Raw genomic sequence first — 227,529 nt, 5'->3', positions numbered from 1 at the left:
CATCTTCTCGAGCTGCTGCGCTTCTGTCATGTCCCGTAAAACGGCAACAGCACCAATCTGCTCTTCGTGCTCAAGTAACGGACTGACGATAATAATGTAATAACGACCTTCCCGTTCAAAGGAAACAGTCATTTCTGTCTCTGTCCGCATGACGGTCTTGAACAAATCAATCAGTTCTTCCGGAACCGGTGCCCCTGCCAAAAAATCTTCTGCCGGCGGATTTGTCGCGAGCAACTCCCCGGAATCAGAGAACGTCAAGACGCCATCTGCCATACAGCGTAAAATGGATGACAACAGATGTCGTTCTTTATCGAGATCCGTGACATATTGATTCAATTGGCTGCTCATTTCATTGAACGCCAACGCCAAGTCCCCGATTTCATCGCGTGAACGTTGCGTCAGACTTTGGTCGAACTTTCCTTCTCCGGCTTCGACGACAGCTTGACGAATCGTCCGCAGCGGCGCCGTAATGCGCGTCGAGAGGAAGAAGGCGAATACGGTTGTCCCGATGATCGCAAGCAGGACACAGAGTTGAATGATTTGCCTCGCGCCTTCATTCGCCTGTTCGATGTTCGTCAGTTCTTCAATCAAATACGTCGTTCCCGCCTCACTTGATGTGACGAGCGGGGCACGATAGGCGAGTGCTGCCTTGCCATTGAATACTTCATAGTTCCCAATCGCCGTCTCGCCCTCTTCACCGTCAACTGCTTTCCAGTTCTGACGCTCGAGCTCCTTAATCATACGTCGTGCCTTTTCCTCTGAAATATTCGTTTGAATCGTTTCGTCCTTCGTTGTCGCAATCAACGTCGCCCCGTAAATATCCGTAATTTCGACGGCGGTCGCCGACCCTTCCTCTAGCCCATCGTGCGCTTGGAAAACGGTCTCGACTTGTTGACCTAGCTTCGCGAGATGTCCTCGTTCTTGTTCAATGTGAAACGAGTTAAAAAATTCGAGCAACAAAATCGTCAAAGCAATTAAAACGACAGAAACGAGCAGTAAAATCGTTCCCCATAATTTGATGACGACACTCTGTAACCACTTCATCGTCAAGCAGGACTATTCTCGAATTTGTAACCGACACCCCAGACTGTCGTGATCATCTGAGCCGCGCTCGGTGACAAGCGGTTTAGTTTTTCCCGCAATCGCTTAACGTGTGTGTCGACCGTCCGCAAATCACCAAAGAATTCATAATTCCAGACCTCTTTTAATAACTGTTCCCGTGAAAAGACTTTATCCGTCTGCTTCGCGAGGAAGTAGAGCAATTCGTATTCTTTTGGCGTCAAGTTGACTTCTTGCCCTTCGACCGTCACGCGGTGCGCATCATTATCAATCGTCAGATGTGGGAAGACGATAACATCTTTTGTTTTCGCATCCGTATGCAAGAACTTCGTTGCGCTGGCACGTCGCAGAATGGCCTTGACCCGAAGCACGACTTCGCGTGGACTGAACGGTTTAACGATATAATCGTCCGCTCCCATTTCAAAACCATGAACACGATTCGTTTCTTCCCCTTTTGCCGTCAACATGACGATCGGCGTCGCTTTTGTTTTGCGCAACTCTTCACAGACCTGCATACCATCGAGCTTTGGCATCATCAAATCAAGTAGAATGACATCATATTCCGTTTCAAGCGCCATTTCGAGCGCCATCTCGCCGTTGTCTGCTTCCTCAATCGTAAAGTTCTCCCGTTCGAGGTACATCTTTAATAAGCGTCGAATCCGTTCTTCATCATCGACGACTAAAATACGAGCTTCTTCTGACATCGGTTGATTCCTCCCATAAACTAGTCTCTCTTCTCTATCCTACTACTCTTTTAGTATACTATGAAACAAAAAGAAAAAACTTCCCTAACCGGTTAGACAGAAAAGGGTGATTGATTCATTTCATGTTTCTTTCAAAATCCAATAGTTGATGCCTGGACGAAGAAAGGGAGTCACCAATCGATGTCATTCATCGATCGGTGACTCCCTGTTTCATTTTTTAGTCAGGCGTAAGAATGAAGACCTGCGACAACGAGGTTGACGAACACCAGGTTGAACATGATGACCCCAAACCCACCGACACATAACCAGGCTGATTTTTTACCGATCCAGCCACGCTGAATGCGCATGTGCAGGTAGAAGACGTAAAATAACGCCGTAATCAATGCCCAAACCTCTTTCGGGTCCCAGCCCCAATAGCGGCTCCATGCCATCTGGGCCCAAATCATCGCAAAAATCAAACCGCCCAGGATGAAGACCGGTAAGCCGATCGCAATTGCACGATAGCTGATTTCATCTGCTGTTTCTAAGTCGATTTTACGGGCGATCGGTTTTAAGCTTTCCGCAAGACGCTTCCGTAAGATGACAAATCGAAGGAGTACGTACAAGACGAGACCACCGATCAGTGACCAAAGAACTGTATTGACTTTGTTCGCGTTCAAGAAGTTCGGCAGTTCGACGACTGCGCCCGATCCCGAAATGACTTTTCCGCCTTCCGGACCAGTCAACACGGGCATCGTATAGTCGTGTTGCATCGTCGCGCCGTTTTTCGCAACATATTCAATCGTTGCATTCGTCGAAAGCGCGTTAAATAACAATCCGACAAGAATATAACCGACCACGCATGTTAACGAAAACATGACGACTTCAAGCCACGTCCGTGTTTTTGATTCTTTTCTGAAATCTGTTGCGTGAATCAAGTAAAGTAATCCTGTCGCGAAGCTGACCGCGAGGATTCCTTCACCAAGTGCAGCTGTCGTGACGTGAATTTTTAACCAGACACTTTGAAGTGCCGGAATGAGTGGTTGGACCTCATCCGGGAACATCGATGCATAGGCGATGACGAGCAAAGCAATCGGCATCGCGACTAATCCTAAAACGTTGTTCCGGTAAATCCCGTAGACAATCAGGAAACCAAGAACCATCATCATCCCGAAGAATGTCGTATATTCATATAAGTTCGACACAGGAACGTGCCCCGCTCCTGCCCAGCGTGTAAAGAAATAACCAAGTTGTGTCGCAAATCCAATAATCGCGAGCGTAAAGGCAATCTTACCTGACCGGCTCGGTCCCTTTTTCCCACTCGTCGCAACCGCAAAAAATCCGGTACTGATGAGATACAAGATAAACGATGTCAGCAGTAAATTCCCACTCAAATTAAGCAAATTCATTCTGATTCCCCCTCTTCCCGCAACTTCTGCCGGTCTTCTAGTTGAGGAAGACCTACTTCTGTCAAGGCGAGATTGGCTTCTTTTTGAAGCCCTAACGCGTTCTTGTTCGTAAAGCCGGCAATGTTAATCCGACCGTTTGTTTCTCTAATCCAAAGGCGACGATGCGGCCAGTACATGCCGATGAGCAGACCCGCCATAAAGATTACTCCACCGATGAACAGGAACGGCAGCGTCAAATCTTTTTTAATCCGCACTCCCGAGATATTCGACAGTTCAGTCCCGGCAAAGCCCATCTTGTATTGATTTTCGTCCCCGCCGACATTGAGCTTAATCCCGATCAGACTCCGTTCGCCTTCCGGGTGCTCCGGTGACTTGATGTTAAAGACGAATGCCGGATTGACCGGCCGTGAAGAATTTGTCGTCGGTTTTCCGTCTTTGACGACGAAGTCCGGTAAAAAGTCTTTTAACTCGACTTCGTAGCCATCCTTCAATTCATACGTCGAGTCCGGGTTGCGTAAATCGACTTCAATCGTATCGACAACTTTTCCGGTTTTTTGATTTTCGATATTAAACGACATCGTCTTGAATTCAGGATCTGCCGCATATTGTTCCTGGAAGACTTGATAGTTTTCGAATTCAAACGGTTGGTTAACGGCCGTTTCACCAGATTTTACTTTTTCAAGTTCCGGTTTAAAATCATCCGTCATGCCCGTCTTTTTATACAACGTCATTTTCGTATCGTAGTTTTTCGGAACACTACCACCCGCTCGTTTCAGCGCTTCACTGAATTTCGCGTCGACCTTTTCCGGGTCATAAAATTCGATATTGAAGGCATTGTTTTCGAGGTAATACTCGTTGTCCGTCGCTTCGATCGGCAACGTTTCACCTTCACGAAGCCACAGCAACTCATCTTCATGCATCCCTGGTACAATCCGTAACATCGCGCCACCAAAGAATAAAACAAGTCCGATGTGATTGATGTATGGACCCCAACGTCCAAACCGTTGTTTTTCTGCTAATAAAGCGCCGTCCTGTCGACGGATTTTATAGCCTTTCTTTTTTAACAACGGCTCAATCGCGTCAATTTGTTTTACCGTTCCAGCCGTCTCAGCGCCAAATCGCTGACCGCCCATAAAACGGTCAGACTGGATGACCGGTTGTTTCTTCAACGCTCGATAGAGCGGGAAGAAGCGGTCGATCGATACGATGATGATAGATAAAAGTAATAAGGTGATCAGTCCGATGTACCACCACGATTCAAAGAGATTATGAAATCCTAATGCATAGTAGATATCGCCTGCCGTACCGTATTCCTTACCATAAAATTCTTCTGGCGGTGTCGCTTGCGGGATATACATTTCCTGCGGGAAAATCGTCCCGACACCACTTGCGAGAATGATTAAGCCAATCAACCACAGTCCGACTTTAACGGAAGAGAAGAATGTCCATGTTCGGTCAATCCACGACTGTTTTTTTCGTTTTGAACGAAGCTCTGCTTCTTCATAACGCATGTCCAGTTGCTTATATTCCTGCATCATCAATTCCCCCTCGATGCGTTACTCGTTTGCTTTTTTAATCATTTCTTCCAACTTCGCCTGATCAATTTCACCCTCATACTTTTCGACGACTTCGCCTTCTTTATTGATGATGAATGTGACCGGTAAGTTATAAATGCCGTACGCTTTCTCGACGGAACTGTTCGTATCCATTAAAATCGGATAGTCCGTTCCACCAATTTCCTTGATGAAGCTCGAGACGCGAACCGGTGTTTCGCCGACATTGACGGCTACAAAATTGACATTTTCATCTTGCATCATGCTGTAGTTGTCGTTAATCAATGGCATCTCTTTTTTACACGGTTCACAAAACGTGCCCCAAAAATTAAGCAAGAGTCCTTTTCCAGCATACTCATCCATCGAGTGTTGTTTCTCACCATACAAGTCGACGAGCGTAAAGCCAGGTGCATCGTCTCCCGCCATGACACGACCATTTTTATCGCGTGTCGCTTGATCGACGAACTGCATGATGACGACCGCACCAGCAAACAAGACGATCGTCATGATCATCAGTCGCCAGAATGAGCGTTTCTTCTTTTTTTGTTTCGCGGCTTCGAGCCGCTCTTCCGGGTTTTGCTTCGTTTTTTTCATGTTATACCGCCTCCACCCATATTGTACTTGAAATCGCTTAAATGTTGAGACAATGTGAAATACGTTAATTGTTTTGTCACAAAAAAAGAAAACTCAACCTATAGGATGAGCTTTCCGCTTTACAAATTAACGTTTTTTTGTGTTCTTACGTCTTTTCGTAGGTGGCGCGACGGGATCCGCTAGCTCACGCAATTGATTGACTTCTTTTTTTGAAAGTTCACGCCAGTCTCCTGAAGTGAGTCCAGCTAACGTCAAGAATCCGAATTGCTCCCGCTTCAACTTGATGACTTCTGCGCCGAGTGTTTCGACCATCTGACGGACTTGACGGTTATGTCCTTCGTAGATGACCATCTCGAGGATTGCCGTATTCTTTTTCTTGTCGACATCACGCATTTCGACGCGTGCTTTGCCTGTCTTGAATCCGTCCGGTAAGACGACACCCTTTTCCAGACCTTTGACGTGGTAATAATCCGGCACGCCTTTGATTTTAACGATGTAACGCTTCGGTACTTTGTATTTCGGGTGCAGTAAGAGGTTTGAAAATTCACCGTCATTCGTCAATAAAAGTAAGCCGCTCGTATTGTAGTCAAGACGACCGACCGGGAAAACACGATGGCCCGGCGGCACAAGATCAACAACCGTTTTACGTCCCTTATCATCTTCAACCGTCGAGACGACACCTGTCGGCTTATACAGCATATAGTAGACATGCTCTTCCCGTTCGAGCTTGACGCCGTCGACTTCGACTTCAGCACGTCCGCCGACTTTCGTTCCAAGCTCTGTGATGACTTTTCCGTTGACCTTAACGCGACCTTCTGTAATTAATTCTTCTGCTTTGCGTCGTGATGCGACACCAGCTTGTGCGATAATTTTTTGTAGACGTTCCATTAATTTATTCTCTCCTCTAGTGACGGTTCATTCCTGAAAAATAGATCGCCATCCGCTTCGAACGTTTCTTCGAATTCGAGCGGAGGTAACTCCTCGATACTATTGAGACCAAAATGGTCCAAGAAATGATCGGTCGTTTTATACAATTTAGCTCGCCCGACGCCTTTCGCGCGTCCAGCTTCTTCAATTAACCCTTTTGCACTGAGCGTATGAATGACACGCTCGGTCTTGACGCCGCGAATGACTTCGATGTCTGCACGCGTGACAGGCTGCTTGTAGGCGATGATGACGAGCGTCTCCATCGCAGCACGAGACAAACTGTCTTCCGCGAGTGATCCCGCGTAGGCTTGAACGTACGGTGACATCTCTTTTCGTGTCACCATCTTAAAGACGCCACCGGACTCAACAATTTGAAGGACACGTCCTTCCGACTCAAACAATTGCTGGACCGCATGCAGTTGTTCGCGCGCTGCTGCTTCACTGATTTCAAGCACTTGGCTCAGGCCACGTGGATCGATGCCATCATCTCCGACGACAAACAATAGACTTTCAATGATTCGATCATACGCCAATCGGATTCTCCTCCTTCGCCAAGGTCCGTAATAAAATATCGTCGTTCATCTGCTCGCAAGCAATAACCCGTTGTTTAACGAGTTCAAGGACAGCAAGAAAACTGACGACAAGTTCTTCGACTGTCGGTTGTTCCGTAAAGAAGCCAAAAAAGGTCGTCCGTTCTCGCGACAGTACATATTCTGATACGTGAACCATCTGTTGCTCCAGTGTCCGTTCCTCACGTTTGACCGTCTTCGACCGTCTCACTTTCCAGGCAACACGTTGTCGCATTTTTTCATAGGCACGCAACAAATCACTAAATGATAACGTTCCGTTATAGTCATTTGTTTCTGTATCCAGATAACGCAACAGGTCTTCCGGTTGTTTTGAAAAAAGCTCGAGTCGCGCTTCTTCCTTTTCCTTCAACACAACCGCTGCTTCCTTATACGCTTTGTACTCAATCAATTGTTGAATCAAACCTTCTCGCGTCGGCTCCTCATCAAAATCAGGAACCTCCTCGAACTCCGATTGTTCAATCGGTAACAGCTGTTTACTTTTCAGTTGCAAGAGCGTCGCAGCCATGACAAGATATTCACTAGCAACATCGAGTTCAAGATGCTGCATAGCTCGAATATAGGACACATATTGATCCGTCACGATTGAGACGGAAATATCGTAAATGTCGATTTCTAGTTTCCCAATCAAGTGTAACAGTAAATCCAAAGGGCCTTCAAACGCATCCATCTTCACACTATATGATTCCATGATTCTCCCTGCCCATCAACGTTTTTTGCGCCTTAGTATACCATACATCGTTACTGTTCGACTATGCTATATTAAAAGGAAAGGAGGTGCTCTCATGCACCCGATCGAACAATTTACTTTCGAATTCAATATACAAGAAGATTACTTCGAATGCCATGAAATATTAGAAGAACTGTGGCAAGCCGGCAATCGGACGGACGAATCACTCGTCGCTTTGATTCAATTAGCCGTCGCCCGGTATCATCACCGGCGCGGTAATGTGACCGGCGCGATGCGGACCTATCCGAAAGCCTTTCAAAAAATCGAACGGCATGCAGCGTCAATTACCCAACTCGGCATCGATGCCACGCAACTGCTTACGTTAAAGTCCGCTTTTATGGAGCCGGAATACCGGAGAATCCATTTACCAGTAGACGAAAGACTCGAACAACGAATGAAGACCCAATCACTCGAACCGCTTGATCGAACCTTTTTAATCGACAAACACCGGTTACGAAACCGGCAAGACGTCATCGACGCAAGGCAAGCCGCACTTAAAAATCGCGGGAAATGGAAAAACCGGCCCTGAAATAAACGGACCGGTTTTTTTCATTGATTTTTCCACTTTTCAACAAGACGACTTGTTTCTTCAGTCGAGCCGATGATATCGAGACGCATCATCTTCGCCGCAGCGTCGAGTAATGTGTACGACATCCGCTCCCCGCGGAACGATGGAGACAATGCGATGTGGCTCAATTCAGCGTGGCCATCCACTAATTGAAAACCGATCACTCCTACGAAGTCTTCATCCTGTTTGTAAAGATACAATTGACGATCTTCTTCTTGTTCATAGGCTTGAACCGTTTCAAGCAAATACTTCGGATCCTTCACTTCACACGAAAAGGCGATTAACCCCATCGCGGTCCGTTCATTCAGCTTCTTATATTTTACTAGCATCTGATTCTACACCTTCCTAATTTCAACAACTCTCAGGACCATGAACGACTGAGACTCATTTATTCTACACCTTATCGGCTAGAATTACTTCATTTTTTTGTCGAGAAGGACAAAAAGAAGGAGTGAATCACTTCACCCCACCTTTTCCGAATTATGACTTCGACTTTTCTAACACGGCGATGAATTCACGCATATAGTCAGGTAGATCGGGCGGTCTCCGACTTGAGACGATGTGTCCGTCGACGACGACCGGCTCATCGTGCCACACTGCGCCCGCATTCGTCATGTCGTCTTTAATCCCCGGGGTACTCGTGACGTTGACACCTTTGAGTACATCTGCTGAAATTAAAACCCATCCCGCATGACAGATTTGACCAATCGGCTGTTTTTGTTCGTCGAAGTGTCGGACCATTTTCAAGACCGAATCAAACCGCCGTAATAAATCCGGTGACCAACCACCCGGAACGAGAATCGCGTCGTAGTCTGCTGGATTAATGTCAGCAAACGCGATGTCGGAGACGATTGGAACACCGTATTTCCCGATATACTTTTCATTTGCTTTCTCACCCACGATGTCGACCGTTGCCCCTTCTTCACGTAACCGGTGGACCGGGTACCATAACTCTAAATCCTCAAAATCATTACTGACGAGTTGAATCACTTTTTTACCTTGTAAACGCATCATGAAACGCCTCCTGAAATTCTATTTGTGCCTTATTATCTGTTCCCTTAGTCTAAAAAACAAAAACTCCCCTTCTAGTTGAAGAGGAGTCAGACACTTATGCTTCTACGCGAATTTCTTTAATGCCTGCGCCTTGCTTCATTTTTTGAGCATGCTCAAGTCCTGAAGTGACTTGTCCGAAGACTGTATGCACACCGTCAAGGTGCGGTTGCGGCTCGTGGACGACGAAGAACTGACTCGAACCTGTGTCGCGACCAGCGTGCGCCATCGAGAGTGAACCTGCTTTGTGTTTGTGCGGGTACGAAGTTGACGTTTCACATGGGATTGTTTTCCCAGAACCGCCTGTACCGTTCCCGATTGGGCAGCCGCCTTGTGAGACGAAGCCCGGGATGACACGGTGGAAGTTCAATCCATCGTAGAAGTTCGAGTTCGCAAGGCTCTCGAAGTTTTCTGTTGTAATCGGTGCATCGTCGTTAAAGAGTTCAAAATCAATTTTATTTCCGTCTTCTAATAAGATATATCCAGTTTTTTGCATTGTATACCAACCTTTCGCGCTTTTCAGCTAATGGTGTTCGTCACAAGCAACTTGTGACTCCATGGAACAGTGTACCAAATTTTTTCGGAAAACGCAGGTTTTTTACTCAGTTGACGGCAGAATCTACTATTTCAATTTCAATTTCATCACCGACACGAACGGAAGCTGTTACACCGAGTGGCAATGTCAGAACCGGATCCGTATGACCGAAGTCAGCGTCGAGGACAATCGGGAAGTCGTAGCCGCGTGTTGCCCGTAAAATGATGTCTTTCAATGTAAAGTCCGGATCAAAATCGATCTGACTCTCGAACCGGCCGATAACGAGTGCTGAAATCTCATCATACACACCAAGATGCCGCAACTGTGTAAAATAACGGTCGATCGTTTCCGGTGTTTCGCTTCCGTCATCTTCGAGCATCAAGACAACATCTTCGAAAGACGGCATATACGATGTACCTGCAAGTAACAAGAGTGTGCCACAGTTTCCGGCAAGAATCGGTCCTGTCCCCTCGCCTGTACGACCAATCAACATCCCCGCATTCGGTTGTCGTTTTTTCGGACGGTCGTCATGTACGTCCCAGCGGAGTACTTCATCCGTCCACTCGGATGAGGCGACGATTTTCCCAATCGGTTCCGTCTGCATCAACGTTCGCTTGAACGACTGTTCAGTATAGTCGTCAAGACCGTCCAGTAGACCGAACTGCGGCAAAATCGCCGGCCCTAAAAACGTCGTCAAACCTGTTTTTGCATAAATCGCAGCATGCAGTGCCGTGATGTCACTATAGCCGAGTAAAATTTTCGGGTTGTCCCGAATCAAGTCATAATCGAGCTCATCTAACAGCTGATGCGAGTTGAAGCCGCCGATCGTCGCGATGATCGCTTTGACTTCCGGATCGCGAAACGCCATATGTAAGTCTTGCACCCGTTCGCCAATCGTTCCTGCCGTATGACTATGGACTGCCATCGCATTCGGCATCACAAGGACCTGAAAGCCCATCCGTTCCAATGTTTCAATGCCGCGTTGCAATCGGCGCGGCACGTAGGCTGCAATCGCTGATGCGGGTGACACGATCGCGATTGTATCGCCTTCTTTTAATCGAGCTGGTTTCATCTTTTTTCCTCCTTCTTCTTTTGGAAAAACCTGACTTTCATCATAACAAAAAAAGTAGCAAATTGGGAAGAAGACCCAACTTGCTACTTTACATGATTTAATCGATGACAGCGTGAACGAGCGGACGTTCTTCCGGTTTCGTTTCACTGATATGATACGCATGATCCATTTTCTCAATTGCTTGATCAAGCGTTTCTTTATTCGAACGAAGTGTCGCGATGACATCGCCGACTTCAACACGATCGCCGACTTTTTTCAATAACGTGACGCTTGCTGCATGATCGATGACGTCTGTTTTCGTCGCTCGGCCCGCTCCAAGAATCATCGCTGCGACACCAACTTCATCGGCGATGATTTCAGAGACATAACCTGCTTTTGATGCCACGAAGTCTTTTTGGTATTTCGTTTCAAGTGCTTTTGACATATCGTCAACGAGTGACGCGTCGCCACCTTGCGCTGCGATGAACTTTTTAAAGACGTCGAGTGCTGCACCGTTCGCGAGGCGTGTCTCGAGATCGGCATACGCTTCGTCGAACGTCGGGTAGAACTCACCAAGGACTGCCATATGTGAGGCAATCGTCAAGGCGATGACTTTCAAGTCACGCACATCTTTACCTTGTAAGACTTCGATTGCTTCTTTGACTTCGTTTGCGTTCCCGATTTCGTTTCCGAGTGGCTGATCCATGTCCGTGATGACGGCAATCGTTTTCCGGTTGACACTTTTCCCGATTGAAACCATCTCTGTCGCAAGTGCTTTCGCGTCCTCAAACGACTTCATGAAAGCACCTGAACCCGTTTTAACATCAAGAACGATGCTATCAGCGCCGGCCGCAATTTTTTTCGACATGATTGAACTTGCAATCAACGGAATCGAATTGACTGTTGCTGTCACGTCACGTAATGCGTAAAGTTTTTTGTCAGCAGGTGTTAAGTTCCCGGTCTGACCGATGATTGCCATCTTGATGTCGTTGACTTGGCTGACGAAGGCTTCTTCCGATAATTCAACATCGAAACCAGGGAAGGCTTCCAATTTATCGATTGTTCCACCTGTATGACCAAGACCGCGTCCGCTCATCTTCGCAACCGGAATCCCGATTGACGCGACGAGTGGTGCAACAATCAGACTGATTTTATCGCCGACGCCGCCTGTTGAGTGTTTGTCGACTTTTTTGCCGTGAATCCGTGATAAGTCGATGACGTCACCTGATTCGACCATCGCCATCGTCAAATCTGCGATTTCACGATCTGACATCCCTTGATAAAAAATGGCCATCGACATCGCTGACATTTGATAATCCGGAACGTCCCCGTTCGTGAATCCTTCGACCATTGCTTTAATATCGGCTGTTGGTAACTCGCCGCCGTCTCGTTTCGTTGCAATCAAATCTACCATACGCATAATCTATTTCCTCCTCTAAGGTGTTGTTACATTTTTTTGATCGAACCACGAACGAGCGACAGGAAGTGTGCCCGGACCCGTTCCGTCGTTTCGATGACTTCATCGTGATGGAGCGGCTGATCTAAGATACCTGCTGCCATGTTTGATACACATGAGATTCCGAGTACGCGCATGTCTGAGTGACGTGCGACGATGACTTCAGGAACCGTCGACATGCCGACGACATCTCCACCAAGCATCCGTGCCATTTTGACTTCAGCGGGCGTTTCATATGTCGGACCGGTGTTGCCGAAGTAAACGCCTTGACGAACATTGATTCCGAGCTCATCTGCCGTCGCTTGGGCAAGTTCCAGTAATTCTTTATCATACGGCTTCGACATGTCCGGGAAACGTGGTCCCATCTCATCGACGTTTTTTCCGATCAACGGATTCGTTCCGAAGAAATTGATGTGATCTGTGATCAACATGAGATCTCCCGGTTCGAATGCTTCATTACAAGCACCCGCTGCATTCGTCACGATTAATGTTTCGACGCCGATTGCTTTCATGACACGAACTGGGAATGTGACCATTTCCATCGAGTAGCCTTCATAGAAGTGGAATCGTCCTTGCATCGCGACGACTTGTTTGCCTTCGAGCGTCCCGAAGACGAGTTGTCCCGCATGTCCTTCCACTGTCGAAACAGGGAAGTTCGGAATATCGCCATACGGAATCGCGATTGGATTTTCAATTTCATCAGCCAGTACGCCGAGACCTGATCCGAGAATCAAACCGATTTCCGGCTTTGCCTGCATTTTACTTTCTAAATATGAACGTGTTTCATTCCAGTTGACTGTCATCCAAAATCGCTCCTTTGAAATTAAAGTTCTGTTAAAAAGCTTTTTCCGTGTGCCGGCATTTTAACACCGAAGTTTGCAGCAACCGTCGCTCCAAGATCAGCAAATGTTGCACGCGTTCCTAAATCGTTTGCGACACCAGATTTTTGGTACGCAAGAAGCGGGACGTACTCACGCGTGTGATCTGTTCCAGCGTGAATCGGATCGTTTCCGTGGTCAGCTGTAATGATTAAGAGATCATCTTCTTGCATCCGCTCGAATACTTCCGGGAGACGTGCATCAAATTCTTCAAGTGCATCCCCGTAACCTTGCGGGTCACGACGATGTCCGAACAAGGCATCGAAGTCAACAAGGTTCAAGAAGCAAAGCCCTGTGAAGTCACGTTCGAGTTGACCAACGAGTTGGTCCATTCCGTCCATGTTCGATTTCGTACGAATTGCATCCGTCACACCTTCACCGTCAAAGATGTCAGCGATTTTACCGAGCGAAATGACATCGAATCCAGCTGTCTCAAGCTCATTCATGACAGTCCGGTCAAACGGTTTTAAGGCATAGTCGTGACGGTTCGATGTCCGAACCCATGCGCCTTGCTCCCCAAGGAATGGACGTGCGATGATGCGACCGAGCATGTATGGATCGTCGCGCGTGATATCACGTGCATATTCACAAATCCGGTAAAGTTCTTCGAGTGGGACGACTTCTTCGTGGGCTGCAATCTGTAAGACAGAGTCAGCAGATGTATAGACGATCAATTCGCCCGTTTCGACGTGTTCTTGACCGAGTTCATCTAAGATTTCCGTACCAGAAGCTGGTTTGTTACCGATGATTTTCCGACCAGAGAATGCTTCAAGACGGTCAATCAAGTCAGCCGGGAATTTTTCAAAGACACGGAATGGTGTATCGATGCGAAGACCCATGATCTCCCAGTGTCCCGTCATCGTATCTTTCCCCGCCGATACTTCTTCCATTTTACCGTATGATGCGATTGGTGCGGCATCAGCCGAAACACCTTGAACGGCTTCAATATGCGCGAGACCAAGCTTTTCCAGGTTCGGGATATTCAAGCCATTCATATGCTCTCCGATGTGACCAAGCGTATGTGCTCCTAAATCTCCAAATTGTTCCGCATCGGGTGCTTCACCGATACCAACAGAATCCATGACGACTAAAAATACACGTTTGAATTGTTGTGCCATTTGTATTTCCTCCTAATACGTACTGTAATGAACGACTGCCCTAATGATTTTCCCACAAACCGACTATACAAAACGCTTCATTTGTCTGAAGTCAGACCTTTGTTTTATAAGGAACATCATGCACGTGGATGATGATTCTTATAGACTTCATGTAACCGACCTTTGTTGACATGCGTGTACATTTGCGTCGTCGACAAGTCGGCATGACCGAGCATCTCTTGGACAACCCGTAAATCTGCACCATTTTCAAGTAGATGAGTAGCGAATGAATGACGGAGCACATGTGGCGTAATCTCTTTTTCAATACCCGCTTCTCTTGCACGTCGTTTAATCATCTTCCAAAAACCTTGTCGCGATAACCGGCTTCCCCGACTATTCAAGAAGACATAATCCGTTTGCTGGCCCCCTAAACTGTTTCGTGCTAATTCGAGATAGGTCGTGACGCTCTCAATCGCTGTCGTGCTGATTGGAATGATTCGCGTTTTGTTCCCTTTCCCAAGACACGATAAGTAACCGAGTTCGAGCTGTAGATCGTTTAACGTCAACTGTAGCAGTTCACTGACCCGCATACCGGTACCGTATAACAGTTCAAGCATCGCCGCATCCCGTCTGACGAGCGGATCGTTTCCGACCACGGAATCAAGCAACTTAACGACGTCCGTTTGACTCCAGACGACCGGGAGCTTTTTTTCTGGTTTCGGTAAATCCAAATGACGTGACGGATCACTCTCCACTTGACGCTCTTCGACCAAATATTGATGGAACGAACGGATCGAACTCGTCGCCCGTCTGACCGTCGACCGTGACTTTTGAGCGTTCAACAAGCTCTCGATATGGAGCACGATATGATGTCGTGTCACGAATTCAAGCGAAGTCACCCCTGCTTGTTCGAGCGAATGAAGATACTGGTTTAAATCATTTCGATAGGCTGCTACCGTATTTCCTGACATTTGCCGTTCGATGACGAGATAGTTGATAAATGCTTCCAGTTGTTGTCTCACTGAATTCATCCTCTTGGCTTAAGAAATCGCTTACTTTCCCATCATATCAAAGGTGTAAACTGTTGTGAAGAGGTCTGACCTATATTTTCAAAAAGAAAAAACCGCCCTGTGTGTGGAGGGACGGTTAGACAGTTTGTGTTTGCGTTTGTTCAAGCGCTTCACGTGCATGACGCTCCTGACAAACACGGCAAACTCCGTGGAAGGTCAAGCGATGATCTTTAATTTTAAAGTGAAACCGCGAGACGATTTCTTTTTCGACATCTTCTAACATATCATCTAAAATTTCTTCGACGGAACCACATTCGATACATACAAGGTGGTGATGCGAGTGACTCGCCCCTTCTTGTCGTAAATCGAATCGAGATACGCCATCTCCGAAGTTGACCTTATCGACGACTTCAAGCTCCGTCAATAATTCGAGCGTCCGGTACACGGTCGCGAGTCCAATATCAGAGTTTTTTTCTTTCACTAATAAAAAGACATTTTCAGCACTGAGGTGATCCGACTCATGTTCTAGCAGGATACGCACAGTCGCTTCACGTTGGGGAGTCAGCTTATATCCTTTACCGCTCAGCTGTTTTTTAATGCGTTCAACACGACTTTCCATCATAGCGCCCCCTTAGGTCGAAACTGATGCTTTTATCATAGCTGATTCTCAATCAATTTTCAAATTAAAATGATTATCAACTGAAAATCAACCAAATTAGAATCATTTTAATGTACGGATGTGCCAATGTTGAATCGCCATGATTGTTTTTGCATCGACAATCGTGCCATTTGCAATCAGTTCTAAGGCCCGGTCAAGTGACAATGTCTGGTTTTCAAGGAATTCATCTGCATCCAGCTGACGTTCACCAGCCGTCAAACCGATTGCTTCATATATATGTACGCGTTCGCTGCAAAATCCCGGTGCCCCGTAAAAATCGAAGACATGTTTCAATTCTTCTGCCGCGTAACCTGTTTCTTCTTTCAATTCTCTTCCGGCACAATCAATTGGATTCTCACCCGCCTCAAGTTTTCCCGCAGGAATTTCAATCGATAGCTGTTCGAATGCTTTGCGGTACTGCTCGACGACAATCAAATCACCTTTTTCATCAAAGGCGATGATTGCGACGGCTCCGTTATGATAAACGAGCTCGCGCACTGATGTATTACCGTTTGGTAAGCTGACGACATGCTTTTCGACATTAAAGACTTTTCCTTCATAAATGACTTCTCGTTCGATTGTTTTTTCTTCCATTCCGAACACCTCTTCCTTCTATAACTATCCGCGCCGTAATTTATTCTTCTTATTCAGTATGCCTGTTATCTGATTCCTGATGCAAGTTTGTTTTTTCAAACTCAAAATATGAAACAGTTCCTCAACAGGGGGACGGAGAAATAAATATGATAAACTGTTCTGTAGTAGCACATATCGAAAGAAATGAGGGATTAGTCATGGGACTCGGATTAGGCACAATGACAATATTAAAACGCGGACAAGAAGAAGCAACAGAAATCCTCCGTACAGCGCTCGACGAAGGGGTCATTCATTTTGACACAGCGGACGTCTACGCGAACGGAGCCGTCGAATCGTTGATTGGACAGACATTTTCGCAAGAAGACCGCAGCCGGATTTTCCTCGCCTCTAAAGGCGGCAACCGAATGAATGCAACGGGAACGGGTTGGACGTGGGATCCGAGTTACGAGTACTTAAAACAAGCATGTCTTGAAAGTCTGAACCGACTCGAAACACCTTACCTCGATCTCTATTATGTCCACGGCGGAACGATGGAAGACGACCTCGATGCATCGATTCAAGCCGTGAAGGATTTAAAAGCAGACGGTAAGATTAAGGCCTATGGTCTTTCTTCTTTACGGCCGAACGTCATTAAGTATTGGCTCGAGCATAGTGATCTCGATTATTTGATGACACCTTACTCGTTACTCGATCGGCGCATCGAAGCACTTTTGCCTTTACTCAATGAAAAAAATGTCAAGGTAGTCGCTCGTGGTCCGCTCGCAAAAGGATTATTGACGACTGAGAGTACGTCGCGCCTCCAATCCGTTGACCAGTTCGAGCAATTTAATAAAGAACAACTCGAAGAAACATTGAATTTCTTGCAAGACTACCCACTACCCGCGCTCGCTCTCCAAGCAATCGATCAACAAGCCGCAATCGTCCTGCCTGGTGCGTCGAGCGTGTCGCAATTACAGGCCAATCTCAAGGCGATGCGGGAACCCGTCACGCTTGAACAAATCAATCACGTCCTGAAGACATTGCCGGTCCATCCTTATACAGCACATCAATAAGGTTTGAGTTTTAGCAAGCCGGGGAATCCTCTTATTTGTAACGTTAACCCTAGAGGAGGAATTTTATTATGGCACGTATTTTAATCGTTTCAACAAGCGCGGATGACATGAACGGACACGCAACAGGACTTTGGTTCGAAGAGTTTGCTGCACCGTTTAACTTATTTAATGAAGCAGGACATGACGTCACTGTTGTTTCTGTTAAAGGTGGCGACGTCCCAATCGATAAAGCATCACTCGTCAAAGAAATTCTGCCGAAGTTCCAAGACGCACGTAAAGCACTAAAAGATACAGCTTCACTCTCAACAGTCGATCCTTCATCGTTCGACGCTGTTTATTTCCCGGGTGGACACGGTGCGGTCGTTGACTTCCCGAACAATCCACAAGTTGCCGGTGCAATCGAAGCAATGGTCAAGAAAGACGGAATCGTCGCATCTGTTTGTCACGGACCTGCCGCTTTCGCTCACGTCATGATTGATGCCAAACCATTCGTCGAAGGTCGTCAAATCAACGGCTTTACAGATGAAGAAGAAAAATCAACAGGTCTTGAAGAGAAAGTTCCATTCTTACTCGAAACAACGTTGCGTAATGAAGGTGCAACGTTCTTGACTTCAGACGCAGGTAAAGAATTCGCAGTCATCGATGGCAACGTCATCACAGGTCAAAACCCAGCTTCAAGTGAAGCTGTCGCTAAATTGATCGTCGCTAAACTCGCGACTGTCTAAAATTTTAGTTGATGCTAAGCACTTCCACTGAACATCAGTGGAAGTGCTCAGCGTGTAGACAAACTTAGATGGAAGATCACTTGAATGTGATTTCCCATCTTTTTTTGCTCTCTCTTTCCTTCCTAATCGTCTTCCTGTGGCAAACATCGCGCCGCTACAGCAAAGCTGCAGGGTCGCTCCTGTTTGCTTTACACTAGGAAGCGATTAGATTAGAAAGCGAGATTTTTTTAGCTTTCTTTAAGATCAGTGAAGATACTCTGTCGTTTTGGAAACGATTCAAGACGGTCCACCTGAAAGACGTCCCTTTTCGTCGACTTCTACGGGAAAAAATGCGTCTTTGCGTGCTTTTCTCCCCCCACGTGACGTTGTCTACATGCAAAACAGCACCTCCACTGAACGAAGCTGGAGGTGCTGTTCTCACTTCGGGTCATTTCTCTTCGTTAAGCGCCCGCTGAAGCATCAGTATTTCACGTTCGGCTGCCGCAACCGTGCGGTCTTCAATAACGAGCTGCTGCTGTCGTGCTTCAAGCTGCTCGTCAAGGTTCGTACGCTCTTCATCGGTAAACGACTGTTCAACCACACGTTCCCGTCGATACCAACGCTTCGGAATGATTTTTGGTGCTGGTCCTGTCTCAATCGTCCGTTCGATTTCATCGAATGCCGCCTGCGCTTCTGCCTGACGGTCTTGAAGCGGACGAATCTGTTGAGTGAGCGCCTGTAATCGTTCGTCAACGAAGGGGCGTGTTTTTGACGCCAACATTTCTTTTACATCCATTCGTAACACGTGTTCTGCTTGCTGATGTTGCATATCTTCTTCGTGATCTGTTGGTTCGAGAAGTTCCAAACGGTCGCTGTTTTCAGACTCTGTCAGAATGTCTTCGATTTCACTGATCGACAACCACGAGACATGTCGCATGACGAATTGATCGATTAGCCCCGCATCAACATAGTAGTCTCCGACTTCTCCACCTAATTTCAATTCAGCGGCGGCATATGTTGCATGTCGTTTGATGATGTCATCCGTTTCTTCGTCCAGCCAGTCTTGATAATCTTTAAATACACTCACGTTCTCTACTCCCTATCCCATCACAATCAAACACTCGTTTGACTTCTTTTGATTTCTTCGATTGCCCAGTCACACCAATCGAGGTAATTCAGCATCATCCGTAGACCGTATTCACTCGTCAATGTCTCCCCGAGTGTCGCCCCGTTCTCTAAATGATCTTTTCGCCACACTTGCATCATGTCGACCGCAAATTGATGATGCCGTTTTGATTCTTCAAGGTAAGCGATCGCTTCCTCGAGCGGCAAGAGGTGTAACAACGACACTCGCATTAAGTTCTCATCTTTCATTTTCGGCTTAAATTCACTCGGTGCCCGCAGCCAGGCGACGAGCTCTGTTTGGCCTTTATCTGTAATCGAATAGACTTTTTTATCTGGAAGATCCTCCTGGACGATATGAACACTCGTCACGAGTGATGCTTCTTCCATTTTTAATAATTCTCGATAAATTTGCGTATGATGTGCTGTCCAAAAATGCGTCATCTGTTTTTTGAACGTCGTACTTAAATCATAGCCTGTCGCTTCTCCCTGGGTTAGCAGTCCGAGCAGTGCGAATCGTAATCCCACTGGCTGCACCTTCTTTCATCAATAATATATATTGTTAATTGTCTCAAATTACGTCGCATTACGCCACTTTGTACTTTTTTAAGCAAAAAAAACTGTAGATCGCTGTCTCATCTACAGTTCCTCCTGTCACATGCTAGATTGTTCAATGCTTCGTTCGACCATCGCCCAGTACTCCGGCGGGTGCGGGACGAAGCGGTTCCGCCCGAAACGTTCACCCTCGATGCTGACGACTTCCGTTGTCGTTTCGTCACCTAACGTAGCAAATGCGTCGAATGAAAAAGCGACCAGCCGTTTGACTTCAGTCGCTTGTAAATGATAGTCAGAAATGGCTTGGTTCGATTCCGTCAAAAAGACCTGAGTCCGCTCGCGATCAATGAATCCCGGCAACGTCAGTTCTTCTAGAAAAATACCAACGTGCTCCAACTGATCCATCGCCCGGACGAGTCCGAGCTCTTCTTCGAGTTCACGAACACCATCAGCAACGGTTTCACCGGCAAGTAAATGTCCTGCCGCTGTAATGTCGAGACAATTTGGAAAATCCTTTTTTTCAGTCGCCCGTTCTTGAAGAAGAACGATTCGTTGCTCTCGATTCACGACGAAGCAGTGGAACGTCTCATGCCATAACCCTTCAGCATGTACCCGGTTTCGTGACGCCGTGAATAATGGATGCCCGGCCTGATCCGTGACCATGATTAACTCCTGTTCACTCATCCCAGCACCTTAGAGGCTTGATAGAAGCGCTCGCCTACCGTATACAGTTCTGCAATCAAGAAGACGATCGCAATCCAGATGATTGCACTTGGGAATAACAGCATTGCCGTTAAAAACAAGAACCCCTCCGTCCGTTCAACGAGACCCGGCTGGTATTGGAAGGACTTGATGCCATAATTTTCACTGACTGCCCCAATTGCGAGAAACATCGTCATACCGATGACAAAGGACGCAATTAAAAAGAGCATGACGATTTGTGTTTCCGGAAAACGAAGCGCAATCCCGATCAGCACGGACAACTCGACGATTCGATCTAGTACAAGATCAAGGATCGTTCCAATCGCTGTCGGTTTTTCGCGACGTGCCATCGTCCCATCGACGACATCAAGCATTCCAGAAATCCACAATAAGAGAATCGCAATTCCCATCATGTCATTGTAGACGAAGAATCCTGTTGCCCCTCCGATGATGCCGGAAATGATTGTGACTTGATTCGCCGACAGACCAAGCTTTTTCAAACCGGTCGCCGCTTGGTCGAACACAGGTTGGACCATCTTTCGTGCTCGTGTATCTAACATATTAGTCCTCCTTTCTGACGACATAAACAGTCGTCGCTTCGTCGAACGCTCTTCTTGTCTGAATGACGAGTCGCTCGCCGGTTGCCCGTTCGACTTCATAGAACCGAACACCATATTGGATTAATTCTTTCGTAATCGTAACACGTTCATTCGTTTGATTCGTCGGTCTTAAGACCAACTCGATCGCAGACAGCGGATACCATGTCCCGTCTAAGGCAAGACCATCTCCAAAAAACGGACTCGTCTCGCTTAAAGCAACAGGTCGCCCTTGCTCGATAATGCGTCCTGCCTGCATGACATACACATAGTCCGCCATTGCCATCGCTTCTTCGCGATCATGTGTGACAAGCAACGTCGTCACGCCTTGTTGCTCCGTCAGGCGACGAATCAACGTCCGTAATTCACGCCTCCGCGGCAAATCGAGGCTTGAAAACGGCTCGTCTAATAATAAAAAGTTCGGTTGACTCGCAAGGGCACGTGCTAAGCTCGCACGTTGTTGCTCGCCTCCCGACAGTTGATGGACAAAGTCCGCTTCACGTCCCGGTAACCCGACGCGGTCGAGCCACTCCGAGACTTGTCGGGCGTCCCCTCGCATGCCAAGGCGGATATTCTGCCCGATCGTGAGATGGGGAAACAGTAGCGGTCGTTGAAACAGCATCGTCACTCCGCGTTTACTCGGGACTGTTTTCGTAACGTCACGCTCTCCGAAGTGAATCGTTCCACCTGAGACCTTTTCTAATCCGGCAATCAAGCGCAGTAACGTCGTCTTCCCGCTTCCACTCGGTCCGACAAGCGCAACGCATTGTCCCGAGGCGATGGTTAGATCGATGTCTTGCAAGACGGTCGTTTTACCGAAACGCTTCATCACTTTATTAATTTTTACGTCCATCTAATAACCTCCGAACCCCTTCTATCCATAAGGTAAAGAACAACATTTGCCCTAGATAAATCAAAAATGGTAACCCGATCAACCAAATCGTCGCTTCTTTAGCCGCATCAACCGCATTCCCAGAGTAAAGGGGGAAGACTTCAAGTGCGAGCATCCGAACGACGCCACCGCCGATGAGCACGACGAGTGCATACTGACTAAGTGTGATGACGGTGACGAGCAATGTCACCGATTGTAATGTCGGACGAAGCAACGGTCCGACTAAAAAGAAAAATCGCTTCAAGCGGTTTGCCTCAACAAGGACCGTCTGTTCGAGTAGTTGTTCACCGAGCGCCTGAAATCCGTTCGTATAAAGGCGGACCGTGTACGGAAGTGTCGGTAACAAAAGGACGAGTAACACACCAAGGAATTGATCAGCCAAACCTAAACGGATCCACGTCAAATAAAGACCGAATGAGAGCAATAATACAGGCAAAAACAGTGGTAGACTAATCAACAACTCAGCCAGTTGAATGATTCGTCCCGTCTGAAAGGCAATGGCTTTCCCTGCCGCATAACCAATTACGTGGTTCAAAAACGTCACTGCTGCAATCATGAAGAGCGTCGTCGTCAACGTCTCGACGATTCGTGGATTTAGAGAAAATGATTTCGGAATGATTCCCAGCAGCGGTGCAACGACGAGACAAGCAATCAATAGCGTAACGATTCGTTGCTTCATTCAATCCGCCCCTTACTGATTCGCTCTGTGATCGGTCGAATCCACCACGTGAAGACGGCTAACATCATGAAGAGCAACGTCGTCAAGACGACACTGATGGCAAAAGCCGTTGGTTGTTGCGACAGGTCTCCTTGCGTATATAAATCAAATACATATACACCAATCATTTTCGGATACGTCACACCAAGCAATGCCGGCACTTCGTAGGCAAATAGAACAAATGCAAAAACGATGAAGCTAGCTTCAAGTGCCGGAAACAAAATAAAAACACCTTTTCCATGCCAAAATCGGCGAATCTTAGATAATCCAAGTAGTTGCCCCAATTCCTCATACCGGTGATCGAGCCGTCGAAAAACAGGAATGAGATAAAAAAAGATGAACGGTGTTTCTTTATATACGTAAGTCAAGATGATACTGAAATGATTCGTCTCATGCGGACCAATCATCGGTACATTACTGAAGTAGAGAATCGCAAGATATGCTGCACCAAGATGCGGGATAAACAGCGGAAGTGCGAGGATTTGTTCCGCCATCCCCCCTCGCCTTGAGAAAAATTGAGCTAAGCCGAAACCGACCCCTAACGAAAGTAACGTGCTACTCAGTGCGACGTACAGACTTAACACAATGCTTTCAAGAAACACGGTATCGCTTAACAATGCACGATAATCGGCGACTGTCGTCATCGATACACTGATGAACAGTCCATAAAGAACCATTCCAGCAATCAAGAAGACAGCGGGGTAAGGATTACCGCGCCACACGTTCCGGCCAATCCTTTCGAATGATCTCGAAGAATTCCGGGTCGAGCTCCGCTCGGACTTTTCCTTCAAATGCATCTGGTGTCGGTGTCGATTTTGCTGCCGGAACATCCTTAAACGCTTGTTGTTCTACTGACGTCAACGTACTTAAATCAAGACTTGTCCCATCTCCCCAGTAGGTCGCGTCATATTTCTTCAACTGCGCATCTGCCGATAACAATTCGTTGATTGCAACGAGCGCCCCTTTTGGGTTTGGTGCGTTAAATGGAACCGATAAGAAGTGGGTCGACGCAATCGAACCTTCTTCTAAGATGAGCGGACGCGTTTCTTCCGGGAAGGTCCCGGACGCTACTTCCTGTTCGGCCCGGCGTTCATTGAAGCCCATCGTGAATGCGACATCCCCCTTCGCATACAATTGATCGAGCTGAGCGAGCGTCTTAGGATAGGTTTTCCCTTCTTTCCAAAGGTACGGCTTTAAATCGTTTAAATAAGCCCATGTCTTTTTAAAATCGCTTTTCGGGTTCTTCAACGTTTCATTTGATTCGACCCCGTACATGACGTGACGGACAAACGTATTTCCCGTGAAATCCGTCACTTCCGGATAAGTGAATTTTCCTGGGTTTGCTTTGACCCAGTCTTTTAACTCGTTTAAGTCCACCGGTGGTTTGGCAACACTGGCTTGATCATAATGGAACGCAAACTGGACTTTTCCCCAGGCCGCTTCGAGCCCTTCCGTCTTCGTCCCACTATCTGAAGCTTGCGCCGCGGCGTCGACTTGCTTGATGTTCGGTAAGACGCGCGCGATGTCACCATATAACAGACCGTCTTTTTTCGCATTTCGGAAATTATCGCCGTTGATCCAGACGACATCAATCACGCCTGTGTCCTTACCGGCTGTTTTTTCAGCACGCAATTTCTGAATGATATCCGCTGTTTCAATCGGCACACGCTTCAATGTGATTTGATGCTCTTTTTTCAACTTGGGTGCGACGTACTCGTCGATATAGGCATTGATTCCGTCATCTCCACCCCACATGTACATCCGGACCGTCGTTTTCGCTGCTTCCTGTTCAATCATTTTATAGGATGAACCTAGCACTTCGTCCTTTGCCGGCAAGTCAGAAGTTGCGCCACACCCGGCAAGCAACAACCCACCGACAGCGATACCGATTACTTTTTTTAACATTTTCATTCCACCCCATCATTTTTTGTCAAATCCGGACTTACCGAGCCATTCAATCAATCGGGGACAAACGGCATATGCTTTCGCTGAAAGTTCCATCCACCACGGTGCATTGACCTCTCGTTTTTGACGCTCGATCGCTCGGACCACCGTTTTTGCAAGCGACTCTTTCGATAACAAAATCGAGGCGACATTCTTTTCATATTTGCGACTGAGATCGGCGCGAATGAAAAATTCAGTCGCAATCGGTCCCGGATTAACCGTCATCACATGAATTCCTTTTGGTCGTAATTCAAGTCGCAATGCATTTGAGAACTGAAGCAGGCTTGCTTTTGTCATGCAGTAGATGGTCGATTTCGGAGTCGGCAGCTTTCCTGCCTGACTGGCGACATTGACAATCATTCCATTCGGACGCAGGAAAGGTAGACACGCTTTTGTCAACCGAACGGGCGTCAGGACATTGATCCGGTGCATCGATTCAATCGTCTCAATCGAGGTATCCTGCAAGAAACTGAATTCTCCGAATCCGGCATTATTGATCAATACATCAATCATGCCATAGTCGACCTGGATTCGTTCGGCTAAATGCTCCGGTGAATGTTCTAAGTCATAGACGATATAGTCAGCATGCAGCTCTCTTGCTAAGCGTTCGAGCCGATCGGCACGGCGGGCAATCAAAATCAAATTCGCTCCTTGCCGGTTCAAGACGCGCGCTAACGCTTCACCGAGACCGCTTGATGCTCCAGTCAAGACAACCGTTTTATTCATTAGATTCATCCGCTAACTCCCGCTTTCGAATAATAAAGAACCGTATCTCGTTTTTCGACTGTAATTTGACCGCTTGCGACTAAATAATCGAGTCGTGCTTTCATTTCACTCATCACGAGCGGAAACGATTTTTTTAAACGATTGCCGTACGTCAACTGCGCTAACTCAAATAACGTCTGCTCTCCCGTCAGATGTTTCAAAAGTTGCTCACCGCGGGCCTTACGTTGGAGCAATCGTTCTTCAATCAAGGATGGAACGTCACGGATTGTTTCGCCATGACCGGTATAGGCGATCGTGATTCGTTCACCTTGAAGCTTTTCGAGCGAGCGCATATATGCAAGGACAGGGCGTTTTATATCAGACGCATCTCCTGCTTGCGGCTGTTCAAGTAACGGGTTCGGCTCAATCCGTGCCAGTAAATGGTCGGCTGCAAACAATGTCCCGTCTTGACCGAGAATCCCGATCTGGTCGCTTGCGTGTCCCGGTAGCTCAATCACGCGGTATGTACTTGCCGCCGTGATGGAATCCCCTTCTTTTAGGACATAGTCGAGTTGTCCTTTTCCGAGCCATTTGAGGGCCGACAGATAACTCGGTAGCAACGCTCGTATTTCTTTTGGCACCCCGAACGACATCGCTAAGCGTTGCAAAAAGGCATCGCCACTATTCAAGAAGTCCGTATCCTGTTCTAAATAGGGACGAAGTCGTGCGTGCCCGTAAATCGCAATTCCTTTTTCAGAAAAACGATAAGCCATTCCGGCATGATCGGCGTGGTGATGCGTCACGATTACTTTATCGAGTTCTTCGACAGACAAGCCGATTTTCTGCAAACCCTCTTGCATGGCGTGCCAAGCTTCTGCCGTATCCGGTCCACAATCAATCAAAATATTTTCATTGTCCGTTTTGAGGACGTAACAATTGATATCACCGACTGGAAACGGCGTTGGGATCGGTAGCGTGAAGATTTCATCTTTGCTGTTCACTTGGAATCCCCTCATTTCTCTCACTAGTTTCCTTCATTATAGAGAAAAATGAACCCGAGCCGCAAACTTTGTCTGTCACTCTCTTGCATCCCTTCACTAAAGCATACGTAAACCGTCTGGAATTGGATGCAAAAAAAGCGACCTTTCGCAGAATGAAAGGTCGCTCGTTTATTGCAAATTTTATTTTAAATTAAGGACAGTCAGTTTATCACGCGTCATCGAAGCAAGACTTCGTCCGACACCCTGCACACCAAGTCCAGATGATTTAACGCCGATGAATGGGAAGTGGTCTGGGCCACGTTCAGTCCGACCATTAATTTGAACAGAACCTGTTTCAAGGGCATCCGCTACAGCAAAAGCTGAATCAATGTTTTCCGTAAAGACACTTGCTTGAAGACCGTATTCCGATTCGTTCGAGTACGCAATCATCTCTTCGACTGAGCTGACACGAATGATTGGTAAGACGGGTCCGAACGGTTCTTCCCAAGCAACACGCATGTCACGTGTCACGTTGTCGATTAGTGTTGGTTCAATCAAGTTGTTCGTCCGGTTTCCACCAGTAACGATTGTTGCACCTTGATCTTTCGCATCCGTAATCAAGCCCTCCACGTAATCCGCTGATTTTGTATCGATCAATGGAACTACGACACTGTCGTCTTCAGGTGAACCGACCGTTAACTTCGCGATCCGTGTTGTTAATTCGTCAACGAGCGCATCCGCTTGATGATCTAAGACGAATACACGTTTGATCGCTGTGCAGCGTTGTCCAGAATAAGAGAACGCTCCACTGATGATGTGATCCGCTGCTAATGAAAGGTCCGCGTCTTCTAAGACGAGTGCCGGGTCTTTTCCACCGAGTTCAAGTACAAGTGGGATCATCGCTGATTGGCGAGACAAGTGACGTCCCGTCCCTGTACCACCCGTGAAAGTAATCATATCAATTCCTGGATGTGCTGTTAAATAGTCACCGATGACTGATCCCCGACCTGTCACGACGTTAACGAGACCTGACGGAAGACCTGCTGCGACGAGTGCTTCAATCATCAAGATTCCACTGATTGAACCTTGTGTTGCCGGTTTGAAGACAACCGCGTTTCCTGTCATCAACGCCGGTGCAAGTTTTGCTGCCGCTAAATTGACCGGGTAGTTAAATGGTGAAATCGCAAGGACGACGCCGAGTGGCGCTTTTTTAATGACTGCAAGTTTTTTGGCACTCCCACCTGGGAATGAATCGCCTTGCATCATTTGACCGTCAAAACGAAGACCTTCTTCTGCTGTATACCGAATGATTTCCGCAGTCCGCTTCACTTCTTTAACGCCATCTGCACGTCCTTTACCCACTTCACGCATGATGACTTCGCCGATTTCGTCAGCGCGTTTTTCAAGTTCTGTTGCCCATGCATGTAATAGTTCAGCACGTTTGTTTGCTGGTTGTTTCGCCCAAGTCGTTTGTGCCGCTTTTGCTGAAGCAATCGCACGGTCGACTTCTGGTTTCGTCATCGCTTGTACACGACCAACGAGTTCTTCTTTATATGGTGAAGAGATTTCGATTGTCTCTTTTGATTCACTCTCATACCATTGTCCATCCAATAAAAATGTATACGTTGTTTTTGTTGTATTCATTCCACTCTACCTCCATATGTTTTTTCTCTCTGTCACTTCAGTGTGTGGCTGCATAGCTATTGTAAACAATTGGTCAGACAAATGCCAAACATTTTGCTTAACATATTATGAAAGCGATTACAATAGTTTTTTTATTGAATTTGATATGGAATGTTTTACGAAATGTGCCGATAACTAGGCAGAAGTGAATGTGCAGGAACGAAAGGGGATAAATCACGTGTACAATCAACACGATATTTTGTTAGAAGCGGGTACGAATGAATTAGAAATCGTCATTTTCCATTGTGGTCCTTATACATTTGGGATTAACGTCATGAAAGTGCGTGAAATCATCGTTCCGTTACCGATGACACCACTCCCAGGAACACCAGATGCCGTCAAAGGATTAATCGAACTACGCGGTGAAGTCATGACGGTCATCGATTTGCCGACTGTCATCGGTGTAGCCCATGACGAAGCGACGGAAGATCGGTTGATCATCTGTGAGTTCAATGGCGAGAAAAGTGTCCTTCGCGTCGATTCTGTCACGGAGATCAGACGTATCTCGTGGGAACAAATTGATACACCGAACGAACTCGCACGTGGAATCGAAGGATTGACGAACGGCGTCGTCAAGACAGGCGATAAGATGATCATCTTACTCGATTATGAAAAAATCGCACTCGAACTGTCTCGTAAAGACATCTTCGCACGTGAAGAAGGACGTCGCGTCCAACCGCGTGACAGATCGAACAAAACGATTTGGATTGCCGAAGATTCAGAAATGCTCCGGACACTCATCATTGAGACGCTTGAAGAAGCAGGATATCACGGCTTAAAATGGTTCATCAACGGAAAAGATGCATTTGACGCCTTCGAAGCAGGTAGCGATTGTGACTTGTTGATCACAGATATCGAGATGCCGAAAATGGACGGACTTCATTTATCGAAACGCCTTCGTGAAGACGACCGGTATGCCGAACTGCCAATCATCGTCTTCTCTTCCTTGATTTCAGATGATCTTCGCCATAAAGGTGAATCTGTTGGGGTCAATGCACAAATTACAAAACCAGAAATCGGTCGTTTGATCGAAACGGTCGATTCATACGTCTTGTAAGACGTTGTTGACGGTTATATCGGAGCTCACTTTCCAGTGGGCTCCGATTTTTCAATTCACAAAAAAAAAAGAAGCGTCCACGAAATCGTGAACGCCGGTTTACTTTTTTCATCAATTACTTGATCGAGTCCGAATTCTTTCCAATAAAAGCATCCAACCAGACTTTTCTGAACTCCACCATAGATTGATCAATGTTTTGCAAAACCTGATTCGCATTTTCAAGCGAACCCGTTTCTGCTTCTTTTTCAAGTTGTTCGAACTCATCTGCCAAATCGTCCGCCGCGACCGAATAGGAGGCACCTTTAAGTAAATGTGCGATTTTTTCTGTCTGTCCCGGATCATTGTTATTGATCGCTTGCTCTAGTTCAGGAAATTTACGATCAAACTGCGCAATGTATGTTTCACCAATCTTTTGTAAAAATACGTGGTCCCCACCGGCGATTGAACGTAATTCCTCTAACTTCTTTTGATTAAAAAAAGGCATCTGGTTCCCCCCTCTGGTTTCATTTTAACATTAAATGTCGTAAAAAAAAAATCTGAGAATCATTTACACGCCCTATCTTCTGTCCCTATAATAAGCAAGTGAAGAGCAGGAGGGATAGACATATGTTGACGATTTATCGAAGTGATGTGACCGGGGCAGTCAACGAAATTCAAGAATTCACGAAAGGTTCTTGGATTCATCTTGTCAATCCGACAAAAGACGAAGCCGACCAAGTCATTGCTGCCACAAAGATTCCTGAGGATTTTATCTATGACCCACTGGACGTTGAGGAAAAACCTCGTTTTGAAAAAGATGATGAAGGGCTCTTGATGATTGTCGATGTTCCGTACATCGAAGAAGAGTCATCGGGACGACGCTACAACACGATCCCGCTCGGTATCATCGTGACGTCGAGGCATTTCATCACCGTCTGTTCGCAACAACTCGACGTGTTGACCTTGTTCTCGAACGGTAAATTACGGACATTCCGGACGAATTATCGTTCACGCTTTGTATTTCAAATTCTTTATAAAGTCAGCTCTTCTTACCTTCGTTTCCTTCGTCAAATCGATCGCCGAATGGACGAACTCGAAGATGAACTTCAACGTTCGATGCGAAATCAAGAAATTTTTCAACTGATGAACTTACAAAAATCCCTCGTCTATTTCATGACGTCACTTAAATCAAACGATGGTGTTCTTGATCGCATCATTAAAACACCGAGTCTCGAGAAACATGAAGACGATGAAGATTTACTAGAAGATGTTTTCGTCGAGCACCGCCAGGCAATGGAGATGGCACAAATCTATAAAGATATCATCAGTTCGACGATGGATACGTTTGGTTCCGTCATCTCGAACAATGTAAACTTCGTCATGAAGTTTTTAGCCTCAATCACGATTGTTATTTCAATCCCGACAATGATTTCCGGAATGTTCGGGATGAACGTCCATGTGCCGTGGGAAGGTGAAGTCATCGGCTTTTGGATTGTCTTTGGGATGATGATTTTCTTTTCCGGACTCGCTGCCTTTATTCTGTGGCGGAGACGCTTTTTCTAGCACAAAAAAACCACTCGCTTTTACATGCTGAAGACGTAGCATGTAAAAAAGCGAGTGGCTTTTTTAATTGATTTCGACCGTGACGAGACATAAATCATCGGCCTCATCACTTTGATCGGGCTGAATCAAGTGGTGAATGTTTGGTCCTTGTTGTTCGATCAACTGACGGATCGCACTGATTCCTTCGTCAATCCCTTTGCTATACAGCTCCATGAAACCATCCGTATAGAGGTAGATACATCCAGGAGACGTCAAGTCGATCGTCCGACTCGTATATTGTGAGTCCTCAAACATCCCGACTGGCAATCCTGTGTTCTCGAGGGCGATGATTTGATCCCCCATCCGTAACAAACCAGGTGGGTGTCCCGCATTCGCATAACTAAGTTTCATCTCATCCAAGTCGATGTACAAATAAACGGCAGTAAAATAAATTTCCGTTTCATCCCCTGGGAAAAGGCGGCTCATCTGACGGTTCAGTTCTTCAAGTACTTTTGCCGGATCACCGATGCGATGCACGAGTTCAAACAAGATCGAGCTCATCCCCATCGTAATCAACGCTGACGAGACACCATGGCCCATGACGTCAAACAAGATGATGCCATATTTATTTTGCGAGATGCGGTACCAGGCATACATATCTCCCGCTAGTTTTTTAGAAGGAATATAGGTTGCCATGATTCGAATGTCTTCATCTTCGATATTTGCACTCAAAACACTTTGCTGGAGCTTTTGAGCAAGATCAAAATCTTCTTGTAAGACTTTTTCATATCGTTTCCGTGCATCTATCGCTTGTTTTAATGACATCGCATTTCGAACACGAGCAAGCAATTCCGTTTTTCGAATTGGCTTTGTCGTATAGTCTGATGCTCCCGCATCCAGTCCATCCGCGATGTCCTCTTCATTGGAACGACCGGACACGATGACGATTGGCAGTTCATCTAAACCAAATCGTTTTCGGATCAACCGTGTTGTATCAATCCCACTAATGCCGGGCATCTCTACATCCAGTAATACGACATCTAAGTTGTCGATAAAGGCCGGGTCCTCCATCAATTCAATCGCTTCTTCCCCACTCATCGCTTTTACGACATCGTATCCTTCATTTTCAAGCAGTCGCTCCAAAATCATTAAATTCGTAAATTCGTCATCTACGACTAATATACTCATACCGTCACCTCGTTCCTAAACATGTTAATCTGAACATAGTTTATCACATCATGACCACTTTCGTTTAGACGAACGGACAGTTTTCCGTCATACTAAAAGAGAAGAATGAAAGGAGGAATGGATCATGTGGCTCTATGTTGTTTCCATTCTAATCATCGTGTTTGTCTTAGTTGCTTCAATCATCGTCATTTCAAAAGGCTACGGATATAAAGGCAATCAAGACGATATCGAAATTGACTACGATGAAATCAACCGTAAACTGACTGAAAAGCAGGATGAAGAGAAGCAAAACTAAACAACTTTGACCGTCTGAGACCATTTTAACATCGGTGGTCTTTTTTTGTTGCATGAAAAGTGCATGTTTTCCTTTTTTATGACGAGGGTACATATCTATCATGGTCAACTATTATCTTAAGGGAGTGTCTATTCATGGAACCTAATCTACAAAATGATCCACATGCTGCTCAACAAGAACATCCAAATCGTCAATTCGATCAAGAAGCTTCGTCAGGTCGTCGTGTCAATTTACTTACGGGGATGTTGCTAGGAGCTGTCGTCGGCGGATTGCTTACAATGCTGAGCTCAACGAATCGACAAAACACAAAACAAGGACTTAGCGGCGCAAAAGATTCCGTTTCATCATTAGCATCTACTATTAAAGAAGATCCGTCAGGAAAAGCTTCACAAGTCATCGAACAAGTAAAAAGCGCTTCAGGAATCATTCAAGAAGTCGCTGGTGACGTCCAAAATGTGTATGACAAGGTTAACAATGAACTTGATACCGTCAAATCGGATGCTTCTTCTGTAAAAGATACTGCAACGGAAGCTAAGGGTGACCTGTCTTCAATTAGTGAAAAAGTAGTCGAAGCAAAAGACGTGGCGCTTGGAAAAGAAGAAGCCCCACAAAACAATCAATCAGACAATTCACAGCAAAATAAATAAACTGTTTTATCAAAAACCATCATGCTTGTGGCATGGTGGTTTCTTTTAACGTTGTCACAACAATCCATTACTCAAAAAATTTCACGATGATTGCGACACGTTCACGCATACCATATCGCAATACACCAGATAACGGTGTTTTTGCAGGAATCGCATCACTATTCAATCCTACTTTCTTCGCTTCGGTACGAGCACGATACAAATGAAAATCTGACGTCACGATCGAGACTTGATTTTCACCTTTTGGTAATAACGATTTTGAAAAACGTAAATTTTCAGTGGTCGACGTCGATTTGTCTTCGAGCACAAGACGTTTTTCAGAGATTCCTTCGTCAATCATGCCACGGCGCATCGCTTCTGCTTCTGAAATCGCTTCACCCTGCCCCTGCCCACCGCTCAAGATAAAAGTCGTTCGCGGATATTTTTTTCCGTATGCAGCTGCAGCCTGAATCCGGTTTTCCAATATCAGTGACGGTGTTTCCCCTCTGACACCTGCACCGAGGACGATGACAAACGAGTGTTTCCCGTTCGCTGCGGGACGTTTTCCTTCTGCGACAAATAAACCGATACTAAACCAGAAAATGACGAGTCCACCTACGATTCCGGCCACTACAAGCCGATATCTTTTCAAAACTTGTTTGATCCGTTCCATGAGTCATATGATTCCTTTCAGACTGCTATTTTCGATTACATCCGTTTCTACGATGTTTTTCTAAGAAAAGTTTCAATCACAAAACAGGGGCGACTCAAAAATGGGGATGTCTCCCGATTAAAAGGAATCCGGACTTTTTCATGCATACCTCCGGCAAGCACTAAACTATCTTGAACAATAGAAATGACCGATGGTCCCGTGAATCGCGGGAGCAACGGTCATTTGATTAAATGGAGGACGGAAACGTCCGTCACACGGATTGATGTTGGTCCGACTTCTGATTCAGACCCCTTTTGCTAGATTAATTTCCCCAAATTGCTGTCGCATATTCTGGATGATCAATGAATGGATTGCGGTTTTTTTGCCATTTTTCAAAAATGATGTCATTGCGTTTCTTTTCAAATGCATCGACCGGGTCAAGTTTGTTCCACGCTTTTAACGTCGATAATTTTCCGTGAAGTGGGTTTGAGCCATTGTTGACGTTTTCTGACGTCTCTAAGTCGATTTCGCCGCCACCTTCATAACGAACCGCCATATAGAAAATCATCCGCGCGATATCACCTTTGACGCGAGTCGGTGGTTCCCATGAATCACCATCTCGGTTACAATCGCATCCGCTATATTTCGTTCCGCCATTGTCAAAATCAAGGTTCCCACGAGCACTATTGACGACGACGTCTGACGGACGTAAGTGATGCAAGTCTGTCCCTGGTCCCATGCTTGTTCCGAAGTCTCCATGCGATTTTGCCCAGACATGCTCTCGGTTCCATTGACCGACATTCCCACCGTTGCTATTTTTTGAAATGGACTTCCCCGTGTACAATTCGATCACGTTGTTCACATTACCTGGATCTTGATCGGTTTCTTTTAATGCCGTCCAAACCGTGTCATACGAGACTTCCGTATGATTATCGATGATGTCATGCAGTGATGCTTTTAATGCCGCACCCGTTTTCCCCGCTGCCGGCTGATAATAGGCATCGATTGTTGATTGTGACGTTACCGCCTGTGGTCCCGCTACTACCTTTGTTGAATCTGTTTTGGCGATGACCGGCGTGAAGGCAAGTGATCCTAACGCGAGTGTCGCAACAAGTGCCCCACTGATTTTCGATTTCCAGTTCATGCTTTTTCCCCCTCAGGTTAAGTATGGACATGCAATGTCAAACCGTATTACACTCCCATTTTCACATCACTTGTCTTTCTTATGGAAGATGGACGAAAGACCTCTTCTTTTTAGAGGAATCCAGAAATCAGAGTTAGCACAATTGTTCAACGGTTAGAAGGTCCTGTTTTTTAGTGAATCACGAATCAATAAACGATGAATTATTATTTAGAAGAACTATTCTAGAGGCAAAAGTCATGATTATAAAGGATACATAAATAAGGTATGAGGATGATACTCCCCACGTTTCAACTTGCTATAATAATTAATGCAAGCGTTTTCATAATTTGATAGAGGAGGCTTTTTGATGAAACATAAAAGCTTGATTGTCGCATCTCTTGCAAGCGTGACGTTTTTAGTGCCACTTGCGCAACCGATTGCAGTAGGGGCAACAGCAGACAACGGGACGATGATGCAATACTTTGAATGGTATTTACCAAACGACGGGAACCACTGGAACCGTCTAGGAAACGACGCTTCTAAGCTTGATCAACTCGGAATTACATCTGTTTGGATTCCTCCTGCCTACAAAGGAACGACTCAAAATGATGTCGGCTACGGTGCCTACGATCTATATGACCTCGGTGAGTTTAATCAAAAAGGAACAGTCCGGACGAAGTACGGCACGAAAACGCAATTGAAATCCGCCATCGGGCAATTGCACACGGCTGGAATCGATGTGTATGGTGATGTCGTCATGAACCACAAGGGTGGTGCTGACTTTACGGAATCCGTCACGGCCGTCGAAGTCAATCCGGGTAACCGTAATCAAGAAGTCTCTGGCGACTATCAAATCCAGGCCTGGACCGGGTTCAACTTCGCGGCGCGGAGCAACGCCTATTCAAACTTCAAATGGAAATGGTATCACTTCGACGGAACGGATTGGGATCAATCCCGCTCAAAAAGTGCCATCTATAAATTCCGAGGAACAGGTAAGTCGTGGGACTCGAATGTATCTTCTGAAAATGGAAACTATGATTACTTGATGTATGCAGACATTGATTTCGATCACCCGGAAGTGCAGCAGGAAATGAAAAACTGGGGGAAATGGTACGTCAATGAACTCGGGCTCGATGGATTCCGTCTTGATGCCGTCAAACACATCAAACATACGTATCTCGCAGATTGGTTGACGAATGTTCGTCAGACGACGGGTAAGGAATTATTCACAGTCGCCGAGTACTGGCAGAACGATCTCGGGACACTTAAAAACTATTTAAGTCAGACGAACTATAAACAATCGGTCTTTGACGCTCCACTTCATTACAAATTCGAACAAGCGAGTAAAGGCGGCGGCTTTTATGACATGCGCACAATTTTTAACGGCACACTCGTCCAAGATAATCCGACGCTTGCCGTCACACTCGTTGAAAACCATGATTCTCAACCTGGTCAATCGCTCGAATCGACCGTTCAATCCTGGTTCAAGCCCCTTGCTTACGCGATGATTTTAACGCGGGAACAAGGGTATCCATCTGTCTTTTACGGGGACTACTACGGAACAAAAGGCTCATCGAACCGCGAAATCCCTGCCCTCGCGTCAAAAATCGATCCGATTCTAAAAGCACGGAAGGACTTCGCGTTCGGGAAACAAAATGATTACCTCGATAACCAAGACATCATCGGTTGGACACGGGAAGGCGTCAGTGACCGCTCAAAATCAGGGCTTGCGACAATCCTGTCTGACGGCCCTGGTGGGAGCAAGTGGATGTATGTCGGTACGCAAAATAAAGGCGAAGTCTGGACAGACATCACCGGTAACAATTCAGCTTCCGTCACGATCAATACAGACGGGTATGGTCAATTTTTCGTCAATGGTGGTTCTGTCTCGATCTACCGCCAACAATAATTCGTCCTATTTAAAAGCCCCCATCCGTACCGTTTCCTTTTCAGGAAGGTTCGTGGATGGGGGCTTCTTTTCATTCAGCGAGACCGACACTTTCGCGAATCGATTCTTCCTGTTCAATCGCTTCAAGCAGGAAATGGGCGACATCGGCCCGATTGATTTGTTTCGCTTGGTCGGGTACACCGTCAGCTGTTTGGCGGTACATCCCGGTTAACGGACCATTCATCAAACGGAGTGGTCGTGCGACCGTATAGTCGACGTCTGCCTGTTTCAACAAGTCAATTGCTTGCCGGTGATCACGTAATGGATTCTTTAAGATTTGCTGTGCGAGTAATCCTTGTGCACCCGGTAATTCCTTATCAACACCTGCTGATGCGACGTAACCAATCCGCGTTACACCACTGACTTTCATCGCATTGATGATCCGGACGAGACTTCGTTCTAAAAATCCACTGTAGGCAAGGCTTTCTGTCCCTAACGCCGTCAAGACAGCATCTTGTCCGACAAGCGCCGCATTGACATCCTCTTGGTTCAAGACGTCCCCCGTGACGACATGAAGTCGTTCATCTTTTAGTTCCAACTTATCCGGATTACGGACGAACGCCGTCACCTCATGGTCATGCGCAATCGCCTGTTTGACGAGTTCTTGTCCGGTTTGACCCGTAGCCCCAAAAATAATCAATTTCATGCATAACATCCTTTCCCTTTCAAGATCCACTGTTTGAATGATACCCTTACCGCTTGAAAATGAATCGTCTTCCCTCACCCTTATTTTCAGAAAATTATTTTTATTTATTAACAGTGTATGCTAAAATCTCCCTAAGTACATATGGATATTTTTTCCTTAATTAAAAGAACGACCATCTTTTTTCTTCGATAAAGACAGGAAGTCAGTCTATTCTGCTTTATGCTTTGGAAACTCGTACAGTCACGTCGCGTGAAAAAACGGCGCCCTTCTTTTGGAGGTGTGACGGATGATGTTCCACTATCTCAATACGGACGATGAGGTTCTACGCTTCGAACAACAATTATCACGCTACTCATCACCTTAACCTTGGAGGGATTTCCTATGAAGCTACAACAGTTAAAAGACCAACTCAATTCGATTTATCTCGGCAAACCGGACGTCATCGATCTCTGTCTGACGGCACTCATCGCCGAAGGTCACATCCTGCTTGAAGATGTACCGGGGACCGGGAAAACGATGCTTGCGAAAGCACTCGCCCAAAGCTTCGAGAGTGCCTTCTCCCGGATTCAGTTCACGGCGGATTTGCTTCCGTCCGACGTCATCGGTTCAGACTTCTTCAACTTAAAGACGCAGGAGTTCGAGAATAAACGCGGACCGTTGTTTGCAAACGTCGTCTTGATCGATGAGATCAACCGCGCCGTCCCGCGGACACAATCGGCATTGCTTGAAGCGATGGAAGAACGTCAAGTCTCGATTGGCGGAACAACGTATCAGATGCCGGCACCATTCTTCGTCATCGCAACTCAAAATCCGATCGAGTCAGCAGGAACATTCCCGCTACCGGACGCCCAACTCGACCGGTTCATGGTCGCGATCGAAGTCGGTTATCCGGATTTTGAGAACGAACGCCGCTTGCTGTCTGAGATTTTGACGAACGTCCGCCGATCAGCCGTCGGGATTGCGTCAGGAGGGGACTTGATTTCATGGCAGGAAGAAGCACGACGTGTCCATGCGTCGCAAGACGTGCTCGATTATCTGCTGCATATCGTTCAGGCGACACGGAATCATGAACTCGTTGAAGTCGGTGTCAGTCCACGTGGTGCGATTGCCCTGCTTCGCGCGTCCCAAAGCTATGCTTTCTTGAATCAACGCGACTTCATCATTCCGGAGGACATCAAACACCTTGCAAAACATGTCTTGGCCCACCGCCTGACATTGACACTTGAAGGGGGCATCAAGACGACAAAGGCCCAAGTCTTGTACCATCTCCTTGATGCCATTCCAGTTCCTGTCGAGATTGGGTGACGCGGATGAAAATCGAACGTTCCGTCCCCTTTTGGCTCGAACAAAAATTATTTCCCGTCTATTGCATATTGACATTTTTATTCTTATTCCTCCCCGTCGTCTCGGGACTCGGGTTTCTCTTTGCCGCACTCGCGACGATTCATGTCGTCGTCAACCGGACAGAACGGCAACTCCGCCGGGAAGTCGCTTTAGAATGGAAACACTATGAACGATTGATGTTCAACCAAGAACAAACGGACCTCCAGCTGCAACTTTTCGGACTCGAACTTTTTTCGTCACTCGGCCTTAAGGCCTCCCTCCGTCTCCATGCTGCTGACGGGATTGTTTTCACGACGAGTGACGCGCTCCATCCCCACACGTATGATACCGAACTGGTGTTGACGGAAGAATTGTTTACGATCCCAATCCAGACCGTCAAACGTGGTCCGACGGCACTCGACGAAATCATCTTAACGATTCGTCTGCCCTGGCGGATGGGCGTTTACTTATTTTCATTCGACAGTTATCCGCAGTTCACGGTGCTGCCTTCGTTAACGGCACAAGCGACACCTTTCCTGCTGAACCGCTTACGGATTGGTGATCGTCCGGACCGCTATTCACCATTAAAAAACAAATTGGTCCAGCTTGGATCAAAAGCGTATACGACGGAACCGTCGAAGGACATCGATTGGTACGCGACAGCAAAAACCGGCCGTCTGCAAGCAAAAGTCTATGAGACGAGTAATCAGGACACATTCACCATCGCCCTCAATTTGTCGGGTCCAAGTGGATACGGCTTACATAATCAATCGGAACGCTTCATCGAACAAGCTTCGTTCTTAATCAGTGAGTTGATTAAGGAGGGCTGTAAAGTTGAATTGTTCCTGAACCGTCTCAACGAAGCGAACCACATGACCCACTTGGCGTTAGGTGAAGGACAACCGCACTTGAAGCACGTCCTTGTCCACCTGTCGACGTTATCCGACCGGGATTCCTATATCGCAACAAAACAGTTCGAACGGTATGTCGTGCGTCGAAAACATCTTAACAGTCAGCTGATCCTGGTTGGGAACGACCGGATCCAGGCGATTGGCTGACGATCAAAGAAGGAGGTTTTATCATGGTTTCCCTAGTCATTCGAAAGTCGCTTCAGTTCATCGTATCGTTGGTCGTTTTACTGTGCATCAGCGCCTTACCGGCATTGATCGTCCAGTTACGTCCGAACTTTTCGAATTACACCGATGCGCTCAAACAACAAGTCCTGTTTTTGACTGGTGTCGAACCGATTCTTTATTACAATGTGACCGCACAACAGCTTCGTCCGTTGTTGCCGGACTTACAACCGTTCATCCAGGAGACGCTGCTGATCTTCAGTAGTGCCCTTGTCTGTTCGTTTATCGCCGCACTTGTCTACGCGTTTTTCTTTTATCGCGCGCGTCTGCGGACACGTAACCTGTTGAAGCAGACGACGCGTGTACTCGAGATGGTGCCGGATTTATTTTGGGTGATTTTTTCACAGTACATCATCATCGTTCTTTTTAAGACGACCGGTTTCGATCAAATCGAAGTCGCCGGCGGTTTTGCTGATTCGATCCGTTTCCTTCCGATTCTGACGCTGTCGCTGACGACCCTCTTCTTCTTCATCAAATGGTTGACGGGGCAGATCCAAGAAGAGGAAGGAGCCAGCTATATCGAACTTGCCCGCGCCAAAGGGACACACGCGAATCATTTATTTTGGTCACACTTGATTCCGAACTTGTTTTATCGGTTCTATCTGTTTTTCCGCGCCAACGTCATCACGATTTTATCGAGTCTCGTCGTCATCGAATACACATTTAATGTCCAAGGTCTGTTTCGGTTCGTAATCATGAATCCGCAACTTCCTGTCCTGCTCGTGACGCTCCTCTTGATTTACTTACCGTTCTTTTTGATTGACTTGATTGCTGAGCTTTGTATTCCAAAAGCTTGGAAAGGTGGTGCTGTATGAGACGTGTCTTATTGCGTGATCCGTTCTTTTGGGGCTGTATCCTGATTTTTGCGACGCTCCTCCTACTTAGTGTCGGACATACCATATTTCGTGACGGACAAGTCGACCAAATCTCGAACCGGTACGCGGCGGATGGGACGTTCCTCGCGACATCTCCACTTGAACCATCGCGTGAGCAGTGGTTCGGAACTGACCGGGCGGGCAACGATTTATTCCAAATCATGATTGCCGGTGCCAAGTGGACGATCGGGATTTGCTTTGCCGTCGCCTTCGGACGCATCCTGCTCGCTCTGTTGATCGGCGTGCCGCTCGCCTTTAGGGGTAAAAGATTAAATACGGCAATTCGTACCGTTCTTGACGGCTTTTTAATTTTACCGATTTCCTTACTGGCCTATTTCATTTTGTTGACAGGCTTATTTTTTGCAAGTCCAGAAGACATTCCGTCCTTGTCTTCCCGTGTCCTCTTTGAGACAGGCGTACTGATTTTACTCGGGTTACCTGCCTTACTGATGTATTTAGTCAGTGAAACGCGTCACTTGTTGACGCAAGAGTTCATGGTCGTCGCCCGAACACTCGGCGGCAGTCCCCATTACCAATTTAGAAAGCACATTTGGCCGCATCTTTTACCGACGCTTGCCATTGTTTTCATGCAACAGTTCGTCCAAACGTTGATGGTCTTGATTCACCTGTCCTTGTTCGGGTTATTTTTCGGCGGGACACTTTCACGCTTTGCGAACGATGTTTCACCAACGATTTTTGAATGGTCTTCCCAGTTCGGTTTCTACTTCCTTCAGTTTTCAGCCGTTTCCTGGATCAATCACCTGTTCCTGATCCCGGCAATCAGCATCGCTGCGCTCGTCTTCCTCGGGAACTTGCTGACGAGTCGTCTCGAGCGTGCCTATCGCTTACGACGTGAACAGCTAATCTTCACGGAACCGGTCGCACAGGCAGAAGCCGCTACGACACGTTTGACGAATCCGTTTGATTCTGTCTCACCATCAATTACGAAATAATTATGTAAAATATACTTAGCGCAGTCGTATTCTTTTATATGACGGCGCTAAGTATGTCTTAATTTCTTTTAAACTACTTAATCCCTCTAAAAAAACAAGCGTTTGGTCTTTTGCGGGTATAGAAAGAGAGAAGGGACGTGAAAATGATGATTGAAGTCAAGAACTACTCTCAACGCTTCGGAAAAACCGACGTGTTGACAGATGTCAATTTTTTAATTGGTCAAAGTGAAATCGTCGGGCTGATTGGACCAAGCGGTTCCGGTAAAACAACATTAATCAAGTCGCTGATTGGCCTCCAAACCCCGTCAAGCGGAACCGTCACTGTACTCGGGTCACAGCAGCCGTCGTTACGTCAGGCAGAAAAAATCGGCTATATGGCGCAAGCCGATGCTTTGTATGAGGATTTGACGGCACGTGGCAATTTACGCTATTTCGGCAAGCTGTACGGCTTAAAAAAAGACCGCCTCCGCGCCCGGATCGAATCCGTCCTCCAGTTCGTCGACTTAAAGCAGGATGCCGACCGCCCGACCCATCAATTTTCCGGTGGGATGAAGCGCCGCCTCAGTCTTGCGATCGCCTTGATTCATGAACCGACTTTGCTTCTGCTTGATGAACCGACCGTCGGAATTGATCCCGCCCTCAAGAAAACGTTCTGGCACGAGTTCGACCAACTGCGGAAGTCTGGCGTCACAATCCTCGTCACGACACACGTCATGGATGAAGCCGAGCGGTGCGATCGTTTATTATTGATTCAACATGGGCGATTGATCGACGCCGGTACGCCCGCGGAATTAATTCAACGATTCGGCTCAATCGATGAAGCTTTCATCCGAAAGGAGCAAGTCTGATGCAGACACTGACCGTAGCAGAACGTGTCATCTCGCAAATTTTTCGGGACAAACGGACCATTGCGATGATGTTCCTCGCCCCCCTATTCGTTCTCTTTTTATTATCATCAATCCTCGGTTCGAGTTCGGATGAAGTCACGATCGGCACCGTCGATCTACCCGAAACGTTTGACGAGGTTCTCGCATCGAAAACGGCGACGACGACCTATCCGAGTTATGCGGACGGAAAACAGGCGATGGAAGATCAACACATCGAGGCATTGATCACGTACCGGGATGATGCCCCGGAGATTTTGATTGAAGGCGGCGACGTCTCTAAAAATGCCCACGCCATCCAGGTCATCCGCGAAACGTTAACGGCAATCGAGATGAAGCAGGCGACGACAGCGAATGCACAGTTACGCGAAACCGTTAATCAACTGCAACAACGGCTCGAACAATTGACGAATCAAAAATTGACCGTTCCCCCTATCGCCTCACAATCAATGATGGAACCAGATATCCGCTTTTTATATGGAGATAAAGATGCAGAACTGTTTGATCAAATTGCACCTGCCTTGATGGGATTTTTCATCTTTTTATTTGTCTTCATCATCGCCGGGGTCAGCTTTCTCCGTGAGCGGTCCAGCGGGACACTCGAACGGACACTCGCTACTCCGCTCAAACGGTCGAGCATCGTCTTCGGATACTTCGTTGGCTTTTTCTTGTTCGTCACGATTCAAACTGTCCTTATTCAACTATTCATCGTTAATATCTTGAACGTGACACAACAAGGCAACTATTTTCTGTTACTCTTCGTCAATTTATTGACGGCAAGCGTCGCCCTGTCACTCGGACTCCTGCTGTCGAGTTTCGCACGGACGGAATTCCAATTGATTCAGTTCATCCCGCTCGCAATCGTCCCGCAAATCTTTTTCAGCGGTCTATTTGATTTGACGGATGCCCCGACCTGGGTCGAAGTCATCAATCGGCTGATGCCGTTGACCTATGCCGCCGATGCCCTGCAAAACATCATGATTCGCGGGTACGGTTTCCGTGAAATTTGGCTCGACCTTGTGGTCCTTGCCGGATTTATGCTTGTCTTCGTCCTCCTGAACATGCGTGCCTTACGGAAACAGCGGCCGGTGTAAGGGCACTTCGTACAAAGGGAATTGACAATCCATTATTTTCCTTATATACTTTAGTCAAAATTGACCGAAATGAGGCCGTCCAATGTAAATTCATCTAAACTCCTAACCACTAACTAAATATGATTGATGTGGAGGTTTTTTAGATGAACCGTTTTACGACTTTACTGGTCAGCCAGTGGATGGCGAATGCGGGGGACGCGCTCTACATCGTCGCCCTCATCGCTACCTTGTATCAACAAACAGGACAGGCGAGCACAGCTGCGCTCTTTCCGATTGCCGTAACGGCAGGCATGACGGTCAGCGGCTTCTTTTTCGCCCGCCTTGCGAAGCAGATGCCCCATGCAACGCTTTTGTTGCTCAGCCAGCTCATGAAGACCCTCTCGCTCGTCTTGATCGTCCTGCTTGATTTACCACTCGTGGCGTTGCTCCTTCTCGTGGTTTGGATTGCCTTTCTCGACGGCTTTGCCCGACCGATTGAAAGTGCCTTTATTCCGCAAATCACGACCGATTTCCAAAAAGCAAACAGCATCGTCCAAGGAACGAATCAAGTCGTCCAACTGATCATGTGGCCGCTCGGCGCGATTTTAGTCAGTACAGGGTCGCCCCAGTCCGTCTTATTCGTCTCATTGCTGCTTTTTCTTGTTGCAAGTATCGGAACGGCGTTATTTCGTTATCAAGTGCGCTCCCTTCAAGGGTCTGTGGAAGAAGCGGACGAGGAACCGACGTTTCGTTCAAGTTTGCAGTATACCCGGACTAACATACCGGCCCGTTTGAATACGGCATTGCTTGGCATCGATGCTTTCGCGAGTACCGCCTGGATTTCTGCGTTATTCCTCGTCTACATCGCTACGCACCTGCATGTATCGGACAGTTGGTGGGGCATCTTGAATGCATTTTATCTTCTCAGCATGATTGTCGGGAGTTACCAGATGCTCCGACGCCGAAAGCAACGTTCACTGCTACAGTTCAGTGTGTTGCTCTCGATTGCCGCGACGCTTCTGTTTGGTCTCGCTCCGCATGTTGTAGTCGCCTTGATTGCTTGCGTCGTCCAGGGCTACGCCAGTCAACTCCGGGCGATAGAATTAAATACACGGCTTCAAGCAGATACCCCGATCGCACGGTTACCTTACGTTTACAGTGTTCAACAGACCGTCTATACAATCAGCTTTTGTCTCGGGAGTCTCCTGTTCGGTCTTCTCGCCGATTGGCTGAGTATCGAAGTCGTCTATCTCATCGCGAGTATAATCGCGTTGTTAATGATTCGTCCGGCCCGGCAATTACGCAAGCAAGTAGCAACCGAACGGACGCAACAGATTTCTTAAGCAACGGTTCGTTATACAGAAGTGGAGCTGAAGGGATGTGTTGGAGATTCCTTGGTTTTTCCCAAACGTTTTTCTGCACACAATGAAACGCCGCTGATTCCGTTTTTCATACGGAATCAGCGGCGTTTTCGATATCTTCCATGACGACGAACATCATGTTTTAAGCAGGCCTTCCCATGTAGCCGTCAAATCGACGATGGCGTCATTCCCATCGTTTGCTTAACCGCGCAACGTATAACCAAAGGACGAACGACACGAGACACAGATACACATACGCTATGTCCAAACTCGCCCGCTTACTGATGAATCCGAACCCGAGACCGACGATGATGATCAGCACGCTCTCTAGCCAGGAAGCAATGGAAACGATTGTTGCCCGCTCTTTTGCTGACGCATAAGTTTGCAAGAGACTACTCGTCATCGGCTCCGACTGACCGTATAACAGAAACACCATGAACAGGAAGAGGATGCTTGCCATTCCCGTCAAAGAAAAACTAATGACACTTACGAAAAAGACGATTAACATCCCGTTCAAGTTTACCGTCAACGAACCCTTCGTCAATGCGGGCAACAGGTTGCCAACGCCTTGCGCTACCATAATTAAAATGAACACGAGACCAAATCCAATCACGGGAATGCCACGATCACGCATTGACAATTGCCAAAATTCTTCGATGAAATTAATCGTCGTCCCGAATAGGACACTAAACAGAAAAATCCGGATCAACATGGGGCGTGTTATCAGTTCTCGCCAAACGAGACGAAGTGGACGGGCTGTCGATTCTTCAACCACGAGTCGCGTTTCACGTAACGTCAGGCTAACCAGTGTCGCACTCATTAAACTGATGAGCGAAATCTTGTAATGAAATTCAAACATCGTATAATGCGTCAACCAACTGCCGATGAGGGCAGCAAGTCCCGCTGTCATGAGGCTGACTGCATTCAGTCGACCAACTGTCCGTTCGAATCGCTCGACTCGACCGACTTGTTCAAGCGTCTCAAATAAGAAGGCTTCTTCTGTCCCGCTGATCGCAGCAGCCCCGACCCCTGCGAGTACCATCGCACCTAAAAAAGCAGTCAACGTATACGCGTTCAATAGCATTGCGAAGGATAGACATTCTACCATCATCCCGAAGACGAGAAACCACTTTCGCCCGAAGCGATCGGTGGCTCGTCCGAACGGCAACTCAAGCGACAATTGAGTCAAAGCGAAGACAATTTCTGCGTAAATCACATCGAGAACACTCATTCCACGCGCTTCCCAAAACAACCGCTCAATCACATAAGCAGGTACGAAAGCTGTTGCAAAACGCATCATATATAATTTACGGACGTTCGCTTGAATCGCCGTTTAACAAGGAGGGCGGATTGTACGCATCAGTCAACATCCTCTCTTATTTTTTTAAAAAAACCGTTAGTTTCCATTTCCCGATTTCAAGCAAGTTAATCCCATGTCCGTGATTATATCGTAGATAGACAAACCCCCTACGCCGTATAGACGCAGAGGGTTTCCTTCATTCAAAATCAGTTATTTCCAGTGTTGGTGAGAGTGCTGTCGGATTTTCTTGAATGATGGGCAATTCGACTGTAAAGCTTGAGCCGGCGCCTTCTGTCGAATCGACGTGAATCATGCCTTCATGGGCACGAACGATTTCTTGACAGATTGCAAGTCCAAGTCCTGTTCCACCAATTTTTCGGCTATCGGAATTATCGACCCGGTAAAACTTGCTGAATAACTCTGGCAAGGCGTGACGGGGGATACCGATTCCTTCATCTTGAATCCGAATCCGCAATAAGTCATCGGCAGGTTCGATTCCAATCGTAATCGCGCCGCCATCCGGTGAATACTTGATGGCGTTGTTGATTAAATTACCGAACAGTTGTCGCATTTTTTGTTCATCGGCTTGAATCATTTCGACTGCTGCGTCATCCGTCTCGAGCAAGACAGTATGAGTTTGAGACGAACCGACTTGGAACTCAGCGATTTCACGAATCATCGCTACGACGTCAAGCTCTTTAAAATGATAGTGTTGCTGACTGGATTCCATCCGTTGTACGTCGAGGAAGTCATTGACGAGTCCCGTCAATCGCTCAGTCTCGGCATGAATCGTTTCGAGATAGCGTTGTTGGCGGTTAGGTGTCAACTCTTTTGCTAACATCAGTTCCGTGTAGCCAAAAATCGAAGCGAGTGGTGTCCGCAACTCATGCGACACCGTCGAGACGAATTCCGACTTCATCCGGTCGACTTCTGTTTCGACCGTGACGTCACGCAAGACGAGCATCGTCCCACGGAAACGTCCACCGTAATGAATTCCTTCTGCATAGAGCGTGACGAAACGCTCCTCTTTATTAAGTGATAGCGAAAGACTTTCCGTCGGTACTTGATGACTGCAGACTTGATTCATGTATTCAAGGAATGCCTCGTGTTGATCGACTTGAACCGCCAATTCTTCAATTTTGACATCGAGCGTCATCAAACCCTCGTCATTGAACTGATCGTGCGCTGGATGATGGAACAACGCAAGCAATGGACGATTGGCAAAAATCCGGTCTTCTTCGATATACATGACTGCCTCACGAATCGAGTGTAGCAGTTTCGATGTTTTTTCACGTTCCCGCTCAATTTCATCGAACACACGCATCCGTAGTAAGGACAAGGCGAGCTGACGAGAGAACGACCAAATTTCAGCCGTTTGGTCTTCATTGAATTGATCACGGTAACGGACAAGATAGATGCTTGCAATCATCATGTTCGTCGATGGGTCCATGACGGGTACGACCGTTTCATACATGCTATAAGGGTACGGCAACGGATGATCACTCGTCACTTGTTTCGTTGAACGTACGGCTTTTTTATGCATGCGCGCTCGCTCAAGTAGAGAAAGTGATGACGTCAAAAGTTTCCGTTCTTGATCGACCGTCATGCCGTAAGAGACGATATCCGTATACTCGTCCTCGTCAAGAAAAACAATCGCTCCGAACTCGGCATCTGTAATCGAGATTAATTTTTCGATGATGGCAGGATAAGCTGTTAACGTCTCGCGTGAAGCGAGCGTTTCTGTCAATTCATTCCGGTACCGCAGATGCGTCTCATTGCGTAACGTCACATCAAGCGCTTCTTCGAGTTCTTCTTGTTGTGTTTGAAGCTCCTCTTGTTGGGCAACTAACTCTTCTTGTTGACTTTGTAATTCATCGTTACTTGAGACGAGTTGCGATTTTTGATTTGAAATCGACGCAGCCATTAAATTAAATGTCGTCGTCAACTCGCCAATCTCGTCTTTTGCATTTAAGACCTCAATGGGTGAAGCATCTTCACCTTTTGCTAATCGACTGCTCTCTCGGTTCAATTGACGCAATTGACGTGTAATTTTCGCGACAAATGGTCGAACGAATAACACGATGATGAATAAAAGAACCGCTAAGTTAATTAAGCCGAGAACTTGAGATGAGTTAACTTGTGTCCCTAGTCGATTTTGGGCAGCGAGTTCCTTCTCATTTAATGAATTACGATAATCCGTAAAGACGGTCTCCATGTCAACGATACTCGAACTCATGTCCGCAGCACTTTTCGTATCGATGTTAAATTTCCGATCCTCATCCAGGTTCGGTGTTTGCGTGACTTTACCGAGCGTCGCCATTTGTAAGAACGGTTCTTCGACTTCACCGTCTTTTTTAGCATCAACATAATTAATCAGGCTCGGCATGACGCGCGTCGTGTAGGCGTCATACAGCTCCCGTGCATCATTCGCGTATTGCTCTTCTTCTGTAAATGCCGCATTTTTTTCGAACCACGTCGTTTGTTGATCGATATTTTGTTGTTTCGTTTTAATTTCCTCTAACATTTCATCGTCTCCAAGTAAGACGAATCCCCGCATCTCATATTGAAGACTTTGCCACGATTCATATAAATTCGTCGCATTGGTCCGGTGTTCGTTTAACGTCGCTAGTTCTTGTTTAGCTTCTTGCACCTGCTGTTTCGTATAGAAATATACACCTGCTGATGTCAGCAATAACATTGCTAAAATAATATAGAAAGCGGACATGATTTGGCGTCCGATTGTTCGATTAAGCCATGTTCTCATAAACGATCGATCCTCCCCCTTCTCCTCTAGTTGAATAATACGTATAGGAGATACCTGTCCTTTCTATTGTAAAGGTTTTTTATACTTTTCCATTAAATATGCTCATTTTTTTTTACTTTTCATCTAATTTTAATAAAAATAGTTGTATGTTACAAAAACATGACAAAAAGGTTCGGATTCACTCCTTTTTCGTCAGAAAAAATGCCCCGCCACATACTCGTGACCGGACATTCTTGTTCATGCATGATGCGAATGATGTGTCGAATGATGATGGATAGGTGCTTCATCTGCCAAGATTTCGCCGTCGAACAGACCAAGCCTTGCATACTGTGCCGTGATGTCTTGTTTCGTCATCTCGGTGATTTGATCTGTCGTGCTGATCAACGTTGAGATTCCTTTCACCAACCGGACCGGTTCTAAATTTGTTTTCTCGACCGGAAACGTCGACAAGGAGCGGAGATAGGCGACGTAGGCTTGTGCCCCTTCTTTCGTCGGTGTAACGAGCTCAGAAGCGTGATGGCGCAAATGATTCGTCAAACTGCTTGTCGAGACGCCTTTCGTGACGGCGCTGATCAAGGCAAAAGCCATAAAAGACAAGATTACGATAAAAAAGATGACCATGAAGACCGGCATGTCTGAAAAGAAACTTTCTCCTTCCACGTAAGCCATCGTTCCTCCCGCTTTCAGCAGCGACAGGAACGGACCCGAAATACTACCTGACATGAAGATTTCCCCCTATTTCGTTTGATATCTGTTCATACGCAAACGACGCACAAAAGGTTTCTAGTTCTTTCCATCTCCAAGTAAAACTTCCGCATTAAACCAGTCTTCGACAAACAATGACCCGGCCGGTCCATCAATCTGATAGGAATACAAAACGGAAAAATCGCCTTCTGTCATCATCGGTAAGGTCAGTTCCCGTAAGACCGCTTTGACTTCTTCTGTCATCCTCGTCTCATACTGAACAAATCCGTCTTTCCGCGTTTGCTGTTCTTTCAAATATGGCAACAACAGTGCTTTGCCAAATGATTGGGGGTCATCGATGACTTCAGCCACTACACCGAATAGTTCTTCCGCTTCAAAAATCAAATCATCGGCTTGTCCGATCGTCACTTCATCGGGAAACCAAACCGTCAATTTTGTTCCTTCCTTCAAAAACCGTTCGAATATCGGAATGAACGCCCTGTTCTCCATTAAATCGTAATGCATCATGACTCTCCTTTCATAAACTCGAATTTTAATTGATCGCGCTCTAGATACAACATCGCCTTGAATGTCCGGCCATTTTTCTTCATCTCGAGCGGTTTTGTTTTTTGAGTCGTTAAGATTTTTTTGACTTCCGCCTGTGTCACGCGCGCTCCGAGGATTGTTTTCGGTAATGTAAAACCGCAGTTCGTTTTTTGATACCCGCTGCAGCCATAAAACTTCCCACGATCAAGCACTTCCGCCTGACAGAGCGGACATGGTCCGACCGGGCGGTTCGTTGCGGCGGCGTGACGCGTTTTTGATTTAACTTGCGACGGATCGACGTGCAGTTGCTCGACACGCGACTTCGCATCATCGACGAGGTGTTGCGACAGTTTTTTCGCTTGTTCGACGAACTGGGCAGCGGATGCTTCCCCTTTACCGATTTGGTCAAGCCGACTTTCCCACTTTGCCGTCATCTCAGGTGATGCCAAGATGCTCCCGCTGACCGCCTCGATTAAAATCCGACCTTTTGCTGTCGGATGGATCTCTTTTTTCTTCAGCTGGATGTAATCGCGTCGCTTTAATCCGTCGATGATTCCGGCACGCGTCGCCTCCGTACCAAGTCCCTCGATTTCTTTCATGATCGCCTGTAATTCATTTTCAAGGACTTTCCCCGCTGTCTTCATGCCGAGGATTAATGTTCCTTCCGTATAGCGTTTCGGTGGCTCCGTTTGTTTTTCAAGTACCTTCGCCCCTTTGATCGGAACGTGTTGTCCGTTTTCAACTGTCGGCAGTTCGACTTCCTTCGCCTCAATTTGTAAGACTTCTTTGAAGCCACGTGCAATCGTCCGGCTGCCTTTCGTCAGGAAACGATCTTGCTCCCTTGTCGTGATGATGTCTGTTTTTTCAGCGCGCGCGGGGGGTGCAAAAGCTGCTAAAAACCGCCGGACGATTAAATCGTACACTTGTGCATCACGCCCCGATAATTTCGCGACCGCTCCCGCTTCTTCTGTCGGAATGATTGCATAGTGATCACTGACTTTCGCAGAATTGACATACCGTTTATCGTGTGTGGGATCTTTCGTCAAAATTTCCTTCAGTCCACCGTATTCCGGTTGCTTCAACAGTCGATTCAAAATCGTCGGGAACTGACCCGCTTCTTCCTTTGAGACGAACGATGAATCCGTCCGGGGATAACTGATCCAACCGCGAATGTAGAGTTTTTGAGCGATATCAAGTGTTTCTTTTGCACCAAGTCCAAAGCGGCGGCTCGCTTCCGTTTGCAACAACGATAAACTGAACCAGAACGGCGGTTTCTCGATTTGTTCCGTCTTCGTGATGGACGCAACGATTCCTTCCCCCTTCGTCCGTGCCTTGATTGCTTCCGCGAGTGCCCGGTCGGTCAGCTTCGTCTGTTTTTTTTGATCGATGTATTTTCCTTTATACAGCGAAAAGTCAGCCTCGACTTCAAAATAGGTTTCCGGCTTGAACTGTTCGATTTGTTTCTCACGTTCGACGATCAAGGCAAGTGTCGGTGTCTGGACACGCCCAAGCGAAAAGACATCGGCAATGCCTTTTTTCTTCAGTAACGTCGTATAGGCACGCGATGCATTCATCCCGATCAGCCAATCGGCGCAAGCGCGGCTCATCGCCTCATGAAAAATATTTTCCGTTGCTTTTCCGTCCAGTAGATTCGCAAATCCATGATCGACGGCTTGCGGCGTCAAACTTGAAATCCACAGTCGCTCGATCGGTTTTGCATTGTTGGCCAGGCGAAGAATTAATCGGACGATTGCCTCTCCCTCTCGCTCGGCATCAGATGCTATAATGATGGAAGTCGTCGTCCGCTCGTTCAACAGTTTTTTAATGACTTGAAACGCTTTGCTTTTCCCTTTAGCGAGCCGGTAATCGAACCGTTCCGGAATGATTGGCAGATGGTCATAGTTCCAGCGTTTCCATTTAGCATCATAATGGGCCGGTTCCTGTAATTCACAAAGGTGACCGACGGCGTAAGCCAGTTTCGCTCCATTCGGGAAACGCTCACACGGTTTGATTTCGATGTATCCGTCCCGCTTGACCGATGGATACGGCGCTGCGAGCTTTTCAGCCTGTTTTGGTTTTTCCGCAATGATCAATTGCATTGTTACACCCTCATTTCCTAACTACAGACACGTGGAGGTACTCATGCCGTATTTTACTTTGTTCATGGCGTTATTCTTTATTTCGACATCGGCTATTTTCGTGAAATGGGCAGACACGCCAATCGAGGCCGTCGCTTTTTTCCGAATGTTATTCTCGACGTTTCTTTTACTGCCGCTCATTCAAGTTAAAGAATTGTTCAGCCTCAGTTCCTCAACGATCCGCCACATGATTTTAAGTGGCGTCCTGTTAGCCGGGCACTTTTGGTTATGGTTTCTCTCTCTTGATTATACGACAGTTGCCAGCTCAACGCTCTTCGTAACCGCCAGTCCCATCTTCGTCTTAGTCGGGAACGCCGTCTTCTTTAAGCAACACCCGTCGCGAAAAGCGTTGTTTTTCGTCGGCGTCGCCCTGATTGGCGGCGGACTGGTCGCATACGGTGATATCGCCGTCGGAACACGTGCCTTGATTGGTGACGGGCTGGCCCTACTCGCGACGATTTTAGTCGCCGGATACTGGTTGCTCGGGCAACACGTCCGGACAAGTGTCTCGACGAATACATATTCCTTTGCCGTCTATGCCGTCGCGTCCGTCGTTTTGCTGCTGTTCTCACTGATTCAGTCCGTCGATCTCGTCTCGGCGTTTCAAACGGATTGGTTGATTTATGTATTGCTCGCCATCTTCCCGACGTTGCTCGGGCATAACTTGTTCAACTGGGCGCTGTCCCGTGTCAGTGCGAGCATCGTCAGCATCACGATTCTCGGTGAAGCGGTCTGGGGAATGATTTTCGGGTACTTCTTATTCCAGGAATCGCTGACTTGGATTCAAATCACGGGTGCCGCGCTACTCCTTGTCGGCATCGGTCTGTTCTTACGCCGGAATGAAAAAGACATCCGGGCGCAACTCGTCGCACGTGAAACGGCGACTTCTGTTACTGAATAAGCAAACCGCTGAATGTCCTCCTCTCACCTGCGAGTCGGACGTTCAGCGGTTTTTTTAGTTTGGTTTATCGTCCGGACGAACTTTTGGTAAGCGGAACGTCATCGCGAACGCGACGAGCGCACACAATACACCGCCGATGAAGACGAGCCGTAACCCGTCTGCTAAGGCCAGTTCCGCCGCCGTATGGACGGCATCTCCATACCGGTTCGCCGTCGTCGCTTGGAAAAACGGATCAATTGAATAACCGGATAATATTTTCGAATCGTTAAACGCTTGAATGATTGATAGATTAAAAATCGTCCCGAAGATGGCGACACCAAGCGTTTGTCCCGTCGTACTCAAAAAGGAGTTGACGGCCGTCGCTGAACCACGGAGCGAGCGACCGACTGATGTTTGCAAGACAACGATGAAGACCGGTTGCGATAAACCGAACCCGATTCCAATCAAGGAAACCGCAAGATAGAGGAACACATCACTCGTCTCACGTGAGATGAAGACTAAAATCAGCATCCCGACGACGAGTAGCCCCATTCCGGTCATCGTTCGATAACGGGGTGACGCCGTCCCAATCGATCGACCACCGATGATTGCCGTAATCGTCCAAAATAACGAGAGCGGCATCAACATAAAGCCGGCTTCAGTCGGACTTTTTCCGAGGACGCCTTGTGCGAAAATCGGGATATAGGCTGACATCGAGACAAGCACCCAGGCGGAGAAGAACACTGCCAGATTGATCACGGCAATGACCGGATGTTTGATAACAGCCGGCGGTAAGAGTGGATCACTCGCTTTTTTCTCGGCTTGATAGAAAAAGAATAATAAAACCGCACTGATCAAAAAACTACCGATGACCGTCGGACGTAAAAATTGTTCCGCTTCACTTCCTGATAACAGACCGTATAGTAACGCACTCATCCCGACCGCAAACAAGAGCGCTCCCCGATAATCGATTTTTCGCGACGTCTCCTTCACGGTTTCCTTGTAGAAGACGACAATCATGATGAACGACACAAGCGCAAACGGAACGTTCAACAGGAAAATATACCGCCAGGATAACGATTCGACTAAAAATCCACCGAGGAGTGGTCCAGCAACGCCGGATATCCCCCAAACGGCACTCAAGATTCCCTGAATTTTTCCACGTTCTTCATATGTATATAAATCGCCGATGATCGTCATGGCAATCGGCAGAACCGCTCCTGCTCCGATTCCTTGGACCGCGCGGAAAATGATTAGTGTCTCCATCGACTGCGCAAGCCCACACGCTAACGAAGCGAGTGTAAAAACGCCAATTCCAAATAACAAGACGCGTTTCCGACCGTATAAATCAGCCATCTTCCCGTAAATCGGCGTCGATACTGCCATAAATAAGAGAAATCCTGCAAAAATCCAACTGACGAGCTTCGCCCCATTTAATTCACTTGCCATGACGGGTGTTGCCGTCGCGACAATCGTTCCTTCGATTGCCGCTAAAAAAGTTGCTAACAACAGCGCAATCGTGACATTTTTTCTCATGCTTCCGCACTTCCTTTCTCTTTCTTATCATACCGGTTCTGCCCCTTGTTTCGAAAGTAAATGCTTACTCGGCAGGATTCAAGGGAACAATAGGGAATGGTACAATTAGAAAATGATTCAATTATGTGAATGGAGGATTTTGTTATGTTACGAAAAACAGCTTTAATTACAGGGGCTTCTGGCGGAATCGGACTTGATCTTGCCGTGCTCGCAGCGCGCGACGGGTTTGATTGTGTCTTAATCGCCCGAAACGAAAAAAAATTAACGGAACTTAAAAATGTTCTTGAAAAACGTTATCAAATCAAAGCCTATACGTTCGCAGCAGATTTATCACAGGCCGACAGCGTCTCACGTGTTCTGACGTACCTCGATGAACAAGAATTGACTGTTGATTTGTTATTCAACAACGCTGGTTTTGCGACATCCGGCCGTTTCGCGGAAATCGATCCATCGGAAGACATCGACTCGATTCATGTGAATGTCGTCGCTTTAACGGAACTGACGAAACGTTTGTTACCAGGTATGGTCGATCGTGGCTTCGGACGTATCTTGAACGTCGCTTCCGTCGCTGCTTTCATGCCGGGTCCATACATGAGCGTCTATTACGCAACAAAAGCCTACGTCCTGTCCTTCTCTGAAGCACTCGCTTCTGAACTTGATGGTTCAGGTGTTACGGTTTCATGCCTCTGTCCGGGACCGACGGATACAAACTTCTTTAATCGGGCGAACATCACCTTGCCTTTCCAAAGCATGCCGTCACACCTCGTCGCCTTCGCAGGTTACCGCGGTACGCTTAAAGGGAAACGTGTAATCGTTCCAGGCGCGAGCAATCGGGCAATGGTCTCACTGGCTAAATTCTTACCTCGCCGTCTCTTGACAGAATTAACAGGTCGCATCCAAGATCCTGCTCGTCAAGATCAAGACACAACGGAAGAAGATCTCGCGTACTCCAATTAATCGACGCTTTCTTAAAACAAGTCCCGCTAGCCGAGCTAGCGGGACTTGTTTTATAGAGGAGACTTTTTTTAAAGGTTTAATGTATTTGTTTTTTTCGCTCAAACCGATTCACAAATTGTGTCCGGAGCGTCTTCGGTAACGAAGTATAGCGATACAGATAACGAAACGTGACGGCACTCGTCACCATGAGCATATACCCCGTCGCTAATACGAGTAACCACGCAACACATCCTAAAAAGAGACCCGCTTCAAAGTAAAGTTGTGACATCAATGCCCCTTCAGCGGACGTGATGAGCATCGCTGCCGGAAAAATTGCTGCAGCCAGTAAATAAAAGCCCGCATAGCGTCCACGAACAGTGTGTTTTAACAACAGAATACTGCCAAACAGTAAACAACAACTCGACATAAGTAACAATAAGACGACATATGGTAGTGACACGGATGAACTAAGCATCTTTTTTCACTCCAATCGAATCAGGTTAATGTTCTTTACCCGCCTTTCGGTCGATTGAGTGCAAAATCCGTAAAAAAGTCGGATGAAGTAATAAAATAAAGCAAACATTTCCGATTCCATGTACTAAATCAAATACCCCGCCTGTGACGACAAGTGTCAAAAAAGCTTCTCGTGAAAATGCTGTAAAAATTAAAAAGCCGAGGTTGCTGATCCAGCCATACAAAAATCCGGCGAGAAGCCCGTAACAGGCTAACAGCCATTTCGATTTCAATAGCGGTACGAGTCCGACGAGACTGATTGCCATGTAAGCAAGCGCTTGAAATAAAACGAACGGTCCGCTCCCTAAGAATAAACTCGACAGGACGACGACCAACAAACCCGCGACTGCACCGACGACCGGACTGACGTAGACGGCAAGTAACAGAACGAGTGCCGTGGCCGGTTGAATGTTCGGCAGACTCGAAAAAAGAATCCGTCCGACAATCGCCGCCGCAGTGACGAGCGCGATGAAGCGTAACATCGCTTCTGACAGCGGTCGACGCTCAAAACGGATAAACAGAATCAAAATGGACAGACAAGCGAGGAGAATCAGTCCCATCCATATAACCTACTTTGTTCTAAAAAAGTAGCCGCCGGACCATCAAACGCAATTTCACCTTGAACGAGATAAAGGACACGTGTCGCGTGACGGATTAAAAAGTCGTCATGCGTCGCCATCACGACTAACTTCATTGATTGTTCGACGAGTGTTTCGACGAATCGCTGCCGTTGTGCGTCCGTTAATCCTGCTGTCGGTTCGTCAAAATAATAAGCATCGTCGCTCCAGTCAAGCCGTTCAAACAATCGCTGTTTTTGTGAAGCGAACGTGCCCGGTCGACTGTCAACTTGAGGCGCAAGGGCCGGATGCGCAGGCAAGTAATTCTTTCGCCCGCGTCGTTTCACTTTTCCATACAAGGGACGCTCGACGCCGAGTAAGAGCCGTAGCAACGTCGACTTCCCACTCCCGTTGGCACCGACGAGCACCACTCGTTCCCCTGCCGCTAAACTGAGGCGGGATACGTCTAACGCATAGCGCGTCTGCATCGGATAACGATGTTCGACGGCCCACATCTCATCATAGAGGTCTCCTTGAGTTGCTTGCTCGAACACAATCTGTTCTAAATCCGCTTGATCAGTGACTGAATAATAGATACGACATGTAAAACGACGTTCCATCTCACTCAGCAAATCGACCAATCGCCGTTTTCGCACGTGATCTAAAAACAGGAAGGGATTGTCTAAGAAAAGACTTGGCGGTAACGAAGCGAGCGCATATCCAACTGAAACGAGTTGCTGCTCTCCGGATGATAACTCACTTACCTCTCGCTCAAAGAACGGTTCTAGTCCGAGGAGTGTCGTAAGTTCTCCCGCGACAAACAGACTTGTTGTCGCTAGTAAATCACGGACTCGCCCATGTAGCAGTCGTTCCGGATAGATGATGGGCTGTCCCGCTTCGGCCGCGAGACGCTCAAGCTGTCCGGTCGCTTTGCTGTCGTTTGAAATAATCGTTGGCATCAAGAAAAGCTCCTTTCGAACAGAGTAAAATCATCGGCAATACGACTGCACCAACATAAGCATACGAGGTCAACAACAGACTGCTGACACTAAGCAAAATCACACCCGTCCGAATGTCACGCAGCGTTAGTTTTCGAAGTCTGCTCGGTACGGCGTCAATCGGTAATAAATGATACATCGCCATTCGTTCTAACTGCTCCGATAATGAATGATGCCGATGGCTCATCTTCACTTCCGGCCATGTCCGGAGCAAAGACGGAATTAGTGCAAGCACGAGCCCGGTTAGTCGCGTCAGTCGTGGTAACATCCGAAACAAAGGTCCCATCTGTTCGAGACGAACAAGCGTGAACACGAGTTGACTTGACGTGATAAATAAGGTGATTTGTACGCTGACCGCCAGAATCCCAATCACATCAATCGATGCGCCATAGAGAAGTGGAACCATCATCATCAATGTATAGAGTAGCGGTAACATGAGATAACGAAAGACCTCGAACTGACGAATGGTAATGAAAAAGATGAGATGGACGAGCGCGAGCATTCCTATATGATCCTGCAAGACGAACGGGACCGATAGCATCACCATCAAAAAAAGAGCAACATTCAATGGATGAAGTCGCTCCCGTTCTGTCTTACTGAAAATAAGCCATTGCATCTTTTTCAAATCGCCATTCAAGGCGATCTCCGTCTTGAAGTTCGTAACTTCCCGCTCCGACCTCACCCGGTTTTTCATTGACGCCGAATACCCAGCCGCTGCTTGCTCCAGCTGACTTTTCTCGAACTCCCTCGACGGCTGTGACATAAGCCATCTCACCTTTTCCTGTTTTGACGACATCTAACTTCGTTTCTTCGAGCGCATCCAGCGCCGTCTCTTCTTGATCAAAACACATTGCTTCCTCAAACAACGTCTTGTCCTTTGCATGGTTGACGACCGAGACGTCAACCTTCACGTCGCAGGCCTCTGTTTTCGAGCTCTTAGGCTCCGCTTCCTCAGAACACCCTGCTAAGATAAGTAAACTTCCCGCTAATATCCACTGTTTCATCGAACGACTCCCTTTCGCCTTGATGTCTCAAAGCTGTAATTGTACAACAAAATCTTTTTCTCACGAAGGGATTGTCCGTCCGCCCGCAAATAGGTCAAGCGAATTGCGTTCGCGAGGACGTCTTCTCCTGTATTGACATAAGGGATCAACTCCCCTTGATCATCAATTAATAACACGGTCGCATCTTGTAGACTAAACGTTTCATAAAGACCATCCATATCCATCTCGACATACGGTGTCTTTGATTCATGTAATATTTGTTTAATCGACAGCTGGCGTAACGTATCAAACGAACGAGACGCATCAATCAGTTTCTGGTAATACGATTCGAGCGATCGTTCCATCACTTCTTCACGTGGTCGATACGTGATTGTGCCTGTGATTTCTTGATAGGAAATTTCATAGCGGACGAACCGCTTCGGGCTTTTAGCAATGACTTCGAACGTCGCATTCCGCAAATTGCCACCCTGGTCAAATAATAGTTCGCTTTGCTCGAGCCGTAACGACTCATCTCCGACCCGCTTCTCAATTTGGTTCAACAAGTGATTGAACGACTGATCCGTAATCATCACTCGCCCAATCTGTTGTGTTTCTTCACGGACTGTAAACGTATCAAACGGACCGGCGAATAATTGCAATAAAAAAAATAAAAATCCGAACAAGGCCATATACCGTTTGTAGCGTGAGTTTTTTTGCGGATGAAGCACGATTAAAAATAGAATGATTCCAAGTGGTAACTGAATATCATAGACTGGAAATGAAACGGAACCTAAGCAGGCATAAAAGACAAGTTTCATGTAGAGATAACGTTCTTTTTCCGTCCTTTTTTCTAGTAAGAATGCGAGTAGGACGGCTGCTAATAAAAAGAGTGCCCACCGAATCAATACGTCCATCACTTACGCCTTCACTTGGACGGATTGATGATCCACCATGAGATACGATTCAGGGAATACTTCCCGTGCTTCACGTTCTAAGTGATCCTCTTGCTCGACATAACGGGCTGAGACATGTGTCAATAATAATTTTTTCGCTTCCGCTTGTTTTGCAATTCCCGCCGCCTGACGTGCTGTCGAGTGTCCGAAACGTCCCGCATGTTCTGTTTCGGTATCGGCGAACGTCGCCTCATGAATCAACACATCGACTCCGTCGGCTAAGCGGATGCTCGCTTCGCAAGGTGTCGTATCGCCTAAGACGGCCAACTTCACGCCTGGTTTCGGTTGCCCTAAAAAATCTGCTGACTCGTAAAGCGTTCCCTCAAACTCGAACGAATCGCTTTGTTTAATTTGTTTATAGAGTGGACCGGACGGAATACCGTGCTCCTTTAAGCGATCGACGAGCAACATCCCTTTTTCTTGATGCCCTTCGATCCGGTACCCATACGCTAAAAAACGATGCTCAAGTGCGGCGACCGTAATCGTAAATCCTTCATGTTCGTACGTTTGACCCGCTTCGACTTCAATCACGTCTAGCGGATAGCGTAAATATGTCCCTGTGACACGAAGTGTCGCATCGAGCCACTCCTGTAACCCCTTCGGTCCATAAATCGTCAATCGTGTCGTTCCTTCAAGCGCTGCCCGCGTACTGATGAAACCGGGCAAACCAAAAATATGATCCCCGTGAAGGTGAGTGATGAAAATCGTGCTGACTTTTCGTGGTTTAATCGGACTGTGTAAGATTTGGTGTTGCGTCGCCTCACCACAATCAAATAACCACGTCATCTTCGGGTGCATCAAGGCGATTGACGACACGTTGCGTTGTTTCGAAGGCATTCCTGCTCCTGTACCTAAAAAATAAAATTCCATCTTTTTCCCCTTTTCGTAAAATTAGCATTTTTTATACACAAAATACATCTTTCACACAACGAAGCATGGTAAACTGTACCCATACTGATTCGAAAGGTGGTTTTTTCCATGACCAAAATCGAACGGACCTATGCACGAATCGTACACGAAGCCCGGATGCTAAACGAGAACTATCGGCAAAAGTACGGCAAGTCGATTCAGATTCAAGAAATCGCGACGACCTTATTATGTACTGAAGAATTTGTTCTTGAGTCAATGGAGTTCGTCGAACGTCCTCAATTAACTTAATCGTAAACGAACAAAGAGTGTACCGCAATATAGCGGTACACTCTTTTCATTATCTTCTCACTTATTTGTGATGTAATCGACGAGCGTAACACATAGTTCTGCCGTCTTGACGAGTTCTTCGATCGGCATTCTTTCATTCGTCGTATGGATGTCTTCGTATCCGACTGCTAAGTTGACTGTCGGAATACCGAAACCAGCGATGACGTTCGCATCTGAACCGCCACCTGAATGAAGTAAACGTGGTGTCCGCCCAAGTTGCGCAATTGCAGCTTTCGCAACTTCGACGACTTGATCTCCGTCTTCGAACTTGAAGCCAGGATACATGACTTTGACTTCGACTTCAGCACGTCCGCCGAGTTCAGCGGCTGCTTCTTCAAAGGCAGCTTTCATTTTTTCTGTCTGGGCTTCCATCTTCGGTGCAACGAGTGAACGTGCTTCTGCGAAGATTTCTACATAATCGCAGACGATGTTCGTCGATGGACCACCACCACTGAATCGGCCGACATTTGCTGTCGTCTCTTCATCAATTCGACCAAGCGGCATTTTCGCGATGGCTTTTGCAGCAATCGTAATGGCAGAGACACCTTTTTCAGGCGCAACCCCAGCATGTGCCGTTTTGCCATAGATTTTAGCATTCACTTTCGCTTGTGTCGGGGCAGCCGTGATGATATCGCCCACTTTACCGTCTGAATCAAGGGCAAACCCATAGTCTGCATCGATTTTTGATGGATCGAGGACCATCGCCCCGACAAGACCTGATTCTTCGCCAACTGTGATGACGAATTGAATCTGTCCGTGCGGTTGCTTCGTTTCATTCAAGACGTGGACCAGCTCGATGATTGATGCAAGACCCGCTTTATCATCTGCCCCGAGGATTGTCGTACCATCCGTTTTGACATACCCATCCTCGATGATCGGTTTAATCCCTTGTCCCGGGAATACCGTATCCATATGTGACGTGAAATAAATTTTATCGACCCCGTCTTTTGTTGCTGGAAGTGTGACGATTAAGTTATTTCCTTTATGTTCCGTTTTCGATGATGCATCATCTTCAAAGACGTCACATCCGAGTTCTGTGAACGTTTTTTTCAAATGGGCACAAATTTGTGCCTCTTCTTTTGATTCTGAATCGATTTGGACTAACTCTAAAAATGTATCAAGTACACGTTTCTCATTGACCATGCTAGATTCCTCCTCATGTAAGTACTATTCGACTAGCGCTTTTTCAGTATACCATCAACTGACTGATTTGCACTTCAGAAGGGTTGTTTGTACAATAACAGTAATTACGTTTGCATTTTAGAAAGGAGTTGCACCTGTCATGTCACGCCCATCCAAACAACAACGTCTCATCAAGTGGACGACGATTGCGATCTTAGCAATCTTCTTACTTGGTACTTTTGCCTCGACGATGTTTTATTTCTTCTGATCTCGCGACGAAACGCTGCTTTAATTGTAAATATTGCTCCGTTTCTTGCAACATGTGCAACAGCGCGGACCGGACTTCGAACTCTTCACGCGTCGTCGGTAACGGCGAAGCACGGAAGGTCGCGAGTAAGTCCGCCAGTTCTTGTAAAAATAACCTTGCGTCGGCCTCCGGACGGACATTGTCACCAATCGTCCGAAACAGGTCGGCGACTTTTTTGCCTTCTTCGACGATTAACACCAAATCATCAACATTACGGACGATTCCGCGGAGCAGTTCGAACTGTTGCTCCCGCATCCGGAAATAGCTGTAGTCCTCGTCATCATTTCGACGACCGATGGCATTGCCCATCCGTTTTAACGAAGCGTCCTTTCCTTCCCGCAACAAGCGTTCCGTTTCTTCGAGCGTCAGCGAATGATGATTGATCCGCCCCGTCTCGATCGCCGCGGCGACTTCAAAGAACAAAGCAGCAATCCGTTTATCGATTTGCTGACGGCGCTCCGTGATGACACGGTCAAGGCTCGGCATATACATATTGACGAGTAATCCGACACCGACGCCAATCAAAATCAAGTAGACTTCATTTAAAAAAATCGCAAGGTTGAGTTGTCGTGCCGTGTAAAGATGCGTCAAGATGACGACACTCGTAATAAAACCGTCCTGTAGACGGAGGCGTTGCGTCAACGGAAGGAATATAATGAAATAAAGTGCTAAAGCAACTGGCCGATAACCGATGATTTCGAAAATCAGGAAACCGATTCCGATGGCAAGAATCGACGCCATGATGCGTTCGTACGATGAACGAATTGATTTTTTCCGCGTCGCTTGAATACTCAAGATGGCGATGATGGCGGCGAAAACATAGTAGTCGAGTTGCATCTGCTCTGCAATCCACATCGCAAGTGCGGCTGCGACGGCCGTTTTTAAAGTCCGATATCCAATGAACATCGAGTTCCCCCCTATTCTTTGTTAGACTACCTATCCTTTACCCAAGTTGTCTATCGATTTTTTGAAGGACGTGATTTTTTGAGTACACGCACGATTCGTCCCGGCCGTCCCGCAAAAAAAGCGGGATCCCTGAAAGGACTGTTATTTTTCTTTTTGCTCGGGATCGTTCTATTCTATTTGTTGAAGGACGATCCACCGTCCGTCTTAAAACCGGCTGCTCCGTACATCGCTGAAAAATATCAAGAAGGTCAAGTCGCGACGGAACAAGAATTCGATACGTTCAGCGAAGCGAAAACCTACCTTGGTGACGACCGTGGTGCCGTTAAACGAACCGAGGATGACCGTTATCTCTACTTGACTGGTCCCGGTATCGGGATCGTCGACGAAGGTGGTACGCTCAACATCTATCAAGACGAATCGTTAAAAAAACGGTTGACATATGTCGCGTCCGGTAGCCGTTTAACACTGCGCGACTTCGGTCCAGACGTCAGTCGGATTGAAATTGCCGGTGTCCGCGGCTTCGTTGCGTCGGATCGGTTGACCTTGTATCCCCTTGAACGATCGACGAACCGATCGTTTTACGAACGAACGGGTGATACGTTACGTCACTACATCGTCGCGAACGCCGGACTCGGCGGCTGGATTACCGTCGGACGTGCCCCAAAAGACATTTCGAAGCGGACGACCGACTATGTCGAAGTGACGACATTGACGAAAGATTTACGGAAACCGACTCCTTTGTCCGCAAAAGAGCTTGATGCCTTCATCAAAAACAATGCGCCCGATAGTCCGTTGATCGGTACTGGGAAGACGTTCAAAAAAGTCGAGCGTGATTTTGATATCAATGCCGCCTATCTCCTCGCTCATGCGATTCATGAATCAAATTACGGTCGGTCGACGATTGCCCGTGAAAAATTCAATCTGTTTGGCGTCAATGCGACGGATATTGCACCTGGTCAAAATGCAACGGCTTATAAATCGCTTGACGACTCGATTCGAAAAACGGGTCAGTTTATCGCCCGCGACTACCTCGCGACGGATGGTAAGTACCACCGTGGACCGTTCCTCGGAAATAAAGCAAAAGGAATGAACGTTTTTTATGCATCGGATCCTTACTGGAGCGAAAAAATCGCTGGTATCCTGTACAAAATGGACGCCTTCTAATTCCGAGATATGATACACTAATGGGCGAGACATTAACCATTGAGGAGTGATTCAGTATGGAAAAAGTATTGATTTTTGGTCATAAAAATCCGGATACGGATACGATTACGTCAGCAATCGCGTACGCTGAACTGAAGAAAGCATTAGGTGTGAATGCCGAAGCGATACGTTTAGGCGAAATCAATGATGAAACACAATTCGCACTCGATCAATTTAAAATCGCTGCACCGCGTCTTGTTACGGCAGTCGCTGCCGAAGCATCACACGTCATTCTCGTCGACCACAACGAACGTCAACAAAGTGCCGACGACATCGCTGACGTCACGGTCACAGAAGTCATCGATCACCACCGGATTGCGAACTTTGAGACATCAGATCCGATCTACTACCGCGCTGAGCCCGTCGGTTGTACGGCAACGATTTTGAACAAACTTTATAAAGAACATGGTGTCGCGATCAAACCGGAAATCGCAGGTTTGATGTTATCGGCAATCGTTTCCGATTCATTGTTGTTCAAGTCACCGACATGTACGGAAGAAGACATCGTCGCTGCACGTGAACTTGCAGAAATCGCCGGTGTCGATGCAAACGTCTACGGTTTGAACATGCTCAAAGCAGGTGCTGACTTATCGAAAAAATCAATCACAGAATTGATTTCACTTGACGCAAAAGAGTTTTCGATGGGCGCACACAAAGTCGAGATTGCTCAGGTCAATACGGTCGATACAGCTGAAGTGTTACTTCGTCAAGCTGAGCTTGAAGAGCAAATCAATACGATCATTCTCGAAAAAGAACTCGATCTGTTCGTGTTCCTCGTGACTGACATCTTAACAAATAATTCAGTTGCGCTCGTACTCGGACAACAAGCACCACTCGTCGAACAAGCTTATGGAATTGAAGCAACCAACCACCTCGTTTACCTCGAAGGTGTCGTTTCACGGAAGAAACAAGTTGTTCCAATCCTGACAGATACTGCCGTTAGTTCAAAATAATCGACTACAAAAAAGAAGGAGTTCACTCCTTCTTTTTTGAATACTAATAATGAATGGTTGTTCATTCAGACTAAAGGGGGAGAAGTTAATGGCACAAACGATCATGGTGACAGGCGGTACGAGCGGTATGGGGAAAGCAATGGCACTCGCCTTAAAAGAAGCCGACTGGAACGTCGTCGTCACAGGACGTGACTTGGAACGGTTACAACAAACGGATCATGAACTAAAGCAGATTGAGGGGGAGCATCTGACCATTCAAATGGATGTTCGTGATACCGATGCCTGTATCGCGGCTGTCAATCAAGCACGGGAAACGTTCGGTCGCTTAGAGGCACTCGTGAACAATGCGGCCGGAAATTTCATCTGTCCGACGGATGAGCTGTCTCCGAACGGATGGAAGACGGTCATCGACATTGTCCTCAATGGGACATTCAATTGTTCACACGCGCTTGTCAAAGGCTGGCAAGAAGATGACGTCAAAGGTGGACAGATTTTAAACATCGTCGCTTCTTACGCGTGGCAAGCTGGAGCCGGTGTCGCTCCGAGTGCTGCCGCAAAAGCCGGAGTCTTGAATTTGACGCGGACGCTTGCCGTCGAGTGGGGGTATAAGTATCATGCCCGCATCAATGCGATCAGTCCGGGGCCGATCGAACGGACGGGTGGTGCCGATAAACTGGCGATGTCACCGGAACACGCGGAACGAATTCGTCGCAATGTACCACTCGGACGGTTCGGGACACCGGAAGAAATCGCTGGACTCGCCGTCTGGATGGTCTCCAATCAAGCAAGCTACTTAAATGGAGAATGCATCGCACTGGACGGCGGTCACTGGCTGAACAAACAACCGTTCTGACTATCACAATCACCTTCCGAAGCGGGAGGTGATTTTTTCATTTCGTTTCTCCTCTAAAAATTAACTATGTTTATAAATCATTATCGAAAGGAAAAAAGAACAATGGAATAAGGGAGGAATCAGTTATGTGGATGGCTTTAGGTTGGGGCGCACTCGCCGGGGGCGCAGTCGTCATCGGGGCATTGATTGGATTATTTTTACCGATGAAGCAACGGTACATCGGATATGTCATGTCATTCGGTACGGGGATCTTGATTGGGGCAGCGACGTTCGAACTGCTCGACGAAGCCTTGAATAAATCAACGACGTTCATCGTCGCTATCTCGTTCATCGTCGGTTCTCTCGTCTTTACAGGATTTGATTTTTTTGTTTCTTCGCGAGGTGCGAGTAAACGGAAACGTTCAGGCGGCGGAAACGAAGGGACCGGCACCGCCATCTTTTTCGGAACGATTTTAGATGCGATTCCGGAATCGATCATGATTGGGGCAAGCTTATTGTCGGGGAATGTCAGTGCGGCACTCGTTGCGGCGATTTTCGTCAGCAATATTCCGGAAGGTCTCTCGAGTACGACCGGACTTCAAAAAGACGGATTTTCGAAGAAAAAAATCTTAATCATGTGGGGTGTCGTCTGGTTGATTTCTGCCCTCGCCTCGCTCGCCGGCTATTCCGTGCTTGCTAACCTACCCGATATGCAATTTGCGATGATCGGCGCCTTCGCAAGCGGTGGCATCATCGCGATGCTCGCTTCGACGATGATGCCGGAGGCGCATGAGGAAGGTGGCACGATCGTCGGACTACTCGCCTCACTCGGTCTCATCACTGCCATCATCCTTAGCTGAAGCTCGGTGATTTTAAAAGAGCTTGACGATAAGGACCGAGCTAGAAAGTGCCGGTGAATCCGCATCATTTACGGATTCACCGGCACTTTTTGCGCACAGGACGGAACTATCGGAACAGAGAGCGCGGACGGATTGAGTCTTGAATCAACTCTTGTGTCCGTTTTTCACAACTCCCACTCCGTCTGAAAACGTTCCAAAAATTCAACCATGAACGCATGCCGTTCCTCTGCGATGCCTTTTGCCGTTTCGGTATTCATCAAATCCTTTAACAAAAGTAACTTCTCATAAAAATGATTGATTGTGCTCGAAGGACTCGTCCGGTCTCCCGGCTTGCGTGGTCTTAAACCGGGTACATGCATCGGTGCTTGGGTCAATGCTCCATACTGGAAGGTCCGGGCGACCCCGATGGCACCGATTGCATCTAACCGATCTGCGTCCTGGACGATTTTCCCTTCCAGCGTCTCAAGTGGTGGACGGTCCCCCCCTTTAAATGACATCCCATCAATGATTTGAAGGATTTCCTGTTTCCGAGTGTCTGAGACTTTCCCGGATAAAAACGCATCGACGGAAGAAAGTGTTCCGCCGAGTTTCTCGTCCGCGACATCATGCAGGAGTGCCGCCAGTTCAATCGTCAGCAAATCCCCGCCTTCCGTCGCAGCAATCTGTAAAGCCATCTTCCGGACCCGTTCGATATGGGCATAGTCATGTCCTGAAAAATCCGTCGCGTGAAAGGCACGGACGAACTGTTCCGTTTCGTTAATCATAAAAATCCTCCCACTCCGTCCGCAACAATCCGTAAAGCAGCATGTCATGCCGCTTACCATCCCGTTTTAAAAATTGCCGGTACGTGCCTTCGTGGACGAAGCCGAGTCGTTCGTATAATGCAATCGCACGCTCATTATAGGCAAAGACCGTCAACTGGATCCGCTCGAGGTTGAGCTCATAAAAGGCGTATCGCAGTAATAGCTGTAATGCTTTTCGCCCATACCCTTTCCCGGTTTCACTTGGGTCGATTCCAATCATCAACCAAGCCGTCCCGTTCGACCATAAGATATCTTCGAGGGAGACGATACCAATCAGACGCTCGGCATCCGTCCGACGAACGGCGAACCGAAACGTCTCATGGGCATCACTCGCAAGCATCCCGTTGATTTTTTCATCTGACAAGAAGCGATATGGTGTCGCACTCAAGTTTCGTGCAAACGTCGCATCGTCAAGAAAGCCCCGATAGACGTCTGTATCTGCCGCTTGGAAACGTGTCAGCCGGATGCCTTTCCCCTCTAGTAACTTCACTTCATTCATCCTCCTCAAAAAACGCCACCCCTTTGATGAAAGAGATGGCGGTTATGTGTTATAAGACTTTTTCCAAGAATTTTTTCGCACGGTCGGTTTTCGGATGATCGAACAACTCGACCGGTGTTCCTTCTTCCATCAAAATGCCTTCGTCGAGGAACAGGACACGGTCGGCGACTTCTTTTGCGAAGCCCATCTCGTGCGTGACGATGACCATCGTCATCCCACTTTCCGCGAGTTGCTTCATGACATCGAGGACTTCATTGACCATTTCCGGGTCGAGTGCTGATGTTGGTTCATCGAACAACATGACGTTCGGCTCCATCGCGAGGGCACGCGCGATCGCAACACGTTGCTTTTGACCACCGGATAGCTGGTTCGGGAAATTATCCCGTTTTTCAGCGAGACCCACGCGTTCAAGTAATACTTCGCCACGTTTGATTGCGTCCTCTTTTGATAAACCGAGGACATTGATTGGGGCATAAATTAAGTTATCGAGCACTGACTTATGAGGGAACAGGTTAAACTGTTGAAACACCATCCCGATGTTTTGACGCGCTTTCGCGATATTCGCTTTCGGTTTTGTCAATTCGAAGCCGTCGACATTAATCATTCCACCTGTCGGTTGCTCCAAAAGGTTGATACAACGTAAGAACGTCGACTTCCCTGAACCCGACGGTCCGATAACTGCGACGACTTCCCCACGGCCGACTGTCGTCGTGATGCCTTTTAATACTTCTAACTTTCCGAACTGTTTGTACAGATCGGTGACTTGAATCATAGGTTCCATCTGATTACCCACTCTTTCTCATAGCTTTTTCGACTTGTTGACCAATCAAGGACAATCCCATGACAAGGACGAAATAGACGAGTCCCGCAAATAACAAGGGTTCGAAGTACAATGCTTTTTCTCCACCGACGACTTGCGCTCGGCGCATAATATCGAGAACACCGACTGTCGAGACGAGTGCCGACTCTTTTGTTAACGTAATCATTTCATTCATGATGGCTGGTAAAATGTTTTTGAACGCTTGCGGTAAGATGATTGACCGCAATTGTTTCATGTATGGGATACCGAGTGCATCCGCTGCTTCCCATTGTCCACGATCGACTGCTTGAATTCCTGCCCGGATGATTTCCGAGATGTAAGCACCCGAGTTTAATGAAAAGGCGATGACAGCGGATTGATAGCCTGTCGTGACGTAACCTGTCAGTTGCGGTAAACCGAAGTGAATGATTGCCAGTTGCAAAATCAAGGGTGTTCCACGAAAGACTGCCGTATACGCGTGTCCAATGAAGCGAATGAATTTGCTTTTCGTAATTTTAAGGGCTGCCACGATGATTCCGATCAACATCCCTGCGACGGCAGCGACGAGCACGACTTGGAACAGAACTGGAATCCCTTGCAGAATATATGGGATTGAATCTTGAATCTTTGTAAAGTCTATCATAACCAAACTCCTAACGTCGCGCAAAAGGGATGGGTTTACCCCCACCCCTATGTGCTTCTCTTATTTTGCTTCTTTTTGGAACCATTCTTCTGCAAGTTTGTCGATTTCACCCGCATCGATCATCTTTTTCAACTCTTTGTTGAACTCGTCACGCATCTTGTCGCCTTTTTTGAAAGCGGCGGCTGAACCCGTCGGTCCGTCTTCTTTAATTTCATACGTTTTTAACGATTCGTCTTGATCCATGTATTTGACCGCTACAGCATCTTCGATGATGAGCGCATCAATCCGACCCGTATTGAGTTCTTGAATGATTTCCGGAATTTTATTCAACGAGACGGCTTCGCTGTCTTTATAACGATCTTTTGCAATGCCTTCTTGAATCGATCCAAGTTGGACGCCGATTTTTTTACCTTTCAGTTCATCTTCCGAACTAATCGCTTCGTCTTTTGTCATGACGAGGTTCTTTGATTCGAAGTAAACATCTGTGAAATCAGCGTTTTTCTTCCGCTCGTCTGTCGGTGTCATTCCTGCCATGACAAAATCAACCCGACCTGAGCTGAGTGCTCCGAGTAAGCTACCGAACTCCATGTCTTCAATTTTCAAATCATAACCGAGGTTTTTTGTAACTTCTTTTGCGATTGCGACATCAAATCCAACGATGTCGTCCCCTTTCGCCGTATCGATGTATTCAAACGGGAAGTAATCTGCTGACGTTCCCATCGTTAATACTTTACTGTCATCACTTGAACCGCCTGATGAATCATCTGATGCACCACATGCTGCCATCGTAAGTGCGAGAATGCCTGCCATTGCCGTTGCTACTAATTTTTTCATGAATAAATTCCCCTTCCAACGCTCAATTGTCAGAACTTTAACAATAGTATGACTTATGTTTTTTTCTAATTCAATACTAAATAGCTCTGATCCGATTTATTACTTTTAGGATATACGAATATTTATTCATTGTAAAGTATAATTATCTCGTAATAATGCATAAATCGATTCTTTTTATACAAAACATGAGTAAATAACCACTTTTGAATCCGCTTACATTTTTATTGCTATCCTCGGATTTTAATCATGGGTACTTTCTAACTCGAAAAAGGGGATGCTATTGATTCGATTCGTCTTTCTTTTTTCATTGCTCTTTCAATAAGTCGGCCTCTGCTTCAGGGGGACTGCTAAAAAAACATCTCTTTCGCGCACACTCACTTTCACGACAAATTAAAACCGTGTTTCAATTAAGAAACACGGCTCTAGACTGTAGTCAAAGTGCCATTGGGCGATAAAAGCGTTTTTTTCGTTGCTTTCCTCGGGCGAGGCGCAAGCCGTTGCTCCTTGGTCCTAATGGACAACGAGCAGGGTCTTGCCTGCCTCTGAAAGTGCGTTAAAAACGCACTTTTTCCCGTAGGAGTCAACGAAACGTGACGCTCTTTAGGAAATACCGTGAAGGAAATCCAGACATGCAGACGGTTTAGAGCGCAATCTGTCTTGAATCGCTTTAGAACCGCGAAAAGCGAATGGATCGCACCTAGATGTCGCATGTTCACTCTTCATAAGCGTTTGTATACATGCTGGAGCCGTGTTTCAATTAAGAAACACGGCTCCAGTTGATTCACTTATGCGTAAATTTCAATCAATGACTCTAATTTTTCAACAACTTCTTCTGCAGTAAACGATTCGATGTCGAAACGTTCAACCATCGAAAGAATGTTGCCATCTTGCATCAAAGCGAATGATGGTGATGAAGGTGGATACCCTTCAAAGTACTCGCGTGCCCGGTCCGTTGCTTCACGGTCTTGTCCCGCAAACACCGTTACGAAATGATCTGGCTTCACGCCTTCCATTCGATTGACGTAAGCAGCTGCCGGGCGAGCAATCCCACCTGCACATCCACATACTGAGTTGACAAGGACAAGTGTCAATCCTTCACGCTTCATCGCGTCATCGACGCTTTCAGCTGTCGTTAATTCTTCAAAACCAGCAGCTGCCGCTTCTTTACGTGCTGTCTGGACGACGTCTTCAAAATACATTTGGAAATCCATCGGTCTAATTCCTCCCTTATTCGTTCTCTTCCTTATTGTACGAGTTTAGATGAAATCTGTCCAAGTCTGCCGCTTAATTCTTGCGCCAAATATGGTTTCGCATGTAGTAGATCACGGAAGGCGACGTAACGGTCAATTTTTTCTTCCGACGGCTGACGGTCATTTTTATACGCACGAATCAAGACATTTTTTGGTGTATGCTCTAAATCAATGAATTCAAGCAATTGTGTCTCGTAACCGACGAGCGTCAAGATTTCGGCACGGATCGAATCCGTCGCAAGCGAAGCGAACTTCTCTTGAATCAGCCCGTGTTGCAACATGACGTCGAGTGGTGAACAGTCGAGTTGACGATTGAGTTCTTTTTGACAACACGGGACACTTAAGATGACAGACGCATTCCAATCAACGGCGCGGGCAAGTGCAACATCCGTTGCGACGTCACAGGCATGAAGCGTCACCATTAAGTCAACCTCTGTATCTTCGTTATAATCATGGACGTCCCCGACACGAAACTCGAGATTCGTATAGTCGAGATCGCGCGCAATCGCTGTACATTCTTCGATGACTTCTTTTTTGAGATCAAGTCCGGTCACTTTCAAGTCGAAGCCTTTGACGACACTTAAATAATGATACAAGGCAAACGTCAAGTACGATTTTCCACAACCGAAATCAAGAATCCGTAACGTTCGGTCTGTCGGTAACGCGGAAATACTATCTTCGACGAACTCCAGGAACCGATTGATTTGTTTAAATTTATCGTACTTTTGCCGTTTGACTTGTCCGTCTTCCGTCATGACACCGAGTCGGACTAAAAACGGAACGACGACACCATCTTCAAGGAGATGACTTTTTTTACGGTTATGCGACAGTTCTGCTTGCAGGGGTGACTGTTGCGTTGTTTTTAACGATACTTTCATTTTTTTGGATAACTGGAACTGAACTTCTTCCGTCTCGAAACGGAATAAAAATTGACGGAATTCCTCCATCAATCCGTCGAGTCGTTCTAAAAATTCATCAACCGACAAATTTTCGTGTTTAATTATCCGTTCATATTGAAACTCTAACTGGATTGCATACGTATCTTTCAATAGAATCGGTTTTAGTTTGATTCTTCGAAGATCATTCGACTTTTGGCGCGGACCACTAATCGTTGCATGCACGAGAGCAGCAGCCTCGAGCTTTTGAGTGAGTAATTCTTTTACTTGGTGTAATTCCACTGTAGTCCCGTCCTTTTCTGATTGTTCTTTCGAAACTGTAGCAAATTCCACCCTATTCGACAAGTAAGGTAGCTTCATCATTAAAGGAGGAACGAACGATGTTCAAAAAACTTTTATCACAAATCGGAATCGGTGCCGCCACAGTCGATACACGACTCGACAGCGAACGCTGTGAGCCAGGCGGACAGATTCACGGAACCGTCCATATTAAAGGCGGCAATGTCGACCAAGAAATCGATCGGATTTATTTAGCGTTTAATACACAATATAAAGAAGAAGTCAGGGACAGCACGACATTTACGACGTTCACACTCGATCGTTTTTCGCTAAACGAAGCCGCCTTTACGATTGAAGCAGGTGTCGAACGCGAAATTCCGTTTACGCTTCAAGTACCATTCAATACGCCGCTCTCGGTCAGTCAATCGAAGTCATGGATTGAAACGGGTCTCGATATCGCCCAGGCGGTCGATCCGTCAGACCGGGACGCCATCATCGTCCAAGCCAATGACCTCCAATCCGTTATCTTAGAAGCGATGGAAGAACTTGGCTTCCGACTCAAGAAAGCGGACACGGAAAAACTTCCCGGGCGTTACCGGAAGGATTTACCGATCGCCCAGGAACTCGAGTATTCGGCACGCAATACGTACTTCGCCCATAAACTCGATGAAGTCGAACTCATCATGCTCCAAGACCGTACCGGCATCGACATCGTCTTGCAAATCGACCGTCGTGCCCACGACTTAGGTTCGCTCTTCAGTGAGATGGCGGGTGCGGATGAGACGATGACGAAGCTATCCTTATCGAACCACGATTTGATGGACCGAAACGCCGTCAAACAACAATTAAACGATTTGATTGAACGGTACAGCTGATTTCCTTACCAGAATTTTCATCATGCCTGTAATCCACCAACAAAAAAACCTGAGCGATTGCCATGACTTTCTTTACGAAAGCTGAAAATTGCTCAGGTTTTGTGCAGTCTGCCGTCTGATCGCGCTGATCAACAGCGGCTAAAGCTGTACTTATCGTTTCGTTACTTTTGGTTGACGCGTAACTTGTGTAAAGAGACGTTCAAACGTTTCTTCCGTCCAGCCCATTTCCCAAAACATCAATTCGTAATAACAGCTTCTGACGAAATGGTGTTTCATCCGTTCCCGTTCTGCTTCAGTCGCTTGCGCCGCCAAAGCATCCAGCCGGTCGACCTGTTCAAAGACGACCCGTTCGAACCATTCCGAGCTGTATGTTGCAATCCACTGTTGATAAATCGGTGACGCCGGTGACTTCGTCAACAGTTGTTGTCCGACTTCATAATAAAGCCAGTAACACGGTAAAATCGCTGCAATCGTTTCCCCGAGTGTCCCCTCGCTCGCATGATGCATATGTGAGACATAGGCATACGCAGTCGGTGCCGGTTCGAACGCTGCTAAATCCGCTTCCGTAATAGCGAGCGGTTCAAAAAACGATTGATGGAGTGATAGCTCAGCCGCATAGGTCGATGTCGCATGTTCCGCGAGTTCCGCGATCGTCGCAAAATCCGTTGCCTTTGAGGCGGCCCGGGCTTGAATTTTTGCGAAATGTTTTAAGTAATACGCATCCTGCATGACATAATGTCGAAATTTTTCGAGCGGTAACGTCCCGTCACCAATGCCTGTGACGAATGGATGGGAAAAACTGCTGTCCCAATATGTTTTTGCGGCTTGCCGAATTTCTTGACTGAATTTCAACCTAATTCCCCCTTTTGTTGAATCAAAAAACGCCACACCCTACGAACAGGGCATGACGTGAAGAGACAACAAGAGAGATATTCACGCCACTTCCCTCCGTAAGTCCAAACTTAATCAGGTTCAAAGGGTCCGAACGTCTTCGTCGTCTCAGTCGGCCTACCGACTCCCCTAGTGGTCATTATTTAATTCCTCTTCACTATATCATTTTTTCAGTCACATGATCAGGATTTTAAATGAAATGTAGTATAGGATTAGGGACACGAGGTGGGCGGTTCATTCCGCCTCAAGACCGATTCCGTTCTGGAAGACGTCACTTACAATGAAATTAGCACCTGATACTACCTACTATACTCGGAGGATTTATACTATGAATAAAGCAACAAAAATCATGACCACGACGCTTTTAGCGACAAGTTTACTTCTACCGACTGCTGCTTCAGCAGAGCAAGTCGTCGATAAAACAATCATCACGCTTGGTGAATCGCTCGGGGCAAAGGATAAAGCCTGGGTACTCGCCCGATTGAATGCGCCGGAAGGCATTACGCCCGTCATCGCCACGGCAGCGGATGAAGAAAAATATTTAGGGAAAAACGTTCCCCAATCGCAACTCGGCGGCAATATGTACTCTTCCGCAAAAATCGAACTCGCTGAAAAAGGCGACGGTTTATCTGTCGCGATCGAAAACATTACCTGGGTAACAAAAGACATGTACTTGAACGCGCTCGTCACTGCAGGCGTAACGGACGCCGACATCACAATCACTTCCCCTTATAAAGTCACCGGGACCTCTGCTTTGACGGGGATCATGAAAGCATACGATCAAACGTCGGCTGAGACCGGCATTAAATTGACGGATGAACGAAAAGATTTAGCCCAACAAGAGTTATCGGTCACTTCCGATGTCGGAAAAACGGTCGGGACGGACAAAGTCGCCGAACTGATGAATGAAATCAAAGCAGAGATCGCCAAACAAAAGCCGAAAACCAAAGTCGATATCGAGAATGTCATCATCCAAGTCATTCAAAATAACAACATCCAGTTGTCGGACGCCCAAATGGAGCGGTTGACGTCATTGTTCAGTCAAATGGAGAAAGCTGACTTGAACTGGGGACAAATCGAGACCGGATTAAAGGGTGCCGGGCAAGATATCCACGCGTTCGCGACCTCCGAAGAAACGAAAGGATTTTTTGCAAAACTGTTTGACGGCTTAAGTAAGTTCTTTAACTCGATTTCCGGACTGTTCAAGTAACTGAAAACGATTTCATTTTCAGTTCAAAACATGGTAAACTAACTTTATCGAAACGAAAAGGTGGTGTAAAAGATGGGTTTTGCTGCGTGTAAGCAATGGTTGATGGAACAACTTTATCTGTTGCGCGCGATTTTTCATGAAATGGCGTTCTAAAGGACGAGTCTGCCCTTTTCTTAGGAACATCCATCTGAAAAATAAAGCAAAGCGCACCTTTTACGGTAAACGGAGAGCGCTATTTGCGTTCTCCGTTTTTTGATGCGCATGAAAGGAAGTTACTGATCATGATTTGCGACATCCAACACCTGACAAAACAATTTGGGGGAGCATCCGTCTTAACCGATGTCTCGCTCTATCTTAAGCAAGCTGACCGCATCGGATTGATCGGTCGAAACGGAACCGGAAAAACCACGTTACTGCGTTTAATCGCGCAACTCGAAACAGCGGACAGCGGAACCCTTTATCTCAAAAAAGGACTTTCCATCGGTTATTTGGCTCAAATTCCACAGTTCGCAGAAGAATTGACGGGCCTTGATGTTCTCTGGACCGCATTTGCCCAAATCGTCGCCTTACGGACGACGATGCATCAGCTTGAACAACAAATGGCAAGTGCTGACCACCTGGACGATGTGCTAAATGAGTATACGCGTGTGACCGAACAATTCGAACAACAGGACGGTTACCTGCTCGACTCGAAAATCCAGCGCATGATTAACGGACTCCACCTCGATGCCTTGCTGACACGTCCCTTTTCTCAATTAAGTGGTGGCGAACAAACGAAAATCTGCCTCGGCCGGATGCTGCTGGTGGAACCAGACTTGTTGATTCTCGACGAACCGACGAATCACCTCGATCTCGCAGCAATCGAATGGCTCGAACAATTTTTAAACAGTTATCCGGGCGCTGTCATCATCGTCTCGCATGATCGCGTGTTTCTTGACGCAAGTGTCAACTTGATCGCTGAACTTGAAGATGGTGAACTGACAATCTACCCAGGAAATTATTCGGCGTACACGGTCGCGAAAGAACGCCTGCTCCTCGAACAATTCCACGCCTACACGGAACAACAAAAGAAAATCAAACAGATGAAGGATGCGATTCGGCGCTTGCGCCAGTGGGCAAATGAAGCCTCTCCGCCAAGCGAAAAACTGTTCCGAAAAGCAAAAGCCATGGAACGGGCACTCGAACGGATTGAGCGACTCAAACGGCCGCTCCTGGAAAAAGCGGTGCCTGACATCCGCTTTTCGTCGCAAGGGCAACTCAGTCAAATCGTTTACCGTCTTGAGGATGTCACGCTTTCCGTCGCCGGCCGGAAGTTGTTCGCGTCGCTCGATTTCGAAGCCGCGGCACGTGACCGGATTGGAATCGTCGGTGCGAACGGAAGTGGGAAAACGACGTTATTACGTGTCTTACTTGGACAACTCCAGCCGACGAACGGACGTGTCACGCGTGGTCCGTCAAATCAGGTCGGATTTTTATCGCAACACGTCGATATGCCGGGTGAAGAGCGACTGATCGATTACTTCCGCTCACACGTTTCGGCGGACGAAGGAACAGCTCGCTCCCTGTTGGCCCGTTTCCTCTTTTTCGGTCCACGTGTCTTCTTACCGATTACTGCGTTAAGCGGCGGGGAAAAGATGCGCTTGATGCTCGCGATTCTTGTCCATTCGCCGCTTAATGTCCTGATTCTTGACGAACCGACGAATCACCTCGACATTGAATCCCGCGAGGCGCTTGAAGAAGCACTCGAGCACTTTGACGGAACGCTGATTGCCGTATCGCACGACCGTTATTTCTTGAACCGACTCTTCTCGAAAACCTATTGGCTAGATGACACGACAGAAATCTTTCACGGTTCTTACCAATATGCTGCCGAAAAACGACATGCCCGGTCAATCGTCGAATCAGCGGCACCCACGCCCCGCGCTACCCGGACGCCGGTAGCCGGGAAACATCCGGCTTTAAATGCAGGCGAACTCGAACAGCAGATTCAACAGCTAGAGGATGAGGTGGCTTTACTCGATACATCACTCGCGGCGACACATGATTATGAAGTCCTCACGACATTATTCTCAGAACGAGAACAGCTCGTCAGTCAAATTGATGACTTCTATGAAAAATTGTTGGCAGTCGATCACTAATCAAAAAACGCATCATTTCACCACCGCTGCTTCATTAAGTGCGGTGGTTTTTTAAATTAAAAATGCTTTGATGACGATCTGTTTTTCTGAACCCGAAAAAATATATTTTAAATATTTTAAAAGAAAGTTTCGAAAAAAAGCTTGCAAGTTGTCTGAAAATTCGTATAATTCAACTTATAGCTATTATCAGTTTTTAGCAAAAACACTTTGGGAGGAACTATCACATGGATGCATTTCAACAAGCTGTACAATCGGGCGTCGATTTCGCCAACAACATCTTATGGTCTTATATCTTAATCGCCGCTTTAATCGGAGTCGGCATCTACTTCACCATTAAAACGAAGTTCATCCAATTCCGTTACTTGAAAGAGATGTTCCGTGTCACACTCGATAAAAATGAAAAGACAACAGATGATGAAGGTCAGAGTATTACATCCCTTCAATCATTCTTCATCGGTGCCGCGACTCGAATCGGTACAGGGAATTTGGCCGGTGTTACGATCGCTGTTACACTTGGTGGACCCGGAGCGGTCTTCTGGATGTGGATGGTCGCCCTCCTTGGTGGAGCAACAGCCCTTATTGAAAGTACGCTTGCTCAAGTGTATAAAGTACGTGATACAGGCAATAACGCTTACCGCGGTGGTCCTGCTTACTACATCGCAAAAGGATTGAACAACCGCGTCCTCGGAATCATTTTTGCAATCTTAATCGCCGTCACATTTGGTCTTATTTTTAACTCGGTTCAATCGAACACGATTGCCGCTGCTTTTGACAACGCCTTTGGAATCGACAAAATGATCGTCGGTGGAATCTTAGTCGTTCTTACAGGTCTCGTCATCTTCGGTGGTGTCCACCGTGTCGCGAAAGTTTCAGCAATCGTTGTACCAATCATGGCGTCACTCTACTTGATTGCTGCCATCTTTGTTGTCATCACGAACATCACTGAACTTCCAGGGGTTTTCGCAATGATCTTTAAGAGTGCATTCGGTATCGATCAGGCTGTTGGTGGATCTGTCGGTGCTGCAATCTCGCTCGGTGTTAAACGTGGTCTCTTCTCGAACGAAGCCGGTATGGGTTCTGCTCCGAACGCTGCTGCTGCCGCTGAAGTTTCTCACCCAGCAAAACAAGGATTCTTACAAACACTTGGTGTTTTCCTTGATACGTTGATCGTCTGTACAGCAACAGCGACAATCATCTTACTCAGTGACAGCTACGCTGCCGGTAATGGTGAAGGTATCGCCATGTTACAAAATGCGCTTTCTGAGCAACTCGGTGCCGTCGCACCAGCCTTTATCGCAATCAGTGTCTTCTTGTTCGCTTTCAGTTCAATTGTCGGTAGCTACTACTACGGTGAAACGAACATTGAATTCATCAAGAAAAGTAAATCAACTGTCTTTGGCTTCCGAATTGCTACGATGGCATTCGTCTTCATCGGATCGCTCCTCAGCCTCGGAATGGTTTGGAGTTTCGCCGACCTCTTCATGGCCGGTATGACATTAATCAACTTAACAGCCATCTCGCTCTTAGGTGGAGTCGCAATCAAAGTCATCAATGACTACCAAAACCAACGTAAGCAAGGTCTTGATCCTGTCTTCTCTGCTAAAGCATTAGGTATCGAAAATACCGAATGTTGGGACGATGAAGAAGAAGCGCGTCCAGCTGCTGGTGAAGCACCACCTGTCGCACGACGGTAAACATTTCTTTTCTACTAAAAACCTTGGAGGCGCGTGTAATCGCCTCCAAGGTTTTTTTGCTGCGCTAGGATTATCTTGGTCGTGAGTTGGGAAAATAGGAACAGAGAGTCACTAAGGAGGAATTGAATGTGTCGAAGGCCATGTTAATTATTAATCCCTCATCCGGGAAAGAATTAGGTAAAAAATACGCAGAATTTGCAGAAGGTACACTCGCTCAGCGCTTTGCAACGGTCGATGTCCGGTTCACTGAAAAAGAACTCGACGCAACAGAATTTGCACGTACTGCTTCGACTGAGCAGTATGACGCCGTCATCGCAATGGGCGGTGACGGAACGGTCAATGAAGTCATCACGGGAATCGCAGAACAAGACCACCGTCCGACGCTCGGCATCGTTCCACTCGGGACGGTCAACGATTTAGCACGTGCGCTCCATATTCCGACGGATGCCCGCGACGCGATCAACGTTCTCGAAGATGCTCCGATTCGTCCTTTTGACATCGGTAAGTATGGATCACACTATTTCATGAACGTGATTGCGATTGGGCTGATTGCCGATGCCGTCGAAGAAGTGAGTGTCGAACAGAAGACATCACTCGGTTCTATCGCATATTTCATTGAAGGATTAAAAGCCTTCAAGGATCATAGTCCCTACCCGCTCCAGTTAACAGCCAGAGAAAAATCTTTCGACGGCGAAACACCGTTACTTATCGTTTCGTTGACGAATTCCGTCGGCGGTTTCGAATCATTTGCGCAAGAGGCGCGTGTCGATGACGGATTACTTCATGTTTTTCTTGTAAAACAACTTGGTATTTTAGACGCCTTACAAGCGCTACCTAAACTATTGAAAGGTGATTTATCTGAAGCAGATCAAGTCGAGTACTTTACAACGAAGGAAGTCAAAATCGAATCTTCGGAAACACTTCCGATTAATGCTGATGGCGATACGGCAGGCAAACTTCCGATTACGGTCCAAGTTCTTGGTCAGCACTTAAACGTCATCGCTCCCACGTCCTAAGTACTATCCTTTATGAATATAAGCCCACCAAGCTGCATAGAATCGGTGGGCTTTTTAGCATGGACAAAATAAACCAAAAATGACCATTACAATATATGTTATAGAGTGATAACTTTGAAACAAAACTGAAATATTTCCCCTTTATTTCCGATGCTATAATCATTCTATCAAGAAAACATTTTCTACCTTAACTACATAGAACCTTCACCTTACAATATTGAAAGACTTAGTTTTACTGACGTCCGTCGCCTTTTCCCAATTAGGAGGAACTCACATATGAAGCGTATGTTAACAACAATGACAATGACAGCACTAATGGTTTCAGGCTTCGCTACGACAGGCATCGAAAAAGTCGAAGCAGCAACTACATATAAAGTAAAAGTAATGGCTGACGGTCTCCGTGTTCGAACGGGTCCTTCGACTGCCTATAAAGCAGTCGGAACCGTCAATAAAGGAAAAACATACAAGTACCTCGGCGTATCCGGATCATGGACGAAAATTTCATACTCAGGTTCTTCCCGTTATGTCGCTTCCAAGTATGTCAAAAAGTATAAAGTCACAACAACGACGGCAACAAAAGCATCGAGTGGCTTTTCGCGACCGACAAGTGGTCCAATCACACAAGGATACGGTGCAGCGAGCGGCGTTTACGGTTATACGTTCCATAACGGAATCGATATCGGCGCTGCAACAGGAACGCCCGTCTATGCTTCTGCTGCCGGTAAAGTCATCACGTCCCGTAATTACGGTGCTTATGGCAATTACGTTATGATGACGCACACAATCAATGGACTTGCTTACACGACGGTCTACGCTCACTTGAACAGTCGCTCGGTATATGCCGGTCAAACGATTGCAAAAGGAGCAAAAATCGGGACGGTCGGTGCAACCGGAAACGCCTTCGGCGCCCATCTTCACTTTGAACTACACCGTGGTTCATACGTCTACAGTGCGTCATCTGCTGCAAGCAGTATCAATCCATTAAACTACTTCAATTAACTCAACCACCACTGACTTAAATTCGTCAGTGGTTTTTTTGTGCCTTACGTTTCTCGTGCGTCAAGGGTGTCTTAGGTGAAAGTTAGACAAAACAATGGTACGGTGATTAAATAAATGCTTTTAAGGAGGGATTCACCTTGAAATCACGCTCACTTTTGTTTGCCGCAACAAGTGCTGCGAGCATCGGAATTCTTGTCGGCTGTCAAGATCAGCCGACAGCAGAAGAACGACTCGCTTCCTATTCAAAGCTTTGGGAAAAACAAGACTATGACAAGATGTATGCCGATTATGTCAGTCAAACGACACAAAAAGAGTACGGAGAAAGTCAGTTCATCGAACGAACGAAAAAATTGAACGATACGCTTGAAATCAAAAATATTTCCATTACACCGGGAAAAGCACCCGACACAGATGATGAGAAGAAACAACTATTGCCTGTCACCGTCAAATTCGATACGGTCGCGGGACCTGTATCGTTCAAGAAAGAGGTCCCGCTCGTCTACGAGACAAACAAAGACACAGACAATTGGTACGTCGACTGGGATCCTTCCTTCCTGTTCGAAGACTTTGAACAAGCGGATCAAATCAAATTGAACACGCTTACCGCAAAACGCGGTGATTTAATTGACCGGAATGAAAAACCGCTCGCGACGACCGGTCAAGGCTTTGAAGTCGGTGTGACAGCTGGCCAGCTGGATGACACGACCAAAAAGAAAGTCGCTTCTCTCCTCGACCGGTCGACGAATTCGATTGACGACGCTCTATCGGCATCTTGGGTCAAGGACGGTCAGTTCGTTCCGTTAAAAACATTTGATCCGTCTGACGAAGCAACCGTTAAGCGCTTGACGGCACTTAAAGGGGTCAGCGCCAAGGAAACAGAAGTGCGGACTTACCCATACGGTGAAGCGACGTCCCACTTAATCGGCTATGTTGGATCGGCGACCGCTGAAGACGTCGAACAATCGAACAATAAAATCCAAGCTGGTGAACAGGTTGGTAAACGCGGACTTGAACAGGTTTTCGATGATGAACTTCGTGGCCAGTCCGGAACGAGCATCGAAATCGTGAAGTCGGACCAGGACGAACCGGTAACCGTCGCCGAGACGAAGGTCAAAGACGGGAAAGACATTACGCTGACGATCGATGGTGCGCTCCAACAATCGACGTACGAGACGATGAACGGTGAACCGGGTGTCGCAACTGCACTTGATCCAAGGACCGGTGAAACACGGACCCTCGTCAGCTCCCCCGGTTTTGATCCGAGTGAGTTCACACTCGGCATCTCGCAAGACCGACTCGACACATTGACGAATGATTCAGATCAACCGTTACTCAATCGTTTTACGAGTGCCTTTGCACCCGGATCGACACAAAAACCGTTGACGGCTTCCATCGGTCTAAACGCCGGAAAGTTAAATCCCGATAAAGCCTATTCGATTGACGGCTTAAAGTGGAAAAAGGATGGCTTCAATGTCACCCGGATCCACGAGACACCGGACCCTGTCGATTTACACAATGCGCTAGTCTACTCGGATAATATTTATTTCGCGCAATCGACACTTGAAGTAGGTGCTGACACCTTTACGAATGGACTGGAGGCACTCGGTTACGGTGAAAAAATTCCGTTCGCCTATCCGATGCGGGCTTCACAGATTTCAAACGACGGGACCATTTCATCTGACGGTCAATTAATGGATACATCGTACGGACAAGGTCAGATGTTGACGAACATCGTCCACCTCGCTTCGATGTACGAAATCTTTTTGACGGACGGAATCATCTATCAGCCAACGTTACGGGCGGATGAAAAAACAAAACAGATCTGGAAACAGGATTTAATCTCTAAGAACGACGCCTCGATGATCCGGAAAGACTTGTATGATGTCGTCCATGCCGGATATGACTTACCTGCCGACATACAGGAAGTCGCCGTTGCCGGTAAGACGGGAACGGCTGAACTTAAGCAAGCTGGAGAAACAAAGGGGAAGGAAAATGGCTTTTTCGTTGGTTATGACAACGATGACCCGACGCTACTCGTCGCGATGATGATTGAATCGGTCGAGCAGGAAGACCGGGGCAGTCCGTATGTTTCCGGTCTCGTCGCCGAAGTCTTGAAAGAGGCCAAGTAAAGCGATTGGTCAAGGGTGCGATTTCAGCTGATGTTTGCTGCAGGGTCGCCCGTCACCGCTTTTTATGAAGAAACGTAAAATGGCCGATGATTCCGTAAAAAGTGGAATCATCGGCCATTTGATTGATGTCGGTCTGACGGATGCGTCAGATCTTTTTTAGTTAGACGTGAAGATCGGGTAACCGGGCTGCCATCAATTGCTCAATCGCTGATGTATCTTCTTGTTGTAACAACTCAACGATTTTACTACCGACGATGACACCTGCGACCGAAGCCCCTAACTGTTTGACGTGTGCCGGCGTACTGATTCCAAACCCGGCGAGGACCGGAACAGGACTCAGTTCCGCGACATTTGCAAGATGCGCTTCGAGCGACTCGCCGAACGTCGTCTGCCCTCCTGTCGTCCCGTTGACGGTGACGGCATAGAGGAACCCTTCACTTTGATTCGCGATTTTTTGAATCCGTTCGATCGGACTCGTCAGTGAAACGAGTTGGACGAGGGCGATGTCTTGTTTGTCATGCTTCGCAAAAAACTGCGCACTCTGTTCGAGTGGTAAGTCCGGAATGATTAAGCCATCGACCCCGACTTCACGACAGGTCGCAAGAAAGGCATCGATGCCAAAGCGGAAAATCGGATTCAAGTAGGTCATGACGACGATCGGGACCGTCGTTTCTTGACGGGCGACCCGAATCGCCTCGAGGACGTCGTGTAAGCTGACTTCGTGTGCAAGCGCGCGAAGACCGGCTTCTTGAATGACCGGACCGTCCGCAACAGGGTCCGAGAACGGGACACCGACTTCGATTGCTGTGGCCCCACTCCGTTCGAGGAATGCCAAAATGTCCGGCAGACGGTCGATTCCGCCGTCACCTCCCATGACATACGGGATAAACGCTTTTTCACCGCGGTCATTGACTGTTCGGATTGCTTGTTCTAATCGCATCACGCTTCCCCCTTTAAGGCCGATCTGACCGTCATGACATCTTTATCACCGCGACCGGATAAACAGATGACGAGAATCTCGTCTTCCGACATGTCTTTCGCAAGCTTCGTCGCATAGGCGACGGCATGTGCTGTTTCGAGCGCCGGAATGATGCCTTCTTTTTGGCATAACAACTGGAGAGCATCGAGTGCTTCTTGATCGGTGACGGCTTCATACTGGACACGACCGATGTCTTTTAAGAGACTATGTTCCGGTCCGACGCCTGGATAATCGAGCCCGGCTGAAATCGAATGGGCTTCCGTGACTTGACCGTGTGCATCCTGTAGCAAGTACATCATCGACCCGTGTAAGACACCGACTTCACCTTTCGTCATCGTCGCTGCGTGTTTGTCCGTCTCAATTCCGTCTCCTGCTGCTTCAATTCCGTACAGCGCAACCGTTTCATCATCGATGAACGGATGGAACATACCAATCGCGTTACTCCCGCCACCGACACAAGCGACGATCGCGTCCGGCAAGACACCCTCTTTTTCAAGGATTTGCGCCCGCGTCTCTTTCCCGATGACGGATTGGAAATCACGGACGAGCTCCGGGAACGGATGCGGTCCGAGAACCGATCCCATCAAATAGTGTGTATCCTCAACATGTTTGACCCAGTAACGTAACGCTTCATTGACGGCATCCTTCAGGGTCCGACTGCCCTGTGTGACCGGGATGACCTTCGCCCCAAGCAGTTCCATCCGGAAGACGTTCAATTCTTGACGCCGGACATCCTCTTCCCCCATGAAGATGACACATTCTAAATCAAGTAGGGCACAGACGGTCGCCGTCGCAACACCGTGTTGTCCGGCACCGGTCTCGGCGACGATTTTCCGTTTCCCCATCCGCTCTGCGAGTAGAGCTTGTCCAATCGTATTATTGATTTTATGAGCGCCCGTATGGTTCAGGTCTTCCCGTTTCAAGTAAATCTTTGCGCCACCGATTTCCCGCGTCAAGTGTTCCGCGAAGTAGAGTGGCGTCTCACGCCCGACGTAATTTTTTAAGAGATCGTTCATCCGTTCATAAAATGCCGGGTCCTCTTTGACTTCGGCATAGGCCTGTTCCAGTTCAAGGACGGCTTGCATCAATGTTTCCGGAATGTAGCGTCCACCATAAACCCCATATTGACCAAGTGCATCTGGTTGTGAATAACCCATCGTGCTCATCTCCCCTTTACGGCATGTGCGAATGCCAGCATTTTTTGTTGATCTTTTTGAAACTCCGTTTCGATTCCGCTCGAGACATCCACTGCGAACGGTTGATAGCGCGCGATTGCTGCTGCGACGTTCGATGGTGTCAAACCACCTGCGACGAACATCGGTCGTGTACTTATTAAATCCGTCGACCAATCAAACGGTTGTCCGCTTCCAGCTTGTGGCGCGTCATAGAGAATGTAATCAGCCTCCGTATCGATTGAAGTGGCGCCCGCGACGAGTGCCTGAATGATCGGAACTTTCGTTTGTGTACGAATCGCTTCGTCCACCATACCGTGAATTTGAATCAAATCCAGTCCCACCGTTTCAATCGCCGCTTCGACTTCTTGTAAGGTCGGCGAGACGAACACACCGACGACTTGGACCGTTGCCGGAACCAATTGCCGCAATTCGGCGGCCTGTTCAAGCGTGACCTGACGTTTACTCGGCGCGAACACGAAACCGATGTAGTCGGCGAGTCGGCTCGCGACCACCACATCATCGGCGCGCCGTAACCCGCAAAATTTAATGCGTGTCATAGACCGGTCCGTTGACTGCTTGGATGAAGGCGGTGGGATCCTCTGCGCGCATCAGCGTTTCACCGACTAAAATGCCGTCTGCCCCGTCCTGATGGAGCTGACGTGCCTGCTCGACCGTCTGAATCCCGCTTTCACTGATATACCGGACGCCCGGGCGCTTCGTCTGCAACAGCCGTGTCGATGTCGCTAAGTCGACGGCGAACTTTTTTAAGTTTCGGTTGTTGATGCCGATGATGCGTGCACCGAGCTGTTCTGCTTGCTTCAGTTCCGCTTCATCATGGACTTCCACTAAAACTTCGAGACCGTTTGCGTAGGCATAGTGATACAAGTCTTCCAGTGTCGCTTCGTCAAGTGCCGCGACGATCAACAGGATCAAGCTCGCTCCATGCGCTTTCGCAAGGTCGATTTGAATCCGGTCAATCATAAAATCTTTACACAGGATGGGCACATCGACTACATTTGCGACTGCCTCAAGGTCTGCCATGCTTCCTTTGAAATACGTCGTATCCGTCAAAACCGAGATGACCGTTGCCCCGCTTGCTGCATACCGTTTTGCTTGAGCGACAGGGTCGACGTCGAGCGAGATGTCGCCTTTTGAAGGAGATGCCCGTTTAATTTCCGCGATGACCGACAGGTCGTCTTGGCCGAGTCGTTCGTGAATCGAACGGTGTAACGGTGACCGTTCGATTTGCTTGACTCCTGCCACTTTGAGTTCAGCTACTTCGCGTTTCTTCGTTTCAATGATGCGGTCTAAAATATTCATCCGATTGCCTCCTGTCGTTTCGTCTGTTGCAATTGTCGCAGTTTTTCTCGTGCTTGTCCGGAATCGATACTGACGATCGCACAATCGATTCCTTCCCGAATCGTTTTGACCCGTCCTTCCGCGAACAGGGCGATGCCGGCGTTGAGTAAGACCGTATCCCGGTAGGGTCCCGCTTCCCCGTCAAGGACACGTAGTAAGATGTCGGCATTTTCTTGTGCCGACCCGCCACGGATTGCTTCGAGTGGGGCGACGGTCAATCCGACTTCTTCCGGGTGAAGACTGAAGCGAATCAGTTCTCCGTCGTCGAGTAACACAAGTTGGTTCGTTCCGGCGAGAGACGCTTCATCCATTCCATTCGCTCCGTGTAAGACGATTGCCCGTTTGCGTCCGAGACGGTGTAACGTCAACGCCATCGTCTCGAGTAAATCTTCCCGGTAAATCCCGAGCAATTGTGTTTTTAAAGAGACCGGGTTCGTTAACGGACCAATCAAGTTGAAGATCGTCGGGATCCGTAAATCGCTCCGGACCTTCATGATTTGTTTGACACGCGGGTGCATCCGCTGAGCGAATAAGAACGCAATCCCGTTTTCTTCGAGTCGGTTTGCGAGTTGCTCGGGTGTTTCATCCAGTTTAACACCTAATGCCTCGAGGACATCGGCACTGCCCGTTTTACTCGAGATACTCCGGTTACCGTGCTTGGCGACTTTCGAGCCTGCACCTGCGAGAACGAAGGCGGCTGTCGTACTGATGTTGAATGACTGTGAGCCATCGCCACCCGTACCACAGTTGTCGATGAAGTCCGTTCCTGTGACGGGAATGTCGAGTGCGACTTCCCGCATGATTGAGGCGAGTCCCGCCAGTTCATCCGCTGTTTCGCCTTTTGCTTTTAAGGCGACGAGGAAGGCGGCGATTTCGCTGTCCGTCACGTTCGGTTCAAACAGTTGTCGTGCTGCTTGTTGCATCTCTTCGTATCGTAAATGCTTCGCAGCTGCTAGTTTCGTTAATATCTCTTTCATGTCTTGTCACTCCCCTGTCAGTTCAATGAATCGTTTGACGATTTGTTTTCCGTTGATCGTTCCGACCGACTCTGGGTGAAACTGAATCCCGTATGTCGGGTGTTCGATATGTTCAAATGCCATGATCGTCCCGTCTACTGTTTCCGCCGTAATGCGTAACACGTCGGGTGCGGTCTGCCGGTCGACAATCAGTGAATGATACCGCATGACTTCGAATTGTTCTGCGAGTCCCTTAAATAAGTTCCCGTTCTGTCGAATCATCGATGTCTTGCCGTGCATGATGTCCGTTGCCTGGACGACTTGTCCCCCGAAGGCTTGTCCGATTGCTTGGTGACCAAGACAGACGCCAAGGATTGGAATCGAACCGGACAGTTGTTTGATGACATCTAGACAAATCCCGGCATCATTCGGATTACCTGGTCCCGGCGATAAAATGATTCCGTCCGGTTGCAAGTCTTGAATGCCTTCGATTGTCATCGCATCGTTACGGACGACTTGTACGGCGGTATGTTCCGCCGCATATTGATACAGGTTATAGGTAAAGGAATCATAGTTATCAATCAATAAAATCATTTCCAAACCTCCAGTAACGACTTCGCTTTATGCAATGTCTCTTCATATTCGAGCGTCGGGTCCGAGTCATAGACGATTCCGGCACCGGCTTGGACATAGGCCGTACCGTCCTTGATGACCATCGTCCGGATTGCGAGTGCAAAATCAAGATTTCCACTGACATCGAAGTAACCGACGGCGCCCGCATACACTTCCCGCTTCAACGTTTCATACTGTTCAATCAATTGCATCGCCCGAATTTTCGGCGCCCCGGAGACCGTTCCAGCGGGTAAACAAGAAATCAAGGCGTCGGCTCCTGTCTGCCCGTTCGCTAACGTCCCTTCGACGACGGAGACAAGATGCATCACGTTTTTGAAACGTTCGATTTCCATGTAGCGCGATACGTTAATGCTTCCGACCTGACAGACCTTGCCGAGATCGTTGCGGCCAAGATCGACGAGCATCCGATGTTCGGCACGCTCCTTCTCGTCTGCAACGAGCTCAGCTGCCAACCGTTCGTCTTCTTGTTTCGTTTGTCCTCTGCGCCGTGTCCCGGCGATCGGATTCGTCGTCACGCGTCTTCCCTTGACCTGAACGAGACTTTCCGGCGATGCCCCAAGGACAATCAACTCGCCGAGGTCGATATAAAAGAGATAAGGGCTCGGGTTGTCTTGCCGTAACTTCCGGTAGAAGTGAAACGGATCCCCCGCGAAGGTCGCATCGAGTCGTTGCGATAACACCAGTTGGAAGACGTCTCCTTGCCGAATATGTTGTTTCGCTTGTTCCACGAGCTGGATAAAATCTTCCTTCTCCATCTGCGGCTGATATGAAATGTTTTCAAGGGGACGTTCCAGTAAGGTTTGCTCCCCTGTCCGTTCGAGTTGTTGCTTTCTTTGTTCTAACCGCTCCATCATTTCACTGCGGTCCGTCACACCACCGAGTGACGTATGGACCAAGTGGACGCGATGTTCAAGATGATCGTATAAAATGATTTCATCATAGACGGCGAGTAACGCATCCGGTAGGTTCCGGTCAATCTTTGGCATCACTCCGATGTTTTCATAGGCGCGAATCGTGTCATAGCCGACGTAACCGATCGCCCCACTTAAAAAAGGTAAGTCCAGTTCACTTGTTGGTCGTGTGATGTAGTGTTGCAGTAAATGGACCGGATCGCCGATCGTCGTAACCGATTCGTCCGTCTTTAAATCATGCCGCGTGACTTGATTCCCCTCTGCCCGTAGCAAAGCGACTGGGTCGACCCCGATGATTGAGTAACGTGCATTCCCGGACTGGGTCGAACTTTCGAGTAAACACTTTCGATTCCCGTCGATCCGTCGAAAAATCGAAATTGGTGTCAGCTCGTCCCCGTTCATCTCAAGTCGTTCGATTACTAATTCTTCTGTCTGAATCATCCTGATTTCGCCTCCTGGTATAAAAAAAGTCCTCCACATAGCAATTGCTACATGGAGGACGATTAACTCGCGGTGCCACCTCGATTGGAACGGTTGTTGCGTTCCCACTTTTCCGGTGCTTCCTCATTTCAAGGACACCGTAGCCTGCGATAACGGGGGCTTCCGTCATGACCTACTGTAAATTCAGCCATGCTCTCATGAGACCATTCATTAAACCTCCCTGTGCCGAAGTCCCACCCTTCTCCGGCTCTCTGAAACAGTGATGTGTTTAACTACTTAACTCATTCATCGATTTTTTTATGTTGTTGTATACGAAAAGGGTCTTCCTGTCCATTCATGTGATCATTCACATGAAGGACGGGAAAACCCGCGGTACCACCTTCGTTGACTATACAATAGTCCCCTCGAACGAACCGGCGCACCTGATTCGTCGTCCTCGATAACGGGAGGTCACCGTCAGAGCCTACTTCAAGTTCGGTCTGATGCTCAAAAGCCCATTCACCTGTTTCCCGATACTGATTCGCACCACCCATCAGCTCTCTTCAATCGTTTCACGGGCTACTCTTCTTCGTCGTAGCGTTATGTTGTTCAATTGTTTATTATATTACGTCGCTTCGGGCGACCTGTCAACTTTTTAGTATAAAGCGAGTTGATCCGGGTCGATCGATTCGAGCGCCTGCTTGACGGTCTGCAGGAATTGACCGGCCACTAACCCGTCAAGTACACGGTGATCAATCGACATACATAAGTTGACCATGTCACGTGCTGCGAACATGCCGTTGACCCAAACCGGGCGCTTGACGATTGATTCCACGGATAAAATCGCCGCTTGCGGGAAGTTCAAGATCGGTGCCGATTGGATCGAACCGAACGAACCCGTGTTATTGACGGTAAACGTACCACCTTGCATCTCGCTTGACGATAACTTACCGGCCTGCGCCCGTTTACCGAAGTCATCGATTGCCCGAGCGAGTCCTTTAATGCTAAGTTCATCCGCATGTTTGACGACCGGGACGAATAACGCTTCTTGCGTCGCGACAGCGAGTGATAAGTTGATTGCCCGTTTTTGAATGATTTTATCGCCTGCCCACTGCGAGTTCATGATTGGGTGTTTCTTCAGTCCTTCGACTGTCGCTTTCATGAAGAACGGTAAAAACGTCAATTTGACGCCTTCTTGTTTGAAGAACTGATCTTTATGACGATTCCGTGCTTCGACCAGATTCGTCACGTCGACTTCAACCATCAACCAGGCGTGCGGTGCTTCTTGTTTCGAGCGCACCATGTTACTGGCGATCGCTTGACGGACACCTGCCGTCGGAATTTCAATATCGCCGTCTTCCGTCGTACTCATCGTCGGTTTTGGCGCAGACTTCGGTGCCGGAGTCTCGACTGCCGCTTCCGCTTTTGTCGGTACGGTCTCAATCGTCGGGGCCTCGACAACATCCGGCTGATTGACTTGACCGGATTCAACGAGCTTCAGCAAATCTTTGCGTGTAATCCGGCCGCCCGCTCCCGTCCCGTTGACGTGATCGAGATTGATGCCGTGTTCTGCTGATAACTTCAGCACAGCTGGTGAATAGCGTTTTTTCATCGACTGAACCGTTTCTACCGTCTGCTCTTTTACAGCCGGGATTTCTTCTTCGGTCGCTGCGACTTCCGTCGATCCACCACTGACTTGTAACGTGACGATTGCTTCCCCGACTTGGAGCGTGTCCCCTTCTTCAGCGAGCAGCTTGTCGATGACACCATCAAACGATGATGGTACTTCGGCTGTCACTTTATCGGTGATGACTTCAGCAATCGGATCATACTTTTTGACGGTATCTCCTGGTTTGACGAGCCATAACGAAATCGTTCCTTCCGTCACGCTCTCACCAAGTTGTGGCATCGTTAATGTTTCTGTCTTCATTGACGGGTCCCCCTCAGTACGCGTAGAGCGTCCGGATTTTATCTTCAATTTTTTCGCTTGAGATATTAAAGAATTTCTCCATCGTCGGTGCATATGGCATCGCCGGTACATCGGGTCCGCACAATCGTTCGACTGGTGCATCAAGATCGAACAATGCTTCTTCCGCGATGATCGCCGAGACTTCACTCATGACACTGCCTTCTTTATTATCTTCCGTCACGAGCAAGACTTTACCCGTTTTTTGTGCCGCTGCGACGACTGCCGCCCGGTCGATCGGATAGACGGTCCGAAGATCAAGGATATGGACGTCGATGCCGTCTTTTTCAAGACGTGCTGCTGCGTCAAGCGCCATTTGGACACAAAGTCCGTATGAGATGACGGTGACGTCTTCTCCGTCCCGTTTGACATCAGCTTTCCCGATTTCAACCGTGTAATCTTCTTCCGGAACTTCACCTTTTAACAACCGGTAGCCCCGTTTATGTTCAAAGAACAGCACAGGATCATTCGAGCGAATCGCAGCCTTCAATAACCCTTTGGCATCGTATGGGTTTGACGGAATGACGATTTTTAGACCCGGCGTCGAATTGAACATCGCTTCGACCGATTGTGAATGGTACAACGCACCATGAATGCCGCCGCCAAAGGGTGCGCGGATGACGATTGGACAAATCCAGTCATTGTTCGAACGGTACCGGATTTTTGCCGCTTCACTGACGATTTGGTTGACGGCCGGCATGATGAAGTCGGCGAACTGCATCTCAGCAATCGGACGCATGCCATACATGGCGGCTCCGATTCCAACACCTGCAATCGCACTCTCAGCGAGTGGTGCATCGATGACACGTTCTTCCCCGAACTGCTCGAGCAATCCTTGTGTCGCCCGGAATACTCCACCACGGACACCGACGTCTTCTCCTAAGATAAAGACGGAATCATCCCGTTCCATTTCTTCTTTGATTGCGCTATTGATGGCTTCAATTAAACTTAATGTCGTCATTTCGTTTCCTCCTCGTCGTACACGTAACGAAGTGCGTTTTCCGGTAAGTCATACGCCGCTGCTTCTGCATAAGCCGTCGCTTCTTCGACTTCACGTTCGAGCGTCGTCTCGATTTCTGTCGCTGACTCCTCCGTCAAGACACCCATATCAATCAATTTCGCACGGAAAATCTTGATGCCGTCACGTGTTTTCAGTTCTGCCAGTTCTTCTGCCGAACGGTATGATTTGTCATCATCGTCTGACGAGTGGGGGACAAGACGTTCAACTTCGACTTCGATTAACGTCGGACCTTCCCCACGAATGCCACGGTCACGTGCTTCCTTGACTGCTTTATAGACGGCGAGTGGATCAATCCCGTCAATCGTCACACCCGGCATGCCATAGCCGATTGCGCGGTCTGCGACATGTTTCGCTGACAATTGTTTCGAGAGGGGTGTTGAAATCGCATATTTATTGTTCTCACAGAATAGAATGACCGGTAATTTATGAATCCCGGCAAAGTTTGCTCCTTCGTGGAAATCCCCTTGGTTCGATGATCCTTCACCAAACGAAACGTACGCGACAAGTGGTTCCTTACGCATCTTCGCAGCCAGGGCGATCCCGACCGCATGCGGGACTTGTGTCGTGACAGGGCTTGATCCCGTGACGATGTTTAAAGCACGTGAGCCGTAGTGTCCCGGCATTTGACGTCCACCTGAGTTCGGATCTTCCGCTTTCGCGAACGCAGACAACATGATGTCACGCGATGTTTGACCGAAATGAAGGACGACCCCTAAATCACGGTAGTACGGTAAAATATAATCCGTTCCTTTTTCGAGTGCGAATGCCGCCCCGACTTGCGCCGCCTCTTGCCCTTGGCAAGAAACGAGGAACGGAATCTTACCGGCCCGGTTCAATTTCCACATCCGCTCATCGATTTTTCGTGCCCGTACCATCGTCTCAAACATCTGGATTGCATCCTGCTCCGTCAGTCCGAGCTCAACGAGTTCTTTAAATTCTATTTTTTCCATCCGTTATTCCTCCTTATGCGTGAACCGCTAATCCGTCAACTGCTAATGCTGCTTCACCGAATGCTTCTGACAGGGCCGGGTGCGGGTGAACGAGCTGCCCGACTTCCCATGCCGTCGCATTCAAGACAAGTGCCAGCCCGCCTTCGCTAATCAGTTCCGTCGCCTTTGGTCCGACGATATGGACGCCGACTAAATCGTCCGTTTTGGCATCAGAGACCAGCTTGATGAATCCGGCGGCTTCGCCTTCGATGCGTGCCTTACCGAGTCCGTTAAACGAAAACATCCCCGTTTTGACGTCCATTCCGGCATTTTTTGCTTCAGCTTCCGTCAGACCGACCGAAGCAGCTTCCGGTACACTGTAGATACAGCGTGGGACAAACGCGTAATTGAGTGGCGTCGTCGATCCATTGACGATTGCTTCGACCGCTTTTGCGCCTTCAGCAGATGCAACGTGTGCCAGTTGCAGACGTCCGATGACATCGCCAATCGCATAGATATGATTGTCTTTTGTCCGGAAATCATCATCGACTTGAATAAACCCGTTTTCGACGACGATGTTCGTATTCTCAAGCCCAATCCCTTCGACGTTCGCCATCCGTCCGATCGCGACAAGCAACTTGTCCGCCGCAAGCGTCGTGATGTCACCATTTCGATTGACGTCGATCGTCACACCGGACTCCGTCATCTTGAAGCTGTCACTTTGCGCAGCCGCGCTCGTCAAAATCTTGACTCCGCGTTTTTTCAACTGACGAGCGACTTCACGACTGACCGCCTGATCTTCAGTCGGTAAAATCCGGTCGCTGAACTCGACGACCGTGACATTGACATCAAAGTCCGTCAACATCGATGCCCATTCGATTCCGATGACCCCGCCGCCGATGATGACGATCGAGGCAGGTAACGCATTCATGTCGAGTGCTTCATCCGAGCTGAGGACATATTCGGAATCAAACGACAGACCGGCTAGCGGACGCGGGCGTGATCCTGTCGCGACAATCAATTGACGCGGTAAAATCAATTCCCCTTCCCCTTCTTCCGGTTCGACACTGATTGTCCCCGGCATCGGTGAAAAGATGCTTGGCCCAAGAATCGATCCCCGACCATGGAAGACTTCGATTTTGCCTTTTTTCATCAAATGTTGAATCCCGGATTCCAGTCCATCGATGATGTCTTGTTTCCGTTGTTTGACCTGTTCGAATCGTAAAAACGACTCCGGTACGTCGACGCCATATGTAGCGGCGTGTTTGACTGTCTGATAGACCGCTGCTGATTTCAAGAGTGCCTTTGAAGGGATACAGCCACGGTGTAAACAGGTTCCCCCGAGTTTTCCTTGTTCTACGATCGCGACCGTCTTGCCGGCTTGTGCAGCGCGAATTGCTGCGACATAACCGCCCGGTCCGCCACCTAAGACAACGACGTCGAATTCTCTAGCCATGTTGGTTCGCCTCCATATTCCTTAACTTCTTCTTCTCCACGTAACACGCGTATTACACCTTCCGCAAGTGCACGTAACTCATCTTCACCCGGAATCCGGATCACTTGTCCGAGGTGTGCGACGCGTTCTTCGATTGCACTCGTCAACCGGTCGCTGTATGCTAAGCCACCCGTTAAAATGATGGCATCGATTTGACCATATAAGACTGCACTTTGGGCAGCAATTTCTTTTGCAATCCGATAAGCCATCGCGTCGTACAGTAAGGCAGCCTTCTCGTCCCCGGCATCGATTCGACGTTCAATTTCGATTGCGTCAAATGTCCCTAGGTGCGCGACAAGTCCGCCTGACCCTACGACCAGACGCTTCATTCCCTCGAGTTTATACTTGGTACTATAACATAGTTCTATTAGTTGACCAACAGGAAGGGACCCACTTCGTTCCGGCGAAAATGAGCCTTCCCCGTCAAGACCATTATTGACATCGATGACCCGTCCGTCGAGATGTGCACCGACGGTAATCCCGCCCCCCATGTGTGCAACGATCAGACGCATTTCCTCATACGGCATCTCCGCTTGTTTCGCATATCGTTTCGCGACTGCTTTTTGATTCAAGGCATGAAAAATGCTTTTGCGTTCAAGTTCAGGTAATCCCGTAAGTCGGGCAATCGGCTCAAGTTCATCTACGACGACCGGATCGACGATGAACGATGGAATCGATAACGTGCGAGCGATTTCGTCTGCTAGTAGACCTCCGAGATTCGATGCATGGACCCCAAAAATGCCACTCAATAAATCTTCACGCATTTCCTGGTTGACGGCATACGTCCCACTGACGAGCGGACGAAGCAGGCCGCCGCGTCCAACAACCGCAGTAAGCGCTTTCAATTCAATCTTTTCTTGTGCCAATACATCCAACACCACTTGACGCCGTATTTCCAGCTGAGCGTGAAGCGGTCCTCCGACCGCTTCAGCTGGGTGGCGTAACGTCTTCGCAAACAACTGCTCCGTTCCTTCGAAGATTCCAATCTTCGTCGAAGTCGAGCCTGGATTGATCGTTAAAATACGTTCGCTCATCTGAATCCTCCTCTTATCCGCGTGACCCTAAGATATTTTTATCACGACGTAAGAATTGACTGCGTGCACTGCGCATCGTCGCAATCCGCTCTTCTGCCATTTTTTCAGCTGCACGATACGTCGGCAAGTGGTCACGTTTTGAAATCTCGATGACTTTTGCGACAGCGTCATACACAAGTTCAACTTTTTTCATTGCCCGGTCACGGTTGTATCCATCCAGTTCGTCCGCGACGTTGATGACACCACCTGCATTGATGACGAAGTCTGGCGCATACAGAATACCGCGTTCTTCGAGCATGTCACCGTGGCGATCTTCTTTCAGCTGGTTGTTTGCCGCACCGGCGATGACTTTGACTTTCAGTTGAGGAATCGTTTCGTCGTTCAATGTTGCCCCAAGCGCACATGGTGCGAAGATATCGGCGTCAACGCTGTAAATTTCATCTGGTCCGACAATTAAAGCACCGAATGCTTCTTCCGCACGACGTAAGGCATCTTGATTGATGTCCGTGACGATTAATTTTGCTCCTTCTTCATGGAGATGACGGCAAAGATTGAATGCCACGTTCCCGACACCTTGGATGGCAATTGTTTTTCCACCAAGCGAATCTGTTCCGTAGACTTCTTTGGCTGCTGCTTTCATCCCACGGTAAACACCGTACGCTGTGACCGGTGACGGGTTTCCGCTTGAACCGAAGGCTGGACTGACACCTGTCACGAAATCTGTTTCCATGTGAATATAATCCATGTCAGCGACCGTCGTATTGACATCCTCCGCTGTGATGTAACGCCCGTTCAATGACTGGACATAACGGCCGAATGCACGGAACAAGGCTTCTGATTTTTGTGTTTTCGCATCACCGATGATGACGGCTTTCCCGCCACCGAGGTTTAGTCCCGCTGCTGCATTTTTATACGTCATCCCTTTTGATAAACGAAGAGCATCAACTAATGCTTCCTCGTCAGATGCATAGTTCCACATACGAAGACCGCCAAGCGCTGGACCGAGCGTCGTATCGTGGATGGCGATGATGGCTTTTAACCCCGAAACTTTATCATGACAGAACACGACTTGTTCATAATCTTCCATTTCCATTGTTTCAAAGATACTAAAGCGTGTTTCTACATTTGTTTCAACCATTTTAAGTTCCTCCTCAGATTGTTTGTTTGATTTTTTTCGTTTGTTGCGCATTAAGTAAAGCAAAGGCTAATGAATAGAGTTTCGCTTCTGCCGTATCTGCCCGACTTGTCAATACGACGGGTGCTTTCGCTCCAACTAAAATCGCCGCGACTGAAGCATGTGCGAAATACATCAGTGATTTATAAATGACGTTCCCGACTTCAATTTGTGGCACGACAAGAAGATCTGCTGCCCCCGCAACGTCACCTGTCAGTCCTTTTTGTTTGGCTGCGTCTAGATTGACGGCGTTATCAAGCGCAAGTGGTCCATCGACAAGACAATCCTTGATTTGACCGCGGCGGTTCATCTGTGTCAATAAGGCGGCGTCGATCGTCGCCTGCATTGTCGGATTAACGACCTCGACTGCTGCGAGGACGGCTACTTTCGGAAGTGTATAGCCGATTGCGCGAAGTGCCGATACCCCGTTTTCAATGATGTGGACCTTATCTTCAAGCGTCGGTGCGATATGGATTGCAGCGTCCGTCAAACCAATTGCCGATTCGCGACCTGCTACTTCAAACAATGCGACATGAGATAAGACGTTCCCCGAACGTAATCCCATCTCTTTGTTCAGAACGGCTTTCATGAACGTTGCTGTCGGAACAAGTCCTTTCATCAAGACGCTCGCATCCCCTTTACGTACAGCGTAAGCTGCACGTTCTGCTGCCTCTTGAGCAGTCGCAGTGTGTGTGATCACAAATTGCGACTCTGACAATCCACGCGCATGGATCATCTGTTGAATCCGGGTCGCATCCCCAAATAAATGAAAGCGAGCTAAATCATGTTCAATCGCAAGTGCGACGGCATCCATGACTTCTTCGTCATCCGCGGAAGCAATCGCAACGATTGAATCCTCAAGCTGAGCAGCTTGTTTTAGCATTTGATCAAACTTCACTTTGTTTCCCCCTAACCTGTCATTCAATTATTTAATAGCAATTTTCGTGCCAATATGAAAACGCTCTCTTTTCGGCATGAACCCTTTCTTAATTTTGCATTTAATTGCATTTAATGCAATATGTTGCACGCAAAAAACTGCAAATTATTGATAAATATTAAATCGTTCCACTTTATAATACAAAGCACGCAAGGAAATGCCGAGTTGTTTTGCGGCTTCTGTTTTATTGCCATCAAAAGCCTCGAGAGCTTCGCGAATCAAACGTTCCTCGACATAAGACATCTCGTCAGACAGATGCTTAATTTCTTTTTTAGGACGTTCAACTTGTTTTTTAGCGACCGGATAATCGAGCTGGAGGTGGCCTTTTCGTAAAACATCTTCCGTCTTGTCCGTAAAGATTAACGCACGACCGATGACATTCTCAAGCTCACGGACATTTCCTTTCCACTCCTGCTTTCGAATCACTTCCAGTGCATCTTCCGAAATCCGGGCGACGGACCGGCCATAACTTTGATTTAACTTCCGTAGCAAGTGCGTTGATAGCGGCAAAAGATCATCCGGGCGTTCACGCAAGGCTGGTATGTGAATCGGAAGTCGATTGATCCGGTAGTAAAGATCTTCGCGAAACTCACCGGTAATGATTTTTTGCTCCAGGTTCGCATTTGTCGCTGCAATGATTCTTACATCGACCGGTACCGATTTCGTCCCACCGACGCGAACGACTTCATTTTCTTGTAAGACCCGTAATAACTTCACTTGTACATCGAGCGGCAGTTCTCCAATTTCATCAAGAAAAAGTGATCCGCCATGCGCCTCTTCAAAATAACCACGCTTTCCACCACGGCGCGCTCCCGAGAACGCTCCTTCTTCATAACCAAACAGCTCACTCTCTAACAGACTTGGAGCGATTGCTGCACAGTTAACACGGACAAGCTGTTCGTATCGCCGCTCACTCGCAGCGTGAATCGCATGCGCAAACAATTCTTTGCCTGTTCCTGACTCTCCCCGAATCAAGACATTAACCGGCATCGTTGCAGCAAGCTTTGCTTGATCGACGACGAAACGCATCGCTTCACTTTCAGCGATGATATCGTCAAACGTATATTTCGCCTCGAGTGTCCGAATTTTTTGACGTGCCGCTTTCAATTCTTTCGCGAGCGCCTTCATTTCAGAAATATCACGAATGACACCAACCGACCCCCGAACTTGCCCATCCACGACGACCGGTTCCGCATTGACGATGATATCACGTCGATCGTGACCAATCTTCATCCGCGCATCACGAACACTTTCACCCGTCTCAAGGACGCGCAGGTGAACCGACTCCTGCATCCCGATGTCAGCGCTTGCTGGTTTACCGATGACGTCCTGTCCACTGTACCCCGTCATTCGTGTATAGGCCGGATTGATTAACATCGTTTGACCGTCTTGATCGGCAACCGAAATTGCCTCACTTGTACAATGGATGATGGCTTCAAGCATTCGTTCTTTTTCCGTCAGCCGTTCAATCAGAACACGTACGAATTCCCCCGGCAGAACGGCTGCTTCGGGAAAGAATTGAATCAACTGTTCGAATACGCCACGTTTTCCCGTCGCATCGATGATGAAGTCGACCGTCGTTCCTTCAAAGGCCGTCCAAGATGTCTCAACACGAATTTCTCCGCGTCTTGCCAGCTGAAGACCTGGTGCTTGTTCATTTGAATCAACGACTCCGATGACCGTCAAGAGCGGTGAACGTTGGAAGGCATGTAGCACTTCCGTCCCGCCTTGTCCGGCACCAACAATCAGAAGATGGTGCATCGTTATTCCCCCTTTGAAACTGCTTACATCTTTATCCTACCTATAATAAAACAAGAGGGCAAACCCGATTCGCAGTCTTACCTGATTTTTGATACAATACGCTTGGAAAGGGGTCACTTCTATGCGAATCATCGGACTACTAACTTTATTGATTCCTGGCATCATTGGAGCCATCGGAATCAAACTTATGCGTGACAGTGTCTTTTTAATTGCCCAGTTCCCGTTTGCATACCTTGGGGACTCGGCCTATGTATATGTTTTACAGGGGGTTGTCGGACTCGCCTTAGCGATGGGTGGGATTGGTTTTGTCGCAGGGTATGTTTTTTATCGTGATAAGAAACGTGGAAAAGTCTCCGAACGGTATCAAAAAAAGTGAACACAGAAAAAGGTCCCCATCTCTTGAACTCATTTCAAGCGCGGGACCTTTTACTCATATAAAGTTGGATTCACGTACGGATGAACTCCTCTCATAGTAGAACTATTCGTGTACTTCAATACCATAGGTTGTCCTCTTAATGAAGAGGTTGAAAGAAATCAGATCTGGCTATCGAGCGATCGATAGAATGGTGATACTACTCCATTATCTGACTGTACTTGGACCTAGGTGAAGCTTAATGTCATCCGCTTCGAGCAGTAACACTTTCGGTTGCTAACAATCACTGCTAGACAACACTCCTTTTCACGAACTGTACTTGTATCTCGGACATTTACGTTACCTTCCACTTTCCCCTTGCTTTGAAATCATGGAAGTCCCTATCACTTCGAGATTCTCATCTAGAAATGATACGAAAGGTCTTGATAAAACATCTATCAAGAGAATGTTGTCCATCATTCTTGAGCTATTTACAGGTAGCGTCCTGAGATGAGACTTGTAGAATGGGTTCTCCGGAAACCGATTCGACTCGACGTTCATCTGACGTCTTTCCAAATGATTTGGTACCTTTATTATAACAAACATTTCAGTTTATGCAATATTTTTTTGTTGAATATTCTAATAAATATAAATAATTTCTTTTATTACTTCGTCACTCGCGCCTCTCACATCTCCCCCTCTTCGTTCTCACGGACGAGCTATCAGCTTTACAAGGTACTCTTTCTAGCAAAAATCATTTTGATTCACAGTAAAAACCACTCGATCTCACGGATCGAGTGGTTAATTTCAAGACGGTTTCATATAATTTGAGACGTACGAGATGAACTCCGAGTTTTTCGGACTCTTTTCTTGCTCAATCCGTCCTGTGAACAAGGTATGATCACTCATCCCTTCTTTCCAGGCCGATTTGATGGCATGGCGCATCGCCCGTTCCACACGGGAAGATGTCGTTTTATGGGTGCGGGCAATCGTCGGATATAACTCTTTTGTGATTAATCCGAGCAGTTCTTCACGTTCTAAAACGAGCCCAACCGCATCTTTTAAATAAGTAAATCCTTTAATATGCGGCGCAATCCCGACTTCTCGTAAAACGGTCGCTATTTTCGAATCCATCGTTTCCGGTTGAATCGTTGGATTATTGTTCGTCACAAGGCGAATTTTGTTGACTAACTGATTCATGCTGAACGGTTTCAACAAGAAATAAGCAGCACCTAACGTCACTGCCTGTTGTGATACCTCATCTTTACCGAAGGCACTCAACATGATGACAGCCGGATTATTTTTTTGTTTCATCAATTCTTCGAGGACCCCTAATCCATCCAGGTGCGGCATGATGATGTCTAGCAACAACACATCGGTCTCGACTTCTTTTAATTTCTCAAGACACTTCTCCCCATCATATGCGACACATACGACTTCCATATCCTCTTGAGTAGCGAGATGCTGGCGAATCAATTCGACCATCTCTCGGTTGTCATCTGCGATCCCGACTCTAATCAATCCTTACACCCCATTTTTAAGCGATTCCTTCATACTCATTGCTTGGTCCATCAATTCTTCCGCATGACGAAGCGTCAAGTCCGTCATATGTGTTCCGGAAATCATCCGTCCAAGCTCATTTCCACGGTCTGCTTCCGTCAATACGTTGACCTGTGTCGTCGTCCGGTCCGTCTCTTCGACTTTACGAATATAGAGATGCTGATCCGCCATCGAGGCGACTTGCGGCAAGTGTGTAATACAGAGCACTTGTCCTTCAATCGATAGACGATAGATTTTCTCCGCCATTGCTTGCGCGACCCGTCCCGATACCCCCGTATCGACTTCATCAAAAATAATTGATGCGACGCCGAGCGAACGCGAGAAGATTGACTTGAGTCCGAGCATGATCCGAGATAGCTCCCCTCCGGAAGCGACTTTCCCGAGCGATTTAAACGGTTCACCCGCATTGGTCATGATATAAAATTCAATTTGATCGATTCCATTTTTTCGTAAGGCCGGCGTTTTTCCATCTTGCATGAACCGAATTTCGAACCGTGCTTTTTCCATGTAGAGTTCACGCAGTTCTAAATGAATCGCCTCGCCAAGCAACTGTGCCGCTTTTCGGCGTGCCTTCGATAGCTTATTGCCAATCTCAAACAGCTCACTTTCAAGCAACTCGACTTCTGCCTTTAGCTTTTCAATGCGTTCATCACGATTCGTCATCGTATCAAGCTCAATCCCAATTTTTTCACCATAGGCGATGACTTCCTCGATTGTCGAACCATATTTCCGCTTCAGCTGTTGGAAAACAGATAAACGCTGTTCAATTTCGTCTAACCGGTTCGAATCAAACTCTAATGTCTCAAGTTGATCACGAATCGCGTACCCGACTTCTTCAAGACCGTAAAAAGCGCTCGCGATGGCATCACTTTGATTCGCGAACTGATCATCGATGCTCGATGCTTGTTGAAGCTCCCGCATCGCATCCCCAACTGAATCAATCCCGCGCATTTCATCATGAAGTGCATCGTAGGCGGCTTTTAACGAATCGTGCAGCTTTTCGAAGTTCGCGAGTCGGTTCCGTTCACCCAACAGTTCATCTTCTTCTCCTTGACGAAGGTTCGCACTCGTGATTTCTTCTGTCTGAAATGATAATAAATCAATCCGTTGTGCAAGTTCCTGCTCACTCTGTGCCAGTGATTGTAATGCTATCCGTTTTTCCTCGTACAGCCCGAACTTTTTTTGATACTCGTGCAGACGCGGGGAAATCGTCTCATGACCAAAATCATCAAGAATCGATTGGTGGTACATATTTTCCATCAAGTGTTGGTGTTCATGTTGACCATGGAGGTCCACGAGCACACGACCGAACTCACGTAAAATCGTCAGCGTGACGAGCTTATTATTGACACGACAAACACTTTTACCAGAAGCAAATAAGTCTCGGCGTAAAATGATGGATCCATCTTCGACGTCGATGCCATATTCTTCAGCTAATGTGTAGACCATATGCCCGTCCTCAATCATGAACAGTCCTTCGAGTTCCGCTTTATCTTCGCCGTAACGAACAAATTCAGCAGAACCCCGTCCGCCAATCAATAAACCGATTGCATCGAGGACGATGGATTTACCAGCACCCGTTTCTCCAGTCAAGACAGTCATTCCTTTTTTGAAATGAATCTGCAGCTGGTCAATGATCGCGAATTGTTTGATCGATAATTCAGCTAACATCTTGTCAACTCCTTAAAGCATCCCTAAAATTCGTTCCGTCACTTCTTTTGCTGTATCTTCACTTCGAGCAATCATTAAAATCGTATCATCGCCACAAACCGTCCCGAGCAGTTCCGACCAGCCTAAGTGATCGAGTAGGACACCGATTGCATTGGCGTTACCCGGTAAGACATGCATGACAATCAAATTTTGAGCAAAATCAATCGAAATAAAGCTATCACCTAGTAAACGGCGTAATTTCCCTAATGGATTAAAACGCTGATCGGCAGGCAAACTATACTTATAACGGCCATCGTTTAACGGCACCTTTACAAGATGTAGCTCCTTAATGTCTCGCGATACAGTCGCTTGCGTCACTTTGTATCCAGCATTCCGAAGTTCTTCGACCAATTCATCTTGAGTCTCGATTTCAGATTGCGTAATGATTTCCCGAATCTTAATCAACCGTTGCCCCTTTGTCATCCTTGCACCTCGCTATATTCTTCGCTGTTACTATTGTAATCCAATAAATCATGAAAAGTCCACGTTTGCCATTTTTCGTACGGGTCGAAAAAAGAAGCAGACTCCAACATGACGAAGTCTGCTTCCATGATAGTTTTCTTTTTTTACAACGCTTGATGTGCCAGACGAACCGTATCCGCTGGGTCAACGATTGTTTCCATGCCGGGTGTTGTCAGCTGCGCATGTAAGAGAAACTCGATATTTCCTTCACCACCTGTAATCGGTGAAAAATCAAGTTGCTTCACATGGAACCCTTCACGAATGAAGAATTCGACCATCTCCTCAAGAACTCGTCCGTGAACACGTTCATCCCGAACGATTCCTTTTTTCCCGACATCGTCCCGTCCCGCTTCAAACTGTGGTTTGACGAGGGCAATGACGTCGCCCTCCTCAGCTAAAATCGTTTTCAGTGGTGGAATGATGAGACGAAGTGAAATAAAGGAGACATCGATTGTCGCGAAACTTGGCTGAACGGGAAACATGTCTCGTGTCGCATGACGGAAATTCGTTTTCTCCATCGCCGTCACACGAGGATCTGACCGAAGTTTCCAATCGAGTTGATTTGATCCAACATCGAGGGCGTACATATGTGCCGCACCATTTTGAAGGGCACAGTCCGTAAAACCACCTGTTGATGAACCGATATCGAGCCCTGTCCGGTCCGTCACGTCGATGTCAAAGACCTCAAGTGCCTTCTCCATCTTAAAACCACCGCGCCCGACGTATGGCATCACTTGTCCTTTAACGGCCAAGTCGATGTCGGACTTCACTTTTTCTCCTGCCTTCTCTAATCGTTCCGTTCCACTGAAGACGAGCCCGGCCATGATCGTCCGCTTCGCTTTTTCACGTGTTTCGCATAAACCGCGCTCGACGAGTAACACGTCGAGGCGGATTTTTTTAACATTTTCCATTAATCGTTACACACTCTGTTTCTTTCCTTGATTGACAAAAGCACGTACTTCTTCCGCGATTTGTCCAGGCAATAATCCGATTTCTTCAAGTAGCTCGTTGACGCCACCGTGCTCGATATACCAATCTGGAATACCGAATCGTTTGACGCGCGGGAACGCTTCCTGCTCATTCGCATGTTCAAGAACTGCAGAACCGAAGCCGCCTTTTAAGACTGCTTCCTCCAGCGTGACGAGTGGAATACCTTCCGCATACAGTGCATCCAACATCTTCCCGTCGAGTGGCTTGATTGTCCGCGCATTGATGACACGAACAGACAGTTCTCCCTCGAGCAGATCTGCGATTTTCAACGCATCTTGGACTTGTGGTCCGAATGCCATGATTGCAACATCCGTTCCTTCACGTTCGACTTCCCATGTATCGAGCGAAATTTCGTGTAACGTCTCATCCATCGTTACACCGATTCCTTCCCCTCTTGGGAAACGGACAGCAATTGGTCCTTCATACTTCACAGCCGAATAAAGTAAATGTTGCAGTTCGTTCTCGTCTTTCGCCATGACGATCCGGATATTCGGAACGTGGCGCATGAACGCGATATCGAAGACGCCTTGGTGTGTTTCTCCGTCTGCTCCGACAAGACCTGACCGGTCAATCGTAAACGTCACGTCAAGATTTTGACGCGCGACATCGTGGACGAGTTGATCGTAAGCTCGCTGGAAGAAGGTCGAATAAATGGAAACGACGGGTTTCATCCCTTGCGTCGCTTGACCCGCCGCGAACGTGACGGCATGTTGTTCCGCAATCCCGACATCAAACATTCGGTTTGGGAACTCCTTCTCAAAGCAATCGAGTTTTGAACCGACGCTCATTGCCGGTGTAATCAATGTTAATTTTTCATCATCTCGTGCCATCTTCGTCAACGTATTCGCGACCGTGAATGAATAACTCGGCGCTTTCGATTTACCTTTGATGACTTCACCAGACTCCATCTTGTATGGTCCGAGACCGTGCCAGGTTCCAACTCCATCATATTCAGCTGGGCGATACCCTTTTCCTTTTTTCGTGATGACATGAAGCAGGACCGGACCTTGCTCTTTTTTGACGTAATTCAACTGTTCAATCAAATCCGTCAAGTCATGTCCATCGACTGGACCGTAGTAGTTAAAACCGAGTTCTTCAAAGAACATTCCTGGAACAAGTGCGCCTTTGACGGCTTCTTTTAGTTTTTCACTACCTTTTTCAAGACTTCCACCGATCAGCGGGATTTTCTTGATTAATGTCTCAAGTTCATCTTGCGCATAACGGACTTTACGTGAAGAACGAATACGACCTAACATCTGATGCATCGCACCGACGTTCGGTGCAATCGACATCTCGTTATCATTAAGGATGACGATGACATTTTGTTGTTCCGCACCGATGTGGTTTAAAGCTTCAAGTGCCATTCCACCAGTCAATGCACCATCTCCGATGATCGCAATCGCGCGGTCGTCATTTCCTTTTAACTCGTTTGAGACGGCAATACCCATCGCTGCCGACAACGAGGTCGAACTATGCCCAGTTTCCCAAACGTCATGAATGCTTTCATTTCGTTTCGGGAATCCGCATAATCCTTTGTGTTTGCGTAACGTATCAAACTGTCCCGCACGTCCCGTCAAGATTTTATGCACGTATGCCTGGTGACCGACATCCCAAACAAATTTATCGTTCGGACTATCAAATTCTCGGTGAAGTGCTAATGTCAATTCGACGACACCTAGATTCGGTGCTAAGTGACCACCCGTCGTAGCCAATTCTTCAATCAAAAAGCGTCGGATGTCGCCTGCGAACACATCGAGTTCTGAGACTGACATACGCTTTAAAAATGACGGATCCTGTATTTCTGTCAACTTCATACCTTACCGCCTCTTTTCCTTACATTCTTATATCGTTTGTACCCTACATTGTACTAGAACAATCTAATGAACGCCACATAACTGGCACATAAAAAAGACGACGCCAGGCGTCGTCGATCTCAATGGTCACGCTTGACGACGAAGTCGAGCAAGTCCTTAAGTGTCGTCGCTTCGACCGATAACGCATCAATCGCTTCCTCAGCAGCTTGTACTTGTGCCGCAAGAGCCGTCTTCGCACCCTCTAGACCAAGTAGTTTCGGATAGGTCGCTTTGTCGTTTCCTTCGTCACTCCCGACCGGCTTACCAATCTTTTCAGCATCTCCCGTTACATCTAAAATATCATCTTGAATTTGGAAGGCGATTCCAAGATGACGTCCGTAACGTTGTAAGTGGACTACATCATCTTCGTTTGCTCCAGCAAGAATTCCTCCTGCCTCAACAGCAAACACGAGTAATGCCCCCGTCTTGCGCCGATGAATCGATTCAAGAGCCTCGACATCATCAATGCCACCACGTTCACCGAGCATATCGTCAAGCTGTCCACCGACCATCCCGGCCGCTCCAGCTGCCATGGCGAGACGCTCGAGCAATTGAATCTTGACGTCTGCCGACGCGTCCGTCTCGAGTAAACAGGTAAAGGCATTCGTCAACAACGCATCGCCTGCTAAAATCGCTGTTGCTTCGTCAAACTCGATATGGTTCGTCTTACGCCCACGACGCATGTCATCATCGTCCATTGCTGGTAAATCGTCATGGATTAAAGAATATGTATGAATCATCTCAAGCGCTGCTGCCGTCGCGTCCCCTGTTGTCCGCGAGACACCGTATGCATCAAGGACAGCATAAATCAACGCCGGGCGGACACGCTTCCCTCCAGCATCGAGTGAATAGCGCATCGAAGCACGTAATTGTTCTGGTGCATCGAGTCGGGTCATAAATGATTCGAGCGCACGCTCGACTTGAGCTTTCCATTCCATCAAGGCAATCATTGTGCTCCCCCTTTTTCACGTAACGTTCCATCTTGTTCCAAGATTAAATCGAGTTTCTTTTCAGCTGTCGATAGTTTCCCCTGGCAAAGAGCAGTCAGTTTTACACCTTCCTCATACAACGTCATCGCTTGCTCAAGTGGGGCTTCCCCTTCTTCAAGCAATTCGACGATTTCTTCTAAGCGTTCTAACGCCGCTTCAAATGATTGTTCCGTGTCCATCTCACTCATCCTCTCGTTTCGCTAGAATACTTCCGTCATGAAACTGAATCCGGAAGGCGTCATCCGTCACTTGTTTTACCGATCGAACGACCTCTCCGTTTTGTTCGACATACGTATAACCACGTAATAAGACACGGGTCGGACTAACCGAGTCAAGGCGTGCCACCATTTGGTGCAATCGCTCATGCTTCATCTTCATGTACGGGCGAATCCGTTCCAACTGTTTACGCATCCGCTCAACTTCACGCGACTGCTCTTCAAGACGCTCCCGAACCGGAATCCGTGCTAAACGGTTCGATAGGTTTAACACGCCTTGCTGTTTCGTTAAAATGAGTTGTTTTCCGATCCGATTCAAGTTCATATCGGCCCGGTCAAGGCGCTCCTGTTTTAATCCAAGCAAAACGCGGGGAGACTTTAATCCATAACTCATTGCAAGCCGGGTTACTTGTTCCCGTCGGCTCTTGACGAAATAGTCATAGTTTCGTGTCAAACGTCGACTCAGTTCACCGACTCGTTTTTCCAGTTCGGCCGCCTCTGGTGTTACGAGTTCGGCTGCAGCAGTCGGTGTCGCTGCCCGGACATCCGCGACGAAGTCACTGATAGTAAAGTCCGTTTCATGACCGACTGCAGAAACAATCGGGATCTGCGACTCATAAATCGCCGTCACGACGTTCATTTCATTGAACGCCCAAAGTTCTTCGATCGAGCCGCCACCGCGACCAATGATTAACACGTCACACGCCTGACGCGCATTCATCTGTTCGATGGCACGAGTAATTTGCGGTGCCGCCTCTTTCCCTTGAACGAGCACTGGGGCGAAGACGATTGCCGCTTGCGGATAGCGTCTCCGTAGTGTCGTCGCGATATCGTGAAGTGCCGCACCTTTTGGTGATGTGATGATTCCGACACGTTGCGGAAATGCTGGGAGCACTTTTTTTAACGCTGGATCGAACCACCCACGTTCTTCGAGTTGTTCTTTCAAGCGGACGAAAGCTTCATACAGGGCGCCGACGCCATCTTCCGTCATCCGCTCGACGTAGAGTTGCATCTCGCCGGAAGCGAGATACACGGATAACCGCGCCGTCATGACGACACGCATCCCGTCTTTGATCGGTGATTTCAGGCGACTTGCGTCACGTGCGAACATGACCGCCTTCATCCGTGACTGGTCGTCCTTCAACGTAAAATAAAGGTGACCGGAAGAGTGTCGTTTAAAGTTCGACACTTCTCCCACCACCTGCACTTGCTGTAACAGCGAATCACTTTCAAGTTCACGTTTCACATACCCAACGAGCTCGGAAACTTGAAGTGGGTCATTCATCGTGCTGCCTCGATTGTATTATGGAGCAACATCGTGATCGTCATCGGACCGACACCGCCAGGAACGGGTGTGATCATCGAGGCGACCTCTTTGACCGAATCAAATTCGACGTCCCCGACAAGTTTACCGTCAACACGGTTGACACCGACATCGATGACGACAGCATCCGGCTTGACCATATCTGCCGTAATCAATTTTGGGACACCAACAGCGACAATCAAGATATCCGCTTGACGCGTCATCTCAGAAAGGTTTGCCGTCTTCGAGTGGCAGTAGCTGACTGTCGCGGATTCATTTAAAAATAACATCCCGACCGGTTTGCCGACGATTTGACTCCGACCGACGACGACGACGTGGCTGCCTTGGATCGGAACATTCATTTCTTTGACGAGGTGCAGAATTCCATTTGGGGTACATGGTAAGAACGTTGGTTCACCAATCATCATTTTCCCGACTGAGACCGGATGGAACCCATCGACGTCTTTGTCCGGTGAAATAGCGAAGATGACTTTACTCTCGTCGATTTGTTCCGGCAGCGGCAGTTGAACGAGAATTCCGTGGACACTCGCGTCTGCGTTTAGTCGTTCAATCAACTGGAGTAACTCCGATTCTGATGTCTCTGCCGGTAAACGAATCAAATCCGACTCCATGCCAATTTCTTGTGCCGCTTTTTCTTTCCCGCGGACATACGATTGGCTTGCTGGGTCTTCACCGATTAATACAACGGTCAATTTCGGTTGAATACGTTGTTCTTTCAGACGTGCGACTTCTTCTTTCAGCTTCAAACGATACGATTTTGCGATTTCTTTCCCATCGATTACTACTGCCATGATTTGTCCACTCCCCCAAAAAATTCGTTTCACTCTGCACCTTGAAAAAGGTTATCTTTATCTACTTATGAATTTTCTTTGACTGCTTGTTGTGCGACCTTACCAAGCACACCATTGACGATTTTCGTTGCTTCTTCGTCTGCGAACGCTTTTGTTAATTCGATTGCTTCGTTGATTGTAACGCGGATTGGAATTTTCGGTTCGAACATCAATTCATAGACGGCAAGACGAAGAATCGTCCGTTCGATGTTACCAAGACGTTCAAATGACCAGTTGACGAGCGCTGCCCGTAAATGTTGATCAATCTCATCCTTGTTCGTCTCTACACCAACTACTAATTGCTCTACAAATGTATCATATTCTTTGCCTTCTACTGCGAATTCAATGGCCTCTTGTGCAGACAAGTCAGAAAGTTCCATTTGGAACAAAGATTGTACTGCGAGTTCGCGTGCCATGTGTCGTTTCATCATGATTTCACGTGCTCCTTTTTTTGTCGTTCTCAATCAATTAGTTTAGCACATTCCCCTTTTAAAAAACATAGTGAACGCCAAAAAGACGGGAGTAAAATCCATCGACTCCCGTCATCGTTCATTTTACGATTGCTGCTTTTAACTCACGTTCCGCAAACTTCGTCGTGAAGGTTCCCCGGCGGAATACAGGATGCTGTAAGACCTTTTGATGGAACGGAATTGTCGTTTTGACACCCTCAATCCAAAATTCAGCCAAAGCACGCTCCATTTTCGCACAAGCTTCCTCGCGCGTCTCTGCATGGACAATCAATTTCGCAACCATCGAGTCATAGTACGGAGGAATCATGTAACCTGGATAAACGGCACTATCGATTCGGACACCCATACCACCTGGCGCGACGTATTGTGTGACGCGACCCGCATGTGGTCGGAAATCGTGATCTGGATCTTCTGCGTTAATCCGGCACTCGATTGAATGCCCACGGAACTCGATATCCTCTTGTTGAACTGCTAACGGGTGGTCGAGCGCGACTTGAAGTTGTGCTTGAACAAGATCAAATCCTGTAATCATTTCTGTCACCGGATGCTCGACTTGAATCCGAGTATTCATTTCCATAAAGAAAAATTCTTCTGTTTCTTCGACAAAAATGAATTCGATTGTTCCGGCACCCGTATAGTTGATGGCTTTTGCCGCTTTGACAGCTGCTTCTCCCATTTTCAACCGTGTCGCTGCGCTGACGGCTGGCGAAGGAGCTTCTTCAATCAACTTCTGCATCCGCCGTTGCACCGTACAATCTCGTTCTCCGAGGTGAATGACGTTCCCATGTCGATCGGCAAGCACTTGAACTTCGACGTGACGGAATTCTTCGATGAAACGCTCTAAATAAACATCGCTGTTGCCAAATGCTTGTTTTGCCTCGCGACGTGTTTCTTCCAGTCCATCAATCAGTTCTTGTTTTGTCCGGGCAACACGAATCCCGCGCCCTCCGCCACCTGCCGTCGCTTTAATGATGACCGGATAACCGATTTCTTCAGCGAGACCAATTGCTTCTTGATCCGTCACCGTTCCGTCAGAGCCCGGCACGACCGGGACACCACATTCAATCATCGTTTTTTTCGCGACATCTTTAATGCCCATCTGGCGAATCGCTTGCGACGTCGGACCGACGAATTGAATACCACATGCTTCACACATCTCCGCGAAGTCAACGTTTTCAGCCAGGAATCCGTATCCCGGGTGAATCATCGTTACGTTTCGATTTGTCGCAACGGCGAGAATATTCGTCACATTCAAATAAGAAGACGTCGAACTGACATCGCCGATGCAATATGCTTCGTCTGCCATTCGGACATGAAGTGCTTCTCGATCCGCTGTCGAATAGACAGCAACCGTCTGGATCCCAAGTTCCTTAGCCGCACGAATAATCCGAACGGCGATTTCTCCACGGTTCGCGATTAGTAGTTTTTCCATTCCCATCACCCCGCTCAAGGACGAATCCGGAAGAGTGGCTGACCAAATTCAACAAGGTCTCCATCTGCGACGAGAATTTCGACGACAGTTCCGGCAATTTCCGAATTTAAGTTATTGAATAGTTTCATCGCTTCTAAAATGCAGACGACTTGACCCACTTCGATTTGATCGCCGACTTTGACGAAAGCAGGTTTTTCAGGATTTGCACGTGAATAAAACGTACCGACCATTAGCGCGTTAATTGTGACCGTATCATCCTTCTCTTCCATGACTTCAGGTACAACGGCCGGCTTTTGTGCCGTTTCCACTACTTTTTGCTGGACAGGTGCCGCTGCGACCGCGTCGTGCTGAGATACTACGACACCGTCCCCTTGTTTTTTAAGCTTTAATTTATACGTGTCTGTTTCTAGAGAAAGTTCATTTACGTTTGATTGATCAAGCATTTCTAACACTTGTTTCAACTGATCGATTTTCATCTTCTTTCCATCCCCCATCTAAACATTCATTCTTAATATTATACCAGGTGCTAATGCCTACTCAAATATTAAGTTTAACTGGTCATACCAGAGGATGCAAGTACCGGCGAGTGAAAAAATACCCCTTGACTCGGAAACGAGTACGAAGGGGCATTGGCATATCTGTATTATCCGTTGTAGCGTCCTGTGAAATCACCTGTCCGCGTATCAACTGTTACTTTTTCTCCTGCTTCGATGAAAAGCGGCACATGGATGATGTGACCCGTCTCAACTGTCGCATTTTTCTTGACGTTAGAAGCTGTATCGCCTTTGACGCCCGGCTCTGCTTCAACAATCGTCATAACGATCGTGTTCGGAAGTTCGAGTCCGAGGATTTCGCCGTTGTAGACTGCGATTTGAACTTCCATGTTCTCAAGGAGATATGGAAGTGCTGCTTCAACTTGTGCTGTCGTCAATTCAAGCTGCTCATACGACTCCGTGTCCATGAAGACATACGTTTCACCCATTGGGTAGAGGTATTGCATCTTGTTACGCTCGATGTGGGCACGTTCGACGCGCTCGCCACCACGGAATGTCATCTCTTGGATGTTCCCGTTACGGATGTTACGCATTTTTGTCCGCACGAATGCTGCACCTTTACCAGGTTTTACGTGTTGGAACTCAAGGACTTGCCAAATCATTCCGTCTGAAGTTTTAATCGTCAAGCCTGTTTTTAAATCGTTTACTGATACCATACTGGTTCCTCCTAAATGTTCATCTTACTTAGAGTGTAATGAGTTCTTTCGATGAAGACGAAAGAATTTCGCGCCCTGATTCGGTAATCAAGACATCATCCTCAATTCGGCATCCACCAACTTGTGGCACATAGATTCCTGGTTCGACTGTCACGATCATCCCTGGTTCAAGCTTCGTTTCCGAACGGAACGAAAGTCCCGGTCCTTCATGCACCTCAAGACCAATGCCGTGACCAGTCGAGTGACCGAAGTATTCGCCATAACCAGCTTCTTTGATGATGTCACGTGTTAACGCGTCTGCTTCGATTCCAGTAATCCCTGGACGAAGTCCGTCTACGCCCGCAAGTTGTGCTTGTAAGACCGTATCGTAGATTTTTTGTAACTCGGAATTAATTGGACCGACCGCAATCGTTCGCGTAATGTCAGAGACGTAACCGTTCAACAATGCACCAAAGTCGAGTGTTACGAGCTCACCCGTTTCAATCACTTTTTGGCTCGCGACACCGTGCGGTAACGCTGAGCGGTAACCAGATGCGACAATCGTATCGAATGAAGACGACGTCGCTCCATGCTTACGCATGAAGAATTCGAGTTCGTTCGACACTTCGAGTTCTGTTTTCCCCGGCTGGATGTACGTCAAAATGTGTTCAAAGGTAGCGTCTGCTAGTTTTACCGCTTCCTTAACCATCTTAATCTCTGATGAATCCTTAATCAAGCGTAGGTTTTCGACGATTCCGGTCGTTGGAATCAGTTCGATTGCAGAAGCTTCATCATATGCTTCGAATAAACCAAGTGTCATCGTATCTTTTTCGACCCCAACCGCTCGCACGCGTGCGCCTGCGATGAGTTCACCCATCGTCGCCGGAATCGACCGATCGATTTGAACGATTTCCATTCCTTTGACTTGATCAGCAGCTTGCTCCGTATAGCGGAAATCCGTCACGAAATAAGCATGTTCTGCCGTAACGAGACACGCGCCACTTGAACCGGTGAATCCTGAAATGTAGCGAATATTTTCTGCCTTCGTCACGATAAGTCCTGGTAAGTCACGTTCTTTTAAAGCGGATTGTAATGCTTCAATACGATGTTGCATGTCTGTTTCCCCCTTTAAGTTATGTAGCGTCCGGATGAAGTAACGCTTCAGTAGCGAGTATATACCCCGTCATCCCAAGTCCACTGATGACACCACGACAGACCGGTGCGATGAGTGAGCGATGTCGAAACTCTTCTCGCGCATGAACATTCGATAGGTGCACTTCGATTGTCGGCACTTCAATCGCTGCGATCGCGTCACGTAAGGCGATACTCGTATGTGTGTATGCAGCTGCATTCAACACAATGCCATCATACCCCCGCGCTGCATGTAGAGAATCAATCAACGTTCCTTCATGGTTCGATTGTTCAAACGTAAACTCAACTTCCGGAAAACGTTCCATCATCAACGTTTCTAAATCATTCAACGTCTTTGCACCGTATGTTTCCGGCTCACGCGTTCCAAGTAAATTCAAATTCGGTCCATTTAAAACCAATACGCGCACATCATCACCTCCATTCGTCCTTCTGATTGTATCATAAGACGTTTTCCGTCTCCTAAAGATTCACCCGTCATCAAGCAGTCCCCCATAGTTTTTTTGAATAGAATCTAGTAAACTGACGATACACGATATTTTATTTGAGATAGGATGCGTTTAAATATGAAAACCGCAAAAGCTCCCGTCGGTGGACAAGCCATCGTCGAAGGCGTAATGTTCCAAAATGCGACACATGCTGTTTCTGCAATTCGTCGAAATGATGCGACGATTGAGACATTTGAACAGAAAAAGCCGATTCGTCCACGGATTGCGATTGGTAAACGAATCCCGCTTCTCCGCGGACTGTTCGCTCTTGTCGAATCATCTGCGAATGGAGCAAGCCACATGAACTTCGCAAGTGATCGTTACGGCGTTAATCCCGGAGAGGAAGAACCCGAAGAAACGAATCAAGGACAATTGACAAAATGGCTCGGTGTCGCTTTACTTGGTGTTTTATCATTCTTTTTCGGAAAGTTACTGTTTACGCTGTTGCCGGCATTCTTAGCCTCACTATTCAGTTCTTTCCCAGCATTATCCGGCCACTTCGTCCAAAACGTCATCGAGGCGTTGATTAAGCTGACCCTACTGTTTGGATATTTGTACTTGATTTCATTGACACCACTCGTCAAACGATTGTTTCAATACCACGGGGCGGAACATAAAGTCATCAATTGTGTCGAATCCGGTCATCCACTGACCGTCGAAAACGTCAGAAGAAGCAGCCGCCTCCATTATCGTTGCGGTTCAAGCTTCCTGATCTTCACAGTCATCGTCGGTTTCTTCGTTTATTTAATCGTCCCGACCGATCCATTATGGGTTCGACTCGCCTTCCGAATCGCTTTACTTCCCGTTGTCATCGGTCTGTCTTTTGAAGTTCTTCAATTAACAAATAAAGCCCAAAATATCAAGGGATTACGTGTCATCGCCTTGCCAGGCCTATGGTTACAGTACTTGACGACAAAAGAACCAGACGATTCACAGATTGAGGTTGCGATTTATGCGTTTGAAGCACTCGAAAAACAGGAAGATAACATACATGAGAATGCACTGGGTTAATCGATAACAGGGGTGATAATATGATTAGACAACGGATCGGCTCTACATTCGCACTTATCGTGTTACTGTTTGCTTTCGTCGGCTTTGGATATAAGCTTATCAATGATCCTGGCGGTCTGTTTTCACAATTACTGTTCGTTGCAGTTGTGGCGGGAATCATTTTCTTGATCTTTAAGTTCATGACGCGCAATAGCGGTGCTGCAAGCGGCGGAAACGCACAATATCGAAAATCAGTCGCGCAATCGAAAAAATTGCACGGTAAACGAGATCAAGGTCCGCGTCGAACAGACTTTAAGAAAAAACAAATCAAAACGGCGACGAAATCCTCGACTTCGAACAAAGTACGCCCACTTCGCGATCGGTCGAAAGGTCCTAATTTGACCGTCATCGAAGGTAAAAAAGGCAAAAAGAAAAAACGTGCTTTTTAATATTAAAAAGAGAGAGCTGCTAAAACACAGCCCCCTTCTATCGTTCGACCGTCAGCGACTCGTGTCTGCTGACGGTTTTTTATTCTGTCTCGACCCAACCAATGTACGGCAAATTGCGATACTCTTCTGCACAATCGATGCCATAGCCGACGACGAAGTAATCCGGAATCTCAAATCCAACATAATCTGCCGTCAACTCGACTTCACGACGCGCAGGTTTATCAAGTAACGTACAAATCTTCAAAACACCCGGCTTATGCAATTTCATATGCTCGCACAAAAAGCTCAGTGTATGTCCCGTATCAATAATGTCCTCGACAACAACAACATACTTCCCTTCGACATCCAGGTCTAAATCTTTTTTCAATTGAACGCGTCCAGAAGAGACCGTCTTCGCACCATATGATGAACAGGCAACGGTATCGATTTGAACACTTCCTTTAATTTGCCGCATCAAGTCCGCTGCAAAAACCATCGACCCTTTCAACACGACGACAAGGACAATTTGACGCCCGGCCGCATCCCGTTCAATCTCGATTGCGAGTTCACTCACTTTTTTAGCTAAATCAGTTTCTGAAACCAATTTTTCTTTGATGACGATTTCCATAGTATCCGGGTGAATTTCCACCCGTCACCCCCTTCGGTCATTTTCATCGTCAGTATAGCATAATCCGTTCAATTCACGTACTTTTTTATTATTTTATAACCAAATGTTCGTTTATAAGGCGTTTAACGTAAAAAAACAAGCCCACTCAGTCTTCTGGGTGTGCTTGTTGATAATTATGAAGTTCTTCCTGTAAAGCCGGGCGTTCAGCGAAAAATTGAATCATCCCATTGATTTTATCAAGTGCTTCGATACTCAAGTGATGTTCAATTCCCTCGACATCTTTGTAGATTAGTGACTCTTCTACGCCGACAAGGCGCAAGAAATCTTCTAACAGCGCATGCCGTTCGACAAGTCGTTTCCCAATCTTTCTACCTTTTGCAGTCAACATGAGACCACGATACTTTTCGTAGACGAGGTACTCTTCACGGTCTAACTTTTGCACCATCTTCGTTACAGAAGAAGGGTGTACGCCTAATAGTTCTGCGATATCCGATACACGGGCATATCCTTTTTCTTCGATCAAGATATAAATTTGCTCTAAATAATCTTCCATACTCGGAGTCGGCACGACATCACCTTCCAATCTTTCGCTTTAACGTTTCCAGTTCCATTCATCACTACGATACTTCTCGGCTAACTGTTCAATTTCCTGCCATTGCCGCTCATTGAATTCAAGCGGAACGAATTCCAATTGAAGCGCATCCTCAAAACCACGTGTAAACGCATCACGAACTTCCTCGAATGACACTTTCCGGCCCGCGAGTTCATTCAAGGCAACCGCTTTCCCTGCAAAGCGTGACTTCATCCGTTGACGCATCGTTTCATCTTCATAAAGGAAGCAGTCAAACAATTCACCTTCATCAACCGATAGAGGCACTGATCCATGCTGAAGCACAACGCCTTGATGACGAACTTGAGCACTCCCCGCGACTTTCCGTTTTCCGACTGCCAATTCATAGTAAGAGGCTGCATCAAAACAAACGGCCGATTTCGGCTTTCGTAACTCTTCCTTTTCTTCTTCCGTCATCGGAACTGAAAATTCAACGGGAATACCGAGGTGATGATAGCCTTTCCGGATTCCTTCCGTCAACAGGCGATAACTTTCGATTACAGTTCGTGGTAGTCCTTCTGTCGCCTCTTGAATGACGACACTATATGTGAGTTCATCCGCATGTAAAACCGCTCGACCACCAGTCATCCGTCGAACGATTGGGATACCGAGTTCTTCAATTCGCTTTCGATCGATATCACGTGTCGCACGCTGGAAATGACCGACACTGAGTCCGCGTGGTTCCCATGAGTAAAAACGAAGCGTAGGCGCAATCTCTCCTCGCCCGACAAAAGCAATCAATGCTTCATCAATTGCCATGTTCATTGCCGGCTCTAATGCTTCGGTCGTCAATACTTGCCATTTCTTTACCAAGCGAACACCCCCAAAACGTTTCCGTATAAGTGTATCAGACCCTTTCTATCCTGCGCAACGACGAGTCGATTGCCGAAATCGATTTCGTTTACTATAATGATAGAGATGTTATATGAACGAAGGGGTTGGAAGTTGAATATGGAAACAGGCACAATCATCACAATCGTCTTATGGGTGGCATTGATTGCTTATGTCGTCTGGCGTTTCATGCCAGTCAAAGGCATCACAAAACTCTCGCAAGAGGAATTCCGCGCGAACTACCGTAAGGCACAAATCGTCGACGTCCGGGAAACACAAGAATTTAAAGGCGGTCATATCGTTGGCGCGCGTAACATTCCGGTTAGCCAAATGAAGATGCGTTCGAAAGAGCTTCGTAAAGATATGCCGATCTACTTGTATTGCCAAGGCAGCATGCGATCTTCACAAGCAGCTAAAGTCTTGAAAAAAGCCGGCTACACGAACTTGTACCAGCTTAAAGGCGGTTTCAAACAGTGGACTGGAAAAGTCAAACGTAGCTAATTCACTATTCAAGCGAAAAACCCTTCCTACGCCTCAGGCTCAGGAAGGGTTTTTCGCTTGTCGACTCATTGACGAGACGCTCTGATTAAAAAGGTCGTGAACGACAAAAATAGGCATAGAAATGACCGATGATCCAGTAAAAATAGAATCATCGGTCATTTAATTAATGTCGACTGGAAACGTCCGTCATAGGAATCGATCTTAGTCTGACTTACGAGTCAGTTCGTTTTCAGTAACCGTTATGCATGGACTTCCTGTTTCGGCTCATAACGCAACACCGGTTTACGCGCTGCCAACGTCTCGTCCATCCGTTTGACGACCGTCGTATGCGGTGCGTTCAGGACGACATCTGGCGTTTCTTCGACTTCACGTGCGATTTGGAGCATCGCGTCACAGAACGCATCGAGTGTTTCTTTCGATTCCGTTTCCGTCGGCTCAATCATGATACACTCTTCGACATTTAACGGGAAATAGATTGTCGGTGGATGGTAACCGAAATCAAGCAGTCGTTTTGCGATATCAAGCGTCCGCACGCCAAGTGCCTTTTGGCGACGACCCGACAAGACGAACTCATGTTTACAATAGACATCATACGGTGCGTCATATGCGCCTTTGAGGCGTGCTAACATATAGTTTGCGTTCAAGACAGCTTCTTTCGAGACACGGGCGAGACCTTCTCCGCCCATCGTCCGAATGTAGCTGTAGGCGCGGACATTAATCCCGAAGTTTCCGTAGAATGGTTTGACACGTCCGATTGCATCTTTGCGATCATAATCAAGGATGAATCCTTCGTCTGTTTTTGCGACGATCGGTTTCGGTAAATAAGGGATCAAGTCTTGTTTGACACCGACCGGACCTGAACCAGGACCACCACCACCGTGAGGGCCGGTAAACGTTTTGTGGAGGTTCAAGTGAACAACATCGAAGCCCATATCGCCGGGACGTGCAATCCCCATGATGGCATTCGAGTTTGCTCCATCGTAATACAATTTCCCGCCTGCTTCATGGACTGCTTTTGCGATCTCGACGATATCCGATTCAAACAATCCGAGCGTGTTCGGGTTCGTCAACATTAAAGCCGCTGTATCGTCTCCCACTTTGCTCTTTAAGTCTTCTAAGTCAACAAGACCTCGCTCATCTGACAAGACCGTCACGGTATCAAATCCTGCGACAGACGCCGATGCCGGGTTCGTGCCGTGTGCCGAGTCTGGAACGAGTACTTTCGTCCGTTTGAAGTCGCCGCGCGCATGATGATAGGCTTTGATCAACATCAATCCAGTCCACTCTCCGTGTGCCCCTGCTGCTGGTTGAAGCGTCACTTCATCCATTCCCGTGATGACTGCTAACTTTTCTTGTAAGTCATACATCAAACCGAGCGCTCCTTGAATGCTCTCAACCGGTTGAAGCGGATGAATGTGGGCAAACCCGGGAAGTCGTGCCATATCTTCATTGATTTTAGGATTGTATTTCATCGTACATGAACCGAGCGGATAGAACCCGGAATCCACACCGTGGTTCCGGTTTGAAAGTGCCGTGTAGTGTCGTACGAGATCCAGTTCCGAAACTTCCGGTAACGCGACGTCTTCTTTTCGGACAAAAGAAGCTGGCAACATGTCTTCGATTGCTTCTTCTTCGACCGTCGCGAGTGGTAACGCATATGCGACACGACCGGGTTTTGAGATTTCAAAAATCAATGTTTGTTCGCTTGATTTATGCATGAGTTAATCCCCCTAACGCTGACACGAATTGATCGAGCTCTTTTTTCGTCCGTAATTCTGTTGCACAGACAAGCATTTCACGACTTCGTTTTGCGTCGTATGTGCCGAGCGGCAATCCACCGATAATTCCCGCTTTAAGCAATTGACGACTTGCTTCTTCCGCATCGATTGGTAATTCGACGACGAATTCATTAAAGCTCGGTCCATCATCGACGATGCGGAAGCCGGCTGCTTTCAATGATTTTTTCAAGGCATGTGCCGTTTGCAAGTTGCGGACCGCTAAATCACGAATCCCTTGTTTTCCGAACGCGCTCATCGCAATCGATGCCGCCAATGCGTTCAATGCTTGGTTGGAACAAATATTTGATGTCGCTTTATCACGACGAATGTGCTGTTCGCGAGCTTGGAGCGTCAAGACGAAACCGCGTTTGCCATCCTCATCCACTGTCTGACCGACCAGGCGTCCTGGAATTTTACGCATTAAGGCTTTTGTCGTCGTGAAGTAGCCACACGTCGGTCCACCAAAACTTTGGGGAATCCCGAACGGTTGGCAATCGCCAATCGTAATATCCGCACCGAGTTTCCCAGGTGCTTCAAGCAGTCCGAGGGCAAGCGGATTGGCTGAGACGATAAATAAACCGCCTTTTGCATGTGTTGCATCTGCTAACGCTTGTAAATCTTCGACGCGTCCATAAAAGTTCGGGTATTGGACGATGACACATGCGATATCATCAAGTCCGTCTAATTGTTCGATTGCCGTCTCGCCGTCCCGTAATGCAAGCGTCTTGACATCGAGCCCCGGCCCTTTCGCATACGTCCGAACGACATCATGTGCTTCCGGATGAACCCCATCCGACAAGACGATCGTCTTTTTCTTTTTATGGGCACAGGCAAGCATTGCCGCTTCCGCTAGTGCTGTAATGCCGTCGTACATCGATGAGTTCGCGACATCCATTCCTGTCAATTCACAAATCATCGTCTGAAACTCGAAAATCGCTTGTAGTTCCCCTTGTGAGATTTCAGGTTGATAGGGTGTATACGCCGTATAGAATTCTGAACGCAACAACATATGATTGACGACAGCCGGTGCATAGTGATCGTAAATGCCTGCACCGAGGAACGATGGATATTGCTTCGTATTCATATTTTGGTCAGCAAGCTTCGAGAGTGTCCGAATCAAATCTGTTTCCGGTAGCGGAATCCCGACTTCTTCTAACGTCCCTTGGTCGCGGACAGCGGCTGGAATGTCTGCTAGTAAATCTTCAATCGAATTTGCACCAATCGTCTGTAACATCTCTTTTTCATCTTCTTGCGTCATCGGTAAATAACGAAAATCCATCTATAAGTCCCCCTTAGTTGGCTCGACGATAAAACGGTGTGTTCACACGTTTTGCGGCTAGTTTCTTTCCACGTACTTCCACTTCGAACTGGTCCTCTGTCGCATATTCTGCTGGTACGAGCGCCAAGGCAATGGCTTTACCGATTGTCGGCGGCAACGTCCCTGTCGTCACAAAACCAACAGTCTCTCCATTCAGTAAAACCGGAGCATCCTGACGGACAATCCCTTTATCGACGAGTTCAAGTCCAATCAAACGGCGTGGTGCGCCTTGTTCTTTTTGTTGTGCGAGCACATCTGACCCGATGAATTTTTTCGCTTGTGGTTTGACGGCAAACCCCATCCCTGCTTCGATTGGTGAAATCGTCGCCGATAACTCATGACCATAGAGTGGTAAACACGCTTCAAAACGTAAAGTATCACGCGCGCCAAGACCACATGGAACGACACCTGCTTCAAGTAGTGTCTTAAAGACATGTTCTGCATCTGCTGCCGGCATATATAACTCGAATCCGTCTTCTCCCGTATAACCACTGCGCGAAACTAACATGTCGATGCCTGCCACTTTCCCGTAAACGAACCGGAAAAATTTAATTTCATTTAATGCGAGCTCCGTCATCGACGACAGGACTTCTTCTGCTTTAGGACCTTGGACGGCAATCTGCCCATACGCATCCGATTGGTTTTCAAGTAACACGTTTCCTTCCAGATACGAACGAAGATGCGCTTCATCTTTCTCGATATTCGAGGCGTTGACGACTAGTAAATATTTTTCCTCTTCCAGTCGATATACGAGCAAGTCATCGACCGTCCCACCATCTTCTTGACATAAAACATTGTATTGAGCCTGTCCAATGGCGATCTTAGAGATATCATTCGACAGCGTCTTTTGAAGAAACGCTAATGCTTCAGGACCTGTCACTAACAATTCTCCCATATGAGATACATCGAACATCCCTACTTGTTCACGTACTGCAATGTGTTCTTCCTTGATTGATGAAAACAGAACCGGCATTTCAAACCCTGCAAAATCGACCATTTTCCCCATCGGTGCGATCGTTTCAAACAATGGCGTTCTCTTCAATGTCGTCTGACTCATACATATCCCCCTATTTACGAACATTTTATGTTCCTTTTCTCTTTAATGTTCAACTTTCATTTATATTCTACCAACTTCAAACCTATTTTTCTAGGTTTATTCGGAAATTGAACAAAACTAAAGAGAGAAAGGACAAAGTCCCTTCTCTCCTATTGTTTCACATTCGCTCAATGAAAGCCATTTCAAAATTGCTTGAGTCCAGCTGTATGTTGAACTTCTGTTGAAAGTCGTTGCCCTTCAACCATTAGTTGACGCGCCCCTTGCTCAACACGCTTCCCTTCACTCACAAGATGATCGACATTTCCTTTAATTTGATCAATCCGATTCGTCGTATGGTCGACGCCTGCCTGCAACGTTTGCTGGCGGATCGTAAATCGCTCCAACAACTGTTTTACAAGCCGTAAGTCTTGTGAAATCTTCTTTTTATAAAGCACAAATCCATAAGCAACTAAGCCGAGGATCGCTACTACAATGATTCCAATGTTAATCCAAATCATGACTTTTCCTCCAATACCGATTCTATTTCTGCCGTTAGCTCCCGAATCGATTTCATTCCCTCTAAACGAAGGTCCGCACCGTCTGCATAGATAGGACGTCTGCGCATATACAAAGACTTCACAGTCTCGTACTTCCCTACTAAGGGACGATTTCGGTCCGACTCAATTCGTCTCCAAATCGAATCGAATGGTGTATCAATCCAGATTACCGTACCCGTTTCCTTCATCCATGTACGATTTTCGGGTCGTTCAATGATTCCACCACCCGTGATGACAATTTGTGATTGACTGTTTCGTAACAATTCGCTTTCGCGCGCTCGAAACCCTGCCTCACCATGTGCTGCAAAAAAATCAGCAATTGATTGACCATACTCTTGAACAAAACGTTCATCCAGTTCATCTACGTCATATCGTTCGCTTAACTTCCGACCAATCGCTGTTTTACCAGTTCCCATAAAGCCAATTACATAAACCTTATCCATCCGAAACGACCGCCTCGATTCTTTGTCCATTATCTAAGATTGCTTCCATTTTAAAGCCTTTATCCGTTCGGATACAAGTAACTCGTCCAATCGGATAACGGATCGTCTCATCTTGGCGACAGTCATGTGATGCCGCTCTGACAAGGGACTCGAGTTGAAGCGCCTCTTGCTCTAGCTTATACTGTTTGATGGTCTCATCCATCCGCATACAGCCTAGTAGCATCATGGCACCAATTCCTATCAGAATCAATAAGGTTTGAATCAGGATGAAGCCGGTTTCTTGCAGGCGTAAGTTCGAGACCGCTGATTGAGTTCGATTACGATTCGGGCACCGTCTTCTTTGATTCGATAATGCGTCACGTCGTGGGCATACGTCAGTTCGCCTCCAAACTCTTTTTTGAGCCGTATTTGATTTTGTACACGAACGAGCCGCCACTTAATCGGCTCCTCTCCTGGATCGACATCCCGCCCCCTCAGCTCTTCTCCTACTAATCCACACTCAATGCTGCGCCACATCAATCGTTCGACGGTATGAAAAAACAGGTCCTCTTCCATCCATTCTGTTTGGTTGGCGTTGCTAACGAGTTGTGTCATCGTCAATAATCCAAGGAGTAATAGAGGACTCAACCAAAGGACCATTGAAATTTCGAGGAGGGTCGTTCCGGATTCGGCTCGCAAGGCATAACGTTTCAAGACACCACTTCCCTTCCTCGACACGATACCCCGTCGAATCACCCGCCACTTGCTTCGATGCCATCTCGTCCAAGCGCCGTGTCTCAACAATTAACTGTGTTTTTTGTTTTTCGAAATTCAAGTAAGGATCAATCGCTAATACTAAGAACAAACTGATGGCGACAAGTGAGAGCATCACTTCAAGGAGAGTGAATCCACGCTCTTCCTCCGAGCAAACAACTCTTTTTACCTTTGACCGCATGCCATTTCACCTCATTTGTTGAATCAACATTTGATAATTTCCGAGGAGGAATTTTATTTCATATTCTTGTTTTGCTGAACGGCAGTACCACGTCGAGGCATAGGTCGAATGATAACTTTTAAAGTAAATCACTCGCCCGGTCGTCGGGATGATACAACTATGACCAGGTTGAAACGTTCTCTGCCACAGGATTCGATCGTTCACCATGATAAAATATCCCGCCCCGTCTGCACGCCATCGAAATTGAATGGTATTTTGATTATCCGTTTTAGAGTATTGCAGCAACCGTAACGTCTGAAAATCTTGCCGCATCATCGCAATATCTTGTTCGAGTAAATAAATTGCCGGGCGCCGATCAATAACAGTCGGCAATAACAATAAGCACAGCAGACCTGTAATCATTAAGACTCCACTCATTTCAATCAATGTAAACCCGTCACTTCGTAAGTTCGCCTGTTTTTGAATCATAGGTATACGTCTCCTGATCGCAGAGCAGTTCATTTGGTTTTTCAGCAGTACCACGGTTAATCGTCTGCAATGTTTCCGGATATTTTTTTTCTTTCGCATAATAGCGTTTAGTTATATAGAAGAAAAGCGGTTAAAAGAATCGTTGATAATAGGAGGGTTTTGGTCGTGAGGTGAAGCGTGGAGTAGATAAAATAATGTGCATTTGACTGTGCAGGTGCAGATTGTGTGCAGATGCGGTGCAGTTTAACCGATACCCACATGGGGTATCATTAAGCATTGACCGTCGCACTGTTTACACAAGGGAGGGCATTATGAAAGTGATGCTGGTAAACAAGACGCAGATCGTGCTGTCGGGAGAGGTACCTGAGATCCTCGCCGCACTCGAACGTCTGACGAAAGGCTTGCAGGTCGATGTGCTCAAGCAGACCGAGACGCTGATGCAACTCGACGTTACGCAAAGCAAGATGAAGCGAGCACGCTTCGAGGAACAATTACGCATGCAACTGGGAGTGTCCTAAACGGGCACTCTTTTTTGTACGAAAAAAGACCTCCCACAGATGCAGGAGGCCTATCCAATTTCGATGATGCCCCGTTAGACATCGTGCGGTTCCCCAACCGCAATTCGAATATAACATATAATTTCCTGATTTACCCATTTTTAAACAAAAAAAAGCCCACCCGTGAGGGTAGGCGGAGGTTAAAGGTTTTTCAGTTGGTTGTATTGCTTCTTGTCGTCGAGCGCCTGCTGCATCTGTTGTGCTTCCGGTGTGACGTTGTTGTTCTTCCACCACGCTACGATTAAACCGATGACACCGATCGCACCCGTGACGAAGCCGTCCACCTTTTCGGACTCGAATGGCAACGGGTCGTAGCCCATCGCAAGCGAGGTCGCGTTGAGCATGGCATAGAGTGGGATGGCGAGGCGGACGAAAGCGATTGTTTTCTCGTTCATATCAATTCCCCATTTCGATTAGGTTAAAAAAGCATATTCCATGTATCTTTACCGACGACACCATCGACGGCGAGTTTCTTGCGCTTCTGGTACGCTTCGACCGCTTTCTCCGTAGCCGCGTCGAACTTGCCCGTTACCGGAGCACCGACAGCGCGCTGAATGCGTTCGATGTTGATTTGCTTCATCTTCGACTTGTCTTGCGTGCGGTATAGCGCGTCACCTGGGAATGCAATGATCGCGGCACTCGATGCCTTGACAGGTGCAGCAGGTTTCGCGACGTTCAGCGTCCACCCGATGTTGATGTCTGCGTCCTTGAGGTTGTTCCACGCCTTGAGGTTCGCGACTGTCGTCTTGTACTTGACCGCGAGTTCGCTCAATGTGTCTCCTGCGACGACTCGATGCGTCTTGCTTGATGCAGATGAGGCGGGCTTACTGACAGGTGTCGAAGATGCCAAGACCTTGTCTGAGCCGTAGCCTTTGTAGTTGTACTGCAAGTGCGGTGAATCGATGAACGTTTCATCGCGTTGGTTGCCGTCCGAATCCCAATCTCCACCCCACGTGAAGCCGATACGTTGCGCTTCTTTGATGGCTTTTTGGATATTAGACGCATTATATCCACCCCATAAGGCTTTGCCATCTTTAATAGGAACAAAATCGAGCGCTTGCCCGACGAGGTGATACGAGTACATTGTTTGTGAGGCACCCGAGTTTACGTTCGCCCGTTGCTCTGCCTCCGTCCGGCGTGCGTCGTAGATCAATACTTCGATGCCGTTCTTGACGAGGTAGTCGTACCACTGGCGTGCGGCTTTTTGCGTGTTCGGTGCAAGTTCTGCGAGTGCTGCCTTATTCCGTTTGTCGTAATACATAGTGTAGCCTCCTTGATTATTGTAAGATGACGGCGAGTACCGTACCGATTGCCGTTAGGATGCCGCCTGCGTAGACGAGTAGCTTCCCTGCGGTCGCCCAGCGGCGGTCGGACCGCTTATCCTTGTGTTCTTCGCGCGTTGCAAGCTGTTGCTGATACCAACTCGTCGATTCTTTGATGATGTTGAGCGTCGCTTCTTGGCGCCCATTGGCTTCTGACATCTCCGAGCGCATGGCTTGTTGCCCCGTCGCGAGGTCGCTCACCTTGATGTTGACTTCGAGTTGCGACTTCTGGTGCGTGGCAAACTCGGCTTTCAGCTCGCGCATAAATTCCCACATGCGGTCGTCCGATTTTTCGAGTTTCTTGTGTTCTTCCTTCATTTCCGCCTGTGAGATTTCCAAGCGGTCGACCCGTCCAGCAAGACTTGCTAGTTGTGGATCCATGTCGGCAGCTCCTTCCAAGCGATGACCCCCTAGTGTGATTGAGTTGGATGTGAGGCTATGGTGTCGTGTCTAAGATGATCGATATGAAAGCGTCCCGGAGGACGCTGTGTTTAATAAACTATTTTTTGGAACATATCCATGTACAATGCTGCAATTCGTTTGTGACCGGCATCGGAAGGGTGGACTTTATCCGGCATAAGCGAACCATTTGTATCCATGTTCAATTTATTAATACCTGATTCGTTGTGGACATCGATGCAAGGGATGGCATACTCACGACAAACACTTTTAATCGCTTCCGCATACTCGGCTGTTGTGTTGCCATTAGCATTAACGCCGGACGGAAAAGTTTGGTTGTTTCGTTGGGGTAATGTCGCCCATACGATGTACTTGCCGGGATATTTTGCGATTAAACCTTCAATGATTGTACGAATAGCGCCAGTTAACGTTGATTTATCGTACTTGTTGGCAGGGTTCGAGATGACGACGCTCTGCCCCCAGTCATTCGTTCCACCCATCACCGTGATGACATCGGCGTCATTGTCCATATTCACATAACGATTGACCATCGCATTTGCATCTGACCCCGATGTATCGGCAAGTTTTGTACCACCAATCCCGTATGAACGAACGACACTGAAACCAAGTCGAGCGCCGGCGAATAACTGGTATTTATTCGCTTCTGTGATACTGTCGCCTAGTACGTTCCATTTCAGCGTTTTAAATTTTTCGTTTACTGTTTCCGGTAAAGACATGCGAAGAGGGTCTAATACTAAGTTAAACGGCGTGTAAAGCGTTGGAAGTGTGCCTTCTTCCAGTTGGAACGTGTTCTTGATGTTTGGATAAGTCACCGTGTCTAAGCTAAAACGAATAAATGCCGTGTTGCTCGTTGTGGTGAATGTACTTACAAACACACTGTTTTGACCCGTTATATATGTTTTGTTCGAGTCATACAGGGCGTAGTTCATTCTCCCGTTTATCGCATACGTCGTACTTGGTTTCAATGGAATCCAATCAGACATGGAATGCGACGCCCATGCTTGAAACGTTCCAGTGGTACCATTGATAAGGAATCCGTCTAATGCTTTTGATTTGTCGTACTTATTTTTACCGGGTACGAAGAAATCAGCTTTAGGAACTGTGATTGCACCATCTTTTATTTGCGTCGTCGAGATGTTACTGATGTTATCCGTGTTCAAGGTATAACGAAAAGCTTCGAACGTCGTTGAAACAGTCCCCGTTTCTATTTGTGCTTCGTTCGCAACATTAGTATTTGTCGAGTACCCTGCAAAGCTTAAACGGATGTACCGGGCTGTTGCTGGCATCGTGAAGTTGGTTCCTGCTTCTTTCGTCACTGCAATCTTTTCGGCGGTTAAAAACGCTTTGTTGGCATCATAGAATGCAATGTTATATTTTTTGTTGATAACGTAAACTTGACCCGGTGTAAGCGCCAAGTAATCGCTTGTGGCGATATGATCCGCATTATTCGTCGTGACAGAACCGTCATTGTAATTGAGTAATTTTCCCGGAAGGTCTGCTTTCACTGGATCGAATAAGTTTTTCCCCGGCGTCATGAACGATGTTTTTTCAGGACTAACACTTTTTTCAGGAAGTGTTGTCGCTTGGTAAACGCCACCGGGCGCCCACGCCGTTCCCGACCAGTAATACCATTTGCCGTCCGCCGTGATGACATAGATATTTGAATTACCGGACGGAAAAGCAGCTTGCAAAGCCGATAAAGTGGCATAAGTCCCTTTAGGCGTCGCACTTCCGACAACGCTAAATTTTTGATCCACATATGAGTAAGTGGCTCTTGTCACATTCAAATTATTAGCTTGTGTTTCGAGTTGTCCAATCTGCTCTTGCGTCTGGATTTCTACATTTCCCAAAGTGATAGCCGCAATACGTTGTTCTTCGTCCAAACGATCTTTTAATGAATCGTAAGTCGTTCCATCTGCCCCAATTCGAGCTTGTGCCGCTTCCGGTGATGAATCCCCTTCGATCACCAGGTTATTAACCTGCCGTTGTACATTCGTAAGGTCTTTACCAATTTTTTCGAAATTATCGTTTGTGGTGTCCCAGTTCAAAAGATCTAACTCTAACCCTATCTGTTTGTACGAAAAATCTGCCATGTGTCACCCTCCTTTAATTCACTGTCTCGTAAGTTCCGCGCCAATACTTGTAAATAGTATTTCCTGTTTTTGTTTTGCATAGAGCCGACAGCGATGACCTTTCACAACGCTGTTCCGCTAACATTAATCCATGCTGCACCCGACCAAACGATCACCTTGAGCAAGGAGCGGTCGAAATACAAATAACCGTCGTCAGCGGCAGTTAAGACTGGACGTTCCGCTGTCGTCCCGCGCCCGCTGTTTAATCGATTCTCAAGCGTCGTCAAACGCGTTCCTGCGTTTATTGCTTCGAGTGCGGTCAATCTTGTACCACCGTCAATCGTTTCGAGTGCATCTAATCGTCCGTCCATTTCCGCGAATGCCTCATCGACCCCTTCGACATTTGCAAGCGGTAACGTACCATAGCTGTTTGAGAGGTTGACCCCCTCGCCTGTGACGGCTTCTTGGTAGGTCACGCCACCATCTTCTGACGTGCCGATGCCGTTCGCTGTCCACGCGACGATGTGTTGTGTGTTCGCCGACTCGACGGAGCGGATGCCGTCAAGGAATGCTAATTCTTTGCGTGCAGCTTGCACTGCTGCGACCGCACTCTTGACATCATCACTTAGGATGTCCGTCTTGACGGTGCCGTCCTGGTTAACGACCTTATCGACGGCTTTCGTCGTCCGGCTGAACTGCGAAACGGTGTCCGTGATGTCCTTATTGAGATTCGCGAGCGTGACTTTCGTCCCGACAGGCTGCAAGTAAAAGTTAAAACTTTCCTCGATTTCGACCAGTCGCACAACGATTGTCAAATCCATTGGCTCGTAGATCAGCAAGACGCGGTCTCCTTCGTTCGGCACGATAAACGGATAACCTGCCGCCCTTAAGTCGAGGAAATCGAGTTCGAGCGAGAGCAATGGTGTATCTTGTAATGCCGCTTGCATCATCTTGTTGAGTGTCGCAATCGTTGTCACCCGGTCATCGTGGACAGCTTTCGCCTCCCGGATCCCGTAGAGCGCGACGTTCGGGCTGTAATACTCACCCTGTACCTTGTAATTGCCTGTCGGTGTCCCCTCGGAGTCCGTCAGTGGTTGTCCGAACCCTTTGACGTAGGTCGAGAGGTTGGTCGTGTCGACCGTCCGTGACAGCGTCTTGATGTTAAAGTTGTAACGAAACTGGAAGTCCGTTTCGATACCAATTTGTTCGCGTATGACCACGATGTTGCCGACGAGTTCAAACTCGCCCCCGTACCGTCCAAGGATTTGCTGGAACAATGCCAACCGGTTATCATCTCCAAGATTGTCAAACGATTCCGTGTCATACGTCCCGGACAACGTGTAAGTGTAGCCAGAGCCGTCGAACACGAATGCCAAGGCTTGCGCGAAGGTCTTCGTGCCACTCGTCGTCTCATGCTTGTACTGGTCAATCAACTTCGGGAAAAAGGCGTGGACGGCACCGACTTGCTTGTACGTCCGGTCGCCACTCCCGATTTCTTTCAGTTGTTTGATGATATAGGTATCGCCGTCGAACAGGATCTCGCTCTCTTCTTGCACAAGGTCGAAGCCAATCGTGTCGATGTCTGAACGTAGCAATGTAAAGGAGAGCTCGCGCTCCCCGTTGACGCGACGTTTCCGTCGTAAATCGCGTACCGAGACGATGCGTTCGGAATTGCCGAGTAGGTCGGTGACTATGAGCATTGAACCGCTCCTTTCCTAGAGGTAATAAAATCGGAATTCGAACGAGAGGGTGAAGTTTCCAAGCGCCCCTTCGACGAGAAAATCATTGTTGCCAATCGCCATCGTCAACAGACCATAATTCGTCTGTCGGACGACGCTGATGTCGTTTTTAAGAACGCGGACACCATCTAAGACCAAGGTGTCACTCGCTCCCGTCGTGCCGTAATAGGCGAACGTCTCGCCTGTCGTAAGGTTGGTCAGCGTCAAGTTGCTCGATGCCCCATTAAAGCGAATCACGAGCCCCATCTGACGCGGGTCGACGACGACGTCCCCATAGTTCGGGATGACGAACTCCGTGTCATTGACGACGTTGTATTGATCCATGCTGTCGCCCCACGAAATGCCAGCACCCCAAAACCATCCGTTGTCCATCCAGACGAGCGGTTGTTGTGTCGTCGCTCGACTCTCGACGTACGGCAAGCCACTTGTCTCCATCTCGACCGTAAACACTCCAAAGATGCGTGTCTGGTCGAGTTCAAAGCTATTCGTCACCTTGACGAGCCATCGTTTCCAGGGCGTGCGTGATTCGGTGATGTAAAACGCTTTTTTCGATTTAAACAATTTGAAGACTTGGTCCCGGTAGAGCGCATATGATGCCATGCTCGACGCCTTGAGGTACAGTTCTGCGGTCAATTTCCGCTTCGTGTAGCTGCTCCCGAGGTCAATCTGTCCGTCGCGCCCTTCGATGTTGTCGGATTGGTGATTGTACTCCGGGGACGACACTTTAAAATCGATTGTATGGATGCGGTATTTGTCGTCATCCAGCTTGTAGGTCTGTCCGTCGAGCGTCTCGATTGTCAAAAACATTAGCGATTCCCCCCGAAGTACGACTTGATTTGCGTTTTGCTCTGTTGTCCTTGGTCGACGTATGGTTGGACGACGCGCCCGATTTCCCGACCGTCCATCATCATCACGTTCTCGACGTAGATCGGTGTGCCTGTCGTCTCAAGGGCATACGTGCCATTTGTTTGTGCTTGGATGGCAACACCTGCTTGTGCGGCAGATGAGAGCGAGTTGACCGCTTTTTCGACGAGCGACCGCGACTTCGCAATCCCGTTTGCCATCCCTTCGCCTGTAAAGCCACCGAGGGCTTCCATGACGCGTGACGGCGAGTGGATGTTGAGCGTCTTCTTCGTCGTCGTGGCAACAAGTTTAGCGAGTTGCTCCGCAGCACTTGCGAGTGGACCTTTCATGCTGTCCATCCCTTTGATCATGCCGGCGATGGCTTGCTTCCCTGCGTCCTTCATGCCGGGCGAGAGACCGCCGGTCGATTTAACGGTCGCGGACTTGAGTGCCGCAATCTGTTTCATCCATTCGTTGCGGTAGCCGAGGACGGTCACTTTCGCTTTCATTTCCTCTGCCTTAACCTTCGCCGCGAGTTCGGCTTTTTCGTCCGCTGTTTCTTTCTTCGCCTGTTCTTGCGCGAGCTGACGTTTCGCGTTGTAGTAATGCTGGTACTGGGCGAGCTGTTCGCTGTTGAGTTTCGTCAACGCTTCCAGTTCTGCCGCGCCACTCGGGCCTTGTGCTTGCAGTTCATCCATCAACTTATCCGAGAGGCCTTTCGCACGCAGGTCCTCGATGGATTTGTTGTATGTCTTGATGGCTGCGACTTGCGTCTTCAACCCATTGACCATTGCCGCCGGATCGATGGCTTTCTTTTCGACCGTGTCGAACAACGAGGTGAAGTTCATGATGCTTCGCTTCCGGTCTGCGAACTCTTTGTTAAAATCTGCCGTCAACTTCGCTTCCGTCGCTTTCAGGTCAGAGGCGACCTTCTTCGACTTCTCGACAAACGAGTCGTTGATGCTGTCGAGCTTCTTGTAAAAGTCCGACTTGTCTTTCAGCGCTTCCGCGTTCTGTTTCTTGACGACTTGTTGCGCGGCGTAGATCTCACTGTTGAGCTTGCGTTGTTGGTCGCCTGTCAGTTTATGTGCCGCATCAATTTTGCGTAACTCTGCGATGTAGGCACTGGCACTGAGTTTCTTCGTGTCAAACTTCACTTCTACGTTCTTCATCTGTTCTGTAATCGATTTCGTTAACTTCGCTGCCGCCGCTGTCGCCGCTTTCGCGTTCGCCTGCATCCCGACTGCGATACCGGACGGAATGTGCTTCCCGACGTTGTCTTTCATCCAGCGGGATGGGGAGTGGATGCCGAGGGCACCTGTGATTTTCGACTTGATGCCGTCAGCGATCGAACTAATTTTCGACGCAACCGCACCTGCCATCGAACCAATCCCGTTAATCAACCCTTGAATGATGTTCTTACCGATGCCGGATAAATTAATGCCGGATAGGAAGGACTTTGCGGAATTCCAACCGTTGACGATGGCGTTCTTTACGTTCGACATTGCGCCTGACACAATGCCTTTGAGCGCATTGAAATCACCTGTGACGAGTGCTTTGATGGCGTTCGTCGCCGTCTGTACAACGGACTTGGCATTGTTAAATCCATTCGTGATGACCGACTTGATGGCATTGATGACGCTCGAGACGACCGATTTCGCCGCGTTGAACCCGGACGAGATGACCGACTTGATCGCGGACATCGCGGATGAGATGACGGACTTGACCGCACTCCATACACTGGAGATGACGGACTTGATCGCAGACATCGCGTTTGAAACAATGGACTTCGCTGTCGAGAACCCCGACGAGATACTGGACTTAATCGAACCGACTGCTGACGAGATGGACGACTTGACTGCCGACCACGCCGACGAGACAGCGGAACGAATGCTACTCATCGCCCCCGTGATGACGGACTTGGCTGCGTTGAATCCTGAAGCGACACCCGAACGAATCGCAGAGAGCGAACTCGTAAAGACTGACTTGATGGCGGACCAGGCGCCTGTGATGACGCTTTTCCCCATCGACGCGAACGTTTTGAGTGGTCCGAGTAACTTCCCGACGAGGTACAGATTGACGACGCCCCAAATCAATTGGAGGGCGCCGGTAAAGATTTGCTTGATGCCTGACCACATCAGCGAGAAGTCGCCTGTGAACGCACCTGTGAAGACTTTGACGACACCCTTGATGATGTCGAGTGCGCCATTGATGACGTTTTTAATGGCATCCCATGTCGATTTGACGACGGAGACGATGACCATAAAGCCTGCTTGGAAAATCGGAGCAAGGAATGCGATGGCAGTCGAGATCGCTGTTTTGATCATGTTCCACGCATTCGTGACCGCTTGGAGGATTTGTGTCCCATTCTCATCCCAAAACGTTTTGATTTCCGCGAGTTTCTGCCCGATGAAGGCACCGACGGCGTCCATCGCTTGCATGACGAACGGTTTGATAAAGTTAAAGACCGACATCGCTGCCGATTTGATCGCTTCCCATGTCGAAGTGACGCCTGCCCGGAATGTTTCGGATTTGTTGTAAAGCACGACGAATGCCGCACCTAAGGCGACGAGTCCTGCAATGACGAGGGTGACGGGTGACGTGATGATAGCAAGCGCACCACCTAAGATGGCTGCCGCTCCCCCGAGTGCCCCGATACCAGTGGCGACTGCTCCTGCGACGACGAGAATGCCCCCGAGTCCTGCCACGAGCAAAAGAACGCCTGCTGTGACAGCGGCGCCCGTTGTGATGAAGGATTGCATCGAAGGAGACAATCCATTGAATTTGTCCATCAAGCCTTGCAGGACAGCGACGACCGCTTGAATCGCGGGTGTCAACGCCGTCCCGATGGTGATTTGTGCCGTCTCGAACGCACCACCGAGTTCTTCGAGCGCGCCTTTGAGGTTATCTTTCATTGCCGCTGCCGCTGTCGCTGAAGCCCCGCCGCTGTTTTCGAGTGAGGTCGTCATCTTATCGATTTCACCTGGTCCTGCTGCCATGAGCGCAAGGAATCCGGACGAGGCTTCCGTCCCGACGAGCGAGGCGAGTGTTGCGGTCTTCTGTGCGTCCGTCATACCGTCCATCGAGCCGTTAAGCTGTTCGACGACGCCTTTTAATCCGATAAACTTCCCGTTGGCATCGGTCATCGAAAGTCCTAGACCGTCCATGACCTTCTGATTCGCGTTCGATGGTTTCAAGAGTGACAGGAGTCCCGCCCGTAATGCGGTACCGGCTGACGATCCGTCGAGTCCTGCGTTGGTCATGATTCCGATAGAGGCGGATAACTCTTCCATCGATACACCAAGGTTCGCGGCGACTGGTCCTGCATATTTGAGCGCGTACCCCATATCCCCAATATCTGCGGCGGATTGGTTCGCGGTCTGTGCCAAGATGTCCGCAACCCGCGAGGATTCCGACGCTTCGAGTCCGAAGATGTTCAAAGCGGACGCCATGACTTCCGCCGTCTGTGCCATGTCTGCACCGGATGATTCAGCGGCACTGATGACACCTGGCATCGCACTGACGACTTCCGTCGCGGTCATACCGAGTGCGGCGAGTGCTTCTTGCCCGACCGCTACTTCAGATGCGGATTTAGACGTGGACGCCCCGAGTTGGAGCGCAGAGTCGCGTAAGGCTTGGAGTTCACTGCCTGTCGCACCCGAGATTGCCCCGACCCGACTGACTTGCGCCTCGAAGTCCATCGACTTGTTGACTGCGAGTCCGAGCCCTGCCGCGATTGCACCACCTGCCGCCCCGAACGTCGTCGCCATCGCCGCACCGGTACTCGATAGCTTTTGTCCCATGTTGGACATGCGGCTTTGTACTTCGTTCATGCCGTTGGCAAAGTCCCGTAGGTCGGCGGCAATCCGTACTGTTATGTCTTGCATCGCCATGAGGTTTCCCCCTTCCTACTCACTGGAGCAAACCGAGTTCGGCTGTCAGTGAATCTAATTCGTTGCGTTTTTCTGCGAGTGTGACGATTTTCTTTTCATAGTTGCCTTGTTTCGGGCGTTTGAAGAGGTCGTCTCGTTTCAGGTTCTTCTTGTTGTCCGCGACCCGTTTCATGATGGCGAAAGACGCTTCATCCTCGTATCGATCAAGCCGCCGTTCAGCAGCCGCTTCGAGCGTGATGAGCGTCTCCCGGTATGTCATGTCCCAGTAGTCCGCTGGCGTGATGCCGGCATAACGGATGCAGTCCCGCATCAGCGTGTAGTGGTTTACTTGACCGCTTTTGGTTTTGCTTTCGGTTTGCTTGCCACTTTCGCCAGTTCCTGCGCTTGTAATTTCGCCTGTGCTTGCTTCATAAAAACCGATTTCTCGACCGTCGCGTTGATGGCTTCCCCGATTTGTTCGAACTCGAGGCCGCTTTCAAAAGCATCGTCCAAGATGTCGAGGAAGGCTTCACGCGGCATCAATGCGAAGTCTGCATGTCGCTTGAGCAGAATCAGCAAAAGCGTATACATCGGCTTGACTTTCCCGCTTGCGAGTTCTTCCCCGAAAAACTGTTCCATCGATTGTCCGGTCGTTTCTTCAAGTAAATCGAGTTCGCGGTTTTTGAAATGTAATTCGTATTCTTTTCCGTTGAGTTGGATCGTTGCCATTGTGTCGTTCCCCTTTCGCTTTCGCGTATGTGATGCAACAAAAAAAGGCGGTAAGTTGCCCTACCGCCGTATGTCGTTGTTATTCTGCTGGCACTTTGAGTGGTGCGCCTTGCCCTTGGAGCGTCACGCTGTACGTCGCGACATCATCGTATGGTGCTTCGATTGGAAACTCTGTGACGATGACTGACCCTTCGTAGGCTTTCCCGCTTGGGTACTTGTACCGGACGAGCAAAGATTCCTTGTTCATAAACGCGTTGATCAATGCGTCGTGCGTCGCGTCGTCTTCTGTGAAAATCCCGTCACCCTCGATGTTCCATGATGAGATGCCGTAATCTTCGAATGACCAACCGTCGCTATCTTTCGACGTGAGGTCGATTGTGTCTGTCTCGAAGTTGATCGTACCGCCGCGCTGTCCGCCGACCTTCGTGTAAGCCGGAACTTCCGGCGTGCCTGTGTTTACCATGATTAAAAAGTCGATTCCTCGTGCCATGATCAAATCACTCCCTTAATAATTTTAAAGCGGACACGCAGAACGCCATGATAGGTGTTCACGTCTCCGCTGTATGATGTGATATTCGTACCTTCTTGTAAGACTGTCTGAAACTCGGGGCGCTGCACGATTACCGAATGTCCTTCACGCAGTGGTAACGGATCGCGCAAGGCGTCCTCCATCTTCGCGAGTAGTTTCATCGCTTCCGCTTTCCCCTTTGCTTCTGACCACGCATGAAGCGTGACCGTCGGCTCGAGCCCGTCAAAATCTTTTGCGTCAAACAAGACGCCTGTGTATTCACCGATCGTGACGTACGGCAAGGCAGTCCCTTGAGCGACGTAATCGAACACCGGTACACCGACCAGTGCCTTGAGTCGCGTCAAGAGCGCCACCTGTAATTCGTATAAGATGCCATTCATTCCATCACCGCCCGGCGAATCGCGGCGTTAAAGACAGGTGCTTCTTCTTCAGCAGCGGGTAGCATGTAGGGTTGCGCTGGCATTTTCCGCGTCCCATACTCCACGAATGGTGCATGTTCAACGGTCGGTGTCACGTTCCCCTCATACCCACCACCCGATACTTTGCCTTTGATACTCGACCGTAATTGCCCCGTGTCGACAGGCGCCAGTCGTTTCGCGCCGCTCTCAATCGCCATCGTAGAGGTTTGCACCGCTACTTTGACATTATTCTTGGTCGCATTATCATAGTTGCGGAGGCGACTAAGCGCGCGGGATATGTCGACATCCACCCGAATATTTGCCATCACTCCACCTCCTTGGCGTACAGGGCGAGTGTCTCGTCCAGTCCACCTTGCGAGATCAAGGCAGACACGCTGTATGTTTTGTCCTTGTGCCGTACCTTGATACGCTCGTCGAGGTCGTCCCGATAATCGATGTAGATGATGACGTTCGCATCTGCCGCTACCTTTTGGGCACGCTCGTACTCACTGCCACTCAACACATCGACATGGGCATCGATGAACTCGTCCGGTGGGCTATCTCCCGGAATGTAACTCCCTACCTCGTCATAACTCCCGCCAGTAGCCGGGAAGACGAGTGCAATCTCATGCGGTCTGAAATCAAACACGTTTCGTCACCTCGCCCGACATCGGCACAAAGCGGAACCTTCCCGAACCGCCACTGATCACGTTGTCGAGTTCCGTGCCGTACCATTTGAATACGTCCACTTGATCGTAGTTAAAGGAGACACTCCCACTCGATTGCGAGAGGACACCCGCCTTGATGGCATACATCTGTACAGCTTTCGCCAGTTGTAACTTGACTTGTGCGGATAGTTCGACCGTCTCCGCTAGCAACAAGCGGTCATAGGTAAACTCCACGAACAAAGGCAGGACGGCGTCGATATACGCATCGTGAGCCGTCCCTTTGATGTTGAGGAGTGCTTTGACTTGGTCTGTCGTCATCCAGTCACTCCCCTTCGAGGAGTTCGACCAATTCCGCTTTCTTCAAGTCGCTATATCCTTCTAACCCGCGTTCTTTCGCTTGTTCTTTCAATTCCGCGACAGTGAAATCGTGGAGGTCTACAAGTTCAGAAGATTCTTCCACTTCGTCCGGAAGGTCTTGATCTGACTCATCATTACCCAAGACCACTTCATCTGTTCCCTCTAAATCTTCACGTTCTTGCTCGTCTATTTCATCGTGCTCAATCTCTTTCGCGCGCATCTGCTTGTGTCGTCGTAATAACATTTTGTTTCACTCCTTATGGTGTGATTGTGACTTTTACCGCTTTTGATTCGTCACGGAGGTAGACTGCCGCGAACGTATCAGCTGCAAGGACTGTCGATTTCATGAGGATGTCACGGTCTGTCTCGACATCGACGTCAGATTGTAGGAAGACACCAAGCGCTTCGTCTTTGACAGCGTAAACTGTACCGGCAGCAACACGGTTTGATGGCACGAACTCCACGTCATAGACTTCTTTGATGAGTTTCCCGAAGTTGATGTCCGTCGAAAGCGCGCTTGCCCAGTCTGTCGGGTTGACGTAGAGGTACAACGTGCCTTCTTGGTCTTCACCGAACTTTGCGACGATTGTAGCGACTCCTGCGTTGTTGATGGCAGCCACCGTTTCCGTCGCTGTCGCTGTGTCGAGTGCCGCGAACTTGTCGACTTGCATTTTCGACTGAATCGCGAGGACGACTTGGTCCTCTGCTTCTCCGACTGGGTCACCGATGCCGCTGTTGACGGCGCGGTCTGTGAGTTCGACAGCCTTACCATATTGATTAATTGGCACTTTCGCCGTGCTTTGTGAGAGCAACGCAGGAACGAGTGGTGTCCCTTCGATCATTTCGATTGCATCACCGATGTAGGCGTATTTCGGAAGCGTGATTTCGTCGCCTTTCGCACCGGCAGGGAGGTTATCCATGCGCACGATCGGGTCGAGCACCAATTTGTTTACGAGTTTTGCTTGGACGCCTTCGGCAAAGATTTGACCTTTGACGAGGTTTGCTGATGTTGTGAGTGCCATGTGTTAGGACCTTCTTTCGTCATTTTTTATTTTTAAGTGCTTCATACGCGGCAGGGTCGCTCTCTTGCAAGGCAACGCGTTCGCCATATGACATTTCTGCGATGGACTTCTTGGTGAGGGTACTTGGACTCCGGTGCTTCGGATTGCGACCGCCGAGTTGTTCCTCGACCTTCTTGGCCGCCAGTGTTTCCGCGAGTGCCAAAATCGTGTCTGCTTTTGCGTCGATGGCTTGCGGGTCGTCGTCCATAATGAGCGTCTCAAATGATTCTGCGAGGTCAGCCGGGATGCTTTTCGTCGCGATGACGCGGGCCGCGTAGTGTTTGTTCGTCGCTCGTTTAAGTTCGAGTTCCTGACGCTCTTTCTCTGCCGCCCATTCTGCTTTTTCCTGCTCCACTTTCGCACGCTCATACTCGTATTTCTCTGATTCACTCATTTGCGAGGTCTTCAGTTTGTCGAGTTCGGCTTGCGATTCTTTCAGCTTCTTCGTGTAGCCTGTCCGGACTTTATCCGTCTCGCTTTGGACCATCTTCGCGATCATCTGCTCGATTTCGGGTGTGAGTGCCACCGATTCAGCTGGCGTTTCATGTGGTGGTTGTTCCAGGTTCGGTGTTTCCTCTTGCGTTTCGACTGTTTCTTCTGCTTGCTTTTCCATGTGTACTCTCCTATCGAGTTTGCCGCGTCCTCCGCCCCTCGAAAGTTGCAGACGTGACACCCTCACGTATTGGGTCATTCAGGTGGTGTATCTTCTTCCGGTACTGGTTCGCCGTTCTCACGCCGCACGTACAGGCGACGGATCGTCAGCGACTTGCCCTCTTCCATCTGCGTGGGCGTGTAAACAAAGTCATCGGGTCGTTCCTGTTCTTCCATGCGAATCACTCCAATCTCGACGCGTACCAGTCTTTGTATGTCGTCTTGCCGTCGAATAGATCGTTCGGACTGCGTGCATCGTCGTATTCCGAGCGTCCACGGCGACTGCCGGGCGTCCTGTCCACGAAGTTGGTCACGGTTGTACAACGGCATCGGATGACGTCACTCGCCCCGAGCATCGGATCACCGGGGTAACGTCCCTTTGACCCACCGGGCAGCGAGAAGTAGCCGTCCGCGTCTTGCGTCTTGCCATCCATTGCGCGGTGCCGTTGCCGTGTCCGTTTGTCGAGTGTCGCGAGCCATGCCGTCTCAAATACCAAACCGTCCGTTTTCGCTTGCTCTCTGCGGTCATAGGAAGCGGTCTCGTAGGCGCGGTGCGTCTCCGTCCATGCGACGAGTACCGAGCGCGCTTGGTCTTTGCCGAGCGTCTCCTTGATGCGCTTCGCCGCCTTGACGTAGCTTTCGCCCTGTACGAGCGAATAGGACAACGCCTGCCGCATCTGATTGACCGCAAGTCGTTGATTGTTCCCTAACCGTTCATCTAGCACTAGACCAGTCAACGATTCACTTATCATGGCTCGGACCGCTTTTTCGTTGACACCACCGAAGCCAAGCAACCGCTGAGAAGCCATCTCCAATTTGTATTGCTGTTCGAAATAGCCTTGAACGTAGGATGATTCCATTGATTGATATAGGTACTTCTGGTTGTTTTTGTAGAGCGTCGCCAGGATCTCACTTAACTCCTGTTCAATCTTGGATAAGCGGTTGTACCGCGTCATGTCGGCTAAGGTCAGTTCACCACCACTAGAAAACTTTTCATACATTCCGGCGATGACGGTCTGAATATCCTTGTACGAATCGCGGTACAGTTCTTTGATGCGTTGCTCGATTTGTTTCTCCGTCGGTGCGAAGGGTGCTTGTTTCGGCTGCAACATGGCATCACTCCGTCACGAATTGACTGGCGGCATCGACAGGTGCATCGGGTACCGCGTCATCCGTCGCGTCTTGATTCGTGTCAATCTCATTTGACCCCATGAACGCCTTGTCTTGCTGTTCCTGCTGCATCTGTTCGAGTTCCTCTTTCGGGTTGTCGATGGCAGAGAATAGACCGAGTCGCGTCTCTTCCGATACCAGTCCAGCGAGTGTCTGTTGCACTTGCGCCTCGTTGAGCAGGTCGAGCGGGAAGTTTTCCGTGAACTCGAGGTACACGTTCAGCGGATCGAACGCATTCCCACGCAATCCCCATACGTTAGCGAGTGCCGTGAACATCTGTAATGTCCCACTCTCGAACTTCCGCTGGAACGTCGTGACTTTGGCATTGAACGGGAACAGCTGGAACTTGAGTGCGACGCCACTGGAATTGCCTGTGAACGCCTCGTCCCGTAAGTTCGGTGTCTTCGTAAAGCGATAGAAGTCGCTGACAAGATGCGTGAGTAGATTCTGCCGTGCCGTGTCGTTGATGTCCTTCGTGATGAAGTAGACCTTTCCACCTGCCGGGACCATGAATGCTCCGTTTGCTCGTGCCTCTGCCAAGTCTTCCGATGAAATCTGCCCACCTTCGAACGCCATGTATGCCAAGCGTTGTGCCGTATCTTCCGACAGCGAGTTTGACAGCACCTCGTCGATGCCGTCGATGATTGGCAGCACCTTATCGCAATCGCCCTGCAACTCCGAATTGTTCGGGTAGCCGATGAGCGGGACGGCTTGAAATACGTTCAGCTCGTCCTCGACTGGCGTGTATTCGCCATCCGTCTCAAGAAACGTCACGACCCGCTGTGCCGTATAGACGTCGACTTTCAAGTCCTCACCGTCTTGATACATGCGCAGACCAGCGGTTGGCTCTGTCAGTTCCCCGATGAAGATGCAGTCATATGACGGGACGTTCATGACCCGTTCGCGTAATTCCTCGTCGATGTAGAGCAAGCGGACGCCATAGCCTGTGATAGCCGACCATTTTGCCGTCTCACTGTCGAGATCTTGGATGCGATTCAAGCGGTTAAACCGTTTGAGTACATCGGTTGCCGCTTCTGCTTCTGGCATCTCGCTGTCATAGCTGTAGGCAATCGGGACACCCGCGAAATACCCAATCTTTAAATCGACCGCTTCGCTGATGTAGTCACCTGCGACGCGGCTGTCGAACGCCGTCTGAATCGGTAACTCTTTCGTCATCGCCGGGATAAACTTGCCATTTGCCTTGTACCGCTCATACATCGCTTTCATGTGCGTGCGGCGTGGTCCGAATACTTCGATGAGTTCTGCGACCAGTGCCCCGTCGAAATCATCTTCCTCGAATCGTTGCATATACTCTTGAAATGCCGTCTCCATGTCTTACCTCCTAGTACAGACGCACGGATGCCCCGAACGTCGTCAATGTCATATCGCCCTCTAGGGCGTATCGTGTGCTATCGATCGTGTGGTTGTCCTTGTCCTCCAGTCGAGGCAGGACGTTGCCGTCACGATCCGTTTTGTAGTCGATGCTCTCGAACTCGCGAGCAATGTTCGGCGTGCGTTGCGGGTCAATGACGATGGCAGTCAGTTCGTCGAGCCACTTCTCGCCATGCTCCACGCTACCTGGACCTTTCTTCGCACCGATGATGCGTCTTATGCCGAGTTCCCGTAGTTCCGCGATGGATTTCGGCTCACTGCTATCCGCGATGATGGTCTCACCGTCCCACCCCTTCGTGCGAATCATGTCCGCGAGTTGCCGGTTACTGATCTTGACGCCATAGATTTCCCCGACGGCATACAGGACGCGCTTGCGTTTATCAAAATGCCACGCCACGACCGATGCCGGGTCCGTCGCATATCCCCAGTCCAAGCCATACTTGATGTTGTCGAACACGCGGTATTCGTCGTCCGTGATCGTGCGGAACATGAGATTCGTGAACGGCACGACACCCGAACCAATCGGTTCCCCGAGATATTCCCAGCAGTAGCGGAGCGGATTGCGTGCTTTCATCGCCTCCGCTTCCTCGATGAACTGCTTCGAGATGTGCGGGTTATCTAGGTATGTCGAAGCATGAACGAACGTGTTAGCAGGCTGTAGGACACTCTCATACTTCTTGTTGACCCATGATTGCTTTCGTTTCGGCGGGTTATACGAGAAGAAGAATTTATAGAACAATCCGTTTCCTAATTCGCCACGCAGTAAAGAGTTGGTGATGGTCGTGATCTCGTCTTCTGTTTTGAATTCAGCAGCTTCTTCCACCCAACCAAACGCAAACGGGAAGTTCGCAGACTTTAAAGACTTGATCCGTTCCGGTTCCTGCGCACCACGAAACACCATGTAGTTCCCACGCGGGATATAGGTGATCCGCATCGGTGACTTGTTGACCTTGAACAGATGACTCACGTTCGATAGTTCAATGGCCCATTTCATTTGTTCAAAGATGGATAGTTCAATCGTGTTGTCAATCTTTCGAATGCCGATTGCATTAACGGGATAACGCATGAGCAACTGCGTCATGATGATGGCGATGTCCGAAGACTTACCGGACCCACGGCCACCCTTCTCGATGATGTTGAGGATGCTTGGGTCAATTGCCGCTTTCCAGCTATTGTGAAATGCTTTCGGTAACAATTCCGATAAACGAATCTGTTTCGTCATCCACCCTCGCCACCAATGTCATCGATGAACTGGACGCCCAATGCTCCCGTGATTTCCTGCCTGTCGATAGGTTTGAACCCCGTACGATCCAGAATATCCGACGCGGCGTTGTACCGCACCAGTTCGCTTTTCGCATTCAACAGGTCACGCATCGTTCGTAGTGCCGGTGAAGCCAACTCCCCTAGATACAAGCGCTCTTCCTGAAAACGGATTTCATCAAAGTCTTTCAATTGCTTCCATCTGGAAATCGTTGTTTCGTTGACGCCAATTTTTTTAGCGATTTCCTTTTGACTCATATTCGTACGAACCATTAACTGTATTGCCTTCGTCATGTTTTCATTAGCCAAAGTTAATCACCTCCAAAATCGGCATTTTTCTGCATTCATTTCATAGCGTGTTGCCTTACTTCACTTTCGCTGAATAGGTTCAAATTAAAGACTTCTCTTTTGAATCGGTCTTTTAAACGAAGGAGCATTTTAGCCGCCTGTCTCTTATCGCTTTTCAACTCTGAGATCAAATAAAGATAGATTGCGTTGCGTATCATCATCACTGCCATTTTGTTATCGTCAGTAACATCTATCTCTTTTTGGTTTTCGGCGTCCACTAAACGAACGAATCTACTTTGTTCATCCGTCAACTCGATTTCCAACTTAGGTATAATGGTCACACCGTCTCCGCCCAATGTCTGGTTATAACCTTTTTTAAATGTCCCGAGCTTCTGAATCCAAGAGATCTCCTTCTGGATCAAATCATCCCTCGTTATAGCATCATCGATTTTCTGCACAGTGAAGTTCTCCGCACCATTCTTCCGGATTGCTTTTCCGATGTAACTGTCTGCTTTACAATGTTCTGCGAATCTCTTTTCAAGCGAACGCCCTGTAATCCCCACATACTGCTTTCCATTGATATTGTTGGTAATGCAATAAACGATTCCTTGTAATTCCATGATGCGTTCCCCCTCTCTCTTATGCTCTCCAGCCAACCGACTAGGGCTATCCCCATCGGCTCGTTGCAAGGCATAAAAAAAGACGCCGGTTAGGGCGCCTCATGTTCTCCCGCAAGTCCGAGCTTCGTTAAGTAAGCCGTCATCGCTTCGTCTACCGCTTTAATCTTCGCGACATCCAAGTCCGTGCAATATGCCACGTAATCGAACATCTCTTCCTCTTTCACAATCGGCATGCCGTTTGGCGCGTACTCCACTTTAAATGTAAATCGTTCTGCCATCTCAGTTCCCCCTCTTATTCCTTCACTCCAGGAGACTCGCCCCTGTCCAACTTCAACCGGTACACCATATGACTCTCGTTCTTCCTACGTCCATCGCAATCCTCAATGCAGATAATCGCTGTATCACTAAACAACGTGGTGATCACACCACTACGGTTCGGCAAATTTTTGTACGTCGTCTTCACACGGTCATGCAGTTTCAGCTTGGACATGTGCCTTGCTCCTTTCGTGTACTCCAAGCAAAGGATCGTGATGACCCACTGGTTGCAAGACACGAAAAAACCGCCTGACACCACGGCAGACGGTTTCTATTTCCTTTACGCTAAGGCAGGTGCTCGGACAAACTCACGCAATCCATATAACTACGCCAATAGTGTTACTACATACATTGCTCTAGCTTATCCTGCAAACAACGCACGACCACTCCGCCCTATTACGACGACTTGGAAGTCTTTGCTATGTGTGTGGCTGCGTCATGCGCTGTTGGCAAGGGATAAACGTGGAATCATGCAAGGGATGGATGACCCGTCGCTTATCCGTTGTGTACGGCCCACAGGAAAGGAGGAACGTGTGGATTTGTACAGTACAAGCATACCGCAGAAAAACGTGCTATCCCTCTCCAATTCCTTCATTTTTCCTTCACCTAAAAAGACGCCCTGAAGGACGCCTGCTCAATCTTCAAACGTTTCATCCGTCGTGGAAGGTCACATGCCCTCTTTCCAGTGTCCTTCCTTCCAATCAAGTTCGAATACACGCCATGGTGTTCCCACGTCCACTAAACCTTGCACTAAAAAGACGTAGAACCCATCATCATCTCCCCAAATCATAAGAGTGTCCTCATCATCTTTCGCCGTGAAAATCAGACTATGGTCGCGGTTGATTCGTTCGATCGCTTCTGTATATGTCATCCCGTTTCTCCTCCTCGTTTCGTCAATTCTACCTCATCCAACCACCGATAGACCACAGACTGGCTGACTCCGTACCGTGATCCGATCACCTTTGCCGTGAGATCGTCAAGGATGTACAACGTATAGAGCGTGTCCTCGTCCGGTGGATGTACCTTGCGTCGTTCGTGTACGCGTTGCTCCCATGACTTCACGATCCCTGCCTTGCCGAGCCAACGTTTGACGGTCGTCGGACTGACGCCGTATCGTGCCGCAATGTCCACTTGACGATAAGACTCCGTGATGTAGAGGCGCCACAGCGTCTTGTAGCCGGGTGATGGGACGTGTTTGCGGCGTGTCGTGTCTCCATTGCCTGCACGGATGATGCGGTAGATCGTGATGGTGCTGACGTCGTACCGTGCCGCGATGTCCCGCTGGTGCATGCCTTGCCGCCACAGCTGTAGGATGCGTGGATGTTCCGTTTGTGCTATCTTGCCCATGTACTCCCTCCTAGAATAACCTTTCCCGAAACTTTCTGAACGTTGTGTACTCACCATGTATTCACGTCGCAAACCACCCTCTCTTTTCAGGTGGTTCTTTCATCACTTGCAGTAGTTTTTTAAACTTTTTATAACTCATATTTAAATCTGTGTAGCAATTTTCAACCTCTTCAAACGGTCTAAGGTAATAGTCGAGTATTTCTTGACCTTCTTCTCGATCATCTAGGGTTCCCGTCACGTTATTTAAAAAATCTTCTTTCGTCATATTGACATGAGTAGGACAATCTACTGTTTTTGAAAATCTACAATATAGTCCGTTAGGTTGTCTTGCGATAAATGAACCCACGATATCCCTCCTAAAATAGCTTCTCCTGATAATCCCCTTGCGCAATCTCCCGTTCCATGCTCCGTCGGATTGCCTCGAAACGTGCCTCTTGTGCGTCGTCCCACTCGCCGTGTACCTCGACATCCCCTTGCATCACCCAAACGCGTGAGCGGCTGATGACGTGCCCCCGTTGCGGGTATTCGCTGTTCTTGCGGTGCTTGCCCCATGACGTGAAGTGAAGCGTATCGCCTTCGACATCCAACTTACCGAAAATCCGTTCCTGATCCCGCGTATAGGTCGCGGCGTGTTGTCCATCCTGCATCGTATCCCTCCAGTGGGGAGCTGCCTCCCCGTTCATCCATCGAAATCAAGGTTTTATTGGTCAGCCTTTTCGATATTCAATCCTAGTTCGGTCGCTAACCAGTTACCGGGAATATAATCCCATTCCTTAACTGATTTAAACGTGGAGTAATTCAATTCATTAATACGTTTTAGCTTTTCGATTTCTTGTTGTTGTTCGTTGGTTTTTGTAACGAGTTCATTCACCTTAGAAATCAGCTCGTTACAAACATTCGTCAAAGCCGCTACATCTTGTTTGGAGTTATGGAAAACACCGCCACCTTGCGAGCGTCTGATTCTTGTTTTTATTTCATTAATCATAAAATCACCCTCCTAAATTCAAACTTTTATTCGATATCATCAACAAAGTTAACTGAACCGTCGATGTTTTCCCAAACCCAATCGTTATAAGCTAATTGCAAAAACTCTTCTAAAGCGTCTCCTTGTTGACCCTCCCACCCTAGTTCTTCGAGAGTGAGGATTTCTTCTACGGTCGAACCAGTGCGATTAGTTTTAACCACAAACAGCACTTCTCTTGTTCCGTTAAATTCGCTCATTTTCGTTACCTCCCTATAAAATTTACTGTTTATCCCGACAAGCGCCGAGGAGCGAATGCCCCTCAGTACCCGTCTCCGAAATGGTCGTGAATGATGCCGAGTAACTTGTTTTTAATGCCGTAGTAGGTGTTCGTGCTGTAAATCTGCATCATCTGCATGACCGCCTCGTCCTTGCGAAAGTACCGCGGATCGTACAGCAGGTCCCACAACTCACGCTGTTGGTCATCGATCAGTTCCATGTAAATCCGGTGCAGGATGTTCAGCCGCATCGCAAGGACTTCGATTTCACTCTTCGCGATTGCGTGCCGTTCGACCTTACTGCTTGGCGCCTGGTGCGTCTGGACCTCACTCGGCACGTACCCCGGCGTCATCTTCGTCGCAGCAAGCTCTGCCATCGCGGTCTTGCTGGCAATCCGGCTAGGAAGCGTGAAATACTCCTTCAGGTGCTTCCCTGCTGCCTTGCGTTGCCCCTTATCCAGTCGTGTCTCGAATAGCCGCTCCTGCATCAGTAGGCCTCCATGATTCGAACGTAGTTACGTGCGTTTTTCTGCTCGTACATCCCGATGATGTCCGTCTCCGTGTAGCCCAGTCGCTCCAAGATCAGCGACCACGCCGCGAGCATGTGGTGTTTGCGTTGCCCCTGGAACATTTGCAGGTAGAGGGCGTCCATCGTCTCGCCGTTGCGCTCGAAACTCTGTCGGTCGAAGATGGCGAGGTCGTACTGATGGGCGTGCTGATTTTCCTTGTAGTCCGTCATGAGCAGCGAGCAATAAAAGTGCAGCCAGTCAATCGCTTCTTCTAACACTTTCTCCGGATCCATGCGCTTGTTCGACCAATACTTAAACGTTTTCGTCTCGTTGATCATCTCGCCGGCTTCGACGAGGAGTGAGATTTCACGTTTCGCGTGCAGGTCATACCGGAACTCATGCGGCGTGATGCCCTTGTCTTCGCAGATGTGGCGGTCAAGGACGACTTGCTTGGCACAGATGTCTTGGAGTGTCTGGAAGCTGATAATGAGCGGTTGCGGTTCTTGGTACGTCATATGTGTCGGCTCCTTCTATGTGTGGGATTTTCGTCGCGGTACTTCTTGATTTCGGCTACCTTCAGCCAGTGATGCACCGTCGCCGGGCTCACGTTGCATTCGTAGGCGATTTCCTCTTGCGTCAGGTCGTCAAGGATGTACTTCTCGTACAACTCGTCGTCCGTCAAGGTCCGAGAAACGTTCGTCTTGCGCGTCTTTTTACGATTCTTATACAGGTATTCTCCAATCGAGACCTTGCGCCATAAGTCACGCACGTCCAGCCCGATGGAATTCCCGTAGGCTTGATGAGATAGTTTCGTTCGCTTGTAGTCGAGATACAGGGCGATGAACTGCTCGTCCGTCTCGATCGGTAACGTGAGTTTGGTCGTTTCCATGATGATGCCTCCTAGTCATCTAGCTGATTGACGGGGTGATGAGTTCGTTTTCCTGGTTAATAATTTTCGTCGATCATGGTTTTTACAACATCCATTTGTTGGTGAGAAATCAACGTCTGCCGTTGACTGTAATCCAAGTTGTGCCATCCAGTGTGCACTTCTCCATTTTTGTGGTTAAATGCAATTATGACGTTATCGAGTTCGCCGTTATCAGCCATCTTAAGCAGTTCATGCAGTAGGTTGTGAACGGAATCTACTTTTCTGAGCGGTATAATTTTAGCCATCGTTCGCACTCCCTTAATTTGTTTGCACCGCATCCAACCAATCCACCGCGCATCCGTTCGTCGCCGCGATCTCCGTCCCGTGTGCCTCGAACGTCGAAAGCGGAATGCTCGCTCGGTTGCTGTATTTCGTCCAGCCGTCCCACGCGCTCAGGAAGGCGTCCGGCGGGAGCAGGTACATCTTGCCTATGTCGCTGAATCGAACGAGCAGGAAGGTGGTCGTTTGGAGCCTGTCGAGCGTGCGCATCGTCTCCACTTGGTGCGGCTTGATGTTCTTGAGCGGAAAGCTCTTGCCTTTCGTCTGCTTTGCTTCGAAGAAGATGCCTTTGCCTCCGTCAATCGTCCCGAAGTAGTCCAGTCCGTTCGCTTCGGCGTAGATGGTCTTGACGATCTTGCCTGCCTGCCCACGGATCGTCTTGACACTCGGCTCTGATTTGAACACGAGCGCCTTGCCTTGCAGCTTGTACACCTGATTCGCCTGTTCGATCATTTGCTCGAATTGCTTGCCTGCGGTTTGTGCGGTTCTCCCCATGGCTTCCAGCCTCCTTTTCGTAGTTCCTCGTATTCGTAAGCGATGAAATCCCCGTATTGCCAGACGCGCTCTGTACACCCGTCTCCGCGCTTTTCGATGCGGTAGAGGGTCTTGCCTCTCAGCAGGTGCGTCCGCTTCATGGTGCCCCCACGTAGCGCCGAGTCTGCGTCTCCCGGCATTCGAGCGTGCTGACGACCGGTTCCCAGCCGTCCATGCGGTAATAATTGAGTGCGTCGCGCCACGTCAGTTCCCGGTGCGTCCCTTTGCGTAGGTTGTAGACGTCGAGCTTGCTTGCGAGGGACAGTTGCAGGTCGCCCCGCTTGAGGACGATCCGCCCGCCGTACTGCTCCAGGTAATCCGTCAACTGTTTGAATTGCTTGACCTTCGTCATCTTCATAGACCCGAACCTCCTTGGTATTCGAATATGAGTGCATAGATTGTCGCGTAGGGTAAGTCCTCTTCGTAGATCGCGAGTAACTGCCACCCGGACCCTTCGTACGAGGCGATGACCTTGTCCCGTCGCGTCTCACCTCTGGCCCGTTTGCTGACCCGTGTGCCGATCGGTGGCGTCAGCTTCGAACGAGGATTGGGTTTGCGTCGCATGCGTGGAGACGACGTAGCCGCAAGTTCTCGTTGCGCAGTTGCAAATTCTCGATGAGCAGCTCCTCGTACGTCTTGAGCTTTTTTGGCATCGTCGGCGCCTCCAGTAATGGATCAGGCGTGCCGGCTCCCTCGTACTGGATGTTCTTCGCGCCGGCTTGTTCGAGCAGTTCGTACACACCTGCCTCCGTCATGCCGAGTGCTTTGGCGATGTAGGCGAGTGGGCGTTTGTCCATGTAGAGCGTCAGTGCCGTGCGGCGACGGCGTTTCAGTTCCCGTGGCGATGGATTCATAGGACTTCCTCGATGACGAACCGGACTTCGGTGCGCTTAATGAACTTCTTGCCCTCTTGGACGACGTCAAACTTCGTCTTGACCTTGGCGTGCTCAATCTGATTGGCGACGAAATGGACCCACTTGTCGTTGCGGACGTCCCGTTCTTCCGTCTCCTGCTTCACTTCTGCGATGGCTTCTGTCATGTCTGCTTCCTCCTTTGCGAGATGGGCGATCGTGTAGTTCTCCGAGAATCCGTCACTTTCCGTCGTGACGGCGACTTCTTGGGCGGCGAGTGACGACTCCGCCTTGGCTTCATGCAGGTCAGTCACCTTCTTTTGGCTGTTCGCTTTCCGATTTTCTGTCGCCATTACTTCAAGGTTTTTATGTTTTTTTAGACGACTGAGTAACGTCGGATATTTGACACCGAGTTCTTTTGCAATTTTCGGAGTCGTCAACCCTTGTTCAAGCAATGCTTGGACTCGCTCTAAATCAATCTCGACACATTGTTTGACGGTTCGTCCGTCCACGACATTCGGGGTTTCGACAACCCGTTCCACTTTCAATCCCTTAACTAAATGTTTCACCTGCTGGACCTCAATCCCGTGGAGCGTGGCGATCTGTTCGACCGTCATGCCCCGCTTGAATTGTTTGGTGATGATCTCACTCGTCATCGGTGTTCCTCCTTTTTCCGCTCGCCCCATCGTTCCCGGTTGCGTGCAATGCGTTGTCTTAAAGCGACGTTCGTCCGTTCGTTGGCTGCCGGGTCGTGTTTCAACCGTTCGTGCAAGCCTTGTATCTTCTGCGTGTCATCATCCCAAGTAAGAAACTGCCGGGCTTTTAACTCGTCGATGAGGGCAATCAAGGCGTCCGCTTGTTGCAAGAGCGTCATGTCGTTCTGACGCTTGGCTCGCCCTCGTTCCAGTAAGGCTTCCGTATACAGTTCCTTGACCGTCATGTGTACACCGGTTCTTCGATTGACAGCATCTTTCCAAATTCTTTTTGGAACAGGAGTTTGACCGTTCCCGTCGCACCCTCACGTTGTTTGGTGACGATGACCTCGACCGTGTCCCGGTCAACCGACTCCGGATTGTAGTATTCGTCCCGGTACAGCATCATGACGACGTCTGCGTCCTGCTCCACGGCTCCCGAATCCCGTAGGTCACTCATCATCGGGCGCTTGTCTTGCCGCTGTTCTACGCCCCGTGAAAGCTGAGACAGGAGGATGATGGTCACATCGAGTTGCTGTGCCATGACTTTGAGGTCCCGCGAAATCTCGGACACCCGTTGGTTCTGGTTGTCGGTCGGGTTCGTGCTGGCGATCAGTTGCAAGTAATCGATCATGACGATGTGTTTAGTCGTGTTGTAATCCCGTTCGAAACGTTTGCGGTCTTGGATGATGGCTTGTCGAATCATGCGCGTCGTCATCCCCGTCGCTTTATGGATGTTGATTGGCATGTCGGCGGCTGAACCGGCGTGTGCGGCGAACGTTTCCCAGTGCTCCGGACTCATGCGAGAGCCGTTCGAGAGGTTCTTCGTCTTAATGTTGGCGATTGACGCGAACAACCGGCGCCCGACTTGGAGTGTGCCCATCTCGTAGTTGAAGAGTGAGACGCCAACACCGCCGATGCTGATGTTCTTGCCGACGTTGAGGACGAACGCTGTCTTCCCCATCGCAGGGCGTGCCCCGACGACGATCAGTTCGCCTCCCTTGAATCCGTCGAGCATGTAATCCAGTTCACTGAACCCGGAACGAATCCCGGTAATCAAATCCTTCTCGGTGCTGAGGTCGCGGAACATGTCCGTCATGATTTCTTTCATCGTCTGCGATTCCCCGACTTGCTTGCCCAGTTCGAGCGCCGTCAGTTGGTGCAGCAGTTCATCGATCGTGAGGTTGTCTTCTGCGAATTCGAGCGCGAGACGTTTCGCTTCCCGTGATTTCGAGGACTCCCGGACCTTGTCGACGTAAAAGTTAAAGTTGCCGGTCGTGATGACGGCGTCCATCGCATCGACGAGGTAATCAAAGCCGATCGTGTCGATGGAGTCTTCCAGTGCCATGACGAGCGACGGTAGCTCAATCGGTTCCTGCTCGTTTTCCATTTGGCGGAGCGCCGTGAAAATGATTTGATTCTTCGGGTTTTGGAAATCTGATACGTCCAGCACACAGGTGGCGAGGAGATCCGCGTCTTGCAAGATACTCCCGATCACCATCGCTTCGGCTTCAAACGTTTGGTTGGTTTTCAAAAAGGATACGTTCGATGTCTCGTTTGACACGGTCAACCTCCTCCTTCTGTTCTGGCGTCAAGCGGTCTGCGGTTTTGCTTTCGTAGCGAATCATGTTGAGGTGAGCGAGCGTCTTCTCCCGGTCGTGTTCGGGGCGGTACGCCGCTTTCTTGATGTAGAGGTCTGCGGGTGTCGGTGGGAAGTGGTTCCCCGCCTTGACGTAGGCGAGGAGCTTGTCTTCCACTTGTGGTTCGTCACAGTCGTCCATGACCTTGTGCCAGGCGATGACCGTGTCTTTCGATTTTTCGATGCGGGCGTTCGGGTAATAGGTCACAATCGCGTTGAGCAAGATTGCCGTTTCTTCAAACGTCATCGGTTATCCTCCGTTCACGAAGGAAAGGAAATTGTTCGTCTCCTGCGGCTTCACCTGTTTTTTCGCTTGATAGGCAGCGAGGGAGGTGATGCCTTCCGTTTCCCAGTTGCTGAGTACTTTCTTGACGTAGTTGAGTTTGCGGACATTGTTCTCGATGCCGACCTTGATGGCTTGTTCGATCAATGCCGGTTCGTAATCTTTGGCGAGGTACTGGAGTTCTTCGATGACGTAAGTCGTGACGAGTCCGTATCCGTTTTGTTCCATGAATTTAATCAACGACGATACCATTTCTTGTTCTTCTTCTACTTCTTTTTCTTCTTCTTTCTTCTTCTTCTTGGGGTACGATTCGTCTAACGATTCGTGGCACGATTCGTCAAGATTGGCTTCACTGTGCGGTTTCACCCGATTGTAGTAAGTTTCGAACGCTTGACGGACACCCTCGACCGGAATGTAACGGGCCGCTTTCGGGATGAACTCAATTGTCTTCACTTCCGCCAATTCCTTCGTGACTAAATCGATGACCGGCTTGCCACCTTTTTTGTAACTGTTCTTGCCCCACTTGATGATCAACAGCTCGCGATTGGCTTCGTTGTACTCAATCATTTTGTGCTGCTCGATGAACCGTCGGAGCAAGGAGTTAATCGTCTCGGGGCTGTATCCGAGTTCGTATGCCATTTGTTTGCGAGTGATGCGATAGATACCGATCTGTGTCGTCGCCGGGTTGGTGAGGAGATACAGGAAGAACATCTTGTCTTCCGGTGTAAACTCCTCCACCACGACCGGGTCACGCCAAAAGTCGGTGTGAACCATGCGGAATGTGCTCATTGCTTGTCATCCTTTCGAGTCAAAATGGGAGATCCGAGTCGCTGAGGTCAATCGAACCACCGCCTGCGAACGGGTCTGAACCGAAGCTGTTTGACGATGCCGGTTTGCTTTGATTGCTCGCCGCTGGCTTGCTGTCGTCGAATGGCGGGAGGTCGCAATTCTGAACGACGATAACGACTTGTGAACGTTTTTGACCATCCTTCTCCCATGTCTCTTGCAGTAGGTTTCCAGTGATGGCGATATTCTTGCCAGTACGGTCACTGTGGAAACGAAGGAATAACTCTGCTGTCTTGCCGAACATTTTGAACTCGTAGAAGCTGTTTTCGTATTTGTCCGTTTGTTTGTTTTTCATGTTGTTCTGTACACGGATCGAACCTTTCACCCATGTGCCTTTGTCCTCAAATCGTTGAAGGACTCCTGTAAGTGCGACTGTATTCATGTTTATCTCCTTCCGAGCGCCCTTAGCGGACGCTCTTTTCGTAGTCTTGGTGTTGCAGGGCGTTCTCGCGTTCTTCTTCGAGGCAGACGTCACAGACAAGCTGTCCGAACACGTCGCGGTCACCGCCGAAGGGAATCATCTGTTGGCAGCGGGAGCACTCTTCAAGCTGTTCGTATTCGTCCATCATCTTCATGCCGATTCCTCCTTGTTCGCCTCAGCCGCTTCCTTCTTCGCTCCGTCAATCCACTTCACAAGTGCTTCTTTAATCTCAACGGCTCGTGCTTGTTCAATCACCTGTTCACCGTCCCATTTGACCGTAGATAGTACCTTTTCACGTCCGACGGATCGTAGGGCGGCGAAGGTGTCTGCCAGCTTGATAAGTGAGTCCAGTTCGGTTTTCGTTGCCATCTTCGGTGGAGCCGCTTTCGAGTTCCGTTCATCGACTTTGCTGTCTGCTTCCGGGTCGTCACCAGTCGAGATCAGGAAGACTTTCATCAGCGCGTATTTTGTAGCCCCTGTCATCGCTTTGTAGTACGCCTTATCTCCTGCATCCTGCCCTTCTCCGACGGTCTTAAATGCCATTGATTCGCCCGATTCTCCATCGACGAACGTGAATTCCATTTCGATTGTGCTGATATATTCCGTCGAGCCGGAACGGTTCTTGTGTTCGCGGCTTTCGTGAGAGATAACCGACGGGAACAGCATCACGCTCCGTTTTGCTAGTTCTTCACGTACGAGATCCGATACATCACTTTCCGTCGCGTAATGATATTTGTGAAACTTGTTGAAGCCGTTCTTCGGTACACGTTTCACTTCGCTCATGACCTCTGCCAACTTCTTGACGAGGGAGCGGGTTACGGGTTCACTCATGTCCGTTCCTCCTTATTTGATTTGTATGTTTGTCTTCGTCACCAGCCGGGCGCCGTCGATGGCTTCCCCTGCTTTGAGAGCTTTCTTGATGGCATCCTTGTTCGGCTCTTGCACCGTCTTCGTGCGCAGGAGTCCGATTGGGAGCGCTTCGAAGTCCGTGATCTCGACGCTGTCACTCTTGCGGTAGGACACCGTGTACAGTGGCGTCTCGAGCTTGTTGATGCCTGCGACCTGCAAGGACTCGTCGACGTACGTTTTCAGGCGTTCCGCTTTTGTCTCGTACACTTTGCGTCGTGCCGCGAGGCGCTGTTCCTCTGCCTTTAAAGCCGCCGCGTCGTTCAAGAACTTCTGCCGGAAGTGGAGCACGCTTTCCGTTTTAGCTTCGAGCGCTTCGTCGAGTGCGTCGAGGGTGTCAGCGATGACGTCCGCGCCTTCCATGTCTTCGAGGTCGTAGCCAGTGAGCGTGTCGAGCAATGCCTGCTTCTGCGCGGATAGGTGGTATAGGGTTGTCATGTGAGTTCCTCCTTCGGGATGTCTTCGATTGGGATGCAGCGGTCGAGTTCGTTTGGATAAGCTGATGCATGCAAATTACCATCAGGCTTTTCAAGTTTGTTAAAGGTTTCGTAAGCGGTCATAAACTCTGTTGAAAAACCTACACGATGCCAAACGTTACCTACTTTAAACGCCCCGACCCATTCGTTCGGTCGTGCTAACATCTCGGCGCGGACGTCGAACGGCTTTTTGACGAACCACGCTTCGTTTAAGATTTCTTCAATCGTTAATCCAGAATCCAACGCTTCAAGCCCACTGACTCGATCAAATCGTTTCAAATCCATCGTCGTTTCCTCCTTAGCGTCCGAGATCCCGGAGGATTTCCATCGCTTGATTGGTATAGTCTTGCAGTTCGGCACGTTGCTCATCGTTCAATCTGAATCGGTCGTGTGCGTCGGTGATGAGTTCAATCAGTTCAATCAATTTCGGCTGCGCCTCTGCGACTTCCGTTGCCCGTTCTGCGAGCGTTTGGAGTGTCATAGTGAATCCTCCTTCGGCAAATCCTTGTCATCCAACAAGCCGACGTTATATGCTTCTTTCGCTAAGATGTGGTCCACCAGTTGACCACCGACTGTATTGGCGTAAGGTGAAATCTTCCCTTGGTAGTAACCTGTCTCAAGCTCGCGTTCAGTGAATGGGTGATTCCATTTCAAAACCGATTCATTACGATTTATCAACTTCTTCTTGGCATGTTCGAAATAGATTCTTTTACCAGGTAGATAAATCGTTTCTCCTTCTCTATCTTTGTAATGCCAATCCCAAAGCTCAGGTCCAATTTCACTAGCGCCACATGAGTAGCAATGATAGGGACCGCATTGGACATAGCCGACGCCAACGTCTACAAAGTCAGCTTCCATTTTCGTGTCACAGTACGGGCAAGCGTGTAATGAGTCGCTCATAACGCCACCACCTTTGCGTCGATTGATTCTTCTGCGCCGAGGAACAGGTTGTTCTGCTCGTCGAGCGCGTTCTCGATCGTGTACAGTTCCTTATGCAGCTTCTTAAGGAAGTCGTGCACCGGGTGATTCGCGTCGAGTTGGTATGCCGCGTTGGCGAGATGTTGATAAGACGCTGTGAGCGCCGAATGGATTGCATCGATCTTGACCGGACCCTTGCTGACCAGTGCCATGATTTCAGGCGTCGTCTGGACGATGGCGGGTAATTGGCGGTTGATGGTGTGTGTCGTGACCATATCGTTTCCTCCTCGTGCGGAGCGTGGTATACTCATAGTGTCGAGCTATGAATGCACCCTGCCTCCGGTATGGGTGTTTTTTATTTGCCGTAAATCCTTTTAACCTCTTGCCAGTTGCCGATGAGGACGAGGACTGCGATGATGCTGCCGATGATTAAAACCACGGTTCGTCGTACCTTTTTTCGGAGTAGACGGTAGCCGCGAAGACAAGGAACAGAAACATTTCGCCGATGGTTGTGAAAATCCAGAAGGAGATAGGCATCATCCGACGTCCTCGATCGTGAGCTGTTGGTTCGCGTGTTTGATCATCAGGCGTAATTCTGTGTCCGGCGCCCATTCCGTGATGAACTCAAGTGCATCGTCGAGTTTCCGCTTCGCGAGGTCGCCGTATCGGGCCATCTTGAAATGCCGCTTGAACTCACTCCAAAACTGCGCGTAGGCTTTCGACCGGATTGATTTGTCCTGGTAAGCGTTGGAGTCACGGCCGCCGAGTGCTTTGATGACTTGCGTGCTGCCGGCTTTTTTAATCTGATATTCTTCCGTCGTGTTGATCCGCATCGAACTCTTGAGGTAACTGACGTCTTCGCTTAATTCATTCAGCTGCTGTTCCTGCTCCGCTTGTTGCATCGCGATCCGTGCTGTCAGTTGCGTTTGTGTGAGCGCCGGTGGTTCGTCTTGTTCCATTTGATGGAATCGATTGACGTAAGTTGCGGTGAACAAAATCCCTTTATCCCCCGTCATCTTGTTGGCGATCATGTCGCAGCCACGACGAGTGACGAGATAATGCTTGTAATTTTTACCTGTCCCCGCTTGATATTCCGATTCAATGAAGAATTCATCAGAACGCAAATCTGCGTTTTGATCCATGACCTCTGTGTATCGTTCAACATCCCGAATAAGATCCGCATGACGCTTGCCTGTCATTTCTGCAATTTCACGACTGTCGATAGTTTGGATTGATTGTTTGCGCTTGGTGTCGATGCCAGCGAGCATTTGAAAAGTCGATGTGACCATTTGTGTTGCCTCCTTATTTTTGTTTGCTGATCAACCACGCATCGAGATCGTCGCGGTGATAGCGGACACTGCGGTTGTAACTGGACGCTTTGAGTTCGCCGTCCTTTCGCGCATTGTAGAGTACGAACTGGGAAAAACCCGTGTACGTTTGCGCTTCCTTCTCCGTCAGCCACGTCTTCGGCGACTGTATTGCTAGTGCTTCGGCAATTCGCTCGTCGATGAGTGTCGTGAGCTGTTCCGGGGTAAAGGACAACATGACAACTTGTTGCATTACTCGTACCTCCAATCCTGTAAATCGGGTATAATGGTTGATAACTACCTGTAAATCGGGTACTTTTCAGCAAAAAAAAGCTCGTCTGCTGAAGTCCCTAATATTTCTGCGATTGCCAATGCCAATCCGATCTGCACCCCTCGCTTACCACGCTCAATATCACTGTATGTTTGAGGACGTTTGAATCCCAAGCATTTAGCCATGTGAATTTGAGTGATACCGAGTGAAAGGCGTTTCATCCGAAGTGCCTGACGTACTTCTTCCGGCATGTTTGCCACCTCTTTTCTTTGTTGTGTCTGTCTTACACTTATTACTATATACCTGTAAAACGGGTAAGTCAACCCGTAATTTAGGATTATTTTACTTTGTTTTGCGTTAGTATTCGTTTTTCGGGTACAATTGACAGCGGAAGTAGTCATATCGCGCATATTTTGTAGTACATTCATCTATGAGGTTCGAGACAGGTTTTATATAGAAGGAGACGGTATGATGGAGACTATTGTAAAGGGTGTGCAATTCATGACGGAGGAACAGCGGCTTCAGAAAATGGCGAGCCGAATAAAGAATCTTCGCTCTAAAAAAGGAATCACTCAAATTGAGATGGCGAAGCGTTTGAAAAAATCACAATCAGCGTACGCTGCATGGGAAGCTGGCGAACGATTTCCGCCGACCGACACAATGCCGGAGCTTGTCGAGAAATTAGATACAACCTACGACTATCTGTATGGTATATCCGACGATCCGCATCCAAAAAACGAAAAAGAACTCATCTTGAAGGCGGAAGAGAAAACGTTATTGAAATTATTGGGCATTCCAGAGTCGGAAGCTGAAGTGTTAGGACGCGAACGAATCAATACACTGGTGAACTTTTATAGATTCCAGCTAACCGAGGCATTAAATGAATATAATAAACGGGCGGATCGTAAAGAAAAGGACGAAAAGTGATTTCTCACTTATCGCCCTTTTTTTCATGTTCTATTGCTTCTATCATCATTTCGTTTAAAGTGTATTCATGTTTATCAAGTTTCCCGGTTACGGGATTGAGCATGCGCTTCACTCTTGGCGCATTCAAGACAGATTCAATTGACGGATAAGATTCGACTACCATTTCCACTGCTAACACCAAACCGCCTCTTTCCTAAAAAATATACGAACGCTTGTTTTTATGATACTTTTCTCATAATAAATAATTTTGGAAAATAATACAATAGACCTATCACTATTTTTACATTGCTTTGGTTAGTTTCGTTCGACAAAATACGTCCGACCTTGTCGAATACTTTTCCATATTTGTTAAAAAAGATGAAACTTTTTCGTTTTTACTTTGGTAATATATGTATAGATACGAAAAGGAGGCAACATTATGAAACGCATGATCGCGGGGGCATCCCTATCGGCAGCACTTTTACTCGCTGGTTGCGGCGAAGAGAGTGCGACGGAACCGAAGACGGAAGCCAAAGCAGAAGATAAGACAGAAGCGGCAGCACCGGAGAAGACGGAAGCTGTTAAGGAAGAGTCGAACGTCGAGAAGACCGAGGCGGGCGAAAAGACGACATACTTTACGAATAAAGCGGTCGGTGAGAAGACGACGCTCGGTCCTATCAACTTCTCGGTCAATAAGATTCAAACCTCGCGCCTCAAGGTCGCGAACGCATACAAAGAGGCATTCGGTGACAAGGACGAGGTCACGCTCGTAATCGTCGACGTAACGGCGGAAAACACGAGTGACGATACCATCAACTTCCATCCGAACCAGGCGACGATCACGACGAATACAGGCGAACAAGTCGATGCGGAAATCTTCTTGTCGGATCAAGTCGGTGGCGAGTTCATCGGTAAAGTGAAGAAAGAAGGAAACATCTTCTTCGTCGCCCAGTCGGACCCGAAAGAGATCACGAGCATCAAGTACATCGTCGATGGACCGTCAGATGCGAACTTCGAAAATCTAGCTGAACGCTATACTGTCGAGATTCCGACGAAATAACGTAGTACACTAAAGGCACTCAGGTGCCTTTTTCTTTCGGACGAGACTAGAACGTATGTACGACAAAGGAGGAACATCATGCACTACAGTATTAAACGACTCGACAACGGGAAGTATTGGACCCGCCTGTCCCTGACCGACCGGGACGGCAACCGGCATCAACCTTCCGCGACACGGGACACGCAACGGGAACTCAAACGCTGGGCGACGGACATGATCCGGAAGAACGAGGATGGGTTGCTCGGCAAGAAGACTGGCAAGACGGTACGTGAGGTCGCGGACGAGTACCTGCACGTCCAGGATGGTATCTTGAAGGAACGGACGATTGACAACCGCCACTACGCGTTTGAACGATTCAGCGCCGTATTCGGCAAACGCGGTTTCGACACGTTGACACGGCGAGAACTCACGGCATGGGCAGACCGCATCGCACGGGAACGTGGACTGAAGACGAGCAGCCGTAATGCCCTGTCCCGTCACATCAATGCTTTGCTCACTTACGCCTACGAAAATGGCTACATCCTCGACAAAGAGGCCCGCATCCAAATCAGACGCGAGCACACGGAACGGGAAAAGACCTTATGGACCGTCGAACACATCCAGCAGTTCGAGGCAGCCTACAAGGACCATCCTGTCGCGAAGTTGTATATCATTGTAGCGCATACCGGACTGCGGAGCAACGAGGCCCGATCGCTCGGCTGGGAGCATATCGATTTTAAGAACGGACTGATCCGTGTCGAACGCCAAGCCCGCCAATCGATGAAGGCAGGACGCAAGACATGGACGACGCTCAAGTCCGGGCATTCCCGTATCATCCCGATGAGCAATCACCTGCGCAAGATTTTAGAACGGTGGCGGTTCGAACAACGGACGTGGCTGCACGAGACGGGCGCCGATAACCTGCAAGACCTCGTCTTTACACGCGAGGACGGGCAGTACATCTATGACCACTTCGCGATGAGACCGTTCCAAGACCTTTCGGAACAAGCCGGACTCCCCGTCATCACCCTGCACACGTTACGGCACACGTATGCGACGTTGCTCATCCAACAAGGCTTGCCCCTTCCTGGCATCCAAGCGATGCTCGGGCACTCGAGTCTTGCGACGACGGTCAAGCATTATATCCATGTGACCGACGAGATGAAGGACCGGGCACGCATCATCCTCGACGACCTCTATTCGGACAAAAACGCCTGATTTTTCAATGAAATGTGCAGATTCAGTGCAGGTGTAGATTTAAAATGATACGAAACGTCTAGAAAACGTTTGTATGTAAGGACTTTCGGATGGACAGGAAATCAGACTTCTTTTCTTTCGCATAATAGAGGTTGACCTCGGAACGAATGACACGGATGTTCGCTTCACAACTAACACCTTTCGCTTGATCTTTCCCGCTCGTCATCGTCGGAATTAATACGAGCAGCAGTAGCGAAATAATTAATAAGACAGCAGCCATTTCAAGTAAAGTGAATCCACGTTCGTTTTTCAAGAATCGTCTCATAATCAAAACTCCTTCTTTCTTCAAAATGGAAGTTGTTGAATCGCCAGTTGGATCGGGTAGTACAAAATAAAAAATAAGCTGCCTGTCATGATCGTCAAGCCTCCATACAAGACCGGTTCAATCAACAGCAGTTTTTTCTCTAACTCTTCTTCAATCGATTCATGCAACAAACTGGCTTGTGCTAGCAATAATGGACCTAGGTCACCACTTTCTCGAGCAAGGTGAACGAGCCCAACGGTTTCAACATCAATGATTTGTTCTTGTAAGATGGCTTCAGATAACGAGGTGCCCGCTTGTTGATGTTGGTGAAGCATCGCGTACATTTGTTGTTTCTTTCCCGTCTGTCCCTGTTCAAGCGAGCGGAAAGCCTCTTCTAACGAGAAACCTGCGTCAATAAAGGAACCAATCTCAATCGTAAACAAGTAACTGTAATACAACTGAAGGAGTTTCTGAATGATTTTAAACTGTAATAGCCGTTTGACCGGAATCAGACGAAAGGTGAGAAGGAGGATTGAAAGTAACAGAATCGGAGTCGCTGCAAGGACGTACTTGGCTGAAGGGTGTAAAATTAAGACTAAAAAGCGCGGAAGACTTTCTGGACTCGACATCTCGAGTAGGGAAGGAAACACGTAGAGGGCATAAAACATGAAAAGTAACATCAAGCTTGAGGCGAGGACAAGTGGATACCGCGCCATTTTCCAAAATTTCTTTTTCATTTGATTTTCTAACTCCAGCAAGCGAATGACCTGTTGTAAAATCATCAAGGGGCGTTCCGTTTGATCACCCACCTGAAGCAGACGCTGGAGCGAAGGGGACAAGGCGAGTGGTTCTAATGCGATGGATAACGGATTTCCGCTCTCTAACCGACGTTTGATTTCTTCAATGACCGGCAGAAGGATCGGCTCTTCGAATCGTTGTAAGATTTCTAACGTTTCTTTCGTCGAAATGCCTTTTGACAATAGTCGATGAAATCGGTTTAAAAAGCGACATTTGCTGTTCGTGTTAAGTTTTCTACTGTACAGTGGACATACCCCTCCTCCCGGTAAAGATGAATGATTTTTTTACAGACCGCTAACTCCTCCCCTGAAATCCCTAGCGATTTTAAGCGTAACAACACTTCATTGACTGTTCCGGCATGTAAAGTAAATACGACGACGTGCCCACTAAGAGCAGCATTGATCGAGAGTCGTGCCGCTTCAGCAGTTCGAACTTCCCCAAAAGCAATCCAGTCCGGGTCTGCCCGAAGAATTTCCTCAAAACAACGTGTCGCGTCAAAACCGGCCTTTTCATTTAACTCAAGCTGTAAGACACCAGGCACCGTACATTCGACGGGGTCCTCGACAGAGATGATCCGCTTGCCTTCCATCGATGCCATCAAGGAATAGAGCATCGTCGTCTTACCTGCCCCCGTCGTCCCAGAAATGATGATACAACCGTGACTTTGTTGTTGAAGCCATTCTAAATCCTCAATCGGATTGAGAAGCGTCGATGCAATCTCACTCGAGACAACCGCCCGGTAGAAGCGCCATGACATCGCGTCCCCGTGACGACTTGGTAAAATCGAGACCCGCATCCCGCTTTGGTCAACCGGATAGACACCACTTTGCGGAATCCGTTCATTTTGTTCTTTCAAGTTGGATTCATAGCGAATATGACTAACGATTGAACTGTATTGACTAAAAGGGATTGCTTCTTGTTCCTTTAATCCGTCGGCCGTCCTACAAATGACACGCGCCATCTGTTCATCTGGAACAAAATGCACATCGGTGACACCACCTTTTGCAAATCGCTGAATCAATTGACTGACAAGTTCTCTCAACATGACACCTCCTTACTTAAAAAAGTACAAAAAAAAAGAAGCCCGAACAACTCGGCTTCTTTAAGATACTTGGGCGATTAAGCGTGCTTTGCGCTTCGCTAGTGTTTCAAGACCTGGTTTATCATACCCGATTACGAGTTGTTTGCCATCAGTAATGATTGGACGACGTAACAGTTTCGGATTATCACTCATCAATCGGAGTAGTTCGCTTAATTTCATATCCTCTACATCAATCCCAAGATCTTTGAAAGCTTGGCTGCGTGTTGCGAGTAAACTTTCGATGCCGTCTGTCGATAATTTCAACAATTCCATCAATTCGTCCACTGTCGGAGCATTTCTGAACAGATGGCGTTCTTCTACATCAACATGTTCCTCTTTTAACCATGATTTCGTTTTACGACAAGATGTACAGCTCGGATACGTGAAAAATATCAACTCATTTGCCATTGTTGCTCCTCCTCTCAAAATATGCGCTTCTCATTACAGAAACTATACCACGGTTTTTTTACTTTGTACACCTTTTGTACAACTATTGTACAACTTTTTATTAAACTTCATCTTTTGTTCACAGTTATTCCTTAACAAACACTAGAACATGATGGACGGATGATTGTTTGCTTGGTAAAATAAGTACGTATATTGACTATCTGTCGGATTTAGGGGGTTATATGAATGGGGAGAATGTACCGCGTACTCGGATTTTGGACTGGAATCATTGCAGTCATGGCATTTATCGGCGCACTCGGCGGCGACGCGAGCTCAAGTGAGCATACGGATTCATTTTTAGTTATGGGCTTTGTCTTCTTGGCACAAACTGTCTTCTTTGCAGCATTAGGCTATCTTCGCCTAACTGAAAAAACGTATGTCTACATCTTTGCAGCTTACTTAACAGTATTCTTTATCGTCTTCACGTATTGGTCCAACTTCCAGATGTAAAATAAAAAAACGCCTTCTCTTCAATCGAAGAGAAGGCGTTTTTTTACACGTAATCAAAAGAACGGGTTGTTCTTAACTTCTTGACGCAATGTTGTCGTCGGACCATGTCCAGGGTAAAACGTCGTGTCATGCGGCAACTCAGCGATGATTCGATCAATCGAGCGCATCAACGTGTCTTGGTCGCCACCATGTAAGTCCGTCCGCCCAACACTCTGCTTAAACAACAAATCGCCGGCAAAGGCAACCCGTTCATTTTTGAAGTAGAACGTAACGCTACCAGGCGAATGCCCAGGCGTCTCGAGAACATGCATGTTAAAACTACCGATTGAGAGTGGTCCAGGCTCTAACCGATGCTCAGCCGGTTTGACTTTGACCGGCGGCACACCAAACTTCGACGATCCATTTAAATCGGGATTCGCCAACCATTTTGCTTCTTTTTGATGAAGATAGACTGGAGCCGATGTGAATCGTCTCAACATGTCAACGCCACCGATGTGATCAAAATGAGCGTGTGTTAAGAGGATTGCTTCGACTTGCGCGTTCCGCTGCTCGATTTCGTCAAAGAAACGCATATCTTCCGTTCCCGGATCAATGACGAGACATTTCCCATCTCGAAAAAGAAGGTATCCGTTTTCCGAGGCGATACCTGAAGTAATACTTACGATTTCCATATGATCAGACTCCTTTTAAACATCATTCTTTTCTACTATACACGAAATTGTCGAAACTTCCCTCTTCCCCCTCTCGACTTTAGGCGGATAGTCAGCTAAACTAAAAAGTGAGATTTAAGTGAAATCTTCGTGAACTTCATAACGTGATTTTTAAGGGGGAGTACGTCATGCATTTGGATCAACCAATCGGTTGGCTTTTCTTCATCGTAGCACTCGTCGGTGTTTGGGCCGTCGTCCGTTCACTTAAGAAACGCCAAATGTTTCCACTCGTATTTGCTGGACTGACTGTTGTACTATTCGGCTGGTTCGGTATTGCGACGCTGATTTTCGGTGGAATCCCATCGTAATCGTTGGATAAACATTAAAAAGGTGAGCTTTCTCGTCGAGAAGGCTCACCTTTTTTTGTCGTCATAAGTCTTGCGAAACGGATCGTACGAACAAAAGAAAGCCGAAATCCCTTAAGACGTAGAGGGATTTCGGCTATTTTAGTGTTTATCACGACTTATTTAGACTTTTGTAAGAAACGTAGCAAGTCACCGTAAATGACTTTGTCCGACAGACCGAGTTCTTTTTCAGACTGTTTGACTGCCTCTTTACAGATGGCTCCATTTTCTTCATCCGTCACTTCTTCACCTGTTTTCCGGTCATAACACGTTTCTTGTGTATAAACGGTTTTATCGGTAATGATAGACCCATCACGGAACAAGGCGTAATCTTTATGTTCTTTTGAGAACAAGTCTGTTCCGAATAAGACTTCATCCTTAAAGTCTTTTCCTAATAGGTGGAGCAACGTTGGTTTCATGTCGATTTGACTCGCCACTTCTTCGTGCTTCACACCTTTAGTTTGTCCTGGTAAGTGAATGACGAACGGAACACGTTGCAACTGAGCGACGTCATATGCCGTCAACTCATCTTTTTCGAGGAGTTCCGCCATCGCCGCGTTATGGTTCGTCGAGATTCCGTAATGGTCACCATACAACATGAAGATTGTATCGTCCCATGTACCATCCTCTTTCAGACCATCGATGAACTTACCGAGTGCCATGTCTTGGTATGCGAGGGCTTGGACATAATGATTCAATGTCGTCGAGCTCGTCTCAAGCGGTGGGACAAGTTCATCTTCCGGTTTCGGCATTTCGAACGGATAGTGGTTCGTCAATGTGATGAACTTCGAATAAAACGGACGTGGAAGATCTTTCAACATTGGTAACGACTGTTCAAAGAACTTGTCGTCGAGTAAACCCCACTCCGTTAAATCATCCGGGTTACCGAGATCATAATCGGTCTCCGAGAAGAAACGATCGACACCAAAACTATTGTAGACGATGTCACGATTCCAGAATGATTTATTGTTCGCATGGAACACGGCAGAATAATAGCCGTCTTCTTTTAACATCTCTGGTGTTGCCCGGAATTCATTTTCCCCATTCGTAAAGAACGCAGAACCACGCCCAAGTGGATAGATTGAATTCTCTAAGATGAATTCAGCATCCGATGTCTTCCCTTGTCCCGTATTATGGTAGAAGTTATCCCATGAATGTGACTCTTTAATTAATTTGTTTAAGTTCGGTGTGATTTCTTGACCATTCGGCGCTTTCAGACCAACCGCAAATGATTGGGCCGATTCGAATGACATCACGATGACGTTTTTACCTTCGTACTTACCGAACATGACCGGGTTCGGCTCAGCATACTTCGACGCGACGAAGTTTTGAACTTCCGACAATTCAGAACTGTCCGCAAGAGCTTTTTGTGCTGATGTTTTTGATTGAATCAACGCGTCATACATATGGAAGTTAAACGTTCCGATATTTTTGACGAGTAGTTCGCGATCAAATGCCCGTGTCAATAGTTCCGGACGTTCCGTTTCAGCAAGTGCCAAGTTTCCAAGGAAGACAGCAGTTGCTGCGACGAACGCTAAAATCGCGCGTCCTCGTGACGCGACATTTTTAGACATGTCCATTTTCCGTAAGAAGAATGGAAGAATCAATAGATCGCCGACAATCAATAAGTCTGCCCATGTCAACAATGATGTAAGCGATGCTGAGACCGTCTCAGCATTTGATGTTTGGAACAAGACCGGTAACGTCAAGTAGTCATTGAAGAAGCGGAAGAAAATGATGTCCGCATAAAGAACGAGCGTCGCCAGGACGAGTATTCCGTAGATGAACCATTTTTGAACGTTACCACGGAAGAAGAAACTAAATCCAAACATGAAGAGCGCCGAACTGATTGGATTAATCAGTAAGATGAATGCTTGTGCTGAATTCGTAATCGGAACATCGAAAAACAGCGTGTATGCTACATACGTTTTTAACCAAATTAACAATGTCGCAATCCAAAAAAGTTTATGTTCTGTGTAGGTGCTTTTCACACCTTGGCCTACCTTTAGTCGCATGCGCGACCAAATGCCAGAGTCTTGCTGCATAAAAACCTGCCTCCTAATATACGTGTGTTCTTGACCTGGAACTTTTACACGTCAATCCATATTCTATTTATACCCGTATCACGTGAAAATTTTACGCTTACTTTTACAAAAATGCAACCTGAACAAAGCAGATACTTAACAATCACATACTTTCCTTACGTTTGTAAACAAAAAAAAGATTCGCAAAAGCGAACCTTTTTCTGAAATTTAATGAAATCATTTTTTCAAGAACATTTGTTTCGCAAGCCATGCACAACCGATGACACCTGCGTCATTCTCAAGTTCAGCAATTTTGAAAGTCGTCGACTCAAACACACGCGGTAACGCGAAGCGTTCAAATTGTTTTTTGAGCGGTACCATCAAAGCATCCCCTGCTTTTGAAACCCCACCACCGATAACGATCATTTCCGGATTGATGCTGTTCGCGAGATTCGAGATTGCTAATCCGAGATGGAACGTCACTTCCTCGACGACTTCCGTCGCAACCCGGTCGCCTTTCGTATAGGCATCGAAGACATCCTTCGCCGTCACGGCTTGAATATCGTTCAGAACCGTTTGCTGTCCTTTTCGTTTTTCGAGCCCGAGACGTGCCACACCTGTCGCAGAGGCGATCGTTTCAAGACATCCTTTTCGTCCACAACCGCACAGGACGCCGCCTTCTGCTAACATCGTGATATGCCCGATTTCTCCTGCCATCCCGACTGTCCCGTGAACGATTTGACCGTTCGTAATCAATCCACCACCGACGCCTGTCCCGAGTGTCACAGCAAGTAACTCCGTCGCTCCACTACCGGCACCTTTCCACATCTCACCAATTGCCGCTGCATTCGCATCATTTTCAATAACAGCCGGTAAACCCGTCAATCGTTCAAATTCACCAATCAACTCAAAGTTATTCCAACCGATGTTTACGGCACGTTCGACGACACCGGTATTAAAGTCGATGAAGCCTGGTGCACCGATTCCGGCACCAACGAAGTCTTCCGGACGTTTATTACTCTCTTTACATTTCTCAAAAAAAGATGTCGCGATGTCGCCTGGAATCTGTTCCCCATCATTCAGGATAACCGTCTCGATCTCCCATTTTTCAACGATGATGCCTTGTAAATCAAGAATTGCCATCTTGACTGTCGTTCCACCAATATCAATCCCGAGTAACCATTTCATCTGCATAGCTCCCTTATTCGTAAATGATTTCATCTCTATTAGTTTAGCTGAACGGCAATCTTGTGCAAAGGGTTGCACAAGATTTTTCTCTTACAAATGTCGTGATTTTTTGAATTCATGTGCCAAAATCACCTTCGCTGAATCATATTGCTTTTTTTCTAACACACCGGCTTGCTCGAGCTCATCGAGTTCGAGCATCATCATTGCTATATCCGACTCGCGATCGCCTAAATAGACAATCGTCCCGTACGTTTTCAATAACTGCTGCACATCATAAAGTGTTTTCATCATTCATTTTCTCCTTCACGAACACATTCAGTAAATCATACGTCGCTTGAAGTGACGCTTCATGCGTCCGTTCATACGAGTGACTCGATTCGATTCCTGGACCAAGCAGTCCATGACGGACGTCGTGCCCCGCACTGACGGCTGCTGAAGCGTCAGAACTGTAATATGGATAGATATCGACCTTATACGGAATCGAATGGCTTTGGGCAAGACGTGTGAACTGATGACGTAATGCAAGATCATACGGTCCTGAACTATCTTTCGCACAGATTGATACCGTATATTCATCCGAGTGTTGTCCTTCTCCTAATGCGCCCATATCGACTGCAATGTATTCTGCGACGTCTTCAGAAAAACCGGCATTCCCACCAAATCCGACTTCTTCATAATTTGAAATCAGAATTTGCGTCGTATGCGGTAATGTCTCGTTTTTCCACTCCTTGATCAGTTCAAGCAACAGGGCGACGGATGCTTTATCGTCCAGATGACGTGATTTGACGAAACCTGTTTCGGTATGAATAAATCGCGGATCGAACGTCACGATGTCACCGACTTCGATCCCTGCTACCCGTGTTTCCTCTGCCGTCGTTGACCGGATGTCGAGTCTCACTTCGATGTTCGTCGCATTTCGCTCTTCCGTGTTCGTCACGCGTGACGTATGGACGCTTGAGTGATGGAACAAAATCGTTCCTGAGACGGTCTGTCCGTCCATTTTATGGACGAGACAATTTTCACCTTCGATTGCCGTCCACGCATAACCGCCAAGTTGTGATAACGTCAGTCGACCTGTCGGCAAAATTTCTTTGACCATCGCCCCGAGCGTATCGACGTGTGCTGTCAACAAACGAATCCGTGAAGACTGTCCGGGCAACGTAGCGATCAATGCTCCTTTTTCTAACTTTTTATACGTAATTCCTTCTGCTTTAAATCGATTTTCTACATATGTAAGAGCATGCGCGGTAAATCCAGTCGGACTTGGGATTTCTACTAATTCACGAATCGTCTCAATCACAGCTTTCATCTTGTTCGCTCCTCGTTTGACGTCCTTTTTAAGGAAGGACGGCTTATTTTAATGAAATCGTTTCCTTCTTATGATACCAAATATCTCTCTCCAGTCGAAAAAGAATGCACAATCAAAAAAAGCGACCGCCTACTATGAAAAAAAGCCATAGCAACAGTTGCGCTACGACTTTCATCCTTTAAATGACTTCTTAACTCTTTCATTTAGACGTATTTTTTCATCCAAATGTCATCTCGATACGTCCCATCCTCTAGTTTGACCGAATCAGGGTCTTCTGCATATACTTCGAAACCAAGTGATTCATAGAGTTTTTGAGCAGCTTCATTTCCTGACAAGACGGCTAGAATGACTTGTTCGACTTCCGGAATTTGTTTCGCCTCTTCAATCAAGGCCTCCATTAGGGCGCGACCCGTGCCCCCACGATAATCCGGTGAGATATAGACACCAGAAATCATCGCCTTATGTGATTCCCGTGACAGTTCGTACGGTTTGACCTGACCAAATCCAAACAATGTATCTTCATCGAATATCCCGATCCAAACTTCATCAGACTCCGGATCTCCTTCTAGCCCCTCTTGAACTTCTTCGAGCGGCGTTTGTTGCTCATCGTCAAAAGAATGACCAAATGCATCCGGATGATTTTTTAGACCTTCGAGGCGTAAGCGCCAATACTGTTCTGCATCTTCCTTTGTTAACGTTCGAAATGTATACATGACTATCGTTTCTCCCCTTTGTGAGTTTTCTAATGTTTCTTAAGACATGAAAAACTCTTCTATCCCTAACATAACCTTTTTCTAGTAAAATAAAACCTAGTTTTCAGATTTTTTATCGCGTCCTTTTTTTAATCAAAAAATCGTACCCACTGAAACTCCGTTTGCCCGAGTTCAGTGGGTACGATTGACGCTTCCGATTTAACGTAAGACAGGTTCCATCGTTTGACGTAAAACTTCCGCCGAATGATGGAATTTTTTTAATTCCTCATCCGTCAGCGACACCTCGATGACTTCGCGCACACCTTGTCGGTTAATCACGGCAGGTACACCGATATGAATACCAGAAATCCCGTACTGTCCGTCAACGTGCGCTCCTACAGTCAACAAACAGTTCTCGTTCCCGAGAATCGCACGGACGATCCGAACGAGACCAAGTCCAATCGCATAGTATGTTGCACCTTTTCGTTCAATGATATGATAGGCTGCATCGCGTACATTGATATAGATTTGATCTAAATCTTTTTGAGAATAACGATCGTCTTCTGCAAGCAGTTCATCAATCGTTTTTCCATAGATTCTTGAGTTGCTCCAGGCAGCGAATTCCGTGTCGCCATGCTCACCTAAAATATAGGCGTGGGCGTTTCGTGAATCGATATTAAAGTATTCTCCTAACATTTGGCGCAAGCGTGCCGTATCGAGTACCGTTCCTGATCCGAAGACGCGTGACTTTGGTAAACCAGAATATTTCCATGCTAAATGTGCCATGATGTCAACGGGATTTGATGCAACGACGATGATGCCGTCAAATCCTGATTCCATGATTTGGCGCATCATTTCTTTCATGATTAAAGCATTTTTCGCAACGAGGTCAAGTCGTGTCTCACCCGGTTTTTGTGGTGCACCGGCCGTGATCACAATGACTTCGGCATCTTTACAATCCACGTAATCCCCTGCCCATATCCGCATCGGCGAAGAACTGAATGGCGTCCCGTGATTTAAATCCATCGCTTCCCCTTCAGCTTTTGCTTTATTCACATCAATGATGACAAGTTCTTCACAAAGTCCAGCTGTCGTCATTTGATACGCAAAACTTGATCCTACTGCCCCCGCACCAATTAACGCAACGCGTGTAACTTTAGCATGTAATTCCATCCGATATGTCCACCCTTCCAAACAAATTAAAAGTTTGTTAACTATATCACAATTAGATTGTAACATCTTTCACAAACTATTAAAGACTGTGTAAACGGTCACATTTTGTCTAATTTGTGTCAACAATATCCTAACATAAGGAAGTCAGGTACTTCACCTTCCATTACCACAATCGATACAACATGAAACCAATCAGCCCCGCTAGCGTACTGGACAAATAATTAACGGCGTCATTCCCTAGCCACTTCCACCCTCGGACATATTGTGTCGTAGTACCATGATGGATTTTTTTCTCGGTTTCTTTGCCACAAATCTGACAACGATACTTTCGTTGAACGGTAGCGCCTAACACCGTATCGAGAATACTGCCAAGGACACCTCCGGCCGCGACGATCAACCATTGCTTTACGGACAAATCGAATAGAATGTCACCCGCTGTCGCGATAAATAATGCACCGATGATTGTCGCGAGTGTCCCGAGTAAAGATACCCCGCCGCTCGTTCCTCGTAAGACCGGTTTAAACGTCCGGATTGAAATCGGTTCTTTTTTAGAAAGCGGACCAATCTCGGATGCCCATGTATCTGCATTCGAAGCAGCAATGACAATCAAGAAAACTAATAAAAAATCAAATTCATTTGTCAGTACAACGCCTATCGAAGCAAGCATAGCGGTTCCACCGTTGGCAAGTACTTGCCAACCATCTCGTGCACCATCCTTCTCGACGATTTGATCGACGGACTGCTTGCGTGCCTTACCGAGTTTTGATAACAGGCTAGAGCTACCGAAGAATAACAGTAACAGGACTAATCCTTCATAATCGAGCGCATAGACGACCGTGCTGCCGACAAGTATCGTCAACAATGCACCGCTTTTCGTTAATAATCCAAATTGATAGCCAGCATATCCGAGAGCTAAGCAGATGAATAGAAGAACAGTTAATGACATTGAATGACCTCATCTTCAGTGACAATTGTATCAACCGGGCGATCAAATGATTCTACTTCGAATCGTTCCACGACTTGAACGGCAAATGCAATCGAAAGCGTCGGACCTGAAAAATCAATCAACGCACGATCATAAAACCCACCGCCCCATCCTAAGCGATAGCCATTACGCATATAGGCACGACCCGGTACGATACAAAGATCAATCGTCGGCAATGCAATTTCAAAAGCAGTTGCATCCGGTTCAAAAATCCCCATCGAATTCTCAATCAGTCGACTGCTTGGCGAATGTTCAAAAAATCTCATTTCTTGACCGATGACCTTCGGAATGACGACACGTTTTCCATCCGCCCATGCTTGTTGAATGACTCGATCCGTTGAACATTCGTTTCGAAACGAGAGGGTCACCGCAATTGATGTCGCACTCATCCATTCTGGCAATACAAATAACTGCTCTGCAATTCGTCGTTCCCGCTCCTGCCGGTTTTCCAACTCGTTCAGTCGCTCACCGATTACCCGTCGCGCTGCTTTTTTATTCATATAGTATTCCCCCATTCACAAAAAAAGCCATCACACAAGGTGACGGCTTCCATCTCAATTATTTTACTTCACGGTGAAGTGTGTGCTTACGGAGACGTGGGTTGTATTTCTTCAACTCAAGACGCTCTGGGTTGTTACGCTTGTTCTTTTTAGTGATATAAGTACGGTCACCAGTTTCAGTGCAAGCCAAAGTAATTTTAACGCGCATGGGATTCCCTCCTATCTAGCTCTCAATGTATCAAGTGTTTTTGCTTTACATAAGGTTAAGCATACTCAAGTATCGTACCAAGAAAGGAACGGAATTGCAACTGTTCATCCGTTCTTTTTCTGAATCGCCAATTGTTCGTATGGTTTTTCAAGGTTCACTTGGAATTCAAGCGGTTTTTGAGCAACATGATAATCATTTTCGATTCCTTGTCGCGCTTCTTCACGTTCTAAATAAATCAATTGTGAATGACGAAGTGCTTCGCCCTCTAATCGTTTAATCGCAACAACTAAACCACCGCTACTCGCTGGAGAACGCTCACTCTCAAGATTGTACACATTGCTGACAAGCGGCAACTGGTTGATCTCAGCAAACGATTGAGCAGCCGACGCCGTCTCCATCGTAAAGTTATGGACAAGGCGGAATTCTACGATTTTATGCAGGGCTTGCGCTTGACGCAACACGGCAAGATTTAATCCGGCCAACTGATTGTAAGTCTGAACGAGCGGTAGACCCGTCATGCGGACGCCGTAAATATGAACGCCATCTTCAAATCGATAAGCCGTCTCATTTTCTGTGATGACATAGACATTTTCTCCCGCTCCTGCCAATCGCTTCGCAAACTCAGCAATTGGTCGGTTCGAATCTTGGTAATCTTTTGCGACGAGTAAAATCGCAGCATCGTTCCATGACGTTTCACGTTGCACCGCAACATAGTAGTCATGCGTCGTCAAATAGACGTCTGGTTCGATGTCTGTATCCGCTAAGAAGGGATATTCGGCATAACGCGTTTCAAGCCAGTCGGTCGTTAATTCTCCAGCGTCAAGTAACCGCTCCGTTTCTTCAAATCGCTTAATATGTTCACGGAATCGATTCGCCGCATATTGTGCCGTCGTCTGTCCATCGAGAATGAACGGCCAGTCGCTCGAAACCGCGAGCAAGTATTCACGAATCAATTGACGTTTTGCTTTGACCGTCAAACCATCTTGATGACGATTACGCGCCATGACACCGGCTAATCGTTTTTCAAGTTGATGCAAGTGACGAATCATCCAGTCGTTCCGTTCATTGATCCACACATCCGCATACCCTTTCCGGCCCCATGTCCCCATTGCGACGTGCACCGTCTCGATGTCGCCAAAATGACGCTCGAGGAACATTGTAGGTGAAATCGATTCGACCCCAACATCTTCAAGTCGTTCCATGGCTTTACCAAGGAAGTCCGGTCCCTCAAACCACCAATGACCAAATAATTCCGCGTCAAATGGTGCTGTGACAAGAAACGGCGGGAAGTCTTGTCCACTGTGCTGGTCAAGATGCTCCGCCAATGCTTCCGCAAAGTCAGCTGCATGCTCATCCGTTTGTTTCCAAGCCCAGTCGCGGACATAAAAAGCCTTTTGATCGGACTCTCCTGTAACACGATGTAATTTTAAGCCCGTATCGTAGCGGAGTCCTTCAGGATGCATGAATTCTGCAATTTGGTCCCACTCCCGATCATAGGCAAGATCGCGGTAAAATTCACGATAGTTCGGGTGTCCCGGATAACCAATGACAGAACTCCAAATGCGTCCAGAAATGATTTGATCGCGCGGAAACAGTGCAACACCATGTGGCGAATAGACCGGTGCGCCGATGCCGTGTTCCGGAGCAGGATCAGCGTTTAAGATGGAATGTTCGTCTACGAATGTATAACGAATCCCCTCTTCGTACATGATTTTATCAAGACCTGGTGTGTAAGCACATTCCGGCATCCATAGCCCCGTCGGACGGAATCCATAATGACGTTCGAAACAGTTTAATCCAGTTTGAATCTCTGACCGGGCAGCTTGCTCTGATAACATATGCGGACTGAAACCATGCGTTGCCGTACAGGTCATCAATTCAAGGTAACCCGCTTCTTTATAATGACGGAAGGCATGGTTTAAATCCCGATCCCAATGTTCGAATGTATTTTTTAAGTCACGGTACCGTTCTTTGTAGAAAAGCAGGGCATCCCGTTCTTCCGCCACTAAATCGCGGTCAAGTTCTTGATCAATTAAGCGTAATGTATCATCTAAATGCTCTACATAACGTTCTTGAATCAGTGAATCCGCAAGCATTTCAATGACGGGTGGAGAAATACTAATCGTCCATCCGAGCGGACGCTCCAGACGATCAATTTCCCATAATAACGGAATATACGTTTCTGAAATCGCTTCGTACATCCAACGCTCTTCTAGACGATGAGCTTCCTGATGACGAATATAAGGTAAATGGGCATGTAAAACGAGTGAAAAATAGCCTTTGCGCATGTTTTCTCTTCCTCTCCTTCTTTCTATCTTTTAGCTCAACGAATTCGGTCGAAATAAGAATACGGTCGTAAAACTTCTACCCATTCCGGTTGCTCGACTTCTCCATTTTGCCAACGAGCGACGACTTCAGCGAATCGCCCTTCAACGACAGGTTCGTCACGCGGCGTCTCGACCGGCTTCGAACGTAGTACCGGAACAAAGTCACCATCAATCGTTTGAATTCCCCATTCGATGATGTATGTAGTGTTTGGGGATAACGGACGAACGAACCAAGAGTTCGTCATTTCCGGCAGTTCAAATTGATACGTCCGGTTCGCTTCACCTTTTTCATACTCGACTAACGTCACATCAATGATTCGAAGTTCTTTACGGAATGAATCGAACGCTGCATGGTAATGCGTCTCTAACATTTTACGAGATAACTCCGAGAGCTCCCAGTACACGTACAATGCCGTCGGCGATTGAACGATGGCATGCATGATGTCATCTTCATAGTGCGTCGCCATCCCGAATGCATCCCGTTCAAGCGATGGTATGGCGATGACAGCAGGAACGATTTCATTCGCAGCCACTTTCATCGATGGAGTGGCTTTCTGTTGTTTTTTAGGAGCTGCTGTTTTTTTGTCCGTTGGTTCTGAAAGTGATTTTCGGTACTTACTCCACGCATATTTCACTTTCCCTTCCGTCGACTCTAATTTCTCAGCGATTTGTTTTGTCGTCAGTCCTTGTTCTTTTAATTTTATGATTTTATCAAGCATTACCTATCACCTCTTTATCTTTATTCACTTCTTTCCTATTCTACAAACTTGTTTCAAATTCCTTTACGAAAAAAAGTAGGTCGAGGATTTTCCTCGTACCTACTCAAGTTAGTTATTTAAGTCGTAGTGTTTCCCTTTTTCGAGATAGATGAGGTGCTCCCCGACGTTCGTCAAATGGTCGCCCATCCGTTCGATGTAGCGACAGATGTTCGTAAACTGCATGATTTCATCGACAACAATCGGTTGCAATGACATATGGCGCATGTATTGGCGAAGCGCTTTATATGTCGTCTCATCAATGATGTTGTCGAGATCGGATAACGCTTTTGCTTTTTCGATATCACCATCGCGATAGGCGACGATGGCTGTTTCCGTCATATCAAGCAATGTTTCAAACGCTTCTTTTAGAAGCGAGATGTCGATGACATAAGGAAATGTTTCGACACGTAAAACCGCTTTCGAGATGTTTCCGGCATAATCGGCAATCCGCTCTAAGTCTGTTGCGATTTTCATCGCTGTCACGAGTCGACGTAAATCCGTTGCCACTGGTTGTTGTTTCGCAATCAAAAGAATCGCATCATCATTGATTTCAAGTTCCAGCGCATCGAGTTCGTTATCATTTTCAATCACTGTACGCGCGATGTCGAGATCGTATTTTTCAAGTGCTTCTGCTGTCGTCGCAATCTGTTGCATCGTCTTGCGGGCAAGAAGAAAGACTTTTTGATCGAGTACTGCTAGATTTTCTCCAAAAATCGTACGGTGAGCTGCCATTGAAAGTTCCTCCTAATTATCCGAATCGTCCTGAAATATAATCCTCTGTCCGCTTATCACTCGGATTCGAGAAGATACGATCCGTTTGATCAAACTCCACTACTTCTCCGTTCAAGAAGAATGCCGTCTTATCTGAGACACGTGCTGCCTGTTGCATATTATGCGTCACGATGATGATCGAGTACTCTTTTTTCAACTCCTGGACGAGTTCCTCGACTTTGAGTGTCGAAATCGGGTCGAGTGCTGAAGTTGGCTCATCCATTAAGATGACATCCGGTTCGATTGCAAGGCACCGCGCGATACAAAGACGTTGTTGTTGCCCACCTGATAATCCGTAGGCATTTTCATTCAGACGATCTTTGACTTCATCCCAAATCGCCGCACCTCGCAAGCTACGTTCCACGATTTCATCTAAAATCTTTTTGTTTTTGACACCGTGGACACGTGGTCCGTACGCGATGTTATCGTAAATCGATTTCGGGAACGGGTTCGGTTGCTGAAAAACCATTCCGACGGACGTCCGTAATTCTTCCACTTCATATTCTTTATCGAAGATGTTCCGGCCGTTATATTCGATGACACCGTTCGTCCGTACGATTGGCACGAGCTCGACCATCCGGTTCAAGGTTTTGATGAATGTCGATTTCCCGCACCCAGACGGTCCGATGATTGCCGTGACTTCGTTTTGTTTAATATCTAAGTTGACATCTTTTAAGGCGTGGTCATCGCCGTACCATAAGTTTAAATTGTCGACACGGTATACACTGTCTTGCGCAGCTACTGGTTGATTCATAGTTGTTGCCCCTTCTTTCTCGGCTGTTTTTGTCGTCAGCTTCGTATCCATCATCTGTGTTCCTCCTTAAAAACGATTCAGCACACTCCTACGATTAATAACGTTTAGAAAAACGATTTCGAATCCAGATTGCAAGTGAGTTCATTGTCAATAAAATCACCATCAAGACAATGATTCCTGCTGCAGCAAGACCTTGGAAATCAGCTTGCGGACGGCTTGTCCAGTTATAAATTTGAATCGGCAACGCCGTAAACTCTGAAAAGATCCCTTCTGGTGCACGGGCGATGAAGATGGCTGCTCCGACCATGATAAGCGGTGCTGTTTCACCGATCGCACGTGAGACAGCTAAGATGATTCCCGTAATGACACCTGGAAGTGACGCCGGTAAAACGACTTTGAACGTCGTCTGCCATTTCGAGGCACCAAGTGCCAGTGAAGCATGACGCATCGCTTGCGGCACGGAACGAATCGCCTCTTGCGACGATACGATGACGACCGGTAAGCTCATTAACGCGAGCGTCAACGCTCCAGCGATCAATGTTGAACCGAAGCCCATATTCCGGACAAAGAATGTTAAACCGAGCAAACCGAAAACGATTGAAGGTACGCCTGCCAAGTTCGAGATGTTGACTTCGATGAACGATGTCATCCGCCCTTTTTTCGCGTATTCCTCTAAATAAATCGCAGCTCCGACACCCATGATGAAAATCATTGGAACGATTAAAAGCATTAGGAAGATCGTACCCATCAGTGCAGGATAGATTCCAGCGCGTTCTGGACGTCGTGATGGGCCATTCTGAAGGAAATCAAGCGATAACCATGCAGCACCATCACGGAGTACGCCGACAAGAAGAATACCAAGAACGACGAGACCAAATAGGAGACCAATCAAGAAAATCACTTTCGTCACATTGTTGACGACAAGACGCTGACTGATTGATTTTTTTACTGCAACTGGATCAATGAACTTTTTTTGTACAGGTTGTTTTTCTGGTAAGGCCATCTTAATACTCCTCTCTGAAACGACGCGTAATCCAGTTCGCGAGGAGGTTCATCACAAGTGTAAAGACGAACAACAGCGTACCGACAGCGTAGATACTATAATATTCAACGGTTCCATATCCCGCATCACCAAGCGCGACTTGAACGATATAAGCTGTCATCGTTTGGACAGGTTCAAGCGGATTGACGGTTGCAGTAGGATTTGATCCCCCGGCAATCGTCACAATCATTGTTTCACCAATCGCACGAGACATCCCTAGGACGATCGACGCGATGATACCTGAAAGTGCTGCCGGAACTACGACTTTTAAAGCCACTTCAAGGCGTGTCGAACCAAGTGCGAGTGCACCGTCACGGATTTTTTTCGGGACAGAACTCATCGCATCCTCAGAAATCGAGGCAATCATCGGGATGATCATGATTCCGACGACAATCCCTGGGCTGAGTGCGTTGTAAATCGCAAGACCGGGAATTAACTTTACGAGTAGAGGTGTAACGAACGTCAACGCGAAGAAACCGAAGACGATTGTCGGGACACCTGCTAAGACTTCAAGAATTGGTTTTAACACACGACGTGCGCGCTCTGACGCATACTCACTTAAATAAATAGCAGATGTGAGTCCGATCGGCACGGCAACTAGCATCGCAATCACGGTAATCTCAAGTGTTCCGACGACGAGCGGCCAGATTCCGTACTCTGGAACCGAGTTCAACGGGTACCAGCTCGTACTACCGAAAAATTCTTTGATTGAGACGACTTCAAAGAAATGTTCCGTTTCGATGACTAACGTGAGAATGATGCCAATGGTCGTAACGACCGAAGCAAACGCACATAAAAATAAGATGATTGGCATAATTCGTTCCATGATGTTTTTCATACTGAATTTTTGTTTTCGGTTCTGTTGAATCAGCTCGCGAACCGAGTTTTTTGATGATGAATTCATCCTTCTTCGCTCCCTACTTCATCATTCCTACATAAGAACGGGACTTAAAAAGGGAGAGATTCCCCCCTTTTTAAGTCACCCTCCTATTCGGATGTTTATTTCATTGCATCTTCGATTGCTTTTGCATTTTCGTCATAACGCTCTTGCTTCATTTTGACGTAACCGACTTCTTCCGCTAAATCACCGGCATTTTCATTCGTAAATTTCACGAAGTCAGCGACTTGTTTTTTATCAGTGAGTGATTTGTTGTTTACATACGTGTAGATTTCACGTGATAACGGATATGAAAGATCGTTGATTGTTTCTGGTGTTGGATCAACAGCATCTTTTCCTTCAGCCGATAACGGTACTTCTTTTAACTTATCTTTGTTTTCAGCATAGTACGCATAACCAAAGTAGCCGATTGCGCCTTTTGTTCCTTCGACACCTTTAACGAGGACGTTATCATCTTCAGAAAGCTGGACGTCTTTACGCATATCTTTTTCATCCATTACTTCCTCATTGAAGTAATCGAATGTACCTGAGTCTTTACCAGGGCTGAAGAATTTGATTGGTTCTGCTGGGTAAGATGAATCGACATCTTTCCATGTTTTGACGTTCGGATCCTGCCACATTTTATTGAGCTGGTCAATCGTCAATTCCTTGACCCATGTGTTTTCTTTACTTACTGCAACTGTTAATCCGTCAAGCGCTAGTGCCATTCGTGTATATTCAATTCCATTTTTTTCTGCTTCTGCTGCTTCTTCTTCTTTGATTTCACGTGAAGCGTTCGAAAGATCTGTTTCACCGACGACGAAGCGTTTAAATCCGCCACCTGTCCCAGACACACCGACCGTTACGTTTACATCTGGCTGTTCAATCGAATATTCTTCTCCGACTGCTTCCATGATTGGAAAAACTGTTGACGATCCATCAATTGCAATCTTTCCTGAAAGATCCGACGAACTCGAAGAGCTTCCTTCGTCATTTCCGCATGCTGCACCGACTACTGCGATTGAAGCTACTGTTGTGATAAGTGCTGTTTTTTTCATCCAAGACATGATTAAATTTCCTCCTCGAAGTATGTCGCTTATACCAATACGACTTTTTATCCGTTTCCCTTACAAGACTTATAATACGGATGAACTATTAAAACGAAATGAATCCAACGTAAAAGAATTGTAAAGGCTTGTTTTTTGCAGTTTACAATTCAAAATACATTATAAAAAAAGGTCAATCCAAATAAAAAAACGAAGATGAGTTTCCTCACCTTCGCTCTTCTAGTTAATTTGGCTTAGTCTGCCACGGAATATCTTTTACATTGAAGTACGCCTTCACTAAATCATGCCCAATTTTCGAGTTGACCGTTTCCTGCTCCATATATGGAAGGAACACGGCCCAAGCAATCTCTGGATTATCATACGGCGCCCAACCGACAAGGTTCGAGTTTAATGAACGAACCGGCTGACCACTGCTGTCACGTAATGCAATCCCGTCTTCACCATATACGCTTACCTGTGCCGTACCTGTCTTAGCCGCCGCATCGATTCCTGTCAGCGCAATTACTTTAGAAGTCCCGCGCTCTCCTTTGACGACTCGATGTAATCCTTCACGGACGTGATCAATGTTGTCTTGGCTGACTTCGATTCGGTTCAAGTAATTTGTTTCGAAGCTATACTCGACTTGTTTTGTTTCTTCTTCAATTGAATTCGATGCGAGCACTTCTTTTAAAAAATGTGGTTGAACACGATAGCCGCCGTTCGCGAGTGTTGAGATATACTGCGCGACTTGTAACGGAGTGAACGCGTCATATTGCCCGATGACACGGTCCATCAAGAGCGTGACGCGGTCCGGTGTCCCTTGCACACCTTTCGCTTCGTACGGTAAATCAATCCCAGTCGTCACGCCGAGCCCGAACTGGCTGTAATAGTTTTGCATGATGGCTGCAGCAGCATCGACGCTCGCCCCTGCAATCCCATTACTCGGATAATTTGCCATCCGCATTGCGATGTTGAACATATATACGTTTGACGAGCGTTCGAGCGCCGTCAAATCCGTAATCGGCCCCATGTTGACGTAAGAAGCCTTCTTCGTCCCACCGATTGTAATCGGCGCATCATTGATGACTTCATTTTGACGAATGACGCCTTCTTCAAGTCCCATTGCAACCGTCGCCCCTTTAATCGTCGATCCGATTTGGAGTGAGGTCAGAACATTATTGATTGCGACGTCACTGAATTTATTCGTCGCCGTATCGAGTTTTTGTCCCGACATCGCTAAAACTTCACCCGTTTGCGGGTTCATCACGACCGCATAACCTTCTTTAAGATAGCCGCTTCCCATGCCGCGACCCATCTTGATCGCTTGTTGGAGGATTTGATCGACCTGTTTGTTGTATTCCGCGTCAACCGTCAGAACGAGGTCTTTTCCAGACTCTCCTTCTTCGCGGTTCGGCTCACCAACTGGTTCGCCGTTAAACGTCTCATACACATCATATGCCGGTTTACCGCGCAGTAAATCTTCATATTGTTGTTCTAAAAACGATGTTCCGACCCGATCGTTCAAACTGTACCCTTTTGCCTTGTATTCCGCTTGTTGCTCAGCAGGAATCTTCGAGTACTTTCCGAAAATGTTCCGGAGCGTTCCTTCATATGGATAAGATCGTTCATAGAACGGTTCCACAGAAACACCTTTCAGGTCTTCGAGATTTTCGTCAATGATCGCCATCTCTTTTGCCGTCGCACCAAGCTTGACAAGTTGTGGATCAAGCGCATACCCGACTTCCATATTGTGTTTGATTGCGACGATTTCCATTGTTTTATCATCATAATCAATATCTTTCTCTGTAATTGTATCGAGCATGACTTGATTCTCTTCAGCAATCGATAACTTTTTTCGTTCTTCCAATGTCGGATACTTTTCTTTCATGACAGCATCAAAACGACGTTTCGACTCTTCTGTATTGGTCGCGATCCAGTAATCTTTTAAGTCACGTTCCGTTACCTTCCAATCATCTTTCGGTAAATTGATGATGGCAGCGAGACGTGAAGCTGTTTCAATCCGCTCATCGACCTTTGTATTTTGCGAGCGTCGGTAGACAATTGAATATTTTGAAATCGTATCGACGAGCAATCGTCCATCGCGGTCATAAATTTTCCCGCGTGGTACTTCATACTTTGAAGCGATCATCTCTGTTTTTTGAACTTCTCGTGAGATTTTTTCACCATTGACAATTTGGACGACACCAAGTCGGAAAATCAAAATCGCAAATAATAAAAAAACAACAAAGAACATTAAATTTAATCGAAGCGGCAAGTGGTTACGCCGTCTTCCTCTTACCGTGATTCGTTTCGCCATGGCGTACTCCCCTATCGTTCAAAAAGTCATCTTTGTTCATTATATAGAAGGAAACAATCCATAACAACCTATCCCATCATTTTCCGCATTAAAAAAAGAACCGTGCCCTCTTACCGGGGACACGGTTCTAGCATTTAAAAATGATTATTTTGCGTCAGCGTAAAGCTTGGCAACGTGATCCCAATCAATGACATCGAAGAATGCATTGATGTAATCCGGACGACGGTTTTGGTAGTTCAGGTAATATGCATGCTCCCAAACATCAAGTCCGAGAATTGGCGTTTTACCTTCCATGACTGGTGTATCTTGGTTCGGTGTCGAAACGACAGCAAGTTTGCCACCTTCGACGATGAGCCATGCCCAACCAGATCCAAAGCGTGTTGTAGCTGCTTTAGCGAAAGCATCTTTGAATGCATCGAATGAACCGAATGCTTCATCGATTGCTGAAGCGAGTTCGCCTGATGGTGCAGCACCGTCGTTCTTTTTAAGCAATTTCCAGAAGAATGAGTGGTTCCAATGACCGCCACCGTTGTTGCGAACTGCTGTTTGAATGTCAGCAGGAAGCGCATCAAGGTTTTGAAGCAACTCTTCTAATGATTTCCCTTCGTGTTCCGAGCCTTCGAGCGCCGCGTTGACGTTCGTGACGTAAGCATTATGGTGTTTCGAGTGGTGAATCTCCATCGTACGAGCATCGATATGTGGCTCAAGCGCATCATAAGCGTAGCCGAGTTCTGGTAATTCAAATTTTGACATTTTCATGTCCCCCTTTATCCTATTTTCGGAACTTCAATACCTTTTAAGACTAGCAAAAATGACGGGTATAACGCAAGTAATGACCCTTACATTTTATTGTTCATCGCGTGGTGCGAATACAGAGACACCACCACCCGGAACAGGGAAAACACCAAATCCTTCTTCATCGATGACGACAGGCTCATCTTGGTGATTTGTGTAATCGAACCATTCTTCACCAGCACGATCTTCTCCGACGAACATCCGTTTTTCACACATGTCTGCATTTGACAATAGTACGGCACAACCCGAGTTCGGGAACTCTTCGACTCCGTGACGGACCCAACCGACACAGTGTGGATCATCGAGATAATCTTCTTGTTTCCCGTATGCTTTATGGTAGCGGGCGTACAGCAATGCATCGATCATCTCTTTTTTACCTTCGACTGGATGTGGTCCTTGTACACCGTAATAATCGCCGTAAAAGACACACGGATAACCGTCTTTACGAAGGAGAACGGATGCGTAAGCATGTTGTTTAAACCAATCATCGACCCACGACTCAAGCGATTCGCCTGGTTGCGAATCATGGTTGTCAACGAATGTAACAGCATTCGTCGGATGCGACTCAACAAGTGTATCTGCGAAGAGCATCGTCAAATCAAATTTTTTCCCCTGTTCTGATGCTTCGTGGAACTTATAATGAAGCGGAACATCGAATAAATCAATTGTATAGTCGACGCTATCTAAGAAGTGACGACAATCATCTAAGTCAGATTTCCAAAATTCACCGACCATATAAAAATCTTCTGGATTTTCACCCATCATTGATTTCGCGAATTCATTGACGAATTCGTAATTGATATGCTTGATTGCATCGAGTCGGAATCCTTGGCAATCGAGTGTATCCTTGAACCAATGCCCCCAGTCGATCATTTCCTTGCGGACTTCAGGATGATTGTAATCGATGTTCGCAAACATCAAGTAATCATAGTTCCCGAATTCGCTATCGACTTGGTTGTTCCAGTCTTTATTTTTTCCGGAAATTTTGAAGACGCCGGTTCTTTCTTCTCGCGCATCAAAATCCGTTCCGTTAAAGAATTCATGATTCCAAACAAAATCAGAATACTTCCCGTCACGTCCTGGGAAAGTAAATTTTGTCCATGCATCGATTTCGAATTCTTCTGAAATTTCTTTCGACCGATCTTCTGGGTTAACTTCGACGACATTAATCGTCTCCAGTTCATCTGCTGCCGCCTTATGGTTCATGACGACATCGGCATAAACAGCGATATCATTTTCATGTGCCACTTGAATTGCTTCAAGTAGTTCGTCTTTCGTCCCGTATTTCGTCCGAACCGTTCCTTTTTGATCGAACTCACCTAAATCATAAACATCGTATATCCCATACCCTGTGTCTTCATCTGATTGCCCCTTAGAAGCTGGTGGAATCCAAACAGATGTGATGCCTGCAGCACGAAGCTCCGGCGCTCTCTCTTTTAAACGTTGCCAATGCTTCCCATCATTTTCTACATGCCACTCGAAAAACTGCATCATTGTATGGTTACGTTCCATCTCTCTTCGCTCTCCCTCAATTACTATAGTATGAATATTATTACAATATCTTTAATATTCCCCAAGCGAACAAAAATAAACGCACACCCCTAAACAGGAGTGTGCGTTTCTTAAATGGACCCTGCAGGACTCGAACCTGCGACCGGACGGTTATGAGCCGTCAGCTCTAACCAGCTGAGCTAAGGGTCCTTAAGTAAATAGTAGCGGCGGAGGGAGTCGAACCCACGACCTCACGGGTATGAACCGTACGCTCTAGCCAGCTGAGCTACACCGCCATAATGAATTAAAACAACTACAATTAGATTAATGGAAAGCATCTAAAATGTCAATAAATTATTTCACAAAAATAAAGAGAGACTTCTTTACAGAAGTCCCTCCCGCTTATATTCATTTCATTCAAGCCGTTCCCGAACGTTGTTCGAGTACTAAATCTGTAATATTGACGGCGTGATCGCCAATCCGTTCGAGGTTCGATAACAGATCAACAAAAATCATACCCGCTTGACCTGTACACTCCCCGGCATTGACGCGTAAGACGTGGTGTTTACGGAATGAACGCTCGAGTGAATCGAGTTTCCCTTCTAATTCAAGGACTTGGCGTGCTAACGAAACATCATCACGTTCAACTGCTTTGATTGCCGTATCGACGATTTTTTGTGTTAGAACGTACATTTCATCCAACTCTTTTTTCGCTTTTGGCGTAAATTCAATCCGGTTGACGATTTGGAAGTCAACGAGTTCGATTACGTTTTCGACATGATCACCAATCCGTTCGAAGTCATTGACCGCATGCATTAAGAGCGAATGGTCATTCGATTCACGTTCAGAAAGATCGTTCGCCGCCACTTTGACAAGGTAGTTCGTGACTTCCGTGTTCAAATGGTTGATTGCATATTCAATCTGACCAGCGTCAGAAACATCTTTTTTATCATGGGATTGCGTGTAGCGATGTGCTTTACCGAGTGCTTCTTTCGAGAACTCACCCATCCGTAAGACTTCCATTTTTGCTTGGTTAAGCGCAAGTGAAGACGATTGATTCAAGATGTTTTGATCCAAATGACGTGGTTTTGAATCGACTGTCGTGTCTGTTCCCGGAACGACCTTTTTAACAAGCCATGCGATTTGTGCGATGAACCAACATTGAATCAATGTGTTGACGACATTGAACGTACCATGTGCAAAGGCAATTTGCATTTTCGGTTCAAGATTGAGTACACCTGTGATCCAAGCGATGAACGTCGAGAACAAAGGTAAGGCGACTAAGAAAATAATCGTACCGACGATATTGAAGATGACGTGTGCTGCTGCTGTCCGTTTTGCGGCAATCGATGCACCGAGTGCTGCGAGTACTGCCGTGATCGTTGTTCCGATATTATCCCCGAATAAAATCGGGAGAGCTGCTTTGATATCAATCATGCCACCAGAGTATAACTCCTGCAAAATACCAATCGTCGCAGAGGACGACTGGACAAGGAACGTAAAGACCGTCCCGACGAACACACCGAGTAACGGATTGTCTGACATCGAAATCGTCAGTTCACGGAACCACTCACTTGATTGAAGTGGTTTCATGCCGTCACCCATCAATGTCAAACCATAGAACAAGGCACCGAAACCGAAGAAGATTTGTCCGATGTATTGAATCCGTTCTTTATTGAAGAAGAAGATGAGAAACGCACCAAGCGCGATTGCAGGAAGGGCTGCTTCCTTGACGTTAAAGCCGATGATGAAGGCCGTGATCGTCGTTCCGATATTCGCCCCCATGACAACACCGATTGCTTGACGTAAATTCATCAGACCCGCGCTGACGAGTCCAACGACGATAACGGTCGTACCTGACGATGATTGAATCAAGACCGTGACGACAATACCGGCAAGAATTCCGAGTAACGGGTTCGATGTGTATTTGTCTAAAATGTAACGAAGTCGGTCCCCTGCTGTTTTTTGGAGCCCATCTCCCATATACTTAATACCGAATAGGAAAATACCGAGTCCACCAATAAAAGTGAAAATCATTTCCTGCAAATCATAATTCATCGTTTCATCTCCTCATATCTAAAAAAGTGGGATTGATTTTTTGTTAAGATTTTATTGTTTCAACCTCTCCTATTATGTAAAGGTCCGTTGAACTTGTAAATAGTTTTATCAACATTTGAATGTTAAGGTTTTATTAACCTGTACCAAAACAGAGAAAACCCTTTATTACAAGCGTTCCCAAACTCACTACACCACTGTTATGAAACAGAGAAAAGAGTGTTATCATGATTTTTTTAAGACAATTTATTAATTATTTACAAACCACCTTAGTTCCAAACCGATCTTTTTTAAAGACTCGCCTTGCCGATGTCTCCCTTTATTTTTGTGGATTAGCGTGGATTTCATTTTGGACGACAGTCATCGATAGTATATTTATCATCAAAACGGTTCCATTCATCGTCTGGTTTATGCTCCATTTCATTTTCGTCGCCATCGCGCTTTTACTGTTTCTTCTATTGATGTCATATTTGAATCGTTGGTTGATTGATTGGATACTCAAAAGACCATGGGCGTACCGGCAAGTTTTTCCGTATACGGTTGCTGCTAACTTATGGAGCTTTCCAGTCGGTGTCCTCTGTTATCAGCTCGGATTCACAGCACTTGGGGTAACGCTCCTATTAGTCGGTCACTTCATTTATTCTTTACTGCCCGTTTTCTCAGCGCGGAAGCGAAAAAAAAATACTCGTCCAAAGTCGTGATTCTGCCTTACTTCTTCGTCTCAGCTCCGTCTACCGGCGGATTGACAGTTGCTTATTTCTATTAAAGAATTGTAAATGTTCGAATTTCGTTCTTGTTTCTCGATTTTTAGGGAATAGTTCGATATGATAGAGAAGGTAAACTTACACAATATGGCGCTATGCCACAAAAGGAGATTTTCGATATGCCGAAAATGGTCCATCGCTCTAAGACTCGTCCCGTTCGTGTTGGGGACCTTGTCATTGGTGGAAATAATGAAGTCATCATTCAAAGTATGACAACAACAAAAACACACGACGTCGAAGCGACTGTCGCTGAAATCTTACGACTTGAAGAAGCCGGATGCCAAATCGTCCGCGTTGCTTGTCCAGAAGAACGTGACGCACTTGCGCTCGCTGAAATCAAAAGCCGAATCAACATTCCGCTTGTCGTCGACATTCATTTCAACTATAAACTTGCGCTCATGGCAATCGAAGCAGGAGTCGACAAAATCCGGATCAACCCGGGTAACATCGGTCGTCGCGAAAAAGTTGAAGCGGTCGTCACAGCTGCAAAAGCTAAAAATATTCCAATCCGGATTGGTGTCAACGCTGGTTCACTCGAGAAACACATTCTTGAGAAATACGGATACCCAACAGCACGTGGTATGGTCGAAAGTGCCTTACACCACATTAAGATTCTTGAAGACCTTGACTTCCATGACATCATTGTTTCGCTTAAAGCATCTGACGTTCAGCTTGCGCTTGAAGCTTATCAGTTAGCATCTGAATCATTTGACTACCCACTTCATGTCGGTATTACAGAGTCAGGTCCTTTACGTACTGGTTCATTAAAATCCGCTGCTGGTCTTGGTGCGATTCTTTCACGCGGTATCGGGAACACGGTCCGTGTCTCACTATCAGCTGATCCGGTCGAAGAAGTGAAAGTCGCAAAAGAAGTCTTGAAATCATTTGGTCTCGCAGCAAACGCAGCAACATTGATTTCTTGCCCAACATGCGGTCGGATTGAAATCGACTTGATGGCGATTGCGGCAGAAATCGAGGATTATATCGATAAGATTCAAGTCAACATCAAAGTTGCTGTACTCGGCTGTGCCGTCAACGGTCCTGGTGAAGCACGTGAAGCGGATATCGGAATTGCCGGAGCACGTAACGAAGGGCTTCTGTTCCGCCACGGAGAAATTATCCGTAAAGTACCTGAAGCGACGATGGTCGAAGAATTGAAAAAAGAAATCGATGCAATCGTTCTTGAAAAAGAAGCTGAAAAAGAAGCGGCGAAAGCCAACCAAGTTTAATTGTTGAAGAGCCCTCTTTTTAATTGAAGAGGGTTCTTTTCATATCCGTTTTTCGACTATGTTATACTAATGACAGAAATTTAAGGAACGCAGGTGATCCAATTGAAAATCGGCATCGATATCGATGGGACGATTACGCACCCGTCTTCATGTTTTAACTATATGAACAAGTATTTAGGAACTTCGATTGACTTCGAAATGGCATCCGAATATGAATTGCATACGTATACGGATATGGGACAAATCGAGTTTTGGGAATTCATGGTCAAGTCTGGTCATGAGCTCGGTATTTATCGAGAATCTACGCCTCAGGCATTTGTCCAAAAACATTTATGGGAATTACGTCAACATTTTGATTTGCACTACGTAACGGCACGCTCAGAAATCGTTCGACCGGTTACGGAAGAATGGATTGCGCGCCATGAATTACCACTCGACTCGCTCATCATGACCGGGTCGCATGACAAGGTTCAAGTTGTACGTGATCTATCACTCGATTTATTCATGGAGGATCGATTAGAGAATGCGTTACAAATTGCGGAAGATACGTCAATTCCAGTTATTTTGTTCGATGCTCCTTACAATCGAAAAGCACTTCCAGAGAACATCATTCGTGTTTCTTCTTGGGATGAAGCCGTTCAAACGATTTATAAATTCGCTCCAATCCGTTAAAAAACAGCCTTATCCGGCTGTTTTTTTTCCATTTTTTATACATAATCCGTTTACGTTATCGTACAATTATCATGAATTCGTTACGTTTTGTCTCGAGTCATCTTCTATTAGCTGAAAGGATTTTTTTATGTTATCGACGTTGAATATTTTTTTCACGAACATATGCATTATATTTTTAATACTATCTGTCACATTTTATTTGATGCGAAATCGACTCCCGATCCAGTATGACTCCAAGCGTTCAACGCGCTTGTATTTTGGTTTAGCAAATGGTTTAACCGGCATTTTACTGATGCATAACTCCATCTCAATCAATGGATCATTGATTGATTTACGACTGCTGCCGCTCGCTCTATCCGCTCTATACGGGGGGCCAGTCAGCATTGTGACGACAGGAATTATTTTACTGCTGTATCGTGTCCTCATCAGTGGGGGTGAATCCGTTAGTGCCTTACAAAATTCTCTAGTGATGCTGACCGGATTTACCGTGCTTATCATCCTCTGTGCTCAACTCATCAAACATAAAGGGCGACTCTTCACTGTTATTGTGACGATAGCCTCTACCTTAGTTCTCTTACGCATGTTGCTCGGCCCTTCACAACCTCATGCATGGCAGACGATTTTTTTGCCGTATTTCTTAATCACAATTGGCGCCTCGATTCTTTTTTATCATCTTTCATATATGTTACAAGGACACTTCGTTCTTTACGCGTACCAGTCCTATTTGGCTTCGACCGATGAACTGACGCGCCTCGCGAACCGTCACGTTATCATGGAAAAAGTACAGGCTCTTGTAGAAGCGAAGGCACCTTGGGGTGTGATCATCTTCGATCTTGACCACTTTAAGTCAGTCAATGATCAATATGGTCATGCTGTCGGAGATGCTGTATTACGCCACTTCTCCGTTTTACTCACACAGGAGTGCCCGGATAGTATCACGGTCGGCCGCTATGGTGGCGAAGAGTTTATCGTCGTCATTCCGAATACATTTACGGTTTCACCGACGCGACTCGCAAGACAACTCGTTCAATCCGTCACCGATACACCGTTCGTCATGCAAGACCACGCCTTGACGATTACTGTTTCTGCCGGTGTCGCCTACGCGAAAAATCAGGCAGCCGGAATCGTTTTTAAACAAGCGGACACCGCGCTCTATGCTGCAAAAGACAACGGCCGTAACCAGTTCATGTTATACGATAAATAAGGAAGCATGGACTTAATCCATCGCTTCCTTATTTTTGCTTTCTAATAAAAGAATGATATCTGTTAGCGAAACTGGTTTTGCAAAAAAGTAACCTTGAAAAAGATGAATCCCAATATCTTTCGCAATTTGAACTTCTTCTCCTGTCTCTACCCCTTCGACGATACACTCGACATTCATCGAACGTGTCAATTGGAAAATCGATTCAAGGATGGACTGGCGTTTTGCTGATTCTTCAATTTGTTCAATGAACTGTTTCGGTATTTTTAATTGGCGCAAAGGTAACAACCGTTCCAATACATGGTAAGAGGCATGACCTGTTCCAAAGTCATCTAACGACACTGGAAAATCAAGTGTTTTTATCCGCCGTAATGCCCGAAGAATCGGCTGGCTCTCAAAATCGAGCGACTGACTTTCCGTAATCTCGATTTTGATTTGTTGCGGTTTAAGCGAATACTTAAGTAGCATCCGTTCAATAAAGGGCATGAACGATTCGTTCGTCAATTGGCGTGGTGACACATTCACTGATACCGTAAAATTCTCTGGCACAAGACCGATCAATCGTTTTCTTGTCTTACAGCCTTCTTCAAAAATCCATTCGCCTAGACGAATGATTAAGTCACTTTTTTCAGCAATCGGGATGAAGACGGATGGTTGATTCGCTTTAGACAACTCCGTTTTCCAGCGAACGAGTGCTTCAAGTCCAACAAAGGTCTGTTGATTCGAATCGTACTGTAGCTGATAGACTAAATAAAAATCTCGATTGACTTCAGCAAGTGATAAGGCGCGCGCAGCTTCGACACGTAATGTTTGTTCACAGCGCCATGTTTGATCGATACACATGACTTTTTTATCATTTTGAACGGATTCTTGTAGCGCAGAATTCACTTGTTGAACTCGTTTCATCCAACTTTTTTGCAACGTATCGCCGTCATCAATTACGATATACAGATTGACATAAATTTGATGGAGGTCGATCTGATAGGGCGCAGACATTTTTTGACTAAGTAACTCCATCTCATCATGACAGGAAACACCTTCAGGTTTTTCCATGACGACAGCAAGCGTCCCTCCTTCAATCCGCACAAGTGCTAAGTAAGGTGGAAGTAATGATTGGAGTCGTTCGATACATTCAAACAAGACACGAGCTTGTATGTCTTCTCCAAAATAGCGTGCCAATTCATAATAATTCTCAAGGTGAATACCGATGAGCAGTAAATGTTGACGGTTAGCATCATCAAAAAAATCTTCTAATCCACGCATATTCAATAATTCTGTTTGCGGATCACGTTTTGCGGCCTCATCAAGTTGATTAGCAAGCGAGTGCAATTGACTTAAATTTCGTATATGTAAATGATTGATGATTAGCGCAATGCAAATTCCAATCGTAACCATCCCGAGCCGTGCGACATGATCTGAAGAGTCGATTTCCACCAGAGTCGTCGTTGTATTGAACATGATAAACAGATTCGTCGCTAGTACGACGACAATCGTATACCACATCACAATCCGGTTGTACGAGATCAAGGCAATCATTAAAAATAAAAAACAACTTGCCCAAGCTGTGACGGCAGCATATGGTAACAAATTAATCGAGATGATCGGCACAATCAGTAACATGATGGAGAGGAGATGCGATTGATATTTTGACGCGATATGACTTCGACTAATGATAAACGTCGTTATCCCGATCACTAAAAGCAGTATGATGATCGTTGATCGATTAAGATACGCATTTTGTAATACATCATCCGTCGTCCCTAAAAAAATCAAAGCTCCTGCTGTCATCATGAACAACGCAAAATTTCCCATCCAGTGTTGTTGTGCGATAGTGGTATCAGTCGTCGTGCTAAGCGGCATACGTCTCCTCCTTTCATTTCCGATTGTCATTGAGGTAGTCATTTTTTTATTCGACATCGCTTGATGATACTCCTGTCTTACGTTATGTGTCAATTTTTTACTTAAAAAGACATGTTCTTCTGTTTTTACACAGCTGAACATGTCTGATTTGATTTAATATCCAAAAAAGCTGGTGATGATGGCGCTTGACTTCACTTGATTTTTATCGCGAATCTGTCCGACATAGATGACGTCCCCTGACAAGATATCGACGACACGAATTTGATAATCAGACGCGTTCATCTTGGAGACGAAATAAAACTGGTTGTCTGCAAATGCTTCGTTAATCGATTCCATCTTTTTCTCCGCCGCTTCAAGCCTGATTGCATCCTTTGTCACTTGCTTCGTTGCAGTGTCATAGACGGTCCATTGCAGTTCGTTTGTTTCTTCATTTTCATTATAAGCGATCAATCGTTCGCCGTTGCCCATCGCAACGAAGGATTGATTCGTTTTATTTAACTTCTCGATTGGTCGGACGTGTTTCCCGTCATCTTCAAGATACGTTTCCTGAATTTCCGAATCGTTATTTTCATCAATGAATTGTTGCACATAGATGACGCGATCCGGCCCGGCCGTTAAGTAGTTTCTGAATTCGTTCTTTTTGATTGCCGGTGAAGCGAGTCGGATTGGCTTGATTTTTTTCTGTTGATAGTCCACTTGCATCAATTGATTGGTCTCGTGATTTTTTCTGTACGCATCGACTTGGATATAAAGTGTCTTGTCCATCCGGTCGATGACGCGTACGCTGCCTGTGCCATACCCTGTCTTGACGGTAGACGGAAACGGGAGCGTCATTTCCGTCAGCCGTTTCGTCTGTTTATCCCACATCTTTAATTCCAGTTCTTGTTCAGCCGTACGGATCCCGTACAGGTAGTCGTCATCTTCACTGAGCGTTTCATCCGCCCGTAAAAAATCCTTGGCGTCTGTTTTTAGAATCGGGTTAAACTCTCTGTTCCCAAATATTCCTTCAAGATAATTGTCGCCATTTTTTTTGACTGTCCCATCTAACGATACATCGGAATAGACGTTTTTACCTTTCGCTGTCGACTGCAGAATCAGATGCAGTTTCGCAAGGTTCGTTCCCTTTACGTCTCCTGTTATGTGCTCGACAGTGTAGTCTGCCGTTTGAATTGTTGCCGTGTAACCGTAATAACTCGTCAAACTCACTAGACATATAACGAGTAACATTACTAAGTATTGAAAGCGTCGCATCATGTTCCCCCCTTAAACGGATAGTTTGTTTTGGACTAAGCGAATGCTTCTAAAGCCGACATAAAAGAAGCCGATTGATAATAAGACAAGATACAACGTCACGTATTCTACTCTTAACAATAAACCGGACAGTGGACCTTCTGTGATATACATCACGAGTCCGAATGGCAGGATTAAAATCATCGCTTCGGCTATCAGCTGGATCATCGCCCGTGATTTTCGGAACGACCGCTCAATCAGGACGATGAAAAACAACAGATTGATGACGGCACAGGACATCATCAATAAGATGAAGACATCCTCGATATTCATCGAATAAAACACTTGCAACAGACTCCCATCTTTAATAAGACCGGTTGGTAATTTATGTGATTCTGGTAACAACCAATCAAACAGACCGTAACTTGCGATAACCGTCAGCCACTGCAAACCGATTAAACTCACCGTCACGAGCAGGACCGTCGTCAGCTTCGCAAAGTAGATTGACACCCGACTGCCCGGTAAAAGTAAGAGTCGATAGATATGTTTTGATTCCCCAATCCATTCACGGTACCAAATTTGCAAGGCGAGTACTAAGATATATGCGACACCAATCATCATGATGTAATCAAAAATCGAGGTCGCTGCCGCAAAAGAAAATTTTCCATACGAATTGACCGCTTCGAGTTCGGAGGCTTGGTTCATCCGCATGAACGTCTCGATGCTTCGTTCGTATAACATCGTCTTGACGACGACTGACAGTAGTTCAAGCACGATTAATGCACCGACTACGATTAAATACAATTTACTGCTCCGTTTGATTTCTTCATTCGTTAACATCAAATACTTTTTCATCGCTGATACACCTCCCGCATCCGGTCTTGGACGGATTTCCCGTGAATTTCCCGCATTTCTTCCGTATCGTGTTCATCAATGATTTGTCCGTCCTGTAAAAAAATCACACGGTCAATCAAATGCTCGACTTCGACGATTTCATGCGTCGTCATCAAGATGCCGCGCCCTTCCATATAATGACTCGAAAAAATCCAGGCAATCTGTTCTTTCGTAAACAAATCAATCCCGGCAAACGGTTCGTCCAGCAACAGATACGGCCGATCGAGGGCAAAACCGAGTAATAAATTGACCTTTGCCTGATTTCCTTTTGAGAGCTCATTAATTTTATCCGTCGACAGCAGTTTGAACGTCGCCATCAATTCATCTGCCGTCTGCTCGTTCCAGTCCGGATAATAATCGTTCATGTATGTAAGCGCATCCCCGATGGTCATATAGCTCGGCATCGTCTGGACGTCCGGCACAAAAGCGATTTTTTCGCGCGACGTCGTCCCGTCGACGATGATACTGCCGGCGTCCATCGGAATCAGACCGACGATGCCTTTAAGAATCGTCGATTTCCCTTCCCCGTTTAAACCGATTAAACACGTTAACGTATCCGGTTTGACAGAAAACGATACACCGTTCAAAACGGGACGTTTTCGTCCAAAGCGTTTTTTTAGACCATGTACCTCAGGCATCGATTTTCCCCCGTTCTTTCGTTTCGTATAGGTGTTCGATTTTCATGACGACTTCATCAAGCGGGACTTGAATCGCCTGGATTGAATGCACAAACTGTTCGACTGCTTCATTTAACAATTCCGCCCGGACCTTCGAGACAACTTCCGGATCCATCGTAATTTTACTCGGGACATTTCGTTCAGTCGTAATCAAGTGTTGTTCCTCCATTTCCTTATATGCTTTTTGAGCGGTGTTCGGATTGATTCCTAGTTGAGCAGCGATTTCGCGTCGTGAAGGAATCTCCTGACCACGTTTCAACTCTTCCGTCGCGATTCGTTCTTTAAACCACCGGATGACTTGTAGGTAGACAGGACTCCGTTGATCGAATTGCATCGGCATGTTGCCACCTCCATCGTTATACTGTATTAAAACACTAATACACCTTATGACTGTATGATACTTGTAATACAGTCACGGGTCAATAAAAAAATCACTTCTTTTTCGAAGTGATTTTAGGGTGTAAACAAACTTGAGGAGTCGGATGGGTATGAAGGCATGTCGCGCTTCCCTGTCTTGACTCGTATTCAAAGCGGCAACATTCCGCTTTGGAATCGATTCAGACGGTACGCGCTCTAAATCTTTGCATGACTTGTCTTTCACTGCGTCACAGTTTGAAAGGCTTCGTTTTCGTTGACTCCTATGGGAAAAGTACGTTTTTGTCCACCTCGCTCGAGGAACGCAACAAAAAAGATAGACGCTTTTATCTCCCGCTATTACTTTGTCTACGCTAAGAAAAGGTTAGGTTCGTCGTGCCAATTCATCAATCAAATCCGTCGCAACGATACTACTTGGATGGATGCGTTGTTCGATCCGCTTAGAAGCCCGTGCATACCAAGCGACTCCCATGGCGATTAAATGCTCAACCGATCCTTGATCGTGGTAGTCACGTTGGGCGAGCAGACTGGTTATCAAGCCAAATAGCGTATCGCCGCTGCCGCCTTTTGCAAGTCCACTCGATGCCCCGGAAATGACGTATCCTCCCCCGTCCGGTTTAGCGACCAAAATGACATGCGATTTCAAAACAACCGTCACTTGATGGAGCATCGCATAGTCCGACGCTGCTCCAAATAAATCATCTTGAATGTCTGCGACCGCTTTGTTCGTCATTCGGGCAAACTCACCGATATGTGGGGTTACAACGATTGGGGCTCGCCGTTCTGGATACTCTTCGTGAATCAGTGCCGCCGCATCGAGGACAACGGGAATATCTTTAGTAAAAGCCAGTTCAATCCAGTCCGCTACTTTATCCGAAGTCAGTCCCGGTCCGATTCCGACAGCCGTCACTTGATCAAGCATCGCTTGAATCGTTTCCGTCGTCTGATTGAGCACCATCGCTTCCGGCGCGTTGATTAATAATCCAATTTTTGCTGAATCGACTGTTGCGACCTGTAACTTTCCGACACCGGTTCGTAAAGCCGCCCGCGCCGCGAGTTGAATCGAACCCGGCATCGTCTCGCTTCCGCCAATCAAAAGTGCCGTGCCATAGGTCCCTTTATGTCCATCGTGTTGCCGTTCAAACAAACTGTCGATCGGTTCCTCGAACAGTTCCCATTCCGCTGCGTTCGGTAATCCGATATCGACGAGCTCGACATCTCCATAAAACGGTGCGGTCTTCAGTAAAAAGGCGGACCGTTTATAGGCGTGGAGGCAAAACGTCTGCATCGCTTGAACCGCTTCCAAAGAAAAATCGGTTGCCGCATCAGACGGTACTCCGCTTGGTACATCGATCGCATAAACGATTGCTCCTTGCTGACGCTGTTCTTTCACCAAGTCAAAGGTTTTTTCCGTCACCTCATTGATTCGTTTCGGATCAAACCCTGTTCCGAAGAGCGCATCGATAATTACATCATATTGTCCACAAGGTGGCTCTGCGACGACACCAAATTTTTCAGCATACGTTTCATGGAGCCGTGCCGTCTCCGTCTTGGTTGGACCAAGCGGAGCTTGGACCGTCACGTCATAGTCGTCTCGAATCAGCTCACGGGCGATGACGTATCCATCCCCTCCATTGTTGCCTGTCCCACAAATGATTAAAATTCGGTCCGTCTTGGTATGCCGTTGCTTCATCTCGGCCGCGACATGTTGCCCGGCCCGTTCCATCAGCACTTCGACCGGCAACCCCGACGTCCGTGCCCATTCATCAATTTGTCTTGCTTCATTTGCATCATAGATCATTCCAATCACCTCTGTTCGTCCTATTCCCGTTTTCCACCGAACTATGCAACAAAGGCAGTCGATCCTGAAACCAAAAAAGGGATTGCCCACTTAAGTATGGCAATCCCTTTTTCTTGATTGTTTTGTTCAAAATCAACTTGTTCCCCTTCATCCTCATATGATCCTCTAGAAGAAGTTATTCTGAGTCAGACAGATTGGCAATCGGAACACCGACCATAGATTTCAAACTTATGATCTTCAACCTCAAAACCAGACGCTTTGATTGGTGACATTAATTCCATCGGGCACACGTTCAGCGTTTGCGTCTTTCCACAAGCGCGACAAATTAAATGATGATGATGTTGTCCCGACTGACAAGCAGCACGATATTTCATTTCACCGTCGAGTTCCGTCGTTTCTAAAATATTGATTTCCGCAAAGTCGTTTAAGTTACGGTAAATCGTATCGTAACTTAGCGACGGATGAGAGGTCCGTAATTCTTCCGCGATTTCTCGAGCACTGACATACCGGTTCGCTTCAAAGAGATACGCCAGTAAATCAAGCCGCTTCGGCGTTGCTTTAAATCCGGAAGCTTTCATTTGTTCACGCGCTTGTTCGATCTGTTTCTGCATGCGTTTTTCCTCCAATCCAAAACCGTTCCACTAACATCACGATGATGAGTTCAGCAACAGCAAGCATGACAATCATTCCGCCAGGTGCTAAATCGAATTGATAGGCAAGAATCAACCCGGCGACCGTCGCGACTTCACCAAAGATGATCGCAAACAAAATCGTCGTCTTGAAACTTTTTGCAAAACGAAGCGCCGCTGCGACGGGTAATGTGATTAAACTAGAGACGAGTAAAATGCCGACGACGCGCATACTGATTGCAATGACGAGCGCTACGACAATCATAAATAAGATATGCACAAGACGTAAACGAATACCCGAGACACGCGCCTGTTCTTCATCAAAGGATAAAAAAAGTAATTCCTTATAAAAAGCGATGACGAACAAGATAACGATTCCCGTCACGATTAAAATGGTATAGACATCCGTCAATGTGACAGCCGAGACCGTTCCGAACAAAAAGGACACTAAGTCCATTGAAAATCCATTCGCCAAGCTGATAAAAATTGCCCCAAGTCCCATCCCGGTCGCCATGATGATCGGAATCGCAAGTTCTTGAAAATGTTTATATTTCGCGCGCAACCAGTCAATCGTCAACGCCGCGATGACGGCCGTCACAATCCCTAAGTAAAGAGGGTTCAAACCGGATAAACTTGCGACCATTCCTGAAATCAACAGACTGAGTGCAATTCCAGCAAGTGTGACGTGAGACAAGGCATCGGCGATGAGACTCATCCGGCGTACGACGACGAACGACCCAATCAACGGGGCCGTAAACCCAATCAAGACTGCTGCGACGAGTGCGTACTGTAAAAATTTTAATGTCATAAAGGCTTCAATCACTGGACGCCCTCCCCTTCATGGATAAGCACGCGTCCCGGTACCGGGTAAAGCGAACGAATCGTCTGCTCATCAAGTTCCCAGTATTCCTTAATACCACAGTTGCAACCAAGACGTCCGTCCACGAGATGAATGACGTCCGTGACGAGCTTACTGACAAAATGAATATCATGGGTGACGAGAACAAACGTCCGCTTCTTATCACGTCGTAGTTCTTCTAAAATTTCATAAAATTCTTTGACATACCGCTGGTCGACACCGACTGTCGGTTCATCGAGAATCATCAAGTCCGGATCATTGACGAGTGCACGCGCGATAAAGACGCGTTGTTGTTGTCCCCCCGATAAATCACCGACCTTCGAGTCGCGCCGCTCCCACATGCCGACTGTCTCAAGCGCCGTTTTCACTTTTTCACGATCTTGTTTCGTTACACGGCGAAATAACCCTTTTTTCGCGTACAGCCCCATTTCGACGACTTCAGCGACCGTCACAGGAAAACCGGAGTTAAACGAAGCCGCCTTTTGCGAGACATAACTGATCCGCCACCAGTCATTGAAATTCGACTGATTTTGTCCGAACAGGCGAATCGATCCTTTCGGGTTCAACAGCCCAAGCATACATTTAATTAACGTCGACTTCCCGGATCCATTTTCGCCAACAATGGCGAGAAATTGTCCTTGCTCAACTGTGAATGACACATTGTTCAATACACGGCGATCCGGGTAATCGTACGTTACTTGATTAATCTCAATAATCGGTTCATTCATTTGTCTTCACTCCTTCCGTTTTTTAAAACGGAATAATTACGTCTTATCAACTTTTCCATTATAGCCCCGCTCCCTGACTGACGCAACTGATGTAACTTTTTTAAACGTTATCGTTTTTTCAGTTAGTCACAAGGTACAATAAAGAAAGATACACTCCCGTTTCTCACCGTATCGTTTCGGGAACAGTTTACTATATGTGAAAGGAGTCGGGATATCTTTGAAAAACGAATTAGCAGTCATCGACATCGGATCGAACTCGATCCGTTACGTCATCTTCCACCCGATCGATTCAGGTCGCTACATCGAAAAAATTAACGTGAAGGTGGTCGCTCGACTATCCGCTCATATCGATCAAGACGGAGCACTCGATCAAGCGGGAATCGACATCTTATCTGACACACTCCAACGGTTTCATGAAATCGGTTTGACGCATAACGTCGAAGAGACGTTCTGCGTCGCGACAGCTGCCATTCGAAATGCCACGAATCGCCAGGAGATCGTTGAGACTGTTGACCAGACGACTCCATTTTCGATGCGTATCCTATCCGACGAGCAAGAAGCCTACTATGGCTATTTCGCCATCATTAACTCGACCTTCTTGACAGATGGTTATTCCGTCGATATCGGCGGCGGTTCGATGGAAGTGACGTTGATCGAAAATCGCGAGATGGTCGCCTATCACAGTTTTCCGTTCGGAGCCGTCACGTTGACACGCCAGTTCATCTCCGGTGAGACGATGACCTCAAGTGAACAAAAGAAATTGATTAAATTCTTAAAAGAGCAGTTCGCTGAAATTCCTTGGCTTAAAGAAAAAAAATTGCCGTTGATCGGTGTTGGTGGTTCTGCCCGAAACTTCGTCCGCATCCATCAGTCGACTCTCGATTATCCACTTCACGGGATCCATCAATATCAAGTCCGGACAAAAGAACTCGGAAAACTCGTTGACGAGCTTGAAGACAAGTCACCAAAACACCTTGGGAAAATTGAAGGGTTATCAAAAGATCGAGTCGATATCTTCCTACCTGCCCTGATTGCGATTCACGAACTCGCGTTACATATCGAGGCCGACCAATTCGTGATGAGTAACTATGGTTTGCGCGAAGGACTCGTCTATGAGTACGACTTACACGAAGGTAACCAACGCCGTGTTGAAAACGTCCGCGAAGAAAGTCTGTTTCAACTCGAAAGTGATTATAAAGTCAATCGCGATCGGATGAATTACCTCGGCACGCTCGCTAAATCACTATATCGTCAACTCGTCTCACTCGACATCATTCCGGAACGCGCCGCCGATTTACGATTACTTGATTCAGCGAGTCGTCTGCTTTACTGCGGACAGTATATCAATCCAGATACGCGGTCGAACCAGACCTTTTATTTATTGACGAATACGGACTTGAAAGGCATGACGCATAAAGATCGGCTTGCGCTCGCGCTCGTCAGCTCTTATTCATCGTCCAAACGGATGCAACAACTCTTGAAACCATTTAAAGATTGGTTTTCCGATAAATCAATTGAGCGGTTCGATTTACTTGGATCACTTCTTAAGCTTGCCGATGCACTCGACGTAACGGAGCGTCGCGCCGTCGACAGTGTCGAACTGCACATTGAAAACGAGGCCCTGCTTCTGACGCTCGATACGGGTGATCATGATTATGGATTTGAAGTCGAAAAAGCCGAAAAACAAAAGAAACATCTCGAACGCGTCATCGACCAGTCGATTGAACTGCAAACGAAAGGAAGTCTTACTTCATGAAATTCGATTCTCCAGACTACTTTAATAATCGCGAAATCAGTTGGCTCCAGTTTAATGAACGTGTGCTCGGAGAAGTCTTAGATACACGAAATCCGTTGATGGAACGATTGAAGTTTTTAGGGATTTTCAGCTCCAACTTGGACGAATTTTATATGGTACGTGTCGGTGGATTAAAGGATGAGGTCCTGGCCGGGTTCAACAAGCCGGAAAACAAACAGCAGTTGACGCCGAAGCAGCAACTGCGCGCAATCGCCGCGAAAACTAAAGAGCTCGTCGAACAGCAATATGAGGCATTCAAGGAAATTAGTACTGCTTTAAAGAAAGAGTCGATTTTCTTTTTAAAGCACGAGGAATTAAATGAAGTTCAGTCCGAATATGTGAAAGCGTTTTTCCGTGATCAAGTTTTTCCTGTACTGACGCCGGTCGCAGTCGATGCCTATCGCCCCTTTCCGATGTTATCATCGAAGTCGCTCAATATCGCGACTGCACTCGAAGCAGAGGATGGTTCAAAGCGAAACTTAGCGCTCGTCCAAGTCCCTGCCGTCTTACCGCGTTTCGTCGATTTACCGGTCGACGATGAAGAGACGACGGCCGTCATCTTACTCGAAGATGTCATTATCTCTTTCATCGATTCGCTCTTTAAAGGTTATCGTGTCCTGTCTGCGATGCCATTTCGCATCACGCGAAATGCCGACCTCCCGTTTCATGAAGAAGGGACACATGACATTTTAAAACTGATTGAAAAAGAATTAAAAAAACGCCGGTGGGGGGTAGGGATTCGTCTCGAGATTCAAAAAAATGCCATCAATACAGAACTACTCAACATGTTGCGCGACGTGCTCGACTTACAAGATCGCGATATTTTCGCCGTCGACGGTCCAATCGATTTAACGTTCGCTTTCGCCTTTTATAGTCAAATCGGTGTCGAGTACGACCACTTGATCTATCAAACGATCATGCCAGTCGAACCACCTGCGCTCGAACAATCGAAAAACTTATTCGATCAGATTTTACAACGCGATTATTTGTTACATCACCCGTACCATACGTTCGATCCAATCGTCCGTCTGATTGGTCAGGCAGCTAATGATCCGAACGTACTCGCAATCAAACAAACGCTTTACCGTGTCTCAGGGGATTCCCCTATCATTAAAGCTTTAAAGACAGCCGTCGAAAATGGGAAACAGGTTACCGTTCTCGTCGAGCTGAAAGCCCGGTTTGACGAAGCGAAGAACATCGAGTGGGCAAAACAACTTGAAAAAGTCGGTGCTCACGTCATCTATGGGTATAGTGACTTAAAGACGCACTCAAAGATCACCTTGATCGTCCGCCTTCAAGAAGGACGAATTCAACGCTTCGTCCATCTCGGGACGGGGAATTATAACGATTCAACGGCGAAACTCTATACCGACATCGGTCTATTGACCGTCCGCGAACAATTAGCGGAAGATGCGACAAACTTCTTCAACTGGTTATCCGGATACGGGGAACAGCCGAAATGGAATGCGATCCACACGTCCCCTAATTCGATGCTTGAAAAATTCTTATCATTGATTGATGACGAAATCAAATTTCATAAAAAACATGGCAACGGTCGAATCGTCGCGAAGATGAACAGTTTGACGGAAAAAGAAATCATCACGAAGCTCTATCAAGCATCACGTGCCGGCGTCCGCATCGAACTGATTGTCCGTGGCGTCTGTTGTCTCCGTCCACAAATAAAAGGTGTTTCAGAAAACATCAGAGTCACGTCTGTCGTCGATCGATACTTGGAGCACTCACGAATCTTTTATTTCCACCATAACGGAGAAGAACTGATTTACTGTTCGAGTGCCGACTGGATGACACGAAATATGCGCAAACGCATTGAAATCTTATTCCCGATCATCGATGAAGATCATAAAGAGTATTTGAAGGATTGCCTCGCGATGACACTGGCGGACAATATCAAAGCACGGGAACAAGGGGCGGATGGAGAATACGCTTACGTCACGCGTGGTAAACAAGCATGTGAATCGCAAATCTTGATTCAACATTATACGAACGACAAATTAAAATCAAAACCATCATTCGAAAACCCACTCGAACACAAATGGATTGCCATTGAACGAAAGGAAGATAAAATCTCGTTCGAGCCACAATCACCTCAAAAATAAATGTTGTTTAACGTCAGACATCTTCATATAATGAAAGTGTAAGCGTTTTTTTATATGAAGAAAGGACTGGAACTCATGCTACAACAAATTTTATTATCACTACTTGCCGGCATCATTTGTGGTGTCGTCTTTACCGCTCTTAAATTACCAATCCCGGCACCACCTGTCTTCCCCGCAATCGTCGGAATTTTTGGTGTCTTCCTCGGAATGAAAGTATTTCTATTCGTTGCCGATCGTTGGCCGTTTTAATGAAACAAAAAAACGTTCGCCTCATCCCTTTTTTAGGACGAGACGAACGTTTTTTTATTTCTTCAATGCTTCGGCGATGACATGATCCCAGTTCACATCATCACAAGCTGTTTTACACGTTGGTTCTACTTCACACGTCGCACATTTTCCCTTTTTCGCCTTTTTCGTAAAACGAACTAAAGAATAACCTGCGTATCCAAAGATTATCAATCCAATCAAAATATCGACAAGATGCATGTAATTCCCTCCAAGCTTATGAAAAACCGAGTAGTAGCCCTGTTTGATAAATGACGAAGGAGACACCATAGGCGACGAACAATCCATAGAGACTTGCAACCCACGTCAGCTTCGCGCTTCCGACTTCACGTCGAATGACGGCGACGGTCGCGAGACACGGAACATACAGTAATACGAATGCCATGAAACTATAGGCACTGAGTGGCGTGAACTGCCCTGACAACTGACGACCGAGTTCTGATTCATTGACGGCATAGATGATTGCCATCGTTGAAACAACGACTTCCTTCGCCAAAAATCCGGTAATTAAGGCAGCACCTGCCTGCCATGTCCCAAAGCCGATTGGAACGAGGAGCATTGCAATCACTCCACCAATCATCGCGAGAAAACTATCATTCATATTGACATCGAATCCAGCTGGTCCCGTATAAGCGAGCAACCAAATGACGACTGATCCCCCAAAGATGAACGTACCGGCTTTTCGAACAAACCCTTTTCCTTTTTGCCATGTACTCCGCCATAACGTCAACCATTGCGGTACCCGGTATGGTGGTTGTTCGACCATGAAGAGACTTGTCGCATCTTCGGCCGCTAGGATTTTTGAAAATACTTTTGCCGCAATCAGCGCAAGTACGATTCCTAAAATATAAAGTGATAAGACAATCAATGCTTGATTACTCGCAAAAAAGCTACCGGCGAATACGGCATAAATCGGCAGTCGGGCCGAGCAAGACATGAACGGTGAGATGAAAATCGTCACCAGTCGTTCCCGCTCTTCTTCGACCGAACGTGCTGCCATGATACCAGGAACGTTACAGCCGAAGCCGATGATCATCGGAATAAAACTTTTCCCGTTCAAGCCAACCATTTGCATGAAACGGTCCATGACGATCGCGACGCGGGCCATGTACCCTGAATCTTCGAGAAACGAGATGAAGAAAAACAAGACGAAGATTTGCGGGACAAACACTAATACACCACCGACCCCTGCAATGACGCCATCAATTAATAAATCTTGAATGAATCCAGATGCCCCGATTGCACTTAGTATCCATACAACACCTGCTGAGAGCGGTCCTTCGATGAAGGCCGATAAGAGGTCCGATAACGGAGAGCCGACCCAATTAAACGTGATATGAAATAATCCATACAGTACGGCGAAAAAGATTGGTAACCCGAAAATCGGATGCGTAACGACTGCATCAATCCGGTCGGTCCACGTTTTTTGATCCGTCTTTTCCTCGACGACAGCACTCGCTCGCATCGCGATTGCCCAGTTTCGGCGACACTCTGTAATGTGGGCATGAATGAAACGACCGAGTTGAGCTTCGAGTTGTTTTCGAATTTCGATAATTGAAGACGAACGTCGCTCCAGGTGTTCGACAAAAACACGATTCCCAGCCAAGTATTGAACAGCCATCCAGCGTTCGTTCAATTGCAGCGTTGCTTGTTCCATAATTTCTGTAATCGCCTGTTCCGTTGCCTCTCCGTAGTCAATATGCAGTGGAGTAACGGCTTCTGTCTTGAGTGATGTTAATAAGACATCACAGCCGTCTCCAGTCCGAGCGACAATCGGAAATATTTCTACCCCAAGTGCCGTCGCGAGTGCCCTCGCATCAATCTGTGTTCCCCGATTAGTCGCGACGTCAATCATATTCAATCCAATTTGAAGTGGTTTTCCAATCTCAAGCAGCTGTGCCGTCAATTGCAAGTTCCGCTCTAACTGCGATGCATCGATGATATTAATCATGGCGTCGAATTGTTCTTCCATTAAAAAACGGGCGACGACCGCTTCATCGGCCGATAGCGGGTCCAAATCGTAGACGCCGGGCAAATCGACTAGCTGTCCCCGCCCACCGTGTAATTTCCCGATTTTTTTATCAACCGTTACCCCCGACCAGTTGCCGACATGGGCATATGATCCGGTCAAGCGGTTAAATAATGACGTCTTCCCCGTGTTCGGGTTACCGAGTAAAGCAATCCGTTGCGTCATGGTGAATACACCTCAATCTTTTTTGCATCGCTGCGCCGAATCGCAATCATTTGATGATGATCTCTTTGTTCTATTGTCAAAGGACCTTGAAAGCTCGCCCGTCTCTTGACGACGACTGGACAACCTTCATAAAAACCAAGCGCGAGTAAGCGTCTTCGTAATCGATCCTCGATTTTATTTAAGTTGGTCATAACAACGGGTTTGTTGATTGGAATCGTTGCTAAATCAATCATTATGGTTCCCCCATCTGATACATTTTTCATTGATAACAATTATCATTGTTGATTATAACACGTTTTTTTACAATAAAAAAAGCTGGTAGTGATTCGATGTGTGAACATCTTGTCACTATCAACTTTCTTACGGTTCATCTGAGGTTGCCGCAACATCGATTAAGGAATCAGATCTTTGATGGGCTAAACGATGGCATGAAGGACAGAGCGTCAGGAACTGATTGTTTTCCTGATGCCACTCTAAAATGGACTGGTTTGTTTGTCCACAATGTTCGCAAGCTTCCGCTAACTGACCGATATGATTCCGCTCATGAAATTTCTCCTGCCTGCGTTGCTTCGCTTCCTCAATCGTCGTAACGTCGGTTTCGAAATACCCGTACTGCCACGCTTCGACAAGGCGTTGACGAACACTCACCTGAACCATCCCCGATTCAACCTTCAAATCTGTAAGTGGTGTGCCAAGTAACGGATGATGTAAGTCGACGCTAATTAAATCAAGACACGCGTATGTCCGCTCGACTCCGTCTGCCTCTACTCGCCAGTGAGGATCAGATGGGCGTGTCGTATATTCACTGAACAACGTTTCCGCATAAGCGATTATCCCCATTTTTGTCGCTAAAAAAACTTCTTCACCCGCTTCTAAATCTGCTGGTAAATAAAAGGGTTCCTTCGTTTCATAATAATGAACGACCGCCTGCCGTAAAGCAAAATCTGATTCATCAACGACTAGTAGATGGCACACGTCCTTACACCTCTCTCGTTTAAATGGATGTTCCGATGAGTGGTAATCGCCACTCTGCATCAAAGTTCCCTGACCGCAACATCGCGATTTCTTCTTTATAGGGTGCCACTTTCTTTTTCGGATCAAGCCCGATATACGGTGTCTCTAAAATTTTTGGTAAATGAGCAAGCGCTTGATGATGGACGATCCGATGTAATGTGTCAAATCCAATTTCACCAAAACCGATGTTTTCATGACGGTCTTTTTTCGCACCACGGACGTTTTTCGAGTCATTAACGTGGATGACACCAAGGCGATCGAGACCGACGACCCGGTCAAACCGTTCGAGTACCCCGTCTAAATCGTGGACGATGTCATATCCTGCATCATGGACGTGACACGTATCGAGGCAGATCGACAAGCGGTCGTTGTGTGTGACCCCATCAATGATTTGTGCCAATTCTTCAAACGTCTTCCCGATTTCAGACCCTTTCCCTGCCATCGTTTCGAGTGCGATTTTTACTTTTTCATTTCCAGATAAGACTTCGTTCAATCCTTCGATGATTCGTTTAATTCCGATATCCTCACCGGCACCGACATGGGCACCAGGGTGTAAGACGATATGTTGCGCCTTTTCAAGTGCTTCCGCGCGTCGAATTTCTTCTGCCAAGAATGATACGGCTAATTCAAAGGTTTCCGGTTTCGTCGTATTGCCAAGATTGATGATATAAGGGGCATGGACGACAATCTCTTCAATCCCATTTGCCTCCATGTGTAATAATCCTTCTGCAATCCGTAATTCCTCAATCGGTTTTCTTCGTGTATTTTGAGGTGCTCCTGTATACACCATCATCGTTGTCGCGCCATATGACGCCGCTTCCTCACTTGCACCAAGTAACATCTTTTTCCCCGATAAGGAGACGTGTGAACCAATTTTCATCCTCTATTCCACCTTTCGCTCTACTTACAGTGTACCAAACGTCGGAAAAAAAACAAAAAATCCCTAGGACGAGAAGCTTCTTCTCATCCGTAGGGAAACGTGACTTATTTTGATTTACTCGCATTCGCCTTACGTTCTGCACGTCCGACGCCACGCTGTTCTTTAATCCGCTCACGTTTTGCTGTTTCTTTTAACTTATACTGGTGTTTCTTTTTATAGCCAGGTTTGACGCGTTTTTTCGCTTTAGCCGCTTCACCTGATAAACGGCTATGTGCCGTTTTCGAGACAGCCGTCTTCATGTGTGGTTTCGCACGACGACGCTCTTTGACTTCGCTGACTTGACCACTCTTGACATCGACATTGATGAATTCGATGCCACGGTCTTCAAGACGGTTGATTGAACCATTCTCATGATCTTCAAACAGCGTGTACGCAAGTCCTTCTTGGTCGACTCGTCCTGTCCGTCCAACACGGTGGACATAAAAATCAAGATCTTTTGGAATGCCATGGTTGATGACATGCGAGACACCTGAAATATCGATGCCGCGTGCTGCTAGATCCGTTACGATGACGTATTGGAATTTCGCTTCATTGATTTCTTTGATTGCTTGTTTCCGGCGTCGTGCTGGTAGGTCACCGTGAAGTGAACCGACATTTAAGCCTGCTTCAAGGAATGATGCTTCAAGTTCAATCGCTTCTGTTTTCGTGTTTGTAAAGACGAGACAGATATACGGATTGAGTGCTTTCGCTAATTTCAACGCTAAGTCTGAACGATCACGGTGCTTGACGGGAACCGTATGGTGGACGATTTTTTTCGCCGTCTGTTGTTTTGGATCAACATGTGCATAACGTGGGTTGTTCATATACTTCTTGAGAAACGGTTGAAGTTTCTCAGGAATCGTCGCTGAGAAAACCATCATCTGAAGTTTCTCAGGAAGTGCTTGGGCAATCCGGTCCACTTCTGGTAAGAAGCCCATGTCAAGCATCTGATCGGCTTCATCGATGACATAGTTTTTGACGAAGTGCGGTTTTAACGCTTGCTCTTTAAAGAGGTCTAAAATGCGACCTGGCGTCCCGATGACGATTTGTGGTGAAACTTTGACGCGCCCGATTTGACGTTCACGATCCATCCCACCTGTGATGAGGCTCGTTTTGATATAGTCTGGGTTCTTCACGAGAATTGATTTTAATTCTTCGTGGATTTGCCATGCTAATTCACGTGTCGGTGCAACGATGATTGCTTGCATTTCTTGTAATTCTGGATTGATGTTTTGAACCATCGGTAAGAGGAATGACAAGGTCTTCCCTGTTCCAGTTTGTGATTGACCAATGATATCGCGACCCTTAAGGGCAGCCGGAATAATCCGTGATTGAATATCCGTTGGTTTTTTAATACGTGCGTCTTCGAGTGCTTCGACGACGAACGGGTGCAAATCAAAATGGGTAAATCCATTCATCTTCGTCACCTTCCTTTCTCCTGCTTAAACAACTAAAAGTGATTGTGTCACTTTTATCATCTATTTACTTAGTTCAACATGGGTATGGGTCTACTACCGTCATACAGATAAGAATACGTATAGAAACGATCTGGAATTTTTTTATTTTTCGTATGAAGCTTCAACGCGCTGAAGGCGACTTGCATCATCTCTTCAGCGGACTGGACAACCGTCGCATCCATCGATTTCATGTCAACAGCTTCTAATATAGCACGATTCCCGTCGATTCCGACAACTATTTTTCCGGAAATGTCTGCTTTTTTCAAGGCTTCGAGCACACCTAACGCAATATCGTCATTGTGACAGTAGACCGCATCGAATTCCGTACCGGACTCGATGATCCGACGCATGACGCGTTCTGATGTCACCGGATCATAGTCACCACTTGCTGAATTGACAATCGATATCCCGGGTTCTGTCACGATTCCTTTAACGAATCCGGTATGCCGTTCATTCGTCGTGTGTATGTTCGTCGTCCCCGTAATTTCAACGACTTTTCCTGTTGCAGTTCCATTTCGTCTAATCAGTTCGTTTTTGACATATGAAGCAAGTTGTTCACCAATCATCTGATTGTTCGACGTCACCGAGCTGACGACTGCATCAGATCGAATCAATCGGTCAATCGCAAAAACGGGAATCCCATTTTTTTCTGCTTCTTCTAATGCGCTCGTAATATAAACATCGTCAAACGTCGTGATAAATATCGCGTCGACCTTCAATTTGATGAATTCACGAATTTGCTCTCGTTCACTGATGCGGGAGTTATGTGACGTCGCCACGACGGCTTCATACTTATTTGCTTTTGCCTCGGCTTTAAACGCTGTAATCAACCGTTGGGCGAATTCATGTTTATCGTTGACGATTGTAAAGGCGACAACGTCACGGTCAGGATTTTCCTCCTGACCTACGAACAGATTTGAAATCAGCAGGATTGAGGCCGTCCAAACAAAGAGGACAAGCAACCATGACTTATTAAACTTCATCCTGGTCTCCTCCTCGTGGTAAGTGAATTTGGACTGTCGTACCGACACCAACCTTGCTATCGAACTCAATTTTTCCATTATGCTCACGAACGATGCGACTTGACATATAGAGACCTAAACCATTGCCATCCGCTTTCGATGTCTTAAAGGCTTGCCCAATCGTTTCGAGTTGGGGTTCTGTCATGCCGACACCATTATCTTGAACAATGAAGACGAATTGATTCGTGTAGACGTGTAGATGCAAATGACAAATCCCATCTGCACCACGCGACTGCACTGCTTGTAAGGCATTACGAACACAGTTCGACAAGATTTGTGACAATCCATTTTCAGAGGCATAGAGATTCGGCATATGCGCCGGCGTATAAATTTTACAATCTGCTGCTTCTGCGTATGTCTCGGCGTGTAAACGCGCTTCTGCTTCCATGATGAATTTAAATTTTTTCATGAATTCGTTCATGTCAATCATCGACATCTTTAATACCTCGCCGCCACCTTTAGAGAGGTCGAGCATCGTCTCAATCATTGCGTTGGCACGATCTAGTTCTGATAAGGCTAACGCCAACATTTCCGGACTATTGTTCTCTTGCTCCGTCAAAAGTTGGAGCGTCATTTTGACTGGCGTCAATGGATTGCGGATTTCATGCGCGATTCCTGCCGCGAGCTGACCGAGCGAGGCTAATTTTTCTTGGTGTAACATCGCTTGTTGTTGACTCAATTGTTCGACTCGCGCGTTTTCCATCCGCTGGGCATACTCATTGTAAGCAGACACTAATGTTTTTACTTCGTTCGACCCCGATCGTTCCAATTCAATCGGTTGTGGCGTCGTGCTTTTTTCGATTTTTTGTACGAGCTCGAGTAAGGGTGCTGTCAGTTGACGTGACATGAGGTACCCGACGATTAGACTGAGGACGAGCGTCAACGCTGCGATGACAAGATATTGTTGCCGTGTCGTATACACGGGTTCGTAAAAGACACTCCGGGGTGTCCGAACAAGAATTTTCCAATCCGTCACTTTTAAATCACGTGCAAAATAATACATGTCTTTGTTCGTACTGAAGATATCGTATGGTTCTACTGTTTGAAATGCCCGGTCGACGACACTTTGAGTCAAGACACGTTCTTTGTCGGTCACGAGGTTTCGCGAAGTCGCGAGTGGCTCTCCTTTACTGTTAAAAAGATAGGCCATCGTTTCGTCGTCGAACGATTCGAGTGAATTTCGAAAGACAAGTGAATTCATCAGACTTAATCCACCACCAAAAATCCCAACCCGTTCACTGCCGTTACGAACCGGAACATACATATACGTGAGATAATCCGACTGTAACGGATATCGTTTACTCATATGAAAGTCTGTACTCGTCAAGGCCTGAAGAAAATCATCATCTTCTAGAATCTTTGAATTTCGGATGCGTCGATCTTCACTAGAAAACCATGTGAATTTTTTAGTCTTTAAATCATAGTAGAAGAAACTCTTAAAACCCGTATCGATATCGAGTAAGTTCGTTTCGCGAACGACTCGTTCTAATTCATTCATATTGTCGACATTCAATTGCAGACCCATGATTTCTTCATGTAAATTCCCGATACTATCACGGAGTGCGTTGCTCGAGACCTCAACACTGTTTTCACTTTGTTTTTCCGTTTGCTGTTCAACCCGTGAAATCGTCACACGGTCAGCTGTGAAAGCAAGTGCCGCGATGACCAGACAAATTAGAATGAACAAAACAGCGGTGATTTGAAAAAAGTAAGACCGCATCATCTTTTTTGTCTCCAACGTATTGCCTCCTTCTCCATGATTTTTACAACTCAATTAGTATATCATGTTATCACTCTTGAATAGACTCCTCTATTTTCAATCATCTGCAATCAATGGTACACTCTAACTAATCATTCTTTCTACGCTAAAGGAGAATCAACACTTATGTTAGTAAAAAAAATCAGCCCTCGTGGTTATTGTTATGGTGTCGTTGACGCGATGAAGTTAGCGCAACAAGCCGCAATGAATGAAAACTTGCCACGACCTATCCATATTCTCGGTATGATCGTCCATAATGCTCACGTTACACATGAATTTGAACGAATGGGTGTTTTGACAGTTGATGGTCCTGATCGTCTTGAAGCACTCGAAACCATTAAAGAAGGAACGGTCATCTTTACAGCGCACGGAATTTCACCTGCCGTCTATGCGCGCGCTGCTGAAAAAAAATTAACAGTCGTCGATGCGACATGTCCTGATGTCACGCGCACACATGATTTAATCCGGACTGTCGTCGCTGATGACTATGAAGTCATCTACGTCGGAAAACACGGACACCCGGAACCAGAAGGTGCAGTTGGCGTCGCTCCTGAACATGTCCATTTGATTGAAAAAGTCGAAGACATCGAAGCATTGCCTGCCCACTTATCAACCAAAAAAATCATCGTCACGAATCAAACGACGATGAGCCAATGGGATGTCCAGGCCTTAATGGAACATGTCCGTAAAAAGTACCCGCACGTCGAAGTCCATAATGAAATTTGTAACGCGACGCAAGTCCGTCAAGAAGCTGTCGCCGATCAAGCGGGCGATTGTGATCTTGTGATCGTCGTCGGCGATCCACGTTCGAACAACTCGAATCGCTTGGCACAAGTTTCATTTGATATCGCAGGTACCCCAGCTCATCGTATCGGTGATTTGACTGAACTTGATTTAACATGGCTCGAAGGCGTGAATCAAGTCGGTGTCACTTCAGGTGCTTCTACACCAACACCAATCACGAAAAAAGTCATCGATTTCTTACAGCAGTATGACCCAGCTGATATCAGCACACATGATAAAACACCATTTCTTGAATTGCGTCGGATTTTACCAAAAGTAAAAATCTTGTAATAGACATTTAAAAACCGTACGGAACCTTAAGGTTCCGTACGGTTTTTAGACTGTAGACAAACTCTTATAAAGAACTAAAATTCTATAGCGAGATGTTATCAGTTCGCGCTTCCCTGTCTCGCCTCGTCTTCAAAGCGGCAATGTTCCGCGCCGTTACAGCAAAGCTGCAGGGTCGCGACCGATTGCTTTTCGCGGTTCTAAAGCGATTCAAGACGGATTTCGCTTTAAACCGTCTGCATGCCTGGATTTTCGTCACGGTATTACCTAAAAAGCGTCATGTTTCGTTGACTCCTACGGGAAAAGCAACGAAACATGACGCTTTTACCTTCCGATATCACTTTGTCTACACGCAAAAAACCGTACTGCACTTTAAAGTGCAGTACGGTTTTTTGCGTTCATAAAAATTTGAATGGATTCGTATTTGTCGTCGAGACGACCAATTCGACGTCGCGGATTTTTCGTTCCTCAAAACGTTTCTTCAGCTCATTGACGACGCCTTGTTTCATGACTGACTCGACGTGATGTCCAGGATCGACGACTGCCAAGCCGAGCGCCATTGCATCATGGGCGACGTGGAAGTACAGATCGCCCGTCACGAGGACATCTGCCCCGGCAAACGCCGCTGTTGAAACATGTTTATTGCCGTCTCCACCGAGTACGGCGACTTTTTTTATGAGGCGGTCCGATTCTCCCACAAAACGCAGGTTTTCAACACCGAACACATCACGGACATGTTCTGCGAACTGACGTAACGACACTGGTCGTTCGAGGTAACCGATTCTGCCAAGCCCTAACGGCTCAGCTGTCCGCTCCTGGCGCATGATATCATAAGCGACTTCTTCATAGGGGTGCGCTTTTTTCATCGCACGAATCACTTGTTTTTGATTCAGTTCCGTAACGATCGTCTCAATTCGGACTTCAGAAACTCGTTCGACTTGTCCGACATTGCCAATGTAAGGTACTGTCCCAGTCTCAGGTTTAAATTGCCCAGTCCCTACACTATGAAACTGACAGGCGCTGTAAGCACCGATTTGTCCCGCTCCTGCCTTCGTAAGCGCTTCTGATACCTGTTGTACGGCTTCTTGCGGAACGAAGACAACAAGCTTATAGACCGCGTTTTCAAATGTAGGTGACAAAACCGTTGTGTCGGTCAGTCCGATGGCTTCTGCCATCAAATCATTAACACCGCCTTGTGTTACGTCGAGATTCGTATGTGCCGCGTAAACGGCAATCTTATGTTCGATACACTTCATGACGATTCTTCCAGTCGCCGATTGATCGTTGACTTGCGCTAATTTACTAAAAATCGGCGGGTGATGGGCAATGATTAAATCGACGCCTTTTTCAATTGCTTCATCGACGACCGACTCCAAGACGTCAAGCGTCACCATGACACGCTTCACGTCTTTATTCAGCGTACCGATTTGTAGACCGATCGGATCCCCCGGCATCGCAAATTTTTTCGGTGAAAATGCTTCGAACTGTTCGATAATGAATTGACCGTTCGCCATCAGCTCGTCACCTCTTCCATTTTTTCGATCAAGCGGCGGATTGTCGTGATTTTTTCTTGGAGGAGCTCCGAGTCATTCCCACGCTGCATTTGTTCTAAAATAAATTGACGCTTTTGTTGTTCTGCTTGCCATTTTTCAATGAAAGCAGGTGCTTTTTCTCGCATGAGTTGCGGTCCAAATAACAATTCCCACTTCCGGATGTCCGCGTCCTCTGCGTAAATCATTTCTTCTCCTTTTTCTGCAACGAGAATCTCGTAAATCTTTCCATTCTCTTTAACGATGGCTTCCGACAGTAACGCATATCCATGTTCAAGTAACCATTTTCGAACATCGACAGCATCGACGTTCGGTTGAAGAATCAAGCGTTCTTCGCCCGATAAATGCGCCTTCCCTTCATCTAAAATCGTTGCGATGAGCGTTCCACCCATGCCGGCAATCGTCACAGCCGTTACTTCTCCTGGAGTGAGAACCGTCAAACCACTCCCGAGACGTACTTCAATCTGTTCGTCTAATTGAACAAGCGCGACTTGCCCTTGTGCCGCTTCCATCGGCCCCACATTGACTTCGCCTGCGATGGCACGTTCGACTAAGCCTTGTTGGATACAATAACACGGGACGAATGCGTGATCGGAACCAATATCCGCGAGGACTGCTCCTTGTGGAATATATGAGACTACTTTTTTTAATCGTTGATCTAATGTGACGTGTGTTTGCAATGTATGTCATCCTTCCTCTTTCTAATCCATCTCTTTTTAAAATAGCTGACTTAGCCCAAAAAAGAAATACCGTGCTGTATGGCTTTTCCCAAATTCGTACAAGAAAAAAACACCTATCTCGGAGAAGAGACAGATGTTTTTGACTTATTTCTTTTCTGCAAGCCATTTCGCTAAAACAGTGGCTTCTTCGTCGTTAGCAAGACCCCCAGGCATTTGCCCTTTACCATTCATAGCGATGTCTTTGATTTCTTCTTCTTTCAGCTTCGCACCGACTTTAGTTAAGTTCGGACCTGCTCCGCCTTCGAGATTGCCGCCGTGACATCCTGTACATCCTTTTGATGCAAATAGATCTTCTGGCTTCATTTCAGCTGTTGATGGACCCTTTTCAGCTTCTTTCGCCTGATCTACGCCAAAGTATGACAATGAAATCATGGCAATGATTGCGATGATCGCAATCGCTGCGAACGGTACTAATGGATTACGCATTTGGATTTCCCCCCATATTCTATACCCAACCAAGTTGGTGACTGAATGGTATTCCCCGTTACTATTCTACTGTAAAAAAAACAGAGAAGGAAGAAAAAAACAAAACTTTTTCTTCCTTCTCACCAAATTTTCATATTTTCTTCACACTTTTAAAATCAATCCAAGAAGTCTTTCAGACGTTTTGAACGACTCGGGTGGCGAAGTTTACGTAAAGCTTTCGCTTCAATTTGACGAATCCGCTCGCGCGTAACACCAAATACTTTACCGACTTCTTCAAGCGTCCGTGTCCGACCATCATCAAGACCAAAACGAAGACGTAACACGTTTTCTTCCCGGTCCGTCAATGTATCGAGGACATCTTCAAGTTGTTCTTTCAATAATTCATACGCAGCTGCGTCTTGAGGCGCCGTTGCGTCTTGATCTTCAATGAAATCACCGAGATGCGAATCGTCCTCTTCCCCGATTGGTGTTTCGAGTGACACCGGTTCTTGAGCGATTTTTAAAATCTCACGTACTTTCTCAGGTGTGATTTCCATCTCTTTTGAAATTTCTTCAGGCGTCGGTTCACGTCCTAAGTCTTGTAGGAGCTGACGTTGAACACGAATCAATTTATTGATCGTCTCGACCATATGAACCGGAATCCGGATTGTACGTGCTTGGTCAGCAATCGCACGGGTAATCGCCTGACGAATCCACCATGTTGCGTAGGTCGAGAATTTGTATCCTTTTGTATAATCGAATTTCTCGACCGCTTTGATTAATCCCATGTTTCCTTCTTGAATCAAGTCGAGGAACAACATACCACGTCCGACGTAACGTTTTGCAATCGAGACGACAAGACGTAAGTTCGCTTCAGCAAGACGCTTTTTCGCTTCTTCATCGTTTTGTTCAATTCGTTTTGCAAGTTCGACTTCGTCCTCTGCATTCAAGAGATCGACACGACCGATTTCTTTCAGGTACATCCGGACAGGGTCATTGATTTTAACACCTGGTGGGACAGAGAGATCGTTTAAATCCGCCTCTTCTTTATCGTCACCCGTACCATCGTTGTTTACTTTGATACCTTCAGTCTCTAACAATTGAAGAAACTCTTCAAATTGTTGCGCATCCATCGATTCAAATGAGCTGAGCTTATCTTCGATTTTTTGATGCGATAGTTCCCCATTTTTATGTCCGAGCGCGATTAGTTCATCCTTCGCGAGACGGAGTATTTCTGCTTCTGATCTTGCTTTTTCTGCCATCGAACCATACACTCCTTCCACATCATGCAACAGGTCATCGATCTTTTAAGCGTCGTTTCCGTTCGATGATTGCCTGCATTAGTTCCGCTTGAGCACGGATATCTGTTTGTTGATTCAAACGTGACTTCTCTTCATCGAGTGTCCGTCGTTGTCGTTCATTTTGAACGGCGCGTATATAATGACTCAACAAATCCGGATCGTACTCCGGCATGAGCATAAACTCTAAATCGGCGACGATTCGTTGAAGCGATGCATCTTGTAACATCGTCAAGAAGCGGTCCGGATTTGCCGGAGCACCTGCTCCATAAAACTCATATAATTTACCGGCGATCAGCTGATGCGCCGGATCATTAAAATCGACTCCGAGTTGATCTCGGACTTCCATTCCAACCTCCTCTGACCGAATCATGTAAGCAAGTAAAAAACGTTCTGCTCGCTTCCAGTTCGTAAATGTTCGGTCTTGAGGTGCTGCGACGTTCGTTTGTCGCTCGACGCGACGTTCCTGCTTTACTTTAGGTGCTTGTAACGGTTTCACTTGTGACAATAACGATTCTTTCGATAACTGAAATTCTTCCGCTAGCTTACCAAGATAAATATCTCGAAGCAGAGGATTCGTTGTCCGATTAATCTCCTCAAGCATAGTTTCAATATATCGAACGCGTTCTCCTTCTAATCGCAAGTTTTTTCCTTGACGAAAATAAAAAGATTTGAATTCAAGACTTGAAACCCGTTCTTGTTCCACTAGACGAATAAATGTTTCTTCGGAATGAGTTCCGATGTACGAATCCGGATCTTCTTCATCCGGTAGCCGAATGACGGAACAATCTACCGCAACATCTTCAAGAAGACGTAATGCTTTAATCGTCGCTGCCCGACCGGCTTTGTCTCCGTCATAGCAAATAATGACTTCATCGACGATCCGTCCAAGATTTTGTGCATGGACAGGAGTTAAGGCCGTTCCTAAAGAGGCTACGGTATAGGATATACCCGCTTGAGCGACTCGTACAACATCTAAATTGCCTTCTACGAGCACAACTTGTTTATTTTTACGCATCGCGCCCCGTGCTTGTGCAAAACCGAACAGTAATTCACTTTTATTGAAGAGCGGTGTCTCTGCCGTATTGACGTACTTCGGGTCTCTTCCATCAATGGAACGTCCACTGAATCCAACAACCGTGCCATCACGATCTGAAATCGGAAAGACGACCCTGCCGTTAAATCGATCGCGATAATCGCCATCTCTACCTACAGAAATCAATCCAGCTTCCACCATTTCATCCAAGTCAAAATTACGCCGGGTCAAGGAGTCGACTGTAAAACGTTCTTGGTCTGGAGCATAGCCGAGTTTAAATTCACGCATCGCCGATTCGCCAATTCCCCGTTTTTCAAGATATTCACGACCGGCGTCACCAGCGGCTGTCTGTAACATGACTTCATGGTACAAATCAGCAACGATTCGATGCGCTTCACGCATCCGGTATTTCTTTTCTTGATCTGGTGTCGATTCAGTCTGATCAGATCGCTCGAACTCCGGTAATGTCACGTCCGTTCGATCAGCGAGTTTCGAGACGGCTTCCGGAAAACTCATCCCTTCCGTTTCCATGACGAAGGTGATGGCGTTTCCGCCCGCTCCACAACCAAAACAATAATACATTCCTTTATCAGGCGAGACCGAAAAAGAGGGGGATTTTTCTGAATGGAATGGACATAACCCTGAATACCGATTCCCTTGTTTTTTTAATTCTACACGTTCAGAGATTAGTTCAACGATATCCGTCGCTTGGCGAACCTGATCGACCAGTTCATCCGGAATTCTTTTCAATCGTCCCACCTCCTCTTCTCAACTCTTATATATATACCCGCAATGAAACGGAACGAATACTCGTTCCGTTTCATTGGAAAAATTGCATCATCTCATTTATCAGCTAGACTAGTATACTACGCAAGTACTTTCTTGACTAGTCATGTGCCTTTCCTGAAATTCCCGTCAAAATCAAGTTCGCTGTTTCTTCAACTGCCTTATTTGTCACATCGATGATTTGACAGCCAATCCGCTCATACAATTTTTTCGCATAATCAAGTTCACGATTGATGCGATCGATTTGTGCGTAGGCAGCTTCCGGTTTCAAACCAAGCGAACGTAACCGTTCCATCCGGATATCAATCAACTTCTCAGGAGAAATCAATAATCCGAAACACTTTTCTTTCGGAATATCGAAAAGTTCTTCTGGTGGTACAGATTCCGGAACGAGAGGAACATTCGCAACTTTGTACCGTTTCAAAGCAAGGTATTGTGAGAGAGGAGTCTTCGACGTTCGTGAGACACCAATCAAGACGATATCAGCCCGTTTAATTCCGCGTGGATCCCGACCGTCATCATACTTCACAGCGAATTCGACCGCTTCGATTTTCCGGAAGTATTCCTCATCCAAACGATAAATTAGCCCTGGCTCTTCTTTAGGTTGCATCCCGAGTCGATCTTCCATCGTATCAAGCAACGGTCCAAGTAAGTCGATTGCTTCGACTTCGTGAGCCTTCGCCGTCTCCGCAAGCAAACGACGGTGCTTCGCATGGACGATCGTATAAACAATCGTCGCCCGCTCTTCTTTCGCATGCAAAACGAGATCATAAATCACTTGATCGTCATCGACGAATGGGATCCGGACTGTTTCAATCGCCCGCTCCGGAAATTGAATCGCTGCTGCACGAACAACAAGTTCACACGTTTCACCCACTGAATCACTGACTACATAAATACGTTGTCTCATCTGTGAGCCTCCTCTTAAATTTCTTCATCTCTTGCTAACGCGACCAGTACTTTCGTCATGTTCGTCTTCGTCATCCGTCCGACGACTTTCAGGATGCCATCACTGTTTTCAACGACAGGCATCGAGTCGATTTGTTTTTCGATCAACTTCATCCCGGCCCCGATCAATGTTTCCGTTTTCTCACACACTGTCAAGTTCGGCATCCGCGTCATGATGATATTAACGGGCAATGAATCGAGTTCTTGGTTCCCGATTGCAGCTCGTAAAAAGTCTTTTCGTGATAAGACACCAACGAGTGCATGATCATTGCCAACGACGAAGAGCGAACCGACATCTTCTAAGAATAAGTGAACGATTGCGTCGTAAACGGTCATACTCTCATGAATCACCTTGGCAGAAGACATGAACTCGCCGACTGTCAACGTGTCGAGTTTCTCATGAAGCATCGAGGCGTTCTTTTTACCAACATACATATACCCGACGCGCGGACGCGCTTCGAGCATTCCTGTCATCGTCAAAATCGAGAGATCTGGTCGTAATGTCGCCCGCGTCAAGGAGAGCTCGGACGCAATTTGCTCTCCTGTGATCGGACCATTTTCTTTGACGATTTGGAGTATCTTTTTCTGCCGTTCATTTAACTTCATCGGCTCATCCGTCCTTTGTTTACACTAAAGTGAGTGCATTGAATCGTGCGACCGCTTGAATCGCGTCCGCGAAACGTTTCATTTCGCTTAAACGGTTCGATCGAATCGCATCGTCTTCTGCCATGATCATCGTCCCATCAAAATAGGCTGTAATGGCTGGAACCGTTGATTCAAGTGCGCCCATCGCTGTTTCGAAATCAGATTGCTCTACTGCCGCTGCGACTTGTGGAATGACCTGTTCGATTCGTTCATGTAAAGTACGTTCCGCTTCATTTTCAAAAAGCTCCGGATTGATAGTAACGACCGTTTCCGCTTTTTTCGAGATGTTGAGTACACGGCTCAACTGTTCGACTGTTTTCTTGAATGTGTCCCGTTGCGTCGCCGCTTCAAGCATTGCTGCTCGTTTTTCATTCGCTCCGACCGTCATATCAAGTTGAAGTGCTGCTTCAACGACGTCATGACGATACCCTTTTTCCGATAAACGGAACTTGAGGCGTTGACTGAAGAATTCTTGCATCGCCACTTTTACTGATTCTGCATCTGTCTGATAAAGACCTGCTTTAATTTGAGCTGTCACTACGAAATCAATCAGTTCAACGAGTGTCATTTGGATATTGCGATCCGCTAAGACTTGGACGATTCCCTGAGCCTGGCGGCGTAACGCATAAGGATCGGCAGAACCGCTTGGAATCATACCAACACCGAAGAAGCCAGCGACGCTGTCCAACTTATCGACGACGGCAAGTAGCGTCCCGGTTGGTGTCGCCGGACTTTCATCCCCAGCGAAGCGTGGCATGTAGTGCTCGCGGATCGCCGCTGCGACTTCCTTGTCTTCTTGTTTCATGTTTGCATAACGCTCGCCCATCAAACCTTGGAGCTCCGTGAACTCATAGACCATCTGACTGACGAGATCGAATTTATAGATATGACCGGCACGATCGACTTTCGTTCTGTCGGCTGAGAAGCGGTCTGCAAGCGCAAGCGCCATCTCACGTACGCGGCGAACTTTTTCACCCGTCGTTCCAAGTTTTTCATGGAAGACGATTTTGTCGAGACGGGCTGCTTGTGCGTCGATATCCGCTTTCTTATCTTCTTCGTAGAAGAATTGCGCATCGGCAAGACGGGCACGAATGACTTTTTCATTTCCGCGGGCGACGTTCTCGATGTGTTGCGCGTTCCCGTTACGCACCGTCACGAAATAATGCAGTAACGTACCATTACGTTTTACAGGGAAGTAGCGTTGGTGCTCTTTCATCGTCGTGATTAAGACTTCTTCCGGCAATTCAAGGTACGCTTCGTCAAACGCACCGAATAAGGCAGTTGGATATTCGACGAGGTTCGTGACTTCTTCAAGCAGTGACGCATCGATCGGTACTTCGAATTGTTCTGATTGTGCTAGTGCTTCGATTTGTTCTTCAATCATTTGGCGGCGTGCTGCATAACTGACGATGACATGCTCACCAGCCAATGCTTCGACATACGCATTCGGACGTAAAATCGTGATGTCTTGACCAAGGAAACGATGGCCACGTGACGTTCGTCCTGTTTCGACTGATGCGACTTCGAACGGAATGACTTGATCGTCAAGTAAGGCAATCAACCAACGGATCGGACGCATGTAACGGAGCGGTTGTGTACTCCAGCGCATGTTTTTCGGGAAGTTCATCGCCTCGATCACTTGTTTTAGCCCCGTCAATAACGTCGCTGTTTCTTGTCCTGCCTCCTTACGCGTCGCATAGATGTATTCGACTCCTTTTTCTTCACCAAGGAATAGATCATCTGTCGTCAATCCTTTTCCACGAGCAAATCCTTCCGCCGCTTTCGTCCAGTTCCCGTCCGCATCTTGCGCGATTCGTTTAGCTGGTCCTTTTAACGTTTCTTCCAAATCCGTTTGGCGTTCCGCGATTCCTTTAACGAGAACAGCGAGACGGCGCGGTGTTGAAAAGGCTTCGACTGTATCAAATGTAATCCGTGCTTCTGTCAAAAATGTCGTTACACGTTCCTTCAGTTGTGTTTCAGACTGCAAGACGAAGCGTGCCGGCATTTCTTCGAGACCGATTTCAAGTAATAATTCATGCATGTGATTCACCAGCTTTCGATTTAATCAATGGGAAACCTAAACGTTCCCGCTCTTCGATGAAACTTTGAGCACAACGGCGCGACATGTTCCGGACACGGTGGATGAATCCTGTTCGTTCCGTCACGGAAATCGCTCCTTTTGCATCGAGCAAATTAAAGGTATGTGAGCATTTTAAGATGTAGTCATACGCCGGGAACACAAGGTTTTCGTCGAGCGCCCGGTTCGCTTCTTTTTCATACTGATCAAACAATGTGAACAACAAATCAACATCTGATGTCTCGAACGTATATTTGGAATGTTCGAATTCTGGTTGATAGAAGATATCGCCATAGCGGAACCCGTCCGTCCAGACTAAGTCAAAGACACTTTCGACATCTTGAATATACGACGCGAGACGCTCGATACCATACGTGATTTCCACTGCAATCGGATTACATTCAATTCCACCAACTTGCTGGAAATATGTGAATTGCGTGATTTCCATCCCGTTCAACCAGACTTCCCAGCCAAGACCTGCTGCACCAAACGTCGGGTTTTCCCAGTTGTCTTCGACAAAACGAATGTCGTGTTCAAGCGGATTGATGCCGAGGAGTTCTAGACTTTGTAAGTAGAGTTCCTGAATGTTGTCAGGAGACGGTTTCATGATGACTTGGAATTGATGATGTTGATACAACCGGTTCGGGTTTTCCCCGTATCGTCCGTCAGCCGGGCGACGTGACGGCTCTGTATAACAAACGTTCCACGGTTCTGGTCCTAAGCTCCGTAAGAATGTCATCGGGTTCATCGTCCCGGCACCTTTTTCTACATCATATGCTTGCATCGTCAAACAACCTTGTTCCGCCCAAAATTTCTGTAACGTCAAAATCATGTCTTGTACTGTCATTTTCAAGAGATCCACCTCCAAAATTTATAAGGAAACACAAAAACGTCCCTATGTACAACATGGTTGTACATAGGGACGAGACAAGCCCGCGGTTCCACCCTACTTGCATGCGTAGCATGCCACTCTTTTACGGGAACACTCAAAAATGCCGTTCACACCCGTTTCATATCCAGCTCACACTATCCTGGAATCGCTTGAATGAAGAGGAGGTGCTACTCCTTTTTCTCATCGTGTTCGTTTAGTTAGTTCTTCCGCACTCATTCTACCGAACGTACGCGTAGTCTGTCAATCATTCTCAAGGTTGAGCAATTGATCGAGAACGCGCTTCGATCGTAACCGAAGTCCACTATAACGTTCCATGTAGGCATCCATGATTTGACGCAGTAATCGTTTCGTTTCCGGCTTGACCGTGACCGTACCGATCCGTGAAAAATCATAGACGGAAAAGACATAGAGCATCTTTGCAACTGACTCCTGCAAGAATACGGCATACTCATCTTCATGACGATGGCGCTTACAGAGCAGTCCGCCATGGTTCAGCGAAAAGGCGAAAGGTGCTTCCGTACTCCCGCAAATCGTACAGCCGTTTAAGTGCGGAGCGATACCAAGATGACGCAACAAGCGTAGTTCAACAATGAACGATACGACATCCGGATCAAGTCCTTCGTCCATCGCCTCCAGTCCGTCGACGAATAAATCATACAACGTCGGATAGGCGACGCGTTCGTCAAGTGCCTTATCCGCAAGTTCGAGCAGGTACATCGCATATGACATCAAGAGGACATCTTGCCGGATATGTGAATACCCGGTGATGACATCCGCTGATTTTAATTGACCGAGTCCACGTGACCTCGGGTAGACATAGACCGCCCGAATAAACGGCTGACTTGCTGCATTAAACCGGCTACCCGGTTTCTTCGCACCACGAGCCATGACGGCGAGCTTTCCGTATTCACGCGTCAGCAACGTGATGATTTTATTCGATTCACCATACACGACCGTTCGTAATACGAGCCCTTCCGCCTTATCAATCATCGCTTAATACTCATCGTCGCGGAAGCCGAGTTCACGCAATTGTCCGGCTTTGTTACGCCAGTCTTTTTGCACTTTGACCCATAGGTTCAAATAGACTTTCGTTCCGAGAAGCATTTCGATGTCCGTCCGTGCTTCAGACCCGATTTCCTTGAGGA

Annotated in this window: 254 protein-coding genes, 2 tRNA genes, 1 riboswitch and 2 other annotated features (2 of these 259 cut by a window edge); of the genes, 47 read left to right on the top strand and 209 right to left on the bottom strand. The window is 47.3% G+C overall.

The genetic code is table 11. The annotated features are described in order from the left end of the window. From KNQ02_RS07100 to KNQ02_RS07065, 8 genes are all read right to left on the bottom strand, one after another. Positions 1–1,044: the 5' portion of a sensor histidine kinase gene (locus KNQ02_RS07100; protein ID WP_088838458.1), read on the bottom strand. The gene continues 684 nt to the left of window position 1, outside the view; the window shows 1,044 of its 1,728 coding nt (coding positions 1–1,044); the start codon lies at positions 1,042–1,044; its stop codon lies beyond the left edge, outside the window. Between the two features lie 2 nt (positions 1,045–1,046). Further along, complete coding sequence (locus tag KNQ02_RS07095) at positions 1,047–1,763, bottom strand: response regulator transcription factor (RefSeq protein WP_088836699.1); 717 nt, start codon at positions 1,761–1,763, stop codon at positions 1,047–1,049. 221 nt (positions 1,764–1,984) lie between these two features. Then, on the bottom strand, positions 1,985–3,151 hold the full coding sequence (gene ccsB / locus KNQ02_RS07090) for a c-type cytochrome biogenesis protein CcsB (protein ID WP_088836698.1): 1,167 nt from the start codon (positions 3,149–3,151) through the stop codon (positions 1,985–1,987). Next, on the bottom strand, positions 3,148–4,686 hold the full coding sequence (gene resB / locus KNQ02_RS07085; RefSeq protein WP_239456862.1) for a cytochrome c biogenesis protein ResB: 1,539 nt from the start codon (positions 4,684–4,686) through the stop codon (positions 3,148–3,150). Before resB ends, ccsB begins: the two co-directional genes overlap by 4 nt. Before the next feature lie 21 nt (positions 4,687–4,707). Further along, positions 4,708–5,298 carry a redoxin domain-containing protein gene (locus tag KNQ02_RS07080; RefSeq protein ID WP_029333174.1) on the bottom strand — a complete coding sequence of 197 codons (591 nt, stop codon included), beginning with the start codon at positions 5,296–5,298 and terminating at the stop codon, positions 4,708–4,710. Positions 5,299–5,424: 126 nt separating this feature from the next. Further along, positions 5,425–6,186 (bottom strand): pseudouridine synthase, encoded by a 762-nt coding sequence (locus KNQ02_RS07075; RefSeq protein WP_014969990.1) that lies wholly within the window; start codon positions 6,184–6,186, stop codon positions 5,425–5,427. Further along, positions 6,186–6,758 carry an SMC-Scp complex subunit ScpB gene (scpB, locus tag KNQ02_RS07070; protein ID WP_029333173.1) on the bottom strand — a complete coding sequence of 191 codons (573 nt, stop codon included), beginning with the start codon at positions 6,756–6,758 and terminating at the stop codon, positions 6,186–6,188. The genes KNQ02_RS07075 and scpB overlap by 1 nt, the downstream gene beginning before the upstream one ends. Next, a complete protein-coding gene (locus KNQ02_RS07065) occupies positions 6,748–7,503 on the bottom strand; it encodes a segregation/condensation protein A (RefSeq protein WP_088836696.1) in 756 nt (251 codons plus the stop codon). Before KNQ02_RS07065 ends, scpB begins: the two co-directional genes overlap by 11 nt. A 94-nt stretch (positions 7,504–7,597) precedes the next feature. On the opposite strand from KNQ02_RS07065, the gene KNQ02_RS07060 reads away from it, so the two are divergent. Beyond that, complete coding sequence (locus KNQ02_RS07060; RefSeq protein ID WP_214807699.1) at positions 7,598–8,071, top strand: DUF309 domain-containing protein; 474 nt, start codon at positions 7,598–7,600, stop codon at positions 8,069–8,071. 20 nt (positions 8,072–8,091) lie between these two features. On the opposite strand, the gene KNQ02_RS07055 is transcribed toward KNQ02_RS07060, so the two are convergent. The 10 genes from KNQ02_RS07055 to KNQ02_RS07010 form a co-directional block, all read right to left on the bottom strand. After that, complete coding sequence (locus KNQ02_RS07055) at positions 8,092–8,439, bottom strand: GNAT family N-acetyltransferase (protein ID WP_088836695.1); 348 nt, start codon at positions 8,437–8,439, stop codon at positions 8,092–8,094. 151 nt (positions 8,440–8,590) lie between these two features. Further along, positions 8,591–9,121 carry a type 1 glutamine amidotransferase domain-containing protein gene (locus tag KNQ02_RS07050; RefSeq protein WP_088836694.1) on the bottom strand — a complete coding sequence of 177 codons (531 nt, stop codon included), beginning with the start codon at positions 9,119–9,121 and terminating at the stop codon, positions 8,591–8,593. A 97-nt stretch (positions 9,122–9,218) separates the two neighbouring features. Continuing rightward, complete coding sequence (locus KNQ02_RS07045) at positions 9,219–9,656, bottom strand: peptidylprolyl isomerase (protein WP_088836693.1); 438 nt, start codon at positions 9,654–9,656, stop codon at positions 9,219–9,221. 106 nt (positions 9,657–9,762) lie between these two features. Further along, the gene (locus KNQ02_RS07040; RefSeq protein WP_214807696.1) at positions 9,763–10,767 is read right to left on the bottom strand and encodes a S66 family peptidase; all 1,005 of its coding nucleotides are present in this window, start codon (positions 10,765–10,767) and stop codon (positions 9,763–9,765) included. Between the two features lie 97 nt (positions 10,768–10,864). Then, on the bottom strand, positions 10,865–12,166 hold the full coding sequence (locus tag KNQ02_RS07035; protein WP_088836691.1) for a pyrimidine-nucleoside phosphorylase: 1,302 nt from the start codon (positions 12,164–12,166) through the stop codon (positions 10,865–10,867). Positions 12,167–12,192: 26 nt separating this feature from the next. Further along, on the bottom strand, positions 12,193–13,005 hold the full coding sequence (locus KNQ02_RS07030) for a purine-nucleoside phosphorylase (protein ID WP_029333165.1): 813 nt from the start codon (positions 13,003–13,005) through the stop codon (positions 12,193–12,195). Between the two features lie 20 nt (positions 13,006–13,025). Continuing rightward, positions 13,026–14,198: a phosphopentomutase gene (deoB, locus tag KNQ02_RS07025; protein ID WP_214807693.1), complete on the bottom strand. Its 1,173-nt coding sequence runs from the start codon at positions 14,196–14,198 to the stop codon at positions 13,026–13,028. Between the two features lie 116 nt (positions 14,199–14,314). Continuing rightward, a complete protein-coding gene (gene xerD, locus KNQ02_RS07020; RefSeq protein ID WP_214807690.1) occupies positions 14,315–15,199 on the bottom strand; it encodes a site-specific tyrosine recombinase XerD in 885 nt (294 codons plus the stop codon). 124 nt (positions 15,200–15,323) lie between these two features. Beyond that, a complete protein-coding gene (fur, locus tag KNQ02_RS07015; RefSeq protein ID WP_088836688.1) occupies positions 15,324–15,806 on the bottom strand; it encodes a ferric iron uptake transcriptional regulator in 483 nt (160 codons plus the stop codon). Between the two features lie 102 nt (positions 15,807–15,908). Next, positions 15,909–16,439 (bottom strand): NUDIX domain-containing protein, encoded by a 531-nt coding sequence (locus KNQ02_RS07010; RefSeq protein ID WP_088836687.1) that lies wholly within the window; start codon positions 16,437–16,439, stop codon positions 15,909–15,911. A gap of 197 nt (positions 16,440–16,636) precedes the next feature. Between KNQ02_RS07010 and KNQ02_RS07005 the strand changes: the two genes are divergently transcribed. Together KNQ02_RS07005 and KNQ02_RS07000 are read left to right on the top strand one after the other, a co-directional pair. Continuing rightward, positions 16,637–17,491 carry an aldo/keto reductase gene (locus KNQ02_RS07005; RefSeq protein ID WP_088836686.1) on the top strand — a complete coding sequence of 285 codons (855 nt, stop codon included), beginning with the start codon at positions 16,637–16,639 and terminating at the stop codon, positions 17,489–17,491. Between the two features lie 68 nt (positions 17,492–17,559). Next, entirely contained in the window at positions 17,560–18,216 is a 657-nt protein-coding gene (locus KNQ02_RS07000) for a type 1 glutamine amidotransferase domain-containing protein (protein WP_214765315.1), read from the top strand. A gap of 427 nt (positions 18,217–18,643) precedes the next feature. On the opposite strand, the gene KNQ02_RS06995 is transcribed toward KNQ02_RS07000, so the two are convergent. The 11 genes from KNQ02_RS06995 to KNQ02_RS06945 form a co-directional block, all read right to left on the bottom strand. Beyond that, the gene (locus tag KNQ02_RS06995; protein ID WP_214765316.1) at positions 18,644–19,282 is read right to left on the bottom strand and encodes a hypothetical protein; all 639 of its coding nucleotides are present in this window, start codon (positions 19,280–19,282) and stop codon (positions 18,644–18,646) included. A 26-nt stretch (positions 19,283–19,308) separates the two neighbouring features. Further along, the gene (locus KNQ02_RS06990; protein ID WP_088836684.1) at positions 19,309–19,845 is read right to left on the bottom strand and encodes a PadR family transcriptional regulator; all 537 of its coding nucleotides are present in this window, start codon (positions 19,843–19,845) and stop codon (positions 19,309–19,311) included. Between the two features lie 126 nt (positions 19,846–19,971). Next, positions 19,972–20,535 carry an NUDIX hydrolase gene (locus KNQ02_RS06985; protein ID WP_251133015.1) on the bottom strand — a complete coding sequence of 188 codons (564 nt, stop codon included), beginning with the start codon at positions 20,533–20,535 and terminating at the stop codon, positions 19,972–19,974. A 17-nt stretch (positions 20,536–20,552) separates the two neighbouring features. Next, the gene (locus KNQ02_RS06980) at positions 20,553–21,134 is read right to left on the bottom strand and encodes a CDP-alcohol phosphatidyltransferase family protein (RefSeq protein ID WP_029333155.1); all 582 of its coding nucleotides are present in this window, start codon (positions 21,132–21,134) and stop codon (positions 20,553–20,555) included. A 1-nt stretch (position 21,135) separates the two neighbouring features. Beyond that, positions 21,136–22,023: an ABC transporter ATP-binding protein gene (locus KNQ02_RS06975; RefSeq protein WP_088836682.1), complete on the bottom strand. Its 888-nt coding sequence runs from the start codon at positions 22,021–22,023 to the stop codon at positions 21,136–21,138. Beyond that, positions 22,007–22,741 carry an ABC transporter permease subunit gene (locus tag KNQ02_RS06970; RefSeq protein WP_029333661.1) on the bottom strand — a complete coding sequence of 245 codons (735 nt, stop codon included), beginning with the start codon at positions 22,739–22,741 and terminating at the stop codon, positions 22,007–22,009. Before KNQ02_RS06970 ends, KNQ02_RS06975 begins: the two co-directional genes overlap by 17 nt. Further along, positions 22,738–23,502: an ABC transporter permease gene (locus KNQ02_RS06965; RefSeq protein ID WP_214807687.1), complete on the bottom strand. Its 765-nt coding sequence runs from the start codon at positions 23,500–23,502 to the stop codon at positions 22,738–22,740. The genes KNQ02_RS06970 and KNQ02_RS06965 overlap by 4 nt, the downstream gene beginning before the upstream one ends. Then, on the bottom strand, positions 23,489–24,685 hold the full coding sequence (locus tag KNQ02_RS06960; protein ID WP_214771615.1) for an ABC transporter substrate-binding protein: 1,197 nt from the start codon (positions 24,683–24,685) through the stop codon (positions 23,489–23,491). Before KNQ02_RS06960 ends, KNQ02_RS06965 begins: the two co-directional genes overlap by 14 nt. Positions 24,686–24,700: 15 nt before the next feature. Further along, on the bottom strand, positions 24,701–25,459 hold the full coding sequence (locus tag KNQ02_RS06955; protein ID WP_214765320.1) for an SDR family NAD(P)-dependent oxidoreductase: 759 nt from the start codon (positions 25,457–25,459) through the stop codon (positions 24,701–24,703). Then, positions 25,456–26,430, bottom strand: a complete 975-nt coding sequence (locus tag KNQ02_RS06950) for an MBL fold metallo-hydrolase (protein WP_088836678.1) — start codon at positions 26,428–26,430, stop codon at positions 25,456–25,458. The genes KNQ02_RS06955 and KNQ02_RS06950 overlap by 4 nt, the downstream gene beginning before the upstream one ends. 180 nt (positions 26,431–26,610) lie before the next feature. After that, a complete protein-coding gene (locus tag KNQ02_RS06945) occupies positions 26,611–28,053 on the bottom strand; it encodes an NADP-dependent glyceraldehyde-3-phosphate dehydrogenase (protein ID WP_088836677.1) in 1,443 nt (480 codons plus the stop codon). A gap of 217 nt (positions 28,054–28,270) precedes the next feature. Here KNQ02_RS06945 and KNQ02_RS06940 point away from each other — a divergent pair, with 217 nt between their 5' ends. Continuing rightward, complete coding sequence (locus KNQ02_RS06940; RefSeq protein ID WP_088836676.1) at positions 28,271–29,149, top strand: chemotaxis protein CheV; 879 nt, start codon at positions 28,271–28,273, stop codon at positions 29,147–29,149. A 115-nt stretch (positions 29,150–29,264) separates the two neighbouring features. On the opposite strand, the gene KNQ02_RS06935 is transcribed toward KNQ02_RS06940, so the two are convergent. Further along, the gene (locus KNQ02_RS06935; protein WP_088836675.1) at positions 29,265–29,633 is read right to left on the bottom strand and encodes an Hpt domain-containing protein; all 369 of its coding nucleotides are present in this window, start codon (positions 29,631–29,633) and stop codon (positions 29,265–29,267) included. Between the two features lie 122 nt (positions 29,634–29,755). Between KNQ02_RS06935 and KNQ02_RS06930 the strand changes: the two genes are divergently transcribed. Continuing rightward, complete coding sequence (locus KNQ02_RS06930) at positions 29,756–30,691, top strand: magnesium transporter CorA family protein (protein WP_029333146.1); 936 nt, start codon at positions 29,756–29,758, stop codon at positions 30,689–30,691. Between the two features lie 63 nt (positions 30,692–30,754). Here KNQ02_RS06930 and KNQ02_RS06925 read toward each other — a convergent pair whose 3' ends face one another. Continuing rightward, on the bottom strand, positions 30,755–31,858 hold the full coding sequence (locus tag KNQ02_RS06925; RefSeq protein WP_088836674.1) for a PP2C family protein-serine/threonine phosphatase: 1,104 nt from the start codon (positions 31,856–31,858) through the stop codon (positions 30,755–30,757). Between the two features lie 124 nt (positions 31,859–31,982). Here KNQ02_RS06925 and ytzI point away from each other — a divergent pair, with 124 nt between their 5' ends. Continuing rightward, positions 31,983–32,153 (top strand): YtzI protein, encoded by a 171-nt coding sequence (ytzI, locus tag KNQ02_RS06920; RefSeq protein WP_152638925.1) that lies wholly within the window; start codon positions 31,983–31,985, stop codon positions 32,151–32,153. Between the two features lie 134 nt (positions 32,154–32,287). Then, positions 32,288–32,800, top strand: a complete 513-nt coding sequence (locus KNQ02_RS06915) for a YtxH domain-containing protein (protein WP_088836673.1) — start codon at positions 32,288–32,290, stop codon at positions 32,798–32,800. Between the two features lie 67 nt (positions 32,801–32,867). Here the strand turns inward: KNQ02_RS06915 and KNQ02_RS06910 are convergent, their stop codons facing one another. Beyond that, positions 32,868–33,452: a YdcF family protein gene (locus KNQ02_RS06910; RefSeq protein WP_088836672.1), complete on the bottom strand. Its 585-nt coding sequence runs from the start codon at positions 33,450–33,452 to the stop codon at positions 32,868–32,870. 301 nt (positions 33,453–33,753) lie between these two features. Continuing rightward, positions 33,754–34,575: an endonuclease I family protein gene (locus KNQ02_RS06905; RefSeq protein WP_214801058.1), complete on the bottom strand. Its 822-nt coding sequence runs from the start codon at positions 34,573–34,575 to the stop codon at positions 33,754–33,756. A 346-nt stretch (positions 34,576–34,921) separates the two neighbouring features. Here KNQ02_RS06905 and amyS point away from each other — a divergent pair, with 346 nt between their 5' ends. Then, positions 34,922–36,463, top strand: a complete 1,542-nt coding sequence (amyS, locus tag KNQ02_RS06900) for an alpha-amylase (protein WP_214807684.1) — start codon at positions 34,922–34,924, stop codon at positions 36,461–36,463. Between the two features lie 70 nt (positions 36,464–36,533). On the opposite strand, the gene KNQ02_RS06895 is transcribed toward amyS, so the two are convergent. Then, positions 36,534–37,148 carry an NAD(P)-dependent oxidoreductase gene (locus KNQ02_RS06895; RefSeq protein WP_088836669.1) on the bottom strand — a complete coding sequence of 205 codons (615 nt, stop codon included), beginning with the start codon at positions 37,146–37,148 and terminating at the stop codon, positions 36,534–36,536. Between the two features lie 381 nt (positions 37,149–37,529). Here KNQ02_RS06895 and KNQ02_RS06890 point away from each other — a divergent pair, with 381 nt between their 5' ends. From KNQ02_RS06890 to KNQ02_RS06860, 7 genes are all read left to right on the top strand, one after another. Continuing rightward, complete coding sequence (locus KNQ02_RS06890; RefSeq protein WP_029333138.1) at positions 37,530–38,453, top strand: AAA family ATPase; 924 nt, start codon at positions 37,530–37,532, stop codon at positions 38,451–38,453. Between the two features lie 5 nt (positions 38,454–38,458). Beyond that, a complete protein-coding gene (locus KNQ02_RS06885; protein ID WP_029333137.1) occupies positions 38,459–39,529 on the top strand; it encodes a DUF58 domain-containing protein in 1,071 nt (356 codons plus the stop codon). A 23-nt stretch (positions 39,530–39,552) separates the two neighbouring features. Continuing rightward, the gene (locus KNQ02_RS06880; protein ID WP_088836667.1) at positions 39,553–40,419 is read left to right on the top strand and encodes an ABC transporter permease subunit; all 867 of its coding nucleotides are present in this window, start codon (positions 39,553–39,555) and stop codon (positions 40,417–40,419) included. Beyond that, positions 40,416–41,432 carry an ABC transporter permease subunit gene (locus tag KNQ02_RS06875; RefSeq protein WP_214771602.1) on the top strand — a complete coding sequence of 339 codons (1,017 nt, stop codon included), beginning with the start codon at positions 40,416–40,418 and terminating at the stop codon, positions 41,430–41,432. Before KNQ02_RS06880 ends, KNQ02_RS06875 begins: the two co-directional genes overlap by 4 nt. A gap of 146 nt (positions 41,433–41,578) precedes the next feature. Further along, positions 41,579–42,280 (top strand): ABC transporter ATP-binding protein, encoded by a 702-nt coding sequence (locus tag KNQ02_RS06870; protein WP_088838456.1) that lies wholly within the window; start codon positions 41,579–41,581, stop codon positions 42,278–42,280. Further along, positions 42,280–43,410, top strand: a complete 1,131-nt coding sequence (locus KNQ02_RS06865; RefSeq protein ID WP_088836665.1) for an ABC transporter permease — start codon at positions 42,280–42,282, stop codon at positions 43,408–43,410. Before KNQ02_RS06870 ends, KNQ02_RS06865 begins: the two co-directional genes overlap by 1 nt. A 143-nt stretch (positions 43,411–43,553) precedes the next feature. Continuing rightward, the gene (locus KNQ02_RS06860; RefSeq protein WP_214765329.1) at positions 43,554–44,732 is read left to right on the top strand and encodes an MFS transporter; all 1,179 of its coding nucleotides are present in this window, start codon (positions 43,554–43,556) and stop codon (positions 44,730–44,732) included. Between the two features lie 202 nt (positions 44,733–44,934). Here KNQ02_RS06860 and KNQ02_RS06855 read toward each other — a convergent pair whose 3' ends face one another. From KNQ02_RS06855 to KNQ02_RS06835, 5 genes are all read right to left on the bottom strand, one after another. Continuing rightward, complete coding sequence (locus KNQ02_RS06855; RefSeq protein WP_214807681.1) at positions 44,935–46,047, bottom strand: MFS transporter; 1,113 nt, start codon at positions 46,045–46,047, stop codon at positions 44,935–44,937. 199 nt (positions 46,048–46,246) lie between these two features. Continuing rightward, the gene (locus KNQ02_RS06850) at positions 46,247–48,814 is read right to left on the bottom strand and encodes an ATP-binding protein (RefSeq protein WP_214765333.1); all 2,568 of its coding nucleotides are present in this window, start codon (positions 48,812–48,814) and stop codon (positions 46,247–46,249) included. 237 nt (positions 48,815–49,051) lie between these two features. Beyond that, positions 49,052–49,537 carry a hypothetical protein gene (locus KNQ02_RS06845; RefSeq protein ID WP_214807678.1) on the bottom strand — a complete coding sequence of 162 codons (486 nt, stop codon included), beginning with the start codon at positions 49,535–49,537 and terminating at the stop codon, positions 49,052–49,054. A 60-nt stretch (positions 49,538–49,597) separates the two neighbouring features. Next, positions 49,598–50,023 (bottom strand): hypothetical protein, encoded by a 426-nt coding sequence (locus tag KNQ02_RS06840; RefSeq protein WP_214807675.1) that lies wholly within the window; start codon positions 50,021–50,023, stop codon positions 49,598–49,600. Further along, complete coding sequence (locus tag KNQ02_RS06835; protein ID WP_214807672.1) at positions 50,023–52,143, bottom strand: type IA DNA topoisomerase; 2,121 nt, start codon at positions 52,141–52,143, stop codon at positions 50,023–50,025. Before KNQ02_RS06835 ends, KNQ02_RS06840 begins: the two co-directional genes overlap by 1 nt. 43 nt (positions 52,144–52,186) lie before the next feature. On the opposite strand from KNQ02_RS06835, the gene KNQ02_RS06830 reads away from it, so the two are divergent. After that, positions 52,187–53,083, top strand: coding sequence for a DMT family transporter (locus tag KNQ02_RS06830; protein WP_088836658.1), 897 nt, complete (start codon positions 52,187–52,189; stop codon positions 53,081–53,083). A gap of 54 nt (positions 53,084–53,137) precedes the next feature. Here the strand turns inward: KNQ02_RS06830 and KNQ02_RS06825 are convergent, their stop codons facing one another. Then, positions 53,138–54,598: an MDR family MFS transporter gene (locus KNQ02_RS06825; RefSeq protein WP_088836657.1), complete on the bottom strand. Its 1,461-nt coding sequence runs from the start codon at positions 54,596–54,598 to the stop codon at positions 53,138–53,140. 144 nt (positions 54,599–54,742) lie between these two features. Between KNQ02_RS06825 and KNQ02_RS06820 the strand changes: the two genes are divergently transcribed. Next, positions 54,743–55,555, top strand: coding sequence for an SDR family NAD(P)-dependent oxidoreductase (locus tag KNQ02_RS06820; protein ID WP_088836656.1), 813 nt, complete (start codon positions 54,743–54,745; stop codon positions 55,553–55,555). 76 nt (positions 55,556–55,631) lie between these two features. On the opposite strand, the gene KNQ02_RS06815 is transcribed toward KNQ02_RS06820, so the two are convergent. From KNQ02_RS06815 to rnz, 7 genes are read right to left on the bottom strand one after another with little or no spacing between them, the layout of a single operon-like run. Continuing rightward, complete coding sequence (locus KNQ02_RS06815) at positions 55,632–56,009, bottom strand: hypothetical protein (RefSeq protein ID WP_088836655.1); 378 nt, start codon at positions 56,007–56,009, stop codon at positions 55,632–55,634. Between the two features lie 25 nt (positions 56,010–56,034). Further along, positions 56,035–56,607 (bottom strand): ECF transporter S component, encoded by a 573-nt coding sequence (locus KNQ02_RS06810; RefSeq protein ID WP_214765349.1) that lies wholly within the window; start codon positions 56,605–56,607, stop codon positions 56,035–56,037. After that, positions 56,598–57,563, bottom strand: coding sequence for an ATP-binding cassette domain-containing protein (locus KNQ02_RS06805; RefSeq protein ID WP_214771585.1), 966 nt, complete (start codon positions 57,561–57,563; stop codon positions 56,598–56,600). Before KNQ02_RS06805 ends, KNQ02_RS06810 begins: the two co-directional genes overlap by 10 nt. Beyond that, positions 57,517–58,218, bottom strand: a complete 702-nt coding sequence (locus KNQ02_RS06800; protein WP_214807669.1) for a hypothetical protein — start codon at positions 58,216–58,218, stop codon at positions 57,517–57,519. The genes KNQ02_RS06805 and KNQ02_RS06800 overlap by 47 nt, the downstream gene beginning before the upstream one ends. Then, entirely contained in the window at positions 58,196–58,606 is a 411-nt protein-coding gene (locus KNQ02_RS06795; RefSeq protein WP_214765355.1) for a DUF4430 domain-containing protein, read from the bottom strand. The genes KNQ02_RS06800 and KNQ02_RS06795 overlap by 23 nt, the downstream gene beginning before the upstream one ends. Further along, positions 58,603–59,499, bottom strand: coding sequence for a hypothetical protein (locus KNQ02_RS06790; RefSeq protein ID WP_214805197.1), 897 nt, complete (start codon positions 59,497–59,499; stop codon positions 58,603–58,605). The genes KNQ02_RS06795 and KNQ02_RS06790 overlap by 4 nt, the downstream gene beginning before the upstream one ends. Before the next feature lie 3 nt (positions 59,500–59,502). After that, a complete protein-coding gene (gene rnz, locus KNQ02_RS06785; protein WP_214807666.1) occupies positions 59,503–60,408 on the bottom strand; it encodes a ribonuclease Z in 906 nt (301 codons plus the stop codon). Positions 60,409–60,516: 108 nt separating this feature from the next. Here rnz and KNQ02_RS06780 point away from each other — a divergent pair, with 108 nt between their 5' ends. Next, positions 60,517–60,696: a hypothetical protein gene (locus KNQ02_RS06780; protein WP_029333114.1), complete on the top strand. Its 180-nt coding sequence runs from the start codon at positions 60,517–60,519 to the stop codon at positions 60,694–60,696. A 57-nt stretch (positions 60,697–60,753) separates the two neighbouring features. On the opposite strand, the gene KNQ02_RS06775 is transcribed toward KNQ02_RS06780, so the two are convergent. After that, on the bottom strand, positions 60,754–61,878 hold the full coding sequence (locus KNQ02_RS06775) for a M20/M25/M40 family metallo-hydrolase (RefSeq protein WP_088836648.1): 1,125 nt from the start codon (positions 61,876–61,878) through the stop codon (positions 60,754–60,756). Between the two features lie 205 nt (positions 61,879–62,083). Continuing rightward, on the bottom strand, positions 62,084–63,070 hold the full coding sequence (locus tag KNQ02_RS06770) for an aromatic acid exporter family protein (RefSeq protein ID WP_214805195.1): 987 nt from the start codon (positions 63,068–63,070) through the stop codon (positions 62,084–62,086). Positions 63,071–63,148: 78 nt separating this feature from the next. Between KNQ02_RS06770 and KNQ02_RS06765 the strand changes: the two genes are divergently transcribed. From KNQ02_RS06765 to KNQ02_RS06750, 4 genes are all read left to right on the top strand, one after another. Next, positions 63,149–64,234: an N-acetylglucosaminidase gene (locus KNQ02_RS06765; protein ID WP_088836646.1), complete on the top strand. Its 1,086-nt coding sequence runs from the start codon at positions 63,149–63,151 to the stop codon at positions 64,232–64,234. 56 nt (positions 64,235–64,290) lie between these two features. After that, positions 64,291–65,226, top strand: a complete 936-nt coding sequence (locus KNQ02_RS06760) for a manganese-dependent inorganic pyrophosphatase (RefSeq protein ID WP_029333110.1) — start codon at positions 64,291–64,293, stop codon at positions 65,224–65,226. Between the two features lie 88 nt (positions 65,227–65,314). Then, positions 65,315–66,079: a 2,4-dienoyl-CoA reductase gene (gene fadH / locus KNQ02_RS06755; protein WP_214807664.1), complete on the top strand. Its 765-nt coding sequence runs from the start codon at positions 65,315–65,317 to the stop codon at positions 66,077–66,079. Positions 66,080–66,204: 125 nt separating this feature from the next. Further along, on the top strand, positions 66,205–66,918 hold the full coding sequence (locus KNQ02_RS06750) for a ZIP family metal transporter (RefSeq protein ID WP_088836644.1): 714 nt from the start codon (positions 66,205–66,207) through the stop codon (positions 66,916–66,918). Positions 66,919–67,082: 164 nt separating this feature from the next. On the opposite strand, the gene KNQ02_RS06745 is transcribed toward KNQ02_RS06750, so the two are convergent. The 7 genes from KNQ02_RS06745 to KNQ02_RS06715 all read right to left on the bottom strand — a co-directional run bounded on the left by KNQ02_RS06745 (position 67,083) and on the right by KNQ02_RS06715 (position 72,924). Then, entirely contained in the window at positions 67,083–67,682 is a 600-nt protein-coding gene (locus tag KNQ02_RS06745) for an HD domain-containing protein (protein ID WP_214807661.1), read from the bottom strand. Then, entirely contained in the window at positions 67,675–68,211 is a 537-nt protein-coding gene (locus KNQ02_RS06740) for a GNAT family N-acetyltransferase (protein WP_353048370.1), read from the bottom strand. Before KNQ02_RS06740 ends, KNQ02_RS06745 begins: the two co-directional genes overlap by 8 nt. 58 nt (positions 68,212–68,269) lie before the next feature. After that, positions 68,270–68,992, bottom strand: coding sequence for an amino acid ABC transporter ATP-binding protein (locus tag KNQ02_RS06735; RefSeq protein ID WP_088838454.1), 723 nt, complete (start codon positions 68,990–68,992; stop codon positions 68,270–68,272). Between the two features lie 13 nt (positions 68,993–69,005). Then, positions 69,006–69,662 carry an amino acid ABC transporter permease gene (locus tag KNQ02_RS06730; protein WP_088836641.1) on the bottom strand — a complete coding sequence of 219 codons (657 nt, stop codon included), beginning with the start codon at positions 69,660–69,662 and terminating at the stop codon, positions 69,006–69,008. 60 nt (positions 69,663–69,722) lie between these two features. Next, positions 69,723–70,496 carry a transporter substrate-binding domain-containing protein gene (locus KNQ02_RS06725; protein ID WP_088836640.1) on the bottom strand — a complete coding sequence of 258 codons (774 nt, stop codon included), beginning with the start codon at positions 70,494–70,496 and terminating at the stop codon, positions 69,723–69,725. A 785-nt stretch (positions 70,497–71,281) separates the two neighbouring features. Further along, a complete protein-coding gene (locus KNQ02_RS06720; protein ID WP_029333102.1) occupies positions 71,282–71,707 on the bottom strand; it encodes a BrxA/BrxB family bacilliredoxin in 426 nt (141 codons plus the stop codon). A 32-nt stretch (positions 71,708–71,739) separates the two neighbouring features. Next, complete coding sequence (locus tag KNQ02_RS06715) at positions 71,740–72,924, bottom strand: class I SAM-dependent methyltransferase (RefSeq protein ID WP_088836639.1); 1,185 nt, start codon at positions 72,922–72,924, stop codon at positions 71,740–71,742. A gap of 98 nt (positions 72,925–73,022) precedes the next feature. On the opposite strand from KNQ02_RS06715, the gene KNQ02_RS06710 reads away from it, so the two are divergent. After that, positions 73,023–73,796, top strand: coding sequence for a sporulation protein (locus KNQ02_RS06710; RefSeq protein WP_088836638.1), 774 nt, complete (start codon positions 73,023–73,025; stop codon positions 73,794–73,796). A gap of 150 nt (positions 73,797–73,946) precedes the next feature. Here the strand turns inward: KNQ02_RS06710 and tenA are convergent, their stop codons facing one another. Then, positions 73,947–74,648 carry a thiaminase II gene (gene tenA, locus KNQ02_RS06705; protein ID WP_088836637.1) on the bottom strand — a complete coding sequence of 234 codons (702 nt, stop codon included), beginning with the start codon at positions 74,646–74,648 and terminating at the stop codon, positions 73,947–73,949. A 74-nt stretch (positions 74,649–74,722) separates the two neighbouring features. Continuing rightward, a riboswitch (TPP riboswitch) is annotated at positions 74,723–74,828 on the bottom strand. 187 nt (positions 74,829–75,015) lie between these two features. On the opposite strand from tenA, the gene KNQ02_RS06700 reads away from it, so the two are divergent. From KNQ02_RS06700 to KNQ02_RS06675, 6 genes are all read left to right on the top strand, one after another. Further along, on the top strand, positions 75,016–75,897 hold the full coding sequence (locus KNQ02_RS06700; RefSeq protein WP_214807658.1) for a DUF1002 domain-containing protein: 882 nt from the start codon (positions 75,016–75,018) through the stop codon (positions 75,895–75,897). Positions 75,898–76,178: 281 nt separating this feature from the next. Beyond that, entirely contained in the window at positions 76,179–78,035 is a 1,857-nt protein-coding gene (gene abc-f, locus KNQ02_RS06695; protein ID WP_251132128.1) for a ribosomal protection-like ABC-F family protein, read from the top strand. 224 nt (positions 78,036–78,259) lie between these two features. Next, positions 78,260–79,729 carry an alanine/glycine:cation symporter family protein gene (locus KNQ02_RS06690; protein WP_029333096.1) on the top strand — a complete coding sequence of 490 codons (1,470 nt, stop codon included), beginning with the start codon at positions 78,260–78,262 and terminating at the stop codon, positions 79,727–79,729. A gap of 128 nt (positions 79,730–79,857) precedes the next feature. Further along, positions 79,858–80,745: a diacylglycerol/lipid kinase family protein gene (locus tag KNQ02_RS06685; RefSeq protein ID WP_088836635.1), complete on the top strand. Its 888-nt coding sequence runs from the start codon at positions 79,858–79,860 to the stop codon at positions 80,743–80,745. A gap of 276 nt (positions 80,746–81,021) precedes the next feature. Further along, positions 81,022–81,744 (top strand): M23 family metallopeptidase, encoded by a 723-nt coding sequence (locus KNQ02_RS06680; protein WP_088836634.1) that lies wholly within the window; start codon positions 81,022–81,024, stop codon positions 81,742–81,744. A gap of 137 nt (positions 81,745–81,881) precedes the next feature. Further along, the gene (locus tag KNQ02_RS06675) at positions 81,882–83,873 is read left to right on the top strand and encodes a penicillin-binding transpeptidase domain-containing protein (RefSeq protein WP_214765366.1); all 1,992 of its coding nucleotides are present in this window, start codon (positions 81,882–81,884) and stop codon (positions 83,871–83,873) included. A 160-nt stretch (positions 83,874–84,033) separates the two neighbouring features. Here KNQ02_RS06675 and trpA read toward each other — a convergent pair whose 3' ends face one another. From trpA to KNQ02_RS06600, 15 genes are all read right to left on the bottom strand, one after another. Further along, complete coding sequence (trpA, locus tag KNQ02_RS06670; RefSeq protein WP_088836632.1) at positions 84,034–84,813, bottom strand: tryptophan synthase subunit alpha; 780 nt, start codon at positions 84,811–84,813, stop codon at positions 84,034–84,036. Next, positions 84,813–86,009, bottom strand: a complete 1,197-nt coding sequence (gene trpB, locus KNQ02_RS06665) for a tryptophan synthase subunit beta (protein ID WP_088836631.1) — start codon at positions 86,007–86,009, stop codon at positions 84,813–84,815. Before trpB ends, trpA begins: the two co-directional genes overlap by 1 nt. Positions 86,010–86,014: 5 nt before the next feature. Then, a complete protein-coding gene (locus tag KNQ02_RS06660) occupies positions 86,015–86,584 on the bottom strand; it encodes a phosphoribosylanthranilate isomerase (RefSeq protein WP_214801019.1) in 570 nt (189 codons plus the stop codon). Further along, positions 86,571–87,347 (bottom strand): indole-3-glycerol phosphate synthase TrpC, encoded by a 777-nt coding sequence (trpC, locus tag KNQ02_RS06655; protein WP_214807656.1) that lies wholly within the window; start codon positions 87,345–87,347, stop codon positions 86,571–86,573. The genes KNQ02_RS06660 and trpC overlap by 14 nt, the downstream gene beginning before the upstream one ends. After that, positions 87,344–88,363, bottom strand: coding sequence for an anthranilate phosphoribosyltransferase (gene trpD, locus KNQ02_RS06650; RefSeq protein WP_088836628.1), 1,020 nt, complete (start codon positions 88,361–88,363; stop codon positions 87,344–87,346). Before trpD ends, trpC begins: the two co-directional genes overlap by 4 nt. Before the next feature lie 6 nt (positions 88,364–88,369). Continuing rightward, a complete protein-coding gene (locus KNQ02_RS06645) occupies positions 88,370–88,936 on the bottom strand; it encodes an anthranilate synthase component II (RefSeq protein ID WP_214805191.1) in 567 nt (188 codons plus the stop codon). Continuing rightward, positions 88,933–90,327 (bottom strand): anthranilate synthase component I, encoded by a 1,395-nt coding sequence (trpE, locus tag KNQ02_RS06640; RefSeq protein ID WP_088836626.1) that lies wholly within the window; start codon positions 90,325–90,327, stop codon positions 88,933–88,935. Before trpE ends, KNQ02_RS06645 begins: the two co-directional genes overlap by 4 nt. 51 nt (positions 90,328–90,378) lie before the next feature. Beyond that, positions 90,379–90,625, bottom strand: a binding site (T-box leader). Between the two features lie 52 nt (positions 90,626–90,677). Further along, positions 90,678–90,911 (bottom strand) — a binding site (T-box leader). 50 nt (positions 90,912–90,961) lie between these two features. Then, positions 90,962–92,236, bottom strand: a complete 1,275-nt coding sequence (locus KNQ02_RS06635; RefSeq protein ID WP_088836624.1) for a dihydrolipoamide acetyltransferase family protein — start codon at positions 92,234–92,236, stop codon at positions 90,962–90,964. 13 nt (positions 92,237–92,249) lie between these two features. Continuing rightward, positions 92,250–93,233 (bottom strand): alpha-ketoacid dehydrogenase subunit beta, encoded by a 984-nt coding sequence (locus KNQ02_RS06630; RefSeq protein WP_088836623.1) that lies wholly within the window; start codon positions 93,231–93,233, stop codon positions 92,250–92,252. Then, positions 93,230–94,243, bottom strand: coding sequence for a thiamine pyrophosphate-dependent dehydrogenase E1 component subunit alpha (locus KNQ02_RS06625; RefSeq protein WP_029333083.1), 1,014 nt, complete (start codon positions 94,241–94,243; stop codon positions 93,230–93,232). Before KNQ02_RS06625 ends, KNQ02_RS06630 begins: the two co-directional genes overlap by 4 nt. Positions 94,244–94,256: 13 nt before the next feature. Then, entirely contained in the window at positions 94,257–95,678 is a 1,422-nt protein-coding gene (gene lpdA / locus KNQ02_RS06620) for a dihydrolipoyl dehydrogenase (protein ID WP_214805190.1), read from the bottom strand. Further along, positions 95,648–96,751 (bottom strand): butyrate kinase, encoded by a 1,104-nt coding sequence (buk, locus tag KNQ02_RS06615; protein ID WP_214807654.1) that lies wholly within the window; start codon positions 96,749–96,751, stop codon positions 95,648–95,650. Before buk ends, lpdA begins: the two co-directional genes overlap by 31 nt. A 13-nt stretch (positions 96,752–96,764) precedes the next feature. Next, positions 96,765–97,889 (bottom strand): Leu/Phe/Val dehydrogenase, encoded by a 1,125-nt coding sequence (locus KNQ02_RS06610; protein ID WP_088836620.1) that lies wholly within the window; start codon positions 97,887–97,889, stop codon positions 96,765–96,767. Between the two features lie 13 nt (positions 97,890–97,902). Beyond that, the gene (yqiS, locus tag KNQ02_RS06605) at positions 97,903–98,823 is read right to left on the bottom strand and encodes a phosphate butyryltransferase (RefSeq protein WP_088836619.1); all 921 of its coding nucleotides are present in this window, start codon (positions 98,821–98,823) and stop codon (positions 97,903–97,905) included. Between the two features lie 144 nt (positions 98,824–98,967). Beyond that, positions 98,968–100,623 (bottom strand): sigma-54 interaction domain-containing protein, encoded by a 1,656-nt coding sequence (locus tag KNQ02_RS06600; RefSeq protein WP_214765375.1) that lies wholly within the window; start codon positions 100,621–100,623, stop codon positions 98,968–98,970. Positions 100,624–100,744: 121 nt separating this feature from the next. Here KNQ02_RS06600 and KNQ02_RS06595 point away from each other — a divergent pair, with 121 nt between their 5' ends. Continuing rightward, entirely contained in the window at positions 100,745–100,999 is a 255-nt protein-coding gene (locus tag KNQ02_RS06595; protein ID WP_029333078.1) for a DUF2627 family protein, read from the top strand. A gap of 783 nt (positions 101,000–101,782) precedes the next feature. Here KNQ02_RS06595 and spo0A read toward each other — a convergent pair. The 15 genes from spo0A to aroQ form a co-directional block, all read right to left on the bottom strand. Continuing rightward, positions 101,783–102,496: a sporulation transcription factor Spo0A gene (gene spo0A / locus KNQ02_RS06590; protein WP_029333077.1), complete on the bottom strand. Its 714-nt coding sequence runs from the start codon at positions 102,494–102,496 to the stop codon at positions 101,783–101,785. Positions 102,497–102,499: 3 nt separating this feature from the next. Further along, the gene (recN, locus tag KNQ02_RS06585) at positions 102,500–104,206 is read right to left on the bottom strand and encodes a DNA repair protein RecN (protein WP_214807652.1); all 1,707 of its coding nucleotides are present in this window, start codon (positions 104,204–104,206) and stop codon (positions 102,500–102,502) included. A 12-nt stretch (positions 104,207–104,218) separates the two neighbouring features. Next, positions 104,219–104,668 carry a transcriptional regulator AhrC/ArgR gene (gene ahrC / locus KNQ02_RS06580; protein ID WP_088836615.1) on the bottom strand — a complete coding sequence of 150 codons (450 nt, stop codon included), beginning with the start codon at positions 104,666–104,668 and terminating at the stop codon, positions 104,219–104,221. 143 nt (positions 104,669–104,811) lie between these two features. After that, a complete protein-coding gene (locus KNQ02_RS06575; RefSeq protein ID WP_088836614.1) occupies positions 104,812–105,618 on the bottom strand; it encodes a TlyA family RNA methyltransferase in 807 nt (268 codons plus the stop codon). A gap of 6 nt (positions 105,619–105,624) precedes the next feature. Next, positions 105,625–107,511 (bottom strand): 1-deoxy-D-xylulose-5-phosphate synthase, encoded by a 1,887-nt coding sequence (dxs, locus tag KNQ02_RS06570; RefSeq protein ID WP_029333073.1) that lies wholly within the window; start codon positions 107,509–107,511, stop codon positions 105,625–105,627. A gap of 119 nt (positions 107,512–107,630) precedes the next feature. After that, positions 107,631–108,500 carry a polyprenyl synthetase family protein gene (locus KNQ02_RS06565; RefSeq protein ID WP_088836613.1) on the bottom strand — a complete coding sequence of 290 codons (870 nt, stop codon included), beginning with the start codon at positions 108,498–108,500 and terminating at the stop codon, positions 107,631–107,633. Further along, a complete protein-coding gene (locus KNQ02_RS06560; RefSeq protein WP_029333071.1) occupies positions 108,497–108,718 on the bottom strand; it encodes an exodeoxyribonuclease VII small subunit in 222 nt (73 codons plus the stop codon). Before KNQ02_RS06560 ends, KNQ02_RS06565 begins: the two co-directional genes overlap by 4 nt. A 1-nt stretch (position 108,719) precedes the next feature. Next, positions 108,720–110,039 carry an exodeoxyribonuclease VII large subunit gene (gene xseA, locus KNQ02_RS06555; RefSeq protein WP_088836612.1) on the bottom strand — a complete coding sequence of 440 codons (1,320 nt, stop codon included), beginning with the start codon at positions 110,037–110,039 and terminating at the stop codon, positions 108,720–108,722. Further along, positions 110,036–110,869 (bottom strand): bifunctional methylenetetrahydrofolate dehydrogenase/methenyltetrahydrofolate cyclohydrolase FolD, encoded by an 834-nt coding sequence (folD, locus tag KNQ02_RS06550; protein ID WP_088836611.1) that lies wholly within the window; start codon positions 110,867–110,869, stop codon positions 110,036–110,038. The genes xseA and folD overlap by 4 nt, the downstream gene beginning before the upstream one ends. Before the next feature lie 65 nt (positions 110,870–110,934). Further along, entirely contained in the window at positions 110,935–111,336 is a 402-nt protein-coding gene (nusB, locus tag KNQ02_RS06545) for a transcription antitermination factor NusB (RefSeq protein ID WP_239456902.1), read from the bottom strand. A 121-nt stretch (positions 111,337–111,457) separates the two neighbouring features. Continuing rightward, a complete protein-coding gene (gene accC, locus KNQ02_RS06540) occupies positions 111,458–112,810 on the bottom strand; it encodes an acetyl-CoA carboxylase biotin carboxylase subunit (RefSeq protein ID WP_239456856.1) in 1,353 nt (450 codons plus the stop codon). 14 nt (positions 112,811–112,824) lie between these two features. After that, a complete protein-coding gene (accB, locus tag KNQ02_RS06535) occupies positions 112,825–113,286 on the bottom strand; it encodes an acetyl-CoA carboxylase biotin carboxyl carrier protein (protein WP_088836609.1) in 462 nt (153 codons plus the stop codon). Between the two features lie 167 nt (positions 113,287–113,453). Further along, complete coding sequence (gene efp / locus KNQ02_RS06530) at positions 113,454–114,020, bottom strand: elongation factor P (protein ID WP_088836608.1); 567 nt, start codon at positions 114,018–114,020, stop codon at positions 113,454–113,456. 28 nt (positions 114,021–114,048) lie between these two features. Then, positions 114,049–115,113 carry a M24 family metallopeptidase gene (locus tag KNQ02_RS06525; RefSeq protein ID WP_029333064.1) on the bottom strand — a complete coding sequence of 355 codons (1,065 nt, stop codon included), beginning with the start codon at positions 115,111–115,113 and terminating at the stop codon, positions 114,049–114,051. A 19-nt stretch (positions 115,114–115,132) separates the two neighbouring features. Continuing rightward, complete coding sequence (gene aroQ, locus KNQ02_RS06520; RefSeq protein WP_088836607.1) at positions 115,133–115,558, bottom strand: type II 3-dehydroquinate dehydratase; 426 nt, start codon at positions 115,556–115,558, stop codon at positions 115,133–115,135. A 156-nt stretch (positions 115,559–115,714) separates the two neighbouring features. Here aroQ and KNQ02_RS06515 point away from each other — a divergent pair, with 156 nt between their 5' ends. Together KNQ02_RS06515 and KNQ02_RS06510 are read left to right on the top strand one after the other, a co-directional pair. Then, entirely contained in the window at positions 115,715–116,647 is a 933-nt protein-coding gene (locus KNQ02_RS06515; protein WP_088836606.1) for a DUF1385 domain-containing protein, read from the top strand. A 20-nt stretch (positions 116,648–116,667) separates the two neighbouring features. Then, complete coding sequence (locus tag KNQ02_RS06510) at positions 116,668–117,075, top strand: SA1362 family protein (protein ID WP_088836605.1); 408 nt, start codon at positions 116,668–116,670, stop codon at positions 117,073–117,075. A 79-nt stretch (positions 117,076–117,154) separates the two neighbouring features. Here KNQ02_RS06510 and hpt read toward each other — a convergent pair whose 3' ends face one another. From hpt to KNQ02_RS06495, 3 genes are all read right to left on the bottom strand, one after another. Then, positions 117,155–117,682 carry a hypoxanthine phosphoribosyltransferase gene (gene hpt, locus KNQ02_RS06505; protein WP_088838449.1) on the bottom strand — a complete coding sequence of 176 codons (528 nt, stop codon included), beginning with the start codon at positions 117,680–117,682 and terminating at the stop codon, positions 117,155–117,157. A 145-nt stretch (positions 117,683–117,827) separates the two neighbouring features. Then, positions 117,828–118,250, bottom strand: a complete 423-nt coding sequence (gene mntR / locus KNQ02_RS06500) for a transcriptional regulator MntR (protein ID WP_029333059.1) — start codon at positions 118,248–118,250, stop codon at positions 117,828–117,830. Between the two features lie 24 nt (positions 118,251–118,274). After that, positions 118,275–119,105 (bottom strand): lipoate--protein ligase family protein, encoded by an 831-nt coding sequence (locus KNQ02_RS06495; protein WP_029333058.1) that lies wholly within the window; start codon positions 119,103–119,105, stop codon positions 118,275–118,277. Between the two features lie 138 nt (positions 119,106–119,243). Here KNQ02_RS06495 and KNQ02_RS06490 point away from each other — a divergent pair, with 138 nt between their 5' ends. Further along, positions 119,244–119,624, top strand: a complete 381-nt coding sequence (locus KNQ02_RS06490) for a rhodanese-like domain-containing protein (protein WP_029333057.1) — start codon at positions 119,244–119,246, stop codon at positions 119,622–119,624. Between the two features lie 239 nt (positions 119,625–119,863). Here KNQ02_RS06490 and gcvPB read toward each other — a convergent pair whose 3' ends face one another. From gcvPB to KNQ02_RS06445, 9 genes are all read right to left on the bottom strand, one after another. Further along, on the bottom strand, positions 119,864–121,342 hold the full coding sequence (gene gcvPB, locus KNQ02_RS06485) for an aminomethyl-transferring glycine dehydrogenase subunit GcvPB (protein WP_088836604.1): 1,479 nt from the start codon (positions 121,340–121,342) through the stop codon (positions 119,864–119,866). Further along, the gene (gene gcvPA / locus KNQ02_RS06480) at positions 121,335–122,681 is read right to left on the bottom strand and encodes an aminomethyl-transferring glycine dehydrogenase subunit GcvPA (protein WP_214769944.1); all 1,347 of its coding nucleotides are present in this window, start codon (positions 122,679–122,681) and stop codon (positions 121,335–121,337) included. The genes gcvPB and gcvPA overlap by 8 nt, the downstream gene beginning before the upstream one ends. A gap of 13 nt (positions 122,682–122,694) precedes the next feature. After that, complete coding sequence (gcvT, locus tag KNQ02_RS06475; protein ID WP_214765385.1) at positions 122,695–123,777, bottom strand: glycine cleavage system aminomethyltransferase GcvT; 1,083 nt, start codon at positions 123,775–123,777, stop codon at positions 122,695–122,697. A gap of 182 nt (positions 123,778–123,959) precedes the next feature. Beyond that, complete coding sequence (locus KNQ02_RS06470; protein WP_088836601.1) at positions 123,960–124,274, bottom strand: hypothetical protein; 315 nt, start codon at positions 124,272–124,274, stop codon at positions 123,960–123,962. Next, positions 124,271–124,756, bottom strand: coding sequence for a shikimate kinase (locus tag KNQ02_RS06465; RefSeq protein ID WP_088836600.1), 486 nt, complete (start codon positions 124,754–124,756; stop codon positions 124,271–124,273). The genes KNQ02_RS06470 and KNQ02_RS06465 overlap by 4 nt, the downstream gene beginning before the upstream one ends. Continuing rightward, complete coding sequence (locus KNQ02_RS06460) at positions 124,749–124,982, bottom strand: hypothetical protein (RefSeq protein ID WP_239456854.1); 234 nt, start codon at positions 124,980–124,982, stop codon at positions 124,749–124,751. The genes KNQ02_RS06465 and KNQ02_RS06460 overlap by 8 nt, the downstream gene beginning before the upstream one ends. A gap of 35 nt (positions 124,983–125,017) precedes the next feature. After that, positions 125,018–125,449 (bottom strand): hypothetical protein, encoded by a 432-nt coding sequence (locus KNQ02_RS06455; protein ID WP_235195262.1) that lies wholly within the window; start codon positions 125,447–125,449, stop codon positions 125,018–125,020. Next, on the bottom strand, positions 125,334–125,690 hold the full coding sequence (locus tag KNQ02_RS06450) for a type II secretion system protein (RefSeq protein WP_214769941.1): 357 nt from the start codon (positions 125,688–125,690) through the stop codon (positions 125,334–125,336). The genes KNQ02_RS06455 and KNQ02_RS06450 overlap by 116 nt, the downstream gene beginning before the upstream one ends. Positions 125,691–125,696: 6 nt before the next feature. Continuing rightward, positions 125,697–126,158 carry a prepilin-type cleavage/methylation domain-containing protein gene (locus KNQ02_RS06445; RefSeq protein WP_251132127.1) on the bottom strand — a complete coding sequence of 154 codons (462 nt, stop codon included), beginning with the start codon at positions 126,156–126,158 and terminating at the stop codon, positions 125,697–125,699. A 311-nt stretch (positions 126,159–126,469) separates the two neighbouring features. Between KNQ02_RS06445 and KNQ02_RS06440 the strand changes: the two genes are divergently transcribed. After that, a complete protein-coding gene (locus KNQ02_RS06440) occupies positions 126,470–126,676 on the top strand; it encodes a hypothetical protein (protein WP_029333049.1) in 207 nt (68 codons plus the stop codon). A gap of 179 nt (positions 126,677–126,855) precedes the next feature. Here KNQ02_RS06440 and KNQ02_RS06435 read toward each other — a convergent pair whose 3' ends face one another. The 54 genes from KNQ02_RS06435 to KNQ02_RS06170 form a co-directional block, all read right to left on the bottom strand. Next, the gene (locus tag KNQ02_RS06435; protein ID WP_214807649.1) at positions 126,856–127,110 is read right to left on the bottom strand and encodes a phage holin; all 255 of its coding nucleotides are present in this window, start codon (positions 127,108–127,110) and stop codon (positions 126,856–126,858) included. Between the two features lie 23 nt (positions 127,111–127,133). Then, positions 127,134–127,976 (bottom strand): peptidoglycan-binding protein, encoded by an 843-nt coding sequence (locus KNQ02_RS06430; protein ID WP_214807647.1) that lies wholly within the window; start codon positions 127,974–127,976, stop codon positions 127,134–127,136. A 16-nt stretch (positions 127,977–127,992) separates the two neighbouring features. Continuing rightward, positions 127,993–128,418 (bottom strand): hypothetical protein, encoded by a 426-nt coding sequence (locus tag KNQ02_RS06425; protein ID WP_214807644.1) that lies wholly within the window; start codon positions 128,416–128,418, stop codon positions 127,993–127,995. 110 nt (positions 128,419–128,528) lie between these two features. After that, positions 128,529–130,550: an SGNH/GDSL hydrolase family protein gene (locus KNQ02_RS06420; RefSeq protein ID WP_214807640.1), complete on the bottom strand. Its 2,022-nt coding sequence runs from the start codon at positions 130,548–130,550 to the stop codon at positions 128,529–128,531. 101 nt (positions 130,551–130,651) lie between these two features. After that, positions 130,652–132,229 carry a phage tail protein gene (locus KNQ02_RS06415; RefSeq protein ID WP_214807637.1) on the bottom strand — a complete coding sequence of 526 codons (1,578 nt, stop codon included), beginning with the start codon at positions 132,227–132,229 and terminating at the stop codon, positions 130,652–130,654. A 15-nt stretch (positions 132,230–132,244) separates the two neighbouring features. Next, positions 132,245–133,075 (bottom strand): phage tail family protein, encoded by an 831-nt coding sequence (locus tag KNQ02_RS06410; RefSeq protein ID WP_214807634.1) that lies wholly within the window; start codon positions 133,073–133,075, stop codon positions 132,245–132,247. After that, positions 133,075–137,004: a phage tail tape measure protein gene (locus KNQ02_RS06405; RefSeq protein WP_214807631.1), complete on the bottom strand. Its 3,930-nt coding sequence runs from the start codon at positions 137,002–137,004 to the stop codon at positions 133,075–133,077. Before KNQ02_RS06405 ends, KNQ02_RS06410 begins: the two co-directional genes overlap by 1 nt. 19 nt (positions 137,005–137,023) lie before the next feature. After that, a complete protein-coding gene (locus KNQ02_RS06400; protein ID WP_214807628.1) occupies positions 137,024–137,314 on the bottom strand; it encodes a hypothetical protein in 291 nt (96 codons plus the stop codon). Positions 137,315–137,328: 14 nt separating this feature from the next. Beyond that, a complete protein-coding gene (locus tag KNQ02_RS06395) occupies positions 137,329–137,712 on the bottom strand; it encodes a hypothetical protein (RefSeq protein WP_029333042.1) in 384 nt (127 codons plus the stop codon). 79 nt (positions 137,713–137,791) lie between these two features. After that, a complete protein-coding gene (locus KNQ02_RS06390; RefSeq protein WP_214807624.1) occupies positions 137,792–138,202 on the bottom strand; it encodes a phage tail tube protein in 411 nt (136 codons plus the stop codon). Between the two features lie 2 nt (positions 138,203–138,204). After that, positions 138,205–138,621, bottom strand: coding sequence for a DUF3168 domain-containing protein (locus KNQ02_RS06385; RefSeq protein WP_214807621.1), 417 nt, complete (start codon positions 138,619–138,621; stop codon positions 138,205–138,207). Next, the gene (locus KNQ02_RS06380; protein ID WP_214807617.1) at positions 138,618–138,965 is read right to left on the bottom strand and encodes an HK97-gp10 family putative phage morphogenesis protein; all 348 of its coding nucleotides are present in this window, start codon (positions 138,963–138,965) and stop codon (positions 138,618–138,620) included. The genes KNQ02_RS06385 and KNQ02_RS06380 overlap by 4 nt, the downstream gene beginning before the upstream one ends. After that, positions 138,965–139,288: a phage head closure protein gene (locus KNQ02_RS15800; protein WP_214807614.1), complete on the bottom strand. Its 324-nt coding sequence runs from the start codon at positions 139,286–139,288 to the stop codon at positions 138,965–138,967. Before KNQ02_RS15800 ends, KNQ02_RS06380 begins: the two co-directional genes overlap by 1 nt. Further along, positions 139,281–139,625 (bottom strand): head-tail connector protein, encoded by a 345-nt coding sequence (locus tag KNQ02_RS06370; protein ID WP_029333037.1) that lies wholly within the window; start codon positions 139,623–139,625, stop codon positions 139,281–139,283. Before KNQ02_RS06370 ends, KNQ02_RS15800 begins: the two co-directional genes overlap by 8 nt. A 4-nt stretch (positions 139,626–139,629) precedes the next feature. Next, complete coding sequence (locus KNQ02_RS06365) at positions 139,630–139,908, bottom strand: Rho termination factor N-terminal domain-containing protein (RefSeq protein ID WP_051667408.1); 279 nt, start codon at positions 139,906–139,908, stop codon at positions 139,630–139,632. A 13-nt stretch (positions 139,909–139,921) separates the two neighbouring features. Then, positions 139,922–140,686, bottom strand: a complete 765-nt coding sequence (locus tag KNQ02_RS06360) for a phage major capsid protein (RefSeq protein ID WP_214807610.1) — start codon at positions 140,684–140,686, stop codon at positions 139,922–139,924. A 19-nt stretch (positions 140,687–140,705) separates the two neighbouring features. Further along, positions 140,706–141,338 carry a capsid assembly scaffolding protein Gp46 family protein gene (locus tag KNQ02_RS06355; RefSeq protein ID WP_214807607.1) on the bottom strand — a complete coding sequence of 211 codons (633 nt, stop codon included), beginning with the start codon at positions 141,336–141,338 and terminating at the stop codon, positions 140,706–140,708. A 74-nt stretch (positions 141,339–141,412) separates the two neighbouring features. Further along, entirely contained in the window at positions 141,413–141,553 is a 141-nt protein-coding gene (locus tag KNQ02_RS06350) for a hypothetical protein (RefSeq protein ID WP_214807602.1), read from the bottom strand. A 5-nt stretch (positions 141,554–141,558) separates the two neighbouring features. Continuing rightward, positions 141,559–142,488, bottom strand: coding sequence for a phage minor head protein (locus KNQ02_RS06345; protein WP_214807599.1), 930 nt, complete (start codon positions 142,486–142,488; stop codon positions 141,559–141,561). A gap of 4 nt (positions 142,489–142,492) precedes the next feature. Further along, positions 142,493–143,878, bottom strand: coding sequence for a phage portal protein (locus KNQ02_RS06340; protein ID WP_214807595.1), 1,386 nt, complete (start codon positions 143,876–143,878; stop codon positions 142,493–142,495). 10 nt (positions 143,879–143,888) lie between these two features. Continuing rightward, entirely contained in the window at positions 143,889–145,160 is a 1,272-nt protein-coding gene (locus tag KNQ02_RS06335; protein ID WP_214807591.1) for a PBSX family phage terminase large subunit, read from the bottom strand. Continuing rightward, a complete protein-coding gene (locus KNQ02_RS06330; protein ID WP_251135037.1) occupies positions 145,157–145,507 on the bottom strand; it encodes a phBC6A51 family helix-turn-helix protein in 351 nt (116 codons plus the stop codon). Before KNQ02_RS06330 ends, KNQ02_RS06335 begins: the two co-directional genes overlap by 4 nt. Positions 145,508–145,542: 35 nt before the next feature. Continuing rightward, the gene (locus tag KNQ02_RS06325; protein ID WP_214807588.1) at positions 145,543–146,106 is read right to left on the bottom strand and encodes a GIY-YIG nuclease family protein; all 564 of its coding nucleotides are present in this window, start codon (positions 146,104–146,106) and stop codon (positions 145,543–145,545) included. A gap of 89 nt (positions 146,107–146,195) precedes the next feature. Continuing rightward, a complete protein-coding gene (locus KNQ02_RS06320; protein WP_214807585.1) occupies positions 146,196–146,384 on the bottom strand; it encodes a hypothetical protein in 189 nt (62 codons plus the stop codon). Between the two features lie 704 nt (positions 146,385–147,088). Continuing rightward, a complete protein-coding gene (locus KNQ02_RS06315; protein WP_214807582.1) occupies positions 147,089–147,292 on the bottom strand; it encodes a hypothetical protein in 204 nt (67 codons plus the stop codon). Beyond that, the gene (locus tag KNQ02_RS06310; protein WP_214807578.1) at positions 147,289–147,768 is read right to left on the bottom strand and encodes a helix-turn-helix domain-containing protein; all 480 of its coding nucleotides are present in this window, start codon (positions 147,766–147,768) and stop codon (positions 147,289–147,291) included. Before KNQ02_RS06310 ends, KNQ02_RS06315 begins: the two co-directional genes overlap by 4 nt. A gap of 61 nt (positions 147,769–147,829) precedes the next feature. After that, positions 147,830–148,114 (bottom strand): hypothetical protein, encoded by a 285-nt coding sequence (locus KNQ02_RS06305; protein WP_214807575.1) that lies wholly within the window; start codon positions 148,112–148,114, stop codon positions 147,830–147,832. 10 nt (positions 148,115–148,124) lie between these two features. After that, on the bottom strand, positions 148,125–148,415 hold the full coding sequence (locus KNQ02_RS06300) for a hypothetical protein (protein WP_214807571.1): 291 nt from the start codon (positions 148,413–148,415) through the stop codon (positions 148,125–148,127). Positions 148,416–148,468: 53 nt separating this feature from the next. Beyond that, the gene (locus KNQ02_RS06295; protein ID WP_214807568.1) at positions 148,469–148,753 is read right to left on the bottom strand and encodes a hypothetical protein; all 285 of its coding nucleotides are present in this window, start codon (positions 148,751–148,753) and stop codon (positions 148,469–148,471) included. 26 nt (positions 148,754–148,779) lie between these two features. Beyond that, on the bottom strand, positions 148,780–148,989 hold the full coding sequence (locus tag KNQ02_RS06290) for a DUF7167 family protein (RefSeq protein WP_214807566.1): 210 nt from the start codon (positions 148,987–148,989) through the stop codon (positions 148,780–148,782). Positions 148,990–149,051: 62 nt separating this feature from the next. Further along, positions 149,052–149,495: a hypothetical protein gene (locus tag KNQ02_RS06285; RefSeq protein ID WP_214807563.1), complete on the bottom strand. Its 444-nt coding sequence runs from the start codon at positions 149,493–149,495 to the stop codon at positions 149,052–149,054. After that, positions 149,495–150,031, bottom strand: coding sequence for a dUTP diphosphatase (locus KNQ02_RS06280; RefSeq protein WP_214807560.1), 537 nt, complete (start codon positions 150,029–150,031; stop codon positions 149,495–149,497). Before KNQ02_RS06280 ends, KNQ02_RS06285 begins: the two co-directional genes overlap by 1 nt. Then, positions 150,028–150,405: a hypothetical protein gene (locus tag KNQ02_RS06275; protein ID WP_029333023.1), complete on the bottom strand. Its 378-nt coding sequence runs from the start codon at positions 150,403–150,405 to the stop codon at positions 150,028–150,030. The genes KNQ02_RS06280 and KNQ02_RS06275 overlap by 4 nt, the downstream gene beginning before the upstream one ends. Before the next feature lie 56 nt (positions 150,406–150,461). Then, the gene (locus tag KNQ02_RS06270; RefSeq protein WP_029333022.1) at positions 150,462–150,689 is read right to left on the bottom strand and encodes a hypothetical protein; all 228 of its coding nucleotides are present in this window, start codon (positions 150,687–150,689) and stop codon (positions 150,462–150,464) included. A 13-nt stretch (positions 150,690–150,702) separates the two neighbouring features. Then, positions 150,703–151,218, bottom strand: a complete 516-nt coding sequence (locus tag KNQ02_RS06265) for a Holliday junction resolvase RecU (protein WP_214807557.1) — start codon at positions 151,216–151,218, stop codon at positions 150,703–150,705. 136 nt (positions 151,219–151,354) lie between these two features. Beyond that, entirely contained in the window at positions 151,355–151,615 is a 261-nt protein-coding gene (locus KNQ02_RS06260) for a hypothetical protein (protein ID WP_214807555.1), read from the bottom strand. Further along, a complete protein-coding gene (locus KNQ02_RS06255; RefSeq protein WP_214807553.1) occupies positions 151,612–151,821 on the bottom strand; it encodes a hypothetical protein in 210 nt (69 codons plus the stop codon). Before KNQ02_RS06255 ends, KNQ02_RS06260 begins: the two co-directional genes overlap by 4 nt. Continuing rightward, complete coding sequence (locus KNQ02_RS06250) at positions 151,788–152,111, bottom strand: hypothetical protein (protein ID WP_214807551.1); 324 nt, start codon at positions 152,109–152,111, stop codon at positions 151,788–151,790. Before KNQ02_RS06250 ends, KNQ02_RS06255 begins: the two co-directional genes overlap by 34 nt. Next, positions 152,108–152,764: a hypothetical protein gene (locus tag KNQ02_RS06245; protein ID WP_214807549.1), complete on the bottom strand. Its 657-nt coding sequence runs from the start codon at positions 152,762–152,764 to the stop codon at positions 152,108–152,110. Before KNQ02_RS06245 ends, KNQ02_RS06250 begins: the two co-directional genes overlap by 4 nt. Further along, positions 152,761–153,048 carry a hypothetical protein gene (locus tag KNQ02_RS06240; protein WP_214807547.1) on the bottom strand — a complete coding sequence of 96 codons (288 nt, stop codon included), beginning with the start codon at positions 153,046–153,048 and terminating at the stop codon, positions 152,761–152,763. Before KNQ02_RS06240 ends, KNQ02_RS06245 begins: the two co-directional genes overlap by 4 nt. Further along, positions 153,045–154,364 (bottom strand): replicative DNA helicase, encoded by a 1,320-nt coding sequence (locus KNQ02_RS06235; RefSeq protein ID WP_214807545.1) that lies wholly within the window; start codon positions 154,362–154,364, stop codon positions 153,045–153,047. Before KNQ02_RS06235 ends, KNQ02_RS06240 begins: the two co-directional genes overlap by 4 nt. Then, positions 154,312–154,686 carry a replicative helicase loader/inhibitor gene (locus KNQ02_RS06230; protein ID WP_214807543.1) on the bottom strand — a complete coding sequence of 125 codons (375 nt, stop codon included), beginning with the start codon at positions 154,684–154,686 and terminating at the stop codon, positions 154,312–154,314. The genes KNQ02_RS06235 and KNQ02_RS06230 overlap by 53 nt, the downstream gene beginning before the upstream one ends. Before the next feature lie 3 nt (positions 154,687–154,689). Next, positions 154,690–155,511, bottom strand: a complete 822-nt coding sequence (locus KNQ02_RS06225; protein WP_214807532.1) for a DnaD domain protein — start codon at positions 155,509–155,511, stop codon at positions 154,690–154,692. Between the two features lie 19 nt (positions 155,512–155,530). Then, the gene (locus tag KNQ02_RS06220) at positions 155,531–155,950 is read right to left on the bottom strand and encodes a single-stranded DNA-binding protein (protein WP_214807529.1); all 420 of its coding nucleotides are present in this window, start codon (positions 155,948–155,950) and stop codon (positions 155,531–155,533) included. A 22-nt stretch (positions 155,951–155,972) separates the two neighbouring features. Then, on the bottom strand, positions 155,973–156,137 hold the full coding sequence (locus KNQ02_RS06215; protein ID WP_214807527.1) for a hypothetical protein: 165 nt from the start codon (positions 156,135–156,137) through the stop codon (positions 155,973–155,975). 2 nt (positions 156,138–156,139) lie between these two features. Continuing rightward, entirely contained in the window at positions 156,140–156,820 is a 681-nt protein-coding gene (locus KNQ02_RS06210; RefSeq protein WP_214807525.1) for an ERF family protein, read from the bottom strand. Between the two features lie 12 nt (positions 156,821–156,832). After that, positions 156,833–157,333, bottom strand: coding sequence for a siphovirus Gp157 family protein (locus KNQ02_RS06205; protein WP_214807523.1), 501 nt, complete (start codon positions 157,331–157,333; stop codon positions 156,833–156,835). Continuing rightward, the gene (locus KNQ02_RS06200) at positions 157,330–157,656 is read right to left on the bottom strand and encodes a hypothetical protein (RefSeq protein ID WP_214807521.1); all 327 of its coding nucleotides are present in this window, start codon (positions 157,654–157,656) and stop codon (positions 157,330–157,332) included. Before KNQ02_RS06200 ends, KNQ02_RS06205 begins: the two co-directional genes overlap by 4 nt. 13 nt (positions 157,657–157,669) lie before the next feature. Beyond that, a complete protein-coding gene (locus KNQ02_RS06195) occupies positions 157,670–157,852 on the bottom strand; it encodes a hypothetical protein (RefSeq protein WP_214807520.1) in 183 nt (60 codons plus the stop codon). Next, entirely contained in the window at positions 157,849–158,271 is a 423-nt protein-coding gene (locus KNQ02_RS06190) for a hypothetical protein (protein WP_214807518.1), read from the bottom strand. The genes KNQ02_RS06195 and KNQ02_RS06190 overlap by 4 nt, the downstream gene beginning before the upstream one ends. After that, positions 158,268–158,564 (bottom strand): hypothetical protein, encoded by a 297-nt coding sequence (locus KNQ02_RS06185; protein WP_214807516.1) that lies wholly within the window; start codon positions 158,562–158,564, stop codon positions 158,268–158,270. The genes KNQ02_RS06190 and KNQ02_RS06185 overlap by 4 nt, the downstream gene beginning before the upstream one ends. A gap of 261 nt (positions 158,565–158,825) precedes the next feature. After that, on the bottom strand, positions 158,826–159,578 hold the full coding sequence (locus KNQ02_RS06180; RefSeq protein ID WP_214807514.1) for a Rha family transcriptional regulator: 753 nt from the start codon (positions 159,576–159,578) through the stop codon (positions 158,826–158,828). A gap of 13 nt (positions 159,579–159,591) precedes the next feature. Further along, positions 159,592–159,849, bottom strand: coding sequence for a helix-turn-helix domain-containing protein (locus tag KNQ02_RS06175; RefSeq protein WP_214807512.1), 258 nt, complete (start codon positions 159,847–159,849; stop codon positions 159,592–159,594). A gap of 44 nt (positions 159,850–159,893) precedes the next feature. Then, on the bottom strand, positions 159,894–160,118 hold the full coding sequence (locus KNQ02_RS06170) for a helix-turn-helix transcriptional regulator (protein WP_214807509.1): 225 nt from the start codon (positions 160,116–160,118) through the stop codon (positions 159,894–159,896). Between the two features lie 220 nt (positions 160,119–160,338). On the opposite strand from KNQ02_RS06170, the gene KNQ02_RS06165 reads away from it, so the two are divergent. Then, positions 160,339–160,794, top strand: coding sequence for a helix-turn-helix domain-containing protein (locus KNQ02_RS06165; RefSeq protein WP_214807506.1), 456 nt, complete (start codon positions 160,339–160,341; stop codon positions 160,792–160,794). A gap of 4 nt (positions 160,795–160,798) precedes the next feature. Here the strand turns inward: KNQ02_RS06165 and KNQ02_RS06160 are convergent, their stop codons facing one another. Then, positions 160,799–160,972 (bottom strand): hypothetical protein, encoded by a 174-nt coding sequence (locus KNQ02_RS06160; protein ID WP_214807504.1) that lies wholly within the window; start codon positions 160,970–160,972, stop codon positions 160,799–160,801. 240 nt (positions 160,973–161,212) lie between these two features. On the opposite strand from KNQ02_RS06160, the gene KNQ02_RS06155 reads away from it, so the two are divergent. Then, positions 161,213–161,833 (top strand): DUF4352 domain-containing protein, encoded by a 621-nt coding sequence (locus KNQ02_RS06155; RefSeq protein WP_214807502.1) that lies wholly within the window; start codon positions 161,213–161,215, stop codon positions 161,831–161,833. 78 nt (positions 161,834–161,911) lie between these two features. Continuing rightward, entirely contained in the window at positions 161,912–163,030 is a 1,119-nt protein-coding gene (locus tag KNQ02_RS06150) for a tyrosine-type recombinase/integrase (RefSeq protein WP_214807500.1), read from the top strand. A gap of 58 nt (positions 163,031–163,088) precedes the next feature. Here KNQ02_RS06150 and KNQ02_RS06145 read toward each other — a convergent pair whose 3' ends face one another. From KNQ02_RS06145 to KNQ02_RS06130, 4 genes are read right to left on the bottom strand one after another with little or no spacing between them, the layout of a single operon-like run. Continuing rightward, a complete protein-coding gene (locus tag KNQ02_RS06145; RefSeq protein ID WP_251135036.1) occupies positions 163,089–163,334 on the bottom strand; it encodes a prepilin-type N-terminal cleavage/methylation domain-containing protein in 246 nt (81 codons plus the stop codon). Between the two features lie 20 nt (positions 163,335–163,354). After that, positions 163,355–164,293: a type II secretion system F family protein gene (locus KNQ02_RS06140; RefSeq protein WP_251132126.1), complete on the bottom strand. Its 939-nt coding sequence runs from the start codon at positions 164,291–164,293 to the stop codon at positions 163,355–163,357. Positions 164,294–164,310: 17 nt separating this feature from the next. Next, on the bottom strand, positions 164,311–165,156 hold the full coding sequence (locus KNQ02_RS06135) for an ATPase, T2SS/T4P/T4SS family (protein WP_251132125.1): 846 nt from the start codon (positions 165,154–165,156) through the stop codon (positions 164,311–164,313). Positions 165,157–165,213: 57 nt separating this feature from the next. After that, entirely contained in the window at positions 165,214–165,600 is a 387-nt protein-coding gene (locus KNQ02_RS06130; protein ID WP_029332995.1) for a Spx/MgsR family RNA polymerase-binding regulatory protein, read from the bottom strand. Positions 165,601–165,825: 225 nt separating this feature from the next. Between KNQ02_RS06130 and KNQ02_RS06125 the strand changes: the two genes are divergently transcribed. After that, complete coding sequence (locus KNQ02_RS06125; RefSeq protein WP_012369782.1) at positions 165,826–166,089, top strand: DUF2626 family protein; 264 nt, start codon at positions 165,826–165,828, stop codon at positions 166,087–166,089. Between the two features lie 53 nt (positions 166,090–166,142). Here KNQ02_RS06125 and KNQ02_RS06120 read toward each other — a convergent pair whose 3' ends face one another. Next, positions 166,143–166,760: an MBL fold metallo-hydrolase gene (locus KNQ02_RS06120; RefSeq protein ID WP_088836596.1), complete on the bottom strand. Its 618-nt coding sequence runs from the start codon at positions 166,758–166,760 to the stop codon at positions 166,143–166,145. Positions 166,761–166,927: 167 nt separating this feature from the next. Between KNQ02_RS06120 and KNQ02_RS06115 the strand changes: the two genes are divergently transcribed. Beyond that, a complete protein-coding gene (locus tag KNQ02_RS06115) occupies positions 166,928–167,107 on the top strand; it encodes a DUF2759 domain-containing protein (protein ID WP_029332993.1) in 180 nt (59 codons plus the stop codon). 155 nt (positions 167,108–167,262) lie between these two features. On the opposite strand, the gene KNQ02_RS06110 is transcribed toward KNQ02_RS06115, so the two are convergent. From KNQ02_RS06110 to KNQ02_RS06005, 22 genes are all read right to left on the bottom strand, one after another. Further along, on the bottom strand, positions 167,263–169,188 hold the full coding sequence (locus KNQ02_RS06110) for an LTA synthase family protein (protein ID WP_034801229.1): 1,926 nt from the start codon (positions 169,186–169,188) through the stop codon (positions 167,263–167,265). A gap of 216 nt (positions 169,189–169,404) precedes the next feature. Next, positions 169,405–170,361 (bottom strand): ROK family glucokinase, encoded by a 957-nt coding sequence (locus KNQ02_RS06105; RefSeq protein WP_214800994.1) that lies wholly within the window; start codon positions 170,359–170,361, stop codon positions 169,405–169,407. 84 nt (positions 170,362–170,445) lie between these two features. Then, on the bottom strand, positions 170,446–170,643 hold the full coding sequence (locus tag KNQ02_RS06100) for a YqgQ family protein (RefSeq protein WP_214801553.1): 198 nt from the start codon (positions 170,641–170,643) through the stop codon (positions 170,446–170,448). Next, entirely contained in the window at positions 170,627–171,664 is a 1,038-nt protein-coding gene (locus KNQ02_RS06095; protein WP_214800991.1) for a M42 family metallopeptidase, read from the bottom strand. The genes KNQ02_RS06100 and KNQ02_RS06095 overlap by 17 nt, the downstream gene beginning before the upstream one ends. Before the next feature lie 203 nt (positions 171,665–171,867). Beyond that, positions 171,868–172,377 carry a GNAT family N-acetyltransferase gene (locus tag KNQ02_RS06090; protein ID WP_088836593.1) on the bottom strand — a complete coding sequence of 170 codons (510 nt, stop codon included), beginning with the start codon at positions 172,375–172,377 and terminating at the stop codon, positions 171,868–171,870. Between the two features lie 198 nt (positions 172,378–172,575). Further along, positions 172,576–173,529 (bottom strand): L-lactate dehydrogenase, encoded by a 954-nt coding sequence (locus KNQ02_RS06085; RefSeq protein WP_088836592.1) that lies wholly within the window; start codon positions 173,527–173,529, stop codon positions 172,576–172,578. 163 nt (positions 173,530–173,692) lie between these two features. Then, positions 173,693–174,475 (bottom strand): DUF92 domain-containing protein, encoded by a 783-nt coding sequence (locus KNQ02_RS06080; protein WP_214765397.1) that lies wholly within the window; start codon positions 174,473–174,475, stop codon positions 173,693–173,695. Further along, positions 174,466–175,014 (bottom strand): 5-formyltetrahydrofolate cyclo-ligase, encoded by a 549-nt coding sequence (locus KNQ02_RS06075; protein WP_088836590.1) that lies wholly within the window; start codon positions 175,012–175,014, stop codon positions 174,466–174,468. Before KNQ02_RS06075 ends, KNQ02_RS06080 begins: the two co-directional genes overlap by 10 nt. Positions 175,015–175,072: 58 nt before the next feature. Further along, complete coding sequence (gene rpmG / locus KNQ02_RS06070) at positions 175,073–175,222, bottom strand: 50S ribosomal protein L33 (RefSeq protein WP_012369771.1); 150 nt, start codon at positions 175,220–175,222, stop codon at positions 175,073–175,075. Positions 175,223–175,326: 104 nt separating this feature from the next. Continuing rightward, the gene (locus KNQ02_RS06065) at positions 175,327–177,510 is read right to left on the bottom strand and encodes a glycoside hydrolase family 57 protein (RefSeq protein WP_214807498.1); all 2,184 of its coding nucleotides are present in this window, start codon (positions 177,508–177,510) and stop codon (positions 175,327–175,329) included. A 35-nt stretch (positions 177,511–177,545) separates the two neighbouring features. Continuing rightward, positions 177,546–178,268 carry a DUF4912 domain-containing protein gene (locus KNQ02_RS06060; protein WP_088836588.1) on the bottom strand — a complete coding sequence of 241 codons (723 nt, stop codon included), beginning with the start codon at positions 178,266–178,268 and terminating at the stop codon, positions 177,546–177,548. A 108-nt stretch (positions 178,269–178,376) separates the two neighbouring features. Further along, on the bottom strand, positions 178,377–179,039 hold the full coding sequence (gene phoU, locus KNQ02_RS06055; RefSeq protein ID WP_088836587.1) for a phosphate signaling complex protein PhoU: 663 nt from the start codon (positions 179,037–179,039) through the stop codon (positions 178,377–178,379). A 16-nt stretch (positions 179,040–179,055) separates the two neighbouring features. Then, complete coding sequence (pstB, locus tag KNQ02_RS06050; RefSeq protein WP_239456901.1) at positions 179,056–179,832, bottom strand: phosphate ABC transporter ATP-binding protein PstB; 777 nt, start codon at positions 179,830–179,832, stop codon at positions 179,056–179,058. A gap of 94 nt (positions 179,833–179,926) precedes the next feature. Further along, positions 179,927–180,835: a phosphate ABC transporter permease PstA gene (pstA, locus tag KNQ02_RS06045; RefSeq protein WP_088836585.1), complete on the bottom strand. Its 909-nt coding sequence runs from the start codon at positions 180,833–180,835 to the stop codon at positions 179,927–179,929. 1 nt (position 180,836) lies between these two features. After that, on the bottom strand, positions 180,837–181,778 hold the full coding sequence (pstC, locus tag KNQ02_RS06040; RefSeq protein ID WP_088836584.1) for a phosphate ABC transporter permease subunit PstC: 942 nt from the start codon (positions 181,776–181,778) through the stop codon (positions 180,837–180,839). Positions 181,779–181,873: 95 nt separating this feature from the next. After that, a complete protein-coding gene (locus tag KNQ02_RS06035) occupies positions 181,874–182,818 on the bottom strand; it encodes a PstS family phosphate ABC transporter substrate-binding protein (protein WP_088836583.1) in 945 nt (314 codons plus the stop codon). A gap of 223 nt (positions 182,819–183,041) precedes the next feature. After that, positions 183,042–185,114 carry a peptidoglycan D,D-transpeptidase FtsI family protein gene (locus tag KNQ02_RS06030; RefSeq protein WP_214765401.1) on the bottom strand — a complete coding sequence of 691 codons (2,073 nt, stop codon included), beginning with the start codon at positions 185,112–185,114 and terminating at the stop codon, positions 183,042–183,044. A 144-nt stretch (positions 185,115–185,258) separates the two neighbouring features. After that, on the bottom strand, positions 185,259–185,867 hold the full coding sequence (locus KNQ02_RS06025) for a superoxide dismutase (protein ID WP_214807496.1): 609 nt from the start codon (positions 185,865–185,867) through the stop codon (positions 185,259–185,261). Positions 185,868–185,960: 93 nt separating this feature from the next. After that, positions 185,961–187,421, bottom strand: a complete 1,461-nt coding sequence (locus KNQ02_RS06020; protein WP_088836580.1) for an alpha-amylase — start codon at positions 187,419–187,421, stop codon at positions 185,961–185,963. Positions 187,422–187,536: 115 nt separating this feature from the next. Then, positions 187,537–187,610, bottom strand: a tRNA-Ile gene (locus KNQ02_RS06015). A 12-nt stretch (positions 187,611–187,622) separates the two neighbouring features. Beyond that, a tRNA-Met gene (locus KNQ02_RS06010) sits at positions 187,623–187,696 on the bottom strand. Between the two features lie 121 nt (positions 187,697–187,817). After that, entirely contained in the window at positions 187,818–189,458 is a 1,641-nt protein-coding gene (locus tag KNQ02_RS06005) for a Na/Pi cotransporter family protein (protein WP_088836579.1), read from the bottom strand. 224 nt (positions 189,459–189,682) lie between these two features. Between KNQ02_RS06005 and KNQ02_RS06000 the strand changes: the two genes are divergently transcribed. The 4 genes from KNQ02_RS06000 (at position 189,683) to KNQ02_RS05985 (ending at position 193,324) form a co-directional block, all read left to right on the top strand. Further along, positions 189,683–190,156 (top strand): hypothetical protein, encoded by a 474-nt coding sequence (locus tag KNQ02_RS06000; protein ID WP_088836578.1) that lies wholly within the window; start codon positions 189,683–189,685, stop codon positions 190,154–190,156. 182 nt (positions 190,157–190,338) lie between these two features. After that, positions 190,339–191,448: a flavodoxin-dependent (E)-4-hydroxy-3-methylbut-2-enyl-diphosphate synthase gene (gene ispG / locus KNQ02_RS05995; RefSeq protein WP_029332972.1), complete on the top strand. Its 1,110-nt coding sequence runs from the start codon at positions 190,339–190,341 to the stop codon at positions 191,446–191,448. A gap of 93 nt (positions 191,449–191,541) precedes the next feature. Next, positions 191,542–192,120 (top strand): 5' nucleotidase, NT5C type, encoded by a 579-nt coding sequence (locus KNQ02_RS05990; RefSeq protein WP_235195212.1) that lies wholly within the window; start codon positions 191,542–191,544, stop codon positions 192,118–192,120. Between the two features lie 127 nt (positions 192,121–192,247). Beyond that, positions 192,248–193,324 carry a GGDEF domain-containing protein gene (locus tag KNQ02_RS05985; RefSeq protein ID WP_353048581.1) on the top strand — a complete coding sequence of 359 codons (1,077 nt, stop codon included), beginning with the start codon at positions 192,248–192,250 and terminating at the stop codon, positions 193,322–193,324. Between the two features lie 12 nt (positions 193,325–193,336). On the opposite strand, the gene KNQ02_RS05980 is transcribed toward KNQ02_RS05985, so the two are convergent. The 9 genes from KNQ02_RS05980 to KNQ02_RS05940 form a co-directional block, all read right to left on the bottom strand. Next, complete coding sequence (locus tag KNQ02_RS05980; protein WP_162288267.1) at positions 193,337–195,181, bottom strand: EAL domain-containing protein; 1,845 nt, start codon at positions 195,179–195,181, stop codon at positions 193,337–193,339. Positions 195,182–195,334: 153 nt separating this feature from the next. Continuing rightward, positions 195,335–196,432 (bottom strand): hypothetical protein, encoded by a 1,098-nt coding sequence (locus KNQ02_RS05975; protein ID WP_214765409.1) that lies wholly within the window; start codon positions 196,430–196,432, stop codon positions 195,335–195,337. Positions 196,433–196,444: 12 nt separating this feature from the next. Continuing rightward, entirely contained in the window at positions 196,445–197,266 is an 822-nt protein-coding gene (locus tag KNQ02_RS05970) for an ABC transporter permease (protein ID WP_214765411.1), read from the bottom strand. Beyond that, positions 197,263–197,943, bottom strand: coding sequence for an ATP-binding cassette domain-containing protein (locus KNQ02_RS05965; RefSeq protein ID WP_214807493.1), 681 nt, complete (start codon positions 197,941–197,943; stop codon positions 197,263–197,265). Before KNQ02_RS05965 ends, KNQ02_RS05970 begins: the two co-directional genes overlap by 4 nt. Then, entirely contained in the window at positions 197,936–198,322 is a 387-nt protein-coding gene (locus KNQ02_RS05960) for a GntR family transcriptional regulator (RefSeq protein WP_088836572.1), read from the bottom strand. Before KNQ02_RS05960 ends, KNQ02_RS05965 begins: the two co-directional genes overlap by 8 nt. A gap of 399 nt (positions 198,323–198,721) precedes the next feature. After that, positions 198,722–200,158 (bottom strand): NAD(P)H-hydrate dehydratase, encoded by a 1,437-nt coding sequence (locus KNQ02_RS05955; RefSeq protein ID WP_214808298.1) that lies wholly within the window; start codon positions 200,156–200,158, stop codon positions 198,722–198,724. A gap of 185 nt (positions 200,159–200,343) precedes the next feature. After that, positions 200,344–200,769, bottom strand: coding sequence for a Fur family transcriptional regulator (locus KNQ02_RS05950; RefSeq protein ID WP_214807490.1), 426 nt, complete (start codon positions 200,767–200,769; stop codon positions 200,344–200,346). Beyond that, positions 200,741–201,610 carry a metal ABC transporter permease gene (locus KNQ02_RS05945; protein ID WP_029332962.1) on the bottom strand — a complete coding sequence of 290 codons (870 nt, stop codon included), beginning with the start codon at positions 201,608–201,610 and terminating at the stop codon, positions 200,741–200,743. Before KNQ02_RS05945 ends, KNQ02_RS05950 begins: the two co-directional genes overlap by 29 nt. Continuing rightward, positions 201,607–202,374 (bottom strand): metal ABC transporter ATP-binding protein, encoded by a 768-nt coding sequence (locus KNQ02_RS05940; protein ID WP_088836571.1) that lies wholly within the window; start codon positions 202,372–202,374, stop codon positions 201,607–201,609. Before KNQ02_RS05940 ends, KNQ02_RS05945 begins: the two co-directional genes overlap by 4 nt. Positions 202,375–202,591: 217 nt before the next feature. Here KNQ02_RS05940 and KNQ02_RS05935 point away from each other — a divergent pair, with 217 nt between their 5' ends. From KNQ02_RS05935 to KNQ02_RS05925, 3 genes are all read left to right on the top strand, one after another. Beyond that, on the top strand, positions 202,592–204,130 hold the full coding sequence (locus KNQ02_RS05935; protein ID WP_214765414.1) for a Ppx/GppA phosphatase family protein: 1,539 nt from the start codon (positions 202,592–202,594) through the stop codon (positions 204,128–204,130). Beyond that, complete coding sequence (locus KNQ02_RS05930) at positions 204,127–206,286, top strand: RNA degradosome polyphosphate kinase (protein ID WP_088836569.1); 2,160 nt, start codon at positions 204,127–204,129, stop codon at positions 206,284–206,286. Before KNQ02_RS05935 ends, KNQ02_RS05930 begins: the two co-directional genes overlap by 4 nt. Before the next feature lie 75 nt (positions 206,287–206,361). Further along, positions 206,362–206,535, top strand: coding sequence for a XapX domain-containing protein (locus KNQ02_RS05925; RefSeq protein WP_014969827.1), 174 nt, complete (start codon positions 206,362–206,364; stop codon positions 206,533–206,535). Between the two features lie 54 nt (positions 206,536–206,589). Here the strand turns inward: KNQ02_RS05925 and KNQ02_RS05920 are convergent, their stop codons facing one another. The 8 genes from KNQ02_RS05920 to KNQ02_RS05885 form a co-directional block, all read right to left on the bottom strand. Next, positions 206,590–206,772 carry a FeoB-associated Cys-rich membrane protein gene (locus KNQ02_RS05920; RefSeq protein WP_088836568.1) on the bottom strand — a complete coding sequence of 61 codons (183 nt, stop codon included), beginning with the start codon at positions 206,770–206,772 and terminating at the stop codon, positions 206,590–206,592. Positions 206,773–206,788: 16 nt separating this feature from the next. Then, complete coding sequence (feoB, locus tag KNQ02_RS05915) at positions 206,789–208,765, bottom strand: ferrous iron transport protein B (RefSeq protein WP_088836567.1); 1,977 nt, start codon at positions 208,763–208,765, stop codon at positions 206,789–206,791. Beyond that, a complete protein-coding gene (locus KNQ02_RS05910; protein WP_029332956.1) occupies positions 208,762–208,998 on the bottom strand; it encodes a FeoA family protein in 237 nt (78 codons plus the stop codon). The genes feoB and KNQ02_RS05910 overlap by 4 nt, the downstream gene beginning before the upstream one ends. Positions 208,999–209,125: 127 nt before the next feature. Beyond that, on the bottom strand, positions 209,126–209,740 hold the full coding sequence (locus KNQ02_RS05905) for a hypothetical protein (RefSeq protein ID WP_214769911.1): 615 nt from the start codon (positions 209,738–209,740) through the stop codon (positions 209,126–209,128). A gap of 19 nt (positions 209,741–209,759) precedes the next feature. Next, positions 209,760–210,659 carry a deoxyribonuclease IV gene (locus tag KNQ02_RS05900; RefSeq protein WP_088836565.1) on the bottom strand — a complete coding sequence of 300 codons (900 nt, stop codon included), beginning with the start codon at positions 210,657–210,659 and terminating at the stop codon, positions 209,760–209,762. A gap of 104 nt (positions 210,660–210,763) precedes the next feature. Then, positions 210,764–212,116, bottom strand: coding sequence for a DEAD/DEAH box helicase (locus KNQ02_RS05895; protein WP_034801484.1), 1,353 nt, complete (start codon positions 212,114–212,116; stop codon positions 210,764–210,766). 68 nt (positions 212,117–212,184) lie between these two features. Continuing rightward, complete coding sequence (locus tag KNQ02_RS05890; RefSeq protein WP_214807487.1) at positions 212,185–213,138, bottom strand: sugar ABC transporter substrate-binding protein; 954 nt, start codon at positions 213,136–213,138, stop codon at positions 212,185–212,187. Further along, on the bottom strand, positions 213,128–214,915 hold the full coding sequence (locus KNQ02_RS05885; protein ID WP_088836563.1) for a two-component system sensor histidine kinase NtrB: 1,788 nt from the start codon (positions 214,913–214,915) through the stop codon (positions 213,128–213,130). The genes KNQ02_RS05890 and KNQ02_RS05885 overlap by 11 nt, the downstream gene beginning before the upstream one ends. A 147-nt stretch (positions 214,916–215,062) precedes the next feature. Between KNQ02_RS05885 and KNQ02_RS05880 the strand changes: the two genes are divergently transcribed. Continuing rightward, positions 215,063–216,010, top strand: a complete 948-nt coding sequence (locus tag KNQ02_RS05880) for a 4-hydroxy-3-methylbut-2-enyl diphosphate reductase (RefSeq protein ID WP_029332951.1) — start codon at positions 215,063–215,065, stop codon at positions 216,008–216,010. Positions 216,011–216,405: 395 nt separating this feature from the next. On the opposite strand, the gene KNQ02_RS05875 is transcribed toward KNQ02_RS05880, so the two are convergent. From KNQ02_RS05875 to era, 11 genes are all read right to left on the bottom strand, one after another. Beyond that, on the bottom strand, positions 216,406–217,521 hold the full coding sequence (locus KNQ02_RS05875; protein ID WP_088836561.1) for a Nif3-like dinuclear metal center hexameric protein: 1,116 nt from the start codon (positions 217,519–217,521) through the stop codon (positions 216,406–216,408). Next, complete coding sequence (locus KNQ02_RS05870; RefSeq protein WP_214807484.1) at positions 217,521–218,237, bottom strand: tRNA (adenine(22)-N(1))-methyltransferase; 717 nt, start codon at positions 218,235–218,237, stop codon at positions 217,521–217,523. The genes KNQ02_RS05875 and KNQ02_RS05870 overlap by 1 nt, the downstream gene beginning before the upstream one ends. Before the next feature lie 144 nt (positions 218,238–218,381). Then, a complete protein-coding gene (gene cccA, locus KNQ02_RS05865) occupies positions 218,382–218,723 on the bottom strand; it encodes a cytochrome c550 (protein ID WP_029332948.1) in 342 nt (113 codons plus the stop codon). Between the two features lie 155 nt (positions 218,724–218,878). Continuing rightward, on the bottom strand, positions 218,879–219,964 hold the full coding sequence (gene rpoD, locus KNQ02_RS05860; RefSeq protein WP_012369736.1) for an RNA polymerase sigma factor RpoD: 1,086 nt from the start codon (positions 219,962–219,964) through the stop codon (positions 218,879–218,881). A 34-nt stretch (positions 219,965–219,998) separates the two neighbouring features. Continuing rightward, positions 219,999–221,786 (bottom strand): DNA primase, encoded by a 1,788-nt coding sequence (gene dnaG, locus KNQ02_RS05855; RefSeq protein ID WP_159173848.1) that lies wholly within the window; start codon positions 221,784–221,786, stop codon positions 219,999–220,001. A 136-nt stretch (positions 221,787–221,922) separates the two neighbouring features. Next, on the bottom strand, positions 221,923–222,732 hold the full coding sequence (locus KNQ02_RS05850; RefSeq protein ID WP_029332946.1) for a pyruvate, water dikinase regulatory protein: 810 nt from the start codon (positions 222,730–222,732) through the stop codon (positions 221,923–221,925). 14 nt (positions 222,733–222,746) lie between these two features. Then, the gene (gene ccpN / locus KNQ02_RS05845; protein ID WP_029332945.1) at positions 222,747–223,376 is read right to left on the bottom strand and encodes a transcriptional regulator CcpN; all 630 of its coding nucleotides are present in this window, start codon (positions 223,374–223,376) and stop codon (positions 222,747–222,749) included. Positions 223,377–223,395: 19 nt separating this feature from the next. After that, positions 223,396–225,456, bottom strand: a complete 2,061-nt coding sequence (glyS, locus tag KNQ02_RS05840; RefSeq protein ID WP_214800967.1) for a glycine--tRNA ligase subunit beta — start codon at positions 225,454–225,456, stop codon at positions 223,396–223,398. Beyond that, entirely contained in the window at positions 225,449–226,339 is an 891-nt protein-coding gene (glyQ, locus tag KNQ02_RS05835; RefSeq protein WP_029332943.1) for a glycine--tRNA ligase subunit alpha, read from the bottom strand. The genes glyS and glyQ overlap by 8 nt, the downstream gene beginning before the upstream one ends. 285 nt (positions 226,340–226,624) lie before the next feature. Beyond that, positions 226,625–227,374 (bottom strand): DNA repair protein RecO, encoded by a 750-nt coding sequence (recO, locus tag KNQ02_RS05830; RefSeq protein ID WP_029332942.1) that lies wholly within the window; start codon positions 227,372–227,374, stop codon positions 226,625–226,627. 3 nt (positions 227,375–227,377) lie between these two features. Beyond that, positions 227,378–227,529: the 3' portion of a GTPase Era gene (gene era / locus KNQ02_RS05825; protein WP_029332941.1), read on the bottom strand. 757 nt of this gene lie beyond the right edge of the window; only the last 152 of its 909 coding nucleotides appear in the window; its start codon lies beyond the right edge, outside the window; it ends in the stop codon at positions 227,378–227,380.

The organism is Exiguobacterium sp. s102, from assembly GCF_018618635.1.
GTDB classification, from domain to species: domain Bacteria; phylum Bacillota; class Bacilli; order Exiguobacteriales; family Exiguobacteriaceae; genus Exiguobacterium_A; species Exiguobacterium_A oxidotolerans.
Note: the sequence above shows the minus strand (reverse complement) of the source record. Positions and strands in the feature narration are given on the sequence as shown.

Bases quoted from the DNA above. Each gene is read 5' to 3' on its own strand.
- KNQ02_RS07095 (WP_088836699.1), bottom strand. From the start codon at position 1,763: ATGTCAGAAGAAGCTCGTATTTTAGTCGTCGATGATGAAGAACGGATT.
- ccsB (WP_088836698.1), bottom strand. From the start codon at position 3,151: ATGAATTTGCTTAATTTGAGTGGGAATTTACTGCTGACATCGTTTATC.
- resB (WP_239456862.1), bottom strand. From the start codon at position 4,686: ATGCAGGAATATAAGCAACTGGACATGCGTTATGAAGAAGCAGAGCTT.
- KNQ02_RS07080 (WP_029333174.1), bottom strand. From the start codon at position 5,298: ATGAAAAAAACGAAGCAAAACCCGGAAGAGCGGCTCGAAGCCGCGAAA.
- KNQ02_RS07075 (WP_014969990.1), bottom strand. From the start codon at position 6,186: ATGGAACGTCTACAAAAAATTATCGCACAAGCTGGTGTCGCATCACGA.
- KNQ02_RS07065 (WP_088836696.1), bottom strand. From the start codon at position 7,503: ATGGAATCATATAGTGTGAAGATGGATGCGTTTGAAGGCCCTTTGGAT.
- KNQ02_RS07060 (WP_214807699.1), top strand. From the start codon at position 7,598: ATGCACCCGATCGAACAATTTACTTTCGAATTCAATATACAAGAAGAT.
- KNQ02_RS07055 (WP_088836695.1), bottom strand. From the start codon at position 8,439: ATGCTAGTAAAATATAAGAAGCTGAATGAACGGACCGCGATGGGGTTA.
- KNQ02_RS07050 (WP_088836694.1), bottom strand. From the start codon at position 9,121: ATGCGTTTACAAGGTAAAAAAGTGATTCAACTCGTCAGTAATGATTTT.
- KNQ02_RS07045 (WP_088836693.1), bottom strand. From the start codon at position 9,656: ATGCAAAAAACTGGATATATCTTATTAGAAGACGGAAATAAAATTGAT.
- KNQ02_RS07040 (WP_214807696.1), bottom strand. From the start codon at position 10,767: ATGAAACCAGCTCGATTAAAAGAAGGCGATACAATCGCGATCGTGTCA.
- KNQ02_RS07035 (WP_088836691.1), bottom strand. From the start codon at position 12,166: ATGCGTATGGTAGATTTGATTGCAACGAAACGAGACGGCGGCGAGTTA.
- KNQ02_RS07030 (WP_029333165.1), bottom strand. From the start codon at position 13,005: ATGACAGTCAACTGGAATGAAACACGTTCATATTTAGAAAGTAAAATG.
- deoB (WP_214807693.1), bottom strand. From the start codon at position 14,198: ATGGCACAACAATTCAAACGTGTATTTTTAGTCGTCATGGATTCTGTT.
- fur (WP_088836688.1), bottom strand. From the start codon at position 15,806: ATGGAAAGTCGTGTTGAACGCATTAAAAAACAGCTGAGCGGTAAAGGA.
- KNQ02_RS07010 (WP_088836687.1), bottom strand. From the start codon at position 16,439: ATGGAAGAAAAAACAATCGAACGAGAAGTCATTTATGAAGGAAAAGTC.
- KNQ02_RS07005 (WP_088836686.1), top strand. From the start codon at position 16,637: ATGGGACTCGGATTAGGCACAATGACAATATTAAAACGCGGACAAGAA.
- KNQ02_RS07000 (WP_214765315.1), top strand. From the start codon at position 17,560: ATGGCACGTATTTTAATCGTTTCAACAAGCGCGGATGACATGAACGGA.
- KNQ02_RS06985 (WP_251133015.1), bottom strand. From the start codon at position 20,535: ATGGTCACGGATCAGGCCGGGCATCCATTATTCACGGCGTCACGAAAC.
- KNQ02_RS06980 (WP_029333155.1), bottom strand. From the start codon at position 21,134: ATGTTAGATACACGAGCACGAAAGATGGTCCAACCTGTGTTCGACCAA.
- KNQ02_RS06975 (WP_088836682.1), bottom strand. From the start codon at position 22,023: ATGGACGTAAAAATTAATAAAGTGATGAAGCGTTTCGGTAAAACGACC.
- KNQ02_RS06970 (WP_029333661.1), bottom strand. From the start codon at position 22,741: ATGAAGCAACGAATCGTTACGCTATTGATTGCTTGTCTCGTCGTTGCA.
- KNQ02_RS06960 (WP_214771615.1), bottom strand. From the start codon at position 24,685: ATGTTAAAAAAAGTAATCGGTATCGCTGTCGGTGGGTTGTTGCTTGCC.
- KNQ02_RS06955 (WP_214765320.1), bottom strand. From the start codon at position 25,459: ATGAATCTAATGAATAAAACGGTTGTCTTGACTGGAGCATCAAGCGGT.
- KNQ02_RS06945 (WP_088836677.1), bottom strand. From the start codon at position 28,053: ATGAATACAACAAAAACAACGTATACATTTTTATTGGATGGACAATGG.
- KNQ02_RS06935 (WP_088836675.1), bottom strand. From the start codon at position 29,633: ATGCCTTTTTTTAATCAAAAGAAGTTAGAGGAATTACGTTCAATCGCC.
- KNQ02_RS06930 (WP_029333146.1), top strand. From the start codon at position 29,756: ATGTTGACGATTTATCGAAGTGATGTGACCGGGGCAGTCAACGAAATT.
- KNQ02_RS06925 (WP_088836674.1), bottom strand. From the start codon at position 31,858: ATGAGTATATTAGTCGTAGATGACGAATTTACGAATTTAATGATTTTG.
- ytzI (WP_152638925.1), top strand. From the start codon at position 31,983: ATGTGGCTCTATGTTGTTTCCATTCTAATCATCGTGTTTGTCTTAGTT.
- KNQ02_RS06915 (WP_088836673.1), top strand. From the start codon at position 32,288: ATGGAACCTAATCTACAAAATGATCCACATGCTGCTCAACAAGAACAT.
- KNQ02_RS06910 (WP_088836672.1), bottom strand. From the start codon at position 33,452: ATGGAACGGATCAAACAAGTTTTGAAAAGATATCGGCTTGTAGTGGCC.
- KNQ02_RS06905 (WP_214801058.1), bottom strand. From the start codon at position 34,575: ATGAACTGGAAATCGAAAATCAGTGGGGCACTTGTTGCGACACTCGCG.
- amyS (WP_214807684.1), top strand. From the start codon at position 34,922: ATGAAACATAAAAGCTTGATTGTCGCATCTCTTGCAAGCGTGACGTTT.
- KNQ02_RS06895 (WP_088836669.1), bottom strand. From the start codon at position 37,148: ATGAAATTGATTATTTTTGGGGCTACGGGTCAAACCGGACAAGAACTC.
- KNQ02_RS06890 (WP_029333138.1), top strand. From the start codon at position 37,530: ATGAAGCTACAACAGTTAAAAGACCAACTCAATTCGATTTATCTCGGC.
- KNQ02_RS06885 (WP_029333137.1), top strand. From the start codon at position 38,459: ATGAAAATCGAACGTTCCGTCCCCTTTTGGCTCGAACAAAAATTATTT.
- KNQ02_RS06880 (WP_088836667.1), top strand. From the start codon at position 39,553: ATGGTTTCCCTAGTCATTCGAAAGTCGCTTCAGTTCATCGTATCGTTG.
- KNQ02_RS06875 (WP_214771602.1), top strand. From the start codon at position 40,416: ATGAGACGTGTCTTATTGCGTGATCCGTTCTTTTGGGGCTGTATCCTG.
- KNQ02_RS06870 (WP_088838456.1), top strand. From the start codon at position 41,579: ATGATTGAAGTCAAGAACTACTCTCAACGCTTCGGAAAAACCGACGTG.
- KNQ02_RS06865 (WP_088836665.1), top strand. From the start codon at position 42,280: ATGCAGACACTGACCGTAGCAGAACGTGTCATCTCGCAAATTTTTCGG.
- KNQ02_RS06860 (WP_214765329.1), top strand. From the start codon at position 43,554: ATGAACCGTTTTACGACTTTACTGGTCAGCCAGTGGATGGCGAATGCG.
- KNQ02_RS06855 (WP_214807681.1), bottom strand. From the start codon at position 46,047: ATGCGTTTTGCAACAGCTTTCGTACCTGCTTATGTGATTGAGCGGTTG.
- KNQ02_RS06850 (WP_214765333.1), bottom strand. From the start codon at position 48,814: ATGAGAACATGGCTTAATCGAACAATCGGACGCCAAATCATGTCCGCT.
- KNQ02_RS06845 (WP_214807678.1), bottom strand. From the start codon at position 49,537: ATGTCAGGTAGTATTTCGGGTCCGTTCCTGTCGCTGCTGAAAGCGGGA.
- KNQ02_RS06840 (WP_214807675.1), bottom strand. From the start codon at position 50,023: ATGCATTACGATTTAATGGAGAACAGGGCGTTCATTCCGATATTCGAA.
- KNQ02_RS06835 (WP_214807672.1), bottom strand. From the start codon at position 52,143: ATGCAATTGATCATTGCGGAAAAACCAAAACAGGCTGAAAAGCTCGCA.
- KNQ02_RS06830 (WP_088836658.1), top strand. From the start codon at position 52,187: ATGCCGTATTTTACTTTGTTCATGGCGTTATTCTTTATTTCGACATCG.
- KNQ02_RS06825 (WP_088836657.1), bottom strand. From the start codon at position 54,598: ATGAGAAAAAATGTCACGATTGCGCTGTTGTTAGCAACTTTTTTAGCG.
- KNQ02_RS06820 (WP_088836656.1), top strand. From the start codon at position 54,743: ATGTTACGAAAAACAGCTTTAATTACAGGGGCTTCTGGCGGAATCGGA.
- KNQ02_RS06815 (WP_088836655.1), bottom strand. From the start codon at position 56,009: ATGCTTAGTTCATCCGTGTCACTACCATATGTCGTCTTATTGTTACTT.
- KNQ02_RS06810 (WP_214765349.1), bottom strand. From the start codon at position 56,607: ATGGGACTGATTCTCCTCGCTTGTCTGTCCATTTTGATTCTGTTTATC.
- KNQ02_RS06805 (WP_214771585.1), bottom strand. From the start codon at position 57,563: ATGCCAACGATTATTTCAAACGACAGCAAAGCGACCGGACAGCTTGAG.
- KNQ02_RS06800 (WP_214807669.1), bottom strand. From the start codon at position 58,218: ATGCAATGGCTTATTTTCAGTAAGACAGAACGGGAGCGACTTCATCCA.
- KNQ02_RS06795 (WP_214765355.1), bottom strand. From the start codon at position 58,606: ATGAAACAGTGGATATTAGCGGGAAGTTTACTTATCTTAGCAGGGTGT.
- KNQ02_RS06790 (WP_214805197.1), bottom strand. From the start codon at position 59,499: ATGGACGTATTGATTCGGTGGGCACTCTTTTTATTAGCAGCCGTCCTA.
- rnz (WP_214807666.1), bottom strand. From the start codon at position 60,408: ATGGAATTTTATTTTTTAGGTACAGGAGCAGGAATGCCTTCGAAACAA.
- KNQ02_RS06780 (WP_029333114.1), top strand. From the start codon at position 60,517: ATGACCAAAATCGAACGGACCTATGCACGAATCGTACACGAAGCCCGG.
- KNQ02_RS06775 (WP_088836648.1), bottom strand. From the start codon at position 61,878: ATGGTCAATGAGAAACGTGTACTTGATACATTTTTAGAGTTAGTCCAA.
- KNQ02_RS06770 (WP_214805195.1), bottom strand. From the start codon at position 63,070: ATGTTCATTGGATATCGGACTTTAAAAACGGCCGTCGCAGCCGCACTT.
- KNQ02_RS06760 (WP_029333110.1), top strand. From the start codon at position 64,291: ATGGAAAAAGTATTGATTTTTGGTCATAAAAATCCGGATACGGATACG.
- fadH (WP_214807664.1), top strand. From the start codon at position 65,315: ATGGCACAAACGATCATGGTGACAGGCGGTACGAGCGGTATGGGGAAA.
- KNQ02_RS06750 (WP_088836644.1), top strand. From the start codon at position 66,205: ATGTGGATGGCTTTAGGTTGGGGCGCACTCGCCGGGGGCGCAGTCGTC.
- KNQ02_RS06745 (WP_214807661.1), bottom strand. From the start codon at position 67,682: ATGATTAACGAAACGGAACAGTTCGTCCGTGCCTTTCACGCGACGGAT.
- KNQ02_RS06735 (WP_088838454.1), bottom strand. From the start codon at position 68,992: ATGATTCAAGTCACCGATCTGTACAAACAGTTCGGAAAGTTAGAAGTA.
- KNQ02_RS06730 (WP_088836641.1), bottom strand. From the start codon at position 69,662: ATGATAGACTTTACAAAGATTCAAGATTCAATCCCATATATTCTGCAA.
- KNQ02_RS06725 (WP_088836640.1), bottom strand. From the start codon at position 70,496: ATGAAAAAATTAGTAGCAACGGCAATGGCAGGCATTCTCGCACTTACG.
- KNQ02_RS06720 (WP_029333102.1), bottom strand. From the start codon at position 71,707: ATGGATTTCCAAATGTATTTTGAAGACGTCGTCCAGACAGCACGTAAA.
- KNQ02_RS06710 (WP_088836638.1), top strand. From the start codon at position 73,023: ATGTTCAAAAAACTTTTATCACAAATCGGAATCGGTGCCGCCACAGTC.
- KNQ02_RS06700 (WP_214807658.1), top strand. From the start codon at position 75,016: ATGAATAAAGCAACAAAAATCATGACCACGACGCTTTTAGCGACAAGT.
- abc-f (WP_251132128.1), top strand. From the start codon at position 76,179: ATGATTTGCGACATCCAACACCTGACAAAACAATTTGGGGGAGCATCC.
- KNQ02_RS06690 (WP_029333096.1), top strand. From the start codon at position 78,260: ATGGATGCATTTCAACAAGCTGTACAATCGGGCGTCGATTTCGCCAAC.
- KNQ02_RS06680 (WP_088836634.1), top strand. From the start codon at position 81,022: ATGAAGCGTATGTTAACAACAATGACAATGACAGCACTAATGGTTTCA.
- trpA (WP_088836632.1), bottom strand. From the start codon at position 84,813: ATGCGATTAGAACAAGCAATCCGAACAGTCAATGACCGCGGTGAAAAA.
- trpB (WP_088836631.1), bottom strand. From the start codon at position 86,009: ATGGGTTATTCACAACCAGATGCACTTGGTCAATATGGGGTTTATGGT.
- KNQ02_RS06660 (WP_214801019.1), bottom strand. From the start codon at position 86,584: ATGACACGCATTAAATTTTGCGGGTTACGGCGCGCCGATGATGTGGTG.
- trpC (WP_214807656.1), bottom strand. From the start codon at position 87,347: ATGAATATTTTAGACCGCATCATTGAAACGAAGAAACGCGAAGTAGCT.
- trpD (WP_088836628.1), bottom strand. From the start codon at position 88,363: ATGAAAGAGATATTAACGAAACTAGCAGCTGCGAAGCATTTACGATAC.
- KNQ02_RS06645 (WP_214805191.1), bottom strand. From the start codon at position 88,936: ATGATTTTATTGATTGATAACTATGATTCCTTTACCTATAACCTGTAT.
- trpE (WP_088836626.1), bottom strand. From the start codon at position 90,327: ATGATTCAGACAGAAGAATTAGTAATCGAACGACTTGAGATGAACGGG.
- KNQ02_RS06635 (WP_088836624.1), bottom strand. From the start codon at position 92,236: ATGAAGACAGAAACATTAACGATGCCACAACTTGGTGAGAGCGTGACG.
- KNQ02_RS06630 (WP_088836623.1), bottom strand. From the start codon at position 93,233: ATGACGACATTAAGTTTAATTGAAGCCATCAATAGCGCAATCAAAGAA.
- KNQ02_RS06625 (WP_029333083.1), bottom strand. From the start codon at position 94,243: ATGGAAAAAATAGAATTTAAAGAACTCGTTGAGCTCGGACTGACGGAG.
- lpdA (WP_214805190.1), bottom strand. From the start codon at position 95,678: ATGGCTAGAGAATTCGACGTCGTTGTCTTAGGTGGCGGACCGGGCGGT.
- buk (WP_214807654.1), bottom strand. From the start codon at position 96,751: ATGAGCGAACGTATTTTAACGATCAATCCAGGCTCGACTTCGACGAAG.
- KNQ02_RS06610 (WP_088836620.1), bottom strand. From the start codon at position 97,889: ATGGTTGAAACAAATGTAGAAACACGCTTTAGTATCTTTGAAACAATG.
- KNQ02_RS06600 (WP_214765375.1), bottom strand. From the start codon at position 100,623: ATGCACCATCTTCTGATTGTTGGTGCCGGACAAGGCGGGACGGAAGTG.
- KNQ02_RS06595 (WP_029333078.1), top strand. From the start codon at position 100,745: ATGCGAATCATCGGACTACTAACTTTATTGATTCCTGGCATCATTGGA.
- recN (WP_214807652.1), bottom strand. From the start codon at position 104,206: ATGTTAGCTGAATTATCGATCAAACAATTCGCGATCATTGACCAGCTG.
- ahrC (WP_088836615.1), bottom strand. From the start codon at position 104,668: ATGACAAAGGGGCAACGGTTGATTAAGATTCGGGAAATCATTACGCAA.
- KNQ02_RS06575 (WP_088836614.1), bottom strand. From the start codon at position 105,618: ATGGAAAATGTTAAAAAAATCCGCCTCGACGTGTTACTCGTCGAGCGC.
- dxs (WP_029333073.1), bottom strand. From the start codon at position 107,511: ATGAAGTTGACAGAAATACAGGATCCGTCATTTTTAAAGCGTATGTCA.
- KNQ02_RS06565 (WP_088836613.1), bottom strand. From the start codon at position 108,500: ATGATTGCCTTGATGGAATGGAAAGCTCAAGTCGAGCGTGCGCTCGAA.
- KNQ02_RS06560 (WP_029333071.1), bottom strand. From the start codon at position 108,718: ATGGACACGGAACAATCATTTGAAGCGGCGTTAGAACGCTTAGAAGAA.
- xseA (WP_088836612.1), bottom strand. From the start codon at position 110,039: ATGAATGACCCACTTCAAGTTTCCGAGCTCGTTGGGTATGTGAAACGT.
- folD (WP_088836611.1), bottom strand. From the start codon at position 110,869: ATGGCAGTAGTAATCGATGGGAAAGAAATCGCAAAATCGTATCGTTTG.
- nusB (WP_239456902.1), bottom strand. From the start codon at position 111,336: ATGAAACGACACATGGCACGCGAACTCGCAGTACAATCTTTGTTCCAA.
- accC (WP_239456856.1), bottom strand. From the start codon at position 112,810: ATGGAAAAACTACTAATCGCGAACCGTGGAGAAATCGCCGTTCGGATT.
- accB (WP_088836609.1), bottom strand. From the start codon at position 113,286: ATGAAAATCGATCAGTTGAAACAAGTGTTAGAAATGCTTGATCAATCA.
- efp (WP_088836608.1), bottom strand. From the start codon at position 114,020: ATGGTATCAGTAAACGATTTAAAAACAGGCTTGACGATTAAAACTTCA.
- KNQ02_RS06525 (WP_029333064.1), bottom strand. From the start codon at position 115,113: ATGCAACATCGTATTGAAGCATTACAATCCGCTTTAAAAGAACGTGAC.
- KNQ02_RS06515 (WP_088836606.1), top strand. From the start codon at position 115,715: ATGAAAACCGCAAAAGCTCCCGTCGGTGGACAAGCCATCGTCGAAGGC.
- KNQ02_RS06510 (WP_088836605.1), top strand. From the start codon at position 116,668: ATGATTAGACAACGGATCGGCTCTACATTCGCACTTATCGTGTTACTG.
- hpt (WP_088838449.1), bottom strand. From the start codon at position 117,682: ATGGAAATCGTCATCAAAGAAAAATTGGTTTCAGAAACTGATTTAGCT.
- KNQ02_RS06490 (WP_029333057.1), top strand. From the start codon at position 119,244: ATGGAAACAGGCACAATCATCACAATCGTCTTATGGGTGGCATTGATT.
- gcvPB (WP_088836604.1), bottom strand. From the start codon at position 121,342: ATGCATAAATCAAGCGAACAAACATTGATTTTTGAAATCTCAAAACCC.
- gcvPA (WP_214769944.1), bottom strand. From the start codon at position 122,681: ATGGATTTTCGTTATTTACCGATGACGCAAGAAGATGAAAAAGAGATG.
- gcvT (WP_214765385.1), bottom strand. From the start codon at position 123,777: ATGAGTCAGACGACATTGAAGAGAACGCCATTGTTTGAAACGATCGCA.
- KNQ02_RS06470 (WP_088836601.1), bottom strand. From the start codon at position 124,274: ATGATTTGGATTAACATTGGAATCATTGTAGTAGCGATCCTCGGCTTA.
- KNQ02_RS06465 (WP_088836600.1), bottom strand. From the start codon at position 124,756: ATGGATAAGGTTTATGTAATTGGCTTTATGGGAACTGGTAAAACAGCG.
- KNQ02_RS06460 (WP_239456854.1), bottom strand. From the start codon at position 124,982: ATGATGCTACTAGGCTGTATGCGGATGGATGAGACCATCAAACAGTAT.
- KNQ02_RS06450 (WP_214769941.1), bottom strand. From the start codon at position 125,690: ATGCGGTCAAAGGTAAAAAGAGTTGTTTGCTCGGAGGAAGAGCGTGGA.
- KNQ02_RS06445 (WP_251132127.1), bottom strand. From the start codon at position 126,158: ATGATTCAAAAACAGGCGAACTTACGAAGTGACGGGTTTACATTGATT.
- KNQ02_RS06440 (WP_029333049.1), top strand. From the start codon at position 126,470: ATGAAAGTGATGCTGGTAAACAAGACGCAGATCGTGCTGTCGGGAGAG.
- KNQ02_RS06435 (WP_214807649.1), bottom strand. From the start codon at position 127,110: ATGAACGAGAAAACAATCGCTTTCGTCCGCCTCGCCATCCCACTCTAT.
- KNQ02_RS06430 (WP_214807647.1), bottom strand. From the start codon at position 127,976: ATGTATTACGACAAACGGAATAAGGCAGCACTCGCAGAACTTGCACCG.
- KNQ02_RS06425 (WP_214807644.1), bottom strand. From the start codon at position 128,418: ATGGATCCACAACTAGCAAGTCTTGCTGGACGGGTCGACCGCTTGGAA.
- KNQ02_RS06420 (WP_214807640.1), bottom strand. From the start codon at position 130,550: ATGGCAGATTTTTCGTACAAACAGATAGGGTTAGAGTTAGATCTTTTG.
- KNQ02_RS06415 (WP_214807637.1), bottom strand. From the start codon at position 132,229: ATGCTCATAGTCACCGACCTACTCGGCAATTCCGAACGCATCGTCTCG.
- KNQ02_RS06410 (WP_214807634.1), bottom strand. From the start codon at position 133,075: ATGTTTTTGACAATCGAGACGCTCGACGGACAGACCTACAAGCTGGAT.
- KNQ02_RS06405 (WP_214807631.1), bottom strand. From the start codon at position 137,004: ATGGCGATGCAAGACATAACAGTACGGATTGCCGCCGACCTACGGGAC.
- KNQ02_RS06400 (WP_214807628.1), bottom strand. From the start codon at position 137,314: ATGCGGGACTGCATCCGTTATGCCGGCATCACGCCAGCGGACTACTGG.
- KNQ02_RS06395 (WP_029333042.1), bottom strand. From the start codon at position 137,712: ATGGCAACGATCCAACTCAACGGAAAAGAATACGAATTACATTTCAAA.
- KNQ02_RS06390 (WP_214807624.1), bottom strand. From the start codon at position 138,202: ATGGCACGAGGAATCGACTTTTTAATCATGGTAAACACAGGCACGCCG.
- KNQ02_RS06385 (WP_214807621.1), bottom strand. From the start codon at position 138,621: ATGAATGGCATCTTATACGAATTACAGGTGGCGCTCTTGACGCGACTC.
- KNQ02_RS06380 (WP_214807617.1), bottom strand. From the start codon at position 138,965: ATGGCAAATATTCGGGTGGATGTCGACATATCCCGCGCGCTTAGTCGC.
- KNQ02_RS06370 (WP_029333037.1), bottom strand. From the start codon at position 139,625: ATGACGACAGACCAAGTCAAAGCACTCCTCAACATCAAAGGGACGGCT.
- KNQ02_RS06365 (WP_051667408.1), bottom strand. From the start codon at position 139,908: ATGTTATTACGACGACACAAGCAGATGCGCGCGAAAGAGATTGAGCAC.
- KNQ02_RS06360 (WP_214807610.1), bottom strand. From the start codon at position 140,686: ATGGCACTCACAACATCAGCAAACCTCGTCAAAGGTCAAATCTTTGCC.
- KNQ02_RS06355 (WP_214807607.1), bottom strand. From the start codon at position 141,338: ATGGAAAAGCAAGCAGAAGAAACAGTCGAAACGCAAGAGGAAACACCG.
- KNQ02_RS06350 (WP_214807602.1), bottom strand. From the start codon at position 141,553: ATGGAAGAACAGGAACGACCCGATGACTTTGTTTACACGCCCACGCAG.
- KNQ02_RS06345 (WP_214807599.1), bottom strand. From the start codon at position 142,488: ATGTTGCAGCCGAAACAAGCACCCTTCGCACCGACGGAGAAACAAATC.
- KNQ02_RS06340 (WP_214807595.1), bottom strand. From the start codon at position 143,878: ATGGAGACGGCATTTCAAGAGTATATGCAACGATTCGAGGAAGATGAT.
- KNQ02_RS06335 (WP_214807591.1), bottom strand. From the start codon at position 145,160: ATGACGAAACAGATTCGTTTATCGGAATTGTTACCGAAAGCATTTCAC.
- KNQ02_RS06325 (WP_214807588.1), bottom strand. From the start codon at position 146,106: ATGGAATTACAAGGAATCGTTTATTGCATTACCAACAATATCAATGGA.
- KNQ02_RS06320 (WP_214807585.1), bottom strand. From the start codon at position 146,384: ATGGCAGAACGATTTACATTTAAAGTGGAGTACGCGCCAAACGGCATG.
- KNQ02_RS06315 (WP_214807582.1), bottom strand. From the start codon at position 147,292: ATGACATATACAGAAGCGATCGAACGAATCAACCGCGACCATAGTCTG.
- KNQ02_RS06310 (WP_214807578.1), bottom strand. From the start codon at position 147,768: ATGGGCAAGATAGCACAAACGGAACATCCACGCATCCTACAGCTGTGG.
- KNQ02_RS06300 (WP_214807571.1), bottom strand. From the start codon at position 148,415: ATGCAGGATGGACAACACGCCGCGACCTATACGCGGGATCAGGAACGG.
- KNQ02_RS06295 (WP_214807568.1), bottom strand. From the start codon at position 148,753: ATGATTAATGAAATAAAAACAAGAATCAGACGCTCGCAAGGTGGCGGT.
- KNQ02_RS06290 (WP_214807566.1), bottom strand. From the start codon at position 148,989: ATGAGCGAATTTAACGGAACAAGAGAAGTGCTGTTTGTGGTTAAAACT.
- KNQ02_RS06285 (WP_214807563.1), bottom strand. From the start codon at position 149,495: ATGCAGGAGCGGCTATTCGAGACACGACTGGATAAGGGGCAACGCAAG.
- KNQ02_RS06280 (WP_214807560.1), bottom strand. From the start codon at position 150,031: ATGACGTACCAAGAACCGCAACCGCTCATTATCAGCTTCCAGACACTC.
- KNQ02_RS06275 (WP_029333023.1), bottom strand. From the start codon at position 150,405: ATGGAAACGACCAAACTCACGTTACCGATCGAGACGGACGAGCAGTTC.
- KNQ02_RS06270 (WP_029333022.1), bottom strand. From the start codon at position 150,689: ATGGCTAAAATTATACCGCTCAGAAAAGTAGATTCCGTTCACAACCTA.
- KNQ02_RS06265 (WP_214807557.1), bottom strand. From the start codon at position 151,218: ATGGGGAGAACCGCACAAACCGCAGGCAAGCAATTCGAGCAAATGATC.
- KNQ02_RS06260 (WP_214807555.1), bottom strand. From the start codon at position 151,615: ATGAAGATGACGAAGGTCAAGCAATTCAAACAGTTGACGGATTACCTG.
- KNQ02_RS06255 (WP_214807553.1), bottom strand. From the start codon at position 151,821: ATGCGACGCAAACCCAATCCTCGTTCGAAGCTGACGCCACCGATCGGC.
- KNQ02_RS06250 (WP_214807551.1), bottom strand. From the start codon at position 152,111: ATGAATCCATCGCCACGGGAACTGAAACGCCGTCGCCGCACGGCACTG.
- KNQ02_RS06245 (WP_214807549.1), bottom strand. From the start codon at position 152,764: ATGACGAGTGAGATCATCACCAAACAATTCAAGCGGGGCATGACGGTC.
- KNQ02_RS06240 (WP_214807547.1), bottom strand. From the start codon at position 153,048: ATGACGGTCAAGGAACTGTATACGGAAGCCTTACTGGAACGAGGGCGA.
- KNQ02_RS06230 (WP_214807543.1), bottom strand. From the start codon at position 154,686: ATGACGTTTGAAGAAACGGCAATCTTGCTCAACGCGATTGTGACCTAT.
- KNQ02_RS06225 (WP_214807532.1), bottom strand. From the start codon at position 155,511: ATGAGCACATTCCGCATGGTTCACACCGACTTTTGGCGTGACCCGGTC.
- KNQ02_RS06220 (WP_214807529.1), bottom strand. From the start codon at position 155,950: ATGAATACAGTCGCACTTACAGGAGTCCTTCAACGATTTGAGGACAAA.
- KNQ02_RS06215 (WP_214807527.1), bottom strand. From the start codon at position 156,137: ATGATGGACGAATACGAACAGCTTGAAGAGTGCTCCCGCTGCCAACAG.
- KNQ02_RS06210 (WP_214807525.1), bottom strand. From the start codon at position 156,820: ATGAGTGAACCCGTAACCCGCTCCCTCGTCAAGAAGTTGGCAGAGGTC.
- KNQ02_RS06205 (WP_214807523.1), bottom strand. From the start codon at position 157,333: ATGACAACCCTATACCACCTATCCGCGCAGAAGCAGGCATTGCTCGAC.
- KNQ02_RS06200 (WP_214807521.1), bottom strand. From the start codon at position 157,656: ATGGATTTGAAACGATTTGATCGAGTCAGTGGGCTTGAAGCGTTGGAT.
- KNQ02_RS06195 (WP_214807520.1), bottom strand. From the start codon at position 157,852: ATGACACTCCAAACGCTCGCAGAACGGGCAACGGAAGTCGCAGAGGCG.
- KNQ02_RS06190 (WP_214807518.1), bottom strand. From the start codon at position 158,271: ATGAGCGACTCATTACACGCTTGCCCGTACTGTGACACGAAAATGGAA.
- KNQ02_RS06185 (WP_214807516.1), bottom strand. From the start codon at position 158,564: ATGGTCACGACACACACCATCAACCGCCAATTACCCGCCATCGTCCAG.
- KNQ02_RS06180 (WP_214807514.1), bottom strand. From the start codon at position 159,578: ATGGTCACATCGACTTTTCAAATGCTCGCTGGCATCGACACCAAGCGC.
- KNQ02_RS06175 (WP_214807512.1), bottom strand. From the start codon at position 159,849: ATGCAACAAGTTGTCATGTTGTCCTTTACCCCGGAACAGCTCACGACA.
- KNQ02_RS06170 (WP_214807509.1), bottom strand. From the start codon at position 160,118: ATGCCGGAAGAAGTACGTCAGGCACTTCGGATGAAACGCCTTTCACTC.
- KNQ02_RS06165 (WP_214807506.1), top strand. From the start codon at position 160,339: ATGGAGACTATTGTAAAGGGTGTGCAATTCATGACGGAGGAACAGCGG.
- KNQ02_RS06155 (WP_214807502.1), top strand. From the start codon at position 161,213: ATGAAACGCATGATCGCGGGGGCATCCCTATCGGCAGCACTTTTACTC.
- KNQ02_RS06150 (WP_214807500.1), top strand. From the start codon at position 161,912: ATGCACTACAGTATTAAACGACTCGACAACGGGAAGTATTGGACCCGC.
- KNQ02_RS06145 (WP_251135036.1), bottom strand. From the start codon at position 163,334: ATGAGACGATTCTTGAAAAACGAACGTGGATTCACTTTACTTGAAATG.
- KNQ02_RS06135 (WP_251132125.1), bottom strand. From the start codon at position 165,156: ATGTTGAGAGAACTTGTCAGTCAATTGATTCAGCGATTTGCAAAAGGT.
- KNQ02_RS06130 (WP_029332995.1), bottom strand. From the start codon at position 165,600: ATGGCAAATGAGTTGATATTTTTCACGTATCCGAGCTGTACATCTTGT.
- KNQ02_RS06125 (WP_012369782.1), top strand. From the start codon at position 165,826: ATGGGGAGAATGTACCGCGTACTCGGATTTTGGACTGGAATCATTGCA.
- KNQ02_RS06120 (WP_088836596.1), bottom strand. From the start codon at position 166,760: ATGGAAATCGTAAGTATTACTTCAGGTATCGCCTCGGAAAACGGATAC.
- KNQ02_RS06115 (WP_029332993.1), top strand. From the start codon at position 166,928: ATGCATTTGGATCAACCAATCGGTTGGCTTTTCTTCATCGTAGCACTC.
- KNQ02_RS06110 (WP_034801229.1), bottom strand. From the start codon at position 169,188: ATGCAGCAAGACTCTGGCATTTGGTCGCGCATGCGACTAAAGGTAGGC.
- KNQ02_RS06105 (WP_214800994.1), bottom strand. From the start codon at position 170,361: ATGCAGATGAAATGGTTACTCGGGATTGATATTGGTGGAACGACAGTC.
- KNQ02_RS06100 (WP_214801553.1), bottom strand. From the start codon at position 170,643: ATGAAAACACTTTATGATGTGCAGCAGTTATTGAAAACGTACGGGACG.
- KNQ02_RS06095 (WP_214800991.1), bottom strand. From the start codon at position 171,664: ATGAAAGCTGTGATTGAGACGATTCGTGAATTAGTAGAAATCCCAAGT.
- KNQ02_RS06090 (WP_088836593.1), bottom strand. From the start codon at position 172,377: ATGTATACATTTCGAACGTTAACAAAGGAAGATGCAGAACAGTATTGG.
- KNQ02_RS06085 (WP_088836592.1), bottom strand. From the start codon at position 173,529: ATGGAATTACATGCTAAAGTTACACGCGTTGCGTTAATTGGTGCGGGG.
- KNQ02_RS06080 (WP_214765397.1), bottom strand. From the start codon at position 174,475: ATGTCATTAACTGTTCTTCTATTCATCTGCTTAGCTCTCGGATATGCT.
- KNQ02_RS06075 (WP_088836590.1), bottom strand. From the start codon at position 175,014: ATGAATAAAAAAGCAGCGCGACGGGTAATCGGTGAGCGACTGAACGAG.
- rpmG (WP_012369771.1), bottom strand. From the start codon at position 175,222: ATGCGCGTTAAAATTACTTTGGCTTGCACTGAAACTGGTGACCGTACT.
- KNQ02_RS06065 (WP_214807498.1), bottom strand. From the start codon at position 177,510: ATGCGCAAAGGCTATTTTTCACTCGTTTTACATGCCCATTTACCTTAT.
- KNQ02_RS06060 (WP_088836588.1), bottom strand. From the start codon at position 178,268: ATGCTTGATAAAATCATAAAATTAAAAGAACAAGGACTGACGACAAAA.
- phoU (WP_088836587.1), bottom strand. From the start codon at position 179,039: ATGGCAGCTCACCGTACGATTTTTGGAGAAAATCTAGCAGTACTCGAT.
- pstB (WP_239456901.1), bottom strand. From the start codon at position 179,832: ATGAATCAACCAGTAGCTGCGCAAGACAGTGTATACCGTGTCGACAAT.
- pstA (WP_088836585.1), bottom strand. From the start codon at position 180,835: ATGGCCTTACCAGAAAAACAACCTGTACAAAAAAAGTTCATTGATCCA.
- pstC (WP_088836584.1), bottom strand. From the start codon at position 181,778: ATGAATTCATCATCAAAAAACTCGGTTCGCGAGCTGATTCAACAGAAC.
- KNQ02_RS06035 (WP_088836583.1), bottom strand. From the start codon at position 182,818: ATGTCTTGGATGAAAAAAACAGCACTTATCACAACAGTAGCTTCAATC.
- KNQ02_RS06030 (WP_214765401.1), bottom strand. From the start codon at position 185,114: ATGGCGAAACGAATCACGGTAAGAGGAAGACGGCGTAACCACTTGCCG.
- KNQ02_RS06025 (WP_214807496.1), bottom strand. From the start codon at position 185,867: ATGTCAAAATTTGAATTACCAGAACTCGGCTACGCTTATGATGCGCTT.
- KNQ02_RS06020 (WP_088836580.1), bottom strand. From the start codon at position 187,421: ATGGAACGTAACCATACAATGATGCAGTTTTTCGAGTGGCATGTAGAA.
- KNQ02_RS06005 (WP_088836579.1), bottom strand. From the start codon at position 189,458: ATGAATTATGATTTGCAGGAAATGATTTTCACTTTTATTGGTGGACTC.
- KNQ02_RS06000 (WP_088836578.1), top strand. From the start codon at position 189,683: ATGATTTTTTTAAGACAATTTATTAATTATTTACAAACCACCTTAGTT.
- ispG (WP_029332972.1), top strand. From the start codon at position 190,339: ATGCCGAAAATGGTCCATCGCTCTAAGACTCGTCCCGTTCGTGTTGGG.
- KNQ02_RS05985 (WP_353048581.1), top strand. From the start codon at position 192,248: ATGTTATCGACGTTGAATATTTTTTTCACGAACATATGCATTATATTT.
- KNQ02_RS05980 (WP_162288267.1), bottom strand. From the start codon at position 195,181: ATGCCGCTTAGCACGACGACTGATACCACTATCGCACAACAACACTGG.
- KNQ02_RS05975 (WP_214765409.1), bottom strand. From the start codon at position 196,432: ATGCGACGCTTTCAATACTTAGTAATGTTACTCGTTATATGTCTAGTG.
- KNQ02_RS05970 (WP_214765411.1), bottom strand. From the start codon at position 197,266: ATGAAAAAGTATTTGATGTTAACGAATGAAGAAATCAAACGGAGCAGT.
- KNQ02_RS05965 (WP_214807493.1), bottom strand. From the start codon at position 197,943: ATGCCTGAGGTACATGGTCTAAAAAAACGCTTTGGACGAAAACGTCCC.
- KNQ02_RS05960 (WP_088836572.1), bottom strand. From the start codon at position 198,322: ATGCCGATGCAATTCGATCAACGGAGTCCTGTCTACCTACAAGTCATC.
- KNQ02_RS05955 (WP_214808298.1), bottom strand. From the start codon at position 200,158: ATGATCTATGATGCAAATGAAGCAAGACAAATTGATGAATGGGCACGG.
- KNQ02_RS05950 (WP_214807490.1), bottom strand. From the start codon at position 200,769: ATGCAGAAACAGATCGAACAAGCGCGTGAACAAATGAAAGCTTCCGGA.
- KNQ02_RS05940 (WP_088836571.1), bottom strand. From the start codon at position 202,374: ATGAATGAACCGATTATTGAGATTAATCAAGTAACGTACGATTACCCG.
- KNQ02_RS05930 (WP_088836569.1), top strand. From the start codon at position 204,127: ATGAAATTCGATTCTCCAGACTACTTTAATAATCGCGAAATCAGTTGG.
- KNQ02_RS05925 (WP_014969827.1), top strand. From the start codon at position 206,362: ATGCTACAACAAATTTTATTATCACTACTTGCCGGCATCATTTGTGGT.
- KNQ02_RS05920 (WP_088836568.1), bottom strand. From the start codon at position 206,772: ATGCATCTTGTCGATATTTTGATTGGATTGATAATCTTTGGATACGCA.
- feoB (WP_088836567.1), bottom strand. From the start codon at position 208,765: ATGACGCAACGGATTGCTTTACTCGGTAACCCGAACACGGGGAAGACG.
- KNQ02_RS05910 (WP_029332956.1), bottom strand. From the start codon at position 208,998: ATGATTGATTTAGCAACGATTCCAATCAACAAACCCGTTGTTATGACC.
- KNQ02_RS05900 (WP_088836565.1), bottom strand. From the start codon at position 210,659: ATGAAAATTGGTTCACACGTCTCCTTATCGGGGAAAAAGATGTTACTT.
- KNQ02_RS05895 (WP_034801484.1), bottom strand. From the start codon at position 212,116: ATGAATGGATTTACCCATTTTGATTTGCACCCGTTCGTCGTCGAAGCA.
- KNQ02_RS05890 (WP_214807487.1), bottom strand. From the start codon at position 213,138: ATGAAGTTTAATAAGTCATGGTTGCTTGTCCTCTTTGTTTGGACGGCC.
- KNQ02_RS05880 (WP_029332951.1), top strand. From the start codon at position 215,063: ATGTTAGTAAAAAAAATCAGCCCTCGTGGTTATTGTTATGGTGTCGTT.
- KNQ02_RS05875 (WP_088836561.1), bottom strand. From the start codon at position 217,521: ATGGCGAACGGTCAATTCATTATCGAACAGTTCGAAGCATTTTCACCG.
- cccA (WP_029332948.1), bottom strand. From the start codon at position 218,723: ATGCGTAATCCATTAGTACCGTTCGCAGCGATTGCGATCATCGCAATC.
- rpoD (WP_012369736.1), bottom strand. From the start codon at position 219,964: ATGGCAGAAAAAGCAAGATCAGAAGCAGAAATACTCCGTCTCGCGAAG.
- KNQ02_RS05850 (WP_029332946.1), bottom strand. From the start codon at position 222,732: ATGAGACAACGTATTTATGTAGTCAGTGATTCAGTGGGTGAAACGTGT.
- ccpN (WP_029332945.1), bottom strand. From the start codon at position 223,376: ATGAAGTTAAATGAACGGCAGAAAAAGATACTCCAAATCGTCAAAGAA.
- glyS (WP_214800967.1), bottom strand. From the start codon at position 225,456: ATGCATGAATTATTACTTGAAATCGGTCTCGAAGAAATGCCGGCACGC.
- glyQ (WP_029332943.1), bottom strand. From the start codon at position 226,339: ATGACAGTACAAGACATGATTTTGACGTTACAGAAATTTTGGGCGGAA.
- recO (WP_029332942.1), bottom strand. From the start codon at position 227,374: ATGATTGATAAGGCGGAAGGGCTCGTATTACGAACGGTCGTGTATGGT.